This window comes from Arachnia sp. (assembly GCF_057238465.1).
In genome coordinates this window covers 1-230,686 of the sequence record NZ_DBHHFZ010000001.1, presented here as the reverse complement: position 1 = coordinate 230,686, position 230,686 = coordinate 1, and the positions used below count along the sequence as shown (strand labels likewise).

201 protein-coding genes, 5 tRNA genes and 1 pseudogene (1 of these 207 cut by a window edge) are annotated in these 230,686 nt (G+C 66.3%); 66 read left to right on the top strand and 141 right to left on the bottom strand.

Annotated elements, in window-relative coordinates:
• The 9 genes from ACO6D6_RS01035 to purU all read right to left on the bottom strand — a co-directional run.
• Positions 1-205, bottom strand: the 5' end (the start) of a protein-coding gene (locus tag ACO6D6_RS01035; RefSeq protein ID WP_484782537.1) for an adenosine deaminase. The gene continues 887 nt to the left of window position 1, outside the view; the window shows 205 of its 1,092 coding nt (coding positions 1-205); the start codon lies at positions 203-205; its stop codon lies off the left edge, out of view.
• A 28-nt stretch (positions 206-233) separates the two neighbouring features.
• Positions 234-632 carry a cytidine deaminase gene (locus tag ACO6D6_RS01030; RefSeq protein WP_484782535.1) on the bottom strand — a complete coding sequence of 133 codons (399 nt, stop codon included), beginning with the start codon at positions 630-632 and terminating at the stop codon, positions 234-236.
• Position 633: 1 nt separating this feature from the next.
• Entirely contained in the window at positions 634-1,935 is a 1,302-nt protein-coding gene (locus ACO6D6_RS01025) for an ABC transporter permease (RefSeq protein ID WP_484782533.1), read from the bottom strand.
• On the bottom strand, positions 1,932-3,113 hold the full coding sequence (locus ACO6D6_RS01020; protein WP_484782532.1) for an ABC transporter permease: 1,182 nt from the start codon (positions 3,111-3,113) through the stop codon (positions 1,932-1,934). The genes ACO6D6_RS01025 and ACO6D6_RS01020 overlap by 4 nt, the downstream gene beginning before the upstream one ends.
• Positions 3,110-4,705 carry an ABC transporter ATP-binding protein gene (locus ACO6D6_RS01015; RefSeq protein ID WP_484782531.1) on the bottom strand — a complete coding sequence of 532 codons (1,596 nt, stop codon included), beginning with the start codon at positions 4,703-4,705 and terminating at the stop codon, positions 3,110-3,112. The genes ACO6D6_RS01020 and ACO6D6_RS01015 overlap by 4 nt, the downstream gene beginning before the upstream one ends.
• 46 nt (positions 4,706-4,751) lie before the next feature.
• The gene (locus tag ACO6D6_RS01010) at positions 4,752-5,870 is read right to left on the bottom strand and encodes a BMP family lipoprotein (protein ID WP_484782530.1); all 1,119 of its coding nucleotides are present in this window, start codon (positions 5,868-5,870) and stop codon (positions 4,752-4,754) included.
• Between the two features lie 88 nt (positions 5,871-5,958).
• Positions 5,959-7,164 (bottom strand): phosphotransferase, encoded by a 1,206-nt coding sequence (locus tag ACO6D6_RS01005; RefSeq protein WP_484782528.1) that lies wholly within the window; start codon positions 7,162-7,164, stop codon positions 5,959-5,961.
• Positions 7,157-8,491, bottom strand: coding sequence for a hemolysin family protein (locus tag ACO6D6_RS01000; protein ID WP_484782895.1), 1,335 nt, complete (start codon positions 8,489-8,491; stop codon positions 7,157-7,159). The genes ACO6D6_RS01005 and ACO6D6_RS01000 overlap by 8 nt, the downstream gene beginning before the upstream one ends.
• Positions 8,488-9,336, bottom strand: a complete 849-nt coding sequence (gene purU / locus ACO6D6_RS00995) for a formyltetrahydrofolate deformylase (protein WP_484782893.1) — start codon at positions 9,334-9,336, stop codon at positions 8,488-8,490. Before purU ends, ACO6D6_RS01000 begins: the two co-directional genes overlap by 4 nt.
• A 367-nt stretch (positions 9,337-9,703) precedes the next feature.
• Between purU and ACO6D6_RS00990 the strand changes: the two genes are divergently transcribed.
• A complete protein-coding gene (locus ACO6D6_RS00990; RefSeq protein WP_484782526.1) occupies positions 9,704-10,951 on the top strand; it encodes an ATP-binding protein in 1,248 nt (415 codons plus the stop codon).
• Between the two features lie 134 nt (positions 10,952-11,085).
• Here the strand turns inward: ACO6D6_RS00990 and ACO6D6_RS00985 are convergent, their stop codons facing one another.
• From ACO6D6_RS00985 to rpsB, 15 genes are all read right to left on the bottom strand, one after another.
• On the bottom strand, positions 11,086-12,426 hold the full coding sequence (locus tag ACO6D6_RS00985) for a hypothetical protein (RefSeq protein WP_484782525.1): 1,341 nt from the start codon (positions 12,424-12,426) through the stop codon (positions 11,086-11,088).
• Positions 12,427-12,756: 330 nt separating this feature from the next.
• On the bottom strand, positions 12,757-14,190 hold the full coding sequence (locus tag ACO6D6_RS00980; RefSeq protein ID WP_484782524.1) for a cobyric acid synthase: 1,434 nt from the start codon (positions 14,188-14,190) through the stop codon (positions 12,757-12,759).
• The gene (locus tag ACO6D6_RS00975; RefSeq protein WP_484782522.1) at positions 14,187-15,134 is read right to left on the bottom strand and encodes a cobalamin biosynthesis protein; all 948 of its coding nucleotides are present in this window, start codon (positions 15,132-15,134) and stop codon (positions 14,187-14,189) included. The genes ACO6D6_RS00980 and ACO6D6_RS00975 overlap by 4 nt, the downstream gene beginning before the upstream one ends.
• Positions 15,131-15,922 (bottom strand): adenosylcobinamide-GDP ribazoletransferase, encoded by a 792-nt coding sequence (locus ACO6D6_RS00970; RefSeq protein WP_484782521.1) that lies wholly within the window; start codon positions 15,920-15,922, stop codon positions 15,131-15,133. Before ACO6D6_RS00970 ends, ACO6D6_RS00975 begins: the two co-directional genes overlap by 4 nt.
• On the bottom strand, positions 15,922-16,458 hold the full coding sequence (cobU, locus tag ACO6D6_RS00965; protein WP_484782519.1) for a bifunctional adenosylcobinamide kinase/adenosylcobinamide-phosphate guanylyltransferase: 537 nt from the start codon (positions 16,456-16,458) through the stop codon (positions 15,922-15,924). The genes ACO6D6_RS00970 and cobU overlap by 1 nt, the downstream gene beginning before the upstream one ends.
• Positions 16,455-17,525: a nicotinate-nucleotide--dimethylbenzimidazole phosphoribosyltransferase gene (gene cobT / locus ACO6D6_RS00960; RefSeq protein ID WP_484782517.1), complete on the bottom strand. Its 1,071-nt coding sequence runs from the start codon at positions 17,523-17,525 to the stop codon at positions 16,455-16,457. The genes cobU and cobT overlap by 4 nt, the downstream gene beginning before the upstream one ends.
• Before the next feature lie 93 nt (positions 17,526-17,618).
• On the bottom strand, positions 17,619-18,905 hold the full coding sequence (locus tag ACO6D6_RS00955; protein ID WP_484782516.1) for a M50 family metallopeptidase: 1,287 nt from the start codon (positions 18,903-18,905) through the stop codon (positions 17,619-17,621).
• Positions 18,902-20,077 (bottom strand): 1-deoxy-D-xylulose-5-phosphate reductoisomerase, encoded by a 1,176-nt coding sequence (dxr, locus tag ACO6D6_RS00950; protein ID WP_484782515.1) that lies wholly within the window; start codon positions 20,075-20,077, stop codon positions 18,902-18,904. The genes ACO6D6_RS00955 and dxr overlap by 4 nt, the downstream gene beginning before the upstream one ends.
• A gap of 95 nt (positions 20,078-20,172) precedes the next feature.
• Positions 20,173-21,510 (bottom strand): NADP-specific glutamate dehydrogenase, encoded by a 1,338-nt coding sequence (gene gdhA, locus ACO6D6_RS00945; RefSeq protein WP_484782514.1) that lies wholly within the window; start codon positions 21,508-21,510, stop codon positions 20,173-20,175.
• 88 nt (positions 21,511-21,598) lie between these two features.
• Positions 21,599-22,723 (bottom strand): dual-specificity RNA methyltransferase RlmN, encoded by a 1,125-nt coding sequence (rlmN, locus tag ACO6D6_RS00940; protein WP_484782512.1) that lies wholly within the window; start codon positions 22,721-22,723, stop codon positions 21,599-21,601.
• 1 nt (position 22,724) lies between these two features.
• Positions 22,725-23,591 carry a phosphatidate cytidylyltransferase gene (locus tag ACO6D6_RS00935; protein WP_484782510.1) on the bottom strand — a complete coding sequence of 289 codons (867 nt, stop codon included), beginning with the start codon at positions 23,589-23,591 and terminating at the stop codon, positions 22,725-22,727.
• Positions 23,591-24,148, bottom strand: coding sequence for a ribosome recycling factor (gene frr / locus ACO6D6_RS00930; protein WP_484782509.1), 558 nt, complete (start codon positions 24,146-24,148; stop codon positions 23,591-23,593). Before frr ends, ACO6D6_RS00935 begins: the two co-directional genes overlap by 1 nt.
• 28 nt (positions 24,149-24,176) lie before the next feature.
• Entirely contained in the window at positions 24,177-24,890 is a 714-nt protein-coding gene (gene pyrH / locus ACO6D6_RS00925) for a UMP kinase (protein ID WP_484782508.1), read from the bottom strand.
• A gap of 102 nt (positions 24,891-24,992) precedes the next feature.
• A complete protein-coding gene (tsf, locus tag ACO6D6_RS00920) occupies positions 24,993-25,802 on the bottom strand; it encodes a translation elongation factor Ts (RefSeq protein WP_484782507.1) in 810 nt (269 codons plus the stop codon).
• Between the two features lie 27 nt (positions 25,803-25,829).
• Positions 25,830-26,654, bottom strand: coding sequence for a 30S ribosomal protein S2 (rpsB, locus tag ACO6D6_RS00915; RefSeq protein ID WP_484782505.1), 825 nt, complete (start codon positions 26,652-26,654; stop codon positions 25,830-25,832).
• Between the two features lie 303 nt (positions 26,655-26,957).
• On the opposite strand from rpsB, the gene ACO6D6_RS00910 reads away from it, so the two are divergent.
• The gene (locus ACO6D6_RS00910) at positions 26,958-27,869 is read left to right on the top strand and encodes a peptidoglycan DD-metalloendopeptidase family protein (protein ID WP_484782504.1); all 912 of its coding nucleotides are present in this window, start codon (positions 26,958-26,960) and stop codon (positions 27,867-27,869) included.
• Positions 27,870-27,874: 5 nt separating this feature from the next.
• On the opposite strand, the gene ACO6D6_RS00905 is transcribed toward ACO6D6_RS00910, so the two are convergent.
• Positions 27,875-28,765, bottom strand: a complete 891-nt coding sequence (locus ACO6D6_RS00905; protein WP_484782502.1) for a tyrosine recombinase XerC — start codon at positions 28,763-28,765, stop codon at positions 27,875-27,877.
• Positions 28,766-28,829: 64 nt separating this feature from the next.
• Here ACO6D6_RS00905 and def point away from each other — a divergent pair, with 64 nt between their 5' ends.
• Both def and ACO6D6_RS00895 read left to right on the top strand, forming a co-directional pair.
• The gene (def, locus tag ACO6D6_RS00900; RefSeq protein WP_484782501.1) at positions 28,830-29,429 is read left to right on the top strand and encodes a peptide deformylase; all 600 of its coding nucleotides are present in this window, start codon (positions 28,830-28,832) and stop codon (positions 29,427-29,429) included.
• A 116-nt stretch (positions 29,430-29,545) separates the two neighbouring features.
• A complete protein-coding gene (locus ACO6D6_RS00895; RefSeq protein ID WP_484782499.1) occupies positions 29,546-31,393 on the top strand; it encodes an ExeM/NucH family extracellular endonuclease in 1,848 nt (615 codons plus the stop codon).
• Here ACO6D6_RS00895 and ACO6D6_RS00890 read toward each other — a convergent pair.
• Positions 31,390-32,178 carry a TrmH family RNA methyltransferase gene (locus ACO6D6_RS00890; protein ID WP_484782497.1) on the bottom strand — a complete coding sequence of 263 codons (789 nt, stop codon included), beginning with the start codon at positions 32,176-32,178 and terminating at the stop codon, positions 31,390-31,392. The two genes, ACO6D6_RS00895 and ACO6D6_RS00890, sit on opposite strands and share 4 nt — an antisense overlap.
• Before the next feature lie 221 nt (positions 32,179-32,399).
• On the opposite strand from ACO6D6_RS00890, the gene ACO6D6_RS00885 reads away from it, so the two are divergent.
• From ACO6D6_RS00885 to ACO6D6_RS00870, 4 genes are all read left to right on the top strand, one after another.
• A complete protein-coding gene (locus ACO6D6_RS00885) occupies positions 32,400-33,572 on the top strand; it encodes a hypothetical protein (protein ID WP_484782496.1) in 1,173 nt (390 codons plus the stop codon).
• Positions 33,573-33,706: 134 nt separating this feature from the next.
• Complete coding sequence (locus tag ACO6D6_RS00880; protein WP_484782892.1) at positions 33,707-34,645, top strand: bile acid:sodium symporter family protein; 939 nt, start codon at positions 33,707-33,709, stop codon at positions 34,643-34,645.
• Positions 34,646-34,772: 127 nt separating this feature from the next.
• Positions 34,773-35,225, top strand: a complete 453-nt coding sequence (locus ACO6D6_RS00875) for a YiiX/YebB-like N1pC/P60 family cysteine hydrolase (protein ID WP_484782494.1) — start codon at positions 34,773-34,775, stop codon at positions 35,223-35,225.
• The gene (locus ACO6D6_RS00870) at positions 35,222-36,379 is read left to right on the top strand and encodes a hypothetical protein (RefSeq protein WP_484782493.1); all 1,158 of its coding nucleotides are present in this window, start codon (positions 35,222-35,224) and stop codon (positions 36,377-36,379) included. The genes ACO6D6_RS00875 and ACO6D6_RS00870 overlap by 4 nt, the downstream gene beginning before the upstream one ends.
• 57 nt (positions 36,380-36,436) lie before the next feature.
• Here ACO6D6_RS00870 and fumC read toward each other — a convergent pair whose 3' ends face one another.
• The 4 genes from fumC to fabG form a co-directional block, all read right to left on the bottom strand.
• On the bottom strand, positions 36,437-37,849 hold the full coding sequence (fumC, locus tag ACO6D6_RS00865) for a class II fumarate hydratase (protein WP_484782492.1): 1,413 nt from the start codon (positions 37,847-37,849) through the stop codon (positions 36,437-36,439).
• A gap of 96 nt (positions 37,850-37,945) precedes the next feature.
• Positions 37,946-38,746, bottom strand: a complete 801-nt coding sequence (locus ACO6D6_RS00860; protein ID WP_484782491.1) for an ABC transporter ATP-binding protein — start codon at positions 38,744-38,746, stop codon at positions 37,946-37,948.
• Between the two features lie 75 nt (positions 38,747-38,821).
• Positions 38,822-39,595, bottom strand: coding sequence for an enoyl-ACP reductase FabI (gene fabI, locus ACO6D6_RS00855; RefSeq protein ID WP_484782489.1), 774 nt, complete (start codon positions 39,593-39,595; stop codon positions 38,822-38,824).
• A gap of 20 nt (positions 39,596-39,615) precedes the next feature.
• Positions 39,616-40,323, bottom strand: coding sequence for a 3-oxoacyl-ACP reductase FabG (gene fabG, locus ACO6D6_RS00850; RefSeq protein ID WP_484782487.1), 708 nt, complete (start codon positions 40,321-40,323; stop codon positions 39,616-39,618).
• 27 nt (positions 40,324-40,350) lie between these two features.
• Between fabG and ACO6D6_RS00845 the strand changes: the two genes are divergently transcribed.
• Complete coding sequence (locus ACO6D6_RS00845) at positions 40,351-41,169, top strand: putative RNA methyltransferase (RefSeq protein ID WP_484782891.1); 819 nt, start codon at positions 40,351-40,353, stop codon at positions 41,167-41,169.
• Between the two features lie 192 nt (positions 41,170-41,361).
• Positions 41,362-42,753: a hypothetical protein gene (locus ACO6D6_RS00840; RefSeq protein WP_484782485.1), complete on the top strand. Its 1,392-nt coding sequence runs from the start codon at positions 41,362-41,364 to the stop codon at positions 42,751-42,753.
• Here the strand turns inward: ACO6D6_RS00840 and ACO6D6_RS00835 are convergent.
• The 3 genes from ACO6D6_RS00835 to ACO6D6_RS00825 all read right to left on the bottom strand — a co-directional run bounded on the left by ACO6D6_RS00835 (position 42,734) and on the right by ACO6D6_RS00825 (position 45,640).
• Positions 42,734-43,714, bottom strand: a complete 981-nt coding sequence (locus ACO6D6_RS00835) for a YveK family protein (protein ID WP_484782484.1) — start codon at positions 43,712-43,714, stop codon at positions 42,734-42,736. The two genes, ACO6D6_RS00840 and ACO6D6_RS00835, sit on opposite strands and share 20 nt — an antisense overlap.
• Positions 43,715-43,787: 73 nt before the next feature.
• Positions 43,788-43,985, bottom strand: coding sequence for a hypothetical protein (locus tag ACO6D6_RS00830; protein WP_484782908.1), 198 nt, complete (start codon positions 43,983-43,985; stop codon positions 43,788-43,790).
• Positions 43,986-44,041: 56 nt separating this feature from the next.
• Positions 44,042-45,640, bottom strand: coding sequence for an ABC-F family ATP-binding cassette domain-containing protein (locus ACO6D6_RS00825; protein WP_484782482.1), 1,599 nt, complete (start codon positions 45,638-45,640; stop codon positions 44,042-44,044).
• A 137-nt stretch (positions 45,641-45,777) separates the two neighbouring features.
• Between ACO6D6_RS00825 and ACO6D6_RS00820 the strand changes: the two genes are divergently transcribed.
• Genes ACO6D6_RS00820 through ACO6D6_RS00810 form a run of 3 tightly spaced genes read left to right on the top strand, consistent with a single transcriptional unit; the run spans position 45,778 to position 48,742 of the window.
• A complete protein-coding gene (locus ACO6D6_RS00820) occupies positions 45,778-46,971 on the top strand; it encodes an SHOCT domain-containing protein (RefSeq protein ID WP_484782480.1) in 1,194 nt (397 codons plus the stop codon).
• Positions 46,972-46,985: 14 nt separating this feature from the next.
• Positions 46,986-48,449 carry a hypothetical protein gene (locus tag ACO6D6_RS00815; RefSeq protein WP_484782478.1) on the top strand — a complete coding sequence of 488 codons (1,464 nt, stop codon included), beginning with the start codon at positions 46,986-46,988 and terminating at the stop codon, positions 48,447-48,449.
• An 11-nt stretch (positions 48,450-48,460) separates the two neighbouring features.
• The gene (locus tag ACO6D6_RS00810) at positions 48,461-48,742 is read left to right on the top strand and encodes a hypothetical protein (RefSeq protein WP_484782477.1); all 282 of its coding nucleotides are present in this window, start codon (positions 48,461-48,463) and stop codon (positions 48,740-48,742) included.
• Positions 48,743-48,782: 40 nt separating this feature from the next.
• Here ACO6D6_RS00810 and ACO6D6_RS00805 read toward each other — a convergent pair whose 3' ends face one another.
• From ACO6D6_RS00805 to ACO6D6_RS00760, 10 genes are all read right to left on the bottom strand, one after another.
• Positions 48,783-49,604, bottom strand: coding sequence for an alpha/beta fold hydrolase (locus ACO6D6_RS00805; protein WP_484782476.1), 822 nt, complete (start codon positions 49,602-49,604; stop codon positions 48,783-48,785).
• A 91-nt stretch (positions 49,605-49,695) separates the two neighbouring features.
• Positions 49,696-50,076, bottom strand: a complete 381-nt coding sequence (locus ACO6D6_RS00800; RefSeq protein ID WP_484782474.1) for a metal-sulfur cluster assembly factor — start codon at positions 50,074-50,076, stop codon at positions 49,696-49,698.
• The gene (gene sufU, locus ACO6D6_RS00795) at positions 50,076-50,519 is read right to left on the bottom strand and encodes a Fe-S cluster assembly sulfur transfer protein SufU (RefSeq protein WP_484782472.1); all 444 of its coding nucleotides are present in this window, start codon (positions 50,517-50,519) and stop codon (positions 50,076-50,078) included. Before sufU ends, ACO6D6_RS00800 begins: the two co-directional genes overlap by 1 nt.
• Positions 50,516-51,751 (bottom strand): aminotransferase class V-fold PLP-dependent enzyme, encoded by a 1,236-nt coding sequence (locus tag ACO6D6_RS00790; protein WP_484782471.1) that lies wholly within the window; start codon positions 51,749-51,751, stop codon positions 50,516-50,518. The genes sufU and ACO6D6_RS00790 overlap by 4 nt, the downstream gene beginning before the upstream one ends.
• Positions 51,752-51,806: 55 nt before the next feature.
• Positions 51,807-52,568, bottom strand: a complete 762-nt coding sequence (gene sufC, locus ACO6D6_RS00785) for a Fe-S cluster assembly ATPase SufC (protein WP_484782470.1) — start codon at positions 52,566-52,568, stop codon at positions 51,807-51,809.
• Between the two features lie 5 nt (positions 52,569-52,573).
• The gene (locus tag ACO6D6_RS00780) at positions 52,574-52,903 is read right to left on the bottom strand and encodes a non-heme iron oxygenase ferredoxin subunit (RefSeq protein ID WP_484782469.1); all 330 of its coding nucleotides are present in this window, start codon (positions 52,901-52,903) and stop codon (positions 52,574-52,576) included.
• Positions 52,900-54,108: a Fe-S cluster assembly protein SufD gene (gene sufD, locus ACO6D6_RS00775; protein WP_484782467.1), complete on the bottom strand. Its 1,209-nt coding sequence runs from the start codon at positions 54,106-54,108 to the stop codon at positions 52,900-52,902. The genes ACO6D6_RS00780 and sufD overlap by 4 nt, the downstream gene beginning before the upstream one ends.
• On the bottom strand, positions 54,108-55,547 hold the full coding sequence (sufB, locus tag ACO6D6_RS00770; protein WP_484782466.1) for a Fe-S cluster assembly protein SufB: 1,440 nt from the start codon (positions 55,545-55,547) through the stop codon (positions 54,108-54,110). Before sufB ends, sufD begins: the two co-directional genes overlap by 1 nt.
• 4 nt (positions 55,548-55,551) lie before the next feature.
• Positions 55,552-56,220 carry a helix-turn-helix transcriptional regulator gene (locus tag ACO6D6_RS00765; protein WP_484782465.1) on the bottom strand — a complete coding sequence of 223 codons (669 nt, stop codon included), beginning with the start codon at positions 56,218-56,220 and terminating at the stop codon, positions 55,552-55,554.
• Between the two features lie 237 nt (positions 56,221-56,457).
• Positions 56,458-57,825 (bottom strand): DUF4921 family protein, encoded by a 1,368-nt coding sequence (locus ACO6D6_RS00760; protein ID WP_484782463.1) that lies wholly within the window; start codon positions 57,823-57,825, stop codon positions 56,458-56,460.
• 103 nt (positions 57,826-57,928) lie between these two features.
• On the opposite strand from ACO6D6_RS00760, the gene zwf reads away from it, so the two are divergent.
• From zwf to pgl, 3 genes are read left to right on the top strand one after another with little or no spacing between them, the layout of a single operon-like run.
• Positions 57,929-59,467, top strand: coding sequence for a glucose-6-phosphate dehydrogenase (zwf, locus tag ACO6D6_RS00755; protein ID WP_484782461.1), 1,539 nt, complete (start codon positions 57,929-57,931; stop codon positions 59,465-59,467).
• Positions 59,468-59,478: 11 nt separating this feature from the next.
• Positions 59,479-60,381 carry a glucose-6-phosphate dehydrogenase assembly protein OpcA gene (locus ACO6D6_RS00750; RefSeq protein WP_484782459.1) on the top strand — a complete coding sequence of 301 codons (903 nt, stop codon included), beginning with the start codon at positions 59,479-59,481 and terminating at the stop codon, positions 60,379-60,381.
• Positions 60,381-61,112, top strand: coding sequence for a 6-phosphogluconolactonase (gene pgl, locus ACO6D6_RS00745; protein WP_484782889.1), 732 nt, complete (start codon positions 60,381-60,383; stop codon positions 61,110-61,112). The genes ACO6D6_RS00750 and pgl overlap by 1 nt, the downstream gene beginning before the upstream one ends.
• On the opposite strand, the gene ACO6D6_RS00740 is transcribed toward pgl, so the two are convergent.
• On the bottom strand, positions 61,094-62,197 hold the full coding sequence (locus ACO6D6_RS00740; protein WP_484782457.1) for a GNAT family N-acetyltransferase: 1,104 nt from the start codon (positions 62,195-62,197) through the stop codon (positions 61,094-61,096). The genes pgl and ACO6D6_RS00740 overlap by 19 nt on opposite strands.
• 153 nt (positions 62,198-62,350) lie before the next feature.
• On the opposite strand from ACO6D6_RS00740, the gene ACO6D6_RS00735 reads away from it, so the two are divergent.
• Both ACO6D6_RS00735 and ACO6D6_RS00730 read left to right on the top strand, forming a co-directional pair.
• Positions 62,351-62,815: an NfeD family protein gene (locus ACO6D6_RS00735; RefSeq protein ID WP_484782456.1), complete on the top strand. Its 465-nt coding sequence runs from the start codon at positions 62,351-62,353 to the stop codon at positions 62,813-62,815.
• 70 nt (positions 62,816-62,885) lie between these two features.
• The gene (locus ACO6D6_RS00730) at positions 62,886-64,007 is read left to right on the top strand and encodes an SPFH domain-containing protein (protein WP_484782888.1); all 1,122 of its coding nucleotides are present in this window, start codon (positions 62,886-62,888) and stop codon (positions 64,005-64,007) included.
• Between the two features lie 82 nt (positions 64,008-64,089).
• Here ACO6D6_RS00730 and ACO6D6_RS00725 read toward each other — a convergent pair whose 3' ends face one another.
• The 11 genes from ACO6D6_RS00725 to ACO6D6_RS00675 all read right to left on the bottom strand — a co-directional run bounded on the left by ACO6D6_RS00725 (position 64,090) and on the right by ACO6D6_RS00675 (position 72,890).
• Positions 64,090-64,446: an RNA polymerase-binding protein RbpA gene (locus ACO6D6_RS00725; RefSeq protein ID WP_484782454.1), complete on the bottom strand. Its 357-nt coding sequence runs from the start codon at positions 64,444-64,446 to the stop codon at positions 64,090-64,092.
• A 33-nt stretch (positions 64,447-64,479) separates the two neighbouring features.
• Entirely contained in the window at positions 64,480-64,740 is a 261-nt protein-coding gene (gene secG / locus ACO6D6_RS00720) for a preprotein translocase subunit SecG (protein ID WP_484782453.1), read from the bottom strand.
• Positions 64,741-64,870: 130 nt separating this feature from the next.
• Complete coding sequence (gene tpiA / locus ACO6D6_RS00715) at positions 64,871-65,644, bottom strand: triose-phosphate isomerase (RefSeq protein ID WP_484782451.1); 774 nt, start codon at positions 65,642-65,644, stop codon at positions 64,871-64,873.
• A 1-nt stretch (position 65,645) separates the two neighbouring features.
• A complete protein-coding gene (locus ACO6D6_RS00710; protein WP_484782450.1) occupies positions 65,646-66,857 on the bottom strand; it encodes a phosphoglycerate kinase in 1,212 nt (403 codons plus the stop codon).
• Positions 66,858-66,938: 81 nt separating this feature from the next.
• Positions 66,939-67,934 carry a type I glyceraldehyde-3-phosphate dehydrogenase gene (gene gap / locus ACO6D6_RS00705; RefSeq protein ID WP_484782449.1) on the bottom strand — a complete coding sequence of 332 codons (996 nt, stop codon included), beginning with the start codon at positions 67,932-67,934 and terminating at the stop codon, positions 66,939-66,941.
• 121 nt (positions 67,935-68,055) lie between these two features.
• Positions 68,056-69,039 (bottom strand): DNA-binding protein WhiA, encoded by a 984-nt coding sequence (gene whiA, locus ACO6D6_RS00700; protein ID WP_484782447.1) that lies wholly within the window; start codon positions 69,037-69,039, stop codon positions 68,056-68,058.
• Positions 69,040-69,078: 39 nt separating this feature from the next.
• Entirely contained in the window at positions 69,079-70,026 is a 948-nt protein-coding gene (locus ACO6D6_RS00695) for a gluconeogenesis factor YvcK family protein (RefSeq protein ID WP_484782445.1), read from the bottom strand.
• Positions 70,023-70,886 carry an RNase adapter RapZ gene (gene rapZ / locus ACO6D6_RS00690; RefSeq protein ID WP_484782443.1) on the bottom strand — a complete coding sequence of 288 codons (864 nt, stop codon included), beginning with the start codon at positions 70,884-70,886 and terminating at the stop codon, positions 70,023-70,025. Before rapZ ends, ACO6D6_RS00695 begins: the two co-directional genes overlap by 4 nt.
• A 113-nt stretch (positions 70,887-70,999) precedes the next feature.
• Entirely contained in the window at positions 71,000-71,623 is a 624-nt protein-coding gene (locus ACO6D6_RS00685; protein ID WP_484782441.1) for a CbiQ family ECF transporter T component, read from the bottom strand.
• Positions 71,620-72,318 carry an energy-coupling factor ABC transporter ATP-binding protein gene (locus ACO6D6_RS00680; protein ID WP_484782439.1) on the bottom strand — a complete coding sequence of 233 codons (699 nt, stop codon included), beginning with the start codon at positions 72,316-72,318 and terminating at the stop codon, positions 71,620-71,622. The genes ACO6D6_RS00685 and ACO6D6_RS00680 overlap by 4 nt, the downstream gene beginning before the upstream one ends.
• Positions 72,315-72,890: a biotin transporter BioY gene (locus ACO6D6_RS00675; protein ID WP_484782437.1), complete on the bottom strand. Its 576-nt coding sequence runs from the start codon at positions 72,888-72,890 to the stop codon at positions 72,315-72,317. The genes ACO6D6_RS00680 and ACO6D6_RS00675 overlap by 4 nt, the downstream gene beginning before the upstream one ends.
• A gap of 127 nt (positions 72,891-73,017) precedes the next feature.
• On the opposite strand from ACO6D6_RS00675, the gene ACO6D6_RS00670 reads away from it, so the two are divergent.
• Entirely contained in the window at positions 73,018-74,187 is a 1,170-nt protein-coding gene (locus ACO6D6_RS00670) for an MFS transporter (protein WP_484782435.1), read from the top strand.
• A gap of 173 nt (positions 74,188-74,360) precedes the next feature.
• Here ACO6D6_RS00670 and uvrC read toward each other — a convergent pair whose 3' ends face one another.
• From uvrC to ACO6D6_RS00640, 6 genes are all read right to left on the bottom strand, one after another.
• A complete protein-coding gene (gene uvrC, locus ACO6D6_RS00665) occupies positions 74,361-76,298 on the bottom strand; it encodes an excinuclease ABC subunit UvrC (protein WP_484782434.1) in 1,938 nt (645 codons plus the stop codon).
• A gap of 4 nt (positions 76,299-76,302) precedes the next feature.
• Entirely contained in the window at positions 76,303-77,985 is a 1,683-nt protein-coding gene (gene ettA, locus ACO6D6_RS00660; RefSeq protein ID WP_484782432.1) for an energy-dependent translational throttle protein EttA, read from the bottom strand.
• Between the two features lie 39 nt (positions 77,986-78,024).
• A complete protein-coding gene (locus tag ACO6D6_RS00655; protein WP_484782430.1) occupies positions 78,025-79,581 on the bottom strand; it encodes a GTPase in 1,557 nt (518 codons plus the stop codon).
• Positions 79,581-81,302, bottom strand: a complete 1,722-nt coding sequence (locus ACO6D6_RS00650; RefSeq protein ID WP_484782428.1) for a dynamin family protein — start codon at positions 81,300-81,302, stop codon at positions 79,581-79,583. The genes ACO6D6_RS00655 and ACO6D6_RS00650 overlap by 1 nt, the downstream gene beginning before the upstream one ends.
• Positions 81,299-82,606 carry a PrsW family intramembrane metalloprotease gene (locus ACO6D6_RS00645; protein WP_484782426.1) on the bottom strand — a complete coding sequence of 436 codons (1,308 nt, stop codon included), beginning with the start codon at positions 82,604-82,606 and terminating at the stop codon, positions 81,299-81,301. Before ACO6D6_RS00645 ends, ACO6D6_RS00650 begins: the two co-directional genes overlap by 4 nt.
• Before the next feature lie 18 nt (positions 82,607-82,624).
• Positions 82,625-82,700: transfer RNA gene (locus ACO6D6_RS00640), tRNA-Arg, on the bottom strand.
• Between the two features lie 164 nt (positions 82,701-82,864).
• On the opposite strand from ACO6D6_RS00640, the gene orn reads away from it, so the two are divergent.
• On the top strand, positions 82,865-83,467 hold the full coding sequence (gene orn, locus ACO6D6_RS00635; protein WP_484782886.1) for an oligoribonuclease: 603 nt from the start codon (positions 82,865-82,867) through the stop codon (positions 83,465-83,467).
• Here the strand turns inward: orn and ACO6D6_RS00630 are convergent.
• Positions 83,461-84,774 carry an amidase family protein gene (locus tag ACO6D6_RS00630; RefSeq protein ID WP_484782425.1) on the bottom strand — a complete coding sequence of 438 codons (1,314 nt, stop codon included), beginning with the start codon at positions 84,772-84,774 and terminating at the stop codon, positions 83,461-83,463. The two genes, orn and ACO6D6_RS00630, sit on opposite strands and share 7 nt — an antisense overlap.
• 113 nt (positions 84,775-84,887) lie before the next feature.
• On the opposite strand from ACO6D6_RS00630, the gene ACO6D6_RS00625 reads away from it, so the two are divergent.
• The 8 genes from ACO6D6_RS00625 (at position 84,888) to ACO6D6_RS00590 (ending at position 89,758) form a co-directional block, all read left to right on the top strand.
• A complete protein-coding gene (locus ACO6D6_RS00625; RefSeq protein WP_484782423.1) occupies positions 84,888-85,208 on the top strand; it encodes a hypothetical protein in 321 nt (106 codons plus the stop codon).
• A gap of 133 nt (positions 85,209-85,341) precedes the next feature.
• A tRNA-His gene (locus tag ACO6D6_RS00620) sits at positions 85,342-85,417 on the top strand.
• Between the two features lie 385 nt (positions 85,418-85,802).
• The gene (locus ACO6D6_RS00615) at positions 85,803-86,036 is read left to right on the top strand and encodes a hypothetical protein (protein WP_126377224.1); all 234 of its coding nucleotides are present in this window, start codon (positions 85,803-85,805) and stop codon (positions 86,034-86,036) included.
• Positions 86,026-86,343 (top strand): type II toxin-antitoxin system PemK/MazF family toxin, encoded by a 318-nt coding sequence (locus ACO6D6_RS00610; RefSeq protein WP_484782422.1) that lies wholly within the window; start codon positions 86,026-86,028, stop codon positions 86,341-86,343. The genes ACO6D6_RS00615 and ACO6D6_RS00610 overlap by 11 nt, the downstream gene beginning before the upstream one ends.
• A gap of 209 nt (positions 86,344-86,552) precedes the next feature.
• Positions 86,553-86,813 (top strand): hypothetical protein, encoded by a 261-nt coding sequence (locus ACO6D6_RS00605; protein WP_484782421.1) that lies wholly within the window; start codon positions 86,553-86,555, stop codon positions 86,811-86,813.
• A gap of 86 nt (positions 86,814-86,899) precedes the next feature.
• A complete protein-coding gene (locus ACO6D6_RS00600; RefSeq protein ID WP_484782420.1) occupies positions 86,900-87,856 on the top strand; it encodes an asparaginase in 957 nt (318 codons plus the stop codon).
• A 143-nt stretch (positions 87,857-87,999) separates the two neighbouring features.
• Positions 88,000-88,884: a polysaccharide deacetylase family protein gene (locus tag ACO6D6_RS00595; RefSeq protein ID WP_014846109.1), complete on the top strand. Its 885-nt coding sequence runs from the start codon at positions 88,000-88,002 to the stop codon at positions 88,882-88,884.
• 364 nt (positions 88,885-89,248) lie between these two features.
• The gene (locus tag ACO6D6_RS00590) at positions 89,249-89,758 is read left to right on the top strand and encodes a GNAT family N-acetyltransferase (protein WP_484782418.1); all 510 of its coding nucleotides are present in this window, start codon (positions 89,249-89,251) and stop codon (positions 89,756-89,758) included.
• A gap of 141 nt (positions 89,759-89,899) precedes the next feature.
• On the opposite strand, the gene brxL is transcribed toward ACO6D6_RS00590, so the two are convergent.
• From brxL to ACO6D6_RS00545, 9 genes are read right to left on the bottom strand one after another with little or no spacing between them, the layout of a single operon-like run.
• Positions 89,900-92,029 (bottom strand): BREX system Lon protease-like protein BrxL, encoded by a 2,130-nt coding sequence (gene brxL / locus ACO6D6_RS00585; RefSeq protein ID WP_484782416.1) that lies wholly within the window; start codon positions 92,027-92,029, stop codon positions 89,900-89,902.
• 15 nt (positions 92,030-92,044) lie between these two features.
• Positions 92,045-94,540, bottom strand: coding sequence for a BREX-1 system phosphatase PglZ type A (gene pglZ / locus ACO6D6_RS00580; protein WP_484782414.1), 2,496 nt, complete (start codon positions 94,538-94,540; stop codon positions 92,045-92,047).
• Complete coding sequence (locus ACO6D6_RS00575) at positions 94,537-95,589, bottom strand: PDDEXK nuclease domain-containing protein (protein WP_484782412.1); 1,053 nt, start codon at positions 95,587-95,589, stop codon at positions 94,537-94,539. The genes pglZ and ACO6D6_RS00575 overlap by 4 nt, the downstream gene beginning before the upstream one ends.
• Entirely contained in the window at positions 95,582-95,725 is a 144-nt protein-coding gene (locus ACO6D6_RS00570; RefSeq protein WP_484782411.1) for a hypothetical protein, read from the bottom strand. The genes ACO6D6_RS00575 and ACO6D6_RS00570 overlap by 8 nt, the downstream gene beginning before the upstream one ends.
• Positions 95,722-98,112 (bottom strand): AAA family ATPase, encoded by a 2,391-nt coding sequence (locus tag ACO6D6_RS00565; protein ID WP_484782409.1) that lies wholly within the window; start codon positions 98,110-98,112, stop codon positions 95,722-95,724. The genes ACO6D6_RS00570 and ACO6D6_RS00565 overlap by 4 nt, the downstream gene beginning before the upstream one ends.
• Positions 98,109-101,750 carry a BREX-1 system adenine-specific DNA-methyltransferase PglX gene (gene pglX / locus ACO6D6_RS00560; protein WP_484782408.1) on the bottom strand — a complete coding sequence of 1,214 codons (3,642 nt, stop codon included), beginning with the start codon at positions 101,748-101,750 and terminating at the stop codon, positions 98,109-98,111. Before pglX ends, ACO6D6_RS00565 begins: the two co-directional genes overlap by 4 nt.
• A 12-nt stretch (positions 101,751-101,762) precedes the next feature.
• Entirely contained in the window at positions 101,763-105,278 is a 3,516-nt protein-coding gene (gene brxC, locus ACO6D6_RS00555; protein ID WP_484782884.1) for a BREX system P-loop protein BrxC, read from the bottom strand.
• 5 nt (positions 105,279-105,283) lie between these two features.
• Complete coding sequence (locus ACO6D6_RS00550; RefSeq protein WP_484782407.1) at positions 105,284-105,883, bottom strand: DUF1788 domain-containing protein; 600 nt, start codon at positions 105,881-105,883, stop codon at positions 105,284-105,286.
• Positions 105,880-106,500 carry a DUF1819 family protein gene (locus tag ACO6D6_RS00545; protein ID WP_484782405.1) on the bottom strand — a complete coding sequence of 207 codons (621 nt, stop codon included), beginning with the start codon at positions 106,498-106,500 and terminating at the stop codon, positions 105,880-105,882. The genes ACO6D6_RS00550 and ACO6D6_RS00545 overlap by 4 nt, the downstream gene beginning before the upstream one ends.
• 660 nt (positions 106,501-107,160) lie before the next feature.
• Here ACO6D6_RS00545 and ACO6D6_RS00540 point away from each other — a divergent pair.
• Together ACO6D6_RS00540 and ACO6D6_RS00535 are read left to right on the top strand one after the other, a co-directional pair.
• On the top strand, positions 107,161-108,045 hold the full coding sequence (locus ACO6D6_RS00540; RefSeq protein WP_484782404.1) for an alpha/beta hydrolase: 885 nt from the start codon (positions 107,161-107,163) through the stop codon (positions 108,043-108,045).
• 199 nt (positions 108,046-108,244) lie between these two features.
• Positions 108,245-109,264: a zinc-dependent alcohol dehydrogenase family protein gene (locus ACO6D6_RS00535; protein WP_484782403.1), complete on the top strand. Its 1,020-nt coding sequence runs from the start codon at positions 108,245-108,247 to the stop codon at positions 109,262-109,264.
• Positions 109,265-109,330: 66 nt separating this feature from the next.
• On the opposite strand, the gene ACO6D6_RS00530 is transcribed toward ACO6D6_RS00535, so the two are convergent.
• Complete coding sequence (locus ACO6D6_RS00530; protein WP_484782401.1) at positions 109,331-109,879, bottom strand: NADPH-dependent FMN reductase; 549 nt, start codon at positions 109,877-109,879, stop codon at positions 109,331-109,333.
• Positions 109,880-110,034: 155 nt separating this feature from the next.
• Between ACO6D6_RS00530 and ACO6D6_RS00525 the strand changes: the two genes are divergently transcribed.
• The 4 genes from ACO6D6_RS00525 to bioB all read left to right on the top strand — a co-directional run bounded on the left by ACO6D6_RS00525 (position 110,035) and on the right by bioB (position 112,205).
• Positions 110,035-110,241, top strand: a complete 207-nt coding sequence (locus ACO6D6_RS00525) for a helix-turn-helix transcriptional regulator (protein WP_484782400.1) — start codon at positions 110,035-110,037, stop codon at positions 110,239-110,241.
• 1 nt (position 110,242) lies between these two features.
• Positions 110,243-110,752, top strand: coding sequence for a hypothetical protein (locus tag ACO6D6_RS00520; protein ID WP_484782399.1), 510 nt, complete (start codon positions 110,243-110,245; stop codon positions 110,750-110,752).
• Positions 110,736-111,059 (top strand): hypothetical protein, encoded by a 324-nt coding sequence (locus tag ACO6D6_RS00515; protein ID WP_484782398.1) that lies wholly within the window; start codon positions 110,736-110,738, stop codon positions 111,057-111,059. Before ACO6D6_RS00520 ends, ACO6D6_RS00515 begins: the two co-directional genes overlap by 17 nt.
• A gap of 93 nt (positions 111,060-111,152) precedes the next feature.
• Positions 111,153-112,205, top strand: coding sequence for a biotin synthase BioB (gene bioB, locus ACO6D6_RS00510; RefSeq protein ID WP_484782397.1), 1,053 nt, complete (start codon positions 111,153-111,155; stop codon positions 112,203-112,205).
• A 20-nt stretch (positions 112,206-112,225) separates the two neighbouring features.
• Here bioB and ACO6D6_RS00505 read toward each other — a convergent pair whose 3' ends face one another.
• The 3 genes from ACO6D6_RS00505 to ACO6D6_RS00495 are packed head-to-tail and all read right to left on the bottom strand — an operon-like array spanning position 112,226 to position 115,568.
• Positions 112,226-112,972: a succinate dehydrogenase/fumarate reductase iron-sulfur subunit gene (locus tag ACO6D6_RS00505; RefSeq protein WP_484782396.1), complete on the bottom strand. Its 747-nt coding sequence runs from the start codon at positions 112,970-112,972 to the stop codon at positions 112,226-112,228.
• On the bottom strand, positions 112,969-114,930 hold the full coding sequence (locus ACO6D6_RS00500; RefSeq protein WP_484782394.1) for a fumarate reductase/succinate dehydrogenase flavoprotein subunit: 1,962 nt from the start codon (positions 114,928-114,930) through the stop codon (positions 112,969-112,971). The genes ACO6D6_RS00505 and ACO6D6_RS00500 overlap by 4 nt, the downstream gene beginning before the upstream one ends.
• Positions 114,927-115,568, bottom strand: a complete 642-nt coding sequence (locus ACO6D6_RS00495; protein ID WP_484782882.1) for a succinate dehydrogenase cytochrome b subunit — start codon at positions 115,566-115,568, stop codon at positions 114,927-114,929. The genes ACO6D6_RS00500 and ACO6D6_RS00495 overlap by 4 nt, the downstream gene beginning before the upstream one ends.
• A gap of 164 nt (positions 115,569-115,732) precedes the next feature.
• Here ACO6D6_RS00495 and ACO6D6_RS00490 point away from each other — a divergent pair.
• Positions 115,733-115,805, top strand: a tRNA-Lys gene (locus tag ACO6D6_RS00490).
• A 23-nt stretch (positions 115,806-115,828) separates the two neighbouring features.
• A tRNA-Lys gene (locus tag ACO6D6_RS00485) sits at positions 115,829-115,901 on the top strand.
• Positions 115,902-115,939: 38 nt separating this feature from the next.
• Here the strand turns inward: ACO6D6_RS00485 and ACO6D6_RS00480 are convergent.
• Positions 115,940-116,239: a DUF3618 domain-containing protein gene (locus tag ACO6D6_RS00480; RefSeq protein ID WP_484782393.1), complete on the bottom strand. Its 300-nt coding sequence runs from the start codon at positions 116,237-116,239 to the stop codon at positions 115,940-115,942.
• 66 nt (positions 116,240-116,305) lie between these two features.
• Here ACO6D6_RS00480 and ACO6D6_RS00475 point away from each other — a divergent pair, with 66 nt between their 5' ends.
• Positions 116,306-116,785: a peroxiredoxin gene (locus tag ACO6D6_RS00475; protein WP_484782391.1), complete on the top strand. Its 480-nt coding sequence runs from the start codon at positions 116,306-116,308 to the stop codon at positions 116,783-116,785.
• Complete coding sequence (locus tag ACO6D6_RS00470) at positions 116,769-117,437, top strand: IMPACT family protein (RefSeq protein ID WP_484782390.1); 669 nt, start codon at positions 116,769-116,771, stop codon at positions 117,435-117,437. Before ACO6D6_RS00475 ends, ACO6D6_RS00470 begins: the two co-directional genes overlap by 17 nt.
• Here the strand turns inward: ACO6D6_RS00470 and ACO6D6_RS00465 are convergent.
• Positions 117,410-117,604, bottom strand: a complete 195-nt coding sequence (locus tag ACO6D6_RS00465; protein WP_484782389.1) for a hypothetical protein — start codon at positions 117,602-117,604, stop codon at positions 117,410-117,412. The two genes, ACO6D6_RS00470 and ACO6D6_RS00465, sit on opposite strands and share 28 nt — an antisense overlap.
• Before the next feature lie 25 nt (positions 117,605-117,629).
• Complete coding sequence (locus ACO6D6_RS00460) at positions 117,630-118,028, bottom strand: hypothetical protein (RefSeq protein ID WP_484782387.1); 399 nt, start codon at positions 118,026-118,028, stop codon at positions 117,630-117,632.
• A 184-nt stretch (positions 118,029-118,212) separates the two neighbouring features.
• Here ACO6D6_RS00460 and ACO6D6_RS00455 point away from each other — a divergent pair, with 184 nt between their 5' ends.
• Positions 118,213-119,964: a BCCT family transporter gene (locus ACO6D6_RS00455; RefSeq protein WP_484782386.1), complete on the top strand. Its 1,752-nt coding sequence runs from the start codon at positions 118,213-118,215 to the stop codon at positions 119,962-119,964.
• Positions 119,965-120,007: 43 nt separating this feature from the next.
• On the opposite strand, the gene pdxH is transcribed toward ACO6D6_RS00455, so the two are convergent.
• The gene (pdxH, locus tag ACO6D6_RS00450) at positions 120,008-120,643 is read right to left on the bottom strand and encodes a pyridoxamine 5'-phosphate oxidase (protein ID WP_484782385.1); all 636 of its coding nucleotides are present in this window, start codon (positions 120,641-120,643) and stop codon (positions 120,008-120,010) included.
• 124 nt (positions 120,644-120,767) lie between these two features.
• On the opposite strand from pdxH, the gene ACO6D6_RS00445 reads away from it, so the two are divergent.
• The 4 genes from ACO6D6_RS00445 to ACO6D6_RS00430 all read left to right on the top strand — a co-directional run bounded on the left by ACO6D6_RS00445 (position 120,768) and on the right by ACO6D6_RS00430 (position 124,334).
• Positions 120,768-121,349, top strand: a complete 582-nt coding sequence (locus ACO6D6_RS00445; RefSeq protein ID WP_484782384.1) for a DUF1707 domain-containing protein — start codon at positions 120,768-120,770, stop codon at positions 121,347-121,349.
• Positions 121,350-121,470: 121 nt separating this feature from the next.
• Entirely contained in the window at positions 121,471-122,499 is a 1,029-nt protein-coding gene (gene tdh, locus ACO6D6_RS00440; RefSeq protein ID WP_484782383.1) for an L-threonine 3-dehydrogenase, read from the top strand.
• Positions 122,500-122,542: 43 nt separating this feature from the next.
• Positions 122,543-123,727, top strand: a complete 1,185-nt coding sequence (locus tag ACO6D6_RS00435; RefSeq protein WP_484782381.1) for a glycine C-acetyltransferase — start codon at positions 122,543-122,545, stop codon at positions 123,725-123,727.
• A gap of 205 nt (positions 123,728-123,932) precedes the next feature.
• The gene (locus ACO6D6_RS00430; protein ID WP_484782380.1) at positions 123,933-124,334 is read left to right on the top strand and encodes a hypothetical protein; all 402 of its coding nucleotides are present in this window, start codon (positions 123,933-123,935) and stop codon (positions 124,332-124,334) included.
• Between the two features lie 375 nt (positions 124,335-124,709).
• Here the strand turns inward: ACO6D6_RS00430 and ACO6D6_RS00425 are convergent.
• The 4 genes from ACO6D6_RS00425 to ACO6D6_RS00410 form a co-directional block, all read right to left on the bottom strand.
• Positions 124,710-124,790, bottom strand: a tRNA-Leu gene (locus tag ACO6D6_RS00425).
• A gap of 14 nt (positions 124,791-124,804) precedes the next feature.
• Positions 124,805-126,160: a DNA polymerase IV gene (locus ACO6D6_RS00420; protein WP_484782379.1), complete on the bottom strand. Its 1,356-nt coding sequence runs from the start codon at positions 126,158-126,160 to the stop codon at positions 124,805-124,807.
• Positions 126,161-126,202: 42 nt separating this feature from the next.
• Entirely contained in the window at positions 126,203-126,682 is a 480-nt protein-coding gene (locus tag ACO6D6_RS00415) for a dihydrofolate reductase (RefSeq protein WP_484782378.1), read from the bottom strand.
• Entirely contained in the window at positions 126,682-127,464 is a 783-nt protein-coding gene (locus tag ACO6D6_RS00410; RefSeq protein ID WP_484782376.1) for a DUF1707 SHOCT-like domain-containing protein, read from the bottom strand. Before ACO6D6_RS00410 ends, ACO6D6_RS00415 begins: the two co-directional genes overlap by 1 nt.
• A 109-nt stretch (positions 127,465-127,573) precedes the next feature.
• On the opposite strand from ACO6D6_RS00410, the gene ACO6D6_RS00405 reads away from it, so the two are divergent.
• From ACO6D6_RS00405 to ACO6D6_RS00385, 5 genes are all read left to right on the top strand, one after another.
• Positions 127,574-129,826 (top strand): DUF5682 family protein, encoded by a 2,253-nt coding sequence (locus tag ACO6D6_RS00405; protein ID WP_484782375.1) that lies wholly within the window; start codon positions 127,574-127,576, stop codon positions 129,824-129,826.
• Positions 129,819-130,916, top strand: coding sequence for a VWA domain-containing protein (locus ACO6D6_RS00400; RefSeq protein WP_484782374.1), 1,098 nt, complete (start codon positions 129,819-129,821; stop codon positions 130,914-130,916). Before ACO6D6_RS00405 ends, ACO6D6_RS00400 begins: the two co-directional genes overlap by 8 nt.
• Complete coding sequence (locus ACO6D6_RS00395; RefSeq protein WP_484782373.1) at positions 130,913-132,901, top strand: SWIM zinc finger family protein; 1,989 nt, start codon at positions 130,913-130,915, stop codon at positions 132,899-132,901. The genes ACO6D6_RS00400 and ACO6D6_RS00395 overlap by 4 nt, the downstream gene beginning before the upstream one ends.
• A 62-nt stretch (positions 132,902-132,963) precedes the next feature.
• The gene (locus ACO6D6_RS00390) at positions 132,964-135,945 is read left to right on the top strand and encodes a WGR and DUF4132 domain-containing protein (protein WP_484782371.1); all 2,982 of its coding nucleotides are present in this window, start codon (positions 132,964-132,966) and stop codon (positions 135,943-135,945) included.
• Positions 135,942-137,012: an ATP-binding protein gene (locus ACO6D6_RS00385; RefSeq protein ID WP_484782369.1), complete on the top strand. Its 1,071-nt coding sequence runs from the start codon at positions 135,942-135,944 to the stop codon at positions 137,010-137,012. The genes ACO6D6_RS00390 and ACO6D6_RS00385 overlap by 4 nt, the downstream gene beginning before the upstream one ends.
• 208 nt (positions 137,013-137,220) lie before the next feature.
• On the opposite strand, the gene ACO6D6_RS00380 is transcribed toward ACO6D6_RS00385, so the two are convergent.
• From ACO6D6_RS00380 to clpS, 6 genes are read right to left on the bottom strand one after another with little or no spacing between them, the layout of a single operon-like run.
• Positions 137,221-138,015 carry a thymidylate synthase gene (locus tag ACO6D6_RS00380; protein ID WP_484782367.1) on the bottom strand — a complete coding sequence of 265 codons (795 nt, stop codon included), beginning with the start codon at positions 138,013-138,015 and terminating at the stop codon, positions 137,221-137,223.
• Positions 138,015-138,623 carry an RdgB/HAM1 family non-canonical purine NTP pyrophosphatase gene (gene rdgB, locus ACO6D6_RS00375; protein WP_484782365.1) on the bottom strand — a complete coding sequence of 203 codons (609 nt, stop codon included), beginning with the start codon at positions 138,621-138,623 and terminating at the stop codon, positions 138,015-138,017. Before rdgB ends, ACO6D6_RS00380 begins: the two co-directional genes overlap by 1 nt.
• A complete protein-coding gene (rph, locus tag ACO6D6_RS00370; protein WP_484782364.1) occupies positions 138,620-139,339 on the bottom strand; it encodes a ribonuclease PH in 720 nt (239 codons plus the stop codon). Before rph ends, rdgB begins: the two co-directional genes overlap by 4 nt.
• A 19-nt stretch (positions 139,340-139,358) precedes the next feature.
• Complete coding sequence (gene murI, locus ACO6D6_RS00365) at positions 139,359-140,162, bottom strand: glutamate racemase (RefSeq protein WP_484782362.1); 804 nt, start codon at positions 140,160-140,162, stop codon at positions 139,359-139,361.
• Positions 140,159-140,710, bottom strand: coding sequence for a DUF2017 family protein (locus ACO6D6_RS00360; RefSeq protein ID WP_484782360.1), 552 nt, complete (start codon positions 140,708-140,710; stop codon positions 140,159-140,161). The genes murI and ACO6D6_RS00360 overlap by 4 nt, the downstream gene beginning before the upstream one ends.
• Positions 140,707-141,030 carry an ATP-dependent Clp protease adapter ClpS gene (gene clpS, locus ACO6D6_RS00355; protein WP_484782359.1) on the bottom strand — a complete coding sequence of 108 codons (324 nt, stop codon included), beginning with the start codon at positions 141,028-141,030 and terminating at the stop codon, positions 140,707-140,709. Before clpS ends, ACO6D6_RS00360 begins: the two co-directional genes overlap by 4 nt.
• A 97-nt stretch (positions 141,031-141,127) precedes the next feature.
• On the opposite strand from clpS, the gene ACO6D6_RS00350 reads away from it, so the two are divergent.
• Positions 141,128-142,480, top strand: coding sequence for a nicotinate phosphoribosyltransferase (locus ACO6D6_RS00350; protein ID WP_484782357.1), 1,353 nt, complete (start codon positions 141,128-141,130; stop codon positions 142,478-142,480).
• Between the two features lie 68 nt (positions 142,481-142,548).
• On the opposite strand, the gene malQ is transcribed toward ACO6D6_RS00350, so the two are convergent.
• From malQ to ACO6D6_RS00335, 3 genes are read right to left on the bottom strand one after another with little or no spacing between them, the layout of a single operon-like run.
• Positions 142,549-144,672: a 4-alpha-glucanotransferase gene (gene malQ / locus ACO6D6_RS00345; RefSeq protein ID WP_484782355.1), complete on the bottom strand. Its 2,124-nt coding sequence runs from the start codon at positions 144,670-144,672 to the stop codon at positions 142,549-142,551.
• Between the two features lie 28 nt (positions 144,673-144,700).
• Complete coding sequence (locus tag ACO6D6_RS00340; protein ID WP_484782353.1) at positions 144,701-145,393, bottom strand: RDD family protein; 693 nt, start codon at positions 145,391-145,393, stop codon at positions 144,701-144,703.
• 58 nt (positions 145,394-145,451) lie between these two features.
• Positions 145,452-146,795, bottom strand: coding sequence for an MFS transporter (locus ACO6D6_RS00335; protein WP_484782351.1), 1,344 nt, complete (start codon positions 146,793-146,795; stop codon positions 145,452-145,454).
• A 29-nt stretch (positions 146,796-146,824) separates the two neighbouring features.
• Here ACO6D6_RS00335 and ACO6D6_RS00330 point away from each other — a divergent pair, with 29 nt between their 5' ends.
• Positions 146,825-147,076 (top strand): DUF3039 domain-containing protein, encoded by a 252-nt coding sequence (locus tag ACO6D6_RS00330; RefSeq protein ID WP_484782349.1) that lies wholly within the window; start codon positions 146,825-146,827, stop codon positions 147,074-147,076.
• A 46-nt stretch (positions 147,077-147,122) separates the two neighbouring features.
• Here the strand turns inward: ACO6D6_RS00330 and ahcY are convergent, their stop codons facing one another.
• The 5 genes from ahcY to ACO6D6_RS00305 form a co-directional block, all read right to left on the bottom strand.
• Positions 147,123-148,553, bottom strand: coding sequence for an adenosylhomocysteinase (gene ahcY, locus ACO6D6_RS00325; RefSeq protein ID WP_484782347.1), 1,431 nt, complete (start codon positions 148,551-148,553; stop codon positions 147,123-147,125).
• 106 nt (positions 148,554-148,659) lie between these two features.
• Positions 148,660-149,682: an SIS domain-containing protein gene (locus tag ACO6D6_RS00320; protein ID WP_484782345.1), complete on the bottom strand. Its 1,023-nt coding sequence runs from the start codon at positions 149,680-149,682 to the stop codon at positions 148,660-148,662.
• Positions 149,683-149,690: 8 nt separating this feature from the next.
• Entirely contained in the window at positions 149,691-149,882 is a 192-nt protein-coding gene (locus ACO6D6_RS00315) for a Trm112 family protein (RefSeq protein WP_014846038.1), read from the bottom strand.
• On the bottom strand, positions 149,875-151,245 hold the full coding sequence (locus tag ACO6D6_RS00310; RefSeq protein ID WP_484782344.1) for a phosphohexomutase domain-containing protein: 1,371 nt from the start codon (positions 151,243-151,245) through the stop codon (positions 149,875-149,877). The genes ACO6D6_RS00315 and ACO6D6_RS00310 overlap by 8 nt, the downstream gene beginning before the upstream one ends.
• A 35-nt stretch (positions 151,246-151,280) precedes the next feature.
• Positions 151,281-151,607, bottom strand: coding sequence for a DUF3499 family protein (locus ACO6D6_RS00305; RefSeq protein ID WP_484782342.1), 327 nt, complete (start codon positions 151,605-151,607; stop codon positions 151,281-151,283).
• 95 nt (positions 151,608-151,702) lie between these two features.
• On the opposite strand from ACO6D6_RS00305, the gene ACO6D6_RS00300 reads away from it, so the two are divergent.
• Complete coding sequence (locus ACO6D6_RS00300; protein ID WP_484782341.1) at positions 151,703-152,140, top strand: metallopeptidase family protein; 438 nt, start codon at positions 151,703-151,705, stop codon at positions 152,138-152,140.
• Positions 152,141-152,590: 450 nt separating this feature from the next.
• On the opposite strand, the gene ACO6D6_RS00295 is transcribed toward ACO6D6_RS00300, so the two are convergent.
• The 4 genes from ACO6D6_RS00295 to ACO6D6_RS00280 form a co-directional block, all read right to left on the bottom strand.
• The gene (locus ACO6D6_RS00295) at positions 152,591-153,844 is read right to left on the bottom strand and encodes a DUF5719 family protein (RefSeq protein ID WP_484782340.1); all 1,254 of its coding nucleotides are present in this window, start codon (positions 153,842-153,844) and stop codon (positions 152,591-152,593) included.
• A gap of 11 nt (positions 153,845-153,855) precedes the next feature.
• Positions 153,856-156,843, bottom strand: a complete 2,988-nt coding sequence (locus tag ACO6D6_RS00290) for a glycosyltransferase (RefSeq protein ID WP_484782339.1) — start codon at positions 156,841-156,843, stop codon at positions 153,856-153,858.
• Between the two features lie 109 nt (positions 156,844-156,952).
• Entirely contained in the window at positions 156,953-157,210 is a 258-nt protein-coding gene (locus ACO6D6_RS00285) for a WhiB family transcriptional regulator (RefSeq protein WP_041697249.1), read from the bottom strand.
• Positions 157,211-157,635: 425 nt separating this feature from the next.
• Positions 157,636-158,715, bottom strand: a complete 1,080-nt coding sequence (locus tag ACO6D6_RS00280) for a mannose-1-phosphate guanylyltransferase (RefSeq protein ID WP_484782337.1) — start codon at positions 158,713-158,715, stop codon at positions 157,636-157,638.
• Between the two features lie 115 nt (positions 158,716-158,830).
• Between ACO6D6_RS00280 and ACO6D6_RS00275 the strand changes: the two genes are divergently transcribed.
• Entirely contained in the window at positions 158,831-159,511 is a 681-nt protein-coding gene (locus ACO6D6_RS00275) for a TIGR03089 family protein (protein ID WP_484782336.1), read from the top strand.
• On the opposite strand, the gene ACO6D6_RS00270 is transcribed toward ACO6D6_RS00275, so the two are convergent.
• Complete coding sequence (locus ACO6D6_RS00270) at positions 159,486-160,481, bottom strand: glycosyltransferase family 2 protein (RefSeq protein WP_484782334.1); 996 nt, start codon at positions 160,479-160,481, stop codon at positions 159,486-159,488. The genes ACO6D6_RS00275 and ACO6D6_RS00270 overlap by 26 nt on opposite strands.
• On the bottom strand, positions 160,478-161,953 hold the full coding sequence (locus ACO6D6_RS00265) for an LCP family protein (protein ID WP_484782332.1): 1,476 nt from the start codon (positions 161,951-161,953) through the stop codon (positions 160,478-160,480). Before ACO6D6_RS00265 ends, ACO6D6_RS00270 begins: the two co-directional genes overlap by 4 nt.
• A gap of 281 nt (positions 161,954-162,234) precedes the next feature.
• Between ACO6D6_RS00265 and ACO6D6_RS00260 the strand changes: the two genes are divergently transcribed.
• Entirely contained in the window at positions 162,235-163,545 is a 1,311-nt protein-coding gene (locus ACO6D6_RS00260; RefSeq protein WP_484782330.1) for an LCP family glycopolymer transferase, read from the top strand.
• Between the two features lie 111 nt (positions 163,546-163,656).
• Entirely contained in the window at positions 163,657-165,273 is a 1,617-nt protein-coding gene (locus tag ACO6D6_RS00255; protein ID WP_484782328.1) for a DUF3352 domain-containing protein, read from the top strand.
• 62 nt (positions 165,274-165,335) lie between these two features.
• On the opposite strand, the gene purE is transcribed toward ACO6D6_RS00255, so the two are convergent.
• Genes purE through ACO6D6_RS00235 form a run of 4 tightly spaced genes read right to left on the bottom strand, consistent with a single transcriptional unit; the run spans position 165,336 to position 168,257 of the window.
• Positions 165,336-165,833: a 5-(carboxyamino)imidazole ribonucleotide mutase gene (gene purE, locus ACO6D6_RS00250; RefSeq protein WP_484782327.1), complete on the bottom strand. Its 498-nt coding sequence runs from the start codon at positions 165,831-165,833 to the stop codon at positions 165,336-165,338.
• Entirely contained in the window at positions 165,826-166,983 is a 1,158-nt protein-coding gene (locus tag ACO6D6_RS00245; protein ID WP_484782325.1) for a 5-(carboxyamino)imidazole ribonucleotide synthase, read from the bottom strand. Before ACO6D6_RS00245 ends, purE begins: the two co-directional genes overlap by 8 nt.
• Positions 166,984-166,997: 14 nt before the next feature.
• Complete coding sequence (locus tag ACO6D6_RS00240; RefSeq protein ID WP_484782323.1) at positions 166,998-167,492, bottom strand: PH domain-containing protein; 495 nt, start codon at positions 167,490-167,492, stop codon at positions 166,998-167,000.
• A gap of 18 nt (positions 167,493-167,510) precedes the next feature.
• Positions 167,511-168,257 (bottom strand): biotin--[acetyl-CoA-carboxylase] ligase, encoded by a 747-nt coding sequence (locus ACO6D6_RS00235; RefSeq protein ID WP_484782321.1) that lies wholly within the window; start codon positions 168,255-168,257, stop codon positions 167,511-167,513.
• Between the two features lie 158 nt (positions 168,258-168,415).
• Here ACO6D6_RS00235 and ACO6D6_RS00230 point away from each other — a divergent pair, with 158 nt between their 5' ends.
• The 3 genes from ACO6D6_RS00230 to ACO6D6_RS00220 are packed head-to-tail and all read left to right on the top strand — an operon-like array spanning position 168,416 to position 170,810.
• Positions 168,416-169,990 (top strand): acyl-CoA carboxylase subunit beta, encoded by a 1,575-nt coding sequence (locus tag ACO6D6_RS00230; protein WP_484782320.1) that lies wholly within the window; start codon positions 168,416-168,418, stop codon positions 169,988-169,990.
• Positions 169,987-170,199 carry an acyl-CoA carboxylase subunit epsilon gene (locus ACO6D6_RS00225; protein WP_484774645.1) on the top strand — a complete coding sequence of 71 codons (213 nt, stop codon included), beginning with the start codon at positions 169,987-169,989 and terminating at the stop codon, positions 170,197-170,199. Before ACO6D6_RS00230 ends, ACO6D6_RS00225 begins: the two co-directional genes overlap by 4 nt.
• A 2-nt stretch (positions 170,200-170,201) precedes the next feature.
• On the top strand, positions 170,202-170,810 hold the full coding sequence (locus ACO6D6_RS00220) for a Maf family protein (RefSeq protein WP_484782318.1): 609 nt from the start codon (positions 170,202-170,204) through the stop codon (positions 170,808-170,810).
• 2 nt (positions 170,811-170,812) lie between these two features.
• Here ACO6D6_RS00220 and ACO6D6_RS00215 read toward each other — a convergent pair whose 3' ends face one another.
• Positions 170,813-171,493 carry a DUF6882 domain-containing protein gene (locus ACO6D6_RS00215; RefSeq protein ID WP_484782317.1) on the bottom strand — a complete coding sequence of 227 codons (681 nt, stop codon included), beginning with the start codon at positions 171,491-171,493 and terminating at the stop codon, positions 170,813-170,815.
• 159 nt (positions 171,494-171,652) lie between these two features.
• Between ACO6D6_RS00215 and ACO6D6_RS00210 the strand changes: the two genes are divergently transcribed.
• Complete coding sequence (locus tag ACO6D6_RS00210; RefSeq protein ID WP_484782316.1) at positions 171,653-173,050, top strand: coiled-coil domain-containing protein; 1,398 nt, start codon at positions 171,653-171,655, stop codon at positions 173,048-173,050.
• Complete coding sequence (locus tag ACO6D6_RS00205) at positions 173,047-174,078, top strand: hypothetical protein (RefSeq protein WP_484782315.1); 1,032 nt, start codon at positions 173,047-173,049, stop codon at positions 174,076-174,078. Before ACO6D6_RS00210 ends, ACO6D6_RS00205 begins: the two co-directional genes overlap by 4 nt.
• Before the next feature lie 10 nt (positions 174,079-174,088).
• Here ACO6D6_RS00205 and ACO6D6_RS00200 read toward each other — a convergent pair whose 3' ends face one another.
• Positions 174,089-174,496 (bottom strand): hypothetical protein, encoded by a 408-nt coding sequence (locus ACO6D6_RS00200; RefSeq protein WP_484782313.1) that lies wholly within the window; start codon positions 174,494-174,496, stop codon positions 174,089-174,091.
• Positions 174,493-174,984, bottom strand: coding sequence for an NUDIX hydrolase (locus ACO6D6_RS00195; protein ID WP_484782311.1), 492 nt, complete (start codon positions 174,982-174,984; stop codon positions 174,493-174,495). The genes ACO6D6_RS00200 and ACO6D6_RS00195 overlap by 4 nt, the downstream gene beginning before the upstream one ends.
• A gap of 112 nt (positions 174,985-175,096) precedes the next feature.
• Here ACO6D6_RS00195 and ACO6D6_RS00190 point away from each other — a divergent pair, with 112 nt between their 5' ends.
• Positions 175,097-176,875, top strand: a complete 1,779-nt coding sequence (locus tag ACO6D6_RS00190) for an acetyl/propionyl/methylcrotonyl-CoA carboxylase subunit alpha (RefSeq protein ID WP_484782309.1) — start codon at positions 175,097-175,099, stop codon at positions 176,873-176,875.
• A gap of 9 nt (positions 176,876-176,884) precedes the next feature.
• On the opposite strand, the gene cysE is transcribed toward ACO6D6_RS00190, so the two are convergent.
• Positions 176,885-177,688: a serine O-acetyltransferase gene (gene cysE / locus ACO6D6_RS00185; RefSeq protein ID WP_484782308.1), complete on the bottom strand. Its 804-nt coding sequence runs from the start codon at positions 177,686-177,688 to the stop codon at positions 176,885-176,887.
• Between the two features lie 113 nt (positions 177,689-177,801).
• Between cysE and ACO6D6_RS00180 the strand changes: the two genes are divergently transcribed.
• A complete protein-coding gene (locus ACO6D6_RS00180; protein WP_484782306.1) occupies positions 177,802-178,392 on the top strand; it encodes a maleylpyruvate isomerase family mycothiol-dependent enzyme in 591 nt (196 codons plus the stop codon).
• 379 nt (positions 178,393-178,771) lie between these two features.
• Here ACO6D6_RS00180 and ACO6D6_RS00175 read toward each other — a convergent pair whose 3' ends face one another.
• The 21 genes from ACO6D6_RS00175 to ACO6D6_RS00075 all read right to left on the bottom strand — a co-directional run bounded on the left by ACO6D6_RS00175 (position 178,772) and on the right by ACO6D6_RS00075 (position 208,218).
• Positions 178,772-179,215 carry an RbsD/FucU family protein gene (locus ACO6D6_RS00175; protein ID WP_484782305.1) on the bottom strand — a complete coding sequence of 148 codons (444 nt, stop codon included), beginning with the start codon at positions 179,213-179,215 and terminating at the stop codon, positions 178,772-178,774.
• 1 nt (position 179,216) lies between these two features.
• A complete protein-coding gene (locus tag ACO6D6_RS00170; RefSeq protein WP_484782303.1) occupies positions 179,217-180,206 on the bottom strand; it encodes a LacI family DNA-binding transcriptional regulator in 990 nt (329 codons plus the stop codon).
• Entirely contained in the window at positions 180,203-181,600 is a 1,398-nt protein-coding gene (locus tag ACO6D6_RS00165) for a rhamnulokinase (protein WP_484782301.1), read from the bottom strand. Before ACO6D6_RS00165 ends, ACO6D6_RS00170 begins: the two co-directional genes overlap by 4 nt.
• A gap of 206 nt (positions 181,601-181,806) precedes the next feature.
• The gene (locus tag ACO6D6_RS00160) at positions 181,807-183,570 is read right to left on the bottom strand and encodes an L-fucose isomerase (RefSeq protein WP_484782300.1); all 1,764 of its coding nucleotides are present in this window, start codon (positions 183,568-183,570) and stop codon (positions 181,807-181,809) included.
• Between the two features lie 143 nt (positions 183,571-183,713).
• Positions 183,714-184,742, bottom strand: a complete 1,029-nt coding sequence (locus ACO6D6_RS00155) for a substrate-binding domain-containing protein (protein WP_484782299.1) — start codon at positions 184,740-184,742, stop codon at positions 183,714-183,716.
• Positions 184,743-184,841: 99 nt separating this feature from the next.
• The gene (locus tag ACO6D6_RS00150) at positions 184,842-185,849 is read right to left on the bottom strand and encodes an ABC transporter permease (RefSeq protein WP_484782297.1); all 1,008 of its coding nucleotides are present in this window, start codon (positions 185,847-185,849) and stop codon (positions 184,842-184,844) included.
• Positions 185,846-187,363 (bottom strand): sugar ABC transporter ATP-binding protein, encoded by a 1,518-nt coding sequence (locus ACO6D6_RS00145; protein WP_484782295.1) that lies wholly within the window; start codon positions 187,361-187,363, stop codon positions 185,846-185,848. Before ACO6D6_RS00145 ends, ACO6D6_RS00150 begins: the two co-directional genes overlap by 4 nt.
• Positions 187,364-187,643: 280 nt before the next feature.
• On the bottom strand, positions 187,644-188,663 hold the full coding sequence (fbaA, locus tag ACO6D6_RS00140; RefSeq protein WP_484782293.1) for a class II fructose-bisphosphate aldolase: 1,020 nt from the start codon (positions 188,661-188,663) through the stop codon (positions 187,644-187,646).
• An 85-nt stretch (positions 188,664-188,748) separates the two neighbouring features.
• Positions 188,749-189,324: a hypothetical protein gene (locus tag ACO6D6_RS00135; protein ID WP_484782292.1), complete on the bottom strand. Its 576-nt coding sequence runs from the start codon at positions 189,322-189,324 to the stop codon at positions 188,749-188,751.
• A 5-nt stretch (positions 189,325-189,329) separates the two neighbouring features.
• Positions 189,330-189,935, bottom strand: coding sequence for a TrmH family RNA methyltransferase (locus ACO6D6_RS00130; protein ID WP_484782291.1), 606 nt, complete (start codon positions 189,933-189,935; stop codon positions 189,330-189,332).
• Between the two features lie 32 nt (positions 189,936-189,967).
• A complete protein-coding gene (locus ACO6D6_RS00125; protein ID WP_484782289.1) occupies positions 189,968-190,891 on the bottom strand; it encodes a DUF368 domain-containing protein in 924 nt (307 codons plus the stop codon).
• A 61-nt stretch (positions 190,892-190,952) separates the two neighbouring features.
• Entirely contained in the window at positions 190,953-191,558 is a 606-nt protein-coding gene (locus ACO6D6_RS00120) for a LemA family protein (RefSeq protein ID WP_484782287.1), read from the bottom strand.
• 100 nt (positions 191,559-191,658) lie between these two features.
• Complete coding sequence (pyrE, locus tag ACO6D6_RS00115) at positions 191,659-192,198, bottom strand: orotate phosphoribosyltransferase (RefSeq protein WP_484782285.1); 540 nt, start codon at positions 192,196-192,198, stop codon at positions 191,659-191,661.
• A gap of 57 nt (positions 192,199-192,255) precedes the next feature.
• The gene (locus ACO6D6_RS00110) at positions 192,256-193,065 is read right to left on the bottom strand and encodes a spermidine synthase (RefSeq protein ID WP_484782283.1); all 810 of its coding nucleotides are present in this window, start codon (positions 193,063-193,065) and stop codon (positions 192,256-192,258) included.
• A 75-nt stretch (positions 193,066-193,140) separates the two neighbouring features.
• Positions 193,141-194,733: a serine/threonine-protein kinase gene (locus ACO6D6_RS00105; protein ID WP_484782281.1), complete on the bottom strand. Its 1,593-nt coding sequence runs from the start codon at positions 194,731-194,733 to the stop codon at positions 193,141-193,143.
• Complete coding sequence (locus ACO6D6_RS00100; protein ID WP_484782279.1) at positions 194,733-195,800, bottom strand: FHA domain-containing protein; 1,068 nt, start codon at positions 195,798-195,800, stop codon at positions 194,733-194,735. Before ACO6D6_RS00100 ends, ACO6D6_RS00105 begins: the two co-directional genes overlap by 1 nt.
• Before the next feature lie 173 nt (positions 195,801-195,973).
• The gene (locus ACO6D6_RS00095; RefSeq protein WP_484782278.1) at positions 195,974-197,551 is read right to left on the bottom strand and encodes an FHA domain-containing protein; all 1,578 of its coding nucleotides are present in this window, start codon (positions 197,549-197,551) and stop codon (positions 195,974-195,976) included.
• A gap of 10 nt (positions 197,552-197,561) precedes the next feature.
• Positions 197,562-199,892, bottom strand: a complete 2,331-nt coding sequence (locus ACO6D6_RS00090; protein WP_484782277.1) for a transglutaminase-like domain-containing protein — start codon at positions 199,890-199,892, stop codon at positions 197,562-197,564.
• Positions 199,889-201,109 (bottom strand): DUF58 domain-containing protein, encoded by a 1,221-nt coding sequence (locus ACO6D6_RS00085; protein WP_484782276.1) that lies wholly within the window; start codon positions 201,107-201,109, stop codon positions 199,889-199,891. Before ACO6D6_RS00085 ends, ACO6D6_RS00090 begins: the two co-directional genes overlap by 4 nt.
• 9 nt (positions 201,110-201,118) lie before the next feature.
• Entirely contained in the window at positions 201,119-202,090 is a 972-nt protein-coding gene (locus ACO6D6_RS00080; protein ID WP_484782275.1) for an AAA family ATPase, read from the bottom strand.
• A 35-nt stretch (positions 202,091-202,125) separates the two neighbouring features.
• A complete protein-coding gene (locus tag ACO6D6_RS00075; protein ID WP_484782273.1) occupies positions 202,126-208,218 on the bottom strand; it encodes an Ig-like domain-containing protein in 6,093 nt (2,030 codons plus the stop codon).
• Between the two features lie 281 nt (positions 208,219-208,499).
• Between ACO6D6_RS00075 and ACO6D6_RS00070 the strand changes: the two genes are divergently transcribed.
• The 3 genes from ACO6D6_RS00070 to ACO6D6_RS00060 all read left to right on the top strand — a co-directional run bounded on the left by ACO6D6_RS00070 (position 208,500) and on the right by ACO6D6_RS00060 (position 215,060).
• Entirely contained in the window at positions 208,500-212,096 is a 3,597-nt protein-coding gene (locus ACO6D6_RS00070; RefSeq protein ID WP_484782271.1) for an nSTAND1 domain-containing NTPase, read from the top strand.
• Positions 212,097-212,337: 241 nt separating this feature from the next.
• On the top strand, positions 212,338-213,651 hold the full coding sequence (locus ACO6D6_RS00065; protein WP_484782269.1) for an MATE family efflux transporter: 1,314 nt from the start codon (positions 212,338-212,340) through the stop codon (positions 213,649-213,651).
• Positions 213,652-213,680: 29 nt separating this feature from the next.
• Complete coding sequence (locus tag ACO6D6_RS00060) at positions 213,681-215,060, top strand: dihydrolipoyl dehydrogenase family protein (RefSeq protein ID WP_484782267.1); 1,380 nt, start codon at positions 213,681-213,683, stop codon at positions 215,058-215,060.
• A 62-nt stretch (positions 215,061-215,122) separates the two neighbouring features.
• Here the strand turns inward: ACO6D6_RS00060 and ACO6D6_RS00055 are convergent, their stop codons facing one another.
• From ACO6D6_RS00055 to ord, 8 genes and pseudogenes are all read right to left on the bottom strand, one after another.
• On the bottom strand, positions 215,123-216,562 hold the full coding sequence (locus ACO6D6_RS00055; RefSeq protein ID WP_484782266.1) for an amino acid permease: 1,440 nt from the start codon (positions 216,560-216,562) through the stop codon (positions 215,123-215,125).
• A gap of 89 nt (positions 216,563-216,651) precedes the next feature.
• Positions 216,652-217,719, bottom strand: a pseudogene (locus ACO6D6_RS00050) (alanine racemase); the annotation flags it as partial.
• Positions 217,716-219,083 (bottom strand): glutamate mutase L, encoded by a 1,368-nt coding sequence (locus ACO6D6_RS00045; RefSeq protein WP_484782881.1) that lies wholly within the window; start codon positions 219,081-219,083, stop codon positions 217,716-217,718. The pseudogene ACO6D6_RS00050 and the gene ACO6D6_RS00045, both read right to left, overlap by 4 nt.
• Before the next feature lie 8 nt (positions 219,084-219,091).
• Positions 219,092-221,305 carry a D-ornithine 4,5-aminomutase subunit OraE gene (gene oraE / locus ACO6D6_RS00040; protein ID WP_484782265.1) on the bottom strand — a complete coding sequence of 738 codons (2,214 nt, stop codon included), beginning with the start codon at positions 221,303-221,305 and terminating at the stop codon, positions 219,092-219,094.
• Positions 221,306-221,307: 2 nt separating this feature from the next.
• On the bottom strand, positions 221,308-221,679 hold the full coding sequence (locus ACO6D6_RS00035) for an ornithine aminomutase subunit alpha (protein ID WP_484782263.1): 372 nt from the start codon (positions 221,677-221,679) through the stop codon (positions 221,308-221,310).
• A gap of 12 nt (positions 221,680-221,691) precedes the next feature.
• Entirely contained in the window at positions 221,692-223,104 is a 1,413-nt protein-coding gene (gene ortB, locus ACO6D6_RS00030; protein ID WP_484782261.1) for a 2-amino-4-oxopentanoate thiolase subunit OrtB, read from the bottom strand.
• On the bottom strand, positions 223,101-223,394 hold the full coding sequence (gene ortA, locus ACO6D6_RS00025; protein ID WP_484782260.1) for a 2-amino-4-oxopentanoate thiolase subunit OrtA: 294 nt from the start codon (positions 223,392-223,394) through the stop codon (positions 223,101-223,103). Before ortA ends, ortB begins: the two co-directional genes overlap by 4 nt.
• A gap of 25 nt (positions 223,395-223,419) precedes the next feature.
• The gene (gene ord, locus ACO6D6_RS00020; protein ID WP_484782258.1) at positions 223,420-224,463 is read right to left on the bottom strand and encodes a 2,4-diaminopentanoate dehydrogenase; all 1,044 of its coding nucleotides are present in this window, start codon (positions 224,461-224,463) and stop codon (positions 223,420-223,422) included.
• Between the two features lie 373 nt (positions 224,464-224,836).
• Between ord and ACO6D6_RS00015 the strand changes: the two genes are divergently transcribed.
• A complete protein-coding gene (locus tag ACO6D6_RS00015; protein WP_484782257.1) occupies positions 224,837-225,826 on the top strand; it encodes an Lrp/AsnC family transcriptional regulator in 990 nt (329 codons plus the stop codon).
• A gap of 48 nt (positions 225,827-225,874) precedes the next feature.
• On the opposite strand, the gene clpB is transcribed toward ACO6D6_RS00015, so the two are convergent.
• The gene (gene clpB / locus ACO6D6_RS00010; protein WP_484782880.1) at positions 225,875-228,430 is read right to left on the bottom strand and encodes an ATP-dependent chaperone ClpB; all 2,556 of its coding nucleotides are present in this window, start codon (positions 228,428-228,430) and stop codon (positions 225,875-225,877) included.
• Between the two features lie 239 nt (positions 228,431-228,669).
• Here clpB and ACO6D6_RS00005 point away from each other — a divergent pair, with 239 nt between their 5' ends.
• A complete protein-coding gene (locus ACO6D6_RS00005) occupies positions 228,670-230,541 on the top strand; it encodes a phosphoenolpyruvate carboxykinase (GTP) (RefSeq protein ID WP_484782256.1) in 1,872 nt (623 codons plus the stop codon).
• Positions 230,542-230,686: the final 145 nt, after the last annotated feature.

Sequence of the window (230,686 nt, the reverse complement as noted above, 5' to 3'; positions counted from 1 at the left end):
GGGCGAAACCTTCCAGGTAGCGCCCCAGGGAACCGGAATCGGCGGACTCGAAGAACCACCGGCCCAGCTTCTCCGGGTCGGTGGTGGGCAGTTCGTGCCCGTTCTCGGCGCATTGCTCGATCACGGTCGCGGGCCGCAGACCGCCGTCGAGATGATCGTGAAGGGCAACCTTGGGCAGGGTGCGTAGTTCTTCCGGGCTCAGCATGGGGACATCCTAGGGTCGTGGTTCGGGATCAACGGGCATGGTCCAGATCGGCGGGTCCGAAGGCCTGCGGCAGCACCGCCGACATCGGCAGCACCCCGGTCGGGGTGTCCAGCAGGAGTTCGTTGCCGCCGAACTCGAACAGCAGCTGCCGGCAACGCCCACAGGGCATGATCCTCTCCCCCAGCTTGTTGCAGCAGGTGAACGCCACCAGCTGACCGCCACCGGTGGCGGCCAGCTGCGAGACCAGCCCACACTCGGCGCAGAGCCCCACCCCGTAGGAGGCGTTCTCCACATTGCAGCCGACCACGATGCGTCCGTCGTCAACCAGCGCGGCCGCCCCCACCTGGTAGTCGGAATACGGCGCATAAGCCCTTCCCGTGACATCCCGTGCCGCGTTCCGCAGCCGTTCCCAGTCGATGCCGGTCATGTCAGTGGGTCTTCACGAAGTGGGCGCCGTCGGCGGCGGGCGGGCGGACACGACCGACCAGCCCCGCGACCGCGATGATGGTGGCGATGTAGGGCAGCATCTCGATGAACTCGCTGGGGATCGGGAGGTTCATCAGTTTGATGGACTGGGCCAGGGCCCGGGCGAACCCGAAGAACAGGGCTGTGCCCGCGCCCAGGACGGGATGCCAGCGGCCCATGATCACCGCTGCCAGGGCGATGAAGCCGTTGCCCGCCGTGATGTTGTTGTCCTGGAAGGCGCCGACGAAACCGACCGTGAAATAGGCCCCACCCAGACCCGCGAAGATCCCGCCCAGCAGCACGGACTGGGTCTTGGTGGAGATCACCTTGATCCCGACGGTGTCCGCGGCCCGCGGGTGTTCACCGACGGCCCGGACCCTGAGCCCCCACTTGGTGCGGTAGAGCAGGAACCACACGAGCGGAACCGCCAGCAGGGCCATGAAGGTCAGGGGGCGTTGGGTGAACAGGATCGGACCGATGAACGGGATGTTGCTCAGCGCGGGGATGGCGAACACCGGCATGGGGCTGACCGCGCCGAAGGTCTTGAGGTCACGAGCGACGAGCTGTTGGAAGATGAACCCCGTCAACCCCGTGGCCAGCAGGTTCACGACCACCCCGACGATGACGTGGTCCACCAGGTATTTCAGGGTGAACAGGGCCAGCACGGCCCCCATGAGGAGACCGGCGATGGCGGCCGCCACCAGGGCGGCCAGGAAGGACTGGGTCACGGAGAACATCACGGAGGCCGCGAAGGCCGCCGCCAGGAACTGCCCCTCGATCGCGATGTTCACCACGCCGGCGCGCTCCGAAAGGACACCGGCCAGCACCCCGAACAGCAGCGGGGTCGAATACGCGAGCGTGAGGTTCAGCTGGCTCGTCAGCGTGAACGGGACGGTGGAGGACGATGCGGCCCAGACCATGAAACCCGCGAGGACGCTGAGCCCGGCAACCATTCCCACCGCGATGCGCCAGTTCTTCGGGAACCTGCCGCTCAGGAAACCGGCCCCCGCGGCCAGGGTGAGCAGGGCGAAGAGCAGCAGCACCGGCGGTCCCGGCACCTCGATGGTCGGCAGCTGCACCTCCGCGAAGGCGTCCGACAGGGCGATTTTCCCGGTCGGGTTGGCGGTGAACGCCATCACCAGCAGCAGCACCCCGAGCAGGGCCAGGAGAATCCCCGCCGCTATGCGTGTGGAACGCCCCTCCGGTGATTCGACGACTTCCCTTGCCGGGGCGTCGGCACCCGGAACGATGGTTTCGGTGCTCATGCCTTGGCCTCCTTGCGAGCGGTCCGGGCGGTCCTGCGCCTGCGTTCCTTGAGGAAGGGCAGCAGCCAGATCACGAAGGCGGGCGCCGCTACGAGCAGGACGATCAGGGCCTGGATGAGGTCCACCAGCTGCTTGGGGGTGTTTGCAATCACGACCATGGATGCGCGGCTGGCTTTCAACGCGCCGAACAGCAACCCCGCAAGCACCACACCGATGGGCCGGGAACGCCCGAGCAGGGCCACCGTGATGGCGTCGAACCCGAGGGTCCCGATGATGCTGACCGTCAGCTGTGGTGGATAGCTCGTCAGCATCACGGGGGCGGTGACGATGATCAGGCCCCCGAGACCCGCCAGGCCACCTGCCAGACCCATCGTCACGAAGGTGACCCGTCCCACGGAGGTGCCCGCGGTCGCCGCGGCGTCCGGGTTCAACCCGACCGCCTGCAACCGGAGACCGAGCTTGGTGCGTTCCAGGAGCCACCAGCAGCCCAGGGCCGCCAGCAGGGCCAGGGCGAATCCCAGGTGCAGGCGGGCCCCTGCTATCCGGGGCAGGGTGGCGCTCCACTCCAGAACGGGGGCGATCGGGTTGGCAGCCCCCGGCTGCCGCATGAACGGTTGCTTCAGCAGGTAGGAGAGGATGTTCGCGGCGACGTAGTTCATCATGATCGTGAGGATCACCTCGTGGGCCCCGGTGCGGGCCTTGAGGAGACCGACCAAACCACCCCAGAGGGCCCCCATGAGAACACCCACGAGGAGCACCAACGGAAGATGCAGGAAGACGGGGAGCCCCTTGACGCTGAAACCGAGGTAGGCCCCGACCAGCGCACCCATCACTGCCTGCCCCTGGGCGCCGATGTTGAACAGTCCTGCCCGGAAGGCCAGCGCCACCCCGAGACCGGCCGCTATCAGGGGGGCCGCCTCCGCGGTGGTTTCGGTGAAGGCGGTCCACGACCCGAGGGAACCCACGTACATGGCCTTGAAGGTGAGCACGATCTTGCCGAAGGTGGCCTCCAGGGCGTCGCTGGGCCGGGCCACGAAGTAGGCGTACTTCGCCATGATCTCGGCGTCGGTGACCACCATGATGATCATCGCGACGGCGAAGGCCAGGACCAGGGATGCGGTGCTCACCAATGCGGTGTTGACCCAGGCCGGGCGGCCGCGGGGAACTCTGGTGTTCATGCCTCGTCCTTTTGTTGCGTGATGGCGACGGCGCTCTCGTGGTCGATCCCCGCCATCATGAGCCCCAGCACGTCGCGGGGGGTGTCCGGCGGGACGATACCGACGATGCGTCCCCGGTACATGACCGCGATGCGATCGGCCAGCGACTCCACCTCGTCGAGTTCCGTCGAGATGATGAGCACCGCGGTTCCAACGTCTCGTTCCGCGACGATCCGGTTGTGCAGGAACTCGACCGCGCCCACGTCAACCCCCCTGGTCGGTTGGTTGGCCAACAGCAGCGACAGCGGGCGCGACAGTTCCCGGGCCAGCACCACCTTCTGCTGGTTGCCGCCCGACAGCGACCGGACCGGTTGTACACAGGAATCGGTGCGGATGTCGAACTCCTCAACCAGCCTCGTGGCGTGCTGGTTGATCTGCTTCAGCTTGAGCCTCCCAACCGTGCTGAACCGGTCGAGGTTGTCCAGCACCAGGTTCTGGGCGATCGTGAACTCCCCGATCAGGCCATCCCTGTTCCGGTCCTCCGGCACGTAGCCGAGGCCCGCCCTCAGGGTTTTGGCGGGGCTGCGCCGTGTGACATCGGCGCCATCAAGGGTGATCGTGCCGCCGACCGGGGTCATCGTGCCGAGCAGCGACTCGGCCAGTTCGCTCTGCCCGTTGCCCTGAACCCCCGCTATGACGATGATCTCACCGCCGCGCACCGTCAGGTCGAGATGATCCACGGCCACCGCACCGGATGCGTTGGCCACCGTCAGGTCGGAGATCACCAGGCGGTCGTCCCCGATTGAGGGTTCCTGTTTGGTAACCCTCAACTCGACGGAACGCCCGACCATCATGGCGGCCAGTTCGGCCTCGGTGCTGGTCGGTTCGGCACGCCCGACGACCTCGCCGCGCCGGATGACGGTGATGTCGTCGGCGACCTCCAGCACCTCGCGGAGCTTGTGGGTGATGAAGACGATCGCGCGTCCCTCGTCGCGCAGCGCGCGCATCACCCCCATCAGCTCGCTGATCTCCTGCGGGGTCAGCACCGCCGTCGGCTCGTCGAAGATCAGGTAGCGGGCATCCAACGCCAAGGACTTCAGGATCTCGACCCGCTGCTGGATTCCAACGGGAAGGTCCTCCACGAGCGCATCCGGATCAACCTCCAGGCGGTATCGTTCCGAGAGTTCCCGCACCCGCCGCCTGGCCTGGTCGATGTCGAGGAGCCCCGCGGAACCGGGTTCGTGCCCCAGCACCATGTTCTCCGCGACCGTGAACGGGGGGATCAACATGAAATGCTGATGCACCATGCCGATGCCGGCGGCCATGGCCTGCCGGGGATCCCCCAGCCTCAGTTTCTCCTCCCCCATCCTGATCTCACCCTCGTCGGGGGTCAGCAACCCGAACAGGATGTTCATCAGGGTCGATTTTCCCGCCCCGTTCTCCCCCAGCAGGCAGTGAATGCGGCCCGGAACGACATCGATGCTGATGTTGTTGTTGGCCGTGAGGGAACCGAAACGTTTCGTGATGCCTTCCAGCGACAACACGGGAGCGGCCGGGGACGACGAAGTCACTGTTCCTCCTTCATCAGGCGGACTCACTCTACATTCGCTCATCGGGAAAGGGACACCCGCGGGGTGCCCCTTTCCCGTCTTTCACGCGCTACCTGACCGTGGTCTCGACGGTGATCTTCCCGGAGATGATGTCGGCGCGGATCTGCTCCAGTTCCGACTTGGTCTCGGCCGAAACCTTGGAGTCGAAGTCGTGGAACTCGGAAAGATCGACGCCCTTGTTCTTGAGGGTTCCGACGTATGGATCGGAGGAGAAGGAACCCTCCTTGGCCGCCTTGATGGCGTCGAGGACCGCCACGTCCATGCTCTTCTCGATCGAAGTGATGATCACATCCTTGTACTCGGGCGCGGAGGTGTAGCCATCGGTGTCGACCCAGATGGCGTTCACCTTGCCATTGGTTTCCTTCACCGCGTCCAGCGCACCCAGCCCGGAGGGGCCGGCCACCGGCAGGATGATGTCGGCGCCCTGGGCGATCAGCGTGTTCGCGGTGTTCTTGCCGCCGGCGTTGTCGTCGAACGGGTTGGCACCGCCGATGAACTGGCCGTCCTTGGCGGCGCGATCCCAGCCGAGAACCTGAACGGTCTTGCCCTTGGCCTTGTTGTAGTACTCAACACCCTGGGCGAAGCCATCCATGAAGATCGACACGGTCGGGTACTTGGCCCCACCGAAGGTGCCGACCTTTCCGGTCTGGGTCAGCGAGGCGGCGACATAACCCGCCATGAAAGCGGGCTGGGCGGTGTCGAAGATCAACCCCTTCGCGTTGTCCACGCCCTCGAAGGAATCATTGTCGACGATCGCGAACTTGATGTTCGGATTCTGCTTCGCGGCGGCCTCCGTGGCATTCGCGAGGGCGAATCCCACCGTCACGATGACACCGCACTTGGCATCGATCATGGACTGGACGTTGCGCGCGTATTCGGATTCCTCCTTGGATTCGATCTGCGCGGTTTCGATACCGAGTTGTTCCTTGGCCTGCAGCAGACCCTTGTAGGAGGTCTCGTTGAAGGACTTGTCGTCGAAACCACCGAAGTCGGAAACCATGCAGGCCTTGAAGTCCCCCGAGGCAGCAGTTGCGCCGCCGGTGGCGCTGCTGGCCGGGGCGGAACCGGCCGGGGAGGAGGAGGTCGTCGTCGGCGCCTCGGCGCATGCGGACAGCAGCAGGGAGCTGACGGCGGCGAGGGACGCGAGTTTGAGCAGAGACCTGGTCATTTCGGGCTCCAAACTTCGTGAGGTTTCCTGGCTGTCTCGACCATATCGCGCCCCTCTTCGGGGGATATGACCGCCCACCGAATCGTTATCAGCTCGCAACCTGTTTCACCAGGGCCAGCGCGGAGCGGACCATCTGTTTGGTGGAATCCTGCCAGTTCGGCTCCTGACTACGGTACGGGCCGGTGGCGAGGGAAATGACCACGGCCGCCGCCCGCAACCTCAGTTCCACCGGGTCCACACGCCTGTCGAAGACCGGCACCCAACGGGCCAGCAGGTCCCGCACCTTGGCCTCCTGAACCGGGTTCATGCGCTGGATGGTGGACAGGTGAGCGATCAGACAGGCCAGGTCGTCCGCACGCCTACCGGGACCTATGGTGTCCACGTCGAGGATCCCAACCACACGCCCCGCGGCCACATGCACCTGACCCTCGTGGAAGTCGCCGTGGGTGGGTTCGTTGCCGAGCGGAATCGCCGCCAGCCCGGCCCGGATCCGCCGCACCGCCCATTCGAGATCTCCGCGCACCTCGGGCAGGGCCGAGGAGACGATCTCCGCGTAGTGCTGGACCGCGTCGCTCCACGGCGGGCGTCGTTCCAGCTGCGCGACGCTCGCCGGCATGGAGTCGAGCACCTCGATCAGCTGCTCGGGGGTGCACGGATCACCGGGCTCGAAGATCGCACGCGCCAAGGGTTTGCCCTGGAGCGCATCCAGGATCATCAGCTGGTCGTCGGTGGTGTGCGCGACATGGGGTGCGGGCACCCCCGCGGCGGTCAGCATACGGTGCCTGTAAAGCACGTCATCGAAGAGCTTGGCGCGAATCGCCTTGATGTAGAAGGTGTTTCCGCCCGTGGTGAACCGCACGACGGCTCGTCGTCTGGGCCGGTAACCGATGATCTTCAACTCGAGATCATCCCCCGTGACGGGGTAGGGCAGCAGCCGGGCGTCGTTGACCAGCTCAGCCAGCAGCTCGGGGTAGGCGGCCCGTTTCAGGCCGGGAAGGTCGGGATCGGCCGGGTAGATCCAGACCGCCACCTCGCGGTTGCCGTCGCCGAAAACCTCGGCCCCGCGATCGGTATCGGACAGTTCCCCGCTCCGGGCCGAGACCCCCAGCAGTTCCGTACGCTCCCCGTACGGCCAGGACACCTTCGCCAGATAGGTGGCGGTGGTGGACTGGTTGGGGTTGGCGTCCACATGTTCCAGCGCCCAGCTGAGCAGTTCTCCCCCGGCGTGGCGAACTGCTGCACTGAGCACGGGACCGGCCCCGGGCCCCGTCAACAACCTCGATCCATCATCCATCGCCAACTCCTGAAACCGGACGCGCAGAAATCCAGGAAGCGCGCCGCCCATCCATCTCCTCAACCCTGAACACCCAGGCCGGTGCCGCCGTGTCCTCCTCCGCTGGTTCGCATGGGCAAAGCTCCACGCTCACCTCGTCACCGACAGCGGGCAGGCGCCCGAGCCGGGCCATGACGTATCCCGCGACGGTGTCGTAGGGCCCTTCCGGAATGACGTGCCCGGAAAGCCCCGCGAACTCCTCGATGGTGGTCAGCCCGTCCAACCGCGCCAGAGGATCCATCCTCGCGGGCGATGTGCCGTCCACCACGTCGTACTCGTCCGTGATGTCTCCGATCAGTTCCTCCACCAGATCCTCCAGTGTGACGATCCCCGAGGTGCCGCCGTACTCGTCACGGACGATGGCCATGTGGGCCTTCGCAGCGCGCATCGCGGACAGGGCACGCAGCAGCTTCACCGTTTCCGGGAGGCTCAGCACGGGCCGCACGATGCTGGACAGCTGACCGCCGCGTTCCCCTGCGTCGAGATCCATCAGGTCCCGGACATGGCAGAAACCGATCACCCTGTCCACGGAACCATCCGTGACCGGGTAGCGGGAATGGGGTGCCCCACGCACCTCCTTGTAGGCCAGCTGAATGGGCATGTCGGAAGGAAGGAAATCCACCTCGGTGCGGGGCACCATCACCTCGCGGAGGCTGAGCTGGCCCGCGGCGAAGACCTCGTCGACGATGTTGCGTTCCTCCTGACCCAGGGTCGTCGACCCCGAGACCATCTCCCGCAGTTCCTCGTCACTCACGGCGTCCTTGGACAGCTTCGGGTCGCCACCGAAGACCCGCACCACCGCGTCGGTGGAGACCCCCAGGAACCAGATGACGGGCCGGGCCAGGGCCGCGATACCGGCCACCAACGGGGCCAGCGCCAGCGCGAACCCCTCGGCCCGTTGCATGGCGAGGCGTTTCGCGCTCAACTCCCCGATCACTATGGAGAAATAGGAGATCACGATCGTGATGACCACCAAGGCGAGCGGATCGGCCACCGAAGCGGGCATCCCCCAGCCCACGAAGACGGGGGCGAGCCCCGACGCCAGGGTCACCCCACCGAACGCCGCGGAGAGGAACCCGGAAAGCGTCACGCCGATCTGCACTGCGGACAGGAAACGGTTGGGATCGCTCGTCAGCCGTTCGATGGCCCGTCCTCGTTTGCCCTTGGCCGCGAGCTGCCTGATCTGCGACTCGCGCAGCGTCACCAAGGCCATCTCGGCGGCCGCGAAGGTGCCGCCGATCAGGATGAACAGCGCGATCAGCGCAACGTCAGAGACCGCCGACATCAGCGGAAGATCACCGTCCTGTTCCCGTCCATCAGCACCCGGTGCTCGGCGAACAGGCGCACCGCCTCCGCCAAGGTCTCCGATTCCTGGCCCCTCCCCTTGCTGACCAGTTTGCTGACCCCCATGGTGTGGTCCACCCTGACCACGTTCTGTTCGATGATCGGTCCCTCGTCGAGGTCGCTGGTGACGAAATGGGCGGTGGCGCCGATCAGTTTCACCCCACGGACGTGGGCCTGCCGGTAGGGGTTGGCCCCCTTGAAACCCGGAAGGAAGGAGTGGTGGATGTTGATTGCGCGCCCGGCCAGGTGATCACACAACTCGGGGCTGAGGATCTGCATGTAACGGGCCAGGACCACCAGGTCCACCTTCCGCTCCTCGATCACGCGCCGGAGCTCGGCCTCGAAGTCGGGTTTGGTCTCGGGCACGACCGCCCGGTGCGTGAACGGAACCCCGTAGAAATCGGCCAGCGACCCCAGGACGTCGTGATTTGCCATGACGCCGACGACATCGATGGGCAGGGTTCCCGCGCGCCAACGGAACAGGAGTTCGTTGAGGCAGTGTCCCTCCTTGGAGGCCAGCAGCAGGGTGCGGGTCGGGCGTTGTGTCCCGTAGATGTTGAACTCCGCGTCGAAACCCTCCGCCACGGGACGCAGGGCGCACATCAATTCGTCACGCGTGGGCCCGACCAGGGCGATGCGGGTGAAGAATCGTCCCGTGTCGGCGGAGGCGAATTGCTGGCATTCGGTGATGTTGCCACCCAGGGAAACGACGACTCCGGTGAGGGCGTGCACGATGCCAGGACCGTCCGGGCATCGCAACGTCATGACGAGGTCCTGCATGAGCCCCAGCGTAGGCCATGCGCGACGCGCATTCCGCTCTCAACCGTTGAGGAAGCACTGACTTGGCGACGAGAACACCGGGCCTGGCACGCCCTCGGGCCATGGAACCCTGCGCGACTCCGGAACGGCCCCGCCGCTGTGATCCATCCGCGAGGTCCCCTCCAGGCACCTCGACCACCCGGACGCGGATCCTGACGGGGAACGTCTTCACCCGGAATCGCGCTGCTCACCACCACCGGGACCGGTCTGCCCGGCGCCCGCACACGAAACAGCACCCCGGCCGGGAAAACCCCGGAGGCGCGAAGTCCCGGCCAATTGCTCAGTAGGATCCCGACCAATTGCTCAATAGAACCTCGGCCAATGGTTCAATAGGGTCATGGAATACGTGCGCCGGGTCGTGGACGACGACCTTGATGAGCTGCTGCCACACCTGCCGGCCGTGGTCCTCGAGGGGGCCAAGGGAGTGGGGAAGACATCGACGGCGCAGCAACGTGCGGCCACTGTGTTGCGCCTCCTGGACCCGGGACAGCGCCAGACCATCGCCGCCGATCCCACGGTCATCCGTCACCTGCCAAAACCGCTGCTGCTCGACGAATGGCAGCTGGAACCCGCCCTCTGGAATCATGTCCGCGAGGCCGTGGACGAGGATCCTTCGGGAAATCAGTTCCTCCTGACGGGCTCCGCCGGACCCACCAGGGGCATCCGCATGCACTCCGGAGCAGGGCGGGTGGTCCGCATGGTGCTGCGCCCCATGATCCTGAGTGAGCGGCACCGGATTTCACCGACCGTATCTCTCAAGGACCTGTTGAGGGGAGATGCGGTGATTGAGGGGCGAACCAGCCTGAGCCTGAGCGATTACGTCGATGAGATTCTCTGCTCCGGTTTCCCCGCATTTCAGGGATTGCCGGAACGGGCCGTTCGGATACAACTGGAGAGCTACCTGGCCCGTGCCGTGGATCACGACCTGCCGGAAGGCGGATTCCTGGTCCGGCGACCTGCCGCCCTGCGTGCCTGGCTCACCGCTTACGCCGCAGCGACGTCAACCACCACCAGCTATTCACGAATTCTCGATGCAGCGACCCCCGGGGAGGACGAAAAGCCTTCTCGCAACACTGTCACCAGTTATCGCGAGGCCTTGGAACGTCTGTTCCTGCTGGATCCGGTCCCGGCCTGGGTGCCGAGCCTTTCTCCCTTGAAACGACTGGTGGCAGCTCCAAAACATCATCTGGTCGACCCCGCTTTGGCCGCGCATCTGATCGGCGCCACCAAGGATTCCCTGTTGTACGGACCGGAAAGCACCTTTCTGGGGGCGCTGTTCGAATCACTTGCGACGCTCTGCGTCCGCGTGATGGCACAGAGCGCAGAAGCCACCACAGGTCATCTGCGCACGAAAGGCGGTGAACACGAGATCGACCTGATGGTCGAGGGACGTGACCGTCGCGTCGTGGGGGTAGAGGTGAAACTCGCTTCCATCATCACCGACAGGGATGTCCGCCACCTCCACTGGCTGAAACAGGAACTCGGGGAACGCGTGACCGACCTCGTCGTCCTGACCACGGGACCCCACGCCTTCCGCCGGGCCGACGGCATTGCGGTGGTTCCGCTGGGGCTCCTGGCTCCCTGAGGGAGCCGTTTCGGTGCCATCCATGCCCCGGCGGTGGCGCAGTTCTCGCCGGTTATTGGCTGACGAACGAAGCCGCGGCTTCAAGTGGTGTGAATGACCAGTCCCGGTTTCGCGGCGTTCCCTGCCGGGGCCGGCTAACCCAGAACCGCAAAGCCGGTCTGGTTGCACAGCACCAGATGTCCCGACAGCGCCATCACTTCCTCGTAACCGGGGTACCACCCCTGCCACAGATGCTGCCCCGTCCCGGGTTTGATGGCCGCCGCGTACAGACCTGATTCCCCAGTGCCCCGGTCGGCGACCACGAGCCTTCCATCAGCGGTGAGCATGATGACTGCCTTTGGAGAGGCCTCGCCATGATCAACGAATTCGGGGCGTCCGGCCGTCACATCCAACACGGCGGTTTGCAGCTTCTCATTGGTCCTGACCACGATGACCTTTCCGTCGATCTCCGCCAGCTCGCTCCCCTCACCCCAGATTTCCTGCCACTGATGCTCGCCGCTGCCCAGGTCAACCCGCCGCACCAGGCCCTTTCCTCCCAAGATCACGGAACCGGCGATGTGATGGGCCCAATCGACTTTTCCCCACTCGCGGGACCAGAGTTTCTTTCCAGCACCGTCCAGCAGAGTGTAGGAACCTCCCTCATCGATGACGAGCTTCTTCTCACCGATCCGCAGGAACCTCGAACCGGCGGGAAGCCAGTCAGCCGAGCTGCCGTCCGAGAGCGAAACCGAGACCGCACACAGGCCCTCCTGCCCGAGCCTGTTGAACTCACAGAACTCGGCTCGCCCTTCCCGCTCCAGCACCCGCGAGTTCATCGCCAGTTGCCCGGCGTTCAAGGTTCCGGTCCACTGCGGGGAGGTCGCCGCCAGCGATTCGAAACGGGACAGTCCATAGCCACCGCTGATGTGGCTCCCGGCCACGTAGAGGGCGCCGGATTCGGCCTCCAGAACGGCTCCGTGGCGTTCCAGATCGGCACGTCCCAGCAAAGCACCGTCCTTGACGTCCCGGATCTGTTGCTCGGCCCTACTCCTCGTCAGAGGAACGGTCACGGGAAAGTGTCCGGCCGGGACGGTGTCCTCGTAGTACTCCTTCTGCAGGATGAAGCCGGAGCCGTCCGATCCCTCCACCGGGATCCGCCACTTCCCGCTGCCGTCCTCCCAGGCGTGCAGGGACAATCCGGCTTCAACACCACCGGCATTGCTGATGAGGAGCCCCTCCGGTACACCCGCAAGGGTGGTTGAGTGGTCATCGAGATTCCCGGGCCCCTGCCAGAGGATCTTCGCCTCGGTGAGATACGCCGAGGCGGGCACTTTCGCTCTCACCCCCGTCGTCTCCGATGGCACCGGGCTGGGTTCGGGCGCGGACTGGCTCGAGGAGGCACCGTTCTCACCACCCGGCGGCCAGCATCCCGCAAGCATCGCCATCGACAGCGCGCAAACAACTCCCAGCATGCGGTAATTCACGGAGCTTCTCATCCGGCTCTCCCTTGATCCGATCTGCTCTCTCCCTATCACAGAAAGGGCATCACCGAGCCCGGAAAACCAAAACCAGTCCCCTTTACGAACTAACCCGGTTTCGGGTGATCCCGGTTCCGGGGACCTGCGACAGGCGCCTCCGGTCACAGGTCCCCGGAGGCTCACGGCACGGTTTCCAAACGGTCCGTCCGCTGACACGAGCGGGGCGGCTCAACCGGCCTGCTACAGGGAGTCTGCTACTTCCCGGTTCCTGGAAGGGCGAAGGCGTGGACATCCATCACCCTTCCGCGGTCACGGCCCTCTTCGCCCCGGTGCCGGAGATGCCCGCCCTCACCTCGCCGCATCCAGCAGCGCCGGCACGTCCAGGTTCTCCTCGCAGGCATCCGCGAGTCTTTCGATCATGGCCTCCCGTTGCTCGGCGTAGCCGGGGGCCCCCTCGCTGGGCCGCCAGTCGCTGCCGGTCAGCCGCGCGATCTCCTCGAGAAAGACCCGGCGGAAACCGTCTGATTCGAAAGCCCCGTGCCACATGGTCCCGAAGTTCGCGCCAACCTGCTGGCCCTCGCAGAACTCCTCCCCACCGGAGGCATGGACCCGGCCGTGGTGGATGGTGTAGCCCTCCACCGGTTCTCCCCGCCAGGTTCCGGACGGCCTGCCGAGCACCTTCGCATCGCCGAAACGCACCTCGCCGGGAAGCAGCCCCAGGCCGGGCACTTCACCGTCACCGGATTCGAGGTCGTCGAGGATGCGGTCGGTGAGCATCTGGTAGCCGCCGCAGATACCGAGCACGGGCCGCTGCTGCCGGGCCCGGTTCCGGATCGCCTCCGCCAGGCCCTTCTCCCTGAGCCAGGCCAGGTCCGTTACGGTGGACCGCGACCCGGGCAGCACCACGAGATCGGCCCGGGTGACCTGATCGGGTGATGCGGTGACGACCACCTGGACGCCCGGTTCAGCGGCGAGCGCATCCACGTCGGTGGCGTTCGAGGTGCGGGGGAAATGCACGACGGCCACGTGAAGCACCCCGGTGCCCGGACGCAGCGCCCGCGACCCGATGGTCAGGGCGTCCTCCCCGTCCAGCCACACATCCGCCAGCCAGGGAAGCACCCCGTAGTTCCTGAGACCGGTGCGCCGGGTCAGTTCCTCCAGCCCCGGATCGAGCACCGCCTGGTCGCCGCGGAACTTGTTGATCAGGTACCCCGCCAGCCTTCCCCGGTCCTGTTCGGAGACGATGCCGTGGGTGCCGAAGATCGCCGCCAGGGCTCCCCCGCGGTCGATGTCGGCGGCCAGCACCACGGGCAGCCCGAAACGTTCCGCCAGACCGAAGTTGACGTAGTCGCCCCGCCGCAGGTTGATCTCGGCGGGCGACCCGGCTCCTTCGCACAGCACCAGGTCGTGGCCGGCGGCGAGTTCCTCGTAGGCGTCGAAGGCTGCCTCGGCCAGGTGTTTGCGTCCGCTGGCGTACTCCCCCGCCCCGAGCTCCCCCGCGGGGCGGCCACGGAGCACGACGAAGCTGCGCCGGTCGCTGCCCGGTTTCAGCAGCACGGGGTTCAGCAGGCTGCTCGGCTCCACCCCGGCGGCCTGCGCCTGCAGGTACTGGGCCCGTCCGATCTCGGTGCCATCCGAGCAGACCATCGAGTTGTTGGACATGTTCTGCGACTTGAACGGGGCCACCCTGATCCCGCGGCGCCGGAACGCGCGCGCCAGGCCCGTCACGATCAACGACTTGCCCGCATCCGATGCGGTCCCCGCGATCAACAACCCGGTCATTTCCTTCCACCTCCGAACACGATCAACGCCCCGGCCAGCAACCCCGTGGCGGCGGCGGTGACGGCCGTCACCAGTTTCGCGGCACGACGCACCTGCGGTCCCGTGGGGCGGGGGCCGTCGCCGAGGGTGGAGCGGGACTCCACCCGGTCGCCGTAGCGGTTCTCCCCGCCCAGCCGCACCCCGAGGGCACCGGCCCACGCGGATTCGCACCAGCCGCCGTTCGGGCTGGGATGTCTGGCACCGTCGCGTCGCATGATCTGCCAGGCCCGGGGGGCATCTCCCCCGACCAGCGGGGCGCACACGCACGCCAGGGCCCCGGTGAGCCGCGCCGGCACCCAGGCCGCTGCGTCATCGGTGCGTGCCGACGCCGTGCCGAACCGTCCGTAGCGCTGGTTGCGGTGGCCGACCATGGCGTCGAGGGTGTTGAGGGCGCGGTGGGTCAGGATTCCGGGCACCCCCGCGAGAGCCCCCCAGAAGATCGTGCACACCCCGGCGTCGTTGGTGTTCTCCGCCATCGACTCGACGGTGGCGCGTCCCAACCCCTCGGCGTCGAGACAACGCGGGTCGCGGCCGCAGAGGTTCGGCAGCTGTTCCCGGGCCGCGTCGAGGTCGCCGCCCTCGAGGCGGTCGGCCATGATCCTCCCCTCGTCGGCGAGCCGTCTGGCACCGAGCGCCGCCCAGGTCGCGGCGGCGGTGGCCGCGACCCGCACCCAGCCGTGCCGGGCGGAAACCCGTTCCACCAGCATCCCGCCCACCAGCACGGGGGCGACGGTGAGCGCGGTGAAAACCGCCCCCGCGGCCTGGCTGTCGGCGTGGGTGGTTTTCTCCACCCGGGTGGCCCAGGAACCGAACCAGGCCACCGGATGGTGCTTCTGCGGGTCTGCGAACACCTGGTCCGCCACCATCCCGATGACGAGCCCCAGGCCGCGGTGTCTCAGTGTCATGCCACTCCGATCAGCTTCACGGTGAGCGCGATCCCCAGCCAGACGGCCAGCTGGGTCAGTTCGATCAGCGAACCGTAGCAGTCGCCGTTCAGGCGCCCCAGGCGCCGCAGGAGGTGCCGCTGCCAGCAGGCCGCGAACAACCAGGCGGCCACGACCACAGCCACCCAGCAGGCCGCCGCCGGCCAGCCCAGCGACCACCAGGTCGCCGCGCCACCCACCACCAGCACCGCCACCCGGCTGACCCACAGCCCGGCCGCCCCGACCTTGCCCGCCACCAGGGAGGACAACGTGCCCGGGGCCGGTTCCTCACCCCGGCCCGGTAGCGTGGCGGCCAGCGGAACCACCCGTCCCGCGGCCATACCGAGGGCCATCAGCAGCGGCCAGGTGCCGGGAGGTGCGACGCCGAGGGAGGCCACCTCCAGCAGCAGCACCACCAGCAGCGAGGCCACCCCCATCGGGCCGATGTCGGACTGTTTCATGATCGCCCGCGCCTGCTCCGCGGGTTTCCGGGAACCCAGCGCATCCGCGACGTCCGCGGTGCCGTCCAGATGCATGGCACCGGTGATGTAGGCCACCGCCCCGACGGCAAGCGCGGCCCCCAGGAACCACGACCCGGAGGCGGCCGCGGCCCCCCAGCCCAACAGGCCTGCGACAGCTCCGAGCACCGCCCCCAACCAGGGAAAGGCGACAAGCCCGTCGGGAAAGTCGCGATCGGCCCAGTCGTGTTTGCGCACCGGCAGCCATGTGTACATGGCGACTGCGCTGTGGAAGGCGCGCAATGGACGCATCAGGCCCCCTTGACCGGCACTGGAATGCCTGCCACGCACAGCCAGACCCGGTCGACGAGCGCTGCGACCCGCATGTTGAGGCGCCCCAGCTGGTCGGTGAACAACCTGCCGGAGCTGGTGGCCGGAACCACCCCGAGCCCCACCTCGTTGCTGACGAACACCACCGGCCGGCGGGTGGCGCGCAGCGCGGCCAGGAACTCCTCCAGCCGGTTCTCCAGAAGTCCCAGCGCCTCCGGGTCCCGATCCCAGCAGCCGTCGTCGAGCAGCCTCGTCAGCCACACCCCCAGGCAGTCGACCAGCATGGGGGTGGCGTCGTCGCGGCGAAGCTCGGTGGCCAGGTCGATGGTCTCGACCGTCTCCCAGTGGGAGGGGCGGCGGGCCCGGTGGATCCGGAGCCGCTCCACCCATTCGGGATCGTCGGGGCGCACCTCGGAGGTGGCCACGTAGGAAACCCCGGGTTCGTCGGAGAGCAGTGACTCCGCGAAGGTCGATTTCCCGGAACGGGTCCCGCCCAGGATCAGCGCGGAGCCCTTCACGCCTTCGATACTCCCTGTCCGCTGAAGGTGCCCATCTCGTTCATGATGAGAGCGGCGGCCCGGACCAGCGGCAACGCCAGGGCACCGCCGGAACCCTCACCGAGCCGCAGGCCGAGGTCGACCAGCCCGCGCAGCCCGAGGGCCTCGTGGGCCGCGGTGATGGCGGGTTCCACACCGGCGTGCCCGGCGATCAGGTAGCCGACGACATCCGGGCAGTTGGCGCGGGCGACGAGGGCCGCGGAGCAGGAAACCACCCCGTCGAGGACCACGGGGACGCGCCTGGCCGCGGCGGCCAGCATGAACCCGGTCATGGCGGCGTGTTCGAAACCACCGACGGCGGCCAACGCACCGACCGCGTCTCCCGCGGCGACCAACCCCGCGACCCCGCCTACCTCGAGCCCTTTCTCAATCACCGCCACCTTGTGGGCGAGCATCTCGTCATCGGCCCCGGTACCCCTGCCCGTGACCTCTGCCACGGCCTTCCCGGTGAACGCGGCCGTCAGGGCCGCGGCGGGCGTGGTGTTGGCGAGCCCGACCTCACCGGGCACCAACACGTCGGCCCCGGCGTCGATGGCGGCGTTGGCGGCCTCGATGCCGACGCCGATCGCATCCAGGGCCTGTTCCACGGTCATCGCGGGCCCTTGGGTGAAGTCGGCGGTACCGGCCGCAATGCGGCGGTCCACGGTACCCTCCGCGTGCTGCAGCAAACCGACGTCGAACACCTCGGTTCCGGCCCCGAAGGCCCGGGAGATCACACTCACCCCGGCGAACCCGATGGCGATCCCGGTGGCCATCTGGACGCTGACCTCCTGGGGCCAGGGGGTGACCCCCTGCGCGTAGACCCCGTGGTCGGCGGCGAAGACAACCACCTTCGGATGTGAGGGCACCGGAGGGGGGCACTGGGCGGCGATTCCACACAGCCGCACCCCGATGGCCTCGAGTTCCCCGAGGGAACCGGGGGGTTTGGTCAGGTCGTCCTGCCGGGCGCGGCCCTCCTGGAGCCAGGCGTCCTCGACGGGGACGATGCGGGCAGCGAGCTCGGACAGCTCGGCTGGGGTGAGGGCCATGTGGTCACGTCCTTAGCTTGATTGCCGATGTTGCCGGCCGGTCCGGGTCGTCGAGAACCGGCCGGAGCGCACCGCCGAGGCTAGCATCCCCACTCAGAACAGCTTGATGGGACTGATGATGTCGGCCAGGATCAGCACCACGCCACCGATCAGCAGGAATCCACCGACCAGGTAGGCCACCGGCAGCATCTTCGCGGTGTCCACGGGCCCGGGGTCGCTCTTGCCGCGCAGCCGCGCCAGACCCCGCCGCAGGGCCTCGTAGAGCGCCCCTGCGATGTGGCCGCCGTCGAGGGGAAGCAGCGGTACCAGGTTCAGCAACGCCACGAACAGGTTGACGCTGCCGAGCAACGACAACCAGGAGGCCGCGCGGTCCTGGATCGGCACCGAGTCCGCCACCGCGATCTCCCCCGCGACACGGCTGGCACCGACCACGGAGATCGGACTGTTGATGTCGCGCTCGGTACCGGCCACGAGCCCGGCCCCGACGTTCCACACCCGCACCGGGAAGGATGCCAGGGCCACCAGGGACATTCTCGTGATGTTCCACATCTGACCCGCCGTTTCGATCACGCCGCCCCGGACCAGTTCCCGGCCGGGCGAGACACCGAGGAAACCGGCCTCCACCTTGGAGGTCGGGTCGAGTTTGTCGGGCACCGACTGGATGATGGTGTTCACGGTGGGAAGCTCAATGGTCCTCCCACCGCGTTCGACCGTGAGCGTGGCGGCGCCGTCACGGTTCGCGCGGATCAGTTCGGTCAGTTCGTCCCAGCTGCCGACCTTGTGGCCGTTGAAGGCAACCACCTTGTCCCCCACCATGACGCCCGCCTGTTTCGCGGGGGTCTGGGGATCGCCTTCCTGGCAGGTGGCGGGAGTGCGGCCGGCGGGGATGACGCAGTCGTTGACCACCGTGACGTTCAGCGTCGACTGCCAGGTGCCGTGGAAGAGGTTGACTCCCAGGAAGATCAGGAAGGCCAGCAGGAGGTTCATGGCGGGCCCGCCGAGCATGACTATGACCTTCTGCCACACCGGTTTCTGGTGGAACAGCCGCCCATCATCGGCGGGGGTGATCTCCTCGTACTCGTACCTGCGGGCCTGGTCGGCCAGCCGGGTGACCCAGCCCTTGGGCTTGTCGGACTGCTTCTCGGGCGGGTACATCCCGATCAACCGGACGTAGCCGCCGAGCGGGAACAGCTTGAACCCGTACTCGGTCTCACCCCGTTTCCGGGACCAGATGGTTCGGCCGAATCCGACGAAGTACTGGGTCACCTTGACCCCGAAAATCTTGGCCGGCACGAGGTGTCCGATCTCGTGCAGGGCGATGGAGGCCATGATCAGGGCGAAGAACAGCAGCGCCAGGCCGATCAGTACGAGGGTGTTCAAGAAAGTTCCTCCACGAGTTCACGGGCGCGTTCGCGGGTCGCGGTGTCCGCGGCCAGCACCGCTTCCAGGGTCAGTTCGGCATCCGGGACGTGCCCGGATTCGAGGTGTTCCTCCAGGCACCGGGAGATCAGGTCCGTGATCGCCAAGAACCCGATCCTGTGGCCGCAGAAGGCGTCCACCAGCACCTCGTTGGCCGCGTTGTAGACGGCCGGGGCCGTGCCTGCGGCCTTTCCCGCACGACGGGCCAGCTCGACGGCCGGGAAGGCCGCGTCGTCGAGGGGTTCGAAGGTCCAGCTCGCAGGCCTTGTCCAGTCGCAGGGAACCGCGGCCCCCGGAAGCCGGTCGGGCCAGGTCAGGGCCAACCCGATGGGCAGTCGCATGTCCGGTGGCGAGGCCTGCGCCAGGGTGGACCCGTCGGTGAACTCCACCATGGAGTGGACCACCGACTGGGGATGCACCGTCACGACGATGTCGTCGAGGCCGACCCCGTAGAGCAGAGCGGCCTCGATCAGTTCGAGCCCCTTGTTGACCAGGGTGGATGAGTTGATGGTGATGACCCGGCCCATTTTCCAGGTGGGATGGGCCATGGCCTCCTCGGGCGTCACGTCCGCGAGTTCCTCGCGGCCGCGGCCCCGGAACGGCCCCCCGGAGGCGGTCAGGATGAGCCGGGCCACCTCTTGGCGGCGTCCCCCGCGCAGGGCCTGGGCGAAGGCGGAGTGTTCGGAGTCGACGGCCACCAGCTGCCCCGGGGCCGCCAGATCGGTGACCAGCCTCCCGCCGATCACGAGGGATTCCTTGTTCGCCAGGGCCAGGGTTCGGCCTGCTCCCAGTGCCGCGAGGGTGGGTTCCAGACCGGCCGCACCCGTGATGGCGTTCAGCACCACGTCGCAGTCCAGTCCCGCCAGTTCGGTCGCGGCCCCGGGACCTGTCAACAGGCAGGGTGTCTCGACCCCGCGAACGGCGAGCTCGCGTTCCAGGTCAGCTGCTCGCTCCGGCCGGGCCAGGGCAACGTGCGAGGGCCGGAACTGCGCCACCTGCCCGGCCAGCAGGTCGATGTTGCCACCCGAGGCCGCCAACGCCACCACATCGAACCGGTCGGGCCGGGAGCCGATCACGTCCAGTGTCTGGGTGCCTATGGAGCCGGTGGAACCGAGCAGGACAATTCTTCGCACCAGGACAGTGTGTCACGATGCCAAAACGGTGTCCCGGAACGGCTTCGCCGGGCCGCGCACCCCACGGGTGGCGGGCCCGGCGAGGTCGTGTTGTCTCAGACGAGCCCGAACGCCTGCATGGCGTTCGCGACCTTGATGAAACCGGTGATGTTGGCGCCGACGACGTAGTCACCGGGGACGCCGTACTCCTCGGCGGTGGCGGCGCACATGTCGTGGATGTTTCGCATGATGCCGATCAGGCGTTCCTCGGTGTACTCGAAGCTCCACGAGTCGCGCATGGCGTTCTGCTGCATCTCCAGCCCCGAGGTGGCCACACCGCCGGCGTTCGCCGCCTTGCCCGGGGCGAACATCACCCCGGCGTCCTGGAAGGTGCGGATGCCTTCGGGGGTGGTGGGCATGTTGGCGCCCTCGACCACGACCTTGACGCCGTTGCGGATCAGGGTGGCGGAGTGTTCCCCGTTCAGCTCGTTCTGGGTGGCGCACGGCAGGGCGACATCCACCGCCACGTCCCAGATCGAACCGGTCCTGCCCGGTTCGGCACCGTCACGGCGGAAGGCGTAGTCGGCGATGCGGCCGCGTTCCACCTCCTTGACCTGCTTCAGCAGTCCGACGTCGATGCCCGCCTCGTCCACGACATAGCCGGAGGAGTCGGAGCAGGCGACGACCTTCCCGCCGAGCTGCTGAACCTTCTCGATGGCGTAGGTGGCAACGTTCCCGGAACCCGAGACCGCGACGCGTTTGCCGTCGAAGGTGTCGCCGCGGGTTTTCAGCATTTCTTGTGTGAAAGCCACGACGCCGTAGCCGGTTGCCTCGGTGCGAACCAGCGAGCCGCCCCAGTCGAGGCCCTTGCCGGTCAGCACACCGGACTCGTAGCGGTTGGTGATCCGCTTGTACTGGCCGAACATGTAACCGATCTCGCGGCCGCCGACGCCGATGTCCCCGGCGGGCACGTCGGTGTACTCACCCAGGTGTCGGTACAGCTCGGTCATGAAGGACTGGCAGAAACGCATCACCTCGGCATCGGACCTGCCGTGCGGGTTGAAATCGGAGCCACCCTTGCCGCCGCCGATGGGCAGACCGGTCAGGGAGTTCTTGAAGATCTGCTCGAATCCCAAGAATTTGATGATGCCCAGGTAAACCGAGGGATGGAACCGCAGGCCACCCTTGTAGGGGCCGAGAGCCGAGTTGAACTCGACGCGGAAACCGCGGTTGACCTGCACCGTTCCCCGGTCGTCCACCCAGGGGACACGGAAGATGATCTGGCGTTCGGGCTCGCAGATGCGCTCCAGGATCTTGTCCTCGAGGTAGTCCGGGTTCTTCTTGACGACGGGCTCGAGGCTCTCGAAGACCTCCCGGACGGCCTGGTGGAACTCGGCCTCGCCGGGGTTACGGGCAACCACGGACTCGAAGATGGACTGCAACTGCTGATCCATTCGGACTCCTAGTTAGTTGGTTTCAGCTTCTGACCTGCGGAAGCCTAGCCACGGTTTGTGAACAATGCGTTTCAGCCCGGAAACCATCTCAAACCCCCGTGGTCTCGCGGGCCGCGAGCTGTCCGCAGGCCCCGTCGATCTCGGAACCACGGGTGTCGCGCAGGGTCACGGGCACCCCGCGTCTTTCGAGCGTGGCGATGAAGGCCGCCTCGTCCTCCGGGCGGGAGGCCGTCCACCGCGACCCCGGGGTCGGGTTGAGGGGGATCAGGTTGACGTGCACCCACCCCCAGTCGCCGCGCCGTTTCAGGACATCGGCCAACAGGTTCGCCCGGGCGACGGAGTCGTTGATGTCACGCATCAGGGCGTACTCGATGCTGACGCGGCGTCTGGTGACCCGGGCGTATTCCCAGGCGGCGTCGACCACCTCGGCGACACTCCACCGGTTGTTCACCGGGACGATCTCGTTGCGCAGCTCGTCATCGGGGGCGTGCAGGGAGACCGCGAGGGTCACGGGAAGCCCCTCCTCCGCGAGGCGCCCGATCTGCGGCACCAGGCCGACGGTGGAGACGGTGACCCCCCGGGCGCTCATCCCGAAACCCTTGGGTACGGGGGCGATCATGGTGCGGATGGTTCCCAGCACCGCCTTGTAGTTGGCCAGCGGCTCCCCCATCCCCATGAAGACGATGTTGTTGAGCCGGCCGGTGGCCCCCGGCACCTCGCCGGCGGCCAGCATCCGGTTGGCCGCGAAGGCCTGGATGGTTATCTCGGCCCGCGACAGGTTGCGTTTCAGCCCGCCCTGACCGGTGGCGCAGAAGGGACACGCCATTCCGCAGCCCGCCTGGGAGCTGATGCACAGGGTGGAGCGGTTCGGGTAACGCATGAGCACGGATTCCAGGAGGGAACCGTCGTGCAGCCGCCACAGGGTCTTGACGGTGCGTCCCCGGTCGGCGGTGAGCCTGCGCACCTGGGTGAGCAGGGGCGGGAAGAGCTGCTCGGCCAGGTCCCCCCGGATCGCCGCGGGCAGGTCCGTCCAGGTCGTGACCTCCTCGCTGAGGCCGTCGAAGACGTGGCGGGAGATCTGGTCGGCCCGGAAAGCTGGCAGACCGAAGGACTCCATGGCGGCACGCTGTTCGGGCACGTCGAGGTCGAGCCAGTGCTTCGGGGCCCTGCCGCGGGCGGGCGCGTCGAAGACCAGCGGAAGGTGTTTCGGCACGTCAGCCCCCCATGCCCAGGTTCAGGACGAGCCAGCCCATCGGCATCGCCACCAGCATCGAGTCCAGGCGATCCATGAAGCCACCGTGTCCGGGCAGGAGATTGGACATGTCCTTCAGCCCTGCGTCCCGTTTGATCAGGGATTCGACGAGATCACCCAGCGTCGCGGCGGGTGCGATGCACAATCCCAGGACCAGGCCCAGCTCCCAGGACGCGCCCAGGCACCAGAGAGCCGCCGCCATCCCGATGAGCGCGGAGGTGACGATGGAACCCGCGAGCCCCTCCCAGGTCTTGGATGGCGAGATGTGCGGCGCCATCTTGTGTTTTCCCAGCAGGCTGCCGACGGCATAGGCACCGGTGTCGGAGGCCACCACGCAGGCCATCACCGCGATGATCCGCCGGGTGCCGCCGGGTTCGGCCATCATCAACGGGATGAAGACCCCCATCAACGGGATGTAGGCGATTATCAACGCGCTGGCGGCGATGTCGCGGATGAAACCCTCCCGGGCCAGCAGCAACCGCGCCACCAGGCAGGCGACCACCGTCCCGCAGACACAGATCACGGCAAAGGTGGTCGGCGGCAGCCCCAGGTTCCACCGGAACATCGCATAGGCTCCGAGGACGCTCACCAAGGTGCCCGCGACTATGGTCTTCACCTGCGCGTGCATGCCCTTGCGCAGCAGCGCCCGGTGAATTTCGACGACCGCCAGGCTCAAGGAGACGGCGGAGATCAGGACGAAGAGCCAGGGAGCCCACAGCAACCCGACGGCCAGCGCCGCCAGGAGGGCGAGTCCGACGCCGATGGCCATCGGGAGATCCCGGCCGGCCTTCGGCGTCGGCGCTGCCTGGGCTGGCTCCTGGTTGGGCATCAGACCTCGCTGAGTTCGGCTTCCTTGTTCTTGAGCAGTTCGTCGATCGCCTCCACGTATTTCTTGGTGGTGACGTCCATGGCCTTCTCGGCACGAACCAGCTCGTCCTCGCTGATCTCGGATTTCTTCTCAAGCTTCTTCAACGCGTCGATGGAGTGGCGGCGGATGTTGCGCACGGCGATGCGGGCCTCCTCCGCCTTGGCCCTGGCGAGCTTGATGTACTCCTTGCGGCGTTCCTCCGTGAGCTGAGGCATGACAACCCGGATGGAGTTCCCGTCGTTGCTCGGGTTGACCCCGAGGTCGGCCTCCCGGATGGCCTTCTCGATGGCCGCGATTGCGCTGCGATCGAAGGGGGTGATCAGCATGGTTCGGGGATCGGGTGAGTTGAACGTCGCAAGCTGCTGCAGCGGTGTCGGCGCCCCGTAGTAGTCCGCGTTGAGCCGACTGAACATGACGGGGTGGGCACGGCCCGTGCGAACGGTCGACAGCTCCTCTCGGGCGTGGTCCACCGCCTGCTGCATCCTGGACTGGGTTTCCTTCTCGACGTCGGCGATCATTGCCGCTCTCCTTTGCCTATGTGGGTTGTCAGCGGGAAACGAACGTCCCGATGGGTTCGCCCTGCACGACGCGACCGATGTTGCCCCGCTCGGACAGGTTGAAGAAGATGATGTTGAGGGCGTTGTCGCGGGCCAGCGCGATGGCGGTGGCGTCCGCGACCTTGAGGTCCCGGGACAGGAACTCGTCGTGGGTCAGGCGCTCGTAGCGTCTCGCCGCCGGGTTGGTGCGTGGATCCGAGTCGTAGACCCCGTCCACTCCCTGCTTGCCCATGAGCAGCACCTCGGCACCGATCTCAAGTGCGCGCTGGGCGGCGACGGTGTCGGTGGAGAAGTAGGGCATTCCCGAACCCGCCCCGAAGATGACCAGCCGGCCCTTCTCGAGGTGGCGTTCCGCGCGGCGCGGGATGTAGGGCTCGGCCACCTGCGCCATGTTGATGGCCGACTGGACGCGGGTGTGGACTCCCTCCTTCTCCAGGAAGTCCTGCAGGGCGATGGCGTTCATGACGGTGCCGAGCATGCCCATGTAGTCGGCCCGGTCCCGGGCCATGCCGTTGTTGCTCAGCTCGGCGCCACGAAAGTAGTTGCCGCCACCCACCACCACGGCCACCTGGGTGCCCTGGGAGACCACCGCGGCTATCTCCTTGGCGATGCCGGATATGACGACGGGATCGACCCCCAGTTTCCCACCACCGAAAACCTCTCCCGAGAGTTTCAGCAGCACGCGCTGATACGGCTTGTTCATGGGGTCTGCCTTCCTGATGGGTGACGCGTCACGGCACACAATATCGTCCCAAGCGAAACGAGCGCGCCCCCGAGGGGACACGCTCGTTTCACCAGCATCGGATCAGGCACCCACGGCCAGGCGTGCGAAGCGCTTGATCTCGACCCCGGCGGCCTTCAGGATGTCGCCGACGGTCTTCTTGTCCTCCCAGACCGCGGGCTGGTCCAGCAGCACGACGTCCTTGTAGAACCCACCGAGACGACCCTCGACGATGCGCGGGATCGCGCCCTCGGGTTTGCCCTCCTCGCGGGCGGTGGCCTCGGCGATGCGGCGTTCGTTCTCCACCACGTCAGCCGGAACCTCGTCGCGGGAGACGTAGACCGGGCTCATGGCGGCGATGTGCATCGAGACCTGGTGGACGAGGGCCTCGTCACCACCGGCGTAGGCCACCAGGACACCGACCTGGGGAGGCAGGTCGGAGGCGCGGCGGTGCAGGTACAGGTGGGTGTCGCCGTCGTAGTTGGCCACGTTCACCAGCAACAGGTTCTCGCCGATCGTGGCGGCCAGCGACTGCACGGCCTCCTGGACGGTCGAAGAACCGAGCGGAGCGGCCTTGGCGGCCTCCAGGTCCTTGGCGCCGGATGCGGCGACGGCCTCGACGATCTGATCGGCCAACTTGACGAACTCGGCGTTCTTGGCCACGAAGTCGGTCTCGGCGGCGAACTGGATGAGGATCCCGTCCCTGCCCGCGACGATGCCGTTGGTTGCCTCCCGGTCGGTGCGCTTGGCGGCCTTGGCGAGCCCGGAGATGCGAAGCAGTTCGATGGCCTTCTCGTAGTCGCCCTCGGCCTCGGTGAGGGCCTTCTTGGCGTCCATCATTCCCGCGCCGGTGGCGTCGCGCAGCTTCTTGACGTCAGCAGCAGTGATTGCCATGTCAGTTTCCCGTCTTGTCTTGTGAAATTACTCGGACTCGGTCTTGGCAGGGGCCTCGGCGGTTTCCTGCGTCTCCGCGGCGGCATTGTCGCCCTGGGCGAGGAGCTCACGCTCCCAGTCGGGCATGGGCTCGGCCTCGGCCTCCTCGCCGCTGCGGCCGGAGGAACGCTGGATCAGGCCCTCGGCCACGGCGTCGGCGATGATGCGGGTCAGCAGGGCGACCGACCGGATGGCGTCATCGTTGCCGGGGACCGCGTAGTCGACCTCGTCGGGATCGCAGTTGGTGTCGAGGATCCCGACGATGGGAATGCGCAGCTTGCGGGCCTCGTCGACGGCGAGGTGTTCCTTCTTGGTGTCGACCACCCAGACGGCCTGCGGGGTGCGGACCATGTCGCGGATACCGCCGAGGGTCTTGCTCAGCTTGTTCTTCTCACGCTCGAGGTGCAGCAGCTCCTTCTTGGTCAGGCCGCTGCTGGCGGAGTCCGTCAGATCCATGCCCTCGAGTTCCTTGAGACGCTGGATCCGTTTGGTGACGGTGTGGAAGTTGGTGAGCATGCCGCCCAGCCAGCGCTGGTTGACGTACGGCATGCCGACCCTGGTTGCCTGCTCGGCGATGGCCTCCTGGGCCTGCTTCTTGGTTCCGACGAAAAGCACCTGGCCGCCGCGGGCGACGGTGGACTTGACGAACGAGAAGGCGCTGTCGATGTAGCTGAGCGACAGCTGGAGGTCGATGATGTAGATCCCGTTGCGCTCGGCGAAGATGAAACGCTTCATCTTCGGGTTCCAACGGCGGGTCTGGTGCCCGAAATGGACTCCGGATTCGAGGAGTTGACGGGTTGTCACGACGGCCATGGCCGTTCCTTTCGCGGCGGGCGCGTCAACGCCCGCCCTTGTCAATGGCGAGCAGGGCTCGCGCGGGTGGTTGTTTCCAGACCCCGCTGGGGGCCTTTCCTGATGCGCCCGGCGGCGGCACCCGCGACGCAGAATCCCGGGACCACACCACCACCGACGGTTCCCGTTGCGGCGCATGCGACGTCAATCGGATGGCCCGATTGCGCGGCCAATCCTAGGCCCCGGGGCATGAAGTTTTCAACACCGGGCACGCTCTTCCCCGATGCCGGAGATCGCCCCGTTGCGTCTCCCACAGTGAAGAACATGAGGAAGGCACTGCTACCACTGACCCTTCTGGCCCTGGTCCTGTTCCCCGCAGTGGCGCACGCGGATGCGGGGCTGGTTCTCTCGGCCCCCGTGCCGGGGGCGCTGCTGCGTCCCTTCGACGGCGGAACCGCCCTTTACTCCGCCGGGCACCGCGGTGTGGACCTGGCCGCCGACCAAGGGGCGCAGGTGCGTTCCGCGGCGGTCGGGACGATCTATTTCAACGGGGAGGTCGCGGGCCGCCCCTCGGTTTCCGTCGATCACGGCAACGGGTTGCGCACCACCTACACCCCCGTCGCCGGGTCGCTGCCCGAAGGCACCCAGGTCAGGGCGGGTGAGGTGATCGGGCACCTGGCGGGGCCGCCACACTGCGATCCCCGGTACTGCCTGCACTGGGGCCTGACCGACGGCACGGTCTACCACGACCCGATGCTCTACCTGAAATCCCCACCCATCCGTTTGCTGCCGCACGGCACAACCCCGCCGCCCGTCGCCTGGCTTCCACCCGCCCAGGTCCCGGGCCCGGCGCCCGCGCCCGGCTCCCTGCCGGTGGCCGGTCCCATCACCAGCCCGTTCGGGATGCGGGTGCACCCGGTCACCGGGGTTCTGAAACTCCACGACGGGGCGGACATCGGTGCTGGTTGCGGCACCGCGATCCATCTGCCCTGGGCCGGTACGGTGGTCTCCGCCGGCTACGACGGCGGCTACGGCTACCGAGTGGTGGTGGAGCACTCCGGGATCCGCACCGGGTACGCCCACATGCCGGGAATCGAGGTCACGGCGGGCCAGAGCCTCGGAGCGGGTGCCGTGGTGGGGCATGTCGGCAGCACGGGCTACTCCACGGGCTGTCACCTGCACTGGATGGCCTGGCGGAACGGCCAGGTCATCGACCCCCTCACCCTGGTGCGCTGACCCCCTCAGGCCCGGGGATGGGCCTGCTGGAAAGCCGTCCGGAGCCGTTCGTTGGTTACGTGGGTGTAACGCTGGGTGGTTGCCACGGAGGCGTGTCCCAGCAGTTCCTGGACGCTGCGCAGGTCCGCTCCCCCCGCCAGCAGATGGGTGGCCATGGCGTGCCGCAGCGCGTGGGGCCCGACGGATGCGCCACCCGCCGCAGTGGCGGCGTGGACCACGCGGCGGGCGACCCGGGGATCGAGGCCACCGCCGCGGGCGCCGAGGAACAGCCGGGCCGGGCTGTCCGGTCCCGCCACACGGTCCCGGGCCGCCAACCACGCCTCGAGGGCACGCCGGGCCGGGATACCCATGGGAACGGTTCGTTCCTTGTCGCCCTTGCCGAGCACCCGCACCGTCGAATTCTCGAAATTCACGTCACGCAGCCCCAGCCCACAAGCCTCCGAGATGCGCAGCCCGCTGGCGTAGAGCAGCTCGACCAGAGCCACGTCACGCAGCGCGATCGGGTCGCCCTCGGCGGCGGCCGAGGCCAAGGACGCGATGGCGTCGCTCACCTGGATTTCGGTGGGAACCTCGGGCAGGGTGCGTGGCCGCCGGGGGGCGCGCAGCCGGCTAGCCGGATCCGAAGCCACGAAACCCTCCCTGCGCGCCCAGGCGAAGAACCCCCGGGCGCAGGAGACGCGACGCTGCAGGGTTGCGGGCTCCGCGCCGGAATCGACCTGGTCGGCGAGCCAGGAACGCAGGTGCGCGAGGGTGACCCGGCCGGGCGGTACCCGCACCGCCGAGGCCAGACCGGTCAGGTCCGTCTGATAGGCGCGAACGGTGTTCTGGGACAGGCCGCGTTCGGTCTCCAGGTGGCGCCGGTACTCGGCGATCAACGCAGCCCAGGGCCCTTCCATGCCCTCAAGTGTGGCAGCGGGCATACTGTTGCCCTGCACGACGAACCGGAGAACAGGAAGATCGATGCCCGAGGACCTCACCACCGGCGGACGCATCCGCCCCATCACGCGCTGGGGTACCCCCGTGATGCACGAGACCACCAAACCCGTCACCGAGTTCGGGGAAGAGCTGCACGAGCTCATTCGTGACATGTTCGCAACGATGCGGGCCGCCGAGGGGGTCGGTCTGGCGGCCACCCAGGTGGGGGTCGGGGTTTCCGTTTTCATCTATGAATGCCCGGACGCCGACGAACACGTCCAGCGCGGGGTGGTCTGCAATCCGGTGGTGGAACTTCCCCAGGGCAAGGACCGCAACCTCGACCTCACCGAGGAGGGTTGCCTGTCGTGGCCCGGCGGCTACTCCGGGGTTCCCCGCCCCGACAAGGCCATCTGCCGGGGTCAGGACGCCTACGGCAAGGAAATCGAACTGCTCGGCACGGGACTGCTCGCCCGTTGTTTCCAACACGAGACCGACCATCTGAACGGCACCGTGTTCGGGGATCGTATCTCGGCCCGTTCCCGCCGGAAACTGGATGCCCAGGTGGCCGATCTGGCGTGGCGTTATCCCGAGGACTGGCCGGTCTCCCCGAAGCGGGATTCTGCCCCACGCCCCGGCGAGGAGTGAACCGGACCGCCGGGACCCGCAAACCGGGACGCGATGCGCGCTTCGTCATGGCCAGCTGAAAGAATAATTACTGATGGTGGACCACGGTGGAGCCGCCCCAACGCCGAAAGCGAACCATGAAAATCCGAACCCGTCTGCTGGCCCTGGCCTCGGCCACGGCCCTTCTTCCCGCATTCCTCGGAGCTTCCACTCAACCCTCCTGGGCGGTCCCCGCGCGCAACGAGACGCCCCGGCTGGCGATCGGCGCGGTGCAGGGCCCCGGTGCTTCCAGTCCCTACGTGGGGCGCACCGTGATCGTGGAGGGGGTGGTGACCGGCGATTTCCAGGGTGAGGGCCAGCTCGGCGGCGTGTTCATCCAGGACGCGGGCGACGGGGACGATGCCACCAGCGACGGCATCTTCGTACACGACAAGGGCGCGAACGAACTGGCCGTCGGGGACCGGGTACAGGTCAGGGGAAAGGTGGGCGAGTACAAGGACCAGACCCAGATCACCCCCACCACGGTGACGAAACTGGACGGCGGCGATGCGGTGGCCCCGCTGGAACTGAACCTGCCGATCAGCGACTGGGAACGCTACGAGGGCATGTTCCTCAGGTTTCCGCAGGCCCTGACCATCCTCGACTCCCATGACTTCGACCGCTACGGGGAAATCACCTACGGCACGAAACGACAGTGGGCGCCGACCGGCGTCGTCGATCCGGGACAGCCCGCCATCGACCTGCTGGCCAGCAACAAGGCGGACCGCCTGAAGGTCGACGACGGACGCAGCTCCCAGAATCCCACCCCCGCCATCCACCCGAACGGGGAACCGATGGCCAGGGACAACTACTTCCGCACCGGCGACCAGGTTGCGAACCTGACCGGTGTGCTGGGCTACGGATTCGGTTCCTACCGGTTGCAGCCGACCACGGGCGCCGACCACACGGCCAGCAATCCCCGTCCCCCCGCCCCGGAGAAGCAGGGAAACCTGCGGATCGCCTCGTTCAACGTGCTGAACTACTTCACCACCCTCACCTCGGACGACTCGCGGGCCCGGGGCGCCGACACCCCGGAGGAGTTCCAACGACAGCAGGCGAAGATCGTCGCGGCCATGACCGCCCTTGACGCCGACGTCTTCGGGTTGATGGAGATCGAGAACAACGGAACCGCCGTCGACGATCTGGTGGCGGCCCTCAACGCCAAGGCCGGGGAGGGCACCTACGCCGCGGTGAAGACGGGAAAGGTCGGAAGCGACGCCATCTTCCAGGCCTTCGTCTACAAACCGGCCACGGTGGAACCGGCCGGTTCCTTCAAGACCCTGGGTTTCGGCCACACCGGGAACCGGCCATCGCTGCTCCAAACCTTCCGCCACAAGGACTCCGGTGAGCTGGTCAACGTGTCGGTCAACCATCTCAAGTCGAAGGGCTCGCCCTGCAAGGGTGACCCCGACACGGGCGACGGCCAGGGAAACTGCAACCAGACCCGCACCAAGGCTGCGGAGGATCTCGTCTCCTGGCTCCGGGGCGACCCGACCGGCCAGGGCGCCGACCGCACCCTGATCATCGGCGACCTCAACTCCTACGACCACGAGGACCCGGTGAAAACCCTCACCGAGGGGGGTTACGCCGACATGGAGAAGAAGTTCACCGGCGAACAGGCCTATTCCTACGTCTTCGACGGCATGTCCGGCTATCTGGATTACGCGCTCGCGAACCAAGCCGCGGAAACCAGCATCGTCGACACCCGTTCCTGGCACGTCAACGCGGATGAGGCGGACATCTTCGACTACGACATGACCTACAAGAAGGCCGCGGAGCAGGAACTCTACAGCCCCGACCCGTATCGTTCCTCCGACCACGACCCGGTGGTGGTGAGCCTACGGCTCGGGGATCCCCGGACCCCGGAACCCTCATCGCCGGCCCCCACCGAACCAACTTCGTCGAGCACCACCCTTCGCCCCGGCCTGCCGAGGACCAGCGGCTAACGCAACCAGTGGGCGAAAATGGCCGCGGCGGTGGCCACGTTCAGCGAGTCGACACCTGCCGCCATCTCGATGGTGAGGCGGAGATCCGAAGCGGCCAGCCAGTCGGCGCTGAGCCCGTGCCCCTCGGAGCCGAGCAGCAGCGCCAGTTTCTCCGGGGCCCGGTAACCGGTCAGCGGCACGGCCTCCGGTGAGAGGGTGGTGGCGGCCAGTTCGAACCCGGCGGCCCGGAACCGGGCCAGGTCCGTGACGGAATCGGTCATGCGCCGCCACCCGACCCGGAAGCAGGTCCCCATGGAGGCCTTGACGGCCCGCCGGTAGAGGGGATCCGCCCCGCCCGGGGAGATCACCACGGCATCCCACCCGAGGGAGGCGGCGACGCGGATGATGGAACCGAGGTTCGCGTGGTCGACGAGGTCTTCACACACCATGACGCGACGGGCATCGAGGATGACCTCCCACGCCGTCTCCTCGGGCCGTTCGAAACTGGCGAGGGCCCCGCGGTGCACGTGGAAACCGCTCACCTGCTCGATCAGCCGGTCATCCGCCACCAGGCAGGGAACACCGGGCCAGGCCGCGAGCACGTCCCCCAGGCCGGGCAGCCATTTCGCCGCCAGCAGGAAGGACCTGGGACGGCACCCGGCTTCGGCTGCCCGCCGGATGATCTTGTCACCCTCGGCGATGAAGATTCCCCGCTCCCCCTCCACCCTGCGTCGAAGCCGTGAGTCCCGCAACGAGACGTATTCGCCCATCCGGGGATCTTCGGGGTCGGTGATGTCGAGGCGCATACCCGCGAGGGTAATGGGTGACCCCACCGGAGGGCCGCCCCCGACAGGAAACGGATGCACCCACGGTGTTCACGAGCATCGAAGGTTCACCCTGCAGCAATGGATCGGGGTCCTGGTTTCTCATCGGCACATGACTGAAGGGGGTCCGGGCACACGCGGCGAACGGGTATTCTCCACCCGCCGCAGGGCGTTCGAACCTCCTGACGGGCTACTCTCGAAACGTGGTCCGCAAAATCCTGGCTTCGGCGCTGGTCCTGGTCTGCCTGCTGTCGATGATCCACCTGGGCCGCGCCACCCTGCCCGGGCTTCGCGGCCCGGAAGCGGTCGCCTCCCAGCTCTCCTGGCTGGCCGGGAAGGCACCATCGGCCGCTTCTGAGATGCAGACGCTGTTCCCCGAGGGCGAGTTCTTCACCTGGGCGTTGACCGGCCTGGCGGCCGGGAACCTGGCCCGTTCGGGTCACGACACCGGAAGGCACCTTGAACTCCTGGAACGGGCGATCACCGAGACCGGGCGCCCGGCGGTCGCCGGTCGTTTCGGCACCAACGACCTGCTGCCGCACGGAACCTTCTACCACGGGTGGCGGCTGCTCCTGCTGGTGGACCGCGCCGCCCTGACCGGGGATGCAACGCAGCTGGCGGAGGTCTCCTCCGAGGCCCGGGCCATCGCGGCGGCGCTGGATGAGAACCCCCTGCCGTCGTCCTATCCCGGTGCGGCGTGGCCCTGCGATGTCGTCGTGGCGCTCGCCGCCGTACACCGGGCCAACCGGCTCGTCGAGGTTCCAGGGCTGGCCGACGTCACGAAACACTGGTTCGAGGCGATGGAGTCGCACCGGGATCCGAGCAACGGGCTGCTGGTTCACCAGCGCGGGGAGTCCCGGGCACGCGGCGCATCGCAGTCACTCATCCAGGTGTTCCTGCCCGACATCGATCCGGAACGGGCGGCCCGCGAGTGGGTGATCTACAAGCAGGCCTTCCTGTCCCCAACACTGGGCCTGGTGGGGATCCGGGAACACGCTCACGGCGTCGACGCCCCAGGGGATGTGGATTCCGGACCGCTCGTCAACGGGGTCTCGGCCAGCGCCTCCGCGGTGACCCTGGCGGCCGCGCGCCGCCACGGGGATGTCGAACTCGCCACGGTCCTGGACCGGGAGGCCGACCTGCTCGGGCTGCCGCTGCCGGCCGGCTCGGGGACGGCCTTCGCCCTCGGGTTCCTGCCCGTCGGGGATGCCTTCGTCGCATGGGCGCGTTCGGTTCCGGCCGCCGATGCCACCGGCGATCCCGCGCCCCAGCCCTGGTGGTGGCTGATGTGGTTGACAGCCTTCCTGCCCGGCGCCGCCGGAGGAGCTTTGTGGTTCAGAGGAAGAAAATCCCGCAGCAAACCACCCCTGTCATGATCCGCTTGTCTTCCTGACGGGAACGCTTGTCTTGTGGTCGTGCGCTTGCGCTGTAGCGCAGGCAAACGACCACAAGACAAGCGAGGCGCAAAGGCGGAGGAAGAACTGTAGGCTCGTGTCTCGTGTGGTCGAAGATGAAGGACCCGTTCCTGCTGCTCATCCTGATCTCGGCCGGGATCGGCTATCTCCTCCCCGTCGAGGGAGCAGCTGCCGCGACGCTGGGCTGGGTGACGAAGGCAGCGATCTTCATGCTCTTCCTGGGTTACGGGGCGCGTCTGTCCGCCGCGGAGGCCTGGGCGGGTTTGAAGCACTGGCGGCTCCACGGCACGATCCTGGCCTGCACCTTCGTGCTGTTTCCCCTCATCGGGGTCGGGCTGCTGCACCTGCCCTGGTACGGCACGGAACTCGCCCTGGGTCTGGCCTTCCTGACGCTGGTGCCCTCGACGGTGCAGTCGTCGATCACTTTCACCTCCCTGGCCCAGGGCAACGTGGCAGGGGCGATCGTCTCGGCGACGACGTCGAACCTGCTGGGGGTGGTGCTCACCCCGCTGCTGGTCATGGCGATCCTGCCCACCACCGGGGCCGCTCCCATTGGGTGGGGGGCCTTCGTCGCCGTGATGGTGCAGCTGCTGCTCCCGTTCATCCTGGGGCAGTGTTCCCGCCAGTGGACGGCGGAGTTCATGGTCCGGCACAAGGCACGCCTGAAGTGGCTGGATCAGGGGGTGATCTGCCTTGTCGTCTACGGGGCCTTCTCCGACTTCCGGGTGACCGGGGTGCGGGTTGGGGCCAGCGAGTTCGGCATCATGCTGGTGCTGTGTCTGGTCGTCCTGGTGTTCATGCTGCTGCTGACCAACCAGGTGGCGCAGTGGCTCCGGTTCCCCCGGGATGACCGGGTGGCGATCGTCTTCTGCGGCACCAAGAAATCCCTGGCCACCGGGGTGCCGATGGCCACGGTGCTGTTCGCCGGTCAACCGGTGGGACTCATCGTCTTCCCCCTCATGGTCTTCCACATGCTGCAGCTGGTGGCCTGCTCAATCGTGGCCCAGCGTTGGGCCACGAAAACCAATGCCTGAGCCCTGGCCCCCTCGGAGCAGCTTCTTGTGCCAGGAGCTCGACTCAAATCACGCCCAATAATTGACACTCCATGATTTTCTTGGTGGTCTTGCGCCACGTGTTCATGGCGAGCCGAAGGAGGTCGCGATGAAGAAGAGAAACTGGACAACAGCGCTGTCGCTGTCCCTTGTCCGGGAGAGGGTGACGGCACCTGCTGTGGCTGAGACCAACCCGGCCGAAGAAGAGTGGACCAGGATCAGCGAAAAAGTCAACAACGATGCCGAACCAGGACTCCTGACTCCCAGCAAAAGCACTTCCGTTCTCGAGGTATCGTCCAGCGAACCCCGGCCCATGCCCACCAACGCCAGCCAAGACGCAACCACCGCCGACTGGGCGATAAGGCAGGTCGGCAAGCCGTACAGCCTGCAGTACTGGAACATCAACCGCCGCGACAAGTTCTACTGCGCACACCTGGTGTGGGCGGCCTTCAGGGACACCGCTGGTGTTGATCTCAACACCAGAGCATACGGAGCAGCCATCCACCCCATGGAACTGGTTGGCAACCCGAAAACTGCCGTGATCTACAAGATGAGACCATGAAACAGCTCTTCATCGGTTTGCTGGTGGCGGCGGTGCTCACCGCCGCCACCGCCTGCACCTCCCAGAAACCCACACCGGAGGACTGCGCCCACGGGGTGGCCGTGATCTGGTCCTCGGAACAGGCCAAACCCAGCCACGTGGAGCTGTGGGACCAGCAGGGAAAACGCGCTTCGCTCAAGGCCGATGTGCAGGGCGTCTTCGCCACAGCCGAGTTCTCCGGTGAGCAGCCCTCCCAGTGGTTCGTCTCCAACGGGAACACCTTCCGCGACCAGACCAACATCTCCCGGCTCGACCGCACCACCTGCTCGGTACACAGCCACCGCGCCAAGGAGGCCGGCGCCTTCGGCGCGGCCGAGGTCAACGATCACGTGGTGCTCTCCCATCTCTCGCTCGGCGATCGAACCTGGCTCGAGATCTACTCACAAACCGGTGAATTGATCACCACCTACCAGACCGGCCGGGATGCGCCAGACACTTTGGCGCCTTCGAAAAAAGAACTGATGACGTTCACCACGGAGGCCCCAGAAATTTCCGACTCCTTGGAAGCCCAATACGGACCGATGCGGCTCCTTACCCTTGAAGTACAGGACTCTTACCGTGAAAGAAGCCGCATCGACATCTCAGCCACTTTGAACCTTCCAGCTGCAAGCAGCGGCGCCACCGATGCAACCGTCATCGAGAACACCGTCTACTTCGTGGTACCGCACCTTGACAATCAGGATGTCTCCCCCATTTTGGATGAGACCCGGAGTGCGCTGAGTGTGGCTGACCTTTCCACAGGAGAGATCACGGAGATCCCCCTCGAGCAGGACGTCCCATACCAGGTGGAGCAGCACGAGGGCATGCTGTACGTGGCCCACACCTACCTGAATCCCGCGATCCGGGAGTTCGAGGAATACCGCTACATCTCCCGTGTGGATCCGGCCACCCAGCAGGTCGAGACCTTCGACGTCGGCCCCCGGCTCAAAGAGATCGCCTTCTCCGAAGGCCTGCTGTACGTGCTCCACGACGACGCGATCGAACCGCCCGTGCTGGAGGTCTACGACCCGGGAACGATGGAGAAACTGGCCTCCCATGAGCTGACCGCCCCCACCGGCGGGCACTACTACATCGGGGCCATCGGACTCGGACTCCCGGCCGAGAAGTCCAGGTGACGCCGTGGGCGGAGGTCATCGTGACCTCTGCCCACAGCGCTCACTCCAGGACCGAGGTCACTCGTCGGCGGCGCTCGGGTGGGTCATGTCGGCGGGAACAACCCACTGGTCGAACTGTTCGTCGGTCAGGAAACCGAGTTCCAGAGCCGACTCGCGAAGCGACAGACCCTTGTGGTGGGCGTTCTTCGCGATCTTGGAGGCCTTGTCGTAGCCGATGTGCCGGTTGAGGGCGGTGACCTGCATCAGGTTGGTGTCCAGGTTGGCCTGGATCCGTTCCTTGTTCGGTTCGATGCCGTAGGCACAGTTGGAATCGAAGGAGACGCAGGCGTCGCCGAGCAGCTGGATGGACTCGAGCACGCACCATGCCATGACCGGCTTGAACACGTTGAGCTGGAAGTTGCCCTGGGAGCCTGCGAAACCGACGGTGGCATCGTTGCCGAAAACCTTCGTCGCCACCATGGTCATGGCCTCGCACTGGGTGGGGTTCACCTTGCCGGGCATGATGGAGGATCCGGGCTCGTTCTCGGGGATGAGCAGCTCGCCGATGCCGTTGCGGGGCCCGGATGCGTACCAGCGCACGTCGTTGGCGATCTTCATCAGGGCGTCAGCCAGGACCCGCAGCGCACCGGAGACGAGAACCAGCGCGTCGTGGGCGCCCAGCGCCGCGAAGAGGTTGTCGGCCTGCTTGAACTCGATGCCGGTTTCCTCGGAGATCTTCTCGGAGGTGAGCACCCCGAACCTCGGGTGGGCGTTCAGACCGGTGCCGACGGCGGTGCCGCCAATCGCCAGTTCACGGGCACGCGAGTCGGCGTACTCGATGCCCTCCAGGGCGAAGTCGATCTGGGCCACCCAGCCGGAGAACACCTGGCTGAGGCGGATCGGGGTGGCGTCCTGCAGGTGGGTGCGACCCACCATGATCACGTCTTCGTACTGCTTGGCCTTCGCGTCCAGGGTGTCACGCAGTTTCCGGACCCGCGGGTACATGGCCGCCAGTTCGTTGACCACTGCGATGTGCATGGCCGTCGGGAAGGTGTCGTTGGATGACTGGCCGCGGTTGACGTGGTCGTTGGGGTGGACGGGGGTCTTGGTGCCGAGTTCGCCTCCGGCCAGCTCGATGGCGCGGTTGGAGATGACCTCGTTGACGTTCATGTTGGACTGGGTGCCGGACCCGGTCTGGAACACCACCAGCGGGAAGTGGTCATCCAGTTTGCCCTCGATGACCTCGTCGCCGGCCTTGGCGATGAGATCGGCGATGTCGCGCGGAAGCTCCCCGAGCTCCGCGTTCGCCAGCGCCGCGGACTTCTTCAGGATGCCGAGCGCCTTGACCATCGGCCGACCCCACACGAAGGTCTCGCGCCCGATGTCGAAGTTGTGAAGCGACCTCTCGGTCTGGGCACCCCAGTACCGGTCGGAGGCCACCTCAATGGTGCCCATCGAGTCGGATTCGGTGCGGGTGTTCGGTGTTGCCATTGGAACTCCTTTGCTCTGTCGCCAACGCTTCCAAGGTTATCGTCAACGAACCGGCATCGGAGCAGCGGGTGTTGCATGCGTTTCCCGTTTGCGCGTTCAGCCCCGGGGCAGGTGACGGGAACGGGCGCTCCACCTGCCGTCATCTGTGCGGGCGACCACCAGGTCCATGCCGAATGCGGCACTCAGGTTGGCATCGGTGAGCGTTTCCTCCAGGGGTCCGGCGGCGGTCACCCGTCCTCCGGAGAGCAACAGGCAGTGGGTGACACCGTCGGGGATCTCCTCGACGTGGTGGGTCACCAGGACGCTGGCCGGGGAGCCGGGGTCCTGGAAGAGTTCGGTCAGGGTGCCGACGAGGGCCTCGCGGCCCGCCAGGTCGAGCCCGCCGGCGGGTTCGTCCAGGAGCAGCAGCTCCGGATCGGTCATCAGCGCCCGGGCGATCTGCACGCGTTTGCGTTCCCCCTCGCTGAGGGTTCCGAAGGTGCGATCCGCCAGGTGATCCACGTAAAGGGAGTAGAGCAGGCCACGGGCACGTCCCTCGTCGCCGCTGTCGTACTCCTCACGCCAGCGCCCTATCACCGCCCAGGCCGCCGAGATCACCACGTCGAGGACCCGTTCCCCGGCGGGAATGCGTTCGGCCAGGGATGAGGACGTCAAGCCGATGCGGGGACGCAACTCGAACACATCCACCCGCCCCAGTACCTCGTCGAGCAGGCGAACCGTACCGGATGTCGGGAACATGTTCGCGGAAAGTATGGACAGCAGCGTGGTCTTGCCGGCCCCGTTGGGGCCCAGCAGCACCCAGCGCTCGTTTTCTCCGATATTCAGGTTCACCGAATCCAACAGGATCGAGGTTCCACGTCTGACCGTCACGTCTTCGAGCGCTGCCACCACTGCCATGCGGCCAACGTTACCCGTACCGGGGGTTCCGCGGGCAAGAACCTCGAATCCGCCCGCGAAACCCTTCCGGTTGCCTCAGGCCCCGGTGGAGTGGAGGCCGCCGTCGACGTGGATAACCTCACCGGTGGTGGCGGGGAACCAGTCGGAGAGCAGCGCCACCACGGCCTTCGCGGTGGCCGTGGTGTCGGTGGGGTCCCACCCGAGGGGTGCCCGCTGTCCCCAGATGTCGTTGAACTTCTCGGCTCCGGGAATGGCCTTCTTCGCGATGGTGTCGATCGGGCCGGCGGCGACCAGGTTGGAACGGATCCCCTCGGATCCCAGGTAGCGTGCCAGGTAGCGGCTGGCCGATTCGAGTCCGGCCTTGGCCACCCCCATCCAGTCGTACTGCGGCCAGGTGACCCGGGCGTCGAAGGTGAGGCCGACGATGGAGGAACCGGCGTGCAGCAGTTCCCGGCAGGCCACCGCAAGCGAGACGTAGGAGTAGGTGGAGGTGTTCAGGGAGATCCCGACGTCCTTCCACTCGGTGTTCAGGAAGGCTCCGCCGAGGGCCCGCTCGGGATTTGCGAAGGCGATGGAGTGGACGATGCCGTCCAGGCGGTCGCCGAAGTGTTCACCGAGCTGCCCGGGCAGCGCCGCGAGGTGTTCGGGATCGGTGACATCGAGTTCCAGCACGGGCGGAACGGTCGCGAGCCGCCCGACGACGCGCCGCGTCAACCCGACGGCCCGGCCGAGATTGCTGACGACCACCTTCGCACCCTCGGCCTGCGCGATCTCGGTGACGCGGTAGGCGATGGAGGTGTCCATGGTCACTCCGGTGACCAGGATGTTCTTGCCTTCGAGGATTCCCATGTAGATGCTCCTTGGTTTTCTCAGTGACCCATTCCGAGGCCGCCGTCGACCGGGATGACGGCGCCCGATACATATCCTGCCCCAGCGAGGAACAACGCCGCATCCGCGACTTCCTCGGCCTGCCCGAGACGCGCGGCCGGGATTCGATCCCGATAGCCCTTGACGACCTTCTCGTCCAGGGTCGCGGTCATGTCGGTCTCGATGAACCCGGGGGTGATCACGTTGGCGGTGATGTTACGACCTCCCAGTTCGCGTGCGATGCTGCGGGCCATTCCGATCAGCGCCGACTTGGAGGCCGCGTAGTTGACCTGTCCGGGTGATCCGAGCAACCCGACCACCGAGGAGATCAGGATGATTCTCCCGAACCGGGCGCGCGTCATGGGGCGGGCCGCCCGCCGCACCACGCGGAAGGTGCCGGTCAGGTTGGTGTCGATCACCGCCTCCCAGTCCGCATCCGACATCCGCGCCAGCAGGGTGTCCTTCGTGACACCGGCATTCGCGACGAGCACCCCCACGCTCCCCAGCTCGGCCTCGACCTTCTCGAAGGCGGCATCCACCCGGGCCTGGTCCGTGATGTCGCATTCAACGGGCAGCACGCCCTCGGGAACCTCACCTCCGGCGCGATGGGTGCCCGCTACGCGGTACCCCGCGTCGCGGAACTTCTCGGCGATGACGCGGCCGATGCCGCGCGTCGCCCCGGTAACGAGAACAACAGGCTTGTCTTGCACGGACCAAACACTATCGTGGGTACCGTGATGGCCGGCCGCCCCGTTCCCGAGGGACTCTCCCGGGTGGTTTCCTGGCTCCGCTGCCCGGTGTGCACCGCCCCCTTGGAGCTGACCGGCAGAACTCTCGGTTGCGAGCGCCGCCACTGCTTCGACGTGGCCCGGCAGGGGCACCTGAACCTGCTGCTCCGGGCCGCACCGAGGAACGCCGACACCCCCGGGATGCTCGCCGCGCGCGACCGTTTCCTGTCCGCGGGCTGGTACGAGCCACTGACCCGGAGAGTGGTCGCCACCCTGGCCGGCGCCGACCGGGTCCTCGAGGCGGGGGCCGGAACCGGCCACTACATCGGTGCTTTCCTCGACGCGGCCCCCGGGGCGACCGGCCTGGCGGTGGACGTCTCCCCGGCGGCCTGTCGTCGCGCGGCCGGACGCAGCCCACGGTTGGGAGCCGTCGTCGCCGACGTCTGGGGTCGCCTGCCCGTGGCCACGGAACACCTGGACGCCGTGCTCTGCGTGTTCGCTCCCCGCAACCCTGCCGAGTTCGCCCGGGTGCTCACCCCGGGCGGGCGGCTGGTGGTGGTGACCCCGGGTCGGGATCATCTCGTGGAGCTGCGTGAATCGCTCGGTCTGCTGGGCCTCGACCCGGAGAAACTGGAACGGCTGGACAGCTCCATGACCGGTTTCGACCTCGTGGACCGGCAGGAACTCACCCATCCGTTGAACCTGTCCGTCGAGGCCACGGTCGACCTCGTCGCGATGGGCCCGAACGCTTTTCACTCCCACACGGCCCCCACCGCGACAAGAACCACCGCGGCCTTCACCGTGAGCACGTTCCAGCGCCGACGGTGAGGACCCGGCCGCAACACCACGAGCCGCATCCGCGGAACCTTGATTGTGTGGGATGCCGGGTGGGCGGAGCGAGGCGTCGCAAAACGGGTTCAGGGCACGCGGCACCGTCCCTTCCACGCTTGACCCCAACGCAGTTTCGCCGAGGGGATTCGCATGTCTGTTCGACGGCCTTGTCAGTCTAAAATGGGCAACGTGCTGCACTCCGTCCTTGGTCCCTCGCACGCTGCTGAGGCGCGCCCGCGACTGGACCATTGGAGCCTCGTGGCCGTGATCGCCTGCGCCTGCATGTTGACTCTCACATCAGTGGCGGTGACCGAACTCGAGATGGGCAAAACAGGAATCAGCTACCTGCAGTTGTTCCTGGCTCCTGCTGTTGCTGTCCTGGCCTTTGCCACCAGCATCAAGATGCGCAATGACCCGGTCCGTGCACGCCCACCTCGTTCGCTCGTCGTGGCGACGGTGGCCTTCCTGCTGCTCCTCCTGCTCGCGGCGCTCTCCCTGCCCTTGGTGAATCACCCGGCCAGCGTGCAGTACGGCGTCCCTTCGGCGACGGTTCCCGTCCCGCTGGTGTATCTGGCCAGTCCGCTGGTCACGGCCGGGTTGACCTGCCTGCTGGCGGTCCTCGCCGTGAACCTGGCCCCACCTGAACATTTGTTCCGGATCCTGTGGTGGTTCGCCGTGATCAGTGCCGCAGCCACGCCCGTGGCGTTGATCTGGAATGCCATTCACGAGGACCTGTTCGGCCGCCTGGAAACACGCCTGGGAGGGGCGGCGGTGATCCATCTGGTGTTCCTGCTGGGGATATCCGTGTGCCTGGGTGCCGTGTTCAAGGGGCATCGCAGGGTTCTGTCGTCCTTGGCCGCGCTCGCCCATCTGCTGTGGTTCATCGCATCCGGCGCTCGCGCCGGTCTGATCTCCCTGGCCGTGTTCCTGCTCCTGATGGGCATCCCCCCTCTGGTCAACTCCGTGAGGCGACACCCCGCACGCCTGCCCTTCGTCGCTGCGGCGACCATGGCCGCCCTGACGGCTTTCCTGTTCGCCGCCAGATACGTTCTCGGCAACCGGGGGGTGGACATCACTGGTGGTGGTCGCGTGGACACGTGGAGCTATGGCCTTCACCAGGCCTTCTCCTCCCTGCCCAACCTGGTCTTCGGAACCGGCTACGGGGTGCTGTGGCCCTGGTTCGCCTTCGATGCGCAGGCCCTGCCGCAACCCGGCGCGCACGGCACCAAACAGATGCCCTCCGGAATCACGCTTTCCCATGCCCACAATCTCTACGTGGCGGTCTTCTCCGAGCAGGGGCTGATCGGTCTCGGGCTCCTCCTGACCACCCTCGGGGTCGTCTGCTGGGCGTGGTGGCGGGCCCGCGGCGTCGTCGAACGCACCATGGCCTCGGGTCTCGTGGCCACCCTCCCCAGCTTTTTCTTCGATACCTACCTGATCAAGAACTTCCCCGTCAGTTTCGTGTGGTGGGCCGTTCTCGCCGCCCTGCTGATGATGATCGGCAAGCGGCGCAGCGGCGACGGGGAGCAGCGTTCGAAGGCCCAGCGGAGGCCCCGCGTGCTCAAGATCGGGTCTCATTGACGATCAGGCAGGCCACCAGGTTGGCGCCCGCCGCCTCCAGAAGACCGATCATCTCCTTGACCGCGTTGAGCGAGTCCCGCCGGTCCATCAGCAGCACGGTGGTCTCGCCCCCGGCCACGGCGCGAAGCGCCACGGGATCGGCCCCGTCGGGGGTTGCCGTGAGTGCTGCGGCCTCCGCCCCGAGTTGCTCGCCGAGTCCCCGGCACCACGGCCCGGGATTCACCCTTCCCCCGGTGCCCACCAACACCACTCCCCCGGTTTCCGAGGTTTTCAGGTGCGGGGCAAGCACCGCTGCCAGCTGCTGGAAGGCCTTCTCGTCGGCTTCGGCACGAAGCACCAGCTGACCGTCGGCGGCCAACGCGGTACCGGATGACACCAGGGGCCGCAACGCCGCCAGCACCCAGACGACGATCAGGCCCGCAACGACCCCCAGCACCCCACCTGCGGCCAACGTGACCCCCCGGCTGGCGCCGGTGACAACTGTTTTCGCGGGGGCGTCAACCGTTTCCGCCCGGACCAGTTGCTGATCGGAGGGGTGCAGTCCTTTGATCTCACTCGCCATCTCCTCGGCAAACGCTTTCGAAACCTTCAGCGATTGATCCCGGTCCGGGAGGGTTACCGTCAGGATCAGGAGCTGGTCCGAGAAAACGACCGTGGTGGAGGCGGTGACCTGTTCCGCTGTCATTCCCGGCACCTGGGCGGCCACCCGTTCGGCGACGCGGGTCCCCTGCGCGAGCGCCTGGTAGAGGGACATCTCGGAGCGGATCACGGATGTCACACGCTGTGCGTCCTCGGGGGTCCCGATCGAGGACGCCATCAGGACCACCACCCGCGAGGTGGTGCTGTAGACGGTACGGGTGGCGTTGCCGACGACCCACCCGCCGGTCAGGCCCGCCACGGTGGCGACCGCGATCACCAGCCAGGACCGCGTCAGGGCGCTCGCGAAATCGCGCAGGTTCATGTCACTCCAGGGACGTCGACGTTCGGACGACGCAATTATAACGACGATCGTTATAAACGGTCGAAACGGCAGCTCACGGTTCGAGGAACTCCCTGAACTCCTCGCGCGCCCGCTCGGCCCGCTCCCGGGTGGGCATCTCACAGAAGATGCGCAGGAGCGGCTCGGACCCGAAGAACCCGGCGATGATCGCCCGCCAACCACCGGCGCCGAAGTTGATGCGCGCCCCGGCATGGCGTTTTCTTGCCCCTGGACCGCACTCGACGCGGACCATTGTGATCGAACAATTGTTCAACCCTGCGCATTGTTTGCGCAAAATGTGCAATGTGCTCAGGCCAGGGCGATGAGATCGGCGTAGTCGTCGCTCCACAGGTCCTCGACCCCATCGGGCAGGACCAGCACCCGGTCCGGTTCCAGGGCCTCAACGGCCCCGGGATCGTGGGTGACGAGCACGACAGCCCCCGAGTAGGAACGCAGGGCGGACAGCACCTCCGCGCGGGAAGCCGGATCGAGGTTGTTCGTCGGCTCGTCGAGCAGCAGCACGTTGGCGGCCGAGACGACCAGCATGGCCAACGCCAGGCGGGTTTTCTCCCCACCCGAGAGCACCTTCGCGGGTTTGTCCACGTCATCCCCGGTGAACAGGAAGGAACCGAGCACCTTGCGAACCTCCACATCGCCCAGGTCGGGGGACGCGGAGACCATGTTCTCCAGCACCGATCTGCTGACATCGAGGGTCTCGTGTTCCTGTGCGTAGTAGCCGAGTCGTGCCCCGTGGCCCAGGATCCGCTGCCCCACATCGGGTTCCTCCAGCCCGGCGAGAAGCCGCAGCATCGTGGTTTTCCCGGCACCGTTCAGTCCGAGGATGACCACCTTGGATCCCTTGTCGATGGCGAGGTCGACGGCGGTGAACACCTCCAGCGAGCCGTAGGCCTTCGAGAGGTCGCGGGCCATCAGCGGGGTTTTCCCGCAAGGCGCTGGCTCGGGGAACCGGATCCGGGCCACCTTGTCGTGTTCCCGTTCCCCCTCGATGCCGGACAGCAGCTTCTCCGCGCGCCTGGCCATGTTCTGGGCGGCGACGGCCTTCGTGGCCTTGGCGCGCATCCGGTCGGCCTGGGCCATCAGCTGCGACGCCTTGCGTTCCGCGTTCAGGCGTTCCCGTTTGCGGCGTTTCTCGTCGGTCTCCCGCTGCTGCAGGTAGCGTTTCCAGTCCATCGCGTAGAGATCCAGTTCGGCGCGGTTGGCGTCCAGGTGGAACACCTTGTTCACCACCGCCTCGAGCAGACCGACGTCGTGGCTGATCACCACCAGACCACCCCCGAAACCCTGCAGATAGCCCCGCAGCCATGTGATGGAGTCCGCGTCGAGATGGTTGGTGGGTTCATCCAGCAGGAGGGTGTCGGCGTCGGAGAACAGGATCCGAGCCAGTTCGATCCGGCGTCGCTGACCACCCGAGAGGGTGTAAAGAGGCTGCCCGAGGACACGGTCCGGCAACCCGAGGTTGGCGGCAATCCGAGCCGCCTCGGCCTCGGCGGCGTATCCTCCCGCCGACAGCAACGCGTTCTCGGCACGGGCGTAGGCCGCCATGGCCTTCTCCCGTTCGGTTCCCCGCGAGGAGCTCATCTCCTGCTCGGCCCGCCTGAGACGCGCCATCACCTGATCCAGTCCGCGGGCCCCCAGGATCCGGTCGCGCGCGAGCTGCTCCGGCTCCCCCGAACGGGGATCCTGCGGCAGGTAGCCGAACCGCCCGGACCGGGTGACGGTGCCGGATGCGGGCAGTCCCTCCCCCGCGAGTATACGGGTCAGGGTCGTTTTCCCGGCGCCGTTGCGACCAACCAGCCCGATGCGATCCCCCGCAGCGACCTGGAAACTGACCGGGGACAACAGGAGCCGCGCCCCGGCGCGTACCTCCACATCCTTGACCTGCAGCACGTCGGCGAAGTTTACCCACCGGGGCGCGTTACGGCGGCTTCCACCACCCACCCGGTATCCCACTGACCCCCGGGGTCTGGCACCATGAACAAGTGGCAACCGCGAGTCGCCACCCCAGCTGAGTCAGGAGTTAGAACATGGGTTTCATCAAGGCCTTCACGGGCGCCCTCGGCGGCGTCTTCGCCGATCAGTGGCTGGATTTCCTCACGGTCCCCCGCGGCATCAGCCCGACGGCAGCGTTCTTCCCGGCCGCCCACGAGGGCAGGAACGCGGGGCGCGGTTCCAACACCAAGGGCTCGGAGAACATCATCAGCAACGGCTCGAAGATCGTGGTTCCCGACGGTTACGGCCTCGTCTCCTTCCAGGACGGGCGGATCACCGGCTTCGTGGCGGAACCCGGCGGGTTCGAGTTCCGCGGCCAGGATCCCTCCTCCCAGTCGGTTTTCGCCGGCGACGGGGTGTTCGGCCAGGTGATCCGGAACACCTGGGAACGCATCAAGTTCGGCGGGCGGCCGAACGCCATGCAGCAGGTCTTCTTCGTCAACCTCAAGGAGCTCCCGGACAACCGCTTCGGCACCCAGTCCGAGATCTACTGGGACGACGCCTACCTGGGTGCGCAGGTGGGCGCTATCACCCGCGGCTCCTACACCCTCCGCATCGTTGATCCCCTTCTGTTCATCTCCACCGTCATCTCGGGCGCCGTGATCGCGAACAACCAGGTCTTCGACTTCACGGACATCGACAATCCCGTCAGCGAACAACTCTTCACCGAGGTGGTGTCCAGTCTGGGTTCCGCCTTCTCGAAGTACACAAACGACCCCGAGCGGGGAAACCGCATCACCCGGCTGCAACAGGATTCCATCGGGTTCGCGAAATCCCTCAGCGCTGCCGTCGAGGAGAACTACCAGTGGCGTTCCGGGCGCGGCCTTCTCATCGAACGAGTCGCACTGGCGGCCATCGAGTACGACGCCGACACCCGAGCGCTGCTTTCCGACGTGAAGAAAGCGGACGCGCTGCGTGGGGACCGTGGCGCCTCCTTCATGCAGCAGTCCGTGGCCCGGGGAATCCAGTCCGCGGGGGAGAACGGGGGCGGTCAGGGTCTGGTCGGCATGGGCATCGGTGTTCCCATGATGGGCGGAATGATGGGCGGCTTCCAGCAGCCGACGCAGCAGCCCGCACCGGCACAACCCGCGCAGCCCGAACAGCCCGCGCAGGCGGCCCCCCAGGAGGATCCCGTCGCGAAGCTGAAACAGATGAAGGAGCTGCTCGACGCCGGGGTGGTCTCCCAGGAGGAGTTCGACACGCTGAAGAAGCGGCTGCTCGGGCTGTAAGAGGACACGAAACCATGACAGCCTCCGGAAGTGGCGGCCAGGGCTGGGGGCAGCAACCCTGGCCGCCCGGGTATCCCCAGCAACAACCACACGGCTACCCTCCCCCACAGCAGGCCACCGGGTATCCCCAGGCCCAGCAGCCCTGGCCCGGATATCCCCCGCAACCGGGAGTTTTCCCGCCCCAACAGGAGTCCCGTCCCCTGAGCGAGAATCCGTACGCCAATCCGGGGCACGTCGCGGGGCCACCCCCTGTTCCCGCCGCCCCGGGCAACCCCTGGACACCAGCGCCTCCACAGCAGGACATCCAGGAGCCGGCTCCCGTCCCCCAGGTGATCGAGCTTCCCGACGGCGGCCGCACCGGCGTGATGATCAAGTGCGCCAGTTGCGGGGGCACTGACATCCGTTACGTCGTCGAGGCCCGCTCCTTGGTCTGCGCGAACTGCCGGTCCCGTTACAACGAACCGCGTCTGGAGGACCAGGTTGACCTGACCGGGGGGATACGGGACCTGGAGGGCACCGTGGTGACCCATTCCTCGCAGGACCTGGTCGGGCAGAGCATGGTGACACTGAAGTGCGACGGCTGCGGCGCGGAGGTGGTCATCGACGTGCACGAGACCGTGCAGGTGCGCTGCCACTGGTGCCGAAGCTATCTCTCACCCAACGCCAGGATCGCGAATGGGGCGACCCCGGACGCGGTGGCCCCGTTCCTGGTTCTGCAGCACGACGCCGTGGAGATCATCCGCGAGTTCGTGGACCAGCGGAAGTTCTACGCCCATCCCAGGTTCAAGCAGGAGTTCGCCCCCGAGAACGTGGTAGGCGTCTACCTGCCCTATTTCGTGTTCGACGGGCAGGCGCATGGCGATCTGACGGGCCGTGGCGAGGTGCAGACCGGATGCTGGACCGAGAAACACGGGGATTCCTGGGAAACCTACTACTCCGCCGATGCCTACAACGTTGCGCGCAGTTTTGACATGAGCATCGATGACCTGCTGCTGGAGTCCAACCAGGAACGCGGAAACATGGGCGATCCGTCGCAGACCAACAACATCATCAATGCGATCCTGCCGTTCAACGTGAAGGACGCCCTGCGTTACAGCCCGAACTATCTTCGCGGCTTCACGAGCGAACGCCGCGACGTGAACGTCACCGAGATGGATCACATCGTCCGGGACCGCCTGCTCAGCATCGCCCGCGCGAAGGGGGAGAACATGGTGGAGAGGTACGACCGGGGTGTCCGCTGGGACACCGAGCACGTGGACCTCCAGGGTTCACGCTGGGTGACGGTCTATCTGCCGGTGTGGCTGTACTCCTACTACCAGCCCGATCGCGGGCTGAAACATTTCGTGGCGGTCAACGGCCAGAACGGCAAGGTGATGGGATCGGTACCCATCAACCGGACGATGCTGTACCTGATGACCTTCCTGATTTTCGTCATCGGCACCGCAATCGGGCTGATGCTGTTCGTGGCAACCTTGTGATGGGAGCTGACATGTCCTTCTGGATGGTTCTGTTGGAGCGCTCGTCCTCGGGAAGTATCCGGTTTGCCCTGTTGGCGCTGGGGCCGATCGCCGCCATCGCCTTCTACGGCTACATCATGTCGCGGTACCGAAATGCCGACAAGTCGTACCAGTTCGAGGAAACCACCCGCGTCGAACTCCAGGACGTCCAAGGGTCAGACACCTACCTCGAGTCCATCGGCCGCACGCAGGAAAAGCACGTGGAGGGCCACGAGTACTCCAAAGAACCGAGAAACCGGCTGCGGACGTGGTAGGGAGTCCGGGCGCCGCCCGCAAAGCGGCCCCGGGGATCCGTCAGCTGCCCGCCAGGAAATTGAGGATCGCCGCGTTCCACTGATCCGCGTGGGAAACGTTGATCCCGTGAGGCCCGCCCTCGATCACGACCAGCTGCGCCTGCTGCGCGTACTCGGGCATGCGGGCGCTGGACTTTGCCAGCGGGACGTTCTGGTCCCCGTCGCCGTGGATCACCAGCAGCGGGACGTCGATGCGACGACAGTCCTCGCGCAGGTCCTCGGTCCAGGAGAGAATGGTTGCAACCGCGGCGTGCGGGGCCGACTGCTGGGCGATCTCAACCGCCTGCCTCCGGACCTCCTCGGGAACGGTGAGCCCCTGGTCGTTGCTGTAGAACCAACCGCAGAACTGGTCGACGAAACCGGCGTGGTCGGCGGCGCAGGCATCCGCCAGCTCCTGGAATCCCTCGCGGGGCATGGCACCGTCAGGATTGTCCTTCGTGATGCACAGGGCCGGGCAGATGGACCCGGACAGGATCGCCGCACCGACACGCCCCGATCCGCGCGTCGCCAGGTAACGGGCCACCTCACCACCGCCCATGGAGAACCCGAGCAGCACCACGTCGTGCAGGTCGAGGCCGGTCAGCAGGGCGTCCAGGTCGGCTGCCAAGGTGTCGTAGTCGTAGCCGCCACGGGGTTTCCCGGACTGCCCGAACCCACGCCGGTCGTAGGTGATCACCCGGTATCCGGCGGCGGCGAGCACCTTGGCGTTGTCGGCGAACGCGGCCCCGGACAGCGGCCAGCCGTGGATCATCACAATGGGTCGCCCGGATCCGATGTCGGTGTAGTTCAGGTTCACCTGGTCCGGGGTGGTCAGCTTCGGCATCTTCGCCCTCCAATCATCGGTTCTCCCCGAGACTACTCGACAACCCCCCGGATTGATGCCGACCCCGGTTTCAGCCCGGACGCGCCGGACCTCAGAGGTTGTAGCCGATGGCCCGCAGCTGTTCGCGGCCATCTTCGGTGATCATCTCCAGGGTCCACGGAGGCAGCCACACCCAGTTGATGGTCACCGAGTTCGCGAGGCCGTCGAGCGCGTACTTCGTGTCGTACTCGATGCGGTCGGTCAGCGGGCAGGTGGGCGAGGTGAGGGTCATGTCGAGGGTGACGTTGGCCTCCTCGTCCACCGTGACCCCGTAGAGCAGGCCGAGGTCGACGACGTTGACCATCAGCTCGGGGTCGACGACGTCCTTCATCGCCTCCTCGATCTCCTCCTCGGTGGGGATCGGCCTGGTCGAGTCGTCGTCGGGCAGTTCGTCCTTGACCAGATCCGAGGGACGCGGGTCGGGGGTGTACATCAGTTCTCCTTCGCTGAGGCCTGGCTGACGGCATCCCGGAGGGCCGCCCAGGCGAGCAGGGCGCACTTGACGCGCGCGGGGAACTTCGAGACGCCGGCGAAAGCGATGGCGTCCTCGAAGCGGTCCTCGTCGGGGGTGATCTCCCCCTTGGAGTGCATCATCTCCAGGAAGTCGTCGTAAAGACCGGAGAAATGGTCGATGTCCTGGTCGATCACCAGGTCTCCCAGGATGGATGTGGATGCCTGCGAGATGGAGCATCCCTCACCGTCGTAGGACATGTCGGCGATCGTGTCGCCGTCCAGGTGGACGCGCAGGGTCAGCTCGTCGCCGCAGGACGGGTTGACGTGATGCACCTCGGCCTCGTATGGCTCCCGCAGTCCGCTGTGGTGCTTCTCGCGGTAGTGGTCGAGGATGATCGTCTGATAGAGCTCGTCGAGGTTCATCGTGCTCCAAAGTAGTCGCGGGTGAACACCAGCGCATCCGCCAATGCGTCGATCTCCTCCCGGGTCGTGTAGAGGTGGGCCGATGCCCGGGTGGAGCTCTGGTGACCGAGTCTCCTGTGCAACGGCCTGGCGCAGTGGTGCCCACCCCGGATGGCGATACCACGGGAGTCCAGCACCTGCATGACGTCGTGCGGGTGGATGCCCTTCAGGTTGAACGAACACGCCGATCCCCGTTCGGCGGCCTCCGCCGGTCCCAGCAGCACCAGCCCATCGATGCTGGTCAGCTTGGCGAGCATGTACTCGGTCAGCTCGTGTTCGTGGGCGGCAATGGCGTCCATTCCGATCCCCTGCAGGTACTTGATGGCTGCGGCGAGCCCTGCGGCCTGGGCGATCGGCGGGGTGCCCGCCTCGAAACGCTGGGGCGGATCCGCGTAGGTGGAGTGGGTCATCTCGACCACCTCGATCATCTCCCCACCACCGAGGAAGGGGGGCAGGGAAGCCAGGAGCTCCCCCCTGCCCCACAGCACCCCGATACCGGTCGGGCCGCACATCTTGTGACCCGTGAAGGCCACCAGGTCGGCTCCGAGGGCCGCGACGTCGACGCTCTGGTGAGGCACCGACTGGGAGGCGTCGACCACCATCACCGCGCCTACCGCGTGGGCCTTGGCGGCGATCCCGGCCACCGGGTTGCGGGTGCCCAGCACATTGCTCACGTGGGCGATGGAAACCACCCTGGTGCGTTCGTTGATCAACCCGTCACGTTCGGCCGCCTCGAGGTCGAGCCGCCCCTCGTCCGTGACGTCGAACCAGCGGAGCACCGCCCCGGTGCGCTCACACACCAGCTGCCAGGGAACGATGTTCGAGTGGTGCTCCATCACGGAGATCACCACCTCGTCACCCGGAATCAGCCGGGCCGCCAGGGTGTTGGCCACCAGATTGAGCGCCTCGGATGCATTTCTGGTGAAGACCACTTCCTCAGGGGCGGCGGCGCCGATGAAGGACGCGACCAAGCCCCGCGCCCCCTCGTAGGCCTCGGTGGCCTCGGCGCCGAGCACGTGCATCGCGCGCGCCACGTTGGCGTTGTGCTGCAGGTAGTGCTCGGCTATCGCGTCAACGACCACCCGGGGTTTCTGGGAGGTGTTGGCCGAGTCCAGGTAGACCAGTGGATACTGCCCCATCCTGCGCTTCAGGATGGGGAAATCCTGCCGGATCGTATCGACGTCAAAGCTCACTTCGGTCCTCTCCTCCTCAACCACCGTCTCCCCCGCTCCCGGGGTCGGGGCACCGTCAGGCCCTGGCCGCCTTGATATAGGCCTCGTAGCCCTTGGCCTCGAGGTTGTCGGCCAGCTCACGCCCGCCCTGGTCGACGATGCGGCCGTCGACGAAGACGTGAACGAAGGTGGGGTCGATGTAACGCAGGATGCGGGTGTAGTGGGTGATGAGCATCACGGCCCGGTCCCCCTGGGCGGAGTAGCGGTTCACGCCATCGGCGACGATGCGCAGGGCGTCGATGTCGAGACCGGAGTCGGTTTCGTCGAGGATGGCGGCCTTGGGATTGAGCAGCTCCAGCTGGGCGATCTCGTGGCGTTTCTTCTCGCCACCGGAGAAACCCTCGTTGACGGAACGGGCCGAGAAGGAGCTGTCCAGGTTCATACGGTTCAGCACGTTCTCGACGTCCTTGACCCAGGTGCGGATCTTGGGGGCCTTGCCGTCGAGGGCGGTCTTGGCGGTGCGGAGGAAGTTCGCCACGGACACCCCCGGAACCTCGACCGGGTACTGCATCGCCAGGAACAGGCCCTGCCGGGCGCGTTCATCGACGGTGAGGTCGGTCAGCTCCACTCCGTCGAGGGTCACGGATCCGGAGGTGATCTCGTACTTGGGGTGTCCCGCGATGGCGTAGGCGAGGGTGGACTTCCCGGAACCGTTGGGACCCATGATCGCGTGCACCTCACCGGAGTTCACGGTGAGGTCCACGCCCTTGAGGATCTGTTTGGGACCCTCCTCGGTCAGGACGTCGACGTAGAGGTCGGAGATGACGAGATTGGACATGGTTTTCAGGACTCCTGGAATTCGGTGATGGGGTGGTCGAGATCGACCAGCACCTGCTGGTCCTCGATCTGGACCGGGTAGACGTTGACGGGTTCCGTGGCGGGCAGGCAGAGGGCGCGGCCGCTTCGCAGGTCGAAACGGGAGCCGTGGAGGTAGCACTCTATCGAGCCCTCCTCGACATCCCCGTCGCTCAGGGGAACGTGCCCGTGACTGCAGAGATTGTGGATGGCGAAGTACTCGCCCTGATGGAGCACGATGGCGATCTCGTGTTCGTCGACGGCGAGCGGGATCTCGGGAATCAGCTCGTCGAGGGTGGCGACGGCGATGAAGCTCACTGAGCGGCCCTCATGGCCTCGGCCGCCATGTCGAGTTCCTTCTCCACCTGGGCCAACAGCCTCTTCTCGACCTCGGGAACACCGATGCGCCGGATGATGTCGTTGAAGAAACCGTGCACGACGAGGCGTCTGGCCTCGGCCTCCGGGATGCCGCGGGAGCGCAGGTAGAAGAGCTGGAGGTCATCGAACCGGCCAGTGGTGGAGCTGTGGCCGGCCCCCTCGATCTCGCCTGTTTCGATCTCCAGGTTGGGAACGGAATCGGCCCGGCAGCCGTCGGTGAGGACGAGGTTCTTGTTGGACTCGTAGGTTTCGATGCCCTCGGCGACCTTCCGGATCAGCACGTCACCTATCCACACCGAGTTCGCGCCCTCGCCCTGCAGCGCACCGCGATAGTCCACGTTGGACCTGGTCTTCGGGGCGTTGTGGTCGACGAAGAGGCGGTGCTGGATGTGTTGCCCGGCATCGACGAAGTAGAGACCGTACTGTTCGAGTTCACCGCCGGGACCCGTGAAGCGGGCGTTCTCCTGGAGCCGGATCACGGCGCCACCGAGCGATGCCTGGACGGTGCGGACCCGGGCGTCACGTCCGACCTCGATGCTGATCTGACCGCCGTGGACGGCATCGGCATCCCAGTCGTTGACGTACACGAGGTTCACCTCGGCTCCATCACCGACCCGGATGTCGTACTTCGCGGCGTAGGATCCGCTGCCTTTGTAGTGGAACACGATGGTGGCGCGGGAGTTGGCCCCGACCTCCAGCACGAAGACCTCTGCCGCCTCCGCGCCGTTCCCGGTCCCGACGTGGACGTTGGCCTGGTCGATTTCGGTGTCTGCCGGGACACGCATGAGCGCCAGTTCCGCGCTGCGGGCCACCGCCAGGGCCGCGACGCGGTCCACCGGGGGTTCGACGGCGAGGTCCTGCAGTGCGCTCATGGGCATGACGGTGAACTCCACGCCAGCAGGGGTTTCCCCCTCCCAGCTGAGTCCGGGAAGCGCGTCACCCTCGGCCAACAGCCCGGCGAGACGCTTCAGCGGGGTGAAGCGCCAGATCTCCTCCATGCCTGTCGGCTTCGGATGATCGGCGACCTCCCACGACGGGGTGGGGTGAAGATGGGATGCGACGGTCTCGACGGCTCCGAACCCGTTCACTGCAGCAGTGGTGCTCAACTTTTCTTCCTCTTGTCCGTTTCGTTCCGGGGCCGACATCAGCCGACCGCACCTTCCATCTGCAGCTCGATGAGCCGGTTGAGTTCCAGGGCGTATTCCATGGGGAGTTCCTTGGCGATGGGCTCGACGAAACCACGCACGATCATGGCCATCGCCTCGTCCTCCTCCATGCCTCGGGACATGAGGTAGAACAGCTGGTCATCGGAGACCTTGGAGACGGTCGCCTCGTGGGCCATGGAGACGTCGTCCTCCCGGACATCCACGTAGGGATAGGTGTCGGAGCGGGAAATGGTGTCCACCAGCAGTGCATCGCATTTCACCGACGACGCGGAGTGATGCGCTCCCGCCTCGACCTTCACCAGGCCGCGGTAGGAGGAACGCCCGCCGCCGCGGGAAACCGATTTCGAGATGATCGACGAGGAGGTGTGGGGGGCGCAGTGCACCATCTTGGAGCCCGCGTCCTGGTGCTGCCCCTCGCCCGCGAAGGCGATCGACAGGGTCTCGCCGCGGGCGTGTTCCCCCATCAGGTAGACGGCCGGGTATTTCATGGTCGCCTTGGAACCGATGTTGCCGTCGACCCACTCCATGGTGGCGCCCTCCTCGCAGACGGCGCGCTTGGTGACGAGGTTGTAGACGTTGCTCGACCAGTTCTGGATGGTCGTGTAGCGGCAGCGGGCGCCCTTCTTGATGAAGATTTCCACCACCGCCGCGTGCAACGAGTCGGAGGAGTAGATGGGAGCTGTGCAGCCCTCGACGTAGTGCACGTAGGCGTCCTCGTCGACGATGATCAGGGTCCGCTCGAACTGGCCCATGTTCTCGGTGTTGATCCGGAAATAGGCCTGCAACGGGATGGAGACGTGGACTCCCTTGGGAACGTACACGAAGGAACCACCGGACCAGACGGCGGTGTTCAGCGCCGCGAACTTGTTGTCACCTGCCGGGATGATGCTGGCGAAGTGTTCCTTGAAGATCTCGGGATGTTCCCTGAGGGCGGTGTCCGTGTCGAGGAAGATCACACCCTGCCGTTCCAGTTCCTGATTGATGTGGTGGTAGACCACCTCGGATTCGTACTGGGCTGCGACACCGGCCACGAGGCGGGCCTTCTCCGCCTCGGGGATGCCGAGCCTGTCGTAGGTGTTCTTGATGTCCTCGGGCAGGTCATCCCAGGTCTGTGCCTGGCGTTCCGTGGAACGGACGAAGTACTTGATGTTGTCGAAATCGATCTCGTCGAGTTCCGCTCCCCAGGCCGGCATCGGTTTCTTGCCGAACAACTTGAGGGCCTTCAGGCGCAGGTCCCGCATCCACTCGGGTTCGCCCTTCAGCTCGGAGATGTTCCGGACCACGGCCTCGCTGAGGCCTCGCTGGGCAGCAGCACCGGCGGCATCGGAATCGTGCCAGCCGTACTGGTAGCCGTTTAGGGCTTCCAGGTGCTCGTCCTGCGTGGCCCCCACTCCGGGGGCCTGTGGCGTGGTCGTCATAGGGTCACTTCCTGATCTTGCTCGGGATGACGGGGTTGGGAACGTGGGTGGTGCACACCCCGTCCCCGTGGGCGATGGTCGCGAGCCGCTGGACGTGGCTGCCCAGCAGCCGCGAGAACAGCTGGGTCTCAACCTCGCAAAGCTGGGGGAACTCTGCCGCGACATGCGCCACCGGGCAGTGGTGCTGGCACAGCTGGTCGCCCGAACGAACCGGCTTGACCGAGGGCGCGTAGGTGGCTCCCAGGGCCTCGGTGAGCAACTCGATGGGGGTGCGTTCGGGATGGGCCTCGCGCAGCTCGTTGAAACGGTTCTCGATCTCGTCGACGCGTTCCGAGGCCAGGTCGACCATGGCCTGCGGCCCGGCGGCCTCGATCAGCCTCCGGATGGCGACTATGGCCAGCTCGTCGTAGGCCTGGTGGAACTCGGAACGTCCCGCGTCCGTGAGGAAGAACACCTTGGACGGGCGGCCCCGGCCACGCGCCCCGTAGACCCGTTGTTCACGCGAACCCAGGGTCCCCTCCCCCAAGAGGGTGGACAGGTGGCGACGGATGGCGGCGGGGGTCAGGTTCAACCGTTCAGCGAGTTCTCGCGCCGTCGATGGTCCGTGTTCCAAGATGGAGCGGACCACCCGTTCTCGGGTGGAGTTGTCGGCTTCCTGCATGTCCGCGCTCATGACACCCTCCTCCCAGCGATTTTGCACACGCCAGTCTTTCGGAATCTCCCAAGCGTATCAAGCTAGGGCAGCCTAACCATCAAGGCCCACGGCTACCCTCGACGCGGTCGGAGGTGTCCCGCCCTTCTCCCCGATCAAATCAGTTCCCCGGGATTCCAAGTCCTTGGGCCAACAATACTCATCGCCCGTCGCGGCGCAACCCTGGAAGTCCGCGAGGGGATCCCGGCTCGGGCGACCTCAACGGGAGTAGCGCAGCGGATTGGGGCGGCACCGGGTCTCCGTGGCGATCCTGAGCCCGGGGGCCAGCCGCCCCGCCTCCCGGAGGGCGAGCAGTTTCTCGACCACCTTGTCGCGCAACATCACGGGCGAGATGGTGTTCAGGTAGATCTTGGTGGCCCCCTCGAAACCGGCGAGGGTGGAGACCCGCCACTTGAGCATCACCCGCCACGGCATCGGGAGCGCGACGTCGATCGGCCGGTGGTGCCATTCCTCATTGCAGGCGATGTCGACCCCGGTGGCGGCATGCATGGCGTGGATCAGGTCCGACATCCCCCGCACCTCCTCGGCGGACTGCTCCCAGGGGTCGGAGAACTCGGAACAGGAGTAGATCTCCAGGGTCGGGTAGCGGTGCCCGAAACCCGCGAAGGCGACCGCGTGGTCGTTCTCGGCGACGATCAGGTTGTGATAACCCGCGTAGTTCGGACCCACCTCGTTGAACAGGTTCGAGTCCTGCCGCAGCCGGGCGAGCGCCACCTCGTGCTGAACGCCCCGTTCGTCGATGGCGACGAGCTGCTTGTGGAGGTGGTCGAAGGACGCCCCCGCCGGTTTCAGCCAGTTCTGGAAGACGGTCACGTAGCGGGCGTACCGGTTGTTCTCGTAGCTGCGGCGTATCGAGTCGATCGTGAAGGCGATGAACTTCTCGTGTTCCCCCGGGGTCAGGGTCCCGGAGCCGGCGAGTTGCGTGTCATCGACCGCGCCGTCGACGAAGTGCCGCCTGGCGATTATCACGTCGTGCCCGCCGCCGAAGAACCCTGAGGCCACTTCCAGACGCTGCTCCCGGGTCATCGCGGCGATCTGGCCGGTGCCGTGCCCGGAGGCCCTCAGCTTCATCTCGGCCACCCGCAGCACGTGCTCCAGGCCCTCGGGAGAGGCCAGGTAGGCCCGTTGGCGCTGCGCGACGGCCTCGGGAAGCTCGAAATTGTAATTGGCGCGCCAGTAGTCGAAGCTCAGGATCTCGAACAGGTTCGGGATGCAGCGGAACTCGGCGGTGGTGGCGAACAGTTCCTCCGCCGGAAGCCCCATCAGTGTTTCCCATCCGTCACCGGAACGCACCACGCGGGCCTTCTCCGGCGGGGTCTCCAGGTAACGCCGTTCGCAGAAGGCGCAGTGCGCCCCGTGGGCCGTCTCGTCGATGGGGTTGGGTTCGGGGCGTTTGCGGCCGAGGGGTCGGTTACCCCGCCCCGGCACGGTCCACACCTCGGTTCCGGTGAGCGGTCCGACTTGTTTCACTGTTCCGTCGGCCATGGTGGACAGGTACTCGGGCTGCCTGACATAGGGCTGCATGACGCCACCGTAGATCATCACCGGGTCCGGATGCTCCGCCACCGGAGTGTTCCCGCCCGCGGACGAGATCATGGCACGGGCCGACCGGCGACAAAACCCTGGCACCACCCGGCACACGGAACCCCCCGATGCAACGGCAACCGGTATGGTCGGAACTGTGACCAACAGCAATCCACTCCGCGACCCCCGGGACCGGAGACTGCCAAGGATCGCGGGTCCCTGCGTCCTGGTGATCTTCGGCGTCACGGGTGATCTTTCCAGGAAAAAACTGATGCCGGCCGTCTACGACCTGGCGAACCGCGGCCTGCTTCCCCCCGGTTTCGGCCTGGTGGGTTTCGCGCGCCGAGACTGGGCCGATCAGGATTTCGCGAAGGTGGTCCACGACGCGGTCAAGGAAAACGCCCGCACCCGTTTCCGCGAGGAGGTCTGGGAGCAGTTGCTGGAGGGGATCCGGTTCGTGCCGGGCACGTTCGACTCCGACGAGGCCTTCCAGCGGCTCCGCGCCACCCTTGAGGAACTCGACCAGGCCCGCGGCACCAGCGGTAACCACGCCTTCTACCTTTCCATCCCACCGTCGAACTTCGAGCAGGTGGTCTCCCAGCTCAAACGAAACGCCATCACGGGCGAGGGCGACAACACCTGGAACCGGGTGGTGATCGAGAAACCCTTCGGCCACGACCTGCGCTCGGCCCGTGAACTGAACGGCGTCGTCAGTCAGCTCTTCTCCCCCCACGAGGTGTTCCGCATCGACCACTATCTGGGCAAGGAGACGGTGCAGAACATGTTGGCGATGCGTTTCGCCAACGAACTTTTCGAACCCTTCTGGAACCGCAACTACGTCTCCCACGTGGAGATCACCATGGCCGAGGACATCGGCATCGGCGGCCGGGCCGGGTACTACGACGGGATCGGGGCGGCGCGCGACGTCATCCAGAACCACCTGCTGCAGCTGCTCGCCCTGGTCGCGATGGAGGAACCGACCAGTTTCGAGGCCGCGCAGCTGCGCACGGAGAAGACCAAGGTGCTGGCGGCCGCCCGGGTCCCCTCCGACTACGCCGCCCACACTGCCCGCGGCCAGTACGCCGCGGGCTGGCAGGGGGGCCAGTTGGTGCGCGGTTACCTGGAGGAGGAAGGCGTCTCCCCCGATTCCCGCACCGAGACCTACGCCGCCATCCGCGTCGATGTCGACAACCGCCGCTGGGCCGGGGTCCCGTTCTACCTGCGGGCCGCCAAACGCATGCCTAGGCGGGTCACGGAGGTCGCCCTGGTGCTGAAGCAGGCACCTCACCTGCCCTTCCCCGCCACCGAGACCGCGGCCCTGGGACAGAACGCCCTGGTGATGCGCGTCCAGCCCGACGAGGGCGTCACCCTCCGGTTCGGCGCCAAGGTGCCGGGCACACAGATGGAAATCCGTGACGTCTCCATGGACTTCGTCTACGGCGGCTCCTTCACGGAAACCTCCCCGGAGGCCTACGAACGCCTGATCCTGGATGTGCTGCTGGGCGATCCACCCCTGTTCCCGCAGCACGAGGAGGTGGAGCTCGGCTGGAAGATCCTGGACCCGGTGCTCGACTACTGGGCTTCGCTGCCCACCCAGCCGGAACCCTACGCGGCGGGCACCTGGGGTCCCGCCAGCGCCGTCGAGATGCTGGCCCGTGACGGCAACACCTGGCGCAGGCCGTAGAGGAGGAAGCCGTGATCATCGAACTCAACAACACCACGACGCAGGACATCACCTCCGCGCTGATCAGAGCCCACCGGGAGGTCGGGCCGACCAGCGGCATGGTCCTGACGCTGCTGGCGATCACCGACGACGACCACCAGGACGAGGTGCTCTCCGCCGCCCGGGCCTCCGCCATGGCACACCCGTCGCGGGTCATCGTCATCTCCAAGGCCGGCGGGGAAACCCGCCTCCACGCGAAGATCCAGGTCGGCGAGGGACTCCCGGGGGACCTGATCGCCCTGAAGCTGCACGGCGAGCTGGCCTCGCACGGCGACTCCGTGGTGCTGCCCCTGCTGCTGCCCGACTCCCCCACGATCGCCTGGTGGCCCCACAAGGCCCCCGACGCCCCCGCCCAGGACCCGATCGGCAGGTTGGCGACCCGCAGGATCACCGACTCGATGGGGGCGCCGGATCCGCAGCTGGCCCTGGCGATCCGCGCCCGCAACCTGGCCCCCGGCGACACGGACCTGTGCTGGACCCGGATCACGCGCTGGCGTGCCCTGCTGGCCGCCGCCCTGGACCAGTTCCCGCACCAGGTCACCTCCGCCCTGGTGCGTTCCACCCCCGACAACGCCTGCTCCACCCTGCTGGTGACCTGGCTGGAGCAGCAGCTGGGTGTCCCGGTGCTGCACGAGGACAGCGACCAACCGGGAATCTCGGAGGCGAGGCTGACCACCGACGGGGGTGACATCGTCATCAACAGGGGCCGCTCCGAGGCCATCGCCCGCTACGCCGTGCCGGGCCAGCCGGAACGAAAGGTGGCGTTGAAACGACGTCCTCTCACCGAATTGCTCACGGAGGAGTTGCAGCGTATGGATCCCGATGCCGTCTTCGAGTCGGTCGTGAGCCACATCGCCACGCGGGTGGGTGAGTGATGTTCACCCGGGTGGTGCGCCTGGAAACGGCGCAGCAGGTGGCGGATGTGGTCGCCCGCCGGTTCATGAAGAAGACCACGGAGCTGCTGGACAGCCGCGAGGAGGTGCACGTGTGCCTGACCGGCGGTGGCACCGCGGACCTGGTCTACGAACGTTTCGCGGACCTGTCCGCCGAGGCGAAACTCGACCTGGGGCGCCTGCACCTGTGGTGGGGGGATGAGCGTTTCGTGGCCGCCACGGATCCCGACAGGAACTCCCTCCAGGCCATCAGCCGGCTGGGACGCACCCTGCCCATCCAGTCGGCCCGGATCCACATGATGGCGGCGCGTGACGGCCGCGCGGACCCGCACGACAGCGCATCCGAATACGCCGCCGAGCTGGGGGAAACCCGCTTCGACCTGACCTTCCTGGGCATGGGACCGGACGGTCACGTCGCCTCGATCTTCCCGGGGCATCCGAGTTTCGAATCCACCTCCCGCAGTGTGATCGGGGTGACGGATTCCCCGAAACCACCCTCGGAACGCATCTCGCTGACGATCCCGACCCTCAACCGATCCGGCGAGATCTGGTTCATCGTCACGGGCACCGGCAAGGCCGACGTGCTGCCCCGGGCCCTCGGCGGCGACGAAACCCTGCCGGCCTCCCACGCCCACGGACAGCAGGCCACGTACTGGTTCATCGACGACGCAGCCGCCTCGAAGCTGCCTCCCCGCTACGTCTGCCCGCTCTGAGCGGCAGATTTCACGGGTTCCCTGACGGCCTGGAACATTCCGAGCGCGGCGGCCCGGCGGAACCCGAGGGCCTCGTTCACGGCCAGCATGTGATGGTTCTCGGCCGCATTGAAGGTGTGGACCGCGGGGGCCTGGGGCAGGGCGGCGTGCACCGCCTCCAGGTTGGCCGCCTTGACCAGCGTTCCCAACCGGTGGCCGCGATATTCGGGAAGGACAATGGTGTCCCTCTGATGGATCATGGCTTCGGGCCACTCACGCGATGCGGACAGCTCATTCAACGCCACGACCTTTCCTGTTGGTTCGTGCACCACGATCCCGAGGAAAAGCCGGTTCGTCGAGCTGACTCGCGCGTAGTCAGCACGCACGCGGTCCGCATCCCAGGATGTCTCGGGAATGATCAGCCCGCCGGATGGCGCATCGGTGCTCATGCGTTGTTTCAGCACCGCGACACCGGCCGCCCACCCCGGGGGTACCTCCCCCTCCAGGCAGTGCACCCCGTAGTCCGGCCCGGCCGCGGCCCCGGCCGTGGCGAGAACCTCACTCAGCGCGACGGCCGGGGCGGCGAAGTCGTAACGGGAATACCACATCACCTGCCCCAGGACGAAGCCGTGGCGCAGGGCGAACCGCGCCCGTGGGCTGGCGGCCAGCAGCGCCCCATCCCCGACGGGACTGGGCAACACGGCATCGCCCGGGCCCGGCACCGGGGTCGGAATCTCGAGGTTGACGTAGCGGGTTTCGGGTTCCAGGGCTGACTGCACCACCTCCGCGAGCGCCTGCCCGATTCCCCGCCGCCTGTACCCGGGCGTGACGTAGACGTGCGCCATCGCACCTTCGGGCTCGTCCACGAAATCCACCACCAGCCTGGCGAAACCGACAGGCCGGTCCTTGACCCAGACCAGCCAGCGCCGCACCCGGCTCTCGGTAAGGGCGGCATGCGCAGCTCTCAGGTCGGCCTCCGGACCGTTCCGGGGCCCTTGGGGACCGAGCGCCTCGACGCTGTCATCGGTGTTCATGCGACAGTAGGCAGCCCATTCCTCGTTCACGTTCCCGGGAAGCGCGAATTCGCGGATCGCGACATCAGTCATTGCCTCACCTTAACGTCCGGTTTGAACAGCGTTTCCGGTAACTTTGATTCATGAAGAGGATTGCACGACCGGCACGAGTGGCCACGGGTTGCAAGGCGCATCCAAGGCCTGACGGGCCGCGATCCACCTTCGGAAGACGAACCGGGAGTCACCATGACTGATTTCCTGACCTGGCTCGGCCAGCACCCTTGGGCCGCCTGGGGCGTGCTGGCGCTGCTGCTGGCAGCGGCCGAGTTGCTCACCATGGACCTGACATTGCTGATGCTCGCGGCCGGCGCCCTCGCCGGCGGGGTGGTTGCGCTGCTGTTCCCCCACCTGCTGTGGCTCCAGGTGATCGTCGCCCTGGCCACCGCGGTGGCGACTCTCTTCCTGCTTCGTCCCACACTCCTGGAGAAGGCTCGCCAAGCTCCGGGATACCGCTCCTCCCTCGATGACCTGATCGGCTCGTTCGGAGATGTGACCACCCGGATCACCGCGAACTCGGGCGAGGCCAAGGTGGATGGCCAGATCTGGCAGGCCCGCAGCTACGACGACGCCATCACGATCGAGGCCGGGGAGAGAATCGAGGTCTACAAACTCGACGGAATCACCTTGATCGTCTATCCCATCGCCCGCTGACCAGAAACCGCAAGGAGCGACATTGCCCGCACCCACCATCGTTCTCATTGTTCTTGCCGTCGTCGTGGTCATGCTGCTGGCCGCGACCCTGAAGATCATCCGCCAACAGCAGGTGGCCATAGTCGAACGGCTCGGCAAGTTCCGCAAAGTACTGGATCCTGGACCACATCTGGTGGTTCCGTTCCTCGACCAGATCCGATACGCCCTCGACATGCGCGAGGAGGTGGTGCCGTTCCCACCCCAGGGCGTCATCACCGAGGACAACCTCATCGTCTCGATCGACTCGGTGATCTACTTCCAGATCGTCGATCCGGTCCGCGCCGCCTACGAGGCGCAGAACTACCGTGCCGCCATCGAACAGCTGACCATGACCACCCTGCGCAACATCATCGGTGGCATGGACCTGGAGGCCACCCTCACCTCCCGTGAAGAGATCAACAAGCGCCTGCGTGCGGTACTGGACGAGGCGACCGGCAAGTGGGGAATCAAGGTCAACCGGGTCGAGCTGCGCACCATCGAGCCGCCGCCGACCATCCGCGACGCCATGGAGAAGGGCGCCCGGGCGGAACGCGACAAACGGGCCTCGATCCTCTTGGCCGAGGGCCAGCGCCAGTCCCAGATCCTCTCCGCTGGCGGCGACCGGGAGGCCGCGATCCTCCGTGCCCAGGGCGATCGTGAGGCGGCCGTCCTCCGCGCCCAGGCCGACCGGCAGGCCCAGATGTTGCGCGCCGAGGGCGAGGCCCAGGCCATCACCACGGTTTTCAGCGCCATCCACGCCGCGGAACCGGACCAGGCCCTGCTCGCCTACCAGTACATGCAGATGCTGCCCCGCCTGGCCCATGGTGATTCGAACAAGATGTGGATCATCCCCAGCGAACTCAGCGACGCCCTGAAGGGCCTGGGACAGGTGGCGGGCTCCACCGACGTGCGGGATTACGTCTCGCGGGCCTCCCAGCACTTCTCCGCCCCGGAGCGGGTCGACGTGCACGCCGAGATCGCGGAACAGGCCCGCAAGGACCACGAACAGAGCAACGCCACGGTGAAGCAGGCCATAGCCGACGCCCAGGCCATGGAGGGCGCAGGGGGTACCCGGCGGCCGGGGCAGCCCTCCCCGCAACCGCCACAACACCAGGATCCCGACTCCCCGGGAACCTGGGAGCAGCACCCCGGCGGCCCGTACGGCGCTCAGTGACACAGCCCCGGAAACAGAAGAACGAATCCCCGTCCGGCTCCGGCCGGGCGGGGATTCGTTCACAACTGGGTTGTTCGTCTCATCAGTAGAGGATTTCGCCGGCTGCCCGGCGGGCCCTCAGCAAAGAGACCGCTTCCTCCAGGATCTGTGCCGCCTCCGCGTCGGTGCGACGCTCCTTCACGTATGCGAGGTGGGTCTTGTACGGGGTGATCTTCGGCGGTGGCGGCGGGTTCTCCGCATCGGTGTTGGCGGGCAACCCGCAGCGGGGACAATCCCAGGATTCGGGGATCACCGCATCGGCGGCGAAGGCCGGACGGGTTTCGTGCCCGCTGGCACAGTAGTAGGAGACGTGAAGTCTTGGGGCTGCATCGCCCCTCTCGGCTTCACCCATTGGTCCAGCGCCGACACGGCTACCGCGGATGGCGTTGCCACCTGCCACAACTACTCCTCGGGGTTCGGAAACATTCTCTTCTCAGGCGCCGATGCGGTAGAGCACCAGCAGCCCGATGATCGTCAACACCCAGATCAGCGTCAACACAAGGGTGATGCGATCCAATCGCCGCTCAGCGGTGGACACACCGCCCATGGAAGTGGACATGCCGCCACCGAACAGGTCGGACATGCCGCCACCGCGGCCCTTGTGGAGGAGTACTGACAGAGCCAGCAACGCGCTCAGAATGATCAGGACGACCGACAGGGTGGCTATGGGCCAGCTGACGAGGGGGACAATCACGCGGAGTAGTTTAACCGAGAGGCTCAAATCCACCACATCGTGGGGACCCGAAGCGTTTCACGCCACGGTCCCGAAAATGGGGTTGCCGCCGGCGAAATTCCGGTGACAACCCCATTCACGGATTTTCAGATCAGGAGAACAGCACGATCGCGGCGAACTCCTCGGCCTTCAGGCTGGCACCGCCGACCAGGGCGCCGTCGACATCCGGCTGGGCCATGATCTCGGCCACGTTGGATGCCTTCACGGAGCCCCCGTACTGGATCCGGACCGCATCCGCGGTGGCCCGGTCGTGCAGTTTCGCAATTTCCTCACGGATGGCGCCGCAGACCTCCTGGGCGTCCTCGGGGGTGGCCACCTCGCCCGTGCCGATCGCCCACACCGGTTCATAGGCGATGACGAGAGAGGCCACCTGCTCGGCGGGAATCCCCTTCAGGCAGCCACGAACCTGCTCGAGGGTGTACTCGACGTGGCGTCCTTCCTTGCGGATGTCCAGGCCCTCACCGCAGCAGATGATGGGGGTCATGTCCGCGGCCAGGACCTTCAGGGCCTTGGCGTTGATCAGGGCATCGGTCTCGCCGTAGTACTCGCGACGCTCCGAGTGCCCGACCACCACGTAGCGGACCCCCAGCTTCGACAACATCCCGGCGCTGATCTCGCCCGTGTAGGCACCCGAGTCGTGTTCGGAGACGTTCTGCGCACCGAGTTGGATCGGGAACCGGTCCCCCTCGATGAGGGTCTGCACGGTGCGCAGGTCGGTGAACGGGGGAATGACGACACAGTCGACGGAACTGCCGTCGTACTCCTTGTCGGCCAGGGTCCAGGCCAGTTTCTGAACGAGCCCCGTCGCCTCGACGTGGTTCAGGTTCATCTTCCAGTTGCCGGCCATGATCGGTTTGCGTGCCATGTCAGTTGCCTTCCTTCAGAACAGCGATACCGGGGAGGACCTTGCCCTCCATCAGCTCCAGCGATGCGCCACCGCCGGTGGAGATGTGCCCGAAGGCGTCCTCCGGGAATCCGAGGGCCCGCACCGCGGAGGCCGAGTCGCCGCCACCGACGACGCTGATACCGTCAATCTCGGTGAGGGCCTGCGCGACCGCTCGGGTTCCGGATTCCAGTCCGGGAATCTCGAACACCCCCATGGGGCCGTTCCAGAACACCGACCTGGCCTGGCGGATCGCGTCGCCGAACAGTTTCTCGGTGGCGGGGCCGATGTCGAGGCCCATCTTGTCGGCGGGAATGGCGTCGGTCGGGACCACGTCCACCTGGCCGACGGTGCGCGCCCCGAAATCAACCTCGGAGGCAATACGCACATCCACCGGAAGGAGGATGCGTTTGCCCGCGTCCTGGGCGGCTTTCAGGTATCCGGTGCAGGCCTCGATGGATGCGTCATCGACCAGCGAGTTTCCAACCCCCAGCCCCTGGGCCTTGAGGAAGGTGAAGGCCATGCCGCCGCCGATGACGAGGGTGTCGGCCACCTTGAGGAGGTTGTCGATGACGGCCAGCTTGTCGGCCACCTTCGCGCCACCGAGCACCACGACGAACGGACGCTTCGGATCCTCGGTGAGTCCTTCCAGGACATCGATCTCCGTCTTGACCAGCGAACCAGCCGCCGACGGCAAAAGCTTGGCGATGTCGTAGACGGAGGCCTCCTTGCGGTGCACCACACCGAAACCGTTGGAGACGAAGAAATCCCCGAAGGCCGCGTACTTCTCCGCCAGTTCCTTGCGGGCGGCCTCGTCCTTGGATTTCTCCCCGGCCTCGAAACGGACGTTCTCCAGGAGGGCGACCTCACCGTCCCCGAGGGATTCGACGGTGGCCTTCGCCGAGGGACCCACCACGTCGGTGGCGAGCTTCACCCGGGCGCCGAGCAGTTCACCGAGACGGGCCGCGACGGGAGCGAGGGAGAAGTTGGGGTCGGGTTCACCCTTGGGGCGGCCGAGGTGGGCCAGGACGACGATCCGGGCTCCCGCGTCGCGCAGCTCGTTCAGGGTGGGCAGGGCGGCACGGATCCGGCCGTCGTCGGTGATGTTCTTGTCACCATCCAGGGGCACGTTGAAATCGCAGCGGACCACCACACGCTTGCCGGCGAGGTTTCCAAGTTGGGAGACAGACTTCATTGAAGGTCCTTTCGGGTGGGGACACGACGGCCCCGGCAGCACGAGTGCAGACGGGGCCGAGGCGTCACTTCTTGGGTGAGGTCAGAGCTTGCTGCCGACGAGGACCGTGAGATCCACGAGACGGTTCGAGTAGCCCCACTCGTTGTCGTACCAGCCGACAACCTTGACCTGGTTGCCGATGACCTTGGTCAGCTGGGAGTCGAAGGTGCAGGAGGCGGCGTCGGTCTCGATGTCCTTGCTGACGAGAGGCTCGTCGGTGTAGACGAGGACCCGGCCGTCAGCGGCCTTCTTGACGATCTCGTTGATCTCCTCGACGCTGGTCTCGCGGGGGGCCTCGAAGGTGAGGTCAGTGGCGGAACCGGTGGGGGTGGGAACGCGCAGCGCGTAACCGTCGAGCTTGCCCTTCAGTTCGGGCAGCACGAGAGCAACCGCCTTAGCGGCGCCCGTGGTGGTGGGCACGATGTTGAGGGCCGCGGCGCGGGCGCGACGCAGGTCCTTGTGCGGGCCGTCCTGCAGGTTCTGGTCCTGGGTGTAGGCGTGGATGGTGGTCATCAGGCCCTTGACGATGCCGAGACCGTCGTTGAGGGCCTTGGCCATGGGAGCCAGGCAGTTGGTGGTGCAGGATGCGTTGGAGATGATGTTGTGGGCGGCCGGATCGTACTTGTCGTCATTGACGCCCATGACGATGGTGATGTCCTCGTTCTTGGCGGGAGCCGAGATCAGGACCTTCTTGGCGCCGGCGTCCAGGTGGGCCTTGGCCTTGGTGGCGTCGGTGAAGAAACCGGTGGACTCGATGACGATGTCGACACCCAGCTCACCCCAGGGAAGGTTCGCCGGATCCCGCTCGGCGAAGGCCTTGATCTCCTTGCCTCCGACCTTGATGGCGTCATCGTCGTAGGAGACTTCTTCGGGGAAGCGTCCGAGGATGGAGTCGTACTTCAGGAGATGGGCAAGGGTCTTGTTGTCAGTGAGATCGTTGACGGCAACCACCTCGAGGTCAGCGCCGGATGCGACAAGTGCACGGAAGTAGTTGCGGCCGATGCGGCCAAAGCCGTTGATTCCAACCTTGACGGTCATTTCGAATAGATCCCCTTCGAGAGATACCTGGGAGCCCGCCGCACCTGGGTGGCGCAACCGACGCCCTTCGGACAGCACCATCCTAGCCATTCAAGCCCGATCCCAGAAGGGTTCGGCACATTCATTGGGAATCGTTCAGGTCAGCCGGCAGCGAGGCCTCCGTGTTGGGGATGCCCGCCGCCTCCGCCGCCTTGTCGGCGGTGGCGAGCAGCCGCCTGATGCGCCCGGCCACCGCATCCTTGGTCAGCGGCGGGTCGTGCAGCTTGCCGAGCTCCTCCAGGCTCGCCTGGCGATGTTCGAGACGAAGCCTGCCCGCGGCCACCAGGTGCACCGGGGCGTCCTCGCCCAGGATCTCCAGGGCACGTTCCACCCGGGCACTGGCGGTCACCGCCGCCCTGGCGGAACGCCGCAGGTTCGCGTCATCGAAATTGGCCAACCGATTCGCCTGGGCCTTGACCTCGCGTCTCATGCGACGCTCCTCCCAGATCAGGCGGGTTTCCTGGGCACCCATCCGGGTCAGCAGGTCCGCGATGGCCTCGCCGTCCCGGAGCACCACACGATCGACGCCACGCGACTCGCGCGATTTCACGGTGATGCCGAGCCTTCGGGCGGCACCGCTGAGCGCCAGCGCCGCCTCCGAACCGGGGCAGGTGACCTCGAGGGCCATGGAACGGCCCGGCTCGGTCAGGGATCCCCGCGCCAGGAAAGCCCCCCGCCACACCGCGACGGAGTCGGCGATGGAACCACCGACCACCACCGCAGGCAGCCCCCGGACGGGACGACGCCGCTGGTCCACCAACCCGGTCAGGCGGGCCAGGGCCTCGCCGTCACGGATCACCCGAACGGCGTAGCGGGTGGTGCGGCGCAGCCCCGTTGCGTTGATCACCAGGAGGTCCGAGTCCAGGGAGTAGAGATCGTGTATGTAGGTGCGCAGCCTCCGGGCCGCGGCGGCGGAGTCCAGTTCCGCCTCGACGACGATGCGACCTCCCACCAGGTGCAACCCGCCGCCGAACCTGAGCATCGTCGCCACCTCCGCCCTGCGTGCATTCGGGTGGGGGGTTGCCACCGCTGCCAACTCCGTCTTCACCTTCTGGGTCAACGCCATGGGAGCCATCATTCCACCAATTCCCCGATGGCGTGGGTCTCAGCTGGCAAGAAGCTCCTGGTAGGCGTCTGCGAGCCGTTTCGGATCGTGACGTGCGCTGCCGTCGTGGCAGCGGATGTCGGCCACCGCCAGCTCGGCCCCGAGAGAGGCAGCGAACTGGGTGAGGTGGCGGTCGGAACCGGCGAAACCGACATCGGCCAGCACGAAGTCGAGACGCAGGGTCGGGGCGTGCTCCGCCAGCAGTTCGATGTGCCGTGATGCGGTGAACCCGTCGGTCTCGTCGGCGGCCGTGATGTTCATGACGAGGATGCGGCGGGCCGGGGTGGACAGGATCGCGTCGCGCAGCTCCGGGACCAGCAGGTGGGGAATCACCGAGGTGAACCAGGAACCGGGTCCCAGCACGATCGCATCGGCCTGCCGGACGGCCGCCACCGCCTCCGGGTGGGCCGGCGGGTTCTCGGGCACCAGCCTGACCGACTGGACCGTGGCCCGGGTCTTGGCCACGGTGGCCTGCCCCGCCAGGGTGCACAGCTCGTCCGGGGCGAGCGGGTCGAGTCCCAGCACGTCGGCCTCGATCTGCAGGGGAACCGAGCTCATCGGCAGCACCCTGCCCCGGGTCCGGAGCAGTTCCCCGACCATGTCGAGGCCCGCCACGGGGTCGTCCATCTGCTGCCAGAGACCCGCTATGAGCAGGTTCCCGATGGCGTGCCCGCCCAGCGGCCCGTCCCCGGAGAACCTTGACTGCAGGACCTGGGCCCAGCGCCGCCCCACCTGGTCGTCACCGCACAGCGCCGCCAGGGCCATGCGGAGGTCACCGGGCGGCAGGCAGCCGAACTCGCTGCGCAACCTCCCGGAGGAACCGCCGTCATCGGCCACCGTGACCACGGCCGTGAGCCGGTCCGTGATCCGGCGCAGGGCCGTCAAGGAGGTGTGAAGTCCGTGACCGCCCCCGAAAGCGACGATCGCGGATCCTCTCGGCCAGTTCATTCCTTCCCCAGATCCCGGTGCAACACACTGACACCGAATCCCCGGCCGCGTAGCCGGGCGGCCAGTTCCTCGGTCATGGATGTGGAACGGTGTTTCCCACCCGTGCACCCGATCGCGACGGTGACCTGACGCTTGCCCTCGGTGAGGTATCCGGGGGCCGCCACCTCGATGACTCCCAGCATGCATCCCTGGAACTCCTGGGCGGCTTCCTGGGAGAGCACGTAGGAGGCCACGTCCGGCGACAACCCGGTCTTGGGACGCAGCTCCGGAACCCAGTAGGGGTTCGGCAGGAAACGCACATCGAAGACGATGTCGGCGTCTACCGGCAGCCCGTTCTTGAACCCGAACGACATCAGCGCGACGCTCAGGTTGTCGGTGGCGTCGGTCCCGAAATGATTGGCGATGCGCTGGGCGAGCTGCCGGGCGCTGAGCCGGGAGGTGTCGACGACGATGTCGGCGGACGCCCGCAGATCCGCCAGGAGCCGCCGTTCACGCACGATACCGTCGAGCAGCCTGCCGTCGTACTGCAGCGGCAACGGCCGGCGGTTGGATTCCTGGCGTTGCACGATCACGTCGTCGCTGGCCTCCAGGAACAGCACCGTCACGCGATAGCCCCGCGCATTGACTTCCGCGAAGGCGGTGGGGAGCTGATCGAACTCCTCCCTGGAGCGCACGTCGACCACCACCGCCAGCCGCTCGGCCCGTCCCATCCGGTCCACGAGGATCGGCAGCATCGCGGGAGGCAGGTTGTCCACCACGTACCAGCCCAGGTCCTCCATGGTGTGGGCGGCCGTGCGCCGTCCCGCCCCGGACATTCCCGTCACGATCACGATCTCCGCCGGCCCATGCACTTCCACCATGGAGGAGACACTAGTCGCTCACCTGAACGGCATCGCACTTCACCCACATCACCGGAGGAGTTGTGTCGTCCCACCTCCCGTGTGACTGCCGGTGTCAGCCCCGGTGCGGTTCGTCACCGTTCGCGTTCCCCGAGTCCCCGGGCGGCCAGGGCCTCTCCCGTGCGTTCCGCGTGGGCGACGGAGCCGAGCACCATCGGCATGAGGAGCGCAACCACGTTGCGTTCCGCCCCGCGGGCCCGGGCGGCATCCCTCGCGTCATCGAACAGGCCGAGCAGGTAGGGGATGGAGCGGATCATCAGGGCCACCGCCAAGGCCACCCGCTCGGGGTTGAGCCCGACGAACCGGATCGGCCGCAGGGCCACGATCAGGGCGTTCAACAGTTCCGGGGTGGGGGTGGTGAGGGTCAGCAGACGCGCGGCGAGGACGGCCAGCAGCAGATTTCCGGGCACGACCACCGCGGCCACCGGGTTCAGGACCACCAGCTGGTAGGCGGCCAGCAACCCGAGGATCAGCCACATCGCCCACCCGATCCGCAGTATCCGGGCGGGGGCGATCCCGGAGCTCATGAACAACACGACGGTCAGTGTCAGCAACCCGAGGGTGACCGGCCAGGTCTGAAGGACCAGGGCCGGCAGGCTCAGGGTGAGCATGAGGAGGTATTTCCACCCCACCCCGAGCCGGAACAGCCACCCCTCCCCCGGCTGGTAGAGGCCGAGCAGACTCGCGTGAACATTCACCCGATCACCCCCATGGCGCTCTCGTACCAGGCGATCACCTCACCGGGTTCGCCGTCGGCAGCCACCCGTCCCCCCTCGATGACGATCACCCGGTCGGCGTCGGCAGCCACATCCATGTCGTGGGTGGAGTAGATGACCTGTTGCTCCAGTTCCGCGAGGGCGCGGCGCAGGGCCAGTTTGTTGCGCAGGTCGAGCAGGGTGGTGGGTTCGTCGGCCACTATCACCTCCGGTCGCACGGCCAGCACGCTGGCCAGCGCCACCATCTGGCGTTCCCCACCGGAGAGGTCGTAGATGCTCTGGTGGGCCAGGTGCCCCAGGCCCCGCTCGTCGAGGATCTGCTGGGCGCGATCCGCTCGTTCCTTCCTTGGCAGGTGCCCGAGACTGAGGGTCAGGTCCTCGATCGGGGTGGACATCAGCAGCTGGGCCAAGGGGTCGGTGAAGATGAACCCGACGAGCTGGCGGACCTTCCGCGGCTCCTCGGCGACATCATGGCCCTTGACGCTCACGGTGCCGGAGGTCGGCTGCCGCATGCCGTTGAAGAGCCTCAGCAGGCTCGACTTGCCCGATCCGTTGGCACCGATCACCGCCACACGCCGCTCCGACAGGGTCAGGCTGATCCCCGTGAGCAGGGTCCTGGCCTCGTCCCCCTTGCGAATCGGCGGGATGACGAGTTCGACGTCGGTGAGTTCGATCACCGCTGGGCCAGCAGGCGTGGGAAGGCCCGGTGAACCGCATAGGCCAGGATCACGACGATCACGCTCTTGATGGCGTCACTCACCCAGAATCCCATGTCGATCCCGAATGCCTTGCCGAAGTCCATTCCGCCGGCCCGCATCAACCCGAACACACCCAGGGGAAGGATGATGAGGTAGCGGCCCGCAAGCAGACCCAGGAAGAAGATCACCGGGGTGATGGCGCTCAGTCCTCGTTTCAGCGCCATCACGGCCACGAAACCGGCCAGCAGCGCGGCGAAGGGGAAGGAGATCAGGTATCCGCCCGTCGGGCCGGCGAAGGACGCGAGTCCGGCTCCTCCCCTGGCGAAGACGGGAAGCCCGGCCGCTCCGACCAGGAGGTACAGCAGGACCGCGGCGAATCCGCGCCAGGGTCCCAGGCACAGGCCCGCCAGGCCGATGCCGACGGTCTGCAGGGTGAATGGGACGGGACCGATGTTGAAACCGGGAACGATCGAGAGCGCGGCGATGAGGGCCGCGAACACGGCCACGTAGGCGAGATCGCCGCCCCGGAAGAAGCGAGCCGATGCAGGCACTGTTGCCTCCTGCTTGGTTGATGACGGTTGGGGACGGTGACATTCAACACCCCATGTTGAACAGTGTTCAAGTCGTGACCCGACCAGCTGCGCAACGCACCCGGCACTTCCCCCGTACACTTCGCCCGTGCGTGACTTTGCCGAACTGTTGAGAACCCCGGGGCTGGCGCGGGTCATGGCCAGCCAGCTCGCCGCCAGGCTGCCCGCCGGAATGTTCTCCCTCGGCATGCTGATGCACGTCGAACACGTGCAGGGCAACTACACCTCCGCGGGCACGGTGCTGGCGGCGTTCTCGATCGGCATGGCGGCGGCGGGGCCTGTCATCACCCGGCAGCTCAACCGGTTCGGCACCCTGCCGGTGCTGCTGACCTGCCTGCTGGTGACCACGGCCTCCCTGACCCCGCTGGTGATCTTCCAGCTCCCGCTGTGGGCGATGATGCTGCTGGCCGCGGCGGCCGGGGCAACCATCCCGCCCGTCCTGCCCACCGTCCGCACCCTCTACCCGAAGCTGGTGCCGCAGCATCTCGTCACTCCCCTGTTCAGCCTCGACGCCGCCCTGCAGGAGATCATCTGGGTTTTCGGTCCCGTGGTGATTACCTCGCTGGTGGCGTACCTGGGAACCGTGACCGCCCTCCTGATCGTCATAGGAATCCAGCTGGCCGGGGGAATGCTGTTCATACTCGAACCAGCGGTCCGGGGCCTGCGGATCCCCCGGGCGACGGGGCGTTTCGGGAAGGTGCTGGCGAACCCCTCGGTGCTGCTCATGGTCCTGGTTTCCCTGCTGCTGATCGGTTCCCTGGCGGCCATGGAGGCAGCGGTGGTGGCCTGGTTCGGGGAGGGTTCGCTGCTCGGCGGGATCATCCTGGCCGTCTCGGCCCTCGGTTCCATGATCGGTGGGCTCGCGATCGGGCAGCGACCCATCAGGCCCTGGTCCCTCCCCACCCGGTTTCTGGTCATGACCCTCGGGCTGCTCGCCGCAGTGCTGGTGTCGGGTTTCTGGGGGCTGGCACTGGCCCTGTTCGTCGCGGGACTGGGCACCGCCCCCTCATTGGCGGCGATCTCGTCGGTGATAGCCGGCAGCGTGCCCTTCGCGGACACCGCCGAGGCCTACGGCTGGATCACCACTGGCCAGCTGATCGGCGCCGCGGCGGGTTCCGCCCTGGCGGGCATCGCCATCGACTCCCTCGGTGGGGGCCGGGGCGGGATGCTCGCCAGCCTCACCGTCGGCGCCCTGGCGGTGCTGGTAACCGCCGTTTTCCGCAACACCCAACCGGCTTTGAGGAATACCCGTTCTTGATTCATTCAGGGATTTGAGGCGAGGCCGACCCCAGGCCCGCGCCTCTGCCTCGGGACATCGCTCGCGGGCATCGCCGCTTTCCGGAGTCTTGCTCTGGGCCCGTGTTGCCGACCCATCCGTCGGATCTGGCGACGATCGGTTTGACCGGTCCGGGAATCCACGCACCGGCCGTCTCAAGTGGGTGTGACCTCTCCGGTGGCCAGGTTGATGGCCTCACCGCCGGTGCCGGAAACGGCCTCGTGGACGGCCGCGGCCAGTTTGGGACCGATCCCCGGGACGGCCGCGATCTCCTCCGGAGTGGCTCCTCGCAGCTTCTTCAGCGACCCGAAGTGGGAGATCAACGCCTTTCGGCGCATCTCCCCCAGGCCGGGCACCGCATCCAGGGCCGAGGACAGCATCGACTTGCTGCGCCTGCCCCGGTGGTGGGTGATGGCGAACCGGTGGGCCTCGTCACGGACCCGCTGCAGCAGGTACAGCCCCTCGGATGCGCGGGGCAGGATCACGGGGTATTCCTCACCGGGAAGCCACACCTCCTCCAGGCGTTTGGCCAGCCCGCACAGGGCGATCTCCCCGGCCAGGCCGAGTTCCTCCAGCACCCGCGCGGCCGCTGCCACCTGCGGGGCGCCCCCGTCGACGACGATCAGGGCGGGCGCGTAGGAGAATTTGCGGGGGGCGCCTGTGGTGGGGTCCACCAGCAGCGGCCCGGTTTCGTCCTCGTCACGGCCGCGTTCGTCCAGCAGTCTGCCGAGGCGCCGGCTCAGCACCTCGCCCATGGCCGCGACGTCGTTGGATCCCTCGAAGCTCTTGATGACGAACCGCCGGTAGTCGGATTTACGGGCCAGACCGTCCTCGAAGACCACCATGGAACCGACGACCTCGGTGCCCTGGGTGTGTGAGATGTCGAAACATTCGATGCGCAGGGGCGGTTCCGCCAGGCCCAGGGCATCGGCGATCTCCTCCAGCGCCCGGTTCCGGGTGGTCAGGTCCGAGGCCCGCCTGGCTGCCTGCTGCTGCAGGGAGAGCTCGGCGTTGCGCAGCACGGTCTCCAGGAGGGTGCGTTTGTCGCCGCGAACCGGAACCCGCACCTCCACCCGCGCACCGCGCATCCCCTCCAACAGGGCGACCAGTTCCGGTTCGGCGGGCACGGAACTGAGGATCAGCGGGGGCGGCGGGCTCTCGTCGGTGTAGAGCTGGAGCAGGAAGGGTTCCAGCAGCTCGGCCAGGTCACGGTCGTCGGAACGATCGGCGATCCAGCCCCGCTCCCCCGTGATCCGGCCGCCGCGGATGTGGAAGATCTGCACCGCCACCTGCTGGCCGTCGTCGGCGAAACCCACCACGTCGGCCCTGGTGGTCTCCGGCAGCACCACCGTGTTGCGTTCCCGGGCCTTCGCCAGTCCCGCCAGCTGGTCGCGCAACACCGCGGCCCGTTCGAAGTTCAGGTCGGCGGAGGCCTCGAACATCTCGCGTTCCAGTTCCTGGACGATGCGCTCCGACTCGCCCGCCATGAAACGGCAGAAACCATCCGCGATCTCCCGGTGCTCCTCCGGACCCACCCTCCCCACGCACGGGGCCGAGCATTTCCCGATGTCCCCCAGCAGACAGGGGCGCCCCGACGCCTTGGCGTGTTTGAACACCCCGTCGGTGCAGGACCGCATGGGAAACACCCGCAGCAGCGCGTCCACGGTTTCCCGGATGGCCCAGGCCTGCCCGAAGGGACCGAAGTAGCGGGTGCCGCGTCGTTTCGCGCCGCGGCCGACGAAAACCCGGGGGTAGGTCTCGTTCCAGGTGACGGCCAGCCACGGGTAGGACTTGTCGTCGCGGTACTTGACGTTGAACCGCGGGTCGAACTGCTGGATCCAGGTGTACTCGAGCTGGAGCGCCTCCAGCTCGTTCGCCACCACGGTCCACTCCACCTTGGCGGCGGTCCTGACCATCGTCTGGGTGCGGAAGTGCAGCGACGACGGGTCGGCGAAGTAGGAGTTCAGACGGGAACGCAGGTTTTTCGCCTTGCCGACGTAGATGACGTTCCCGAAAGCGTCGAAGAACCGGTAGACACCGGGATCCGTGGGGATGCTGCCCGGCCTGGGCCGGTAGCTGGCCGGGTCAGCCATCGCCTCAGCGGGTCAGTCGGCGGTGCTTGGAGGCGTGCGGGCGCGCCGCCTCGGCACCGAGTCGTTCGATCTTGTTGGCCTCGTAGTCGGCGAAGTTGCCCTCGAACCAGAACCAGCGCGGTGTGCCGTCCTCGTCCTCACCCTCCCAGGCGAGCATGTGGGTGGCCACCCGGTCCAGGAACCACCGGTCGTGGGAGATCACGACGGCGCAGCCCGGGAACTCCAGGAGCGCGTTCTCGAGGCTGGAGAGGGTCTCCACATCGAGGTCGTTGGTGGGTTCGTCGAGCAGCAGCACGTTGCCGCCCTGTTTGAGGGTCAGCGCCAGGTTGAGGCGGTTGCGTTCACCTCCGGAGAGCACCCCGGCCTTCTTCTGCTGGTCGGGGCCCTTGAACCCGAAGGAGGCCACGTAGGCCCGCGACGGCATCTCGAAGTTCGCGACCTTGATGTGGTCGAGACCGTCGGAGACAACCTGCCACACGTTCTCCTCCGCGTTGATGCCGGCGCGGTTCTGGTCCACGTAGCTGAACGAAACCGTGTCACCGACCTTCACGGTCCCGGAGTCCGCCTCCTCCTGGCCGGTGATGGTCTTGAACAGCGTGGTCTTGCCGACACCGTTGGGGCCGATGATCCCGACGATCCCGGCGCGCGGCAGCGAGAACGACAGGTCCTTGATCAGCACGCGGTCCCCGAAACCCTTGGTGAGGCCGTTGACCTCCAGCACGACCGATCCCAGCCGCGGACCGGGCGGGATGTTGATCTCGGCGGTGTCGATCCTGCGGAACCGCTCGGCCTCGGCCGCGAGTTCCTCGTAGCGCTGCAGACGGGCCTTGTTCTTGGCCTGCCGGGCCTTCGGGGAGGAACGAACCCATTCGAGTTCCTTCTCCAGGATCTTGGCGCGTTTGGCGTCCTTCTTGCCCTCGATCTGGAGGCGCTGCCGTTTGGTCTCCAGATAGGTGGAGTAGTTGCCCTCGTAGGGGTGCAGTTTCCCGCGGTCGACCTCGCAGATCCACTCGGCGACGTTGTCCAGGAAATAGCGGTCGTGGGTGACGGCCAGCACCGCCCCCGGGTAGGCCTTCAGATGTCCCTCGAGCCAGTTCACGGATTCGGCGTCGAGGTGGTTGGTTGGCTCGTCAAGGAGCAGCAGGTCGGGTTGCTGGAGCAGCAGCTTGCACAACGCGACGCGACGCCGCTCACCCCCGGAAAGGACATCGACCACGGTGTCCGGCGGGGGGCACTGGAGGGCATCCATGGCCTGCTCCAGGCGGGCGTCGATGTCCCAGGCGTTGTGGGCGTCGAGTTCGGTTTGGAGGTTGCCCATCTCGGCCATCAGGGAGTCGAAGTCCGCGTCGGGCTCGGCCATTTCCATGCCGATCTCGTCGAAGCGTTTCATCTTCGCCTTGATGCCCGCCACGGCCTCCTCGACGTTCTCCTGGACCGTCCTGCCCTCCGTCAGCGGTGGTTCCTGCAGGAGAATGCCGACGGTGGCGCCCTTGGCAAGGTTCGCCTCCCCGTTGTTCGGCTGTTCCAGTCCCGCCATCACCTTCAGCAGCGTCGACTTGCCCGCACCATTGGGCCCCACGACGCCGATTTTCGCGCCGGGGAAGAAAGCCAGCGTGACGTCGTCGAGGATCAGTTTCTCGCCCGCCGTCTTGCGGACCTTTTGCATCGTGTAGATGAACTCCGCCATCGACATCCCTTCAATCTTGATCGCTGGCCAGTATGCCAGTTACGCCCGAAGTCCCCGTATCAGCCAGCGGGCCTCGGCCAGGCGGTCCAGTTCGGCTGTCAGCGGGGCCACGACGTGCTCCCGCCCCACCTTCCCGACCGCGGCGCGCAACCTTCGCGTGACCCGCCGTATCCCGGAGCGTTCCCCGGCCGCGACGAGCCCCCTCGACAGGAACGAGAAAGACAACCCGCCCCCGGCCCCTCCGATGATGAGCAGCGTCGGAACGTCCACCCCTCCCCCTCCACCGGGGACCGCCGGGGGAAGGAAACCGAGCCAGGTCAGCAGCAGGTTCACCAGCAACCAGCCGAGCCCCAGCATCACGGCGGCCAGCAGGAACCACTGGATCACCCGGACCACGCGCCACCAGCACGGTGTCCGGGAGAGCCCCAGATCCGTCGCCGCGATCGCCTCCGCCAGCAGATCCGGTAGGAGATCGCGATCACGCTGGCATGCCGCTCCCAGGGCCCGCTGCCAGTCCTCCCCCAGGCCATTGCCGACCGCGTCGGAGAACTGGCGCAGCGCGATCCTGAGCTGGGCCATGGTCACCGGTCCACGGTCGGGGAGGAAACCGGTCCCCGCCGGTCCCGGAAGCCCGGTACGGAGCCGTTTCAGCGGGTCGGGACGCAGCCGGTGCACCCATCTGGTCATCGGCCAACCCGTCGCCAGCACACCGCGGTACCGAATGGTTTCCGCCGCCACCTCGATCATCCGGGGAACCCCCGCGACCTCGGCCAGCCCGGCCTCCAGCACCTCGATGTCCTCCTCACCGGGTTTCTCCGGCCCGGCCCGGCAGACCGTCTCGAACTGCCCTGCCAGCTGGTCCAGGTCCACGGACAGCCTGGTCCTGGCGGCGCGTTTCCCAGCGACGACATCGGCCAGGTGTTCCCGCAGCGCATCGAGCCCGACCCCGGTGGCGATGCTGGTGGCGAACAGCGGCACCCCAGCCAGGCCGTCGGAGTCGAGCAGTTGCCCCAGGTGCGCCAGGCAGTCATCCAGGTCGGCGGCGCGTATCCGGTCCACCTGGTTCAGCACCACCGCCATCACCTCGCCGTGCCGGGAAAGCGGCCTCAGGTAGCCGTGGTGCACGGCGGCGTCAGCGTATTTCTGGGGATCCAGCACCCAGATGAACTGGTCGACCACGGGCACTATCCGGTCCACCTCGGCGCGGTGGGAGGAGACCATGGAGTCGTGATCGGGCAGGTCCAGCAGCACCAGCCCCCCGAAACCGTCCTGCCCTGCCGGAACCTCCTGGCGGTGACCGACCCGGAGCCAGTCCAGAAGTTCGACGTTGGTGTTCCCGAAGCTCACGGCGAGGGTTTCGGCCGTGGTGGGGCGGAGCACCCCCGCCTCCGCGACCTCCGAACCCACCAGCGCGTTCGTCAGCGACGACTTGCCGGAGCCAGTCGACCCGGCGAGCGCCACGACGGTCTGCTCCCCCCAGCGGAGCCGCTGGCCGGCTCGTTCCAATGTCTTGACGGCGCGCCCCGTCAGCTCATCCGGCACGCGCCCTCGCGTGACGTTGATCAGTTCGGTCAGGCAGTTCAGCCTGGAGCGCATCAGTAACCCTCCGGTCTGGTCAGCGCTTCGAACGCCTCGGTGCTGGCCAGTTTCAACTCGTCCGCGGCGTGAACCAGGCGATCGGGGAGGCTGGCCTCCACTCCCAGCTGATCCAGGCGGGCGTCGAATCGGGCGAACTGGGACCCGAGCAGCGCCGAGATCCGTTTTTCCAGTTCCGCCCGGGCGCGCGCGGCGAGGCGCCTGACGGCCTCATCCCCGAAGATTCCCTCCAGGAATCGCTGGGCGAGCACGGAGGAACCTCCCGCGATCCCCATCTCCGCGGTGGTCAACCCGCCCGTGGTGGCGAACACCGTGATCACCAGGGCAACCGCGATGGCGTTGGTGCCGAGCGCCAGGAACCGGGCGGTGCGCCGCTTGGAGCGGCCCTCCTGTTCGAGGATGGTGAGGATGTCCCCCTGCCAGGCCTTGACGAGCCGCTCCGCCTCGGCCGTGAAGGAGGGATCCGGTTTGCTGAGCGGATCCCGGTCCCCGGCCACCAGTGCCTGCCCCCACGGGGTCAGCGACCAGTGGTTCGCCGCGCGCTGGCAGGCGGCGGTTCCGTGTTCGACGATCAGCGCGACGAGCCCTTCCGAGATGGCGGCCTCGACCGGCTCGACCCGTTTCCGCCCGGTGAACCATTCGGCGAGGCGGTCGCGGGCGGCGGCGATCCGTTCCTCGATGCCGCGCATCAGGTCCCCCGTGCCGACCATGTCATGCCACCGGCTCAGGACCTCCCCGCGGAGCATGGAACCATCCGCGGTGGCGCGGTTGATCTCCTCCATCGCCAACTTGAACTCCACCTCGGCGGCATCCCGCAGCTGGGCGACGGCGGCGAGCTGGCTGCGGCTCCCGTCGGCCAGGTAACGCAGTTCCGCGTCCAGTCCCCGGACCGTCCCGGCCAGGGTCTGAACCGCGACGGCGTGGCGTTCCTTGCGGCTCATGGCGATCCCACCGAGCCACTGGTTCAGTTCCGAGACCAGCTCCTGCGGCAGGATTCCCTCGTCCTTGTCCTCCTGCTCGGGGACGCTGAACAACCCCTGGATCCGGATTCCACGCGCCGCGAGGAGCTGTCCCAGATGGGAACGCAGGTCCGGGACGGAAACCTGCGGGCAGCGGTTGAGAACCAACGCGACGACCGCGTCGCGGGCCGCTGCTGCCCCGAGGAGCTCCCAGGCGACGGCGTCCGCGTACCGGGTGGCGCTCGTCACGAACAGCCACAGGTCGGCTGCCGCCAGCAGCTGCCGGGAGAGCATCCGGTTGTCGTCGTCGATCGAGTCGATGTCGGGGGCGTCCAGCAACGCCAAACCCGCGTGCAGCGAGTCGGTGGTGACTATGCGCAGGGCCCGCGACCCCTCGGTCTCGTGATCGGTCCGGACGAGTTCGGGCAGCACGGCCCCCGAACGGAACCAGTCCCGGTCCTCCCGGCTGCAGATCAGCGTGGGGGCGGTGGTCGTGGGGCGGCGCACCCCGGTCCGGGTCACGACCTCCCCCAGCAGGGAGTTCACGATCGTGGATTTTCCCGCGCCCGTCGATCCCCCGACCACGGCCAGCAGCGGGGCGTCCAGGCGACGCGCCCTGGGCAGGAGATAGTCCTCCACCTGCCGGTTCACGGCCCGGGCCCTCGTCGCCAAGGCCTCGGCGCCGTCCAGGGGAACGGGAAAACGAATGTTGGGCAGGACCAGGAACAGCCCCGTCAGGGCGTCGGCCAAGGGATTGTTCATGAACTGGATGAGTAGGGGAAGGGCGGATAGGGGGTGGCGCCGTTTTGGGGACGACGTCTGGGAATGATGGTAAGCCCCTTGGTGTCGGTGAGCGCGTCAGGGCGGAGTTCCTCGATCTGGTGCACCAGCTCGTGGGTGCGGTCATCGGAACCGGGACCGACGGTGCCGCGGGTGGTCTGCTCCCGGGTGTGGGCCAGTTCGGTGATCAGACGCATGAATTTCGCTGTCCGCCACCACATCTTCGGACCACGGCAGATCCCGGCCAGGTGCAGTTTGACGCGCCGCAACGCGCTGGAGTAGACGATCACGTCCCGGTCCTCGAGCCAGCCGCCCTGCCTGAGGTCGATGAAACGGTGCCGCAGCACGCGGGTCTCCCCCACCACGCTCGCCACCAGGAAGAGGACCATCACGGCCACGAACCCGAGCGCCATGTACCACTGGTTCTTGAGGTTGTCCACCGAGTTGAGGCTGGAAACGCCGTTGAAGAGCATGTGTCCCCCGGCCGCGAGCAGGAAACCCGCGAGCGGGGCCGTCACCCGCACCCATTTGCTGCGGGCCCCGAGGGCGACGGCGATCCCGAGGGCCGTCATCATCGTGAAGAGCGGGTGCCCGAAGGATGTGTAGACGCCCCGGAGCATGACCAATTTGAGCACCGCCTGCTCCGGGTCCCCCACCTCGATGTGGTTGGTCGCGTAGACGATCACGCGGGCGTAGTAGATGATGTTCTCCACGAAGGCGAACCCGATCGCGGACAGCCCGGCCAGGGAGACGACGTTGATCCGGGAGATGAAACGGTTCCGGTAGAAGACCACCAGCAGGAACAGGACGGTGGCCTTCGTGGCCTCCTCGACGAACGGGGCGATGAAGATCGCGGGTCGCGTGCCCGAGTCGGCATCCGCGCTGGTGGTCTGCATCATCTGCCCCGCCCACGAGTTGATGTAGATGCTCGCCCACGTCGCCGTGCAGGCCCCCCACCCGAACGACAGGAACCAGATGAGTGGTTTCTGGGGGCGGAACCTGTCCAGCCAGATGAACAGGATCGCGTACACCAGGGCCGTCCACATGGCCCAGTAGGCGGCCATCCGCAGGGACTCGTTGTTCAACCCGAGGGCCACCGTCCCGTCGGGATAGGTGCGGTCGGGGTTCAACATCTGGTACTGGTCGACCAGGTTGTAGGCGAAGAACGGAACCAGCACGAGGGTGATCCAGAAAAGCGGGCTTCGCAGCATGCGTTGCCACCACGGGCGTTGGGACGCGGAGGGCAGGCCCGAGAGCCAGCGTTGCCGATCTACAACCTGAGTCATGATGTTCTACAGGGTACTTGGCGCCCCAGGCAGGACTCGAACCTGCGCACTACAGATTAGAAGGCTGTTGCTCTATCCACTGAGCTACTGGGGCCTGGAGGTCCTTCCCGCGAGGAACCACTGCCGTGGTGTTCCGGGCGTTCGGGATCTCCTGACCGCAGATTCTACGCGTCTCGACCGGATCTTGCTGTGCACGGTGCGAGGTCTGGGCAATAGTCTGGGCCGGTGAGCGATGAACTGGTGTGGATTGACTGCGAGATGACCGGGCTGGATCTGGAACGCGACGCGCTGATAGAGGTGGCGGTGCTCGTCACGGACAAGGACCTGAACGTGCTGGGCGAGGGCGTCGACGTGTTGATCAAACCCACCGACGAGCAGCTGGCCGGAATGAGCGATTTCGTCCGCGAGATGCACGCCAAATCGGGACTCCTGGACGCCCTGGCCGACGGAACCACGATGGAGGAGGCCACCCGGACGGTTCTCGACTACGTCCGGGAGTTCGTGCCCACCGCCCGCAAGGCACCCCTGGCGGGCAACACCATCGGGACGGATCGTGCTTTCCTGGCCCGGGACATGCCCGAACTGGAGGCCCACGTCCACTACCGCAACGTGGACGTCTCCTCCCTGAAGGAGCTGGCGCGACGCTGGTTCCCGCGGGTGCTGTACCAGGCCCCCGCCAAGCAGGGGAACCACCGGGCGCTGGCCGACATCCAGGAATCCATCGAGGAGTTGCGCTACTACCGCGAGGCGATGTTCGTCGCCGCCCCCGGCCCCACCACGAACCAGGCCAAGCAGATCGCTGCCCGCCACCGCGGCAGCCTGACGGGGCTGGCCGCTCCGCGGGGCGGTTCCGCTCAGTAGCGGGTCAGCCGCTCCCCGACCTCCAGGACCAGGTCGTCCTCGCCCCGCCGGCCGATCACCTGAACCGCCAGGGGAAGCCCCTCCGAGCTGATGCCGACGGGCACGCTGAGGGCCGGGTGGCCGGCGAGGTTCCAGTACGAGGTGTAGGCGACGGCCTTCGCCGAAACCCGCTGCACCGCGAGGTATCCCATCCGGTGCACGGGCTGGATCGGCGGCGGCAGCATGGGGGTCACGGGGGTGAGCAGCACGTCGATCCTGCGGAAGATCCGCTCCATGGCCCGTTCCACCCGGATCGTGCTGCGCTCCGCCCAGCGCAGCGCCCCCGGCGGCAGCATGCGGGCCATCGCCGCTATCCGCTTCGAACGTTTCTCGATGCGTTCGGGATGTTCCAGCCTGCGCACCTCGTCGAGCACCCCGAGGTGGAACTGCACCATGAACGTGAGTGGGCTCTCCGCCCAGCGGATCGATCCCCGGGTGACCTCGTGGCCTTCCTCCGCCAGTTTGCCGGCCGCCCGCGCGACGGCCCGGGCCAGCTGGGGATCGGGTTTGACGCCCGGCAGGCAGGAGTCGAGGCTCCATCCCACCCGGAGTGCTCCGTCCAATCCCGGGCCGGGGGTCTCGGGTGCCGTGACGGCCATCGCCAACCGGAGGTCCTCGACGCTGCGGGCCAGGGGACCGTAGGTACCGAGCCTGTGCCACAGGTTTGGGTGAGGGGCCGTGCTGACCCGTCCCCGGCTGGGTTTGATACCGAACACGCCGTTCCAGGCGGCGGGGATGCGGATGGAACCGCCGGCGTCGCCGCCGAGGGCCAGCGGAACCATGCCGGAGGCCACCGCCACGGCCGATCCCCCGGACGAACCGCCGGGGCTGCGGGCCGGGTCGCAGGAGTTGTGGGTGGCACCCCACTCCCCTTCCGTGAAGGGCACCTGCCCGAACTCGGGCATGTTGGTCTTGCCGATGATGATCGCCCCCGCGGCCCGCAGCCGGGCCACCACCTCCGAGTCGACGGCCGCGGGAGTCGTGTTTCCGCGACCCCCGAGGGTGGTGACGAGCCCCGCCACCTCGATTTCCTCCTTCACGGCAACCGGCACCCCGAACAGCGGCAGCGTTTCCCGCTCCCGCGCCGGCATGGCGTCGAGTTCCCCGGCGTGTGACAACGCCCCGGGGTTCAGCTGGGAGAACGCGTTCAGTTCCGGGTCGCGTCTCCCGATGCGTTCCAGTACGCGCTCGATGTGGTCCTCGACCGTTGACTCCCCACCACCGAGTCGACGGCCCAGATCAGCGGCTCCGACGTCGAGAAAATCCATGCCATTCATCCTTGCACGTCCGGAAAACAGGCCCCAAAGGGGTGAGTCGTCCTTGGAACAACAACGGTGACCGGTGTGTTGTTGGGAGCGAGACCCGACGAAGGAGGCACGCAATGAGCCACGAACGCCTGCTCGCCGCACGACGCCACATCAACGAACGCAGGTTCCGCGAGGCCATCGTCGAACTGCACGTCGTGCTGGAGAACGAGACGAGACCCAGCCAGACCGAGGAGACCCTCGAACTGCTGGCCCTGGCCAATTTCAAGGCCGCCTACCTGACCGAGGCGGAACGCCTGGCCCGGCAGCTGATCTCCTCGCGACCCACCAACGCCTATGCGCACACGATCCTGGTCCGTTCGCTGGAGCGCCAGTCCAGGCACGAGGAGGCCGCCAGGGCGAGGACCCTGGCGGTTGCCCTCGGAGCCGATCTCTGATCCACGGGCGTTGGCGGGACCCACCGGGGCCCGCCAACGCCCCCGCTCACCCACTCCACCCGGGGAACCCGCCGATTTCTCCCGCACCCTACGGATACGCTATTGTTTATCAGTCGCCCTCGCAGGGCGCATGGTGGGTATAGCTCAGTTGGTAGAGCACCTGGTTGTGGTCCAGGATGTCGCGGGTTCGAATCCCGTTACTCACCCCAACGAGGCCCTGTTGACATACGGGTTCCCACGCGGGGCGGACGTCTCCTGATCGCTCGGCAACTACCTGGTGGCAAGCCACAAGTCGACCTCGCCGCAATGTGTCTGGTCGCTGGCGCGAGGGAGAGTCCCATAGCGTGGCGGCAATTCCCGCGGTGATGCGGCCGGGCTGGTCAGCCAGACCGGAGCATCTGCGTATCCCGGGACAGCCCAAACAGTCGACGCCGAGGTTGGCCCGCGACCGATCACTCCAAGCTCAGAAGTTCGCCCCGGCACAGGCCTCGGCGACGTGCGGGGTGGCTCGTCTTCCCATCTTCGCGGCGACGGTGCCCCACCGGCATCGCGCTCACACGACACTCATGCATTACAGTATGCAATACTGAATACATGACACAGATGGTGGTCCGCATTGATGAGGCGACGGAGCGCGCGCTGGCACACCTGATGGAACTCACCGGTCTCAACAAGTCCGAGGTGGTGCGCAAGACGATTCAGGAAGCCGAGCGCCAAGCCATCATCGAACGGGTGCGACGCCAGGCCGACGCACTGCGCGAAGACCCCAAGGACAGAGCGGAGATGCTTGCCCTGGCCGATGAGATGGACTCCCTACGTGCGTGGTGACATCTATCGACTTCGGGCGAACAAACACGCACATGGCCACGAGCAACGTGGCACCAGGTATGCCGTCGTCGTACAGGCTGACTACCTGAACCTCTCCACGCTTCTCGTCGCCCCGACCTCGACGAGCGCCCGCCCCTCCGATTTCCGGCCAACGATCACCATCGACGGCACCGAGACCCGGGTATTGGTCGAGCAAATGACCGCGGTCAACGCCAGGACCCGGCTGGGCGATTTCGCCGGACGGCTCGACGCCGAGGAACTGACGGAACTCGACCGCGCCTTGGCGCTGGTGTTGGGGTTGTTCTGATCAGTTCCGGCCATGGCTCCCGTTTAACAAAATCATTTGTTTGGCCGGTGGAGGGAATTGGTTCGTGGCGATGCCCCGCGTCAAGTGGTTGGCGGGATTTCAAGTTCGGGAAAGTTGGGGATGATGGAGTCGGCCAGGCCTTGATGGACCTCTGATGGCCGGTTCCAGGCCAAGGCCTCGCGCGGCCGGATCGTGTTTGACTCGATCCGGTGTGCATCGGCCTGTCGGAGCAGGTCGAGGGCATCGTCGATCTGTTCGCGGTGGAGCCGCTCGTACTTCAAGGACCCGAAAGGAGGATCACCGGCGGTGTCGGGACCGGTCAGGCGCTTGACCAGCCGGACACCATCGAGCATGACTTCGGCCTCAGCCAGCGCGAACTCGACCCCGGCGATGATGTTGTGCTGGTTCGCCGTCTGTGCCCCAGTGTCAACGAAGCCGCACGGACGACCGGGCGGAACGGGTGGCTCTGAGGCATTTACTTGCCGCCCGCTGCAGCCTAACCTTGAGGGACGGGGACGCTGACGACCCCACCACAACGCCCAACGAGGGGATCTCGATGTACGTTCACATTCTCGGCACCGGGGGGACGATCTCATCGCGCACGCGGGAAGGGGCTGGCGCCACCGCCACCGACGGCGCCGCGTCGCTGGCCGGGATGCTCACGGCCGAGGTCCGCACGACCGATGTCCTGACCACGGGCAGCTACCTGCTCACCTTCGCCGACCTGCGGATCCTCGTCAAGGCGGTGCAGGAGGCGCTGGCCGACGACGACTGCGTCGGCGTCGTCGTGACTCACGGCACCGACACGATGGAAGAGACCGCGTTCCTCCTTGACCTCGTACACACATCTGACAAGCCAGTCGTCCTGACCGGAGCACAGCGGGCGGCCGACTCGTCACACCCCGACGGCCCCGACAATCTCGCTGATGCGGTCGCGGCCGCCGCCAGCCCTGCGCTGCGCGAGTGCGGAGTGCTGGTGTGCTTCGCGGGGCAGGTGCGATCGGCGCGCGGGGTGCGGAAGACACAGACGTGGGAGCTGACGGCCTTCGACGGCGGCACGCTCGTAGCGGAAATGCGCGACGGCGAGGCCCATGTGTTGGCTCGGCCGCGTCGCTACCCGCCGCTGCCACTGCCAACCGAAGCATTCGACAACGTGCGGGTGGAGATCGTTCCGTGTTTCCTGGGCGCGACACCGCGGGTGCTGGCCCACGTCATCGATGACGGCGCCGACGGCATCGTCCTGGCCGGAACGGGCATCGGAAACGCGGGCGTCGGGTTCGTGGACGAGGTCGCGCGGGCGGTGGCTGCCGGCATCCCGGTGGTACTGGCGTCCCGCGTCGTGTGGGGGCCGGTCAAGCCGATCTATGGCAACGGCGGCGGGGTCGACCTCGTGGGGGCCGGCGCCATCCCGTCGGGGGATCTGAACGCGCCGCAGTCACGAATGCTGATGGCACTGCTGCTTGGAAGGGGGGTGGGAGACAAGTTCGCCGACAACTTCGTCGCCTTCACGTAACGGGCAGGTGATGCGTCCTTGGGTCAGCTACCACGGGTTCGCAATCACCGCAGTCCTGGGTCATTCAGTGCCCACAGCGCCTCACCCATGTCCCGGCGCTTGGGCGGAATCATCTCGCAACACCAATCCTGAAAGGAGCCACCATGGCAGAAAAAAAGATCTTCGTTTCCTTTGGCATAGACATCGACGCGGTAGGCGGCTGGCTGGGCTCCTACGGTGGCCAAGACTCGCCCGGCGACATCTCGCGCGGCATGTTCGCCGGCGAGGTCGGGGTGCCGAGGTTGCTGAAGCTGTTCCAGCGCGAGGAGCTGCCTGCCACGTGGTACTGGCCGGGCCATTCGATCGAGACTTTCCCGGAACAGTTCGACGAGGTCGTTGCGGCCGGGCACGAGATCGGCGTTCACGGGTATTCGCACGAGAACCCGATCGCCATGACACGTCGGCAGGAAACCGAGATCCTGGACTACTGCACGGACCTGATTGAGAAGCGTTCCGGCACCCGCCCCGTCGGATACGTCGCGCCGTGGTGGGAGTTCTCGCCGATCACGAACGAGCTGCTGGTCGAGCGGGGTTTCCTCTACGACCACTCGCTGATGCACAACGACCACACGCCTTACTACGTGCGTGTCGGAGATTCCTGGACCAACATCAACTATGAGGCCGAGTCCGCCCACGAGTGGATGAAACCCCTGGTCAGGGGCGAGGAGACGGATCTGATCGAGCTGCCGGCCTCCTGGTACCTCGACGACCTGCCGCCGATGATGTTCATCAAGTCGAGTTTCACGTCGCACGGGTTCGTGTCCCCCAGGGATATCGAGCAGCTGTGGGCGGATCAGTTCGATTGGGTCGTGCGGGAGATGGACTACGCCGTCTTCCCAATCACCATTCACCCAGACGTCTCCGGCCGCCCGCAGAACCAACTGATGCTCGAACGCCTCATCGCCCACATGCGCGAGGCCGAAGGAGTCGAGTTCGCCTACATGAAGGACGTCGCGCTCGACTTCAAGCAACGCTTCCCCAGGAAGTAAAGACGCTACTGGTCAGCCGAAACTTCCCATGTCAGCCAGTCACCGCCACCAGAAGTCGACTGCCTTGGAAATGTTTACGGTTCGCTTCGTCAGTGCTTGCAGGGACTGGGTGTGGGGGAGGAACGTCTTTGACGCTCTCCCCCACGTCCAGTCATGCGGTCAGCGCCTTACCCTGCTGATGATGATGTTGAACAGACTCTCGGTGATCCGGGTGATCCGTCTCAGGATCTGGATGGACCAGGCTTGAGCGCCTGACGAGACCAGAAGACCACTGGACAGCACAGCTTCGACCAGTACTGAGGAGGATGCCCGGCGACCCGAAGCGGAAGTCAGGCGTCACCGTAGGCGCTGCTAGTTTTGCCAAATGCAGCTTCGTGCCATGGAGCCTCATGAGATCGACGAGGTCGACGCGCTGATCCGCACTGCTTTCCTCACCGCTCCAGTGACCGACGGCTCCGAGCAGGACCTGGTCAAGCGGCTCCGTTCTTCTGCTGGTTACCTACCCGAGCAGGAACTCGTCGCCCTCGACGACGACCGGATCGTCGGCCACATCCTCACCACCAGGATCGTGATCGACGGCGAAGCAGGTCCTGTGAACGCCCTTGAGGTCGCACCACTGTGCGTCGCCTCGGACCACCGATGTCGCGGCATCGGCGCGCTCCTCATGGAGGAGGCCTTGAACCGCGGCCGAGCCGCAGGGTTCCCGGTCGTGTTCCTCGTCGGCGACCCGCGGTACTACGCGCGGTTCGGGTTTCGCCCCGTAGCAGAACTCGGCATCCACAACACCAGCTTGATTCCCGACGACGTGGTCCTGGGCGTCGAACTTGAACCGGGCGCCCTAGACGGCATTGACGGATCGGTGAGCCTCATGTGAGCTGATTTGGGTCATTTAGTGCACTGGAGTGCTACGTGTTTCATCGCTGTCCACGAAGCAGGTAGTGCTCCATCCACTTGGTCGCCACTGAGTCGGGTCAATTCGACCATCGACATCTCCGCCCACCTGCCTCTTGAGGCTTCAAGCGCGATCATCGCCGACCTCACGAATGTAGGTGATTCCGAAGGCGACGACTTGGCGGAACTCCTGACAACGGGAGCCGAGATCGTATTGGCTGCCTGACCCTTTCTGGAAGATGTCGAGGCCTCGCCCGAGGAGGACTCTCCAGCCGTGGTCGGTGCGGATTGATCTGTCGTGGATGGTCTCGTCCCAGGTGACAGTGAATCGAATTCCAACAGTCGCAGCACTGTCTTGGATGTCTTTCAGCATGAGGAGGTGCTGCTGGGCGAATTCGCCGCTTTCGGGCCTGGTGACCAGCGTCACCGCGATCTCATCTGCAGGGTCTTTGGCGACTGCGAGTAGCGCGAGCAGATCGACGAGGTTGCGGCCTTGGTGCGGTACGCGGATATAGGGGTCGACGATGGTGATGGCGGTTGCGCCACGCAGGTATGGCATAAGCAGTGTTTCGTAGGAGACGCCGCGCTGGTTCTCCTGGAACTCTCGGTGGCCCTCGAACAGCGGGGGTGCTGCCTCGGCTGGCGACGACACAGACATTGCGACATTCTCGGCTGCGGGCTCAAGCTCGGAGGGTGACTCAACGCTGTCCTCAGCCTCGGGAAGTTGACTTCGATAGTAGTCGGGGTATTCGTCTTCTTCCAGTGTGGTGACGCTGTGCCAGGTGCCTGTCTTGTCGGTGTAGCCGAAGTTGACGGCCGCCATCGTGGTGTCGATCCGGAGAATCTGGTCCTTGACGCGTTTGCGCCCCTCAATGGCGAAGCGAAGCAGCTCCTCGATCTCAGCTGGGGTTGCTTCGCCCTCCGGATAGATGAGCTTCATCAGGCCGGAGAAAGTCTTGTGGATGCCGTCACGGTCACGCGTGGAGATGTCTGAGCCGAGCGTGAAGTACTGCTGGTAGCGGTCGGAGTAGTCGGTGTTGCGCATGGACCGCAACACTTCGGCGATGTAGTCGACGACGAAACCGTACCCGGAAGAGAACATCTCACTGCGGATCGTGTCCACCTCCCAGCCCGGGATGTAGAAGTGCAGCCGGTCGAGGTAGGCGGAGTCGTGGTATGCCTCGGGCAGCTCATCGAACAGGTCCGAGTGTTTGAGCATGTAGGGCACGTTGTGCGCGGTGTTACCCACGAACGCCATCGACGCTTCGGCCCCGAGGGTCTCGACACCCCGAGAGAACGACTTGTTCGCCATGTAGTTCTTCATGATGTCAACCAACGCCTTGTCGGTTCGCTTCTTCTTGCCAGCGAACTCGTCGAACGCAACCACGTCCCAGTAGCCGACCAGGCCGATGCGGCCGTTGGCATTGTTGACGAAGAGCTTCGGGACGGTGACCTCTCCACCGGAGATCAGCATGCCGTGGGGCGAGAACTCGGAGTAAATGTGGGACTTGCCGGTGCCCTTGGGGCCCAGCTCGACGAGGTTGTAGTTGCGCTCGACGAACGGGACAAGGCGGACGAGCTGCAGCAGCTTGGCCCGTCGCCCGAACAATTCGGGGTTGAAACCGATGGATTGGATCAGCAGGTCGATCCACTCCTCGGCGTTGAAGCCCCGACGCGATTCGAGGTACCCCTTGTAGTCGAAGCTCGACATCTGAATCGGCTTCAGGCTCCCCAGAATCCAGGGCACGAAGCGGGCATCATCACTGTGGAAGTACTCAATGTCGCAGATGCACCACACGCCGCCAACCAGAAGCTTCGGGTTTGCCTTCACTGTTGCGGGTTCGACGATCACCCCATGAAGACCGAGGTTGGCGAACGAGGCTTCGTACACGTCCTGCTTGTCGTTCAGTGTCACGGTTACCTTGTCAATGATCCGGTGACGGCCTTTCTCCCTGATGGTGGATTTCACCAGTTCCGACTCGTTGCGGTGCACGTAGTGGTCGGCCAGAATCTTGCGGACCGCTTCAATACCGGCTTGGATCGTCGCCTCGTCATCGGATGCTGCGTACTGGCCGAGCAGGTACTCCAGCACGTAGGACGGGACGATCGCGTTGCCCTTGACGGCCTTTACGAGGTCTTTGCGGACAACCGATCCTCCGAACAGCACGTTGATCTTGTAGTCGAGATCGCTCTGCTGAGATGCATTCTTCTCGGCGCCGCGTTTCTCGTCGGGATTGTCATCGGTGTGCGTCATGGCTGCTGTTTCCCCTTAGAAATCGAAGTCCGATGTGAACGAGCGCCTGAGCAGATACTGGGCCCGCTGGTAGATGCGCCACTGGGTGGTGTTTGGTATTTGCTCTTCGAGCCGGAACTCGACCGTACGGTTGTTGAACTCGTTGGCATCCTGGCTGAGCAGCATCCGTGCGTTCTGGTAGCGGTCGCGTGCGTCATCGGAGGGCTGGTCGAACAGCAGCTCAGGCTGGTTCGATATCAAGGTTTCGCCGACGTAAATCCCAGCGCGCAGCGTGCGCGGCTGAATTTTATCGCTGACCGGCTCGGTTTGGAGGAGTTTTACGACGAGCTGGCCGGTGGTGATCTTGTTCGTCTCGGGCAGCACGTCGACGTTGACGGGCCGAGTGTCGCTCTTGCGTTTTTTGTTGACCCGGAGCACCGGCACGACAATTTCCTGGAGTGTGGCCCCGCCGTGAACGAACCGTGAGCCCGCGCCGGGCAGCTTGAGCCGGTGGATCGACTTGGGAATCTGCACCTGAAGGTCGCTGCCGAGCCCGAGCTGCTCGGGCTCGAAGGTTCGGAACGCGGGATCATCCTTGAGTTCCCGGCCCAGCACATATCGGCGGTTCACCACCACAAGCTCGTCACCCTGCGGTTTGGTCGAGAGGTAGAAGGTATCGGCGAGCGCGGTGTCCTGGTAGAGGAAGCCGTGGTCGGCCGTCACCAGGATGTTCGTGGCGTTCGCGTTTGCCAAGCGTTTGATGAGGCTGACCAGATCGCCAAGCGCCCTATCGGCCGCCTCGAACACCTGCCGTTCGGTGCGGGCCTTGTCACCAGTCGCGTCTATCCGGTCGTGGTAGACGTACAACACCCGGTGCGCGACGTACAGCTCGCGCAGCTCGCTGCTCGACATCGCGAAGACATCTTCAGCCTGGATAGCGAACCCGTCCACCGGAGCCAGTACCTTGTTGCGGTTCGCTGTCCCGTCGCAACGCTGGCCATCGACGACCACTGGGTCGCCATCGTGGGAATGGGCCAGCGTCTTGTGCGGCAGGAGGGCAGCCATGCCAAGTTGGGTGTAGCTTGGCAGCACGCCCAGCATCGCGTCGAGGTCCGCATCGAAGCGGTCTTCCTGGCGGATACGCGAACGCAGCTCGTCGGCGACCTCGTATCGCAGCGCATCGGAGATGATGACGACGGCCTTCCGGTTGCCCTTGCGGATGATCGGCTCGACGTGGTCAACGAAGAACCTCGTCTGCGAGCGCAGTGCGACTGAACGCCAGTCACGCACCGCATCAACTTGCCGCTGCCAGGCGCTGCCTAGCTCATAGAGGTATCGGTTCGCGTAGTACTTCTCTACCTCGGCACGGAGCGCTTCAAGCGGGCCTGCGTACTCAGTTGTGCGAGCGGCGAAGTGGAACTGCCTGTAGAGCTGATCGATGCGGAACCAGTGCTTGCGATACCGGTCGAGCCCGTCATCGAACGAGGCGACCTCGAACCTCGCCGAAGCGAACTCGCTCAGCAGATCGGAGGCAGCGGCGAGAGCCGCGTAAAGTGCCCGGTATCCCTCAACCCAGATGCTGCTCTGGCGGGCGCGAATGGTCTCGGACACCTCACGTGCGCTCATTGTCCGCTCGATGATTGCCTGAGCCAGCGTGCTGATGATCTTGCGCTCCACGTCCTCAAAGAGGTCGTTGCCCACAAGCTCGGGAATATCGGCGTCCTCGATGGTGCGGGCATAATCGAGGCTCTTGGCTGCTCGTCGCGCCAAGGTGGCGAAGGCGTCAGCACTGCGCCGGTCGTTACGCAGACTCGCGAAGTCGAGCTGAATATTACGCAAAGCCCCGGGCGTATCTGATGCGAACCCATCGATCGCCTGCCGAAACATCCACAGCACAAAATCATCGATACTGGGCTCGCTCGCCCTGTAGCGATAGATCTTGGCCGCACCATCCCAGTGGAAGCTGTCGAGCCCAAACTCAACCAGTGCCTCGTACTTGGCCCTCTCACCGCGTGAGTTCTCAATAAGTAGTGTGCGCGTGAGTTCCAGCATGCTGTGTTCTCGCTGATCGAGAAGCACAGCGCACATCTTCGCACGCAGCCTGTCGACGTCATCGTCGGCGGCGAGCAACGCCGTGAGGCGTTGGACCCGCTCGGTGTCGCGAAAGTAGCCTTCGTGCTCACGCACTACTTCATCGATCCCGGTGCCGATCAGGCCGAGCCCTTGGCATACCAGCGCGACCCAATCAGCGGTGAAGACCCCGTACGCAAGTTCAAGGTCAAGCAACCAGTTCCCGGTGTCGGAAGGTACCGGGCCATCGCGATAGATGAGGAACTTGCCGTACGGCTCATCATGAAGCACCCGGTTCTTCAACGCATATTCGTTGTTCTCCACCCGCAGAATGGTCACGCCGCCGAGAACAAGCGAGTCGATCTCTGCTGCGTACTCGCCGTCGGTGTCATGCCAGAAGACCAAGCGCTGAGACGTGAACCTCTGCTCCAGGTGAGGTAGGACGGCACTGAGCGAGCTCATTCAGCGTCCTCCTGCTGTGGGGAGGCTTCGAGTTCGCGCCGCGCGACCCGTTCCGCCGCCGCCTCATAAACCTGCTGGATGCGTGCTTGAAGCTCAGCCTTCGGTGGCAGCGCAGTCCAGTACTCTGCCACGACAATCCCGTCTTTGTGCATTTCCAAGAGTTCGATCTGCTCGCGGCTCGTCTCGGTACAAAGAATCAGGCCGATCGGCGACTCCTCTCCCTCCCTACGTTCGTAGCGGTCGAGCCACTTCAGGTAGAGCTTCATCTGGCCTTCGTAGGTGGCCTTGAACTTGCCGATTTTCAGTTCCACGGCAACGAGGCGTCGCAGTGGCCGACTGAAGAAGAGCAGGTCGAGGTGGTAGTCATCGTCGTCAATGATCATCCGCTTCTGTCGCTCGACGAAGGCGAAGCCATTTCCTGTCTCTAGCAGGAATGCCTCCATGTCACGGATGATGGCGGCCTCGAGATCGCGTTCGAGGAACGTGTCTTCCAAGCCGAGGAAGTCCAGCAGGTAGGGGTCGCGGAATACATCGCGCGGGACCGCGGTCTCGCCGACGATCTGAGCATTGGCGATCTCTCGACGCTCGTAGCCCTTCCTGGCGATCAACTGGCGTAGGCCGCGGACGCTCAGTCTCTGACTGATGGCCTCTTGCGCGTAAAAGGCTCTGGCCTCGGCGCTCTTCAGGGGAAGTAGCGCCCTGAAGTGGGTCCAGCTCAATTGTCGCCCCAGCGAGACGACACTCTGCTCGTCAGGGAACTGCTGGGCAAACTGGATCATGCGGCGGAGGTTCTTCTCCTCGTACGAGCGTCCGTACCGCTCCACCAACTGTCGTCCCAGCGAGACGACAATCTGCTCCCCGTAGGCTGCCCGCTCCGAGCCGAGCACCTCCTCGCCGATGAGGCGGCCGAGCCGCCAGAAGGTCAGCGTCAAAGCCAAGTTCGCTTGACGAGCGGCCGCAACCTGCCCCTCCTCGATCACCTCCGAGGCGCGAGTCAGCAGGATTTGTTCTGCTTTTCCGCTTCCGCTGCTGCGAGCAATCTCAGCCATCGGCAGCCTCCACCACTTTGATCTGCTTGAATGCTGGGTAGAACTTCGGGTAGTTGACCTTCACCCCATCATCAAGGAGCTTTCCCTCCCGATCGGTGACACGCCCATCCGCTCCTAGGGGTAGGTTGCCAGTCATGAGACAGGTCCTTCCTGCAACGCTGACACAGGGGCGCCCAGTAGTGCTTGTTCCTTAATGTCGAGGGCATTGCACATAGATGAGACGTGGTTGCTATCCACGTGATACATGAACCGGAAAAGGGATCTGAGTACTGCCGTGGACTCACTCGGATCGAGCGAACGCGAGATGTCAGCCTCCTCAAGGTGCGAGTACGCATGCAAATAGCGCTCAACATGTGTCCGCACCGAATCGTCGAGACCTGGATGATCCTCCAGTACGGCGCGCATGGAACCGTGGAACGACCCCATTTTGTCTGGACGACGGAAACTTAGGAATGACTCCATCATTCTACGTGCAGCATTAGGCATGAGAGCCATGATTTCCATCTGCTCCGCCAGCCCAAGCCCACTATCCGCAGTGAGGAGTCCGTCGGCAACCTTAGAGAACAGGAAGTGATACTGGGACCTCAGCTTCCGCGCCTTCTTATCGTCAAGCGGCCACGGGACGAGCCGTGGTCTCCGCTCTGCAACCCCACGGTTGCCAGCCTCGCACGTAACGCGCATCTCGTACGCACTGTAGCCACCCTCCTTCTCACGAACGCCCTTGGGTACTGACTCCATCTGAACGAGCCATTGGCGGAAGAGTTCGAAGTTGTGAGTCATGAGAAAGACTTGACTGACCTTGGTCTCGGCCACAAGCTCGGACCAGATATGAGCGGAAGCGCCGAACAGGATACTGTTGTCCAAGCTGGACACCGGGTCGTCGATGACAACGATCGGCGGATCCCCCTCGATCTTGTCCTCCCGGACGCTCACGAGGAAGTAGAGCAGAGCAATGGCTGTTTGTTCCCCTTCACTGAGGTTAGTGGCAGGGGCACCGTTGCGCTCGATGACATAGTGCTTCCTATCAGGGGCGGTGCTGAACCTGAGTTCACCCCGACCGAGGAGCCTGGCGACACTGTCAGTCAACTCTTTTGCTCCGGGCACCGGATCGCCGCCAACGTTTTCCAGCGAGGCGATCTGGTCCCTGAGCTCGCCAGCCTTCTTTTCCAGCGCCTCAGCCGCCAACTCCTTGTCTTCTGCATCCTCCTTGAGTCGCTTGTACTCGTCGGCGAACTGCTTGACGTGGTACAACTCGACGCGCCGTGCGGCCGAGCGCGCCTCTTCATCGTGCTTGCTGATCTTCTCCGCATGCTCAGCAACGACCTTCTTGAGCCCCGCGGTATCCGGTACTTTCAGTGTGACGTCCAGCCCTAGGCTAGCGACATCGAATGGGTTGTTTCTCTTCTGCTTCAGTGCGGCCACGATACGCTCAACGGCCTGGGAGTAAGCCTCGTGCTCCTCCTGGTAGGTAGTACGCGCCCGCTGGAGATCAACCTTGAGATCCTCATAGACCGACGTGTCAGCGGGGAGGGAGTCCAGATAAGTCTTCGATGCCGTCACGGACGCCTCGAGATGACCCACTAGGGCATCAATGTCCCCCTGGAACCGTTTGAACGAGTCATCAAAATGCGCGTTGAGCTCGGCGCACCTGTCCGCGGTCAGCGGTTGTCCACAGAACAGGCACTCGTCAAGGCCGTCATGGAGAGGGATGCCTTGTTGTACCCAAGAGGACCGGTCCGGGCGCCCCCGCAGACTTTCGATGACTTGAACGACCACCTCGGTATCTACGAGGCGGCGGGCATCGTCCACAGCCTCTTCTCCGGCGACAGGCATCTTCGAGGTCAAGCGGAGAGGGTCCATGGCTTTGCTGGTTGCCAGCTTTCTATCTACATCGAGGTCGGTGGATGCATCACTGAGGATGGCTGTGTCTCCGTCGAGAAGCGTGCGCACCTGACGTTTTGTATAGGTGTTGGTGGCTCGATACTGGCTGTCTGACGAATTCCTGAGGTCGTCAACTACTGTCTTGGCTATCGATGTTAGGCGGTCCTGTACTGCTTTATTGGCTGAATTTGCTTCTTTCTTTGCCGTAATAATTCTGGGTTGCGTATCGTTCAACTCTTTGCGAAACTCGGCTAGCTTGGCTTCCGTATCAACGTTCCTCTTCCCGATGGTAAGTAGAGAGTGAGGCTTTGGTCCCCGCTCAGCTTCGAAGAAGAGGTTCTGTAGAACGAAGTCCCTGTTGAAGACTCGTGCCCGCTCCCAGAATTCAGGGGCAAAAGCGGCTGCTATCTCAGAGGCCCCGACTCCATCGATTTCAACATCAAGCACCATGCCAGAACTAAGCGCTTTTTGATTAGCATTTGCGCAGCCCAGTACGAGGCTCGCCAGTGTGCTCTTTCCGCTGCCATTCTGGCCGTAGATGAGGTTTACTCGTTCGAACTGGGTGTCTGACTCCTGCTTCCATCGCTGGAAGATTCGGTAGTCATCGATCTTCTTGATCCGCCGGATCATGGCTTTGGTCATCGAATGCCGTCCTTAGGGGTTAGCGGGTAGGTCGGCCAAGCCCAAGTCTCAACTTCAGTGCGTTTCTTTTCGATTTCGGGAATCTTAGCCAGTGCTTTGCCAAAGCGCAGGTAGTTAACGAGAACGCCGTCATCAAGGTCGATCGTGATCTGCTGAGACGCAAGCGGGTAGAGAACATCGTGCTCGTACTCGCTGAGCTCCACCAGGATCTTGCGGAGCCGCTCGGCTTCCTTCAGTGCGGATGCCCTCTCGCGAGCTGTGCTATCCCCGGCGACGACACGCTCCTGGTGCTGCAAATTCGCCTCCAGCTTGGCAATGAACTCTCGCAAGTGCTCGTTGAGAACAATCGATACCGTCGAAGGCGTGTAGCGATGCATGTAGATTAGCGCATTGAAGGACCCTTTAGGGCTGGAGAACAGCCAGTAGATCGGACGCTTCTTATACAGCTTCACATGATCGTCATAGAACCTCGACCGACCCGCACGGGTGATGAAATAGTCGCGCAGAGACTTTACCCCCAATGACTCTTCAACGAATCGAAGGTTCTCCTCGAAGTGCTCTTTGCCGAACACCACCCGCAGGAACTGGCGGAACTGCGCCACGATGTCATCCCCGAACCAATCTCCATCTACGATTGGGAGTACGTTGTCCTTATCTGGCATGAACGTCGGTGAGGGCACCTTTGCGAGATAGTCCTGCATCGTTGATCCTTGATCGGCGAGAATGAGGCCGGGCTCATCGAGGCTATAGCGGCCAAACATGCAGCCCACGGCGAAGGAAATAAGCTCAGCAACAACGTCAGCACGTTCCAGTGCAGCGTACTCAGAGCGGTCTTTGTTCGGTCCATACCGGAACTGGACGTTGCGTGTGAGCGAGACCCGGTGCAACGCGACCTCAGTCGGAACCTCCGCTTCAACGCCATATGCGTCGGCCACAATCTGATTGTTGAGAGATTCAAGGCGCCTTTGAGTGAGTGCACCCTCGGCCCATTTTTCCGACAGCGCATTTACGACCTTGTCAAGTTTGGATAGCGGTGTATCGAGCAGCGGTGATCTAGAGAAGTCCCAAGAGGTCTCGAACGAGTCCCAATCACCACGCGACGCTTCCGTGAGGGTCTCTACGAGATCCGACATCTCATCGCTTCTTCCTGAAACCAGCCGAGGGAGTGAACGAATTTGACCGACCTCGAAGTTGAGTGTGGGTGCGAGCGCGCCGAGCATGCTCTGAACAGCAGATGAATTCAGGTAACCCGACAGCACGTTGAAGTCTCCTGCCCCGGTAATGCTTACGGCTGCGTCTGTGAACACAAAACCAACATTGTGAAAGCGGAAAGCCGGGTCTCCTGAGCTGATCTTGGAGCAGGCGAGGGCTGGCTGGAAAGCGGTGGAGAGATTTCGTGGGGTTGAAGAAGGTGACTCGATTATGGGGCGTCCATTGTCGCGCCAATCAATAACAAACTCGTTGTTCCCGTACCAACGGCGGAACTCTCCGCCCTTGTCGGCCGCTACCCAGCGATGGTTCGTGCCGGAGTTAACTGTGTGTCCGAAGGTCGATCGACCTCGATCAACCTCCCACCATTGGCGCAGGTACTTTGCGTTGGCTCCGGTCGTGATTCCTTGAGCGATTTGTACCTCATCGCTCAAGGAATCACGACTGACTCCTTTAGCAAATTTCCCTCCGCGCTGCTCGATTGTGCCCGTGAATGCAAGGAGCATGGGCACTGAGAGCCAGTAAGCAAACGGCGACCCAGGGATTTTCGTGAAATCGACAGGGTTGACACGGTAAATATACCGTTCCATGCCCTCAACTGCCTGGTCGGGTTGCTGTTTTCCATTTCGGTTGGCCGCAATGATTTCGAGCGCTTTAGGCCCTTGGGCGGCTGGGCCGACAAAGTCAGATAGCTGCACGAAGGCGGCCGACGCAGAACGATGACCACGTTGCACCACATATGTGCAGATCGGCACTGTTGCCCCGTCAAATCCTGAATACTCCAACTGAACAAGGGAAACCACTGTCTCCCGCTCGATTAAACGCTTCCGAATGGGAACATATGACCTGATGAACATCCACACAAACGGAGTCATTAGCCCCACCAGCCCTCCGGTGACCGTGGCATCGAGGCACCGGTGGATAAACATGGCAAACAAATCGGACTTTGAGTCGGCGTACTCCAGCTTTGCGAAAGCAGCGAGAGTCGTGTCCATATTCTTGGACCCCATGTAGGGAGGGTTCGCCACCACTACGGCGTAGCGAGGAATCAGAAATTTAGCTTGTTGCACAACCCGTTTCGCTCGCCTGATGGTATCAGCCAAAATCAAGTCGCCACTATCATCGAGCGACGACACGTGTCGACCTAGTTCGGTAGTCACGTTGGGATTAGGCTTTATGAGGGCGCCGAGCGTTTCGGCTTTGGTGAACTGGGTCCAGAACAGTTCCTCCGCGTTCTTGTCGCCATCCTTGGTTACGAGGTAGTCCAACTCATCACGGGTGAACGAGATCGATTCGAGCATGCAGATGTTCGGCTGGACAAGCTCGTCCAGGAACGTGCGTTGTCTGGCACGTGCCTTCATCGTGAGCGCGAAGGCTGCCAGTGCCCCTGCTCGTGGGTCGATTTCGGTGCCGTGAAGGTTGTGGGTCAGGATCAACCCAGGGATTTCGGAGGGCGCGTAGCCCTCTTCTTCGTAGATCACATAGAGCAGGTCGAAAGCGTAGGTGAGCATGTGCCCGGAGCCGCAGGCTGGGTCGATGATCTTCAGTTCCTCGGGGGTGCTGATCCTGAGGAAGTCGGTCTCTTCGTCGATCGGGGCGATGTAGTAGTCCATCTGCTCGATGAGATGAGACTCGGGATGGTTGAGCATCCATAGACGACCCACTGAGTTCTCGACGAGGTAGCGGACGATCCAGTGCGGGGTGAAGAGCTGCGTGGCTGCCGGAATCTCCGCCGCACCCGCCTTCTTGCCCTTCTTGAACCCGGCGAAAACCTCGTCCTTCCGCTCGGAGATGTAGAACTGGTAGAGCCAGCCGATCACCTCGACATCGCGGCAAACCTCTTCGGTGAGTGCTGTAGCGGCCCTGGTGAGGATGGAATCCGCAGCCAGAAGGTTCGAGGGGATGAGGAGTTCGGTGTAGTCGCCCTCGCGCTCGAACATGAACGGCATCGAGCGATTCCAGTAGCGGCAGTACTCGGCGAGCAGCAGTGTGTAAGCCTCACCCTGGGCATCCGTGCTGGGGCGGGTGCCATCGAGAAGCCCGATGATCGTGTCGAGGGTTCGCCTGTTGCCGACGACGGCGGGGTCGATGTTGCCGCGCTTGGCGTCGGCGAGTATCTCGGGTTGCCCGGTCTGCTGGCCGTGGGCGGGCGAGACGACCCCGGTTCCGGTGTAGCCGTTGGCATCCATGAAACGAAAGGCGATGATCCGGTTGAACCAGGTGTAGGCCACCCTGTCGACGATCGCTTCCCTGCCTGTGGATCCGCCGCCGGCAGCTGCGATGTCACGTTCGAGCACGGCCACGGCGCGCTGGCTCTCGACCCGCTCCGGGGACGCAGGCGCGAGTACAGCGGTCAAACGGGCGCTGACCTGAGTGATGAGTTCACGCCTGGCCCACGTGGCGAAGCTCTTCAGCGGTGCGGTCTCCATGCGTGTTGTCTCCTACAGCGCGATGCGCTTGTCGTCGTTGAGGACCTGGACCAGCGCTGTACGCAGCGCGGCAAGGTAGCGATCGATGTCTTCTTCGGTCTCCAAGACGCCGCGGGCGTCGGCGACGGTGATGGTCCTGACCGAAACCGTTTGCTTCTTGATCGGCGCCGGTGCTGGCGTGTCGTCGCTGTCGGCGTTGCTGGTGCGAGGGGATGCGGCGAGCTGGTCGAGGATGGCCGGGAAGGTGTGTTCCTCGAAGGTGTTGGCGATCTCCCGGACGACGGCAATCTGGTTCTCCCGGCTGATCCGGTCGAGGATCGCGTTAACCTCTTGGCTCACGCTTCGCTGTGCGTCGTCGGTAGCTTCCAGGTAGGTCGTGCTCATCTGTAGCGGCGCCCACCGGGAGTCGATCTTCCGGACTGCACCTTCGCGGTTGGCCACGAGCGCGTCGTCGATGCGTGACTGGAGTTCAACGGTGGCGGTCTTGAGCTTGGCCATCCGGTTGCCGCGGAAGGCTTGCGGATCGGCGAGGAGTTGCTCCACATCCTGGCTGCTACCCGGGGGAAGGTAGTTGAGGTTGCTTGTGTTGCTGACAAGCATTTGGGTTGCCTCGTCGAAGATCCTGCGCTGGGCGCCGCCGAGGAAGGCCTGGATGGGGTCGATGATACTGCTCTTTGCGTCGAGCAGATCGTCAGCGAGTGCGAACTCGGTCAGGTACCAGTTGTCGGGCTTGCCGACGACGGACTCCAGCAGGGCGATGGGATCTTCGAGTTGAGCCACGAAGGGGTATTTCGAGCCGCTGACCTGCGCCTTGAGTTCATCCCACTTCGCGCGGAGACGTTCGCTCGCGTGCCGGGCCAGCTCCAGCGGGTCCTTCGGCGCGGTGGGCTCGTCGAAGAAATCCGTGCAGAAGGTGCGCAGCTCTTTGATCCTGCGCTGGTCGAAGGTTTTCTGCGGGGCAACTACGGCGTGGGAGTGCTTCTGCGTATTGCGCAGCGCGGCCGCGACCTCACTGCGCTTGAGGGTGTTCGAGTCGACGGTGAGAGTGATCTTCGAGTCTCCGACGAGCCATGCCGTGACGCATTCGATGGATGCGAGGTCCCAGCCGTAGGGCTTGGCCTGGAAGTGATCGACGATTTTCCTGACCGTGACCTGCTCACCGAGCTGGTCACGTTGCAGCAGGTAGGACAGCACTTCGTCCGCCGGCGCGGCGAGTGCATGAGCGGACGGGTCGTCAAACATCCCGGACTGGTCGGGGTTCGCAAACCCTGCGATCTGCTGCTCCGAATAGATACGCCCACCGAGAAGACCCAGCTGCGTGTATGTTCGCGCGACGAGATCCTGGAACCCGTCATTGATCCGCGTAAATGCGTCCTGAGACCCCACCGAGAGGTCAGCGGCGTCGATCACGAGCTCGGCCCGTCCGACACCGCGACGGATGCGCTCGATCAATTCCTTCTCCCGCTGCGCGTTCTGGGCCGCCTTGGCGCGCAAAATCTGTTCCTCGACCGGCGACAGCGAGCTGGTCTGCTTGCGTTTGGTGTACTTCTCGGTCTTGAGCAGCAGCCGCAGGTCAGCCAGCAACCGGTCGTCGGGAGCGAGCACCACACGCAACTCGTCCTTGCCCGCCGAGTGCATGCGAATCTCTTCCGGCTCGTGCGGGTACTCGGGGGTGATGAAATGCAGTGAGAGTTCCTGCTGCTGACCGAACGCCTGGTCGTCGAGCTTGTATCCGAACCTGAAATCCTGCCCGTTCTCGGCGTATCGGAGTTTGGAGGTTTTGACGACTTCGCCAGAGAGAATCCTGTTCAACCGGGTGGAGACCTCGGAGGAATCGATCTCTACGTTCTTGATCTCCTCCTCTATCACCTGCTCTTCGTTGGTCAGGTACTCGTAGACATTGCCGTTGCGCTGCACGTAGGTCTGCGTCTCCAGCAGCGTGAGGGCCTCCTGGACCTGCTTGGACAAGGCCGGCAGGTCGAGCCCGAACCGGTCGTAGACCAGCACGGTCAGGTTGCGCGGGGTCGCCTGGAAGCTCTCCACGTATTTCACCAGAAACAGCGCCTTGAGCAGCCGCACCGCGAGTCTGGTTACCGGCGAGCCGTCGTCTGGGAGATCACGCTCGGCACGATCAATCGAACGTTGCGCTGCGGACTTCAACGAGGCGCGGATACCTGCGAACATGGCGTCAAAAGTGGCCAACGAACCGATCTCGACATCACCGATGTCCTTGGCGACCTGCTGGACAACACCGAGCATGGAGCGTTCACCGACGGAACTGTTGCGGCCCTCGAAAACGTTGTGGTCGGAGATTCCCTCGATCGCGGCCTGAAACAGCGGGAACTGGTAGCTTACGAACGGGTACGTTCCCACGAAATGGGACTCGTCAGTGAAGTTCCGATAGGTTTTCGCGCCGTCAACGAAGTCGAACAAGGTCTTGAAATTCGCCGACTCCTGCGCGTAGATGGCTTCGAGCGCCGTAGCGCCCTTGTCGTTCTTCTCCAGCAGGCGTTTGCGGATGACCTCCTCCACGTCCGCGGATGTGAGCTTGACCCGGGTCTTGAACCTGGCCTGAATTTTCGAGAAGTCATTGCCCTGCCGCTTGGTGCGGTCTCCGACGACCTTGTCCATGTCCTCCTGCGAGGTCACGAACACCCAAGCACGCCCACCGCACTTCGTGTTCAAAGACTCGGCGATCGTCTGAAGGTTCAACATCAGGTGCGTGTTGGAGCCGATGAACTGCCCGACCTCATCGACGAAGAAGTTCAACCGAAAACCTGCTGGTTGCTTGTCCAGCCAGGCACGGACCTCGTCGGCGAAGTCCTCGATCGACACCGAGTAGTTGTCCTGATACGTCTTAAGGATGCTGCTCGAGACGTCCAGACCCGTGATCCGTGCATACGCCTGATCGACCTGCTGCCGGACCGTGGGGAGTCCGAAGCTGGAGCGGCGCTCGAGCCACTCCCGGCCCGACACCGCTCGGAACGCTTCCTTGAAGGCGTCGAGCTGACCTTCGTCGTCGAGCTGGCGCTCGAACCATGCGATGTGCCCCTGGTCGCCGTAGTATCCGCGGGACTCGTTGAAGACCTTCACGAACACCCGCAGCAGGGCATCGGTCTGGTCTTTGCTGATCAGGGTGGCCTTCTGGTCGATGTTGAACAGCAGGCTCTTCGCCGGGATGCGGTTGGCCTTGTCGAGCAGCGGGGGCAGGAAGGCGTCGGTTGCCTTGGCGCGGAAGCTCTCCAAGACCCGCTCGCGGGGAAAGTCGTCGCCCTCCACAGTGCCGAGAAGGTGCGCGAGCATCTTCAACAGGTGCGACTTACCGGAACCGAAGAAACCCGAAATCCACACGCCGTTCGCATTGGTGTAGTTCGTGTACGTCTCAAGCAGCTGCTCCAATCCCTTGGCCGCCTCATTGGTCAGGACATATTCGTCCACCTCGACGCCCAGATGGCGGGTATCGTCGGCCTTGATCACGCCCTCGATGGGCCGCTGGACATCCTTGGCGAAAATCTCGGTGAGGCGCATGACGGTCACGGCTCCTGTTCCAGAATGTTCTTGGCGCGATAATACTGATCATCCTTCAACCTGCCGAACAGCACCAGCGACGACCCGAGAGTGTCGGATTGCTCGTAGTGGCCGGGGAAGAACATGAGCATTGGCTTGCCCACCACGATACTCTGGAGATTGTTGAGTACGTTGTGTGACCGGATGTAGGGGAAGACCTCACCAATCCCGGTCAGGAACACGACGTCAAAATCTCCGTCGGAGAGTTGTTCTCGGATCTCGGGTGCCAGGTGCTGCTGTGGGTTGAGCATGGATTGCAGCATCTCAGCAAATTCGGTTTTGTCCAGCCCGGATTCAACTTCAAGAATTTCCTCCCAGTCGCCACGCCCCTTGAGTATCTCGACCGACAGGTCATAAAGGTTGATCTCACGAACCTCGATACCCCTACTGGCCAGCCGGTTCTTGATCCGTTTCTTCGCTTTCGCCACGCTGAGGGCATGCTCTGGTTCGTATGGATAGATGAAGAACGGAACCTCATTCGACAAGCCCTCCATCCTCAAGAAACGCTCGCCGCTGAGCACCGCGAACAGGTGTTCTTCTTGGCGAGTGAGTTCATCCGGCTTCACGACGCTACCCCTTTGCCGTCACGAGTCGGGAAGAACCGGATGTCGCTCGGCAGCTGCCCGCTGAGCGCGTCTCGGATTCGCGTGGACAAAGACGCGTGAACGATCTCGCCATCGGCGAGTAGACCAGCCTCGGTCAGCATCTTGAACACCGTCCACCGGAGCTTCTGCAACGTCGACTCCTTCGCCTCAGTGAGCTCCGGGTGCCATAGCGCCTTACCGTGAACGAAACTGTCGAAGTCGTCGTAGCCCAGCGTGGGCGTGAACAGGAGAAAGCGTTCTCGCACAACCTCCTCGGCGAAATCTCCGATGAACGCGTAGCGACGGCACGCCGCGATCCACATCAGGTGACCACGCTCACTGGGGCTGGCGCCTCGCAGCAACTTCAGCTCGGCCTCCGTGAGCACCGCCAAGCGTTGCGTGACTTCGCGAGCCAGCCGGAACCCGGACGAGACGGTTCGCGCCTGAAGCAGATTCTCAGCACTGAGCTGGCCCCGAACGGTACTCCAGTCGCGAACCTCCAAGAACAGTGGCACCGCGATCATCGCCTCCCGGGTCAGGAGGGCACCGCTGGTGAAGGACAGCGCGTAACGGTCATGCCGCTGAGACGTGGTGCTCATCCGGTGCCTCCTTCCGAGTTGCGGGACAGTGAATCAGGATATGGGATGCCACCGACAAGAAGCGTCAATGGTGGTGAGCATAGGACTCATCGTGGCGGCACCGGGTAGGGCCTGGTGGTCGCACCGCCAGGGCATACCCGGCCATCGATTTCCCCGGTTCGAGACTTCCAGAGACGTCCGACCTTGTGCGTGGGTATGGTCTTGCCTGCGATCCAGGTACAAACGGTGTCCTTGGTGATCCCGAGGCTGGGTGGCGGTGTCGTCTGCGGACAGCCACGGCTCAACCACGTTGGTCCTCCCTCGCTTCGTGGCCCACGTAGGCCACCGCCCCTGATGATACCGGTGGCGTGCAGCTTGAACTTGGCGTGTTCGGGCATCTCCGGACGAGGCGAATGCCTTGTTGGACGGCGTATCCAATTGGTTCGTGAACGTCGGTTGTCTCGGGGCGGCCGAGGATGCTAAAGCCGACTCCGGCACACCACTTTTCTTTGGTGTTTCGGATAGAGGGCAACGAGAAAAGTGTGGCCGTGGCATCCCAGCTCCCGCGCTGCACACAGCACGAGGTCGAACGCACGGGTGAAATGTCCAAAACCGCGTCCACCGCGAGCAGGTGTTTCCGGGCGGGATAGCGTGGCCTGGCAGCTGGAAGGGACGAGGGACATGGGACGACTCACGAGGGCCGGGCGCTGGATCGCCGCTGCCGTTGGTCTGGGCGCAGGGGCCGTCGCCGGGTACACGGCCTGGGCGCTGAACGCCCCAAGACGCCCCTGGCCGCCGTACACGTTCACCCCCTTCGAGGTGGGGACACCGGCCGAGGAGGTCTCCTTCACCGCATCCGATGGGGTGTCGTTGGCGGGTTGGTGGCTGAACAATCCTGATTCCCGGAGCGTGGTGATCTGCTGCCACGGCCACCGGAGCAACAAGGCCGACATGCTGGGGATCGGCCCTGGTCTGTGGCGCGCGGGCCACAACGTCCTGCTCTTCGACTTCCGGGGCAACGGTGACTCCGGGGACGGTCGGCAGTCCCTGGCCCATTATGAACAGGCCGACCTGACCGCCGCGCTGGACTGGGTGACCCGGTCCCACCCCGGGGCGCGGATCACGGTGATGGCCTTCTCCATGGGCGCGTCAACCGCCATCCTCACGGCCGCCCACGACCCGCGCATCGAGGCCCTGGTGCTCGACTCCCCGTTCGCGACCATGTCGGGGGTGATCGCGGCGAATTACAGGCGTTACCGGCTTCCCGGAGGCCTTCTGCTGCCGGTGGCAGACCTGGTGAACCGGGTTTTCTGCGGCTACGCGTTCGAGCAGGTGCGTCCCGTCGACGCCATGAGCTCGCTGTCCCCTCGCCCGGTTCTGCTGCTGCACGGCACGAAGGATCGGATCATCCCCTACGAACACGCCCAGCAGCTGGCGGAGGCGGCCGGCCCGGGGAAGGTCGAGCTCGTCACCTTCGAGGGCGCCGATCACTGCGGCGGCTATTTCGTCGACCGCCCCGGATACATCGCCAGGGTGGCCCGTTTCCTGGAAACGGTTCCGGGGTAGGGGCCGGCATCGTTCCCGACCGGATCGTTCGCGCAGGGATGCTCCGGCAAGGGGTGGTCTGCGGACGACAGGACCACGGTCGTGGGCTTCGCTTCCGACGCGGCGAGGGGCGCTCATGGACTCTCCCGCGGCATTTCCCGCCGCGGGGAGATAATGGGGAATCCGCACATCCTGCGCAGTTCGCCACCGAGGAGGCACCATGCGAGCAACCATCATGCGGGCACCGGGTGACGTGGTCGTCACCGAGGTGGACCGTCCCGAGATCATCGAACCCACCGACGCGATAATCGAGCTTGCCGCCGCCTGCATCTGCGGCTCGGACCTGTGGCCCTACCGGGGTTACGACAAGGCCGAGAACCGCGCCATGGGACACGAGTACGTCGGCACCGTGGTGGAGATCGGTTCGGACGTGACCACGGTGAAGCCGGGTGATTTCGTGGTTGGTTCCTTCTGCATCTCGGACAACACCTGCGAGATCTGCGATTCCGGTTACCAATCCCGTTGCGTCAACGGCGGGTTCGTCAGCGGCACCCAGGCGGAGTTCGTCCGCATCCCACAGGCCGACGGCACCCTCGTCGTCGTGCCGGGCGGACATCCCGGGGACCCCGATGTGCTGGCCTCGCTGCTGGCCACCTCCGACGTGCTCGGCACGGGCTGGTTCGGGGCGGTCGCCGCGGAGGCCGGACCGGGCAAAACCGTAGCGGTGGTGGGTGACGGCGCAGTCGGCCTCCTGGCCATCCTGGCGGCCAAGGAGCTGGGCGCCGAACGGATCATCGCGATGTCCCGCAACCCGCAACGCCAAGCAGTTGCCAAGGAGTTCGGTGCCACCGACATCGTCGAGGAACGCGGAGAAGAGGGCGTTTCCCGCGTGAAGGACCTCACCAACGGGCTGGGAGCGCACAGCGTCGTCGAGGCGGTCGGCACCCAGCAGTCCATGACACAGGCCATCGGGGCCTGCCGCCCGGGTGGGCACGTCGGTTTCGTCGGGGTCTCCCACAACGTGAGCCTGCCGGGTGGCCTGCTGTTCGGCACCGAGGTGCACCTGCACGGCGGGCCCGCTCCCGTTCGCCGTTTCCTGCCGGACCTGATCGATCGCGTCCTGGCCGGGAAGATCAACCCGGGAAGGGTTTTCGACCAGCGGATCCCGCTCGACGAGGCGCCTGCGGGCTACCGGGCCATGGACGAACGCCGCGCCATCAAGGTGCTGCTCGAACCGTGACCGGACGCGAATGCCGCCCCACCCGATTCACAGGGGAGCGGCATTCGCTTTCCTCGGCGTGGTCTCTCAGGCCTTGCGGTGCGCGGCGGAGGACACCAGCTGCTCGACGAGCACCTTGAGCTGTTCGGCCTTGTTTTCGCGGGCGCTCACAGCCCCCTCGGTGATGTCGGTGAACAGCGACAGGGCGACGTTGGTCCGCACGACGTGCATGTTGAAGTTGGCGAGGATGGTGCGCCAGTGCTCGACGGATCGGATACCGCCGTCGGAGCCGTAACTGACGAAGGCCGCGGACTTGTTCATCCACTCGGGGGCGAGCCAGTCAACGGCGTTCTTCAGCACACCCGGAACCCCGAAGTTGTACTCGGGGGTAACGAAAATGAAGGCATCGCACTCGTCAATGGCGCGGCTCCACGCCTGAACGGCCTCAGAGTCGTACTGGCGGTTGGCCAGCAGCGGAGGAACGGGCGCGTCGTACAGGGGCAGGTTGAAACTGGCCAGGTCGAGTAGAACGAACTCGGCATCGTTCTGCTCAGGGACGTTGTCCAGCACCCAGCGGGCGACCGGAGCGGCGTTGCGCCCCTGGCGGATCGAGCCTTCGATGACACCAATCTTCACAGTGATTCCTTTCTTCCTCAGGCATCCTACGCGACCCAGGTCCACTCCCCAGGCATTCACACGACCTGCCCCGACCCACAAATGATAGATCTACATAACTTGACGAGCGATCTACCGCTCATTATGATACAAATACATAACACCCAGGAGGCGATTTGCTCATCACCCACATCAGACGTCACCGCATCCTGGCCGACATGAACCAAGCCGACCTGGCCAGGCTCGTTGGCGTACGCAGGGAGACCATCGGGCATCTGGAGAAGGGTACCTACACGCCATCACTCAAGCTGGCCTGGGACATCGCGAAGGTCTTCGGCACCAGCATCGAGGAACTGTTCGAGTTCAGGGAGGAAGTCGATTGACATGGACGAGAGAGCGCAACAGATCGGAACCCGAGCTGCAACCACAACCCTGGCCATCGCCTACGTGTTCTGGCTGGGGGTTGCGCTCAGCAAGTTCATCGGAACCAGACGCGTCGAGACAGCCGCCACTGAGATCGTCTTTCTCGCCCTGATCCCGTTCGTTCTGCTGTGGTTCGCCCGCCAGGATGAACGCCTGTTACTCCCCAGGCTTCGCGAATACGCCGACCTCCAGGAACTCCTGAGGCCCCGCCACGTCCTGCGACGGACACGCCGCTACGCGCTTGGAGCGCTGGGATTCTCAACTTCCCTGACCGTCGCCGACTACCTGGCAGAGCGCCTGACAGGCGACATCATGACCCTGCTCCCCCTGACCACCTGGCAGGCATGGGCCCTCCAAATCGGCTGCGGATTCCCGGTCTTCCTCATCATCGACACCCTGTGGAACGAGCTCGCCATCCGCCGTTACATCCGCAAGATCAAGGAGCTGGAAGACCATGAACAAACGCGATGAAGCCATCCTCAACTTGGCAGACCCCGATGATGAGATCTTTCAGCTACGCGCCTCGGCACGCACCAAATGGTGGCTCGAGGCCCTGGACTTCCTCAATCTGGGCATTCACGACATGATCCTGGACAGAAAAGCGGCTTCCAGCCGCTGGTACCTGGTCGGCTCCGGGAAGCGCTGGAAACTCTGCGCGCTGAACCGGAAGGACGAACCCACCTGGACGGACGCCACCCGGGCCCTGTCCGATACGGCGGACCTGAAGAAGTTTCAACTGGACGGGATCGTCTACCGCCTGCAACGCCGCATCCGCTGACACGGAATCACGCCTGGCCATGGCCGTCCACTCTTCGGTGCCGGGGCGATCTGCTAGTTTGAACGTCGTTCAAAACGTCGCGGAGGAGAGACCATGGACCTGAACAAGCTTGCCGCCGAAATCATCGCAGGCCGCTCCATCACCCCCGAGGAGGCCCTCGCAGTGCTGCGGCTGCCGGATGCGGAAACCCTCACACTCGTGGCCGCGGCGGGCCGGGTGCGACGCCATCACTTCGGCACCACGATGAAGGTGAACTACCTGATCAACCTCAAATCGGGTCTGTGCCCGGAGGACTGTTTCTACTGCTCCCAACGCCTCGGTTCCCAGGCCGACATCCTGAAGTACCGGTGGCTGAGGAACGAGGACGCCGTCGCCGCCGCGAAGGCCGGGATCGCAGGTGGCGCGAAGCGGGTGTGTCTGGTGGCGAGCGGCCGCGGGCCGTCCAACCGCGACGTCGACAAGGTGGCCGAGATCATCGGGGAGATCAAGGCCGAGCACCCGGACGTGGAGGTCTGCGCCTGCCTCGGGCAGCTCAAGGCGGGGCAACCGGAACGGTTGGCCGCAGCAGGGGCAGACGCCTACAACCACAACCTGAACACCGCGGAATCGCACTACGACAACATCTGCACCACCCACAGCTATCAGGACCGCACCGAGACGGTTCAGCACGCCCGCGAGCACGGGCTGAGTGCCTGTTCGGGCCTGATAGCGGGCATGGGTGAGAGCGATGAGCAGCTGGTGGAGGTGGCCTTCGCGTTGCGGGAGGTCGGCGCGGACTCGGTTCCCGTGAACTTCCTGATGCCCTTCGACGGCACCCCCCTGGCGGGTCACGCCGACCTGAGCCCGCAGCGTTGCCTGCGCATCCTGGCGATGATGCGGTTCGTCCATCCGGACAGCGAGGTGCGGGTCGCGGCGGGCCGGGAACAGCACCTCCGCAGCCTTCAGCCCCTGTCCCTGGAGATCTGCAACTCGCTGTTCCTGGGTGACTACCTCACCAGTGAGGGACAAGCAGGGGCCAAGGACCTGGCCATGATCGCCGACTACGGATTCACGGTCCTCGGCCAGGAGGAGACCGGCCCCGAGGCCGACGTCCGGCCCGTGATCAGGAACCGTGGGGTCGGGACCCCGGAACCGGCGAACGCCTAGGGCCAGTTCCGAGGCAGAGCCTAGGCGCGGCGTTTGAAGAACGAGCGGATGCCCTCCCGGTGAACCGCCGCCACTGCGGTGAGCGGCAAACCGGCCGGGCAGACCTCGACGCACTCGCCGTAGCTGCTGCACGGCCCGAACGACGCATCCAGGGCGTCGACGACGGCCCGGGCGCGGCGGGTGCGTTCCACCTTGCCGTGCGGGAGCATGGCCAAGTGCGCCAGTTTCGCCCCGGCGAACAGGTGGGCCGCCCCGTTGGGGCAGGCGGCGACGCACGCCCCGCAACCGATGCAGGCAGCGAAGTCGAGGGCCAGTTCAGCATCCTCGTGGCCGACCAGGAAATCGTCGGCATCCGGCGCGGTCCCGGCCATGATGTCGACGTGCCCGCCGGCACGGATGATGGAATCCAGGGCCGCCCGATTCACCACCAGGTCCCGGACCACGGGGAAGGCTTCCGACCGCAACGGTTCGATCCGCAGCTTCGTGATGCCGCCGAAGGCTCGTAGGTGCTGCCGGCACGACGGGGTGTTCGGGACCGGGCCGTGGGGAACGTCGTTCACGGTGACCCCGCAGGCCCCGCACACCCCCTCCCGGCAGTCGGATTCGAACGAGATGGGTTCCAGGCCCTGCTCGGGCAGCTGGTCGTTCAGCCGGTCCAGCAGCTCCAGGAGACTCATCTCGGGGGTGGCGTCCGTCACGACGTGTGTCTCGAATCGCCCCTTGGAAGTCGGCCCGTCCTGCCGCCAGATCTCAAGTTCGACCCTCATCGGTAGTTCCTCACCTGCAGTTTGACGCTCTCGAATCTCAGCGGCTCCTGGTAACGGCGGTGCTGACCGGCCGGGTTGGTCTCCCACGCCGAGACGTTGCACCAGCGTTCGTCGTCGCGTTTGGCCTCCCCGTCCGGGAGGGCGTACTCCTCACGGAAATGCGCCCCGCAGGACTCCTGGCGGTCCAGCGCATCCGTGATCATCAGTTCAGCCAGCTCCAGGAAATCGGCCACCCGTCCCGCCTTCTCCAGCTCCTGGTTGAGCCGGTCGTCGGTGCCGGCCACCCGGACATCGCGCCAGAACTCCTCACGCAGCTCCTGCACCTGCTCCAGGGCCCGTTTCAACCCTTCCTCGCTTCGTGAAACCCCACATCCCGCGTAGAGGATCTCGCCGAGACGACGATGGAATGTGGCGGGCCGGGTGTGTCCGGGATTGTTGACCAGGTGGTTGATGCGCCCACGCACGTCATCCAGCGCCTCCGCGGCCTCGGGGGCGTCCACTTCGAGAAGGGGTTTCCCCGCCAGCCCGGCCAGGTAGTTGGGGATGGCCAGGGGAAGCGTGAACCAGCCGTCGACACAGGCACTGAGCAGGGAGTTGGCCCCGAGCCGGTTCGCACCGTGGTAGTTGTTTCCTGCCTCCCCACCGACGAACAGCCCGGGGACGCTGGTCATCTGGTTGAAATCGCACCACAACCCTCCCATGGTGAAGTGGGCCCCCGGTGCGATGCGCATCGGTTCCTCGTAGGGATCCTCGCCCGTCGCATCCCGGTACATCTCGAAGAGGTTCCCGTAACGCTCCGCGATCACGGCCCTGCCCAGCCGGGAGATGGCGTCACGGAAGTCCAGGTAGACGGAGTTCTTGAGCGGCCCCACTCCCCTGCCGGCCTCGATCTCCGTGCGGGCGGCCCGGGATGCGATGTCACGCGGGGTCAGGTTCCCGAACGCCGGGTAGCGCCGCTCTAGGTAGTAGTCGCGCTCGGCCTCCGGGATGTCACCGGGGGCGCGTTCGTCGCCCGGGGTCACCGGCACCCAGATGCGTCCGTCGTTGCGCAGCGACTCACTCATCAGGGTGGTCTTGGACTGCCACCGGGAGGACACCGGCAGCGCGGTGGGGTGGAACTGGATGAAACTCGGACTGGCGAAGAAGGCCCCGCGGCGATGGGCCCGCCAGGTGGCGGTGGCGTTCGAGTTCATCGCCAGGGTGGAGTGGAAGAAGACGCTGCCGTAGCCACCGGTGGCCAGCACCACCGCGTGTCCCGTGGTGATGCTGATCCGCCCGGTCACCAGGTCGCGCACCACCACTCCCTGGGCCCGGCCGTCCGCGACGATCAGGTCCAGCATCTCGTGACGGGTGTGCAGCTTCACCGTGCCGCGTTCCACCTGACGCAACAGGGCCTGCGCACCGGCGATCTGGAGCTGCTGGCCGGTCTGGCCCCGCGTGTAATAGGTGCGGGAAACCTGCACACCACCGAAGGAGCGGGTGGCGAGCTGCCCGCCGTATTCGCGGGCGAACGGGGCACCGATGGCGTTCATGTGGTCGATCACCCGAACCGATTCCTCGGCCAGGCGCCACACATCGGCCTCCCGGCCCCGGAAGTCACCACCCTTGACGGTGTCCGTGACGAACCGGGTCAGCGAGTCACCGTCCACCTTCCGGGCACGGGCGGCGTTGATGCCGCCCTGGGCGGCGACGCTGTGCGCGCGGCGGGGCGCATCGTGGAAGGTGAAGCTCTCCACCTTGTAACCCAGTTCCCCCAGCGCCGCGGCCACGCCGGACCCGGCCAGCCCGGTTCCGATCACGATCACGGTGTACTTCTTGCGGTTGGCCGGGCTCACCAGTTTGTACTCGGCCTTGCGGCGTTCCCATGCGGTGCGGGGGTCACCGTCGGGGAGGTGGGGATCGAGCATCCCGGTGGCCAGCATCTCCACGGGGCGTGGCCGGTTGGTCGTCGTGGTCATGCGATCACCCCCAGCAGCACCAGCAGGGGAATCATGGCGTTGCCCAGCACCACGGCCAGGGCCAGCAGCCCTCCGATGGCCACCCATACCTGCCTGAACCTGCGGCCCGTGACCCCGAGGTCCTGCAGCAGGGTGCGCCAGCCGTGCTCGATGTGGAAACCAATCACCACCATCACCACCATGTAGAAAATAGCCATCCAGGGACGGGAGAAGCTGGCAACGAGGTTCGCGTAGGCGTGCATCTCGGCACCGGGGTGCCGGAAGGACGCGGACGCCAAGGGGCCACCCACCGTCAGGTCGCTGATGTGAACCAGCACGAAGACCAGGATCAGGATCCCACCGGGCAGCATGAAGGCCGCCGCGCGGGTGCGATTCCGGTGCAGGCCGCGCCGGTGAGCGCCACGGCCGCGCCGCCCCCTCAACCACAGGGTCACCGCTGCCGAGACGTGCAGCAGCAACGAGCCTGCCAGGGCGATTCGCAGCGCCCACAACACGCTCTGTTTGGGAAGCAGCGGGTAGCCGACCTCACGCAGCCATGTTGCGTAGTGGTTGAAGGCGTCGGCCCCCGCGTAAACCTTCAGGTTGCCGAACAGATGCACCGCCACGAAGGCAACGAAGAGCACCCCCGTGACCGCCATCACATGTTTGAGCACGAAATTCGAGGGCCCGCGTCTCCGCGTTCCCGCTGGGACGTCCACCGTCGTTGTGGTCATGGCTCAGTCTAACTGACCGCTTCTCGCCACATGCATCCGCATGGACTTTTCATGAAGCCGAGGAACGGGTATTGTTTGTCCTCGCGCAAGCACCACTAGCTCAACTGGCAGAGCAGCTGACTCTTAATCAGCGGGTTCAGGGTTCGAGTCCCTGGTGGTGTACCGGACCGGGACACCGGTCCCGCGCACCACTAGCTCAACTGGCAGAGCAGCTGACTCTTAATCAGCGGGTTCAGGGTTCGAGTCCCTGGTGGTGTACAGCGCAAGGGCCCCGGGAACCCGGGGCCCTTTTTGAATCATTCGTGGTTCCGGCGTCCCAGCACGTAGATGGTGACGGCGAACAACGCCACCCCGAGGATCGCACCCCCGATGATCGCGAGCCGGTCGGTGCGCCAGCCGTCCTCGTCGCGCAACTCCTCCTTGATGTTCTGGAACTCGCCCGCGACGAAGCTCTTCGCATCGTCGATGCCCCGCCGGGCGATGTTCGCGGGTTTCACGGAGTCAACGAGGTCTTCCATGGCGCCTGCCAAGCTCTGGCGGTTGCTGGCCAGCTCGGCACGGATCTCGTCCACGGTGCGGGTGGTGTCGCCGTCCATTGCTTCCCCTTACTTCAACGATCGGATACCAGCTTAGAGGCTTCCGTGCGCCGTACACTGTCGGTCATGACTGCGCGCCTCACCCCGGGTTCCCCGGCCCCAGCCTTCACGTTGCCGAACGCGGAAGGAGTCCCGGTTTCGCTTTCCGATCACCCTTCCCGTGCTGTCATCGTCTACTTCTACCCCGCAGCGATGACGCCGGGCTGCACCACCCAGGCGGTGGACTTCACCGGCGCGCAGGCCGCCTTCGCGGCGGCCGGCTACACCATCATCGGCATCTCCCCGGACACGGTTGAGAAGCTCGCGAAGTTCACCGCCGGCTCCGAGATCGGGTTCCCTCTCCTGTCCGACCCGGAACGCGAGGCGTTGAACGCCTACGGCGCCTTCGGGACCAAGAAGCTGTACGGCAAGGAGATCGAGGGGGTGCTGCGTTCCACCTTCGTCATCGACGTGGACGCCGAGGGCAACGGAACCATCCGGGTTGCCCAGTACAACGTGAGGGCGACGGGACACGTCGCGAAACTGCGCCGTGAGCTCGGCGTCTGAGTTTCTCACCATCGACTCCGAGGTCGGCGACGGAGTGGATGTGGAACTGGAGGTAAAACGTTCCCGTTTCCTCACCCGGCTGCGTCGCGTCACCTCGGAGGAAGCCGCTCGCGCGGTGATCGAGGAACGGCGCTCCAGGTTCTTCGACGCCCGTCACCACTGTTCCGCTTTCGTGCTGGGCCCCGAGACCCGTACCGCACGTTCCTCGGACGACGGGGAACCCGCGGGAACCGCTGGGGTGCCGATGCTGAACGTGCTGACCTCCAACCACCTGACCGATGTGGTGGCGGTTGTGACCCGCTACTTCGGGGGCGTCAAGCTCGGTGCCGGCGGGTTGGTACGGGCCTATTCCGAGGCCGTGGCCCAAGCGGTGGCGGCGGCCGGAACCAGACGGGTGGAGCTGTGCTCCCTGCTGGGAGTCGACGCTGACTTCGCGAGCTTCGGCGTGGTCGAGGACTCGCTGCGTGGTTTGATCCTGCCCTCGGGGGCCGCCGTCGCGGTGGTGGGAGTCGACTGGGGTGACCATGCCCGGATCACCGTTGCGGTTCCGGTGAAGGCCACCGGCGAATTCGACGCTTTCCTGTCGGCTCTGTCTGCCGGGACCCTGACGGCGGTCCCGGCAGGTCAGCGCTGGGTCGACCGGCCCGGCTGATCGTCTCCCGGCTCGATGCGTTTCACAACGGCCGGGTGAGCCAGCACCAACACGAGCACGAACCCGCCACCCGCGATCCACGCCAACGGTGCGTAGCGGGTGACGGGCAGCAGAACTCCAGCCACCACGACGACGGCCAGCAGACCCGTTCGAACGTACTTCAGCACGTCGCGGCCTGTCCGCGCCCGTTGGTCAACGCAGTTTCAGGGGACGGGAAACGCCCGCGACGATGAGTGCGAGACCGACCAGCAGAAGAATGATGACTGCCACGTCTCCCCCATTCGACGACCCGTAGCCACCACCGCCGAAGGAGCGCGCGAACTGGCTTCCGGTGAAGACCAACATGAGGCCTATGAGCGCCTGGGCAGCCCCCATGGCGATTTCATAGACCCAGACCGCCGGGGTCACCTGCTCCTTGTTCTTCCCCGGTCCCCCGAACGGCCGGGGCGGCGCCTGGAAGCCCTGATGCGGCGGCTGCATGCTCTGGGGGCTCTGATAGGCCTGCGAAGCAAGTTGGCTGTTCTGGGGGCCCGGCTGGGCGACACGCTGCTCGCTCTGCGGCTCCGGGGAAGGTGTGGTGGGTTCGCTCATCGTCTGGATCTCCGTTCTGTGTCCTGGCGTTCCCCCATGCGGGTTTCGGAATCGTCCCGCGAGGTTGGTTGCTGCCAACCCTAGCCATTCCGGGGTGTCCGGTTGCCGCGATCCCATACATTTGATGAAGACCGACCTCCCCGATCTACCAAGGCCTGCACCCAACCTCTGGAAGACTGGCCGGATGGTTGGACAACGAAAGACTCCTTGGAAAACGGCGGTCGCAGTCCCGACTGCCGTGATCGTTCTGGGCTTCGTCGGACTGGCGGCGTTGGCGCCGCGCTGGCTGGGCCAGTTGTTGAATGCGGCGAACTCGACCGTGGTCAACGGCCTGGGCTGGTACTACAGCCTCATCGTCGCGGGTTTCGTCGCCTTCGCCCTGCTGGTGGCCTTCGGACCGTACGGGAACATCACCCTCGGACCCGACGACGAAACCCCCTCCTACTCGCTGGTGAGCTGGTTCGCCATGCTCTTCGCCGCGGGCATGGGCATCGGGCTGGTGTTCTGGGGCGTTGCAGAACCCCTGAACCACTATGCCACTCCCCCGCCCGGCACCCCGGAGGGCACCTCCGACGCCATGAAGGCGCAGGAAGCGATGACGACGTCCTTCCTGCACTGGGGGCTGTCCGCCTGGGCCGTCTACATCGTCGTCGGCCTGGCCATCGCCTACACGGTGCACCGCAAGGGCCGGAAGGTTTCACTCAGGTGGGTGCTCGAGCCGCTGTTCGGCAGGCGGGTACGTGGTTGGTTCGGGGATGTCGTCGACGTGTTCGCCATCGTCGGAACCCTGTTCGGGGTGGCGGCATCCCTGGGTTTCGGGGCCTCCCAGTTCACATCCGGCCTGGATTACCTGGGGATCATCAAGCCCGAGATCTGGGTGCTGCTCGCGGTCATTGCCATCATCACCTCGCTGGCCACCTGCTCGGTGCTGAGCGGTCTGGATCGCGGCATCAAATGGCTCTCGAACGCGAACCTGGTGCTGGCCGCGGTGCTGGCCCTGGCCGTGCTGCTGCTCGGCCAACCGTTGTTCGTGCTGCGCGAGTTCGTCCAGACCATCGGCGACTACCTCAGCAATTTCGTGCACCTGAGTTTCCGCACCCTGCCGTTCCAGGGTGAGGCCGGCGAGACCTGGCTCGGGACCTGGACCACCTACTACTGGGGATGGTGGATCAGCTGGTCGCCGTTCGTGGGGATCTTCATCGCCCGCATCTCGAGGGGCCGCACCGTGCGGGAATTCGTGGCGGGGGTGCTGGCCGTGCCGACGCTGGTGACCTTCCTGTGGTTCTCGATCATGGGTGGGACGGCGATGTGGCAGCAGCTCCACGGGTCCGGTGACCTCATCAGTCCGGAAGGAAAAGTCAACAACGTCAACGCCCTGTTCCAGGTGCTGGAGCACATCCCTGCGAGCAACCTGCTGATCGTCGGGTTCCTGATCCTGCTGGTGATCTTCTTCGTCACCAGCGCCGACTCCGCGGCCTTCGTGGTGGACATGGTCGCCACCGGCGGGGAGCAGGATCCTCCTGTCCTGACCCGGGTGATGTGGGCCGTTCTCGGCGGCGGTATCGCCGCGGTGCTGCTGTGGGGTGGGGCGGTCTCCGGCGGGGAGGATCTGACCGCTGGGCTCGGGGCGTTGCAGACCATGACGATCCTCGCGGCGGCACCGTTCAGCGTGGTGATGGTGTTGGCCTGCCTGGCGACGCTGCGCGCGTTCAGCAACGAACACCGGCAACGACTGAGGCTGGAGAACCGGGTGCTGCGACGCGAGATGACCGAACACGTGATGGACAAGGTGACCGAACACGTGAGGGAGTCCGTCGTCGAACACCTGAACGGCCAGGAGATCACCTTGAGTGAGGAATCCGCGTCAGGGGAAAGGACACGCAGGCCCTTCCGGATCAGGCTCTCCAGACGCAGGAGTCACACCCCGGAAAAGTAGAACCCCTCTCCCCCGAACCGCGCGCGTCGCGTGTGTGAACTGCTCAGGGTTGAATGTGGATGGCTTTCCAGCCATCCACATTCCGCCGGGCAAGGACACGGTCGTGCAGCCTGCCGGACTGGCCCTGCCAGAACTCGAACTCGTCGATGTCGATCCGGTATCCACCCCACTCCGGCGGGCAGGGAACATCAACCCCGTCGAAACGTTCGGCCGCCTGCGATGCCGCCGCCAGCAGTTCGTCGTGGGAGACGATGGGCGCCGACTGCCTGGACGCCCAAGCACCCAGCTGGCTGGCCCTGGGGCGCTTGGCGAAGTAGGTCTCGTTCTCCTGGCGGGTGAGTTTCGCGACCGCGCCGACCGCACGCACCTGGCGCATGAGCCGCGGCCACCAGAAGGTGGCGGAGGCCACCGGGTTGGCGGCCAGCTCCTCGCCCTTCGGGGAGGTGTAGTGGGTGAAGAAGACGAGGCCGTTCTGCGTCGTCTCCTTCAGCAGCACCACCCGGGCACGCGGACGCCCGTCCGCCCCGATGGTGGCCAGCAGCATGGCGTTCGGTTCCACCTCGTCGGCTGCGATCGCGGCGTCGAGCCAGTCCGCGAAGAACTTCCATGGTTCGAAGGAGTCCAGGTCCTGCGGTAGCGCATCCCCGCAATAGTCGCGTCGCACATCGTGAAGGCTCATGCCGCCAGTCTTCCAGAAACGGGGTGGCGGCTGCGGGGAGGGCATCCCATCGGCGCACGGCGGGATGTCACGAATAATTGACGCGGAACGTCGTTTGGCATCCGGGCCCGCTACTGTTGATGGCATGGCTGGTGGTGAGAACCTGCGCATCGGTGATGCTGAACGCGACGAGGCCATCGCCTTGCTTCGGGAGCACATGAGCGCGGGCCGGATCACCGCGGAGGAGTTCGACGAACGCATGTCCGCCGCGCTGACCGCGAAGACCCGGGGGGAACTCACGGTCCTGTTCAACGACCTTCCCGGGCGCTTGCCGGGGGATCCGCACACCGTGCAAACCATGCCCGCCCCGATCCAACCCGTCGCCGGGCAGCACCCCGCGAGACAGTCGTGGTACAAGCCCTTGGCGGTGGTGGTTGTCCTGGCGATCTTCGCGATGGGCCTGCGCCACTGGGTGGTGCCGCTGATCATGATGGGGATCCTGTTCTACTATTTCTCCAATTCGTCAAACGATTCACGCAGTTCACGCCAACAACTCCAGCAGCAAACCCCCCAGAACCTTCGCTCCCCGGAACGCGAGGAACTGGTGGCGCTGCTCCGCCAGAACCAGAGGCTTCTCGCCATCAAGCGTTACCGGGAAATGACCGGGGCCAATCTGCTCACCGCGAAGAACGCCATCGATGCCCTGAACGACGAGCTGGGCAGATAGACCCGATCTTCCAAGGTGGCTGGCCGGATGGGTACAGCCAGTGGCCCGGACACCCTCCGGGGCGGCACCGGTGTGACCAGCCCGGATTCGATGAGTGAAGGCCTTGTGGGACGATGGGTCCATGCTGGCCCTCGCGAAGACGCACCCCGGCCCAGGCCTGGAGCTGATCGACGTTCCCGTTCCCTCCCCCGGCCCCACCGAGGTCCTGATAAAGATCCGGAGCACCGGAATCTGCGGCACCGACGTGCACATCGACCGCTGGGACGGCTGGGCGGCCCGTACCGTGACCACCCCACGCATCCTGGGACACGAGTTCTGCGGCACCATCGTCGAACTCGGTTCGGCCGTGACCAGCCTGGAGGTCGGGCAGTTCGTCTCCGGTGAGGGGCACTACGTGTGTGGAAGGTGCCGCGCCTGTCTGGCGGGGAAACGTCACCTGTGCCAGCGGACCCGGGGAATCGGCTACCACGTCGACGGGGCCTTCTGCGAGTACTTCGCCATGCCCGCCGCCAACGTCTGGGTGCATCCACCGGAGCTCGATCCGGATATCGCCGCCATCTTCGATCCCTTCGGCAACGCCGTCCACGCGGCCCTCCAGTTCCCTGCCCTGGCCGAGGACGTCCTGGTCACCGGCGCCGGTCCGATCGGGATCATGGCGGCCCTGGTGGCGAAGTTCCAAGGAGCCCGCAACGTCGTCATCACCGACCTCAGCGACGAACGGCTCGCACTGGCGGAGGCGCTGGGCATCACCTCGACGGTCAACACCGGCCGGGAAGACCTGAGGGAGGTCTACGACCGGTTCTCGATGAAGGAAGGATTCGACATCGGACTGGAGATGTCCGGGTCGGGGGCGGCGCTGCGTTCCATGATCGACCACATGACCCACGGCGGCAGGATCGCGCTGCTCGGCACCCCTTCGCAGGAGTTGACCGTGGACTTCTCCAAGATCATCTTCAGCATGCTCACCATCCAGGGCGTGACCGGCAGGCAGATCTTCGAAACCTGGTACGCCATGAACGCCCTGATTCGTTCCGGGCTCGACATCTCAGGGGTCATCACACACCGGTTCCCCGTGACCGAGTTCGCCGAGGCGTTCGCCGTCGCGGGTGACGGCCGCTCGGGCAAGGTCGTCATGCGCTGGGAACAGTGATGCACACCCAATTTCCTCACCAAATCGAAAGGCACGACCGACCATGACCTTCCTCGACGATGTGACCTCCCAGCTCGACGCCCTGCGCGCCGAGGGCCTGTACAAACACGAGGAGCCGCTCACCACGGCGCAGGCGGCGCACGTCGGTGTCCCGACCGGGAACGTCATCAACCTGTGCGCGAACAACTACCTGGGGCTCGCGGACTCACCCGAGCTGATCACGGCCGCCAAGAATGCCCTCGACCGTTGGGGTTTCGGCATGGCCTCGGTGCGGTTCATCTGCGGCACCCAGACCCAGCACCTGGACCTTGAGGCCGGGTTGACCCGGTTCCTGCGGCTCGGGGCGGAGGGATTCGACACCATCTTGTACTCGTCGTGTTTCGATGCCAACGGCGGGCTGTTCGAGACACTGTTCGGCCCCGAGGACGCGATCATCTCCGATGAGCTCAACCACGCCTCCATCATCGACGGGGTGCGTCTGAGCAAGGCGTCCCGTCACCGGTACCGCAACCGGGATCTCGACGACCTGCGTGCCCGCCTGGAGGAAACCCGGGACGCGCGGCACCGGGTCATCGCCACCGATGGCGTGTTCTCGATGGACGGCTACGTCGCCCCGCTGGACGAGATCTGCGCCCTGGCCGACGAGTACGGCGCCCTGGTGATGGTCGACGATTCACACGCCGTCGGTTTCGTCGGCGAGACCGGAGCCGGCACCCCGGAGCGTTTCGGTGTCACCGAACGCGTCGACATCATCACCGGCACCCTCGGCAAGGCTCTCGGCGGGGCCTCCGGGGGCTACACCTGCGCCCACTCCCCCATCGTGGAGTTGCTGCGGCAGCGGTCGCGGCCGTACCTGTTCAGCAACTCCTTGGCACCGTCGATCGTCGCCGCCACCCTGGCCGCCCTCGACCTCCTGGGCAGCTCCGGTGAACTCCTCGACCGGCTGCGCGAGAACACCACCTATTTCCGCACCCGCATGGCCGAGGAGGGATTCGAGATCCCCGAATCCGATCACCCGATCGCCCCCGTGATGATCGGCGACGCAGTACTTGCGGCCCGCATGGCGGACGCCATCCTGGCGCGCGGCGTCTACGTCCGCGCCTTCAGCTACCCGGTGGTTCCCAAGGGCCGGGCGAGGATCCGTACCCAGCTGTCGGCGGCCCTGACCCGTGATGACCTGGATACGGCGATCCGCGCATTCGTCGAGGCGAGATCGGAGGTGCGATAGGAGTCACACCGCAGCCGACCCCGCCCTTGTCCCGCGGGTCCTGCTGACTCCGAGCCCTGACTCACGGCCACCATCAAGTGTGCTCTGGCCAAGGGCTTCGCCGACCGAAACTGCACATGGCAATGAGGTTCCACCGGTCGGAGCCGGACAAAAGGTGAGCACTACAATGCCAGCTGTTCGACACATGGTAGATCGGAGAGCTGCAATGAGCGTGACCCCTGACGCGCCGATACTGCTCAGAGCACCGGCGAACCATCTCGATCAGCCAGGTTCCCTCACCGAGAGAATCCTCGCAATGCCTGCGGTCCTTACCGGCGCGCGCGGGCGGGTGGCGCGTGGTGGGCACCTTCTTGTCACCGCCTCGGAAGTCATTTTCGAACCCCATTCCTTCAACCTCAACAACGAGAGAAGCCGCCTGCGCATTCCCGTGGCGGAAATCGTCGGTGCACGTTTGAGGACTGTCATCGCCACCGCCACAGTCGTGCTCTCCACCGCCCACGGCATCAACCTGGAGTTCGTGAGCTGGAGCAGGAAGAAAATCATTGCAGCCATTCAGCAGGCACGTGCCGCACAGGGGCTACCCCCTTGGCAGGACCAAACTCCTTGAGGCTTGTTCGTTGAGGCATTCAGACGCTTCGATGGCAATCCAAACCGCGGCGCTCCTCAAACAAAAACTATCCCCTTGCCCCGAAGAGAAACAAGGATCAAACCGGACCTGACTAGCGACTTTGCCCGCGGTAGGCGATTTCGGCCCGGAAATCCAGTGACCAGATTTTGTTTTATGCGCGCCACATTTGACACAGAAGTCACTCCTTTCCCGATTCAAGATCTCACCGAGAAGAAGTGTGTTAATCGCTGCTGGATCGGCCTGTCTCCTTAACTTCTCAATCATATCCCCGCCCGACCCGCCTCCCCCTTGCCCAAAAGTTATTCACCCATCGGCAGTTCTCCGGCCGGGCCGCCGTCCACGAATGATTCGGAGTACCGACGAAGGGACTCGAACCCTCACGCGCAAGGCACAGGAACCTAAATCCTGCGTGTCTACCAATTCCACCACGCCGGTCAGCGGGTGTCAGCCTACCGGGAATTGGGGGCATGTTTCGGTACCGTCTCAATCCGGGACACAGGCAGGTCGGGTAGTTCCTTGGCCAGTTGCAGCGCCGGATCGTCCTCGAGAAACGTGCGCACCGGGCCCGGGCCGGTGTGTCTGGTCTCGAACCGGACGGTCACCCTGCCCAGCCCGGTTCCCCAGACCCAACCGCGTCCCAGCGCGTCATGGATCACGTCGGCGCCGGGGAAGAAACCGCGGCCCCGTACCCCCGAGGTGTCCACCTCGACCTCGGTCTCGGTTCTTCCCGTCTCCGGGATCTCGTCCTCGAACAGGCGTTCCTGGGCGGCCCTGGTGAAGTTGCTGACCCCGATGCCGAGCAGCCTCACCCCCTCGCGGATGTCCACCTCCGCCAGGAGTTCCTCCCCCACCCGGCCGATCACCTCGGCACGATCCGTCGCGCCCCCCAGCGACCGGGCCTTCGAGATCGTCGTGAAATCCGCCATCCGCACCTTGATCGCGACCGTGCGGGCGAAGGCTCCGGAGCGTTGCAGTCGCCCGGCCACCGATTCCGCGTCACGCCTGAGTATGGAAACCAGCCGGGGCCGGTCGGTCAGGTCGGTGGGGAAGGTGTCCTCCACGGAGATGGATTTCGCCTCCCGTTCCGCCTCCACCGCGCGGTCATCGCGGCCATGTGCCAGGTGCCGCAGCGATTCCCCGGCCGCGCGGCCCAGTTCGCGCACCAGCTCCCGGGGGTCGGCGGCCCGCAGATCGGAGACGGTGGCCAGTCCCAGCGCCAGCAGTTTGCTCTCCGTCACCGGCCCCACCCCGGGGATCGCCCGCACCGGCAGCGGGGAGATGAACTCGATCTCCTCGCCGGGGCGGATGATCCGGACCCCGTTGGGTTTCGCCGCCTCCGATCCCAGTTTGGCCAGGAACTTGCTGCTGCCCACCCCCACCGATGCAGTCAGCCCGGCGGTGCGTCTGGTCAGTTCCGCCCGCAGCCCGGCGACGTGTTCGTCGAGTTTCGCGAGGTTCCAGTCGCTGGCCTCGAGGTCCACGTAGGCCTCGTCGAAGCTGAGGGGTTCCACCAGCGGGGAAACCTCCCGCAGCAGCCCCATGACCGCCTCCGAGGACTGCCGGTAGGCGCCGAACCTGCCGCCCAGGAAGGCCGCGTGGGGGCAGCGGCGCCTGGCCTTCGTGCCCGACATTGCGGATCGCACCCCGAAAACCCGGGCCTCGTAGCTGGCGGTGGCCACCACTCCCCGCGGCCCGGCGCCACCGACGATCACGGGTTTGCCCCTGAGGCTGGGTTTGTCACGCTGCTCCACCGCGGCGAAGAACGCATCCAGGTCCAGGTGCAGGATGCTGGATGTGGATCGCATACGGGTCAGGTTAGTGATCTCTCCCGACACGCACCGGCCGGTTCATTCGGGCGCCGGGGTTGGCCGGTACTGCACGAAGTCATAGCCCTCGTGGATTTCGCGGCTGATCTCGGTCCATTCGTGGGATGAGACGATCGGGAAGGTGGTGGCTCCCTCCGGTTCCTGATGGACATGGGTGATGTCCAGTTCCGTCAGGTAGGGCCAAGCCGCCGCGTAGATCTCCCCGCCCCCGCCGATGAAGCAGGTCTTATCGGGGGTGGTGTGCGCCAGCCGGATGGCCTCCTCGATGGAATGGGCCACCTCGACTCCCTCCGCCGACCAGCCCGGCTGCCGGGTGACGACGATCGTGCGGCGGTTCGGGAGCAGCCCGATCTGTTCGTGGGTTCGTCTTCCGAAGATGATGGTGTTCCCGGTGGTGACTGCCTTGAAGCGTCGGAAGTCGGCTGGGATGTGCCAGAGCATGTCCTCCCCCGACCCGATCACGCCGTTGTCGGCCACCGCGGCTATGGCAACTATTCGCATCAGCTCTCCTTGACGTCCAGCACCGAATGCCCGTCGGCTGAGAACTTCACCGTGATGGGCTTCCCGTGATTCGTTCCGGTCACCTCGATCATTCCTTTCGCGTCCTCCCCGGGGGCCAGCCGGATCTGCTTCGGAACCGCGCTGGGCCACAGCTCCTGGAACCGGGACCTCGCCACCTCGGGCGCGGAACCTCCCCCGAACCGGTCCAGGTCGGTGGTGGGGCCATCGTGGGTGCCGCTGGCCGGTTCACTTATCACAACCACCCCGTCGATGGTTTTTATCGTGGACAACAAAGATGGATTTCCCGTCACGGTCACGGTTCCAGAAACAGAGTTCGCCTCCAGGGTCAGGTCCACGACGCCTCCCAGATTCCTGGCCTCCAACGCCTGAGAAACCACATACCAGTCCTCCCAGCTGCGCATGGTGGGTTGCACCGGGTAGGGCTCCTCCACCGGCCCTCCCCCTATCGGGTCGGGGCGGTTGGCGTGCCACGCGGCGATCCCCGCCAGACCCACGGCACCCACGAATCCCGCGATCAGGATTCCCCGGCGCCTCGGTCCGGGTCGTGCTTCTTCTTGGGAGGGCTGGGGCTGATCATTTCCGGGGATCTGGACCGGTAGCCCACGAAGCACGTCTCGGCACTGCCGGTGCGTGGTGGCCGCCAGCAGCTCGTCGCGCCGCTTCTGGAACTGATCGTCGGTGAGCCGCCCCTCGGCATAGTTGGTGGCAAGGATGTCCAGGTAGACATCGCGCTCCTTGAAGGAGACGTGCAACTCACTCATGGGCAAACGCTATCCCGTGGCCGTGACCGTTCGCAGCCCGTTCGGGGGCATCGAAGACCCTGGTCTGATCCCCGGGGAATTTGTCAGAGCCCTCGGGCAGAATTGCTGCGTGGTCGAGTTCTTCGGGGTCAGGCATCATTCGCCGGCTGCGGCGCGCCTGGTCGCCCAGCGGATCACGGACCGCCCACCCGCAGCAGTGCTGATCGAGGGCCCCACCGAGTACAACCAGCGCATCGAGGAACTGATGCTCGACCACGAGCTGCCGGTCATGCTCTACTCGTGGGCACCAATGTTCCCGGATGCCCCCGAGGACAGCACGGATTGGGGCATCCGCCGGGGCAGTTTCTACCCGCTGACCGACTACAGCCCCGAATGGGTCGCCCTGCGCACCGCACACCGGGCGGGGGTGCCGGTCGAGTTCATCGACCTGCCCTGGTTGGCCTTCGCGGACATCGCCGTGGCGGAGAACCGCTACGCCGAGACCCCGGTCACCGAGGAGGCCGCAGAGAAGCTGATCCGGGAGTTCGGTGTCGACGACATGTCCGGCCTGATCGACGAGCTGGTCGAGATCGACCCGGAGCTGTCGCTGGATTCCTACCGGGAGCGGATCGGGTTGCTCGGGTCGATCCTGCGCGGCGAACCCGATCCGGAGACAAGGGCGCGCGAGGCGCACATGGCGCAACGGATAACCGACGCCCGGCGGCGTTTCGGCGATGACATTCTGGTGGTGTGCGGGGCCGCTCACGTCGATGGGCTGGAGGCGCTGCTGTCGAGGGAGGTGGAGCCGGTGGAGGTGTGGGTGCCACCGGCCGACGACGACCGCTACGGCATCGCACTTACCCCCACCTCCTACGCGGCGCTCGACGCCCTCGACGGTTATGACGCGGGCCAGCCGAATCCCGGTTTCTACGACCGTCTGTACCGGGACCGCGCCGAGGGGCGGCGTGACACCAGTGAGGAACTCCTGGGGCAGGTCGTGCTGGAGCTGCGCAGGGCGAAACAGTTCGTCTCCCCCGCCGACCTGATCGCGGTGCAGGCCACCGCCGGGGCCCTCGCACAGCTGCGGGGGCATCAGCAGATCTGGCGCACCGATCTCGTCGAGGGAATCACGACCGCCCTCGTCAAGGACGACTCCGGGAAGGAGCACCCGCTGCTGCTCCACGTCAACGACGCCCTGCGCGGTGACCGGCTCGGACGTCTGGCCGCGGGCACCCGGCAACCGCCGCTGACACTCGAACTCCGCGCCGGGTTGGAGGCCCTGGGGCTGCTTCCCAAACCGAAGGGACGAGAGGAGTCCGCCGACCTGTCGAACGACCTCGGGCTGCGGCGTTCACAGCTGCTGCACTCCTTGGTGGCCCTGGAGATCCCGGGTATCAGGCTGACCGCCAGCGCGGACGATGACGGTATCGAACGCTGGTTCCTGGTGTGGACCCCGGCCTTCGAGGGATCCCTGGTGGAGGTCGCCCGTTACGGGGGCAACCGGGAGCAGGCGGTGACCGCTCGTCTGCTGGAACGCGCCGCCGGTATCACCTCGGACCCGGCGGCCGCCGCGAATCTCGTCCTGGAGGCCGCCCTGTGCGGGGTGGCCCGTCTGTCGGTCAGTCTCCAGGCCCGCACCGAGACCCTGCTGGCCACTTCCGCAAACCTGATGGGCATCGGTGCCGCGGCCGGTGTGCTGATGCGGCTCTACCGTTACGACCCGATCCTGCGAGCCACCGGTCGCGCGGATCTGGGGCGCCTGCTGATCACGGCCTTCGATCGGTCGGTGCGGCTGCTGGAACGCCTCTCACCGCTGCCGGAGGGACCGGGGCTGGAGGATTTCATCCAGGCCTTGTACCAGCTGACCGACAGCGCGGAACGGGTCGGTGGAGATCTGGGTTACGACATCGACGGCTACCACCAGGCCCTCTCGGTGGTGGTGGCGGACGACCGTCAGGCACCCACCGTCCGGGGAGCCGCCCTGGGCGCCCAGTGGCTGGCCGGGGCTCGCCCGGATCCGGAGATCGCCGAGCTGCTGTCCGTGATCGCGCTTCCCGAGCAGCTCGGCGATTTCGTCGCGGGCCTGTTGGGGGTGGCCCGGGAAGCGGCCCTGCGACGTCCGGACGCCCTGCTCCGCCTCGACGACATCCTCACCGGCCTGGACGATGCAGCGTTCTTCGCCTCCCTGCCGGGGTTGCGGCGCGCGTTCAGCCGCTACACTCAGCGCGAACGTTTCCAGGTTGCGCAGCTCATACTGGGAGAAGCTGCGGGATCGACGCTCCTGGATTTCTCCGGTTCCGCCGAGGACGCAACCGCCATCGCGGAGTTCGAGTCCGCCGTCGCGAAATCGCTGGATCGTTTCCTCGGGAGGCGGCATGGATGAACGATTGACACGCTGGCGGCTGGTGCTGGGGCGGGGTTCGGAACGGCTCGGGGACCTGGATCCCCAGCAGCAGGCCCGCTCCGATGCCCTGGGGTACCTGTATGACCGGGAGGGTCAGGGCGGCGGCACCGGAGCAGGGGACGGGGCCTCGAGGCTGACCGTTCCGGAATGGATCAACGAGATCCACACCCTGTTCCCGAAACACACCGTCCGCACCATCGAGGAGGACGCCCTGGAGCGTTACGGCATGGTCGAGCTGGTGACCGACAAGGAACTCCTGGAACGGGTGGAGCCCTCCGAGACGCTGCTGCAGGCGATCCTGCAGACCAAACACCTGATGAACTCCGATGTGCTGCAGGCAGCCAGGCAGATCGTGCGGAAGGTCGTCGCGGACCTGGTGGAGAAGATGCGCCCCAGGATCCGGCGCACGCTGACGGGTCGACGCGACCCCAACCGGCGCAGTTTTTTCAAGGTGGCGGCGAACTTCGACCCGAAGCGCACCATCCGCGCCAACTTGAAGAACTACTCGGCAGAGACGCAGCAGCTGGTCATCTCGGAGCCGATCTTCTACTCGCGCACCCGCAGGCAGTCGGAGAAGTGGCAGTTCATGGTTGTGGTGGACCAGTCGGGTTCGATGGCCGAATCCGTGATCCACTCTGCCGTGACGGCCTCCATCTTCCACGGACTTCCGGCCTTGCAGAACCATCTGATCGCCTTCGACACCTCGGTGGTGGACCTCACATCAGACATCGCCGATCCCGTCGAGACGCTGATGAAGGTGCAGCTCGGCGGGGGCACCGACATCGCGCGGGCCATGCGCTACGCCGAATCGCTCATCACCGAACCGCGAAGGGCCATGGTGGTACTCATCACGGACCTGTACGAGGGCGGCTCGGTGCACGACCTGGTCCAGTGCGTCACCCGGATGATCCAAGGCGGCAGCAAGGTGCTGATCCTGGGCGCACTGACCACGAACGGGGCGGCCTCCTTCGACGAGGAGCTGGGGCGGCGGCTGGCCGCGCGGGGAGCCCGGGTGGGGGTCATGACCCCGTACGAGCTGGCCGACTGGGTGGCGGAGGTGATCCGGTGAGCCGCCCGGACCTACTCCGTTTGAACGATGCCGCGCTGGAGGACCTGACCAACAAGGGCACCCTGCGGCGGGCCCGGAAGGAACTCGGTGCTGCGTCCCTGACCGTCACCGAGGCCGATGACGGAACGGTGACGGCCTCCTCGGACGACGGAACCACCTGCGTCCTGTACGCGAACCGGCCCTTCGCGGAGTGGACCTGTTCCTGTCTGGCCGCGAACAACTGCCGCCACATCGTCCGCGCGATCCTGCACTATCAGGCCGCCTGCTCCGGGCCGGGCGTCGTCGAGGAAGAGGAGCCGGATTCGACGGACCTGCCCGGGCCGGAGACTCCCGGGGCCACAGCCCCCGGGAAGGTGGAACCGGAGGCCGTCTTCAACCCGGCCGACATCCCCCGTGAACACCTGAGGGCCGCTCTCTCCCCCGCCGCCCTGAGGCGGGCCGATCAGTTGGCCGGGCAGGGCCTGCTGGCTCATGTCGGGAGCATCAGGGGAATCTCCGTGGTACGGATCCACCACCCGACCCCCGTGTCGGTGCGTTTCCTGGCCGGCGCCGACCTCAACTACGTGCGCTGCACCTGCCACGACCCCGATCCGTGTCTTCACGTCGCGGTCGCGGTCGCTGCCGCGGCGGGCAGGCAGTTCGGGGACACCGGTCTGGTGTCCGTTGTGGGGGACGAGTGGCGACCGGATGCATCCCTGCTCTCCGGGATCCGTGGGGCGGTCGGTGAGTTGGTGAGGGTCGGGGCGGAGTCCGGGCACCGGAACCTGCGTGGGGTCTGGCGCCGCCTGTCGGTCAGGGCCCGTGAGGCCGAGTTGCATCACGTCGCCGACGTTCTGGACGAGCTGTTGGACGAACTGGCCCGTTACGAGGCCCGCAGCCAGGAATTCACCCCGTCGCGGCTGGTCGAGTTGTCCGCCGAGCTGTTGGCGCGGGTGATGTCCCTGGGCAATCCGGAACCGGATCGGATCCCGGATCGGCTCGTCGCGGGTTCCCCCGCCCAGCAGACGCGGGTGTCGAAGGCCCGGTTGATCGGCCTTGGAACCGAGTTCGTCGAACTGGACGACGAGTGCCGGTTGATCGCTCACCTGGTGGATGCCCGAAGCGGCGCTCCGATGCGGGTCACGAAACGGATCACCGACGAGGAGCACAAGCCCTCCTCGCAGCTCGCGGGCGGCCTGGTCTCCGGTATCACCATCGGCAGCTGGGGTGGTGGGCAGGTGATGTCGCTGGGCGGCCGGATGTTCGGGCACGGAGATTTCTCCCACACCAACAGGTCGGCGGTGGGTCTTCCCGCGGGCGCGATGGACCAGTTGGAGGCACCGTTCCGGGTGGAGACCATCGCCGAGCTGGCCACCCAGCAGACCCGACTGCCCGCCGTGCTGGATGATCGTTCCGCAGGCACCGACCTGGCCGCCTGCCGGGCGACCGGCGTCGGGAACATCCATTTCGACCCCGGCATTTCCAGTCTCGTGGCCGACCTGCGGGACGCCGATGGGCAATTATTCCAGCTGGCCCTTCGCCACACCGCCCGCCGCGACGGGAGCGTGCGCGCCACCCTGGTTCGCCTGCTGAGCTGGGAGAAGGATTTCCCCGAGGATGCGTTCGTCTCGGGAAGGTGGCGTTGGGGTGCCAGAAGGGTCGTGGTGGATCCGTTGCTGCTGGTCGGGGACGGTGTCCCTCTCCAGCCGCACGTGGCAGAACCCGTCGCGACGGATGTCGATTGGCGAACCGGGACCGGGGATGCGCCGCTGACCAGCCCGGGGGCCCTGCTGCGGGGGCTCGACTCCCTGCTGGGGGAACTTCTGCTGGCGGGTGCCGACCGCATCCACCTCCGCGACCGCGAATGGCGCGATTTCGTCCGGAAGGCCCGCGCGGCGGGAAGCCAGCTGATCGCGGACCACACCCGGGCTTTCCTCGACCACCGGGACCCGGCCCGGGTGGAGGAGCTGCTGCTGATCTCGGCCTTCGGCGGCCCGTTGGCGTGAGCCCTGCCCTTGGGGAAGACCGCGAAAATATTTGTCAGCCCCTGCCTCTAAGCTTCCCTGCCATGAAACGACGCCTGCACCTGACAGAAGGTGGCTCTGACAAATTCTGGTACATCGACGTGGCCGAGGACCATGTGACGGTCCGCTACGGTCGCAGCGGAACCGCAGGCACGACGAGGACGAAACAGTACGAATCCGCGGACAAGGCCCTCACCGAGGCGAAGAAGCAGGTGGCCGCGAAGATCAAGAAGGGCTACACCGACGACGCCACGGCTTCCACCGAGGAGCTGGAAACCACGGAGGCCGCCCGGCCCGGGAGGAAGAAGAACGAAACCGGAGCCGCGGAGCAGAGGATCGCCGAACCGGTCGGCGCTCCCCTCGAGGTCTCGGACCTGGACGCGGATGATCTGGGGCTGGTGCTCACTCCTTTCGAACGCGCCTACGACATCAACGCCGAGGTGAGCATCGAGGTCGACGATTCACCTTTCGATCCCGAGGCCGAGCTGGAACGGGCCAAACGCATCGTCGTGTTCGAACCCTACAGCGACGGTTACGCCCGGATGCTGCGAGTGCGGTTCACCGAACCCCCGTTCGACAAAATGCCCGGTCCAGAACGGATCACGTGGTGGGTGAAGCATTTGAAAGAGCTCCAGAAAATCAGGGAAAAGGAATACCAGGCGAATCAGAAGAATCAATACAGCTACAGCAGAGATACCACGCTCTACTGGCCCACCTGGTTGAAGGTGATTCTGCGCACCAACTGGCGCGCTCCGCTCGCCAAATGCGCAGCCGAGCTCGGCAAACTCGTCGAAGGAGCGCTGGTTCTTCGTCCTCTCCTGACCATGTTCTCCGATGCCGACATCACCGCGGCCCGAGTAGGGTTGCCGTCGCCTCTACCCGCACCACTCAGCGCCCGGCAGTACTACGGCTACGACATAATCGACCATTCGGTCTTCGCAGCTGCCGGGTTGGACTCTCTCGATCAGGATGAGGCTCGAAGTCTGCTGGAAGCCGTGCCGAAGATTCACCTGCAGCACGACGACTTCCACAGCTTCGCCCTGGTTGGGTTGGTGCTCCCCACGCCCACCGAGCGGGTCGCTTTCGCTCGCCGCACGGGAGCGCGGGTCGTCGAGTGGAGTGGTGTGGTGCCGTGGTTGGTGGCAACCGGCAGGGAAGGTTTTGGCCTGCTGCTGAGCTGGCTTGATCAGCAGGCCCGGGAAACCTCCCAGGCAATGCTGACTTCGGCTGCTGAAGTGGGGCACGGCCCGGGAATGGCCGGTTTGTTCTTGGACGCGCTGAAAACCAAGGCGGCCGATGTTGCGACGCATTGGCTGCGCTCTCACCTGCCCCAGGTCTTGGCTGCGGATCTCACTCGTTCCCAGGCCGATGCCTTGGCTCCTCTGCTGAGGGAGATCCCCACCGAACAGATCCGAGGCGTTGTCGAGCAGACCAAGGGCAGCACCCGAGCAGTCATCGAGGAGATCCTGAACGAATCCGCAACCCCGGAACTACCCGATGACACCGCCTGGTGGACGGAGGCCAGCAGCTCCCCGAAGCTACCGGCGGCACAGGATCTTCCGTTCAGTGCCGATGGTCTGCCGCCGATCCTGATCGATGGTCAGTACCGGCTGGGCGCCGAACGGGTGGAGGAGCTGTTGCGGGCTTTGAGCACCGCTGAGCGGCATCCGTTGACCGCGGCGGTGCATGACCGGGCCGATCGCCTCAGCCGGGATCGCTTCGCCCTGGCACTTTTCAATCTCTGGTTGGCTGCTGGTGCTCCCGCGAAACTGTCGTGGTTGATGACCGGAGCCGGCTGGCTGGGAGACAACGAATTCGTCAACACCCTCACCCCGCTGATCCGGGAATGGCCGGGAGTAAGCCATCACCAACGGGCCGTGAAAGGCCTCACCGCGCTGCGCAACGTCGCATCGGACGAAGCCCTGCAACAGATCTCCGGGATCGCAGCAAAGGTGAAATTCGCCGGCCTGAAGAAACGCGCCGGCCAGGCGATGGACGAGATCGCCACCCAACGTGGCTTCACCCGCGACGAACTCGAAGACCGGGTGATCCCCGACGGAGGTCTCGGCGAACGCGGCACCCGCATCTTCGACTACGGAACCCGCCGCTTCCTGGCCTATGTGACCCCGGAAGGCAAACTTGCCGCACGCCTCCTGGATGCCGAATACCACCCCACCGGCAAGGTACTCAGCACCCTCCCAGCACCCAACAAAAGCGATAATTCCGAGCAAGCGAAGGCGGCAAAGGCCGAATACAACCTCGTCAAGAAAGCTGTCACCACCCTGGCGAAGGTCCAACTGGCACGCTTCGAACGCGCCATGATCCAAGACCGCCGCTGGACCCCGGAAGACCACGCCCGCTTCATCGCCCCCCACCCCGTCCTCAGACGACTCCTGGCAGGAATCATCTGGGGCCTCTACGACACGGAAAACACCCTGACAGCCACCGCCCGCATCGACGAGGACGGCCACCTCGTCGACCCCGACGACGAACCCGTCAACACCGAAGGCTGCTCCATCGGGATCGTTCACCCCCTGGAACTGGACGACACCACCAAAGCCGCCTGGGGCGAGGTACTGGCCGACTACGAACTCGCCCAACCGTTCAAACAACTCGACCGACCCACCTTCCACCTCCCAGAAAACCAGGGCGACGACACGAAACTCCACGACCTACCCAAAGGAAAATTCCCCGCCACCAGACTCATCGGAGCCTTCAACAAATACGGCTGGGAACGAGGCGAAGCCCTCGACGCAGGCACCTACTGCCTCCACGCCCTCACAATCCCAACAGCCAACCTCACAGCAGTAATCCGCTACACAGGCATGTGGATGGGCCCCATGACAGACCAAGAAGACCAAGAAATCGAAGCAGTCTTCATCCTCAAAGGCTGCCACGACCCGAAAAACCTCGGCTGGGGAGACAAAATGGACACCAAAGAACTCAAACGCATCCCCTGGAACCAAGCCCCACCCAAAATCGTCTCCGAGATCCTGGCCGCCTTGAAGGAGATGTCGAACACATGACCGACATGCAACGCCCACCGGCTGAGCTTCGTCACGCCGAGGAACTGAAGCTCCTGAAGCAGCGCGACAGGAAACAGAAACGCCCCGTCGCTCCCGGCTGGCAGCTCTCGGCGCAGTCGGTGGTGGAGTTCGTGCTGGGCGACGGGAAGGAGATCACGGGCAAGTATGTGGGGCGCCGTTCCCTGATCGAACGCTGCGTGGTGTCGCTGGCCACGAACCGGGGATTGATGCTGATCGGCGAACCCGGCACGGCCAAGTCCCTGCTGAGCGAACTGCTGGCAGCGGCGATCTCCGGGGACACCACCTTGACCATCCAAGGTTCGGCGGCCACCACAGAGGACGCCATCAAATATTCCTGGAACTACGCGATGCTGCTGGCCGAGGGACCGACCCTGAAATCCCTCGTGCCCGCCCCCGTTCACCGGGGCATGTCGGAGGGCAAGGTGGTGCGTTTCGAGGAGATCACCCGCTGCGCCCCCGAGGTGCAGGACTCGATGTTGTCGGTGCTCTCGGATCGCACCTTGTCCATTCCCGAACTGGACGCGACCCACCGGACCCTGTACGCGAAGCAGGGATTCAACGTGATCGGCACCGCCAACACCCGTGACCGTGGCGTCAACGAGATGTCGGCCGCTTTGAAACGCCGGTTCAACTTCGAGACCATCGGCGCCATCGAGAACCTCGAGGTGGAGATGGCGCTGGTGGAACGCGAAACCGATGCGATGCTGCGGGCCGCCGAAATCCCGGCCCGTCTGGGCCGCGACGCCACCGAGGTGCTGGTCAAGGTGTTCCGCGAGCTGCGTTCCGGGAAGGCGTCCGGGCAGGGGGTGGAACGCCTGAGCAGCGCCATGTCCACGGCGGAGGCGGTTTCCACCGGCATGGCGGCCGCCGTCCACGCGGCCTGGTTCGGCAACGACACCCCGGGCGGCAAAGAGCTGGCGGAGGCCATCGTCGCCTCGGCTCTGAAGGACGAACCGGAGGACGTCTCCAAGCTGCGCGCCTACCGCGAACGGCACGTCAAGAAACGCTCCGGTATCTGGCAGGAGCTGTACAAACACCTGCCCTGACCAAGGGATGGCCTGCCACCCCAGTGGGTTTCACGAACAGTCGGGCAGGCTCCAAAACCTGTGGCCGGGGCGCTTCCCGGCCGCCAGATGTGGTTTCGAGCCGGGCTGCTCCTTCGTTGCGGCCCGGCGCAACCAGCTTCACACCTTACGACCCGCTACCTTCCCGGTCCGCCCCCGAGGATCAACCGGCTTCCCGAAACGGCGCCCCCTACACCGCTATGGGTGCTTTTATCGCCGGGTGGGGGTCGTAGTTCTCGACGGTGATGTCGGGCAGCTCGAACCGGTCGATCTCCCGCACCCCGGGGTTCAGCACGAGCCGCGGGAGGGCGCGCGGCCGCCGGGTCAGCTGCTCGGTCACCTGATCGAAGTGGTTGTGGTAGATGTGCGCGTCACCGAGGGTGTGGATGAACTCCCCCACTTCCAGCCCCGTCACCTGCGCCACGAGGTGGGTCAGCAGCGCGTAGGAGGCGATGTTGAACGGCACCCCCAGGAACACGTCGGCGGAGCGCTGGTAGAGCTGACAGCTCAGCCTGCCGTCGGCCACGTAGAACTGGAACAGGGCGTGGCAGGGGGGCAGGGCCATGGCGTCCACATCGGCGACGTTCCATGCGGAGACGACATGCCGTCTGGACTCCGGGTTGCTGCGCAGGGACTCGATCACGTCGGCGAGCTGATCCACGTGCCGCCCGTCCGGGGTGGGCCAGGAACGCCACTGGTAACCGTAGATGGGTCCGAGGTTGCCGTTCTCGTCGGCCCATTCGTCCCAGATGGTGATGCGGTTCTCGTGCAGCCAGGCGATGTTGGTGTCGCCCCGCAGGAACCACAGCAGCTCGCCGAAAACGGAGCGGGTGTGCACCCTCTTGGTGGTCAGCAGTGGAAACCCTGCGGTCAGGTCGAATCTCATCTGGTGGCCGAAGACGCTGCGGGTGCCGGTTCCGGTGCGGTCGCCGCGGTCGATTCCGTCGGTCATGACGCGGCGCAGCAGATCCAGGTAGATCTCCATCACTGTTCCTTCAACCAGGTCACGAAGGCGCGCACGGCCTTGCCGCGGTGGCTGATGGCGTCCTTCTGGGCGGCCGTCAGTTCCGCGGACGTGCAGGTCCGGCCCTCGGGTAGGAACAGCGGGTCGTAGCCGAAACCACCGTCGCCGCGTTCCTCCTCGGCGATCCGTCCCGGCATCTCGCCGCGCCAGAGCTGCCGGCCGCCGCCGGGCAGCGCCAGGGCCAGGGCACACACGAACCGCGCGCCGCGCCGCTCGGGGGGCACCCCGGCCAGTTGCGCCAGAAGCAGCGCATTGTTGGCGGCGTCGTCGCATTCCGGCCCGGCCCAGCGGGCGGAACGAACCCCCGGCATGGAGTTGAGTTCGTCCACCTCGAGGCCCGAGTCGTCGGCCAGGGCTGGCAGACCGGTGTGACGGGCCGCGGCCTCGGCCTTTATGAAGGCGTTTCCCTCGAAGGTTCTCTCGGTTTCGGCGGGTTCGGGACAGGAATCGAAATCACCCAGCCCCAGCACCTCCACCGCCAGCCCAGCGTCCCGGATGACGCGGCGCAGTTCGACCAGCTTCTTGGGGTTGTTGGTGGCCAGCACCACCTTCTCGACGCGACCCGTCACGCCAGGGCCTCGCGTTGCAGCCGGGTCAGTTCCGCACACCCGGCGGCGCCGAGGTCGAGCAACCGGTTAAGGTCGGTGCGGTTGAAGGGGGTCCTCTCCGCGGTGCCCTGCACCTCGATGAAATCCCCCGACCCGGTCATGACGATGTTCATGTCCGTCCCGGCCTGTGAATCCTCCTCGTAGGCCAGGTCGAGCAGCGGCACCCCCTCGACGAATCCGACGGACACGGCGGCGACGGAATCCTTCAACGGTTCGCCCTTGAGCACGTCCAGTTCCCGCAGGTGGGCGACGGCGTCGGCGAGGGCCACGTAGGCGCCGGTGATGGCCGCGGTACGGGTGCCGCCGTCGGCCTGCAGCACGTCACAGTCCAGAACGATGGTGTTCTCCCCCAGCGCCGAGTAGTCGACGACGGCACGCAACGAACGCCCGACCAGGCGGGAGATCTCGTGGGTGCGGCCGCTGATCCGGCCCCGCACCGACTCGCGGTCGCTGCGGGAATGGGTGGCCCTGGGCAGCATCGAGTACTCGGCGGTCACCCAGCCGAGACCGGTGTCCCGTCGCCAGCGGGGGACCCCCACCGTGACGGATGCGGCAACCAGCACCCGGGTCTTCCCGAACTCCACGAGCACGGATCCCTCGGCGTGGTCGAGCCACCCGCGGGTGATGCGGACTTCACGGAGTTGGTCGGCCCGGCGGCCGTCGATGCGCAGAATCATGGGGCCAACCTACCGGAGTTCAGCGAAGCTCCACCTGCTCGACGTCATGGACGAAACGCCCGAGCAGCCTCTCCCCGATGCCCTGGAAGGAGTCGGCGTCGCCGGTTGTCAGGAACTGGCGGCTGGCGTGTCGTGGGGTGTCGTGCAGCAGACCCTTGCGGGTGAGCCGCGAATAGGTGTCCTGGGCGCAGGCGTCCGAGGAGGAGACCAGCACCACGTCGTCTCCGAGCACGTAGTTGATGACGCCGGTGAGCAGCGGATAGTGGGTGCAGCCGAGGATCAGGGTGTCGATGTTCGCGGCCTGGAGGGGAGCCAGGTATTCGCGGGCCACCCCGAGCAGTTCCTCACCCCCTGTGATACCGGCCTCCACGAACTCCACGAACCGCGGGCAAGCCTGGGTGGTGAGTCGCACGTCCCCGGCCACCGCGAACGCATCATCGTAGGAACGGGACATGGCCGTGGCCTCGGTGCACACCACCCCGACCCGGCCGCTGCCGGATGCGGCGAGGGCGCGCCGGGCGGCGGGCAGGATCACCTCGAGAATCGGCACATCGTAGCGTTCCCGGGCGTCCCTCAAAACCGCGGAGCTGGCGGAGTTGCAGGCGATCACCAGCGCTTTGACCCCTCGCTCGGCCAGGTGGTCGAGGCCCTGGATGGCGAACTCCCGGACCTGCGCGATCGGCCGGGGGCCGTAGGGGGCCCGGGCCGTGTCGCCGAGATAGATGAAATCCTCGTTGGGCAGCTGGTCCACGAGGGAACGCATCACGGTGAGCCCTCCGAAACCGGAATCGAAAACCCCGATCGGGGCCTCACGTCCGTTCACCGTTTCTCCCCCCGCCACTTGGCGTGGAGCGCGTCCTCGATCAGCAGCGCGAGCCAGTCGAGGATGGCGACGGTTTCCGGGTCGTTGGCCATGTCCTCCCTCGTTGGTTCCGCCAACCGTTCCGAGGAACCGGTGAGTTCCACATACCATTGGACCCTGAGCGCCGCCAGAACCGAGACCCAGGAGTCGATGTCCCGGCCTGCGACCACCACCTGGGCCCGGTCGTCGTCCTCCAGGGCGGCAAGCACCTTCCGGGCGGCCTCGAGCCGGTTCTGGGCCTGGCCCGCGATGGCGTGGCGCCGGAACTGGCCGGCCTCGTCGGCATCGGGAAGGGCGGGCGGGAAGAAACGCCCGAGCCCGGGTTCCTCCGCGATGGCCTCGTCACAGACCGACTCGGCCCTGAGTTCCGCGTCGAGCCTGGCCAGGGGATCATCGGATTCGACACGGGGAAGCAGCGGTTCCAGATCGTGTGCGTAGCGTTCCACGAGGAAACGCAGCACCCGGCCACGTCCGTCACCCGCGTGGAAAACCCAGGTGGAGTCATTCACTGCCGCTCCATGGTTGCCCAGAGGGTGTAGTTCTGCATCGCCAGGACATCGCGTTCCATGGCTTCGCGGTTGCCCGTCGACACCACGGCACGCCCCTCCGTGTGCACCTTCAACATCAGTTCCTCCGATTTCGGTTTCGAATAACCGAAGTACTCGCAGAACACGTGGGTGACGTAGTCCATCAGGTTCACGGGATCGTCCCAGACGATCGTCACCCACACCTCCGCCGGGGTTTCCAGCGGAGAATCCAGAACCGCCACCTGGCTGTCGGTCTGCTCCTCGGCGGCGCGGGGAGGCGGTGGAACAGGTCGAGGACACATGCCTGCCATCGTACCGACACACGAAGTGGACCTCCCATGCGCATCCACACCTTCCACGGGTCGGATCCGCTCCAGACGCCCCCACTAGTCTGGTTCCATGACGACAGCACTGCTGACCGACCACTACGAGTTGACGATGGTTCAGGCCGCCATGGACGCGGGCACCGCGAGCAGGCGTTCCCTGTTCGACATGTTCACCCGTCGTCTGCCGGAGGGCCGCCGCTACGGGGTGGTCGCGGGTCTCGGACGGGCTCTGGAGGCCATCGACGACTTCCGTTTCGATCCCGCCACCCTGCAGTTCCTTCTGGACCGAGGAATCATCCGCGACAACCTGGCGGAGTGGCTGGCCGGCTACCGTTTCAACGGCGACATCTGGGGTTACCCGGAGGGTGAAACCTATTTCCCGGGGTCGCCGGTGCTGTCCGTGGAGGGCAGTTTCGCGGAGGCCTGCATCCTGGAGACGGTGCTGCTCAGCATCTACAATTTCGATTCCGCCATAGCCGCGGCCGCCTCCCGCATGACCGCCATGGCCGAGGACAGGCCCTGCGCGGAGATGGGGTCGCGCCGAACCCACGAATGGGCGGCGGTCGGTGCCGCCCGCGCAGCCTACATCGCCGGGTTCTCCGCCACCTCGAACCTAGAGGCCGGACGCGCCTACGGAATCCCGACCATGGGCACCGCCGCGCATTCCTTCACCCTCCTCCACGATTCCGAGGAGGACGCCTTCCGGGCGCAACTCGACGCGCTGGGGGTGGAGACGACGCTGCTGGTGGACACCTACGACGTCGAGGCCGCCATCCGCAAGGGAGTGGAGCTGACCGAGGGTCGGTTGGGGGCCATCCGGCTCGATTCCGGCGACCTTCCGATGATGGCCCGCCAGGCCCGTGACCTCCTCGACGACCTGGGTGCCACGAGCACCCGGATCACCGTCACCTCCGACCTCGACGAATGGCAGATCGCCGCCCTGCGCGGCGCCCCCGTCGACGGGTTCGGGGTGGGAACCTCCCTGGTCACCGGTTCCGGGCATCCCACCTGCGGGTTCGTCTACAAGCTCGTGGCCCGTTCCGAATCCGCGGATCGGGAAGCGCCGATGACCCCGGTAGGAAAGAAATCGAAAGGCAAGAACACCTTGGGAGGCCGCAAGTTCGCGATGCGCAGGCTGGGCGAGAGCGGTCGTGCGGAGGCCGAGATCATCGGGTTGGGTGCGGCCCCGGTCGGTGACGGCAACGACCGCCACCTTCTGGTGGACATCGTCAAGGACGGGCAGCTGGTGTTCCCGGGAACCCTGGAGGACGCGCGCACCCGGCACCGGGAGTCGCTTGCGGAGCTTCCCCTGGCGGCGCTGCGCATCAGCAGGGGCGACCCCGCGATCGAGACGATCATCCTCGACGGCGCCGGGGTCCAGACCACCAACCCGTACCAGGCGGCCCCCAGACCTGCGAACCTGTGATCCCACGGGCACCAACCACCCGGCACGGGCCCCGGTGAAAACCACCGGGGGCCAGAACCGGAAACGGGTCAGGAATCCTGCCGGTCACCGTTCATGACGTCCGCGACCCGGCGGGGCAGGTCAGCGGTGAACAGATCCTCCAGTTTCAGGGATTTCCCCCCGGAATCGGCGAGCGGCACCCGCCAGTTGGGGTACTCGTTCATCGTTCCCGGTTGGTTCTGGGCGCGTTTCTCCCCCGCAGCGTCGGCCAGGGAGGCCACCAGCACCTTGGAGTTGGTCAACCGCAGGTAGCGGTGCATGGCCAGCATCACCTCGACGTGATCACCGGCCAGGGCCTCGTCGAGGAGCCCGAAGGCGATCAGTCGTTCCACCCACATGTCGCGTTCCCGTTCGGCGACGGCAAGTTCCTGCTCGACCGGTTCCAGCAGCAACCCTAGCTGTTCTCGAAGCCTGACATGACCGCTCTCGAGGTATCCGAGGGTGGGGGGCAGGTCGTGGGTGGTGACCGAGGCCATGCAGTACTCGCGCCACTTCTCCGGGGGCAGCACCTGCCCGTCGGTTCCGTACTCCCACCACAGGATCGCGGTGCCCAGCAGGCCGCGGCGCGACAGGTATTCGCGCACCCAGGGTTCGACGGTGCCGAGGTCCTCCCCCACCACCAAGGCCTGGGCGCGATACGCCTCCAGCGCCAGGATCCCGATCAGCGCCTCGTGGTTGTAACGCACGTAGGTGCCCGCGCTGGGCCCGAGCCCATCGGGCACCCACCACAGCCGGAACAAACCGATGATGTGGTCGATCCTGAGCCCGCCCACACGGTTCAGGGCGGCCCGCACCATGGTGCGGAACGGTTCGTACTCGAGCTCCTCCAGTTTCAACGGGTTCCACGGGGGCTGTCCCCAGTCCTGACCGCCCTGGTTGTACTGATCCGGAGGAGCCCCGACGGTGATCCCGGGGGCATATACGTCGCCCATGAGCCAGGTTTCCGCGCTGGTCTTGCCGACCCCCACGGCCAGGTCGGCAAGCACACCGATGCCCATGCCCGCCTCCTCCGCGGCGGTCTGCGCCGCCGACAGCTGCTGCTGCGCGGTCCACTGGAGCCACTCGAAGAACTCCACCCGTTCGGCCTGTGCCGCGGCGAACTCCTCCGCCGCGGTGGAACGCGGGTCGCGCAGTTCCTCGGGCCACTGCCGCCAGTCGGTGCCGTGGATCTCGCTGAGCGCGCTCCAGACCGCGAAATCACGCAGCGCGCTGCCGCCGCGGCGACGGAACCCGTCGAAGGACAACTGGCGTGCGGGGCGGCGTCCGGCCCGGAACAGCTCCCACAGCGCTTCCCGTTTCCCCTTCCATACGGTGTCACGGTCGATGACCTTGCCATTGCCACGCACGGACTTCCGCAGTTTGCGGATCCGGCGCCGCATCGGCTGGGGAAGGTTGGCGTATTCGGGAACCGTCTCGGGTCTGATGTACAACGGGCTCAGGAAACGCCTGCTGGAAGGTAGGTACGGTGAAGGCTCGATCGGCGATGTGACCTGGGCCGCGTGCAACGGGTTGACCAGCACGAAACCCGCCTGCTGCTCGTTCCCGGCCCATGCGACGAGATCGGCGAGATCGGTGAGATCCCCGAACCCCCAGGACCGCTTCGACGTGACGCTGTAGAGCTGGACGGCGTATCCCCAGACGCGATCGTTGCGCATCCCGGGCGGAAAACCCACGAATCCCGGGGTGACCACCAAGGCGGCGGAAGCGGTTCCCTCACTGGATGTGGCTTCCACGCGGTGGTATCCGAGCGGCAGGTCCGTCATCTCGAAGCTGGCCTCGCCGCGGAGCTGCCCGGCCACCTCGCGATCCGGGGTCCAATTGTCGACCTGTGTCGCGGGCCGTCGCTCCCCGTTTTCCAGCACCACGTCGAGGGACACCGGCGACCCGGCCGGAACGTGCACGTCGATCCGTACCGTTTCCCCCTCTTCGACGACGGTGCAGGGCGGCAGGACCCGCCGCCAATGCTGCTCGTCGAGCCGGGCCAGCGCATCCCTGCATTCCTCCGGGGTATCGGCCTCCACACCCATGGCCCGGAGCACCGCAATCACGGTGGCCTCCGATATGAGGGTGTGGTTTCCTTTCCAGTCCCAGAACTCCCGGGCTATTCCCAAGCGTTCCGCGAGTTCGTCCAACTCGGCAGTCAGGTGTGACAAGGTTTCATTCCTCCTGGCTGGGCAAGGATCAGTTCTTGACGACGATGGTGCCAACCATCATGTCATGAAGGGTTTGTTTTTTCTCGGTGAACAGCGGCATCAGATAATTGATGAAAATCGGCAGGAAAAACAGGGCGGCACCGAAGTAGCCGATGAGTTCGTCCGCCAGGGTCCGTGCCAGGGCGCGCACGAACCCGGGGGTCCGCGCGGAGGGATCATCGGCCCGGGTAACGCGGATGCGCATGACCATCTTGCCCAAGGTGGCACCGAAACCGGCGATGAGAAGAACCCGGTAAAGAACACCCAGCACCATGACGGCAATCCCCGCGGTCATGAAGGAGTTGAGGAGTTCCATGGGTACCTCACTCGGGTAGCTCTTTCCGGCCTGCGCTGCCCTGACCAGCTCGTGCATCCAGGCCTCGAAGCGTTCGTAGAGTCCCGGGGCCAACAGCTCGATGAGCAGGTAGGAGGGGATGGCCAGGATCAGCCCGTCGAGGATGCGGGCAGCCACCCGCGCCCCCCAACTCGCGTATCTGGCGCCCGTCCAGGGCTGCGTGACCGTGTTGTAGAGTCCCCCGCCACCGTGGCCGACGGGTTTCGCCGGCCGGCTGTCAGGCCGGGTTACGTCGGACCAGCTGGCGCCGTCCCAGTAACGCTCATCGCCGGAACCGGCTGGGTCGGGGTACCACCCAGCGGATGGTTGCGGGGCGGAGTAATGCATGGCCACAAGGATGCCATCCTGAACCGCCGGAAACCACCGAGACCGACGGCTGTGTCCCTCACCCCGCAATGTCATGAACCGGCCCGATCCGCAGCGAAGTGGCGATGGCAAGCACCGAAGCCGCCAGCAGCATGAGGAAGATCCATCCGAAAGCGGGCACTCCCTCCGCGAGCAGCACCGCGTAGCAGGCCCCCGTGAGCGCGGTCATCACCGAGGTCCCGATTGACTCGGCCACCAGCAGGGCACCGGAGTTGCGTCCCTGTTCCCGCGGGCCGGACAACGCCATGGTGGCCACGGCGGTGCTGGAGACGGTCAGTCCCATCCCGCACCCGGCGAGGGTCCAGGCCGTCACCCCGATCCACAACGGCACCCCCATCCAGGTCAGGAAAACCGTGATCCCCGCCATCCCGAAGGCAACGAAACAGGTCCCGGCGGTGATGATGCGGTCGCGACGCAGTCTTATCCGGGCCTGAAGCCAGGAGCCGAAACTCCACCCGAGGCTTCCTATGGTCAGGGCCAGGCCCGCCTGCAAGGTGTCGAGCCCTTTCAGGTTCTGCAGGCCGAGCAGCAGGAACGCCTCCCCCGAGTAGAAGGCCCCGGTCTGGACGGCGCGGCTGGCAATGATGGGGCCGAGCCCGTTTCTCAGGTCTCTGGCCCGTGGGGGCAACACTTTCGGCACTCCCAGTCCCAGAGCCGCCAGTCCTGCGGCCGCCGCCAGCAGGCTCCAGTGCCCGATGCCCTGACCGGCCAACTGCAGCAGGGCCGGAGCCCCGGCCACCGCCACCACCGCCCACCAAACGGTCCCGGGCGCATCGGAATCCGGTTCGCTGCGTTCCTGGACGGCCTTCAGATGCGGCCAGGTCAGGACGGCGGCAACCAGCATCAGGGGCACCGTCACAGCGAAATTGAGACGCCAGTTCACAGCCACCAGGGCGGCCGAGATCGGCGGTCCCAGGAACGCGGGAAGCACCCAACAGAAACTGAGCATCGCGAGCACCGCCGGGCGTCGTCCCGCGGGGAAGGCGAGTGCGATGACCACGTAAAGGGTCAGGTTGATGGCTCCGGCTCCCAGGCCCTGCACGAGCCGGGCCAGCAGCAGCATCCAGACATCCGCGGCGAGCGAACCTGTGATGAGCCCCAGGAGCATCGCGCCGAAACCCAGCCCCATGGAGACCAGTGGACCGTTTCGGTCACAGTGCTGCCCGGCCACCAGGATCGCGGTCAGCATTCCCGTCACGGCCATGGAAAAGGCCCACGGGTAGAGAGCGACGGCGTCGAGGGAGCGCATCGCCTCGGGCAGGGCCGCCGCGACCCCGATCATCTGGAAGGCGATGGCGAACACCGCCAGCAGCAACCCCACCAGCAGACCCGTGGTACCCTCGCGGCGGGATCCGGTGTTCACGGTGTTCTCCAACGTCTAGGATTGAATTCATGAGTGAGTTTGCCCCCGGTTCCCAAACGGTTCTGGACGAACGTACCGAACTGCGGGACTCCGACGACCACGAAAGGTTCAGCCACTACGTGCCGGCGAAGAAACTGGAGAAGGCCAAGTTGACCGGCACCCCCGTCGTCGCTCTGTGTGGAAAGGTCTGGGTGCCTTCCCGGAACCCGGACAAGTACCCGGTTTGTCCGGAGTGCAAGGAGATCTGGCAGTCCATGAAACCGGGCAACCCCAGGAAGTGACCCCATCCGTGGTTGCGGCCCGGCTGACCGGGCCGCAACCGATGAGTCAGTAACGGTAGTGCTCGGACTTGAACGGACCGGTCACCGGAACCCCCAGGTAATCGGCCTGGGCCTGGGTCAGGGTGCTGAGTTCCACCCCCAGCGACGGCAGGTGAAGGCGTGCGACCTCCTCGTCCAGATGCTTCGGAAGCAGATACACGCCAGCCGGGTAGGCATCGGGCCGGGTGAAGAGCTCCATCTGGGCCAGCACCTGGTTGGTGAAGGAGTTGCTCATCACGAACGACGGATGCCCCGTCGCGTTTCCGAGGTTCAACAACCGGCCCTCGCTGAGCACGATCACCGCGTGCCCGTCCGGGTAGACCCACTTGGCCACCTGCGGCTTGATCTCGACCTTCGTCACGTCCTTCCGGGCGGCGAGCCCGGCCATGTCGATCTCGTTGTCGAAGTGCCCGATGTTGCCGACGATGGCCTGGTGTTTCATCCGGGCCATGTGCTCCTCAAGGATGACATCGCGGCACCCGGTGGCGGTGACGAAGATGTCGCCGATCCCCACCACCGATTCGAGCCGTGACACCTGGAAACCGTCCATCGCCGCCTGCAGGGCGCAGATCGGATCCACCTCGGTGACGATGACCCGCGCACCCTGGCCGCGCAGCGACTCGGCGCAGCCCTTTCCCACGTCGCCGTAGCCACAGACCACGGCCACCTTGCCGCCGATCAGGACATCGGTGGCGCGGTTGATGCCGTCCACCAGGGAATGGCGGCAGCCGTACCTGTTGTCGAACTTGGACTTGGTGACCGAGTCATTGACGTTGATGGCCCCGAACAGCAGGGTGCCGTTGCGGTGCATCTCGTAGAGACGGTGGACTCCGGTGGTGGTTTCCTCCGTGACCCCGAGGATGCCAGCCGCGAGGGTCTCGAAGTCCAGCTGCCCCAACGCCTCCCGCAGGGTGGCCTTGACCACGAGGGTTTCCTCCGGATCCGTTGGGTCGTCGGCGGGCACGGCCCCGGCGCGTTGGGCCGCGACACCCTCATGGAGGAGCAGGGTGGCGTCCCCACCGTCGTCGAGAATCAGGTTGGGGTTCGTCTCGCCCGGCCAGTCGAGGATCTGGCGGGTGCACCACCAGTATTCCTGGAGCGTTTCACCCTTCCACGCGAAAACAGGCACCCCCTTCGGGTTCTCGGGGGTGCCGTCCGGGCCGACGACGACGGCGGCCGCCGCGTGATCCTGGGTGGAGAAGATGTTGCAGGACGCCCACCGCACCTCCGCCCCGAGCGCCACGAGGGTCTCGATCAGCACCGCGGTCTGGACGGTCATGTGGATTGATCCCGCGATGCGGGCACCCGCCAGTGGCTTCGAGGCCGCGTATCGTTGGCGCATGGCCATCAGGCCGGGCATCTCGTGTTCAGCGAGGGTGATTTCCTCGCGGCCGAAACCGGCCAGGGACAGGTCTGCTACACGGAAGTCGAATGTCACGCCCCGGAGTCTACGCCCGAGCACGCAACCGCGCCCGGCAAACCGGGCTGATTGCCGTGTCCCAGCCCCGGATGCGGAACAAACTCTGTGCCTTGTGACTTCCCTTTCAGCGGGTCTCGCCCAGGCCGATACCCAAGTAGGTGGCGGCGTAACGTCCTTGGAGCAGCAAGGTGACATAGCGTTCCACGTCGGAGGCACCCAGTTCCGCCATGCCGGAGCTGATGCGGCAAACCCGCACCCCGACGCCATCGGCCAGGCGCGCCAGCCTCCGGGCCGTCTCCGTCATCGGTTCCGGCACCTGGTCCGCGTCGAGCAGCAGCAGTGCGGGACCGATCTCGGCGTCCTGTTCGAACGGGTCGGTGAACACGTCGCGCCGGGGGGTGTCCAGCAGCACCGCCTCCAGTTCCTCGGCGTCCGCGGCCAGGGCCAGTCGCCCGCTGGCCCGCCGCAACGTCTCCGCGATCCGCCGGGAAGCACGCCCCGCCAGTGTCGTCCCGCCCCACACCAGGGGAAACGAGTCGGCCAGGCCCACGGCCAGGTCCTTGCCCGGGTTGTTCCCGAGGGGGCGTTCCGGGGAGCAACGAACCGCGACGGCATCCGCGGCCGATGCGGCGAGTTCCACGTCCACCGCGGGCCCCAGTTCCAGCTGGCCCAGCAGCGCCAGCACCGCGATGGCCGCGGCCATGGGATCGTCGGGCGGGGTGGGCAGGTGGGTGGTCAGGGGACCCGCGCTGGCCGCGGCCAACGCCGACTCGTCCGGAGCGGCGGCTATGACGGTGGCTCCCCTGCGAACGGCCTCCGCGATACAGCGGATCTCCCAGACCGGGGCGTCGTGGGAACCGAGCGCGACCACCAGGTCGAGCGGCCCGACCCATGCGGGCAGGGCGGGGCCCGGCCAGGCCATGAACGGCACGGGACAGGCGGGTTCCAGAACGGCCCGCACCAGCCGCGCCTCCGCGCCCAGCACGAGCACCCCACGCGGCCGGTCGGCGCGGGTGAGTCTGCCCGCGGGTTCGCTCAGCGCGGCACGCCTGATCCGGGCCCCGGCCGAGGCGAGCCACCACAGTGACTCGTGGCCGGCCAGGTCGTCGGCCTCCAGGCGGGAATCATCGAACCATCTGCGAATCATCCGGGCCCTCACTGAGTGTTTCGTGCCTGGTCGATCAGCAGGACCGGGATGCGGTCCTCCACGGGGTAGGCCAGCCCACAGGCCGCGGACGTACAGACCAACTCCGAACGTTCGTAGTCGACGGCGAACTTGGCGTGGCACGCCGGGCAGGCGGCGATGGCCAGGAACTCCGTCGACAGTTCCAGGGCGGTTTCACTCATCGGCTTCTCCTTTGTCCACACGGACGACGGCCAGCACCTCGTCACGCAACCGGGTCATGGTCTCTGTGTCCCGGGCCTCGACGTTGAGTCGGAGCAGCGGCTCGGTGTTGGAGGGTCTCAGGTTGATCCACCATCCGGCCCGTTCGTCACGGATCGTCAGCCCGTCCCAGTATTCGCAGCTGCCCCGCCCGTCGAAAACCTTGGCGACGCGTTCCATCGCGGCCCGGTGATCGGTGATGGTGGAGTTGATCTCACCGGAACGCTCATACCCGTCGAACCGGGCGGCGAGCACCGACAGCGGTTCGGCCGCAGATCGCAGCTGCTCCAGGACGTGGAGGGCGGCCAGCACTCCTGTGTCGGCCCCCCAGAAGTCGCGGAAGTAGTAGTGGGCGGAGTGTTCACCGCCGAAGATGGCGTTCTTCTCGGCCATGAGCGCCTTCACGAAGGTGTGTCCCACACGCGAGACCTCAACGTGCCCGAGGCCCGCCACCGCATCGACCACCGCCTGCGATGTGATCGCGTTGACCACGACCACTCCCCCGGTTTCCTTGGAGAGTTCCGCCTCCGCGATCATCGCGGTCACGATTGACGGATCGACCACCCCACCCTGCTCGTCGATCAGGAAACACCGGTCCGCGTCACCGTCGAAGACCAGACCGAGGTCCGCGGAGTGTTCTCGCACCGCGGAGCGGGCATCCACCAGGTTCTCCGGTTCCAGGGGGTTCGCGGGATGGTTGGGGAAGGTGCCGTCCGGTTCCATGTACAGGCCGATCAGGTCCACCTCGCGGTTGGCCAGGACCGCGGGAACGGTGAGCCCGGCCATCCCGTTCCCGGCGTCCACCACCACCTTCAGCCGCCGTTGCCCGGTCATCGGCACCAGCCGGTCCAGATGGGCCACGAACTCGGCGGTCAGGTCGCGTTCCTCGTAGCCACCCACGACCTTCTCCCCGATGACCACCGTCGCGGCGCGTTCCCGCAGTTCCGTGGTGAAACCGGGCCGCACCGGAGAGGCGTCGGCCAGGCAGAATTTCATGCCGTTGTACTTGGCGGGGTTGTGGCTGGCGGTGAACTGCACCCCGGGCAGGCCCAGCTGCCCGGAGCCGAACCAGAGCAGGTCGGTGGACGTGAGCCCGAGGTCGATGATCGATGCGCCGGCTCTGCGTGCGCCGTCCGAGAAGGCCGCGGAAAGCCCCTCCCCGAGCTGCCGCATGTCGCGGCCCACGACGAGGGTCCCGCCGGAGAGGTCGAGCAGCTCAACGAAAGCGGCCCCCAGTCTCCGGGCCCCGTCGAGATCCAGTTCCGGATCCGCCCCCGTCACGACGCCACGAATGTCATTGGCCTTGAAGATCTGCTCCTTAAGCACAGCCCGAGCTTACCGTTGGTCACCTCTCCCGTGGCTCATTCCACGGTAGGAAGCAGACGCAGATGCCCGCCCTTTCGCCTGCCGGTGCTGCGGGGTTTGGGTTTCGGGGCCGGGACACGGTCCACGGGGGCGGTCGGGATGTCCTCCTCGTCACGCAACCCGATCTCCCGGACGGCGTTCGCGAGGGCCACGAGTTCATCGTCGGCCTCGGGTTCGTTCCGCCTGCGTTCCATCGGAAGCCGGATCACCTCCCAACCCATCGGAACGGAGGTGCGGGAGGCGTGTTCGGCGCACAGGTCGAAGGCCCCGGGCACTGCGACATCGGACAGCGGCCCCAGCACTGCCGTCGAATCCGCGTACACATAGGTGAGTGTGGCCACGGCAGGCAAGCCGCAGGCAGTCCGGGAACAACGACGCACCATCGAAGCCTACCGCTTTCCACGGCTAGAGTTGCCGCATGCCACGCAGCCGCGACCGTCACGACCGGGGAATGCACGGACCTGTCGCCCTACCGGATTCCAACAACCGCAAAACCGTTCCACTGCGCCCCCTGAACCGGGTCGAGTACTTCAACCAGTGCGTGAAACAGGCACTCGCCACCATCGCCGAGGTCGACCCGCACGCCCTCGACGGCATGGTGGTCGGGGTCGAGGACGTGCCCCTGCTCAAAACCGCCTGGTCCGGGGACCGAGTACCGATGTCGGCCGCCCTGGAACCCTCCAAGGACAGGCCCGCCCAGATCGTGATCTACCAACGTCCCCTGGAGCACCGCGCCAGCAGCCGCTCCGCGCTGCGTTCCCTGGTGCACCGCACGATCGTGGAGCAGCTGAGCGCCTTGACGGGCCGCCCGGTCAGTGAGCTGCTGGGATACGAGCCAACCGACTGGGAGGATTGACCCCGGGAACCACGGAAACGGGCATCTTCTCGAAGCCGCCACGACCAAAAAACTTCCGTGGAATCCCACCCGCGGAGCCCTTCAGTTCCTCCTCCAGAACCGGAGGCCGAGCGCCGCCGTCACCAGCGCCAGCGGAATCGCCAACGCCAGTTTCCACCACGCCTCGGCCGCCACCGGTTGGTTCGTCCAGCACGAGCAGCCGGGCGCGACAGGCCGGGATGGGTGCGCGCAACCCCTGCCAAACCGGCTACCGGCATGACCGCCCCCACGGGTTTGCCGCGAAATCCCTCTGACACGCGCGCGAAGCGGATCCGCCCTCCCTCAACCGCCGGAGCATCCCTGCCACGATCTCCCCTCCCGTCACGTTGAGCAGGATCACCAAGCGCCAAGCATCTGACCGGTCAATGGGTGTCGACCGGGGGTCGCCAGGAGGTCGGTTCGTTTCCCGGCTCAGTGCAGTTCGGGGTCGAGTTCGGCAGCCAGCGGTGGGGTTCCCCCTGCGGTCATCGGTTCCAGGGGAGCCGCCCAGGAACCCGCTTCGCCGGAGGAGACGACGGCTCCGAACAGCGGCTGGTCGGAGCCGACCACGACTCGCTGCCCCTGCTCGGTGGTCGCGGGAAGTTCGTGCACGACGGTCTGACCGGCGCCCACCGTGACCGTGGATTTCTCCTCGGCGTTCCCGGCTCCGGTGGCCGTTACCGTGGCCTGCACGTCGGCCGTCCCCGGATTCGTCAACTGCAGCACACCACCGGGCGAGGTGAAGGTGCCCAGGGATGTCCCCGCTTCGACAGGCGCCATCTGGGCGGAATCCCCCAGGGTGAACGCCATGCCGGCCATCACGGGTGCATCGGAGCTGACCTGAATCGCCGATGCCTCACCGAGCAGGGCGTTCTCCAGCGACACCGACACACTCGCGTGCGGCGGGATGCTGATGTTCCCGCCCCCCTGGGGCTGGTAGGCGGGCGTGGTCCCGTAGGCCGTCAGGTTGGCGGTGATCCGCGACTGGCTGGGGTTGGCGAGCACGACGACGGAGCTGGTCGCCCCGGCCGGGATCCCGGGAAGCAGGTGGGAGGTGCCCAGCTGTGAGGGCCCGGCCGCCGTTCCGCTGTTCTGGGTCTGGGTGATCGCTATCACCGAGGCACGACCCCGGCTGGCCTGGAAGGACACCCCCACCGGGGTTGCCTTCTCGGTCAGGACGGACAGGGCGATGGTGCGTTCCTGATAGGCGGCGAGCGTGATTCCCCGGGCCCCCAGGGCCTGAATCTCCCCCTCCGCGCCGTACAGGGTCAGGTCGATCGCCGCTTCGGATGCGTCCGGGTTGACGATCTTGAGCTGTGTGTCCGCCGTTGCCGGGAGCGCGATCACGCCCTGGGAGACGGGTTTGACGCACTGGGTGAGGGTCCGCACGGCACCGGATCCGGAGATTGTCCCACCCACCGGTCCCTCCGTGCCCTCAGCGACCACGGAGGTTTCCTGTTCCGTGAGCACCGTGCGTTTCGTCTCGGTGGCGGGGCCGCCCAGCGGGGTGACCGTCGTGGCGTTGTCCACCATCACGGTCGCACCGGAGGCCACGGGCACGCACACCACCTTCGTGGAGCGGATCGCCTCCACCGTGGTGACCCGCGGCAGTTCGGCCGGGGTCAGGGTGGTTATCCCGACGACCACTCCGGTCAGAACCGCAAAACCCAACAGTGTCTCGAACACGCGTCGCATCTTCAGTCCTCCAGTCCGCGCCGGGCCCCCGAGGAGCCTCCGATCGTGGGTGCCGCCAGGCCGATGATCAACACGACTACACCGACCTGCAAACCGAACATCCACCATGTCGGCGCCATGCCCCAGGTCACCTTTCCCGCGAGCCCTGCGGGAACGACGAAGGTCGCTTTTTCGCCATCGGGGAGCGGGGCGAGCTCCTGCCCGTCGATGCGGACCCGCCACCGGTCATCCGGGCGTTCGGCGAGCACCAGGCGGCGCTCGGTGTCGGCGGCGGTGACGTTCCCGTCCAGGACGGCCTTGCTGCCGTTCTCGTCGACGATGTGCAGGCGGGAGGGAAGCTCGACCACCGTCCAGATGACGGTGTCCCCGTCCACCGGGGAGTGTGTCAGGCCTGCCGCGTTACCGACGGCCGCCAGCTGTTCAGTGCTGAAACCTTTCATCCACACGTGGCTGACACCGAGTTCCTGCAGGTGATCGGCCAGGTTCTCCGGTGCGTCGCCGCCGCCGAGCAGCTGCACGAGGGTGGCGAAGTCGTCATGGAAAGCACCCACCGGGTTGCGTTCGGCCGTGCCCCAGCCGGGCTGGGAGGAATCGACCACGTTCCAGCTCAGTCCTCCGTCGGACCTGGTCTTGATCATCAGGACCCGGGTCTGGCGCTCCGAGACCACCACGCCGCGGGCGAAACCGAGCTCGGAGGGGTGGTTGGAGACGGGACCCGCGAAACCGATGACCGCCCAGGCCCCGGCCGCCAGCAGTGAAACCGCTGAGAGACAAACGAGCAGAACACGCAGATCCGCTCCGGCCTTCTCGTTCCGGAGCCTCATGGCGACGACCGGGGCGAGCAGCCCGGCCACCGTCAACAGGGCCCAGCCCGAGAGCAGGGCCCGCGCCTCACCGCCGTTCACCGGCAACGCGATCCGGGAGAGCACCACCCCTGCGATGAGCGGGATCCCGATTCCGGTGATCGAGAGCAGACGGATTCGCGTGCTCCGGATCGTGCAGATGGCATAGACCGCCGCCAGTCCCAGGACCGTGAAGAAAGCCATGTTCGCCCACAACGGCAGTCCGGAGGGCAGTATCCGCCCGAACAGGGTCGTCAGCGAGGCCGGCGTCCACGCGGGCCAGGCCAGCGGATCGGGCCCTGTGAGGAGACGACTCGGATGGGCGATCAGCGACGGAACCCACGGGGCCAGGAAAGCGGCCGGGAGGACGAGCGCGATCAGCACCGGCAACCAGACGAAACGATCCCGAATCACCCAGATGATTCCGCCGATCACCGCCAGGATCAGAAGCACCGGCCATGCGGTGCTGCCTATCAGCAGCCACGCGGCGGCGCTTGCAGGTGCCCGGAGCCGTTCTGCCCCGAGACTGTCATCGATGGCCATCCGGTGGACGGCGGAGGCGAGCTGCGGCAGGACGATGGCGAGCATCATTCCTGCCGCGTCGCCGGCCGTCACCAGGCCGAGCAGGATCACCGCTCCAGCCCACGTCCCGGCGGCGATCGCCGACGTGGTACGGGGCACCTCGAAACGACGCAGGAAGGCGTGCGCGGACAGACCGGCCAGCAGGGGCGCCAACCCCAGTGCCAGGAAGATCAGCAACTGTGGGCTGCCGAATGTCAGGGTGGAGAGCAGGGCCCCGACCAGGAGCCAGGGCGCATCGGACCCCGCGAGGCCGACGGTCGGGCTCAGCGCGGCCTCCCAGGCCTTCCCGATGTTTTCGGGAGCCGGCAGCAGACCTCCGCCGAAAACGTCCCCGAACCCGAACAGGTTCCGCAGCGCCACTGCCCCAGCCACGAGCAGCAGCAGCGTCAGGATTGCCAAGGGCGCCAGGAACCGGCGTTGGGAGGGCCCGCCGGTGAAATCATCCCCGGTCATCTCGTCGATGCTGAACCCGGATTCCTGGTTCGTGAAGTCCCGGTACCGGTCGGCCAGGTCCGCCCCCAGCCGGTCGAGCGCGTTGCGCACGGACCAATAGCGTCTGGGCAGCAGCCGGGAGACGTCCATGTTGCCCACCGACCTGGCGGCCAGGCTCTTCACCTGGTCCCGGGTGGATGTGAACCTGCGGATGGCCCGCAGTTCGGCGCCCGCGAGCCGGGGGGATTTGGCCAGGAGGAATCCGATGGCCCGGAGCCAGCTTCCGGCCACCAGCCGGGCGGTCGAGACCGGTTTCGCGCCGCGGGCGGCCGCCACGCGGAGAGCGGCGAGGCGATCGACCTCGTGTGATTCCCGGGCGAATGCCCCGCGTCGTTCCCCCGTCCTACCGGACTGGCGATGCGTCAGGGCCGCATCCGGCCAGGTGACGACCTTGTGTCCGGCCTCGTTGGCGCGCCACCCGAAGTCCACCCCGTCGCGGTGCAGCGGCAGCTCCGGTGCCAGGCCGCCGAGTTGGTGCCAGACGTCGCCGCGGATCAGCATTCCCGCGGTCGACCCGCCCAGCACCGGTTCCGAGATCTCCTGCCCCTGATCGATGTCCCCGTCATCGACGATTGCCACACGCCGTCCCGTCGGGGTGATCGACTGCCCGATCTCCGCCAGGGTCTCGGGGTAGTTGCGGCGGCGCGGCTGGAGCAGCTTCGGGTACAAAACGGCCGCCCCCGTCCTGGCCGCGCCCTGCAGCAACTGGCCCAGCGCGTCGGGCTGGGGGGCCGAATCATCGTGCAGCAGCCAGATCCATGGCGCGCCGGGGGGCAGTGCAACGGAAACCGCTTCTCCGAAGCCGAGGTTCCGTCCACCATCCAACACGCCGCTTATGATTCCCGCCGCACGGGCCTGTTCCAGCAGTTGCCGCGATGAATCGGTGGACCCGTTGTCCACCGCGACGATCATCGCCGGGCGGGGATTCAACGCCCCCAGAGCCCGGAGCTGGCGTGGCAACCACTCCTCCGCGTTGTGCACCACCATCACCGCGGCCACCATGCGGGGATCTATCGTCTCGATCGGCTCGGGCTCCGGCTCCTCGTCGATCCAGGCCCAGAGGTTGTCCGTCATCGCCTGACTCGTCAAGCCGATTCCTCCTGTCAGCAGGCCCCCGACGCCCGGGGGAACACACACCCCAGACGATAGCCCACCCGGCGACTCGGCGAGCCAGGCAACCGGCTCAGATGGCTTGGCGCTTCAGCTTTCGGCGCTCACGTTCCGAAAGTCCACCCCAAATCCCGAATCTTTCATCATTGGCCAACGCGTACTCCAGACATTCAGCGCGCACCGTGCAGCTTGAGCACACACGCTTCGCCTCGCGTGTTGATCCCCCCTTCTCCGGGAAAAATGCCTCAGGATCCGTCTGTGCACACAATGCATGCTGATGCCAGGCGAATTCATCCTCGGCGTTCACCCCCAACGTCCAGATGTCGTCCATTTTGCCCCCTCTCTGGCCCAAATTACACACGTGCGGTTCCTTCGCGTCAAGCCCGTCCGGCGATTCGGCTTGCACCGGGACCGGGCGGACAAACCCAGTTCGTTTTCCCAACCGTTCGCCCCCCGGGATGGCAGGATCCCCAAGGAGAATCCCCCACCCGTTCTCACCGTCAGGACCACCACCGACCGTTTCGCCGAACCGTCCCCCGCTTCGATGAGCACTGCCGCCAAGGATTCGAGACCCCCGACGGCTGATTAAGTTGAAGGTTGAAGGTATGACCTTCATCCTACCCGCGCCAGAAGGGCTGATAATCCGGATCCGGGCTCCCCCCTGTCCTCCGTTTGGCCAAGTCCTCGCGTCCTACGTTCCGCGGGCCCGGTCATGCCCGATTCTTGACCGGGCCCCGGAGGCACCGCCGCCGTTCGTCAGGCGTACTCGGCACCCAGCCGGTCGCGCACCAGCTCCACCAGTTCACGTATCCGCCCGGCCTGCGTCAGAGGGGCCACGAGGGTCGCCACCGGGGTGTGGACGACGAGCGCGTCCCGCAGCCCCATGGTTGCCACAACATGCCTCTCACCAGCGGTGTTGATGATCACGCACCCCGAGGAGTCCAGGCTCATGCTGCGTCCGTCGACCCGGTTTCCGTGCTCGTCCAGCAGGAACTGCTCGGCGAGGTTCTGGTAGCTGCCGACATCAACCCAGGAGACATCCAACCCGACCGCGAGCACTTCCGCGCTGCCCTTGCCGAGGGAAACCGGCTGCATGATCGCGTAGTCGACGGAGGTCTTCAGGAGGGTGGGGAAAAGTTCATCCAGCAGCTCATTGTGAGCAGCGATTATGCGCACTTTCTTGGCCGTGTCCGGCACCAGCAGCTCCAGCTGGTCCAGCAGCGTCTCCACGCGCCACACGAACATCCCCGCGTTCCACCAGTACTCCCCCGATGCCAGGTACTGTTCGGCGACCCGGAGTTCCGGTTTTTCCTTGAATTCCGAAACCCGCCAGGCGCCCAATTCCTCATCGACGCACCCGTCCCGGTGCAGGTATCCGAATCCCGTGTGGGCCTCGGTCGGGACAACCCCCATCGTCACGAGGGCCCGGGGCCTGGTCTCCGCCACCCCGAAGGCGCGTTCCAAGGTGGTGCGGAATCCCTCGACGGGGGTGATGATGTGATCGGCGCTGAGCATGGCGACGACGGCCTCCGGGTCGCGTCGTTCGAGGACCGCGGCTGACCAGGCCACGGCGCTCAGCGAATCACGGCCCACGGGTTCCCCGAGCAGGTTCTCCCTCGGTAGTTCGGGAAGTTGCCGGGCTACGACATCCACGTAGGCGCGAGAGGTGCACACGAGGATCCGGGCGTCCGGGATCATGCCCGCAACCCGTTCGTAGGCGAGCCGAAGCAGGCTCCTCCCGTCGAAGAGCTCCAGAAGCTGCTTGGGCGTTCCCTGTCTCGAAAGGGGCCACAGCCTCGTACCGGAGCCGCCCGCCATTATCACCACGTAGCGCATGCAAGGACTCTACTTGGAGGCGATGTCGTCCACCGGCCTTGGGAAAAACCGGATGGTTCCGCGGATGTGTGACGGCATGATCTGCACCCGCGCACGGAGCCTCTAGCATCGGGCCATGTTCATCGAGAAACTTCGCAGGCGGTTCGGGGCCGCACCGCTGTTCACCCACTACGACGAGGCTGCCGGTTCCCGGGTGGAATTGTCCGGGACGACCTTCTCGAACTGGGTGGACAAGACCGTGAACATGTTGGACGGTCTCGGTGTGGAGGCCGGGGAGCCTGTTCATCTGGACCTGGTCAACACCGACCCGGGGCACTGGGTGACTGCGGTGTGGGTGGCTGCGATCTGGCAACGCGGTTGCCCCGTGGCGGAGCGGGACGACGGCGGGGCGGCGCTCGCGGTGGTCGGCCCGGGCCGCGGAGTCAGGGGCCCCGTCACAGTGATGTGCTCGCTGCATCCCCTCGGGCTGGGGCTCCCGGATCTTCCCGCGGACTGCACGGACTACGCGGACGTGCTGGCGGAACCGGACGTTCACTGGGAGGAAACCGTTGCCCCGGAGGCCCCGGCGTGGCTGCCGGAGATCACCCGGGCGGGGCTGGGGCGTTTCCCGGGATCGGATCGACGGCTCCTGTTCGCGGATCCGCCTCCGGGCTGGGAGAGCGTGCAGATGTTGCTGGTCTCCCCGGTGCTGGGGGGTGGCTCGACGGTCGTGGTGACAGGTGCCCCGCCCGAGCGCGTCTCCCGGATCGCCGCCGAGGAGAAGGCCGTCCTCACCCGCGTCGGGGAAGCCCTCTGAGGAACCCGGTTCCCCAGGCCAGATGCATGGTTGCCAGCACCATGGGCAGCCGAATCCGAGCCTCCGCCGGCACATTGCGCATGGTCAGGGTCGCGAAGACGAGGAAACCCAGGTACAGCACCGGGAAGACGAGCATGGCCGCCAGCCAGGGGCGTCGCAGCCACACCCCGGTCATTCCGACCCCCAGGCCCGCGCCCGTGCCCAGGACGGCGGCTGGCGGGGCGAGGTAGCGGCGGCTGGCGGTTTCGGGATGGCGCCTGATGACCTCCCGCCGCCACCGTCCCGTCAGGTGGAACTGCCGCGCCAGGGCCCGCAGGCTGGAGCGGGGACGGTAGACGACCCTCAGTTCCGGGGTGAACCACACCAGGTGTCCGGCGCGGCGGAGCCGGTAGTTGAGTTCCCAGTCCTGGGCGCGGTGCAGGGATTCGTCGAAACCGCCGACCTCCTTCAGGACGTCGCGGCGGAAAACCCCCAAAAAGACGGTGTCCGCCGGTCCCGCCGGCGTGGCGGCCAGGTGGAAACCCCCACCGCCGAGACCCAGGTGTGAGTTGTAGGCCGCCGCAACGGCCTGTTCGAAGGGTGTGCGACCCTGGGCATCCATCAGACCCCCGACGTTCGCCGCCCCCGTCGCCCGGAGGGTTTCCACCGCGGTGGCGATGTATCCCGGGCACAGCTCGGCGTGACCGTCGACGCGGACGATGATCTCGTGGCTGGCCGCCTCGATGGCCAGGTTGAGACCGGCAGGGGTGAAACCCGTGGGATTGTCCACCACGACGACCCGGTCATCGGTTGCCGCCAGGGAATCGGCGATCTCCCGGGTGCGGTCGCTGCTCGGCCCCACCGCGATCACCACCTCCAGTTGGCCCGCGTATCCCTGGGCCAGGACACGCCCAACAGCGGCCTCCAGGTGCGGTTCCTCGTTGCGGACGGGCATGACGACACTGACGGGTTCGGGAATCACCCGGATCAACTTACCCGGCAGACGGGTGTCTCGGAACTTGGCGCCGGGCTCGGGGACGGGTTGGTCCTGCCGGTTGCCCCGCTGCTGGTTCCGGTACCCGGGGAGGATGCCCTCCCGGTGGGGGCCGGGGATGCGCTGCTGGGGTCCGTGGATGCGCTGGTGGGGGTGGGGGCGCCGCTGCTCGCGGGGGCGGCGGATGCGTCGTTGGCTTCCGAGGCCTCAATGGTCTCGGTCACGGTCCTGCGGATCAGGGTGAAGTCCGGGGAGGACGTGCGGATCAGCGGCGGGGCGAAGTTGACGGACTCGATCGGCAGGGCCTTGCCCCTGATCGCGAGCTCCACCAGCTCCGGCAGCCGATCCGTTCCGACGTCGGTGCGCGCTATGTCGCTGCCCGCTTCGGCGAGGTCGACGAACCTGGTCGCGACGGTACCGGGATCGAGCTGTTTGGCCATGGCCGCCATCACGCACTTCTGCCGCGTCATGCGCTCGTAGTCGTCGGAGTCGGCCCGGGAACGGGCGAACCACAGCGCGTGGTAGCCGTCGAGGTGAACATTCGTCCCCGGCTCGATCCAGTCGTAGATCTCCGACCCGACCCCTCCGATGGGCACCCGTTTCCCGATGTCGAGGTTGATTCCACCCATGGCGTCGACGAGTTTCTGGAACCCCGCGAGGTCCACCATGGCGTAGTAGTTGAGTTCCAGCCCCAGGGTCTCCGAGACCGCCTCCTTCATGGCGGTCAGACCCGCGTCCCTGCCCGGGTAGAGGTCGGCGTGTTCCTGCCCCAAGGTGTAGACGCCGTTCAACATGCACTCCTCCCCGCACCGGAAGCCGTCGGGGTAGAGCTTCGCCAGCGGTGACGACGACGGGAAGGGGGCGCCGACGAGGTTCCGGGGCAGCCCGAACACGACCGTGCGTCCGGTCTCGGCGTCGATGGAGGCGACGTTGATCGAGTCGGGTCGGATCCCCTCCCTGTCCGCGGCCGCGTCCACACCGAGCAGCAGGATGTTGTAGCGACCCCGTTTGGCCTGGCTGTCACCACCACCGGTGAAGACATCGGAGACGTATCCGGCGGCGGTGAAGGCGCTGGCGAGAAGGCTGGTGCCCAGGCCGGCTGCCACGGCCAGGGCGAGGCAGGTCCCGGTCAGGATCAGGCGGCCGCGGCGTTTCAGCTCCGGGGGTCTCGACAGACGCCAGGCGTCGAACAGCAGGACCAGCCAGCCCAGGAACACCAGCCACACCAGGATCTTCATGACCCCGGAGACCGCGCCGTTGAGCAGGAAACCGACGGTCGGTCCCCGCCAGAACAACAACCCCAACCCGGTGAGCAGGGCGCAGGCCACGATCACCCCCCAGATCCGCAGCGCCGTCCGACCCACCCTGCGGTTTCCCGCCACGTACTGGGCGGCTCCGGGAAGGAGGACCGTCAAAAGGATGAGCCCGATGGCACGTCTGTTCCGTACTGCGGCATCGGGGGCGGTCATGGCGGCTCCATGGGCAGGCGACAGGGACTTCCGAGGGTGCCACGGGCGGACGGGACCGTTGCGGTAACCATCACGGCCACGAACCGGTGGAGTGGACGACGAGGACCGCGCCGGATCGCGCGTACGCCGAAAACGACGCGGCCGGTGCGCCCCGGACATCCGCACCACGGGTGCGCCCCCCGTCCGTGGGACCTTTTACAAGGGTGAACCGCTGGCGACCGCCTGGCGGGCAGGCACGCCGCCGAACCGGTCAATCCAGCCGAAGGGTAACCTTTCAAACCATGAGCGACCACAGACACGATTCCGATCTCGACTGGTTGTACCGCCGCAACCAGGAGCCGGACCGGACTCGCGGCGGGTACCCGTCGTCGCCCCAGCAGGACCCCTCCCCCTACCCGCCCTACCCGTCGTCTCCCCGGCAGGAACCCGCCCCCTACCCGCCCTACCGGTCGGAGCCGTCGCCCTACCCAACCCAGCAGCCGTCCCCCTGGCAGGAATCGTCCCCCCACCCTGGTTCCGCGGCGGCTCAGGACGCCGGGCAGCCGATACATCCCGAACCGGCGATGCCGCAGCAGCCCTCCCGGGGGGTCTCCCAGACCCCGCCGCCCTCCCGGCCGCCGAGGACGCGTGGGCCGAAACGCCGGCATCCGATCAGGCGCCTGGTTCTCGTCCTGGTTCTCGCGTGGGTGGCGTTCATGGTCGGGACCCCCATCTACGCCTGGACCATCGGCACCAAGGTGGACACCAACCCCGGGGGCGACCGGCCCGCCGAGCAACCCGGCACCGCCGTGTTGCTGGTGGGCTCGGATGGGCGCGAAAAACTCACGGAACAGCAGCGCGGTGAACTCGGCACCGGGGACACCGAGGGGCAGCGCACGGACAGCATGATGTTGCTGTACAAACCCCCCTCCGGGAAGTCCGCCATGATCTCGCTGCCCCGCGACTCCTGGGTCGATGTTCCAGGGCACGGCAAGGCCAAGCTGAACGCCGCCTACGCCTGGGGCGGGGCTCCACTGCTGATCCAGACCATAGAAACCAACACCGGGATCCGGATCGACGGCTATCTCGAGGTTGGTTTCCTGGGCGTGGTCGAGGCCGTGGACGCGGTCGGTGGCATTGAGGTCTGCCCGGAGAAGGCCATCAGCGACAGGGACGCCCACCTGGAACTGCCTGCGGGCTGCCAGAACATCAACGGGAAGACGGCCCTCGGTTACGTCCGGATGCGCAAGTCCGACCAGACCGGCGACATCGGACGCATGATGCGCCAGCGCGAGGTGATCGGGAAGGTTGCCAAGAAGGCCTTGAATCCGTTGACCCTGCTCAATCCCGTCTCCTACTGGAATCTGAACATGGCGGCTGCCCACACCTTGGGGCGGGGCTCCGAGACCGGCTTCGGTGAGGTGCTGGGAGGGGTTGGGGTGTTCCTCAGTTCCGCCACGGGATCCGGCTATTCCCTCAGCGTGCCCGTCTCCGACGCGAACGCCAGCCGCAACGGTCAGAGCGTGATGCTCTGGGACAAGAACGCCAGCCAGGAGGTCTTCAACGCCGTGCTCGAGGGCAACACCGAGCCTCTAGCCAAGTACTCCCACTGATCCCGGCGGCCGGGGCCCGGCCGCGGCTCGTGGCGGGCCGGTGGCCCCCGTCTCGAAGATTTGGCTACTCTGGACGGGAGTGTCAGTTTCCCGAGTCGGAGAGACAAAACAATGAGTCAGAACTATCAAGGACCTCCCCAGCAAGGAAATCACCCGCAGGGTCCCCAACCGCAAGGAAACTACCCGCAGGGTCCCCAACCGCAAGGAAACTACCCGCAGGGTCCCCAACCACAGGGAAACTACCCGCAGGGTCCCCAACCACAGGGAAGTTACCCGCAGGGTCCCCAGCCGCAGGGAGTTCCCTTCCCCCAGGGTGGTCCTGCCGTTCCCGTCAAGCGCAAGTCCAAGAAGACAGCGATCATCGCCGGCGTCCTTGCCCTCGCCCTGGTGGTCGGGGGCGGCATCCTGGCGTGGTCGCTGCTGCGGGGGGCCGCGCCCGCCGCGGCCAAGGGCATCCCCTCCAACGCCTTGGCCGTGTTTGAGATGAACCTGAACCCGTCCGCGGGCGACAAGCTGGCGGTCAAGGACCTCGCGGCCAAGTTCCCCTTCCTGAAGGACCAGGCCAACGATGCCGGGGACGACTACAAGAAGGCTCTCTGGTCCGTGTTGGCCAAGGCCGACAAGAGCGTCCCGGACTACGAGTCCGAGGTGAAGCCGTGGCTCGGCGACTCGCTCGCCATCGCGGCCCTGCCCGAGAAGGACTCCAGCAGGTCCGGGCTCAACTCATACGTCTTCTCCATCCAGGTCACCAACAAGGACTCCGCCAAGACCTTCGCCGACAAGCACTTCAAGAGCCAGAAGGTCATCTTCGTCGACGATCTGATGGTGCTCACCAAGGACGACAACAGCGACATCAGCGAATCCTCCTTGAAGAACGACAACATCACCTCCGTGGAGTCCTACAAGGCGGACATGGGCAAGCTGGGAGACGGTTTCCTCGCCACCGCCTGGGTTTCCTCGGAATTCTTCAAGCAGGTCGGCGACCTTGAGAAGACAGGCGCCGCCGCTCTCCCCGAGTCCCGTCTCGCGATGGGCCTCAAGGTGCAGGACGGGGCCCTCGCCCTGCGGTCCATCACCTGGCAGAAGGACGAGACCAAGGACCGTGGCGAGAACGTCAAGGATCTGGCCGGCAGCATGCCCGCCGACTGGCTCGGTTCCTTCGCCTTCTCCCTGTCACCCACCCTTGTGAACAGGATGTGGGAGAACCTCAACTCCCTGCCGGACTCGAGCCAACGCCAGCTGAAGAACCTCGGGCTCTCCTCGGCCGATGATCTGAACGCGCTCGTCGGCACCCAGTTCTCCGTCGCGCTCACGGGCGATTCGAACAAACTCCAGGCCGGTTTCAAGGTGCGCACCAAGGACCCGGAGAAGCACAAGAGCATCATGGAGAAGATCGCCAAGACCGGTAGCCTCAAGGATGCCAAGACCACCGTTGAAGGCGACACCGTCATCACCACTTTCGGCACCGACATCGGCGCGTTCTCGAATCCCGGCGAGAAGCTCAGCGCGAACAGCGACCACGAGAAGCTGACCAAGGGAATCGACAACCCGCAGGCCTCCGCGTGGGTCAACGTCCCACAGGTCCTCAAGACCGTGGACAAGGGCGGCAGCAATGGCCTCCCGGCGAAGCTCAAGGAGAACCTCGAACCGATCAGCGGCATCGGAATGGTCACGGGCCAGATCGATGACCACTACTTCGACTCCTGGGTCCGGGTCGGCACCAAGTGACCCCTCACTGATACATGGACGCCCCTGGTGAACTTCCGGGGGCGTCCTCGTATCCCAAGGACCTAGTTCCCCGAACTGGCCCTGCGCACCACCTCGCCCTTGGCGCGTGCGGTGTCACGCAGGTTCGCCTGGAACTGCACCATCTGCGCCCGCAGTTTCTCGTCACCGGCGGCGAGGATGCGGACGGCCAACAGGCCCGCGTTGCGGGCGTTGCCGACGGCGACCGTGGCGACGGGCACCCCGGCGGGCATCTGAACGATCGACAGGAGCGAATCCATGCCGTCGAGGTGTCGGAGCGCCACGGGCACCCCGATCACCGGCAGCGGTGTCAGGGCGGCCAGCATCCCGGGCAGATGCGCAGCACCCCCGGCCCCGGCGATGATCACCTTGAAGCCCTGTTCGTGAGCGGAGCGCCCGAAGGCGATCATCTCCTCGGGCATCCGGTGGGCGCTCACCACGTCGGCCCGGTAGTTGACTCCAAATTCCTCAAGGGCCTCAGCGGCGGCCTGCATCGTCGGCCAGTCCGAATCGGAACCCATCAGGATCGCGACATCACTCATCGGTTTCTCCCATCAGGTAGTGGGCAGCATGCCGGGCACGTCGCAGTGCCGCTCCGGGATCGGTGTCGCAGGCGGTGACGTGCCCCACCTTGCGGCCGGGACGCACCTGCTTTCCGTACAGGTGAACGGCCAGTTCCCGGTCCCTCGCGAACACGTGTCTGAGGGCTTCGGTGAGGTCCTTCTCCGTTCCCCCCAGCACGTTGGTCATCACGACCACCGGGCTGGTCATCTCCGGGCTGCCGAGCGGAAGGTCCAGGACCGCACGGATGTGGTTGGCGAACTGGCTGGTCCGGGCGCCGTCGATGCTCCAGTGGCCGGTGTTGTGGGGGCGCATGGCCAGTTCGTTGACGACGATACGGCCGTCACGGGCCTGCATGAGTTCAACGGCGAGCACACCGATGACCCCCAGCTCACCTGCGATGCGCAGCGCCAGTTCCTGCAACGCCGTCGCCTCGGGTCCGGGAAGCCCCGGTGCCGGGGTGATCGTCTCCACGCACACCCCGTCGCGCTGGATGGTCTCGGAGACGGGATAGACCACCGCCTGGCAGCCCGAACGAACCGCGATGACGGACAGCTCGCGTTCGAAATCGATGAACTCCTCGGCCACGATCACCACTTCCTCGCCTGCCGAGACGTCGGGTTTGGCCTCGAAGGGGGCCGTGGCCTCCGATGGCCCGTGGAGTTTCCACACACCCTTCCCGTCGTAGCCTCCACGGGAGGTCTTGGCGATGATCGGCCAACCCTGCTCCCGCCCGAAGTCGACGAGTTCCCGGGGCGTCCGGCAGATCGCGAAACGCGGGCACGGCACCCCCAGACCCGACAGCCGTTCCCGCATCCGGGCCTTGTCCTGGGCGTATTCGAGGGCCTCCGGACCGGGCTTCACGGCGATCCGGTCCTCAAGAAGGCGCAGGTGCCCGGTGGGGACGTGTTCGTGATCGAAGGTGATGACGTCGCACTCCTGCGCGAACGCGGTGAGCGTATCCAGGTCCGTGTAGTCGCCGACCGTGGTCAGCGGGATCACCTGCGCCGCGGAGGAGTCGGAACTCTCGGCCAACAGACGGGTTTCGATGCCCAGCCCGATGGATGCCTGCTGCATCATCCGGGCCAGCTGCCCGCCCCCTATGATTCCGACCCGATAACGACGATCCACGGGGCAGCAGCCTACTATTCGATTTCCGCTTCTCCGTCGAAGATCAGGTCGGCGATCACGGTGTGCACCTTCTCCACGCTCGGAACGTCACGCAAGGTCAACGGATCTTCTGCTGCCGTCAACAGCGTCAGGGTGCCGCAACCGAACATCCGGTCCATCAGGGAGCTCTCAGTGTTGACGTTGTTGATGCTGCGCAGCGGGAAATCGTGGCCCGTCTTGTTGAGGATTCCCTTGCGGGTGATTATCCGGCGGTTCGTGATGGTGTAGGTGGAGGTCAGCCACAGCAGCCAGGGCCTGATGACCAGCCACACGATCACGGCCGCGAAGATGATGACCAGAACCCAGATGCCCCACGGTTTGACCTGTTCGGGGAGCCACACCAGGAAGATGGTCAGCAACGCGCTGGCCAGGAGCAGGGTCAGGATCGCCCCTGTGAGCGACTTGAGATGGGTGCGCAGGTGCAGAACCACCTGCTCGTCGGGGGCCAACATGTCCTTCTTGAGCGCCATGACACAAGTCTTTCACGTTCACCGGGCAAGCCGGGCGTGGATGACGTCACCGACCGCGAAGGTCTCGATCCCGGATGCGGTCGCCACCCGGAGCCGCCCGTGCTCGTCGACCCCGTGCCCGATTCCCTCGACGACTCGTTGCGCGTCAACGACGACCCGCAGCGGGGTCCCGATGGAGGCGCAGCGCCGCTGGTACTCGTCACGGACCTCTCCGGCGCCCTGCCAGTGATCGTAGAGCGGCTGGAAGTGCTCCAGGACCGATTCCAGGAGTTCTCTGGGGTCCTCGCGAAGTCCCGCGATCCCGAGGGAGGTTGCGGTCGGGACCGGAAGCTGATCCTCCCTGATCGAAACGTTTATGCCAATCCCGATCACGGCGCGGGCCCCGTCCGGATGTTCGACGCGTTCGCTCAGGATCCCGCACACCTTGCGTCCGTCGATGAGCACGTCGTTGGGCCATTTGAGCTGAACCCGTCCCGGTTCGGGGGCCAGGTCGTCGATGGCCGCGTGCACGGCCATGCCCGCCAGCAGCGACAGCCACCCCCACTGAGGCAGCGCCGGCCTCGGTTCCAGCAGCATGGAGAAAGCGAGCGAAGTGCCCGGGGGGGCCACCCAGGTGCGGTCCATGCGCCCACGACCGGCCCGCTGTTCCAGGGTCGCCACGGCGAGCCCCTCCGCCCCACCCCGCCTGGCCTCCTCGGCCACATCGGAATTGGTGGATCCGGTGTGATCCAGCCAACGCACCTCACGCCACATGCTCACGGACATGACCGTCACCTTAGAGGCTCCGCGGCCGGGGGTGCGACGGGACCGCCCCGGGTGCGCACCTGAGGGACGATGCCTTCCGGCACCCCACGCGAACTCGCGGCAGGTATCCACGGCCGGTCCGGCCGCGCCCGTTTCGTCCGGACGCTAAGGTTCCATACATGGACATCGACCTCCACACCACTGCCGGTAAGCTGGCGGATCTGGGACGTCGCATCGACGAAGCCGTCCATGCCGGTTCCGCCACCGCCGTTGAGAAGCAGCACGCCAAGGGCAAGATGACCGCCCGGGAAAGGGTGCTGGCTCTCCTGGACGAGGGCAGTTTCGCGGAGTTGGACGAGTTCGCCCGGCACCGTTCCAAGAACTTCGGGATGGATGCCCGCCGCCCCTACGGGGATGGCGTGATCACCGGCACCGGAGCCATTCACGGCCGCCCCGTCTGCGTCTTCAGCCAGGACGTGACGATCTTCGGCGGGGCGTTGGGCGAGGTCTACGGCGAGAAGATCGTCAAGATCATCGACTTCGCCCTGAAAACCGGATGCCCCCTGATCGGGATAAATGAGGGCGGCGGTGCGCGCATCCAGGAGGGCGTGGTCTCCCTGGCCCTGTACGGGGAGATCTTCCGCCGCAACACCCGCGCCTCCGGGGTGATTCCGCAGATCTCGCTGATCATGGGGGCGGCTGCGGGCGGCCACGTCTACTCCCCCGCCCTGACGGATTTCGTGGTGATGGTGGACAAGACCTCGCAGATGTTCATCACCGGCCCCGAAGTGATCAAGACCGTCACGGGCGAGGACGTTTCCATGGAGGAACTGGGTGGTGGCCGCACCCATTCCAGCAGGTCGGGGAACTCGCACTACCTGGCGGCGGACGAGAACGACGCCCTGGAGTACGTGCGGGACCTGATCAGCTACCTGCCACAGAACAACCTGGAGGATCCTCCCGTCTACGACGACGCCGAGGTGGATCTGACCATCACCGATCACGACCGGCAACTCGACCAGCTCATACCGGATTCCGCGAACCAGCCCTACGACATGCGCGAGATCATCCACAACGTGCTGGACGACGAGGAATTCCTCGAGGTCATGGAGCTGTTCGCCGGCAATGTCATAACGGGTTTCGGACGGATCGAGGGCCGCCCCATCGGCATCATCGCCAACCAACCGACCGTGTTCGCCGGTTGCCTGGACATCGACGCCTCCGAGAAGGCCGCGCGTTTCGTCCGCACCTGCGACGCCTTCAACATCCCGGTTCTGACCTTCGTCGACGTCCCCGGTTTCCTTCCCGGCGTGGACCAGGAACACCAGGGCATCATCCGGCGCGGGGCGAAGCTGATCTTCGCCTATGCCGAGGCGACCGTGCCCACCATCACGGTCATCACCCGCAAGGCCTACGGCGGGGCCTACATCGTGATGGGTTCGAAGCATCTCGGGGCGGATGTGAACTTCGCATGGCCGACGGCTCAGATCGCGGTGATGGGCGCCCAGGGCGCGGTGAACATCCTCCACCGCAAGACCCTGGCGGAGGCCGAGGATCCCGACCTGCGACGCCAGGAGTTGATCGCCGAGTACGACCAGGAGTTCGCGAACCCGTACGTCGCGGCGGAGCGGGGCTATATCGACCAGGTGATCTACCCGCACGAGACCCGGGCCCAGATCATCCGGGTGCTGCGGCTGCTGCGCACGAAACGCGAGCAGTTGCCGCCCAAGAAACACGGGAACATTCCGCTGTGACCGGGCGCTACGACATCCGGGCGAGCGGGGCGACGGAGGAGGAGATCGCCGCGCTGGTGGTGGTGCTCAGGGCCCGCGACATGGCCGATGACAAGCTCAAGGCGGCCGATGACCGCCCGCTCGCGGGCGGCTGGAAATCCTATTACCGGACCGTGCGCCAGCAACTCGTCTATGGACGCGACGCCTGGCGCACCTACATCAGGTTCTGACGATGCGTTTCATACTCGCGTCCAAATCCCCCTCCCGCCTGGAGCTGCTGCGCCGGGCCGGCCTGGATCCCGAGGTCCACGCCAGTGACGTGGACGAATCCCTGATCACCGACCCCCAGCCGGTCCGGCTCGCGCTGAGGCGGGCGGCCGCGAAGGGAGAGTTCGTGGCGGAGCGGGTCGCGGGTGATGCGATCTTCGTGGCCTGTGATTCAGTGCTGGAGTTCGAGGGCCGCGCCCATGGCAAACCCCGCACCGTGGAGGCCACGACCGCTCACTGGCAGCGGATGCGAGGCCGCCAGGGCGTGCTGCACACGGGCCATTTCGTGCTGGTCCGCAGCGGCGACGAGGCCCGGCAGGCACTGCGCACCGCGAGCACGGTGGTGAAATTCGCCGACATCACCGATGAGGAGATCGCCGCCTATGTCGCGCGGGGCGAGCCCCGCTGGGTGGCTGGCGCCTTCACCATCGACGGGCTGGGTGGCGCCTTCATCACGGGGGTCGAAGGCGATCCACACAACGTGGTCGGGATCTCCCTCCCCCTGCTGCGGCAGATCCTGCTCGACCTGGGCGTCACCTGGCCGAGTCTGTGGCGAGACGGCACCAGGACCTGAGCTCACCCCTGACCGGGTTGCTCCATCCGCACCTGGGTGACCCGGCTCCAGTCGTCGAAGGTACAGTGCACGCGCGTTCCGTTCGGGTAGCTCAGGACGATGCCGCCGTCGTTGGTCCGTATCGGTTTGAGCCCTCGTTGGGCCCCGAAGTTGCCGATTGTCTGCCGGTGATTCCCGGAGTACTGGAGGCAGGCCGACAACATCCGCGGCAGCGACTCCGGTCTGGGGATCGGCAGTGCGAGGTTTAGGACCGCCAGATAGGCCACCCCGTTGCTGTACGGAGCGGCATAGACCGCGGGCGCGCCCGACAGCCGGGCGGCGAGGAACGCAACAGCCGATCCCGGCCTCATGCCGTAGTCCGTCACGCCGTCCAGGGAGAAGGATTCCGCGGCGAACTCCGGGATGCCGGCCTCACGTCCCTTTGCACACCCGGGCAGGATCGCAGTGACCGCGGGATGCGATGCACCATAACCCGGGTTCGCCCAGGACCACATCCAGGTGTTGGATATCTCGGACGAGGTACCGATCATCGCGATCTCGTGGACCCGCTCCCCCAACCACAGCAGGCGCTGGTCCAGGTCGGCACTCCACTCGGCAGCACCGTCCTCGTCGAACAGGGCCTGCTGGCCCTCCACGGCGAGCAGGGCGAAATCGGTCAGGGCGTCAGCGAGGGTCACAGCCATGATGCAATGCTTCCACATTTTCGTTCCGGTTCCCGAGGAAAGTCATACCCTCCCCCAACGAAGCCAATTTCAGTTTCAACTACCTCGATGTGTTATCGCCGGTTGACCAGTCTCGGCGGGGACTTGAAGGACGGCTTGGCCGAGCAGCAGAATTGGGACATGTCGCTGCCTGCCCGCTCTCCCCTGACAGACGTCGGGGCGAAGGCTGCCAGGATTCTGGACCAGGCGCAGGCGATGGCCGATCAGCTGAGAGCCGAGACCCGCGCAGAGGTGCTGGAGATCCTGCGGCGCCACGAGGCGGAACGAACTGCGGCCGAGGACCTCGCGGCGGCGAACGCACAGGCCCGGCAGGAATTGGCCGACACCCGCAGCCAGGCCCGGCAGCGCATGGTCAAGGCCGACGAGGAGGCGCGCTCCACCATGCGCGAGGCCTCCTCCCGGGCGGCCCGGCTGGTGGCCGGGGCGGAGCAGACCTGCGACCAACTGCGCGCCGACGCCACCTTGGAGGCGGAGCAGATAATCCGCAACAGCCACGACGAGGCTGAGCAGATCCTGACAAAGGCCAAGGAGGCCGCAGAAGAGGTCACGCAACAGCAACGCGTCGAACAGGAGAAGCTGGAAGCCACCTGGGCCGAACGGGAACAGGAATGCGAGAAGGGCATCGCCGAACGCAGAACGGAGGCTGAGGCCGAGACCAAGAAGTTCCTGGCATCGGCCCGCCTGGAAGCCGGGGAGATCATCAAGAAGGCCCGCGAGGAGGCGGAGCGGATCAGGGAATCAACCACCAAGTGGCGTGAGGAGTACGTCGCCGCCGCGGAGGCCACGGTGGCCACCGCCGAGAAACAGCGCGAGGACCTGCTCGCCTCGGCCCAGAAGGAATCCCAGCAGCTGCTCAAGGAGGCTTCCTCGCAGCTGAGCTGGACCAAACAGACCGTGGCCGACCTGCGCAGCAGCGTCGAGGCCGAGGTGGATGCGAAACGGGCCGAGGCGGCGGAGGAACTGGAAGTCTGGAAGCAGACCCAGAAGGACGACCTCGACGCCTTCATCGTTTCCCGCCGCCACGAGTTGGCGGTGGCGGAGGCCGCCACCGTCGCGGCCGTCCGGGAGGCGAACGAGCGGGTCGGGAGCCTGCTCTCGGCCGCCCAGCAGGAGGCCGAGCGAACTCGTCGCACCGCCGAGCAGGAGGCCGAGAACCGCCGTCGCACCGCCGCGGAGGAGTCACGGGAACTGGTCGAGCGGGCCAACCGGATTCTCTCCGTCGCCAAGGACGAGGCCCAGACGCTGCGCGAGCAGACGATGACCGAACTGGAGCAGCTCCACTCGGAGCACTACACGAAATTGCGAACCGATCGCGAAGCCGCCAAACGTGATGTCGAAAAAGCCCGCGCGGAAGCAGAGCACGCCCGCGCAGACGCACGACGCCGACTGAGAGATGCACGCGATGAGGTCAAGGCACTTTCCAGGCAACGCGACGAGATCACATCCCAGCTGAATAAACTGTCCGGGGTCATTGAGGCTTTGGCCGCGCCCGGCAAGAATGAATTAGGAGACCGATGACCGACGAAACATTCGCAACGGTGCGCCGGGGCTACGATCCAGCCCAAGTCGATTCCGTTTTGCGCCGGATGCGACAGACACACGCCGCCGCCCTGCAGGAGGCGGCCACCCAGACGGTTGAGATCAACAAGCTCAACCAGGCGCTCGAGGCCTCACAGGGCCGTGTCACCGGGCTGCAGCAACAGGTGAGCGAGCTCCAGGAACAGGTGAACCAGGCCCAGACACACGCCTCGAACGGCCACGGCACCGACTTCACCTCCCTCGGGGAACGGATCGCCCAGATGTTGAGCCTTGCCCAGGAGGAGGCCGACGACATCCGGCTGCGCGCCCAGGAGGATGCCGAGGCCATGGAGATCCAGGTGGCCCACGAGGTGGAGCACGCCCGCGCGGCCGCGGATGGTTACGCCACCGAGACCCGAAGCAAGGCTGAGGCCGACGCCGCCCGGGTCATCGAGCAGGCCAACCGCGAGGCTGACGAGCTGCTGGATCACGCCGACCGCGAGGCCTCCGCGCGTCGCCGCGAAGCCGAGGCCGTCTTCGAACAGCAGCGCGCCGCCGCCGGTGCCGCCGCGGCCGAGTTCGAGGCCACGCTGGCGGAACGCCGGGAACGTGCGACCGCCGAGTTCGCCACCCAGATGGCCAACCACGAACGTGCTCTCGCGGTGGCCAACGACAAACTGATGGAGGCCCAGACCGAGGCAACCCGGGTCCTTGAGGAGGCCCACGCCTCCGCTGCGGAGGAACGGGAACGCGCTGCCTCCGAGGCCAAGTCGCGGTTGGAGAACGCGCGGATCGCCGCCGAGCGCGTCAAGCGTGAGTCCGAGCGCGAACTGAGCGCCCTGGCTGCCCGTCGCGACTCCATCACCGAGCAGCTCGCGAACGTCCGTCAGATGCTGTCCACCCTGGGAGGCAGCGCCCTGTCGATGAACCTGGCGCCCGCCAGCCCGACCAGCCCCGGCGACGTTGCCGCCGAGGAGGCCACCACGAAGAAGAACACCTCGGCCAAGTCGACCACCAAGGCCAGGTGATCCGACCAGCTCACTGCTCGCGATCGGTGCGCAGGGAAAGCGCCGAGAGTCCTCCGGTGACGGTGAAGGCCCCCTGCCACTGACCGCGCCGGAACAACAACGAGTCCTGCCCGTCAGCCGTGATCTCGAATCCGGCGGCGGGCAAGTTTCGTCTGAGCCAGGCCGCGAGTTCCGCCCCGCCGGGGGACGTGATCGTCAAGGTGACGTTGGTTTCCAGGTCGACGCGGTCGCGAATCACCAGCCCGGAGGGAAGCCAGAACTCGGCCGGGCCGTTTCGGAACCCGAGCTGGGTCAAGGTGACGCCGCCGGCGGGGGCGCTGGCGCTCCAGGTGACCTCCGGGGTGGCCGGCTGGGGCGGCGGGGTGGTGCAGCCCGCGAGCACCAGGAACACCAGCAACCCGGCAGCTGTTCGCCTCATCGGCGCTCCAACCCGAGCACGACGTCGCGGGGATCCTCCAGGCAGATGCGCACCTGCTCCGCCAACCGTTCCTGCCGCGGGACCGGAAGCCGGTCCACCGGGAACCAACCGAAGTCGCTGATCTCACCGTCACCGATCCCGGGCCGGCCACCCACCAGCCGGCCCCGGAACCCGTGGTCCAGGAAACGACAGCGATCACCGTTTGGGAAGGTGACCTCGTCCATGACGTCCAACCACAGCATCCGCTCCACCTCCACCTCGATGCCGACCTCCTCCAAGGCCTCCCGCACCACCGTGTCGGCGGGGTTCTCCCCCGGCTCCACGATCCCGGATATCGCGGCCCAGTTGCCGTCGTCGGAACGGCGGCCGAGCAGCACTTCCGGTCCGGTATCCCCCTCCCGCAGCACCACGAGATTGGCCCCGCTCAGCCACAGTGTCTCGTTCCCGATGTGGCGGCGCAGCTCAAGGATGAACTCAGGTGTCGGCATGGCTCAACCCTAGGCCCTGTTGCGAAATTCCTGTCCGGATGCAGCGGACGGGGCACAGGTTTGTGGTTGCCACTAGACTCCGCCGAAGAGGTTCTACCGGAGGAGGCAGAAGGTGAACAGCGGAGTTATCTCGAAGGTTCTGATCGCCAACCGCGGGGAGATCGCCGTCAGGGTGATCCGGGCCGCACGCGACGCGGGCATCGCCTCCGTCGCGGTGTACGCCGACTCCGATGCGGACTCCCTGTTCGTGAGGCTCGCGGACGAGGCCTTCGCCCTGAGCGGGGCAACCCCCGCGGACACCTACCTGAACGTGGAGAAAGTCCTCAGCGTGGCGCGCCGCTCCGGAGCCGACGCCGTGCACCCGGGCTACGGTTTCCTCGCCGAGAACGCCAGCTTCGCCAGAGCCGTCATGGATGCGGGCCTGAAATGGATCGGCCCACCCCCCGAGGCCATCGAGAGCCTGGGAGACAAGGTCAGGGCCCGCCACATCGCGCAGAAGGTGGGTGCCCCACAGGTGCCGGGCACCCCGGATCCCGTCGCCGACGCCGCGGAGGTGGTGCGTTTCGCGGAGCAGCACGGCCTGCCCGTGGCCATCAAGGCCGCTTTCGGCGGTGGTGGTCGAGGGCTCAAGGTGGCCCGCACCCTCGAGGAGATTCCCGAACTTTTCGACTCCGCCACCCGGGAGGCCATCACCGCCTTCGGGCGCGGCGAATGTTTCGTGGAACGCTACTTGGACAAACCCCGGCACGTGGAGACCCAGTGCCTGGCCGATGAACACGGCAACGTGGTGGTGGTCTCCACCCGCGACTGCTCGCTGCAGCGCCGCCACCAGAAGCTCGTCGAGGAGGCGCCGGCCCCGTTCCTCAGCCCGGAACAGGAAGACCTGCTGCGCAGTTCGTCGAAGGCCATCCTTAAGGAAGCCGGATACGTCGGGGCGGGAACCTGCGAGTTCCTCGTCGGCCTCGACGGAACCATCTCCTTCCTGGAGGTCAACACCCGGCTTCAGGTGGAACATCCGGTTTCCGAGGAGGTCACGGGACTGGACCTGGTGCGGGAGATGTTCCGCATCGCCGAGGGTGAGGAGCTGGGCTACGACGACCCCGCGATCCACGGCCACTCCATAGAGTTCCGCATCAACGCCGAGGACGCGGGACGTGGTTTCATGCCCGCCCCCGGCACCCTGGTCAAGTGGCACGCCCCCACCGGTCCCGGAATCCGCGTGGACGAGGGCTATCACGTGGGCATGACCGTCCCGGGAGCCTTCGACTCGCTCGTGGCGAAGCTGATCGTCACCGGCGCGAACCGCCGCCAGGCCCTGACCCGGGCCCGCCGCGCCCTGGGTGAGCTGCAGATCGAGGGGATGCCGACGGTCGTCCCGTTCCACCAGGTCCTGCTGGAGGAACCCGACTTCGTGGCCGCCGACGGCGGGTTCAGGGTCCACACCCGCTGGATCGAGACCGAGTTCACCAATGAGATCCCCGCCTACACGGGGGTGCTGGGTGAGCCCGAGGACCTGGGCGAGCCGGAACTGATCGCCGTGGAGGTCAATGGGCGTCGCATGGAGGTGAAGCTGCCCGCCGGCTTCGGAACCCGTCCCGAGGCCCGCAGCAAGACCCCGAAACGTCCCACCCGCCGCGACCGGGGCGGCGCCAAGGTCTCCGCCCCGAGCGGAAACGGCCTGATCTGCCCCATGCAGGGCACCGTGGTGAAACTCTCCGTCCAGGAGGGCGAGGTCATCGAGGAGGGTCAGGTGGTGGCGGTCATCGAGGCCATGAAGATGGAACAACCGCTGCACGCCCACCGGCCCGGTCAGGTGGTGAGGATAGCCATCGCCCCGGGGCAGCCCGTCAACGCGGGCGACGTGATCTGCGAGATCATCGACCCGGAGTAGCCCTGATCGCTACTGCACCGATGGCAGGAACTGGTCCATGTCGAGGGCGGGCAGGGCGGCGCTGGGCACGCTGACGACCTTCGCGGGGATTCCCGCGACCGTGGTGTGCGGGGGGACGTCCTTCAGCACCACGGAACCCGCACCTATCTTCGCGCCCTCCCCGATCCGGATGTTGCCGAGCACCTTGGCTCCTGCTCCGATCATGACGCCACGCCCGATCTTGGGATGGCGATCACCCCCCTCCTTGCCGGAGCCGCCGAGGGTGACCTCGTGGAGCATGGAGAAGTCGTCCTCCACCACCGCGGTCTCGCCGATCACCACGCTGGTGGCGTGGTCGAACATGATCCCCTTCCCGATCCGCGCGGCAGGGTGGATGTCGACGGCAAACACCTCCGAGATCCGCGACTGCAGGTACAGGGCCAGGCAGTGGCGGTCACGTTCCCAGTAGGAATGCGCCACCCGGTAGGCCTGAATGGAGTGGAAACCCTTGAAGTAGAGCAGCGGATTGGCGTATCCGGCGGCGGCGGGGTCGCGGTAGACCACGGCCTGCAGATCGGCGCGGATGGCGTTCTGGATGCACTTCTCTTCGCGCAGCACGTCGAGGATGATGTCGCGGAGGCTGAGGGCCGGGAGGGTGGCGTTGTCGAGTTTCGCGGCGAGGATGTAGGCCAGCGCGGTTTCCAGGTCGGGCTGGCTGAGCACCACGTGCGACAGGAACCCGGCCAGCAGCGGCTCGTTGGCGGCGGCCTCGGCGCACTCGGCACGGATGGACTCCCAGATCAGGTGGTCGGCGACGATACGTGCAGGATCCATTGCTTCTCCAAGTGGTTTGATGACTGCCGAAACGGAAACACAAAGGCTACCTGCCCGCATTCCCACCGCACCGGTTCAACCTTCCGTTTCCGCCTCCCGGGTAGGCTCGTTGCATGACCGCAGAGTTGCGTAACGCCCAGCGCGACGAGTTCTGTCGCGTGTTGTCCATGGTCACCCCGGACGCCCCGACGCTGTGCTCGGGTTGGACCGCCTTCGATCTCGCCGCGCACGTCTGGATCCTGAACCACGGGCCCCTCGCCTGGGCGGGAATGCTGCTGCCGCCGTTCTCGTGGCTCACGGACCGGGAGATCCGGCGGACGAAGGAACGGTTCTCCTACGCCGGGCTGGTCGAGGAGATCCGCACCGGTCCCGCGTCCTTCGCGTGCATGCCGACCGATCCCCGGGAGGAGCACCGGCACTCCCTCGGCGAGTACTTCATCCACACCGAGGACGTGCGCCGCCCGAACCGGCTGCCCAAGCAGGAGATCTCCCCCGACCTGGCCGAGGCCCTGTGGCGGCGTCTCAGGACGGCCTCCCGGCAGCTGCACCCGTTCGCATCCTGGGAGTTCCGCACCCCGCAGGGCGGTCACGGAAGGATCGGGCGCGGCCCCGTCACCAAGCAGATCACTGGCGAACCCGGCGAGCTGCTGATGTGGGTGTACGGGCGTACCGAGGCCGCCCGGGTGGAGATCGTGAACCTCTGAGGTTCACAGGAAACGCACCGGCTTCTCAGGGGAAACCCATCGTTGCGAGCCCAAGGATTCTTCCCAAGGGACGAAACCGAAAGGCGGGACAGCAATGGGATTCAGGAAGATCACGGCCAGGTTCGCGGGGCTCGCCGCAGCGGTCCTGCTGGCGGCCGGGGATCCCCCTCCCCCGGCCGCCCGTCCATCTCCTCAGCCGCGATCGGCGCGGGGCGGCCCGCCGCATGGTTTCGACACGACCGGCTCGCTGACGCTCGCGGGTCGGCTCAACCAACTTCGGAGAGAACAGGTCGGCTCAACCATCTTCGGATGAGTTACAGGCCGGCTCGCCGAGGCTCGGCTCAGTCAACGCCGGGTGGGAAACCTCTCGGGGTTCTTCTCATTCGCCGGGGGAACGCACCCCGATGGTGAGCAGCAGGTTGGCGTAGAGCCGCTGGTCCGCCGAGACGATCACGACGGTGACGTCCTCGGCCTTCGCGGCGTCGTAGAAATCCCAGCGGGGAATCTCGTCGAAGGCCACGCCGGGCAGGGAGGCCCGGTACTCGTCGTGGGCGGGGATCACGTCCGGGGCCTCAATGCCCACCGCGTCCGCGGCGGGCACCATCAACCCGGCCCGTTCGATGGGGACGGTGCGTTTCAGCACCTCGAGGATCTGGGTGACGTCGAGCAGCCCGGGCGCGAGGTTCAGGAAGATGCGTTCCGCCGCCGCGGGTGCCCCGCTCGCGACCGGGTAGTTGCCGTCGGTGATCAGGATCTTGCCGCTGTGCCCGCTGCGTCCCAGCGCCGCCAGCAGCCCGGGGTGGGTCATGGGTCCGTACAGCATGTCAGTTTCCTTTCGTGGATTCTCGGATGATCAGTTCGGGGGCGAGGAGCGTGTGTCTGGCCGGTCCCCCGGCGATCAGCTCGGCCAGGTGCCCCACGGCGCAGGTCCCCACCTCCTGGTGCGGTTGCCGGATGGTGGTCAGGGGAGGCAGGAAGCTGTCAGCCCCGTCGACGTCGTCGACGCCGACCACCGCCACGTCCCCGGGCACGGCCCGGTCGTGTTCCGCCAGCCAACGCAGCGCCCCGAGCGCCAGGTGGTCGTTGCTGGCGAACAAACCGTCGATGTCGCTGGGGAATTGCTCCCCGAGCGCGTAGCCACACCGGGCCTCCCATGAATTGGCCGAGACCTTGATCGGTTCGATCCCGGCTTCCCGGCAGGCCGCGTTGAAACCGTCGCGGCGTTCGTGGGCGTCGAACCAGTCGGAGGGGCCACAGATGTGCAGCAACCGCCGGCGTCCCAGCTCCACCAGGTGGTTGGCGGCCTTCCGGGCCGCCGCTTCCTGGTCAATGGCGACGCTGGCGACGTCGTCCGGGAGGTCGAACCGTTGCCCGACGAACACCGCCGGTATCCGGCCGTGCAGCACCGAGACGAGATCCGTGGACTGGGCGTGACCACCCAGCACCAAGATCCCGTCCACCCCGAGCGGCACGAGCTGGTCCAGGGTGGGGTTCTGGTTCTTGGGACGGCCCGCCACGGAGGTCTGGTAGCCGAGCCGCCCGAGCTCCGAGACGATCGACAGGAAGGTGCGTGCGTGCCCGCCGAACAGCGGGGTGGCGTTGACGACGTGGATCACACCGGTGCGACGGTTCGACAGCGATCGGGCCGCCAGGTTGGGGCGGTAGCCGAGCTCCTCGACGGCGGCCAGCACCCGTGCCCGGGTTTCCGGAGCCACGACGCTGGCGCCGCGCACCACCCGGGAAACGGTCTGACTGGAGACCCCTGCGAGTTTCGCGACGTCGGAGAGCCGGGCCCGGCGGGCGCTGAACCTCATGGCCGGTGGATCCTGGTCTCGGCGGTGGCGGCGATGACCTCGTTCCTGCGGGCCGGGTCGAGCGCCCCGGTGATCTCGAACTGCCCCAGCAGCGACCCGAGGGTGGAGGCCTCCGCGGGCCCCGCCAGCACGGGAACACCGAGGGAACGCGCGGTCAGGTCACACAGCAGGGTGTTGCGGGATCCGCCACCGACGAGGTTCAGCTGCGTCGGGGCCTGGCCGGTGAGCGCAGTGAGATCCCTCACCCCCCGGGCGTAGCGCTCGGCGAAGGACTCGCACAGCGCCCTGACGAGCTGCCCCTGGCTGATCCCCGCAGGGGCTCCCCCCGCCCGTAGGGCCTCGGTGACGCGTTCCACCATGGAGCCGGGTTTCGCATACCGGGGATCGTCGGGGTCGATCACCACACCCAGGGAGTCGGCCCGGCGGGCGGCCTCGACCAGGGCGACGATGTCGTGGACCTGCCCGGCCGCCTGCCAGTCGCGCTGGCACTCCTGGAGGATCCACAGCCCGGTGATGTTGAACAGGGGACGCACCCCGCCGTCGGCGCGGGCCTCGTTGGTCAGCCCAAGGGCACGGGCCTGTTCACCGAGCAGAGGTTCGTCCCGCAGCACCCCCAGCACCGACCACGACCCGGCCGACAGGAAGCACGTGGCGCCCTCGTCGCGTTGCAGGGCGGCGACCGCGCAGGCGGAGTCGTGGGCGCCGGCCCGCACCACGGTCAGCTGCTCCAGCCCGGCTACGGTGCAGGGCCCCGCGATGCCGTACTCGGGGGTCAGTTCCCCCACCCAGGAACGGGGAATCCCGAGGGCGTCGAAAACCTCACCGGCCCAGTCGTTGACACCCGGGGCGCACAGACCGGAGGTGGATGCGATGGAACGCGACCAGCCGCGGGCGCCCGTCAGCAGGTGGGTGAACCAGTCGGGCAGGAACAGGATCTGCTCGGTGCGCGCCGCCGATTCGGGTTCCTCGCTGAGGTAGGCGAACAGCTGGTTCGCGGAGTTGATGGTGGCCGGCGCCGTCCCGGTCAACTCCCAGGCCCTCGCGTCGGGCAGTCTCTCCCGGAAGGCGGCGAGGGTGCGGTTGGTGCGTTCGTCGCGGTAGCAGCGTCCCGGGGTGAGGGGTTCACCGTCCGTGCCCAGGGCAACCCAGTCGACTCCCCAGGTGTCGATGCTGACGCTGGTCGCGTCGGGGAACCGTTCGACGGCCAGTTGCAACCCCTTGATCATCTCCTGCCGGATCAGGTCGAGGTCCCAGCACAGGTAGCCGTCGCGCATCGCGGCGGTGTGCGGGAAACGGTACACCTCGGTCTCGGTGATGCGGCCATCGTCCAGTACCCCCGCGATCACCCGCCCGGAGGAGGAACCAAGGTCGACGGCTAGGGCAGTGGCAGTCACGGGACTCTCCTGAAAAACTGGTTCTGGACAAACGTGGTGTTGCCAACACAACTTTGGTAGCTGGGTGGGCAACCTCGCGGGGGAATCGCCGCGGAGCTGGGTTCTCGCGGCGATTCCCTCGCTGGGACGAGCCGAGGACGAATCGGCTCATCGGTGAACTGGCCCGCACCGGCCTTCACCTCCGAGGGGTTCCGGTGCGGACCGGCTCAGCCGTACAACGGGCCGAACTGGGCGCAGGCGCGGTAGTCAGCGCCCTCCAGGTCGGCGGTGCCGAAACCGAGCCAGTTCTTCGGGCGGAAGACCTGCTCGACGGGAACGTTGTGCATGTTGACGGGGATGCGCAGCATGGAGGCCAGCGTGATGAGGCGGGCACCGATGTGGCCGTAGCTGATCGCACCGTGGTTGGCTCCCCAGGCGTTCATCACCTCGTAGACGGAAGTGAACGGGCCCTCGCCGGTCAGGTTCGGCACGAACCAGGTGGTGGGCCAGGTGCGGTCGGTGCGGTTCTCGATGACGGTGGCGACCTCGTCGGGCAGTTCCACGGTCCAGCCCTCGGCGATCTGGAGAACGGGACCGAGTCCGTCCACGAGGTTGATGCGGCACATCGTGACGGGCACGTCACCTGCGGAACGGAAGTGGGTGGACATGCCGCCGCCGGGGAAGTACTCGTAGGTGGCTGGGTGGAAGGTGGTGCCCTCCAGCATGGCCTTCTGATCCTCCTCGGTGACCTCCCACCAGGGTTTGATGACGTGCTGGCCGTCACGCACCGCGGCGAAGGTGCCGTCGAGGGTGGTGGGCCCGGAGTTGCGCAGGTCGATGATGCCGCCGGCGGCCCGGCCCTCGAGCCTGTGCCCCGTGACGCGTTCGACGGATTCGGCACTCCAGTAGGTGCGCACGTCGCTGAACAGCTGGGCGGTGTTGGTCAGCAGGTGGTTGAAGAGCATCGAGGCGCCGTTGAGGGAGTCGTTCTCGGTGGCCAGGATGTGGGGCGCGCGGGTGCCGTTCCAGTCGAAGGTGGTGTTGAGGATGGTCTCCATCAGGTCGCCGTTGGGGAACCCGTCGGTCCACTGCCGCTGCCCCTGGAAACCGGCGGCGATGGCGCCGCGCCCGAGCGCCTCCTCGCCCCAGCCCTTCTCCGCGAGCCGGGGATTGCCGGCCATGAGGTCACGTGCGATGAGGGTCATCTTGACCGAGTAGGCCCACCAGTCGTCGTGCAGTTCGGGTTTCTGGTTGTGCGGGGGGTTGAAGTCCTCGCCCTGGCGGAAGTTCTCCTTCACCCAGGCCAGTGCCCTCTCGTATTCCTCGACGTCGTAGATCTCCTCGTTCACGCGGCGGGCGAACTCGCTCATGTCGATGTACTCGTTGCGCATGCCCAGGTACTTGGTCCAGAACTCGTCCTTGACCACGGAACCCGCGATGCCCATGGAGACCGCACCCATGGACAGGTAGGAGCGTCCCTTCATCTGGGCGACGGCGAGGCCACAGACGGCGTAGTCGAGCAGCCGCTGACGCACCTCGTCGGGGATGGTCTCGTCATCGGCGTCCTGCACGTGCTCGCCGTAGATACCGAAGGCGGGAATGCCCAGCTGGGTGTGTCCGGCGAGCGCCGCGGCCAGGTAGACCGCGCCGGGACGCTCCGAACCGTTGAAACCCCAGATGGCGTGCGGGATGGTGCGGTCCATGTCGATGGTCTCGGTTCCGTACGCCCAGCAGGGGGTCACGGACAGCGTGAGGCCCACGTTCTCGCGGCGGAATTTCTCGGCGGTGGCCTGCGCCTCGGCCACCCCGCCGATCGTGGAGTCGGCGATGACACACTCGACGGGGTTGCCGTCGATGTAGCGCAGCTCCGCCTCGTAAAGGGCGGCGACACGCCTGGCCATGTTCATGGTCTGGTCCTCGAGGCTCTCGCGGACCCCGCGGCGCCGGCCATCGATGATGGGACGGATGCCGATCTTCGGATGGTTCGTCATGAATTGTTCCTTAAACTTCGATTGCGGTTACCGGGCTTGATCAATTCCGGTGTCCCGAAGCTGACGGTTTCGAGACGCGGGAACCGGTCAAATTGGAAGGCTCCCGCCGGGCGGGGCGGCACCCGCCCGGCGAAAACGGAGGATCACTCGTAGAGGTTGGGTTTGATGCTGGGATCGTCGATGTTGGTCTTGTCATACCAGGCGAACCCGGAGTCGATGGTCTTGGGCAGCTCCTTGCCGTTGACCGCGAGGATGGCGGCCTTGACGGTCTCGTAGCCGATCTTCACCGGCGACTGGGTGACGGCCCCGGCCTGGGTGCCGGCCTTGATGGCCTCGATCTGGGTTTTCCCGGAGTCGAACCCGACGACGGTGACCTTGGCACCGGACTCGTTGGCACCCTGGATGGCGCCGGTGGCGGCGGCCTCGTTGGAACCGTAGATGCCCGCGATGTCGGGGTTGGCCTGGATCATCGACTTGGAGGTGTTGGCGGCCAGACCGACCTCGCCCGCGACCTGCTCGGGCAGCAGGGTGATGCCGGGGGCGTTGGTCCTGATGTACTCCTTGAAGCCGTCGCAGCGCTGCTTGCCGGTCTGCGAGGTCTGGTCATGGCAGATCAGGCCGACCTTGCCGTTGCCGCCCAGCAGCTCGACCATGTGCTTGGCCGCCTCGGCCGCAGCCGCATTGTTGTCGGTCTGGACGGTGGACAGCGGGATGTCGGAGTCCACGCCGGAGTCGAAGGCGACCACCGGGATGTTCGCGGCCTTGATCTTTCCGAGCAGATCGGCGGCGGCGCCGGAATCGAGAGCGGCGAAACCAATGGCGGCGGGCTTGGAATCGAGGGCGGTCTGGAGCTGGTTGAGCTGTTCCGTGACTGCCTGTTCGTTCTCGGGACCGACGAACTCGACCTTGTATCCGAACTTCTTGCCGGCGTCCTCCGCACCTTCCTTCACCGCCTGCCAGAAGCGGTGCTGGAAACCCTTGGAAACCAGGTAGATGGTTTTGGTGTTGTCACCCTTGGGGACGTCGCTGTCGGCGACCGCGGTGGCCGCGGCGGTGGACGACTTGTCGGCCGTCTTGCTGGCCTCCCCACTGCTGGAGGTGGAGGTGGTGCAGGCCGAGAGCCCGAGCGCCAGAACGGAGGCGAGGGCGACGGCGGGACGCAGAAGACGCATGGTCTTTCCTTTCTAGTCAGGGGCTTCGACGCCCCGGCAGAGAGGGTGTTCAGGACCCTCGGGTTATTCAGTTGTCAGGAGAAGGTTCTGGTTCGCTGTTCAGACCGCGGCCGCGCGGCGGCGCCTGACGTTGTCGACGAAAACGGCGATGAGCACGACGATGCCGGTGACGACGAGCTGCCATTCCTGGGCGACCCCCATCATCTGCATGCCCTTGCGGAGGGTTTCCATGATCAGGGCGCCCACGACCGTGCCGAGAATGTTGGCGCGGCCACCAGCCAGGGACGTGCCGCCGATGACGACGGCCGCGATCACGTAGAGCTCGAAGCCGACGCCCTCGGATGGCTGGACGAAACCGAACCGCGCCGAGTAGAGAATGGCGCCGAGCGCCACGAAGATACCTGCGGTGACGTAGACCAGGGTCTTCCAGAGCTTGATGTTGACGCCGCTGAGGCGGGTGGCCTCCTCGTTGGAGCCGATGGCCAGGGCGTAGCGCCCCAGGAGGGTCTTGTTGAGCAGCACGCTGGCGATGATCGCGAGGATGATGAACAGCGGGATGGCGTTGGCGACGCCGGGGATCAGTTCACCGGCGGCGAGCCATTTGTAGTCGGGGTTCTTGATGGAGATCGTCGACTTGTTGGTCAGCACCAGCGCGAGCCCGCGGGCGGCCATCATCATGGCCAGGGTCGCGATGAACGGCGGCAGCCCCAGGAAGGAGATGTTCACACCGTTGACCAGACCGAGCAGCGCACCCACCAGGAGAATCAGCACGAGACCGCCACCGAGTGGAAGGTTCATCCAGTCCCCCGAGAGGAAGATTCCCGCGAAGACCGCCACCAGCGTCATGCCGGTCCCGGAGCTCAGGTCGATGCCGGAGGTGGCGATGACGAAGGTGGCCCCCAGCGCCATCACCCCGATGTAGGCGGACTGCTGGATGATGTCCAGGGCCACCCCGAACTGGGCGAAGTTGGGTGCCGCGAAGCAGAAGAAGAGGTAGATGATCGCGAGGGCCGCGAACACGAAGATCTGCTGCAGGGAAGATTTCGCGATCCGGAGGACCGGATTCGGCGCCGCCACCGCCTCGGCGGTCCCGGTGTTGTTGCTCACGCTGCGTTTCCTTTCAGCTGCGCCTTGCCGAGGGTGGCAAGTTCCATGATGTTCTCCTGGGTGGCTTCCTCGTTGTCGAGGAAACCGGTGATGTGGCCGTGCGCCATCACCGCGATCCGGTGGCTCATCCGCAGCACCTCGGGCAGTTCCGAGGAGATCATGAGGATGGCCTTGCCCTGGCCGCAGAGCTGCTCCAGCAGCTCGTAGATCTCTTCCTTCGCGCCGACGTCGATACCGCGGGTGGGTTCGTCGAAGATGAGGATGTCGCAGTTGCGGATCAGCCACTTGGCTATGACCACCTTCTGCTGGTTGCCGCCCGACAGCTTGCCGAGCAGCTGGTTGACCGACGGGGTCTTGACCCGCAGCCTCTTGCTGTACTCCTCACCGACGGTGCGGATCTTGCCGTCGAGGATGAATCCACCGATGTTGAAGTCCTTCATCGCCGCCATCACGGCGTTCTGTTTGATGTCCTGTTCCAGGAGCAGGCCGAATTGTTTGCGGTCCTCGGACAGATAGCCGATGCCGTTTCGCACGCCGTCCGCAGCGGTGTTGATCGACACCTTCCTGCCGTGGATCCAGATCTCGCCCGCGGCGCGCGGATCGGCGCCGAAGATGCAGCGGGCCACCTCCGTGCGCCCGGCCCCCATGAGTCCGGCGAAACCGAGGATCTCGCCCTTGCGGACCTCGAAGCTGACGTCGTGCAGCAGTTTCTTGGTGGCCAGCCCCTCCACCTTCAGCACCACTTCGTCGGAGGTCACCTCGGTGCGCGGCCGGGCATCGGAGGAGACCTCGCGGCCGACCATCATGGAGATGATCTCGCGCATCTCGACATCCTTTGTGGTCACGGTGCCGATGTACTGGCCGTCGCGCAACACCGAGACGCGGTCGGTGATCTCCTCGATCTCCGGCATCCGGTGGGAGATGTAGATCAGCCCGGTCTCGGGGGTGATGAAGTCGCGGATCATCCCGAACAGCGCCTCGGTCTCACCGACGGTCAGAGCTGCCGTGGGCTCGTCCATGACCAGGACGCGGGAGTTGTAGGACAGGGCCCGCGCGATCTCGACCATCTGTTGGCGGGCCACGGAGAGGTCCCCGATCCGGGCGGCCGGGTCGAGGTTCATCCCGAGGCGCTCGAAGAGCTCGGCGGCCTCGCGGTTCAGTTTGGCGTCGTTGATCCAGCCCGCCCGGTGGCTGCCCGGGCGGCCGAGGTACAGGTTCTGCGCCACGGTCAGGTCGGGGACCATGTTCAGTTCCTGGTGGATGATGGACAGCCCCAGTTCCCGGGCGTGGTTCACCCCACCCACCGCGACCCTGCTGCCCTCGAGCCAGATCTCACCCCCGGGGTCGGCGGTGTAGATACCGGTGAGGATCTTCATCAGCGTCGACTTGCCCGCGCCGTTCTCCCCGCACAGACCGAGCACCTCTCCGGCCTTGAGGTCGAGGTTGACGTTTTGCAGCGCCTTGACCCCGGGGAAGGTCTTGCTGATGTTCTTCAGCTTGAGCAGCTCCGTCACTTGCACTCCTTCGTGTACTGATCCGCCGAGATCTGCGAAGGTATCCGCCCCGGCGGATGTTAACGCTATCACCACCTCCTCGGGACGCGTCAAGTGCGTTATGCAATGGTTATCAAGTTTTCTCAAAACCCCTAGTCAGAGCCACATGGCAACGCTGCCACAAATGCCTTTCCGCTGGCTCCCGGAGAGGATGGCACTTTTCCTCCTCAACCGCGGCACCGGACATGAAAAACCGGGTGGCCGCCCCTGGGGACGACCACCCGGCCGGTGTTGCCCTTGGTCAGGCGTGGGTGCCTGCGGAACGCAGGTACTCGCAGGCCTCGACGACCCGCTTGGCCATGCCCGCCTCGGCGGCCTTGCCCCAGGCGCGCGGATCGTACTGCTTCTTGTTGCCGACCTCACCGTCGATCTTCAGCACGCCGTCGTAGTTGCGGAACATGTGGTCCACGACGGGACGGGTGAAGGCGTACTGGGTGTCGGTGTCGATGTTCATCTTCACCACACCGAAGTCCACGGCGTCCGAGATCTCCTGCGGGCTGGAACCGGATCCGCCGTGGAACACGAGGTCGAACGGACGCTCCTTGCCGTACTTGGCGCCGACGGCGTCCTGGATCTCCTTCAGCACCTCCGGGCGCAGCTTCACCGCTCCGGGCTTGTACACGCCGTGCACGTTCCCGAAGGTCAGCGCCGTCATGTAGCGGCCCTTCTCACCCAGGCCGAGCACCTCGACGGTGCGCAGGCCGTCGGCGACGGTGGTGTAGAGCTTCTCGTTGATCTCAGCGGAGACGCCGTCCTCCTCGCCGCCGACGACACCAACCTCGATCTCGAGAATGATGTTCGCCTTGGCGCAGCGGCTCAGCAACTCGTCGGCGATGGTCAGGTTCTCCTCCATCGGCACCGCGGAACCGTCCCACATGTGCGACTGGAACAGCGGAAGCTTGCCGTTCTTCACGCGTTCCTCGGAGATGGCCAGCAACGGACGCACGAAGCTGTCCAGCTTGTCCTTGGGGCAGTGGTCGGTGTGGAGCGCAACGTTGATGGGGTAGTTCTTCGCGACCTCCTGGGCGAAAGCGGCGAAGGCGGAGGCGCCTGCGACCTTGTCCTTGATCGTGGGGCCGGAGAAGTACTCGGAGCCACCCGTGGAGACCTGGATGATGCCGTCAGAACCCGCCTCGGCGAAGCCCTGCAGGGCGGCGTTCAGCGTCTGGGAGGAGCTGACGTTGATGGCCGGGTAGGCGAACCTGCCTTCCTTGGCCCGATCGATCATCTGGGCGTAGACCTCAGGAGTTGCAACTGGCATGATGCCTCTTTTCGTGCTGAAGACTAGGAACGGGCCCAGCCTATCGCGCAACGCCCGTCCGGGGGGAGCCCCGGGATGTCAATGCTCAGAGCAGCCGGTCCATGTCCGAGGCATCCACCCCGATCCTCCCCATGGACCTGGCCCTGGCGGCCGAGTCGATGGCCCCGGGCATGGCGTCCAGGAAGCTGATCGGGATGCTCGCCACCTCCCGTCCCGAGACCTCCAGCCGCAGCCGCGGACCTGCTCCCCAAGTCCGCCCGGAGATCTTCAGGGCCGTGATCTCGGCCCAGCGGGCGCGCACCTGTTCGGGGTGGACGAACTCCACCCCGGTGCCGTCGATGTAGAGCCCCACCCCCTGTCCCAGGGAGGCCAGGTCCTGTTTCGCGCGCTTGAGGGAAACCACCGTGGCGATGACGCGAACCAGCGTCGGTACCGCCCAGATCACCGCGAGGGCCGGGAGGCTCCAGGAGGGAAGGGCCCCCTGAACGGCCTGCCTGGCGTCCTCCGGCAGGAACACCGGTCCCAGCCACACCAGCAGCAGGACCGCACCGAAGACCAGCGCGAAGATCACCTGGAGGCGAAGCGCGGAACGCTGCCTGGCGATGCGCGCGGCCGTGGGGGCCGGGGTCAGGGCAACCGCGAATCGTTCTGCTGGGGTCATGGCTTTCATGCTAGAGGCTCCACTACCGGGTGTTGGAGGGCCCAGTGGTACATGGCGATGGCGGCAGCGGCACCCGCGTTCAGGGATCGGGTGGAACCGCGCTGGGTGATGGCGACGAGCCGGGCGCAACCCGCCACCGCGCCGGGGGTCAGGCCGAGCCCCTCAGACCCGAAGACCAGGCAGACGTCACGAGGCAGGGCAGCGGCCTCCAAAGGCACCGACCCGGGCAGGTTGTCCACCCCGACCGCCTCGATGCCCCGCTCCCCCAGCCAGCCGAACAGCGACTCCTCGGTCTCGTGGTGGTGGACGTGGAGGTAACGGTCGGTGACCATAGCGCCCCGCCGGTTCCAGCGCCGCCTCCCGACGATGTGGACCCCGCCGACGTTGAAGGCGTTCGCCGTGCGCACGATGGAACCGATGTTGAAGTCGTGTTCCCAGTTCTGGATGGCCACGTGCAACCCGGACCGGCTGAGATCGAGATCAGCGACAATCGCCTCGAGTTTCCAGTAACGGTAGCGGTCGATGACGTTGCGCCGGTCCCCACCGGCCAGCAACTCCGGGTCCAGCCGGTCGTCGGAGGGCCAGGGCAGCAGATGGGGCCCTACCCCCACGACCGGGGCCGCGGGGCTTTCCGCGCCGGGGCTCACCGCTGCTTCAGACGCCGGTCGACCCACACTATGCCAACCACCACGATGGCACCGAGCAGGGCCAGCCCGAGCAGTATCGACCAGTGTGCATCCGGAGCCAGGGGAGCCCCGTCCGGGCTCCACGGCCAGACCGCCCGGAGCGAACCGAGCAGCAGACCCGACATGACGGCCATGGTGGCGGCGTGCTTGTGCTCGAGCAACCAGTTGAGACCCTTCACGAACAACCCCAACCCCACCACGGCACCAGCGGCGAACAGACCCAGATAGCCGAAGCTCCGGGCCTCAACCGCGGCCATGGTCGGCACGTACAAACCAAAGATCTTCAGCATGAACGACCCCGAGATCCCGGGCAACACCAAGGCACAGACAGCGATCGCCGCCGACCCGAAGATCATCCAGGCGGGAGGCCCCTCGATGGCGCCTCCCGCTCCCAGGCCGGTCAGGAAGAAAGCAGCAACGGCAGCCGTCAGGAACAGCACGGCCACGACCGCTTTCTTCCTTCCCGTGTTCATGTCCTCCGGTTTGATCTCCATCACCGGGACGACGACGGAGGCCAGGACCATCCCGAAGAACAGCGCGTGCGCAAGCTGAGGAGTGTCCCCCACGAACACCTTCATGATCCCCGCCATGGCCACCACCACGATGGCCATACCCAGCAGGGCCGGGATCACGATGCCCCAGCGGACCTTCCTGAGCTCGGCACCCGCCTCGGAGAACTTGCCGGTCACCACGCGTTTCACCGCACTGACCATGTGGCTGGCCGAGTTGATGAGCGGCTCGTAGATGCCCGATATCAGGGCGATCGTGCCTCCCGAGACGCCGGGCACCAGCTCGGCGAGGCCGATCAACATTCCCCTGACGAGGTTGGCAACAGCGGTTGTCGGGTTGAAGCGCCCAGCGGCGCGCCTCGGGTTTTGCATCAGGCTCCTTCTCGCGACCGACCCGGCGGACAACGTTAGCGTCAGTTGCCGTTCGGCGCGATCAGGCTCCTGCGGGGGGCTGTCCGAAGTTGACCGTCGGGGCCTGCCGAACCGTCGGGTCATTGACCTCGAAGTAGGTGGCGCGCTCAAACTTGCCCATTCCAGCGATGATGTTGGTGGGCACCGATTCGATGCGGGTGTTGTAGTCGCGCACGTTCGCGTTGTAGAAGCGACGGCTGGCGGCGATCCTGTCCTCGGTGTCGGCGAGTTCGCGCTGCAGCTCCAGATAGTTGGTGTTCGACTTCAGGTTGGGGTAGGACTCGACGGAAACCATCAGGCCACGAACCGCCTCGGTCAGGGCGGACTCGGCAGCTGCGCGCTGCTCGTTGGGTGCTCCCTGCACCTGGGCCGCGAGGGCCATCGCGTTCTGGCGGAGGCTCGTGACCTTCTCCAGGACACCTCTCTCGTGGGCCGCGTAACCGCGAACCGTCTCGACGAGGTTCGGAATGAGGTCGTAGCGGCGGTTCAATTCCACATCGATCTGCCGCCAGGACTCCTGAATGACGTTGCGCGCCTTCACCAGGCCGTTGTAGGAGGAGACACCCCACAGGAGTCCCACGAGGACCAGGATCAACAGGATCCCGATGAAGCTCAACAGAAATGGCATGAACTCAGCTCCTTAGAAAATTTGGCTCACAACAACGGTAGCGCCTCGTGAGGTCCTCGGGCCCGCGTACCGGGGTCGCGACGCCGCGGGGGGTGACCGGTCAGAGCCCGAGATCGTCCAGCCCAATGGCGTAGCGGTATTCCAGACCAGCCTCGGCGACGCGTTCCGCCGCCCCGGTGGCGCGGTCCACGACCACGGCCACGGCCACCACCTCTCCGCCCGCTCTGCGCACGGCCTCCACCGCGGTCAGGGCCGATCCGCCCGTCGTCGAGGTGTCCTCCACCACGAGCACCCGGCGGCCCGCTACGTCGGTGCCCTCGATGCGGCGCTGGAGGCCGTGGGATTTGGCCTCCTTGCGCACCACGAAGGCGTCCAACCGGCCCCCCGCCGCGGCCCTGGCGTGAAGCATGGCGGTGGCGACCGGATCGGCTCCCAGGGTCAGTCCCCCGACGGCATCGAAGTCCAGGTCGGCCGTCAGCTCCGACATGACCCGTCCCACCAGCGGTGAGGCCACCCCGTCGAGGGTCACGCGACGCATGTCGACGTAGTAGTCGGCTTCCTTCCCGGACGCCAGGGTCACCCGGCCACGCACGACGGCCAGTTCCTTGACGGCACGGATCAGGTCTTCACGATCAGTCATTTCGGCTCCTGTGATCTCAGGCCCACCGCGGGCTCGGGGTCGCCGCCCATTGTTCCATCACGAGAACCACAGCTTGCTGCCGGAGGGCGGTGGCGAATCTTGCGTGTCCGCGTCCGTGAACGGTTCCGCACCCCCGACCCAGCTCCTCAGTTCCCTTCCCCCGATCCAGCGGTAGGGGCAGGGTTGTTTCGCGCTGTCGCGGCGCAAACCGGTCTCGTCCACCCGGGTTCCGGACGCGACGAGCAGCAGGTTGCCGAACCGACGCCCCTTCCACACCGCGGGTTCGGTTCCCACCAGCAGGTGACGCCAGCGCTCCGCGAGCCCCGCGGCGAATCGTCGGGTCCACCGGAACGGAGAGGAGTCGGTCACGTTGCAGATCACCATCCGTCTGCCCCTGCCGAGCCTGACCAGTTCATCCAGGAACTCGGCGCTGACCAGCCCGCCGGGAACCCGCGCTCCGTCGAAGGCGTCGAGCACCACCAGGTCGGCGTAGCCCGAGGGCATGGCGGCCACTCCCGAGCGACCGTCGACGTCACGCACCTTGATGCCGCTGCGCGGCGGCAGGGGCAGTTTCCGCCGGACCTCCTCGGTCAATCCGGCGTCGGGTTCACACACGATCTGCGCCGTTCCCGGCCGCCGCCGAGCGATCCAGCGCGGGATGCTGAGTCCCGCCCCTCCGATGTGGATCACCCGGATTCGTTCGCTCTGTCCGAGGTCGGCCAGGCCGTGTTCGAAGAGCAACGAGACCTGGACGACGTACTCGAAGAGGAGAAGGTCCGGGCGGGCCGGATCCACCCAGGACTGGGACGCATCCCCGAACACCACGCGGAAAGCTCCCGGATGTTGGGGATCTGGCACCAGCGACATGAGCCGATTATCCCAGGACCTTCTGCGCGACCCCGCCCGGATTCCCCGGCCGGGCGGGGTGGCACCACCCGGAGGTCAGGAACGCACGCAGGTCTGCACCGGTTCCGAAACCTGCCCCTTGGCACGCCGCAGCACGATCTTGATGCAGGTCTGTTCCCCCTTCAGAGGAAGAATGATGCTGGGCTCCTCGACGCTGCGGCGGGATTCGGACTCCGGGGCACCCACCACCTCCACCAGGTAGGAGTCAGCGGGCTGTGGTTCCGGGTTGGTCCAGGTGAACTTGACCTCCTGGCCGGTCACCTTGCCGGACGCGTCGACCACGGCCGGAACCGTCCTGGTGCCCCGGTCATTGCCCCCTTGGGCTTCCTGGGCCCCGAAACCGAGCAAACCGTTGAACCACAGCACCCCGAAGGTAACCGCGGTGGCGATCACCATGATCCCCGTCAGCAACAAGGTGAACTGCTTGCGCTTCCTCTTCTTCCTGCGCGCCTTCTCGGCCTCGTCGGATTTGTTCACCTCCGGGTTCTTCGGCTCGGGCACGGGAAGCCCCTCGACGTGCCGGAGCCCCGCCTGGGCGAAACCGTGCCCGCGCAGCAGCACCCCCGGCCCCGGGGCCCCCGTCGACATCCCCGGAGGGGTGGGGTCGAACGCGGGGTTCATCGTGTCGTGGAAGGTGTAGCCGCCCGTCAGCGAAGACATCCCCATCGTGTAGCCAGCGGTCAGCATCGACCCGGAATCCCCGAGCAGCCACCCGGAATCAATGCTTCCCGGTTCCCGGTGCTCGGTGCCGTAGGCGGTGTGGTCCTCGGATTCGGTCAGGACGTCCACCGGAGTCACGGGCACCCCCATGGAGGCCTGGACGGCCTGGATTGCGCGCGCGAATTCCAGCGCCGAGCTGTAGCGCCGCGCCGGGTGCGCGGCCATCGCGGTTCCCAGCACCTGCTCCAGCATCTCGGGCACGTCGAGGCGGCCCGTCCGGGGGGCCACGAAGGAGCGGGCCCTTTCACGCAGGGCGTGACGTTCGTTGTCGCCACCCGGCACCGCGAGCGGGCTGCGCCCCACCAGCATCGCCCACGTGGTGGCCGCCAACGAGAACACATCGCTCCAGGGACCCGCATCCAACGGTGAGTCGGGATGCATCTCGGAGGGGGCCCAGAGCGGGCTCAGTGCGTTGGCCGCCGCGGAGAAGTCGTGGGAGGCCGAGATCCCGAAATCGGTCAGGGCCGGACGCTGGAAACCGGTGAAGAGAATGTTCGCGGGTTTGATGTCGCGATGGAGGATGTCCTGCCGGTGCACGGTCTCCACTGCGCCCGCCAGCTGAACCGTGTACTCCATCGCCAGGGTCGTCGCCAGGACCCGGTTCGCCACCCGGATCCCCAGGTGGGCCGTGGAACACTCCTCCATCACCAGGAAGGGCCGGCCGTCGGCGGACAGGCCCGAGCTGTGGATGGTGACGATGTTCGGATGCCCCGACAACCGGGCCATCAGCACAGCCTCCGCGGCGAACGCGTTGAACGTGGCCTCGTTGACGGTCTGGTGCAGCACCTTCACGGCCACCCCGCGGCCCAGCGAATCACGGTAGCGGAAGACGTCAGCGAAACCACCGCCACCGAGCCACTCGATGAAGGTGAATCCCGGTATTTCGGGAGGAGTTGTTCGCTGTGCCATCAAGGAATCCGATCAAGATGTAGAAGCAGGTCGTGACCCAGGTCGATCACGTCTCCAGGCAGCAGGGTAATGGGCCTTTGGGGCAAGCGCACGGGTGGTTTCGCTCTGCGTCGCACACAGGTGCCGTTCCGGCTGGCCAGGTCCAGCGCCAGGACACGCCACCCGTCCAGCAGGATCGCCAGGTGATTACCGGAAACGTGCCGGTACTGCAGGGCCAACAATTTCGGGGGTTCCGGCAGGCAGAGTGCGTCCGCGCTGGGATGCCGTCCGATGATCATGGACTCGAGCAGCGGGATGGGTTCGATATGCGGCACCTTCAGCCAACCGAGCCGGGGTCGCTCGGTGCTGCGCGGTTCCCCCGTCACCGGATCGCCGCACACGAAACAGCGGGACCTCTCCTGCGGGTTCGGATGCCCCGCCGTGCAGAACCGGGCAATCACCTCGGTCGTCTCGGGGCGGCGGGGCCTGTTGTCCTCCGATGCGTCGGAGAGGGTGTCACCCATCAGCAACTCCTCGTCGCTGGGGGCTACGGGGCCGTGTTTGGGCGCGGGCGTGTCCTCCTGGCACGCCGGTCCCTTCTCCGGAATGGCCGGTTCCCCCGGCTCCTCGACGACCCGGTGGTCCCGGGGCAATTCCCCGAATCCCACGCCGTCGGCCAGGACGACGCCCCCCACCAGGGGGCTCGACGGCTCCGCGACCCGCCCCATGCGAAGCGCCGTCACCCCGGAGACGACCCGCTCAACCCAGGTCGCGGCCCCCTCACCGCGGAGCGGTTCGTTTCCGTCCGAGCTCACGATCTCCACGGTCAGGGTGCCACGCACCACCAGATGCCATCGTTCGCCGTCCGCGATGGCGACGGCGAACGACGGCGGTTCCAACTGCCCCGTCCCGGTGTTCCCCAAAAGGGTCCTGATGAAAACCTCAAGTTCTGATTTCTCCCGTAATCTGGAGAACAACAACTCCGCGACGGGCAACCCCACGCTGGGGGAGAGCAACGCGAACCCACTCTGCCAGGCGACAGCGATCCACCGCCCTTCGCTCCATCGAAGCACGCCATCGAACGCCATCAATTGCCCTCCGGATCAGGAATGGTGTCCTCGTGAATCCATGAGACTGTTTCCCCCTCCCCCTCGTCAAGCGACACGACGTCATCCACTTCGCCAATCTCACGTGCCGCCGCCCCGCGGGGTCTGCCCCGGATGAGTCGTGGCTGTGAATCACATCGTCATCCGGGGTCCCGTCACGGCACCAGCCTCAGCGTGCGCCCCCCGAAATGCACCAGGTCACCCGTCGAGAGCTGCCAGGGTTCGTGGGTCGGGATCCGGGTGCGTTCCCGGTCGACCTCGATGTAGACGCCGTTGGTCGCCCCGACGTCGATCACCTGGACGTGACCATCGACGGGTCGCAGCACCATGTGGGTCTTGGACAGCCTCATGCTCTCGTCGGTGACCCGCACCAAACGCGCATCGGGGTAGGCGTCGGGAGCGAGTGGGTTGCGTCCCAGCACCAGTGACCCGTCGACCTTGATCCGCAGGCCATCGTCCAGGACCACCTCGGGACTCAGCTCCAGTTTCTCGTCCGCAATTGTCCTGTCCTGCACCAGGGATGGGGTCCTCGCGGCGCGGATCGCCGGGACCGGTTCGGCCGCCGGCGGTTCGGCCGGGCTGCTCGTCGTGGCGCGGGCGGGCGAGACGGGAGGAAACACCGGAGAGGCCGAGTTCGCCACCCAGGAACCGGCCGGAGGTTGGAACACCGAGGCCTGCGAGGGGCTCGTCGGCGAGGGCGGTGGGAACGGAGAGGGAGACGGGAAGGGCTGCGGGGTGAAAGGGCTCGGGGGACGAACCGGTTCCGCAGCGCGCGTCGGGACGGCTCTGGTCCCCGGAGCCGGGCCGGCCGGCGGCATCTCGGGGGACATGCCACGCGCCGGGGCGGGTATCGGCCCGCCGGCGTCCGTCTCGGAGGCCGGGGAAGGCACCGAGGTGGCGGGCACCCGGTCCGGTGAGGACATCACGGGTTCGGGGGGAACCGGGGCCGCGGTGGGCGGGTAGAAGGGAGCCCCGGCAGGTTGGCCCCCGGGATCATGGCCCTCCGGGGCGGAGAAACCCGGGGGCTGTTGCATCTCGAACCTCGGGGTTTCCGCCCCACCGGTGCCCGCACCGACCGCGACCGGCTGCGGCATCCTCACCTGCTGCCCGCAAGCCGCGGGTCGGGCGGCGGGACCGCCGTAGGCGGGAGGCGCGAACGCCGATCCGGGGGACATGCGCGGGGCCGGGGCGCTGAACGGCGATGCCGCATACGCTTCCGCGGGCTGCGGCATCGCGGCCCCGCCCGCCGCGACGGCCCGGGCGGTGGGTTCCTGGTGAACCGGATCGACCTGGGGGGCCTTCCCCTTGTCGACGGCCACCAGGTTGAAGACCCTGTCCAGCCAGTGCTGGCCGTCCCTGTAGGTGAAGTAGTAGGAGATCGTGCCCAGCATCAGGGTGACGCACTCGAAGATCACCTGGACCAGGAACCTGGCCAGCATCACCGAGCCCTTCGGCTGGTTGGTGCGGCTGTCGACGAAACGGTATCCGAGGAGTTTCCCCCCGAATGACGTGGACCACAGGAGCGCCGCGGCAATGCTGAAGACGAGAACCACACCCCCCAGGACCATCCCCCCCAAGCTCAGGGCCACGGTTATCTCCTCGGAACCGAGGAAGGTCCCGCTGACCGCGAGCAGGGAGGAAATCAGCAACCCCGCCATCCACAGCAGGTGCCCGAGCACCCTGCGGCCGGCGCCGACAGGTGTGGCCTTGTTGCCGCCGAACTGGCCAGGCATCATTCTCTCCTCATTTCTTAAGTTCTCCGGTGGAACCTTCGTTCCTCCCAGCGTGGTCACTCGCCTGCGACTTCCGGGAACGCCGCTCCGTTTCCACCCCCACCCGCCGAAGCGATTTGAGGGAGAAGAAGACGGCTGGCCGAGCGTACCAAGGCTTGGTGGCCAAAAGTGAACTCCTGAGTTTCCCCCCCTGCTTCCAGACCGAGTCACGAACCTCCGTCTCGGGCTCCTCGGGTCCGAAAACGGAGGCGTCAACCCGATCCGCCAGGGATCTGATGGGCAGATCCGGATACCCGTCCTGGAGATCGTCGGCGGATTCCCTGCGCGTGTGGTTGGTGACCGCGACGAAACCCAGGTCCCTGGCGCGGTCCACCACCTCGTCCCAGGCACCGGCCACCTGGTCCGCGATCTCGCCCTTCCTCCGCCGCTTGGCGGCCCGCCGTCCCTTGAGGATGGCGATGACCATCAGCGGGGACAGCAGGAGCAGGACCCCGCCGGCGCCGACGGCGATCACGAGGGCGACCTGCATCCAGTCCGGGGGCTGTTCCTTCTGGTCGTCGAAGTCCACCTCCTGCTGGTCGGCGACGACGGTCTCGTCCTCGACGTGCTCCGGGGGGGTCGGCGGCGGATCGACGCGGGGTTTCGGTTTCGGTTTGGGCTGGGGGTCCTCGGAGTTCGGCACCCGGTTGCGGTCCGGTGTGGGATCGAAATTGACCCAGCCGGCGCCCTCCAGGAAAGCCTCGACCCACACGTGGGCCTCGGTGCCACGCACCTGCCAGCCGTTGCCCACCTCGGCATCGGGGGCGGGGTGGAAACCCATCACGACCCGGGTCGGGATGCCCAACTGCGTGGCCATCAGAGCCATGGATGCAGCGTACTGCTCGTCGTCACCGACCCACTGTTCCTGGTTGAACATGTAGGCCAGCCGCTCAGCGGTGTGCCCCGCCCTGGAGCGGTTGTCGGATCCGTTCGAGTAGAAACCCTCGGTCCGGAGTTTCTGCTCGATCATCGACAGTTGTTCGTAAGCGCTGGTCGCCCCCTGGGTCCAGTCCGTGGCGTTCTTGACCAGCACCTCGGGCACCCGGTCCACCCGCGCCAGAGGCGCCGCACCGCCGCGGGCGCCCCGGAGCCCCTCCCGCTGGGATTCAGTCAGGGGGATGACCGCGACACCGGTGACCCGCAACATGCTGCCGTCACCGATCCGGGTAGTGGTGAGCGTCTGTTTGGTGTTGCGATTGAAGTACAGCCCGCGCGCCTGCCTGGTGCCCTGTTCCCCCTCGAACTCGATGCGGGACGGTTCCCCGAAGCTCGGCACCCAGACATCGTCGTAGGCCTGCGCCGTGATCTCCGAGACCTGGGTGGCGACCTCCGGCTGCCACGGCAGTTCCCGCCCCACCCGCAGATACTCCCCGATGTTCTGGGAGACGTTGAACACCACACCGTTCCACTCGTCCATCACCGCCAGCCGGAGCCTTCCCCCCGCGGGCATTCCGGAGACCTGGAACAGCACCTCGTCCTTCTGGTTGAGCTCGTAAAGCCGGTACTTGGTGAGCGGGCTCGGGTATTCCTGGAGGTTCAGGGGAGGTGCCACGTGGTCGCGCAGCACCTGCCTGTGGGCGTCGTTGCCGGCGACCACGTTCACCCCGAGCGCCGTCCCGGACGCGAGGGCGATCACCAGCACCGCCGAGAGGCCCTGCCAGGTGCGACGGGACAGGCCTCGGGGCTGGCGCACGAGGAACTCCGCGTTCGCCGCCCCCACCCTGCTGATCCTGTGGACCGTGGCCCAGACGAGCAGACCGGCCCCGAGCGCCGCCCCCAGCCACAGGGCTGCCGGCGCCTGCCGGATGCCGAAGGCGATTCCCAGCGCCAGCCAGAGCGTCGGCAGCAGCATCGGCCACACCACAGCCCGCGTGAACCTGACGATCCCCACCAGCGCGGCGGAGAACAGGATTCCTCCGAGCAGCGGCGCAGCCTGGGGTCCGGAGAGGTCCCCCGCGGGGGTGGCCACCGTCAGGATGTCGTACCAGCCCTGGTAGGTGAGCTGCATCAACCGGGCGAGGGTGGTGAGGCTGGGGACAAAACCGTTGATCGTGGTCTCCGGAAGCGCCAGCGGCCCTCCCAGGAGCAGGTAGAACCCGAGGATCGCGGAGAACCACAGGGCCGCGCTCCACCGGAACCGTGCGGCCAGCAGGGGCACCAGGGTCCCCGCCGTGATCCCGGCCAGAGCGGGCAGGTATCCGGAGGTCCCGCCGAAGACCGGCTGGAAGGCCACCACCCCGGGCAGCAACAGCAACCAGGCCCCGGCGACCCGGGGCAGGGAGAAGACACCCTCGCGTCTCATGCCAGGCTCCCGACCGCGGGACGCAGGTCGTCCAATTGCGGGATGTCCAGGACCACCAGGTCCCCCACCCTGCGTCTGGCCAGTTCCTCACCCCCCAGGCACCTGACCGCGAACGGGAACACCCCCGGCGGCAGGGCGAGCTGCGCCGATCGCAGCACCGCAGGGCTGGGGTTGCCCGCGACGAAGGCCGCCACGGACATTCCCGGCTTGGAACCGTGCTTGACCGCCAGCTCCCGCAACTCGTGACCCTTCTCGTCCAGATCCACCCCGGAGAGCCGATCCAGCAGGCCCATCGCGTTCGGGAAGGGAACCTCCCCCATCGATGTGCAGAGGGTGACCTGTTTCTCCTCCCGCAGCGCCGCCACCCCCAGGGACCCCGCCACGGAAACGGCGAGCTCGAAATCCTCCGGGGACGCGTAGTCCCCGGGGAGGGTGGACAGCAGGATCAGCAGATGGGCCCTCATGGTCTCCTCGAACTGCCGGACCATCAGCTTGCCCGTGCGGGCCGTCGTGCGCCAGTGCACGGAGCGGCGGTCGTCTCCCTGGACGTATTCCCGCAGCGCATGGAAGGAAACATCCGAGGAGGAGAGGTTCTGCGTCGCTATCCCCTCGATGTCCCGCAGGAAGCCGATCGCGCGGGTCTCCAACGGCACCACGCGCGGATGGACGAACAACTCGCTCACATCCGAGAGCACCTTCTTGCGGCTCACGGCAGCGAGCGGATCCGTCATGGCGGATCGCACCGGCCCCAGCAGGATCACCCCGCGGCGCCGGGCGGGAATCGAGAAGGGTTCCTCGTGCACCTGGCCGGGGCCGAGCGCCGGCACCCGGAAGGAAGCGACCTCGCCGTTCACGGGGAACTCCAGGGTGGCCGAACCGGATGACCTGCCCGGTGCCGAACGAACCTGCACGTTCCCCCTGGCCTCGTCGCCCACCTGGACCCTGGGGCGTTGCAACTCGAACAGCACCTCGTGTTCCCGTCTCCCCAGCACCGACAGCACCGCCACGACCATCACCACAGCGCACATCACGGACAGGGCGCGGAACTCCAGCCAGCCGAGCCACCAACCCGGGATCCCGGTCACCACGATTCCGATGAGCAGGGCCCAGCCCAGCGCGGTGACGGAAGCTACGGGACGGAAACGCGAGATGCGCCGCAGGACCCGGGTCGGACCGGGCCTCCGGGAAACGGTTGCGGTGGCGGCGGGTTCTGGCACGGGTCCCACTCAGGCGTTCATCCGGTTCGTGGGGGCCTCCACGGATGCGAGCGCCCGGGCGATCACGTCGATCGGCTGCACACCTGCGAACTCCGCCTCGGGCGACATGATCAGCCGGTGCGTCCACACCGGCGCAGCCAGCTCCTTCACATCGTCGGGCAGGACGTAGTTGCGGCCGTGGGCGGCCGCCCACACCCGGGCCGCCCGCACCATGGCGATCGCCCCACGGGTGGAGACCCCCATCGATGTGTCCTCATCCTCCCGGGTGGCCTCCACCAGCCGCTGCGCGTAGTGCAGCACCGAGTTGTCGACGTAGTTGTCCTTGACGGACTCGATCATCTCCGCCACCGCCTGCTGGGCGAGCACGGGATTGAGTCGTTTGGAGCGGTCGGGTTGGGAGGACCCGGCGAGCACCTGGATGGCCGCCTCGGTGTCGGGGTAGCCAACGGAGGTCTTCATCAGGAAGCGGTCGAGCTGCGCCTCGGGCAGCCGGTAGGTGCCGGCCTGTTCGACGGGGTTCTGGGTTGCGATGACCATGAACGGACGCTCCGTCGGATAACGCTGACCGTCCACCGTGACCTGCGACTCCTCCATCACCTCCAGCAACGCCGACTGGGTTTTCGGCGATGCGCGGTTGATCTCGTCGGCCAGCACGATCGAGCTGAAGATGGGCCCGTGGTGGAAGGTCCAGCGCGAGGTGGCCTGGTCGTACATCGTGATGCCCGTGATGTCGGAGGGCAGCAGGTCCGGGGTGAACTGGATCCGGTTGTGGCTGCCGTGAACCGAAGCGGCGATCGCCCTCGCCAAGGCGGTTTTACCGGTGCCTGGCGCGTCTTCGAGAAGCAGATGGCCCTCTGCCAGCATGCAGGTCAGCGCAAGGCGGATCACCGGGGCCTTGCCGAGCAGCGCCTGCCCGACGTTGTCAGTCAGCCGCGCGAAGGTGTCCGCGAAAAATGCGGCCTGTTCCGGATTCATGGTCATCTTGGGTCAATCACCTTTGTTTTCGGTCGGGACATTCACCTGCACCGGGCAGTGATGTCGAATCCCTCTGAGGGGACGTTGTAGTTCTCCGGGAACACCCAGTCCGAGAACTGCCTGCTCGCGTTTCCACTGGCGTCAACCGGCCCCACCCTGACCTTGGCCACATCTTTCTCATTGATGGGGTTGGGCAGTTCGCACTTGACGCTTTCCCCGGGTTTCCAGTTCTGCAACGTCACCTTGAAGGCGTTGCATCCTCGTCCCCCTCCGGCCCGGCACTCGACCGCGTCGCCCTTGGACAGGGTCGCCTTGGTGTCCCCCCAGGTTGAGGCGCAGGACTCGGCGGAATAGTCGCTCCAGTCGCCGTGTTCGTTTTGTGCCCTCGCCCTCACGCAGACATTTTGCTTGCGGTCGTTCCCCTTGTCCACGGAGCCGGAGAGGTCGGTGGTCGTCCACGTCTCGGTGCTGGGGTTCTTGCCGTCAGCCTTCACCGTGCTGGTGATCTCGACCTGCTTGACCCGGGCACCGTTGCTGGAGCCGGGCACCTGCCAGCGCAGGGTCACGTGATCCACCCCGGCCTCGCTGTTCACCACGGGCGCCTGGGGAGGCCCGTAGGCCGTCACGGAGGCGGTCGCCGCCTCCCCCTCCGAGGTCTGTCCCAGCACGTTCGCCACGGCCACCAGCCGCACGGTCACCGCCTGTCCCAACTGGAAGGCTGGGCTGCTGACCACCGTCGTGCCGGGTTTCACCGTGCCGGAGTGGCCACCGGCACTCCACCGGTAGGTGATCTCGTCGACCCTGATCCCGTTCCCGGAAGCCGCGCCGAAGCTGAACTCCACCTCCGATCCCCTGCCCGTCGGCCTAAGGGAGAACCCACTCGGCGCCCCCGGCGGCTGGAAGGCGCGCACGGCGTTCGAGGCCGGCGAGGCCGCGGACCACTTGCCGGACTTGTTGGTGGAACGCACCGAGAAGGTGACGGTCTCGGTGGAGGGATCCATCAGGGTGGTACAGCTGGTGTCCTGCTGCTCCGGGCACACCTCCTTCCCGTTCGCGTCGGTCACCACGTAACGGAAGTTCGAGTCCCCGTTCGGATTGCCGGGCTGGGACCACTTGATGTTCGCCCTGGGTTTCACCGAACTCGAACTGCTGTCCATGGTCACGGTGGGAGCCCCTTGGGCCGATGGCGCGCCGGCCGGGGTTTCGGGCCGAGACTCGTCACTGGTCGGCGGGGTGAGCTGACTGTTCTCGTCGGTCAACCGGTTGTGGGCCGTGACCGTGAAGGTGTAGGCCTGCCCGTTCGTCAGGCCCGTCCAGTTGAGACTGGTGGCGGTGGTCTCCTGTCTCTGGCCCCCCGGGTACATCGTGACGGTGTACCGCGTTACGGGTGAACCACCACCCGGGACCGCGACGGGATCCCAGGCAAGGGCGATCTGCTGGTCCCCGAAGGCCGTGGTGGGGGCGGAGGGTTTCGATGGCAGCGCATCCACCAGGATCTCGTTGCTCGGCTCGGAGCGCGGGCTGCGGGAGTTCAGGTCGCCCTCCGTCACCTCCGCCTTGACGGTGAAGGTGTAGCGGCCGCTGTTCGCCAACCCCGGGATGTCGCAGGTGGTCTGGAGACCGCAGTTCTTGCTGCCCCCCTGCCAGAACACGGTGAACCCCTTCGGGGTCGCGCCACGCCACCCGCTGTGGGTCCACGAGACGCGGGCGGTCTGTGACCCCGCGTACTGGGCCGTCACCGCCGTGGGCGCCCTGGGAACGTCCTTCACGACGACGCGGATCACTCCCGTGCGTTCCCTGGAGGGATCCTTCGTGGCGTCGGCGACCCGGAAGGTGACCAGGACGTCATCGACGTTGTCGGCCCCGGTCCCGGAATCCGTGGGGGTGACATTTATGACGTTGCCCTCGCTGGTGACCGTGGCCGATCCTCGAACCTGCGGGCTGCCGACCAGGGTGATCTCCCCACCCGTGTCCGCGAACGGGTTGGTGACCCACCGGGTCAGCTCGAAAGAGGCCGTGTTGCCGACCCGCCCGTCACGTTCGACGATCTCCGAGATCGTCATGGGAGGCCGGGTGGATGCGATCACGGTAACCGGAATGGTCATGTTGACCGGCTCGGTGGAACCGTCATGGACCTGGACGACCACGGAACCCGTGGAGCCCACCGGGGTGCCCTTGGGCACGGAAACGCTGAGTTCCTGCCCGGAGACGCTGGCCTGCACCGGGCCTTCGGTGCTCACCAGGGAGTAGGCCATGATGTCGTTGTCGCCCGGGTTCGGGTCCGAGACCATGTTGCTCAGCGAAATCTGCTGGGGCGCCTCGTCGGGAGCCACCTTGAGCTGGGTGGGTCTCAGCTGCGGGGGCTGCTGCCCGTCACCCTCGACGATGACGCTGAGGCTGAGTTTGCTCTTGAGCGCGGTCGAGTCGTCCATGGATTCGCCGTCGGTGACCTCGAAGGAGACCGTGGTCTGCCCCGAGAAATTCTTGGCGGGGGTGAACTCGACGGTCTGATCGTCGATCACCCGGACACCGTTGTTGCCCACCTCGGGGCTGCCCCCCGGCCCCGCCACCACCGAGTCGACACTGGTCAGACGCGCCGTGCGCCCGGGCCTGGTGACCACCCAGTCCGCGAACCGGATCGTCAACGGCTCCCCCGCCTTGACGCGCGCCTGTCCCCTGCCCGCGTTGATCGCTGGGGGAATCGCCTCGCGACCCGGCACCACGATGGCGGCGCGCGAGGACAATCCGTCGGAGTCGGTGACGGTGTAGAGCACGATCTGCCGGTCATCGGCTACGGGCACCGTCACCGTCCCGCCCTTCACTGTGGCCGGGGACTCGACAGTGATCTTCAGATCGGAGACCACCCCATCCGGGTCGGAATCGTTCTCCAGCACGGGAACCTCGACCTGGTCCACCCCGGCGATCGCGGAGGTGGGGACCACGTCGTCGTTGGCGACGGGCGCCTTGGGTGGCACGTCCGAGGCGACCCGGATCGTGACGACCCCGCGGTCCGAAACCCCGCCACCATCCGTGATCGTGTAGTACAGGTGGTAGGTACCCTCTTGGGCGGGGGTGACCACGACGATCCGTTGCCCCCTGGTCTGCGCCTTCGGCTCCCAGCTGTCGTCGGTGACGGTCGCGGAACCCTTCACCAGCTGCAACTGGTCCCCGTCGGGGTCGATGTCGTTGGCCAGGGCGGGGATCTCCAACCTGGTCGACGGCCTCGCCTCGACCTCGTCGGCCACCGCCACGGGAGCCTGATTTGCCGCCGGGGGCGGCACGACACCGACACGGATCACACCCTCCCCCTCGGCACCGAACCGGTCGAGCACCCGGTAGGTGAAGGTTTCGGTGCCGGAGGCCCCCTTCGAGGCGTCGTAGACGAGGTGGTTTCCCTCGACCTTAACGGCCCCGAGTTTCGGCACCTGACCACCGAGCCCGCCCAGGGTGACCGAGTCCCCGTCGGGATCTATCCCGTCCAGGGGCACCGGTATCCGCACCGAGGAGCCTGCGAAGGTCCTGGAGTCGATCTGTTTGGGGGCTGGTTGTTCGTTGTGTTCGTCCCTGGCACGAATGCTCACGGTCACCGTCGTCGAGGCCGGGTTGCCCTGCGAATCACGAACGGTGTAGATGGCCTCAGCCGTACCGGCCTCGCTGCCGGCCCGGAACCGGATCGCGCCGTTCGAGATGAAGAACTCACCCAGTTCCGGATCGGAACGCACATCGAGGTCCGGTGACAGCGAGATGTCCAGATCCGCCGGGGAATAGTCGTTGCTCAGCACCGGCACGGTGACCAGGTCCCCGACCCGCACCACCGAGTTGTCGGGGACGGCCACGGGAGACTGCACCGTTGAGGGGAGTTCCTTCGGGATCACCAGCACCTTCGCCGTCGCCGAGGCATGCCCGTTGCTGACGGTGTAGGTGAAGCTCTGCGGTGAATCGATGCCCGCCGGGGCGGTGACCCGGAGCAGCGAGTGCTTGACCACCTCGATGTTCAGTCCGGGAGCACCGGACTGCGACACCCCTTGGATGGCCAGCACCCCGCCCGCGGGGTCGAAGTCGTTCTCAAGCGCGTTGATCGTCAGGGAACCGTTCGCGGGCAGCAATCCCAGGTCGTTCTCGGGCACCGGTTGGAGTCCCGACGAGTTCGGGTCGATCACATCGACACGGATACGGCCCTTCGCGTTGTTGGGGCCGTCCGTGATCCCGTAGACCAGCGTGTAGTTTCCGGCCTTCGAGGCCGTGAAACGGATCGTCCCCGCCTGGTAGTCGGGTTTGAGCTCCACCCCTTCGGGGGCGGCGGAGACCTCCACGAGCTTCAGGGAATCGGAGTCGGAATCCGTGTCATTGCCGCGGGGGTCGAGGGTGACGGCGTGTCCGACGGTGGCGACGTAGTGGTCGTTGTTGGCCACGGGCGGGGAATTCGTGGAGCCCGGTGATATCTGTGCCATCAACTCACCGGAGGCCGCGTCCCTGCCGTCGGAGACCGTCAGGTTCACCGAACGCCGGCCCGGACCTCCCTTGCCGAGGTCTTTCACGGAGACGTACCCGTCGGGACGCCACGTCATCTCCAGGCCGTCGTCCTCAACGGTGGCCTGCTGGAGATAGAGGGGGTCGCCGTCCGGATCCACCCAGTCCGCGAGCACCGAATACCCCGCGGAGGCCCGTTCGCTGAGGTTGACCTGGCTGTCGCGAATCTTGTGGGGGGCGGAGTTCTCGTTCTCGGCGCGGATGTTGACCGTGACGGTGGCCACATTCGAGACATCCACCCCGTCGAAGGCCTGATACGTGAAGGTGATCGTCTCCTTCGCGTCCGCGGGCACCTCGATGCGGAGCGCGCGGCCCTCCTTGGCCTGGGAGATCTTCACACCAGCGGGGACGTCCCGGATTATCGCGGTCAGCACGTCGCCATCGAGGTCTATGTCGTTGCTCAGGACGGGAAGCACGGTGGCGGTTCCCGGGCGCGCCCCCAGCTCGTCGTCAATGGCCTGCGGGGGGTGCTGCTCCTCCGAGAACTCCCTCGTCTGGGACTTGTCGGTCTCCTCGGTCTGTTTGTCCTGTTTCTCGTCCACCAGCTGGGACTCGACCTGCTCCCAGTTGTTCACCTTGGCCATCTGCTTCAGGGGCAGGAAGACGTCACCGGTGACCTCGTCGTTTATGACGATCACCTTCCGGTTGGTGCGGAAGACCGGTTGTTTGGCCGCGGCCAGGGCGGGATGCTGGGCCCGTTCGTAGTCGTCCCCCCCGCAGTCGCGGACGTAGTAACCCGACTCCGCCCACAGCGCATGGGTGCAGCCCTCCAGCTGCACCGGAGCGGTGGGTTTGCCGTTCGGGATGCTCTCCCGGGTCACCTTCCCCGAGGCGATCTCCACCCTCAAAAGCTGCGACGGTGTGGCCACGACGACCGTGCCGGAGGGCCCCGACGGTTGTTGCAGGACGCCACCCGCGAAGTCGCCGTCCGTCAAGGTGTGCCCGTCGACGGTCAGGGTTTCGCCGTCCAGCACCATGACCCTGTCCCCCACAACCGTCAGCTGCGCGGAGTCCGAGAGCCTTCCCTCCAGTTTTCGTCCCTGTTCCCTGACCGCCGCATCATCCCCCGCGCCGGTGACGGTGTACAGCTGACCGGTGGCGGTCAACACGTACCCGACGCCGTCGGTGCCGACGGCGATCCTGGGTGTGTCCAAGCCCTTCAGGAGCGGATCCGCGGTGAGGCTGAAGCTCGCGGCCCCCCGGGTGTCGGTGGCCCACACCCGCCCCTCCCCCTGGTCCGCGAAGAGCACCTCATTGCCGCCATGGGCCGTCAGCACGCCGGCCGCCCCGGCCTCGCCGAGGAAGGTGAGGGAGGCCGTGTCGACGGGGTGCACGGTGTCAGAGCTGCGCACCAGCACGTTGCCGGCGGACTGGGTGACCCCGAAGGAGCTGTCCGGGGGACGGAGCGCGCCGTCTATGGTCTGGGATTCGTGGTTGAGATGCCCCACCAGTCGTCTGTTCTGGTTGGTCACCCAGACGCCGCCGTCGTTCAGATCGACGTCGGCTGCCGGAACCCCCCGGTGGATCAACGCGAGGATCCCGAGGGAGAGCGCGACAAGACCAACCAGCGCGGTCTCGACGCGTTTGCGCGTGACCAGGGCCATGCATCCTTCTTCCTACGTTCTCCCGCCAAGCCTTCAGTCCAGGCACCCCCCGCCCAATCGTCCTTCCGGTACGTGCCTGGACTGACTGGAACACTAGGGGGTCACCCGGGCCTGTCTCCAAGCCAAGGGGTGTACGGACCTGTACGAGAGTAGCTCGTACGAGCATAACCCGTAGTCAGGCCCGTTTGCTTTTTCTGTCCATTGTCTACATCAGTTCACTCACGGAGGGGGATCCGTGCACACAGTCCTCCTTTTAGATGACACCCTTTAGGGTAGTCCACATGCTCCCACCACTCAGCCGCGATGCCCTGACCCAGCAGATGGCGGCCGCTCGAAGCAGGATCGGGCTGTCCATCAGGCGCGCCGCGGCGATAGCCGAGGTGCCCGCCTCGACCGCTCAGGGATGGCTCGAGGGCAGGCATCTGCCGACCCCGTCGTTGATGCCGCAGTTCATGACCCTGCTGCGCGCGCTGCAACTTGTCACGGTGCACAACGAGACGGCCTGGGCGGAGGCGTTGGACCGGATGCGCCGCTCCAGCATCGTCGCGGAATCCCCCTATGTCGGCCTGCGCCCCTACGCGACCACGGAGTCCAGTCTTTTCGTCGGACGGGAACGTTCCCTGGAGGAGCTCCTGGAGGCCTGCTCCCGGACCCGGCCTCCCCGGATCGTGATGGTCGTGGGGGCGTCCGGGACGGGCAAGTCCTCCCTCCTTGCCGCCGGGCTGATCGGCCGCGGCACCGCGCCCGACGGCCCACTTTCCCACCTGACACCTGTCCAGTTGACGGTGCGTGACCTGCTGGGTTGGAAAACGCCCCTGGACGAAACGCTGCTGGTCGTCGACCAGTTCGAGGAAATCCAGCAGCTCAGAGCCACCGAGACCGAGGAGCTCGTGGACACCCTGTGTCGGCTGCCCGGGCACGTGACCTGTGTGATCGGCCTGAACGCGAACGCGGTAGGGACCGTGCTCCGCCAGGAACGTCTCGCTCCCTTCCTGGCCTCCCCCGTCCTCGTGGGTCCCCTCACCACCGCCGAGTACCGGCGGATCATCGAGGTCCCGGCCCGTCACCACGGCCGTGCGGTCTCCACCGAACTGACCCATGTGCTGATCCGCGACCTGCACCAGTACGGTTATCCCGACCCGGGAATCGTGCTGCCGCTGCTGTCGAACACCTTGAAACGCTGTTGGAACGCCACGTCGGGAGAGACCCTCACCACCTCCGACTACCTGGCCTCGGGTGGTCTGTGGACCTCGCTGAACGACGAGGCCGAGGCCGTCTGGCAGGATCTGCCGGCGCAGGACCGCCCCTTGGTCAGGCGCCTGATGTTGTCGCTGGTGGTCGTGGACGCGAATCGGCTGCTCCGGCGTTCGATCCCCTTCGGTTCGTTGTCGCAGCAGATGATTCCGGTGGCGGAGGCCTTCATCGCATCCCGTCTCCTGACCCGCGGCGAGGGTCATCTGACCATCACCCACGAGGCCCTCCTGACCCGCTGGCACCGGCTGCGCGGCTGGGTGGAGCAGGAGGAGGCGACGCTTCTGGTGGGGCGGCGCATCCACATGGCGACGAAACTCTGGGACGAAGGCGGCCGGGCGCCGGAGGGGCTGATGCCCGTTGAGGCGGAGCTGTGGCAGGCCTGGGCGAAGGCCGAGGACGCCCCGGTGCTCTCGAGGAACGAACACGAGTTCATCGACGCCTCGCTGGCTCTGGGCCGCGCCCACGAGGAGGAGCAGGAAAACCGGCTGAAACACACCCGCAGACAGCGGCGCACGGCGCTGGGGATCGCGGCGGTCGCCGTCGTCCTGGCGGTCGTGGCCGCTTTCCTGGGCATCCATTCCGCGGGCCTGGCCCACCAGGCCAACACCGCGACCCGCTCCGCACAGGCCCAGCAGTTGGCCCTGATCTCGGACCAGATCCGCAACACCGACCCGAACGAGGCCGCGCAGCTGGCCGTCGCCGCCCACCGGTTGGAGGAGAATCCCCGTACCCGCTCCACCGTCATCGAATCCGCCGGGGGAAGGGCCTCGCTGCGGGTGAACGGCATCGCGGGAAACACCATGGTGGCTGCCGTTGCGGGAAGCGACATCATTCTGCGAGGCGACAGCCAGGGCCACCTCGCCGTCTGGCGCGACGGAAACCTGAACTCGGAACCCGAGCTCGTCGAGACCGACGGCGGGCAGTTGTTCGCGGTACAACCGGTTCTGCGCGACGGGCGGTACCTCGTGATCGTCGCGGGCCAGAGGACTGCCTCGGTCTGGGACCTGACGACCTCCGCCCGCAAACTGGGTGAGTGGGCGGAAGCGGGGGTCACCTCCTACAGCGCCGCCTGGCAGTCAACGGTCGCCCTGATCGGAAACCTCCAGGGTGAGGTGCAGCGCATTGACCTCGCGAACCCGGAACACCCCGAGGTGCGCTCCCCGCTCCTGACCGGCGAGGATGTCGCGGTCACGGCACTCACCGCGACACCCGATCTCGTCGTGGCGAGCGCCTCCCGCAACAGGCTCGCCCTGTTCGACTCGGCGGGAACCGCCCTGCCGGATTTCCAGGTGCCCGGTCAGGTGATGTCCCTGGACGTCTCGGAGGATGGTACGGAGATCCTGGCGGGCAGCAGCGCCTCGAAGGCCCTGCTTTTCGAGGTCTCCGGCACCGCGCTGCGGATCAGCCGCGAGTTCCCCATGAAATCGGGAGTGCACGCGGTCAGGCATCTGGGCGGCCAAGTGGCATTGGGTGGTTCCCAGGGTGAGGTCGTGGTCGCGAACAGAACGGGTGAGGTCACCGAGCTGTGCCCCCTCCGCAGCGTCGTGACGAGCATCTCCCGGGGTGCCACCGGCATCCTGACCGGAACCACGGAGGGGACCCTGGCCCTGTGCCCACCGCTGCCCACCCTGCTGCGCACGAACGGCGTCAAGATTCACGACATCAGACGGATGGGCGGGAAAACCATCATCACGACCGGGACCGGGCCGCGTGTCCTGGACACCACCACCCCGGAGTCCCCGGAGCTGACGGTGCCCGCCAGTCCCGACGGCGACGGCTACCTGCCCCACGTGACCCAAGACACCACGGGCAGCACCCTGGCGACGCAGTCGCGCAACGGGAAGGTGGTGCTTCTCCGGTTGGCCGGCAGCGGATACGAGACGGAACATGTCATCGACGAAACCACCGCGGTGGTGGACCTGGTGCTCTCCCCCGATGGCAGGCGCTTGGCCATCGGGCACAGGAGCCAGGTCGGCTACGACATCTATCAGCGCGGGAACTCGGGTTGGGAACCCACCGGAACCCTCCACGCCTGGCCGGGTGGTTTGGCCTTCAACTCCGATGGAACGCTGATGGCCGCGTTGAGCGCCGATGGCACGGGGTACGTCGTGGCCGCCCTCACCGATTCCGGCCCGGAGGTTCTGACGGAGGCGGGGCTGCCCGACCGGGTGGTTCCCAGCGCCTTCGAGTTCTCCCCCTCGGGTCTTCTGGCAGTGGGTGCGTTGAACGGTGGGGTCTCGATCATCGATCTGAGCGACCCGACCAGGCCGCATACCAAGGCCCGGGTCTCCGACGCCCACGCATCCTTGGAGCGGTTGAGATTCAGCCAGGACGGAAACCATCTGCTGGCAACCAGCGTCGAGGGGGACCTGTGGGTCTGGGAGCGGGTGGATGAAACCCCTGCCCTGAGTCTGCACATCAAACACCCCTCGGCTTCAATCGCGGGAGCCGACCTGGTCGACGGCCAACTGCTGCTGGCTCTCTCCGACAACACGGCCGTGGCCTGGCCGGGCAGTGCCACGGCAGCGGCCGCCGACCTGTGTTCCCGTCTGGGGAATCCCCTGACCAGCCGGGAATGGGCCCAGCTGGCGCCCGGTGTTCCCTTCATGAACGGCTGTTCCTGAGCCGGAGGGTCACCGGCACAAGCCTTCATCGTCCAAGACTGATTGCAGGAAATACCGGGTCACGACCCGCGGGACGGCACGTCGTTGATGAAAAGCAACGCCTTGTCCATCCCGTCACGACCGGGCGGTGATGTCGGCGATGGCAGCCACTCGATGAACTCGGTCAAGGACGGGAAGGGCTTGGTGGGAACCGGCGTGCTGACGGACCCGCGGGTGGCGCAACAGGATCTAGGATCGCTGGGTGCCGCATTCCCTGAACCGCCGGATCCTGGAGCTGGCCCTGCCCGCCTTCGCGGCTCTGGTGGCCCAGCCCCTGTTCGTCATGGCCGACACCGCGATCGTCGGACAGCTGGGCACGGATCCCCTGGCCGGGTTGGGGGTGGGTTCCACGCTGACCCTGGCGCTGGTCGGGGTGTTCGTGTTCCTCGCCTACGGTTCAACCGCCACCGTGGCGCGTCTGATGGGGGCGGGCAGGGAGAAGGACGCGGCGGAATCCGGGGTTCAGGCCATGTGGCTGGCCCTGGTTCTCGGCGCGGTGGTCGGTGTGGTCTCCTGGGTTTTCGCGCCGCAGCTGGCCACCTGGCTCGGAGCGGGTGGAGCGGTCCACGAACAGGCCGTGGCCTACCTCCGCTGGTCACTGCCGGGGCTGCCCGGAATGTTCCTGGTGCTGGCGGCGACGGGGACGCTGCGTGGAATGGCGGACGGCCGCACCCCCATGGTCCTGGCGATCGGCGCCGCGGTCCTGAACCTGGTCGGGGACATCGTCCTGGTCTTCGGTCTCGGCATGGGGATCGCCGGTTCGGGGGCCGCCACCGCATTCGCCGAAACGCTCATGGGGTTGACGGCGGCCGGAATCGTGGCCCGCGGCGCAGCCAGGGCGGGGGCGGGGCGGCGTCCCCGGCTGGCGGGGATGCGGACCAGCCTGTTGGTCGGTGTTCCGTTGCTGATCCGCACCCTGGCGCTGCGCGCCGCCCTGCTGCTGACCACCTGGACGGCGGCCCGTTCGGGTGCCGTGGCCCTGGCGGCCCACCAGGTCGGGTTCACGATCTGGAGTTTCCTGCAGTACGTGCTGGACGCCTTGGCGATCGCCGGGCAGACCCTGATAGGGCAAGCCCTCGGGGCCTCCAGGCCCGACGAGGCCCGGGCGTTGTCGCGCCGCATGACCGGGTGGTCGCTCTGTGCCGGTTTTCTGCTCGGGATCGTGACCCTGCTCGTCAGGCATCCCCTGGCCGCGTTGTTCACCCCGGATCCGGGGGTGCGCGACGCGGTGGCGGCGGTGCTGGTGGTGATCGGCGGCACGCTGGTGATCGCCTCCTGGGTGACCCTGTTCGACGGGGTCCTGATCGGCGCCGGGGACGGCCCCTACCTGGCCCGCGCCAGCCTGATCACCCTGGCCGTGTACGCGCCGTTGGCGCTGGCGGTGGCCTGGCTGGCCCCCGGAGGTGTGCCGGGCCTGGTCTGGTTGTGGCTGGCTTTCACCGTCGGTTTCATGGGGGCCCGGGCCGCGACCCTGTGGTGGCGGGAACGCTCGGATGTCTGGCTCGTCACCGGCTGAAATTAGGGAAAACCTCATACAGTGAATGCATGGAAGAATCAACCAAACCCCTGACCCTGGAGGCCGATCTCCTGGTGATCGGCTGGGGCAAGGCCGGCAAGACACTGGCCCGGGACCTCGCGTCCTCAGGCAGGCGCGTGGTGCTGGTGGAACGCGACGATGCCATGATCGGCGGCACCTGCATCAACGTGGCCTGTGTCCCGACCAAGACCTTGGTGAATCTCGCGGAGCGACGCGGCGACCGGGACCCGGACGAGTATCTGAAACGGGCCATCGCTTCCCGGGACTCCCTGATAGACAAACTCCGGGCCGCCAACAAGGCGATGCTCTCCAGTCTGGAAACCGTCACCCTCGTGCACGGCGAGGCCCGGTTCACCGGCCCCCGCAGGATCAGGGTCCAGGCCGGCGATGACGTCCTCGACATCACCGCCGGGGCCGTGGTCGTCAACACCGGCACCTCCCCGCTGATGCCCCGGATCCCGGGCATCGACGGGAACCTCGTCCACGACTCCACCACCATCCAGCACGTCGCCGATGGCAGGGTTCCGAAGACCCTGACGATCGTCGGGGGCGGGTTCATCGGCCTGGAGTTCGCCAGCATGTTCGCCGCCTTCGGTTCGGCGGTGCGGATCCTGGAACGCGGCCCCGTTTTCCTGCCCCGTCTCGACGACGACGTGCGCGAGGCGGTGGTGACCACCCTCACCGACCGCGGCATCGAGATCGTCACGAACGCCCCCGTCTCCGCGATCGAGGACGACGGCAGGCGGGTGGTTTCCGAGGCCGGTTCCTTCGACACGGATGCGGTGCTGGTCGCGGTCGGCCGCAAACCCGAGACCGCGGCCCTGGACCTGCCAGCCGCCGGAATCGCCACCGACGAGCGCGGTTTCATCGTCGTCGACGATCACCTGCGCACCAGTGCCGAGGGCGTGTGGGCGGTGGGTGACATCAACGGGGGTCCGCAGTTCACCTACGTCTCCCTCGATGATTACCGGATCGTCAGGGATCAGCTCGCGGGGGACTCGAAACGCTCCCGGGCGGATCGCAGGGCGATCCCGACGACCACCTTCATCACTCCCCCGCTGGCGCAGGTCGGTCTCAGCGAACGCGAGGCCACCGAGCAGGGGGTGTCCTACCTGGTGGCCGCCAAGCCGGTCGCGAACATCGCGGCGATGCCGCGCCCGAAGACCCTGGGCGAGACCCACGGCCTGATCAAGGTGCTGGTCGATCCGGCAACCGACGAGGTGCTCGGGGCCACGATCTTCAGCGTCGACGCGCAGGAGGTGATCAACCTGGTCGCCCTGGCCATGCGCAACAAGGTCACCGCGTCCGCGCTGCGCGACGGCATCTGGACCCACCCCTCCACCACGGAGGCCCTCAACGAGGTTCTGGGTGAGTTGCACGCACCCTGACCGGGACGCGTCGAGGGGCGGGTCCCGGCCGGGACCCGCCCCTCACGCATTGATTCAGGGAATCACTGCCTTGCCACTTGGGCCGCCTTCTGGCGGCGGGCCTTGTTGATGAAGTAGCAGGGGATGATGATGACGAACCAGATCGGCGTCACGAGGACCGCCTGCAGGGTCTCCTCCTCGAGGCACAGGATGACCAGGCTGACCGCGAAGAAGACGAGCACCATCCAGGCCGTGACGACGCCACCGGGCATCTTGTAGGTGGACTTGGCGTGCAGCTCCGGGTGCTTCTTCCGGTAGACGATGTAGCACACCACGATCAGTGCCCAGATGAACAGGAACAGCACCGAGGTGATCGAGGTGACCAGAACGAACGCCTGGTTGATGGTCTCGGAGGCGTAGAGGAAACCGATGCCGCACAGCAGCAGCAGGCAGGAGCAGATGAGGGCGTTCTGGGGAACGTTGCGGCGTGACAGTTTGCCGAAGATCCGTGGGGCCTGCTTGTCCTCGGCCAGTCCGTACATCATGCGGGAGGTGGAGTAGAGCCCCGAGTTGTCGGAGGAGGCCGCGGCGGTCAACAACACGAAGTTCATCACCGAGGCCGCAGCTCCGAAACCACTCAGCTGGAACATGGCCGTGAAGGGGCTCTCACCCGGGACAACCGCGCGCCACGGGATGACCACGCAGATGGCAGCCAGGGCCAGCACGTAGAACAAGGCGAGCCGCACGGGGATGGCGTTGATGGCCTTGGGCAGGTTGCGCTCGGGGTTGTGGGTCTCGGCAGCCGCGGTGCCAACCACCTCAAGACCGACGAAGGCGAAGAAGGCGATCTGGAAACCGGCCAGGAACCCGGGGAAACCGTTCGGGAAGAAACCGCCGTCGTTCCACAGGTTCTCGACGGTTGCGCGATGCCCCGCCTCCGAGACGAAACCGGAGAACAGCAGGCTGGCGGCGACGATGACGAGCGCCCCGACCGCGACCAGTTTGATCAGGGCGAACCAGAACTCCGCCTCACCGAAGTACTTGACCGCCACCACGTTCAGGACGAACAGCAGCAGCGCCAGCACCGCGGCGGGCAGCCACTTCGGCACCTCTGGCCACCAGAACTGGGCGTACCCGGTGATGGCCGCCAGGTCACCCATGGCCGCCACGATCCAGGCGAACCAGTAGGTCCAGCCCGCGATGAACCCGCCCGCCGGTCCGAGCACGTCCTCGGCTATGTCGCGGAAGGATTTGTACTTCAGGTTCGCCAGGAGCATCTCACCCATGGCCCGCATCATGAAGTACAGGAAGAAACCGACCACGGCGTAGACCAGCATGCTGGAGGGGCCCGCCTGGTTGATGGTGTTGCTGGACCCCATGAACATGCCGGTGCCGATGGCACCGCCCAGGGCCATCAGCTGCAGGTGACGGTTGCTCAGGCCGCGTTGCAGCCCCTGTCCGTCCTCGTTGACATCGCCCTCGACCACCACGTCCTTGGGTGCGTCAGTCAGGGGGTTACTCATCTGGGAACTCCTTCGTTCTGTGTTGGAATCTCGTCAACCACCCGGGCAGAACCATTCCCGGGTGGCGATGTTGTCCACGGCCTTCCGGTGGCCACTTTCCGGACGTGTGGGGAGGTGCTGGCGGACAGCAGGCCCCCGTAGTTGGGCAGGAACCTGACCTCGGAACCCACCCTCACGGGGGTTTCGGCATCGGTGACATCGATGATCAGGTGGTCGCTGCTGGCCCCCAGCACCTCAATGCCCGGGTCCACCGGCTCAAGGGCGTCCGGGGCGGCGTCCTGGCGGCCGAGGTCGCAGATGGCGCGCAGTCTCAGCCCCCGGTCGGTGAAGTGCGTGGTGTTGCCGAAGGCGTCCTGCCCGGTCCGGCCGATCGGAACCGACGGTTTGCGTTGCAGCTCGATGATCCCGCCGACCAGCTCCACCGTGTCCTGCCGGGTCCCGGGCCAGGGCGAACGATCCAGGACGTTGCGGCCCAGGATGATGGCCTCGCCGATCCGCAGGTTGTTGATGCCTGCGGGCATTTCCCCGCTGGCAAGCAACGGAAGGTTCGCGCTGTTCCCGCCGGAGACCAGTTCCAGCGGATGCCCGGTGACGCTGCGGCACTCGTCCCTGAGAGCGACGAGCATCTCCATCTTCTCGCGGGTGGGAATCACCCCGCCGAAGCAGGCGAGGTTGGTTCCCAGGCCCGCCACCTCGAGGTGGGGCAGCCGGGCGATCCGGCTCACCTCCTCGACGGCCCGGTCCGGCCACACGCCCTCCCGCAGGTCGCCGACGTCGACCATCATCACGACCTTGTGGCGCACCCCGGCCATCCCTGCGGCGTTCGAGAGCGCCTCCGCGGTCTGATAGGAGGAGATGAGGGTGTGATCGGCCCAGCGCACGGCCTCCGGTGCGTTGCCGGGGGTCGGGGCCCGCAGCAGCATGGTCGGCAGGTCCAGACCCGCCTCCGCTATCCGTTTCAGGTTGTCGATCCGCGAGTCGGCCAGCATCACGCAGCCCGCCCCTTCCAGCGCCCGCAGCAGGGCTGGATGGGCCTGCATGACCTTGGTGACCGCGGCCACCTTGATCCCCTGCGCAGCGCACTGGGAGATCACAGCGGAGGCGTTGTGGGCGATCCGGTCGATGTGGATCTCCAGTCTCGGGGTTTCCACGTTCATCCTTCCGGGGTTTCGTCTTCGATTGGTTCGGGAAGTTCCCCCACCTCGCCGGCCACCCAGTCCCGGAAGGTCGCGGCGACCTCCTCGTGGTAGACCTGCGCCAGGGTTCCCAACGCGGAGAACCGGTAGTCGCGGTCGATCAGGATGCGCGCCTCGGGTGGTGGCAGCAGCCGGGCACCCGCGCCGAGGCGGATCCGCCCGAGGATCTCGTCCCCGCCGGGAATCCTGGTCAACGCGCCCCCGGTGCCGATGATCCACCGGATCGCGGTCAGGTCCTTGCCGCGGACGATCTGCTTCTTGCCCGTCGGGGTGAACAGGTCGCTGACGGTGCCGACGTGCCTGCGGATCCCGACCTCGACGGCGCGGGCGGCCAACCAGCGGGTGACGTCCTCCTCCTTCTCGTCGGAGGGAATGGCCCGCAGGTACTCGAGCCGCTCCTCGTCACCGGTCTCCCCCGACATCGCCGCCACCTGGCGGGCGTTGACGAAGACGCCGAGGTCGCCCTCCACGGTGCGCTTGGCCCGGGGTTCGGGGTCGATGCTGTGGCTGGTCCACTCAGCCGAACCGTCGGTGACACTGTGGATGTCGGTGGTCGCGCCGCCGACGTCGATCACCAGGGCGTCGCCGAGGGTATCCGCGAAGATCTCAGCGGCCAGCAGCACCGCGCCGGGGGTGGGCAGGATCTCGAATCCGGAGAGTTCCGTCAGCCTGGCCATCCCCGGGGCCTTGACGATGTGCTGGTTGAAAACCTCGTGGATCAGTTTGCGCACCGGCTCGATCTGGAGCACATCCACGTCGGGGAAGACGTTGTCGGCGCACATCAACTCCACGTCGTTGCGGGCGAAGACGTCCTGCACCCGGCGCCGCACCGCGATGTTCCCGGCGTAGATCACCGGAGATTTCAGCCCGGACTCCGCGATCATCCGGGCGTTGTCCACCACGATCCGCTTCTCACCGTAGTCCACTCCCCCGGCGAGCAGGACGATGTTGGGATTCGCCTCGACGAGATCCTCCACATCCCAGGAGTCGATCGCCCCGACCGTGGTCAGTCCGACGATCGCCCCCGCGCCGAGGGCCGCTTCCCGGGCGGCGCGGGCCGTCATCCCCTGGGTGAGTCCGTGGACGCTCATCTTCAGCCCGCCAGCGGCGGAGCTGTTGACGAAGACCTGCGTCTTGTCGATCTCGATGCCGGAGGTCTTCCGCATCTCGTCGATCGCCGCATCGACGCCGATCTTCACGTCCCCCTGGGCGACGGAGGTCGGGGCGAACCCCTGGCCGATGTGCCTGAACCTTCCGTCCTCCAGCGAGAAGGCGTTCGCCTTCGTGATGGTGGACCCGATCTCAAGGGTGGTGACGACCCGCATCACTCAACTCACCCGACCTTTTCCTGTTCGCGGCTGCGCATGGTGCGCACGATCGCGTCGAGCACGTCGATGCCCTTGGTGCCGCGGCCGAAGGTGGCGTCCAGGCCGGTCTCGGCGGCCATGTCGCGGCTCACCTGCGTGCCGCCGGCGATCAGCACCTTCTCGTCGCGGATGCCGCGTTCCTTGGTCAGCTCGGCGAGTTTCTTCATCATCGTGCGGTGAACCTCGTTGTGGCTGATGACCGTGGAGATCAGGATCGCGTCCGAACCCGACTCGATGGCCGCATCCACCATCTTCTCGACGGGGACCGAGGTCCCGAGGTAGTGGTACTTCACACCATACTTCTCGAGGCCGCCGTGTTTGATGTCGAGGATCTCGCGCATGCCGACGCTGTGCTCGTCCTCACCGACGGTGCCGGCCACGACGGTGATCTCGTGGTCGCTGACGAACTGGCGCAGCTCCTCCTCGGGAAGCAGCTCGATCTTCTCGGGGATGGTCAGCTCGGTCTTGTCGACATCGAAACCGACGTGCCCCTTCACCTCGACGAAGCATCCCTCGGCGGGTTGCAGCACCTGGAGGTTGACGACCTCGGGGTCTTCCAGCCCCATGCGCTTGGCCATTTCGAGGGCCGCCTCGACGGCGATCTCGGCCCGTTCGGGGATCATCAGCTCCACCAGGGCCACACCGTCACCGGCCCATTCGGCCTCGGGCCGCAGCAGGTTCCCGGTGCGGTACTCGCGGGTCCGTTCGAGCCGTTTGTGGGCGCTGTCCTCCGGGTCGAGTTCGTCGATGTAGACGATCTTCTCCGGGTCGCAGAGGGTGCAACCGTCGATCAGGTCGCAGGCCTTGCCCACCCCGTCGGGCAGTTTGTTGTTGCCGAAGTGGTCGCACACCGGCGCCAGGTAGTCGGGGTCGCGTTCGACCACGGTGCCCACCGCGATGCCGCCGTCCCCGTCGCGGGCGATGCCGTCGTGGTTGCGTTCCGGGAACTCGGCGGAGTCGACGAAGAAGCCCTGCTCCACGGCCGCGAAGTAGCCGCCCGCGTGCATCATCTCGGCGAGGAAGCCGATCGCGCGTTCCTTGAGGTCGCGCACCATCCCACCCAGCGGGCCTTCCCGGTTGAGGGTGAGCAGTTCCTTGATGCCGTCCAGTGCCGCCCAGGTCTGCTTGACGGTCTGCACGCCACGCACCGAGTTGTAGTGCCAGGGCAGGTTGCGTCCCTCATCAGGGGTGATGGTGCTCTGGATGTCGGCGCTGGTGAGCATGGAGATCATCGTGTCGATCACGTGCAGGCGGATCGCCTCGTTGATGTCGGACTCGATGTAGCGGGTGTTCTGCTGGGCGCGCATCTTGTACTCGGAGAAGAAGTCGCGCAGCGCGACCGCGTAGGGCAGGTCGAACCACAGCTTCGGGGTCGGCGGGGCGCTCGGCGGCACCGTCGAGAGCCCGATGAGATCCTTGGGCATCCCGACCATGACGGAGAAGGCGGAGTTCAGGCCGTGCTGGACCATGAGCTCGGGCATCACCTTCCAGCCCTGGCGGGCGGTGGCGTTGGCGTTGTGGGCGCCATCGATCTGGAAGATCCGGGCCCCGCTCATGACCTTCTTGGCCTCACCCGCGTCGACGTAGCTGCGATAGGCGTTGATGTTGCGGTAGAGCACGTTGTACTGCGGGTCCTGGTGGGCGCCGTTGACGCCCTCCTCCGCGAACAGCACCGCGACCTCGGGGCCCGCCACGCCGGAGACGTAGCTGTGGAAGTTGATCGGGCGACCGACCTCGTCCTCGATCAGGTCGCAGGCCTTGCGGCTGGCGCGCAGCTGCTTGCGGGTGATCGGCACACCACCGATGCCCTCGGGGGTTCCCTCCATCAGGCCGTCGATGTGGCTCTGCCCGGTGGTGCGGATCACCATGATGTGATCGGCGCCGTTCCAGGCCGCCATCCGCATGCGGCGGATGTCGTCCTCGAAGTGCCCGGAGGCGATCTCGGAGGTCACCACCGGGGACGGCTGCGGGTCGATGCCCTCGAAGTACTTCGCGGTGGGCATCGGGACGCTGTTCTTCAGCGGCTCCGACATGTCCCGGAAGTGGAATCCCGCCATGTCGACACCGCCCTCGGGCACGGTGCGCCAGGTCCAGCCCTTGCGCGGCGGGTGGTAGTTCTCCAGACCCTCGAGGATCTCCTCCACGTTGATCTTGGTATTCGGATCCAGCTTGTCGGTCACGCTCACTTCTCCTCGAAGAGCCCGGCCATCACGGCCGGATCGTCGGCGATGGCGGCTGCCGCCGCCCGGACGTCAATTCCGTCGCGCCTGGACACGCGCAGCACCACGTGCCCCGCTCCCTTGCCCAGCAGCCCGGCGTTCAGCACGTTCTCGACCACGGCATGGGTGGTGACCGAGTCGATGCCCATGCGCAACAGCACCGACCGTTCGATCGACGGCGTGGTGTGGGTGCGGGCCAGCTCCACCACCGGCTCCATCACCTGGTGGCACAGCTCCCAGAACCTTGCCTTGAGGGCCTCGTCATCCAGGTCCGCCAGTTCGGAACGCAATTTCTCGAAGCGGTCGAGCCGCTCCTGTTCCTCGGTGTTCATCATCGTCCTTCCTGTTCACTCGCCGCCCGCGGCCCCGGGGGCGAGCGATCGAACGTGTTCTTCGGTGGTGTTGGCGTCGGCTGCCAGGAATTCGACGTCCTCGCTGCTCCACTGCTCGGGGGGCAGCACCTTGGCGGCATGCCTGATGTAGCTGCCGCGCAGCCTGTCGAGGTCCAGGGGTTTGCCCGCCACCTGGTCGAGCCGCTCCGGGATGACGATCGTCTTGCCCGGGACGTTGTCCGCCGGGTCGCCCCTGCGCACCTCGATGCCCCGGCTCTTCGCGAACGACAGCTGGCTGTTGTGGTGCTTGCCGGCGCCGGTGTACTCGGTTTCCTGGACGACGATGATCTGGTCACGGTCCATCTGCATGGCAAGGGCGACGGCCGCCGTGAGGCTGGTGTTGCCGGCCGGGCCGCGTTCCAGGCCTTCCATTTTCGTCAGCAGCTCGGTCATGTAGAAGACCTCACCCTGGGTGACCAGGTGGTAGCCGTCCATGTACCGCAGGGCGCGGGCCGCGTTGCGCGGCACGTCCACCCGGTCGGGCCAGGTGGCGAACGGCACCCCGAAACCGGTGTGGCCCGTGGTGAAGGATTTGTTGTTGAAGTCCTTGTCGGATGCCATGTGCAGGCCCGTGAGGTCGACGGAGACCGCCACCACCTGGGTCTGGTCGCAACCCACCTTGCGCAGGCCGCGGGCCGTTCCTGTCAGGTTGCCGCCGCCGGCGTGCGTGACCGCGACCACGTCGGGCTGGCGTCCGTAGCGTTCCTCCACCTCACGGCCGATCTCGGCTCCGAGCGTCTCCACCCCCGCGATTCCGTAGGGGGTGTAGAGGCTGGCGTTGAAGTAGCCGGTCTCCTCCAGAGTGCGCAGCAGCACGTAGAACAGCTCCGGGCCGACCGTCAGTTTGACCACCTCGGCCCCGTAGGCCTCACAGGCCCGGGACTTCTCGACGATCTCGGGCTGCCCGACGTGCTCGGAGTCGTAGACCTCCTGGATCACGATGCACTTGAGCCCCTGCTGGACGGCCTGCGAGGCGACGGCCGCCCCGTAGTTCCCGCTCGTCGCGGTGACCATGCCCTTGAAACCCTTCTTGCGGGCCTCGTGGGCGCTGAGGGAGGCGCGGCGCGCCTTGAAACTGCCGGAGGCGTTCGCGGCCTCGTCCTTGACGAGGATCCTGGCCCCCTTGCCGGGGCCGGCGATGGCCCGCACCGCCTCGGTGAGGCGATGCAGTTCGTGCAACGGGGTCCTGCCGACCTTGGTGGCCCGCTGGATCTCGGCCACCTCGTCGAGGGAGTAGCCGGTGGCCGCCATCATCGCCTCGTAGTCGAAGGCGATGGGGCTGATGTTGTACTCGTCGTAGTCCAGCCCCAGAGCGGAACGCATGATCTCGTTCTTGCGGGCCATCACGTCCTTGTATGAGTTGCTCATGACTCGTACTCCGTCCCGATCGTGAGGATCTCGTCCACGGTCTCGCCGAAGCTGTGCGAATATCCGGGATTGATCCGGCTCAGCACCCCGGTGTGGGTCCGCCCGATGATGGTGCGGATGGTCGCCTCCTCACCGAGCGCCGCGGGCGCGGTGAGGAAACCGTCAACCCACTGCAGCAGCGGGGTGGCGGCCGTGTCCGCCGGCACCCCCTCCGCCCGCTCTTCCGGGGCCAGGACGACCTGCTGGATTTCCACCCACGCCCCCTCGGGGGCAACCTTCGTTGCACTCACTGCATCGCTCCAATCTCGATTCAGGTCACCGGCGCTCGTAGGCCTCGGGGCCCATCAGCGCAGTCGGCGACGGCAGGTCGATGATCCGTTTGAGGCCCGGGGTGGCGGCGAAGATGCGGGGAATGGTGTTCACCGCGATGCCTGCAGTGGCCTTTCCGCCTGCGATCTCGGGGCCGGTGGACATGCTGATCTCGGGCACGCCGTGGATGGTGATGTAGTCGCCGGTGTCGACCCCCTCGGCGCCGGGATCCACCTGCTGCGGGTGGATGAGCTTGATGATCTCCTCGTCACCGCGGTACCCGATGGCGATGTGGTTGCAGCCCGCGACCTTCCCGGGCTCGATGACCCGGTCCCTGGCCTGGCGCGGCACCTTCGCGATGATCGGTTCGAGCGTCTGCTCCACACGGTCGACGCCGAGCCCGAGGGCGTCGCTGATCAGGCGGACGGATTCGGGGAAACCGACGTGCCCGACGATGGAGCCGTCGGCGACCCCGGCCTTGAACTCCTCAGGGGTGGTTCCCACGCCCTGGGTGGAGAGCACGGTCTGCCCGTAGGGGCTCAGGTCGTTGATGCGGCTGGCCTCGATGCTGGTGACTTCCTGGCTGCCGGCGGTCAGCACCACGACGAGATGGTCGAGCACGAAGCCCGGGTTGACACCCACGCCGATGATGGAGACGCCGTGTTCCTTGGCCAGCGCGTCCAGTTCGACCGCCTCCTCGGGGTTCTGCGCCTCGGGAGCGGCCATCTCCTCGGCGATGCTGACCACATTGATGCCCGCGGAGAGGATGGCCTTGAGATCGGGAAGCTGTTTCTTGACCCAGGAAGTGGTGGCGATCGTGACCACGTCCACCTTCTCCGGGTCGAGGATGCTGGCCGGATCGTTGCTGACCTTCACACCCGCCGGGGCCACTCCGAGCACCTCGCCGACATCCTTGCCCACGAGTTCGGGGCTGATGTCGAATGCGCCGACCAGTTCCAGGCCGTCCTTGGCCAGGATCACCTTCGCCACGCCCTGGCCCATCGCCCCGAGACCCCACTGAGCCACTCGGATTCGCTGATTCTTGCTCACTTCTCTCCCTCGAGTTGTTGTTTCCGCCTCAGCCTGGACATGGCACGCGGGTGCACCGAGAACCTCGGAGCGAACGTGCCCCTTCCTCCGGGGACCGAGGACCGGCGCCGCTTCTCCCTTCCAATCCGGCGGATAGTATGTTCGCCATGTCCCGGGCTCCTCGCCCGATGAGCATCCACGCGGATGCCCGTCGGCCCACTGTCGTGAAGGTGTCGCCACTGACCATTTCGCTTTCACGGTATCCACGACCACCCGCCACAAGCCCGAGAACGCCGGATTCAATTGCGATAGGGGCCCGTATCTTGAGATCTTCCCACCACCGATGCTCCGAGTTGGGAAACATCCCATACCAGCTCCCTTCCGGGAGGGGTCTGTGAGGGACGAGACGGATCTCAAGCTGGTCAACCTGCTGCAGATCGATCCCCGCATCTCCTGGTCGAAGGCGGGTGAGATCCTCCAGATGTCGCCGACGACCGTCGCGAACCGCTGGAACCACCTGGTGGAGAGGGGGCTGGCCTGGATCTGCACATACCCGAACCTGGAGCACCGGTTCACGGCGGTGGTCGAGGTCGACTGTCGAACCGAGTTCCTCCCCTCCGCCACCAAGCAGATGTGCGCCCACCCGCTGATCACCAGCGTCGACGAGGCCACCGGGCGGCGTGACATCCTGCTGACCATCATGGCCCCCGACATGGCGACCCTGACCTCCCTGATCATCGACTGGATCGGCGGGATCGAGGGGGTGTACGGAACCCGCAGCTCGTTGGTGACCAACGTCATAGTCGGGGCGGAGTCCTGGCGGGCGAACATCCTCACCCAGCGCCAGATCAACCAGGCCCTCCCCCAACGCACACTCGACCGGTCGCAGCCGGGGACCGACGCCGCCGACCTGGCCCTGTCGCAGGCCCTGGCCCGCGACGGCAGGGCCAGCGTCGCGTCGCTGGCCCAGGAACTCGACATGCCAACCAGCACGGTGCACCGCAGGATGCGGAAACTCCTCGCGAACCAGCACCTCATCATGCGTTGCGATGCAGCTCCCGAACTGGCGGGATGGCTGCTGGAGTGCACCTGGCTGACGACGGTCGCCTTCAACTACAAGAACCGGGTCATCGAGCTGCTGAAGAAACAACCCTCGCTGCGGTCCTGCTTCTGGATCACGGGGAGCAACAACCTGCGCGTCAACTTCCGCGTCAACCGCATCGGTTCCCTGTCCGCGCTCGAGTCCTCGATAGCCTCTGCCATCCCCGGTCTGGCCCCTGACGAGACCGTCGTTCACATGCGCAGCCACAAGTCGATGGGTTGGCTGCTGCGCCCGGACGGCAGCTGCACCGGGCAGCTCGTTCCCCCGGTCTTCGGTCCCTGATCAGGCGAAACGCCCGGGGAGCCCTTCGCTCCCCGGGCGCCGGTGCCCTCAAACGAGGGCGATGCTGTCGTCCACCCGGTCGAAACGAACCGTGTCCCCGTCGTGGATCTGCCCGGAGAGCAGCCCGCGGGCGAGCTGGTCCTCCACGGTGGTCTGCACCAGGCGGCGCAGCGGGCGGGCCCCGTAGACCGGGTCGAAACCGACCTCGCCGAGCCAGTCGGCCGCGGCATCAGTGACCTCGACGGTGATCCTGCGGGAGGCCAGGCGCCGGCCCAGCCGTTCGAGCTGGATCGCGACGATCCTGCGCAGATCGTCACGGGTGAGCGGATCGAACATGACGATGTCGTCCAGCCGGTTCAGGAACTCGGGACGGAACGCGGAACGCACCACCCCCATCACCTTTTCCTGTTTCTCCGCGTCGCTCAGCAGCGGGTCGGCCAGGTACTGCGACCCGAGGTTGCTGGTGAGGATGAGGATGGTGTTGCGGAAATCCACCGTGCGGCCCTGGCCGTCGGTGAGGCGGCCGTCGTCGAGGACCTGCAACAGAATGTTGAACAGGTCCGGGTGGGCCTTCTCCACCTCGTCGAGCAGGATCACGGAGTAGGGACGCCTCCGCACCGCCTCGGTGAGCTGGCCGCCCTCCTCGTAGCCGACATACCCGGGAGGGGCGCCGACGAGACGGGCCACCGAGTGTTTCTCGGAGTACTCGCTCATGTCGATGCGCACCATGGCGGTTTCGTCGTCGAACAGGAAATCGGCCAGCGACTTGGCCAGCTCGGTCTTGCCGACACCGGTGGGGCCGAGGAACAGGAACGACCCGGTGGGCCGGTTCGGGTCGGAGATCCCGGCGCGGGAACGCCGCACCGCGTCCGAGACGGCCTTGACGGCCCGGCGCTGCCCGATGAGCCGCTGCCCGAGCCGTTCCTCCATGTGCAGCAGTTTCTCGGACTCGCCCTGCAGCATCCGCCCGACCGGGATCCCCGTCCAGGCCGCGACGACCTCCGCCACGTCGGTCTCGGACACTTCGTCGGAGACCATGCGCGAGGCGTCGGCATCGGTTTTCTCCGCGTCGGCGAGCTGCTGCTCGATGACGGGGATCTCCCCGTACAGCAGCTGCGAGGCGCGCGCCAGATCGCCGGCACGTTGCGCCTTGTCGGCTTCAACACGCAGCGCGTCGATCTTCTCCTTGAGGTCGCCCACACGGTTCAACCCGGATTTCTCCTGCTCCCACCGGGCCTCAAGACCGCGCAACTTCTCCTGGGCGTCGGCGAGTTCGGAGCGCAGCGCGGCGAGACGCTCGCGGGATGCGGCGTCCTCCTCGTTCTTCAGGTGCAGCTCCTGCATCAGCATGCGGTCCACGTCGCGGCGCAGCATGTCGATCTCCTCCGGGCTGGAGTCGATCTCCATCCGCAGCCGCGAGGCGGCCTCGTCCACCAGGTCGATGGCCTTGTCGGGCAGCTTCCGGCTGGTGATGTAGCGATCCGACAGGGCGGCGGCCGCCACCAGCGCGGAGTCGGTGATGCGCACCTTGTGGTGCGCCTCGTAGCGTTCCCGCAGCCCACGCAGGATGGCGATGGCGTCCTCCACGGAGGGTTCGCCGACGTAGACCTGCTGGAAACGACGCTCCAGGGCGGGGTCCTTCTCGATCCGCTCCCGGTACTCGTCGAGCGTGGTGGCACCGATCATCCGCAGTTCGCCGCGGGCCAGCATGGGTTTGAGCATGTTGCCCGCATCCATCCCGCCGTCACCGGTGGAACCGGCTCCGACGACGGTGTGCAGCTCGTCGATGAAGGTGATGATCTGCCCCTCGGACTCCTTGATCTCGTTCAGGACCGCCTTCAGGCGCTCCTCGAAATCGCCCCGGTACTTGGCCCCGGCCACCATTGAGGTGAGGTCGAGGGAGACCAGGCGGCGCCCCTTCAGGGAGTCGGGGACGTCACCCTCCACCAGGCGCATGGCGAGGCCCTCCACGACGGCGGTCTTGCCGACCCCGGGTTCACCGATCAGGACCGGGTTGTTCTTGGTGCGGCGCGCCAGCACCTGGACGACGCGGCGGATCTCCTGATCACGCCCGATCACGGGGTCGAGCTTGCCGGAACGGGCGCGCTCGGTCAGGTCTATGGAGTACTTGTCGAGGGCCGACTCGCCGCCCTCGGATTCCGCGGAGGTCACGCGCTTGCTGCCACGGGCCTCCTCGAACACCTTGGTCAGTTTCTCGGGGGTGACCCCGGCGCGGGTCAGGATGGTCCGCGCCTGGGACTCCACGGTGGCGAGGCTTATCAACAGGTGTTCGGTGGCGACGAACTGGTCACCGAGCTTTTCGGCCAGGGTCTCGGCCATGGCCAGGACGCGCGCCAAGGCGCCCGAGATCGTCGGCTGGGTCACGGAGCTGCCGGTGCTGGACGGCTGCCTGGCGATGGCCTCGGCGGCCCGGGCGTCGATGGTGGCCGGGTCGGCGCCCACGGCTGACAGCAGAGCACCGACGGTGTTGTCAGGGGTGAGCAGGAGACCGTGCAGAAGGTGCACGGGTTCCGCGGACGGGTTTCCCGCGGTAAGGGCCTGCCGCACCGCCGCGGTCACGGCGTCGCGGCTCTTGGTGGTCAGCTTCTCAGTATTCAAAGGTCCTCCAGAGTGCGAACTACAAAGTTGAGTCTACCACGCTCAACTTGGTTTCGCGCAATCCGGAACGTGCGACCGGACCGTCCGGATCGCAACCGTTTCCCCCCTTGGGCCACAAAATTGGTTTTGGGAGTTAGGCTCGGACATGGACGGATACGGGATCACCAACCGGGGATTCCGCCGCCGTCCGGTCGCCCGCTGAAGTGCTGACTGTAAGGAGCCAAATGTCCCACCTCACCGAGAACGGTCTGACCACCACCATCCCCGTCACGGGGCGCATTCCAAAGCTCTCCCGTGTCACCGACTGGGTCGAGGAGGTCGCGGCCCTGACCAATCCCAGCGCCATCCATTTCCTCGACGGCTCCGACGAGGAGTACGAGCGTCTCGTGGAGAAACTCGTGGAGGCTGGCACCCTCGTGCGGCTGAATCCGGACAAGCAACCGGGATCCGTCTACGCCCGCACCGATCCCGACGACGTTGCCCGCGTCGAGGACTCCACCTTCATCTGTTCCATTGACGAGAACGACGCCGGGCCCACCAACAACTGGATGGACCCCAGGCAGATGAAGACCATCCTGACCAAGCTGTACAACGGCTGCATGGTGGGGCGCACCATGTACGTCATTCCTTTCTGCATGGGACACATCGACGCCCCCTCCCCGAAGTTCGGCATTGAGATCACCGACTCGGCCTACGTGGCGATCTCCATGAAGATCATGACCCGGATGGGCGCCGATGTGATGGAGGCCATGGAGCGTCTGGACGCGGACTTCGTGCCCGCGCTGCACTCCGTCGGGATGCCCCTGCCCCCCGGCGTCAAGGACGTCCCGTGGCCCTGCAACGACATCAAGTACATCGTCCACTTCCCCGAGGAGCGGACCATCTGGAGCTACGGCTCCGGCTACGGCGGCAACTCCCTGCTGGGCAAGAAGTGCTACGCGCTTCGGATCGCCTCCGTGATGGGGCGCGACGAAGGTTGGCTGGCCGAACACATGCTGATCCTCAAGATCACCTCGCCGGAGGGGAAGTCCTATCATCTGTGCGCGGCCTTCCCGTCTGCCTGCGGCAAGACCAACCTGGCGATGCTGGAACCCACCCTGCCGGGCTGGAAGGTGGAGACCCTCGGCGACGACATCGCGTGGATGCGGTTCGGCGAGGACGGCAGGCTCTACGCAGTCAACCCGGAGACCGGGTTGTTCGGCGTGGCCCCCGGCACGAGCACCGACACCAACCCCAACGCCATGGCGGCCATCGAGGGCGGGCACTCGATCTTCACCAACGTCGCGCTCACCGACGACGGTGACGTGTGGTGGGAGGGGAAGAGCAAGCAGCCCCCGGAGCACCTCACGGATTGGAAGGGCCGTTCCTGGACCCCCGAGAACGGTCCGGAGGGCGGCCGCCCCGGCGAGAAGGCGGCGCATCCGAACTCCCGTTTCTGCACCCCGATCTCGCAGTGCCCGATCCTGTCGAACGAGTTCTACGACCCGAAGGGTGTGCCCGTCGACGCCATCATCTTCGGCGGCCGCCGCGAGAACACCATCCCGCTGGTGTCGCAGTCCAGGAACTGGCAGCACGGCGTGTTCATGGGTGCCACCTGCTCCTCCGAAACCACTGCGGCGGCCAAGGGCGCCGTCGGCGTGCTGCGCCGCGACCCGATGGCGATGCTGCCGTTCATCGGCTACCACGTCGGCGACTACTTCAGGCACTGGATCAACCTCGCGGAACGCACCACCCCGGACAAGCTCCCGAAGATTTTCTACGTGAACTGGTTCCGGCGCGACTCCGAGGGCAAGTTCCTGTGGCCCGGTTTCGGCGAGAACTCCAGGGTCCTGAAGTGGATCGTGGAACGCCTCGAGGGCAGGGTCGATGCGATCGAGACCCCGGCGGGCCTGCTGCCGGAGAAGAAGGACATCGACGTCGAGGGCCTGGACATCAGCGACGATCACATGGAGCAGGTGCTGCGCTACGTGCCCAATGAATGGGCCAACGAGCTGCCCCGCATGCGTCGCTGGCTGAGGTCGCTGGGCCTGAAGGTCCCCCAGGAGATCCACGACGAGCTGTGGCACATCGCCATGAACATCATCGGCGATCGCTGACGCTCCCAACGTGGTGTGGGTGGGGTGGAAAACCCCCCCCCCCACACCACGTATCCGCCCAGCCCACCCCCAAACGCCAGCCTTCCCGCCAAACGCCTGCCTTCCCGCCGAACGCCAGCGCTACAGCGCAAGCACACGACCGGAA

Coding starts and splice junctions, on each gene's coding strand:
- ACO6D6_RS01030 (WP_484782535.1), bottom strand. CDS start 632: ATGACCGGCATCGACTGGGAACGGCTGCGGAACGCGGCACGGGATGTC.
- ACO6D6_RS01025 (WP_484782533.1), bottom strand. CDS start 1,935: ATGAGCACCGAAACCATCGTTCCGGGTGCCGACGCCCCGGCAAGGGAA.
- ACO6D6_RS01020 (WP_484782532.1), bottom strand. CDS start 3,113: ATGAACACCAGAGTTCCCCGCGGCCGCCCGGCCTGGGTCAACACCGCA.
- ACO6D6_RS01015 (WP_484782531.1), bottom strand. CDS start 4,705: ATGAGCGAATGTAGAGTGAGTCCGCCTGATGAAGGAGGAACAGTGACT.
- ACO6D6_RS01010 (WP_484782530.1), bottom strand. CDS start 5,870: ATGACCAGGTCTCTGCTCAAACTCGCGTCCCTCGCCGCCGTCAGCTCC.
- ACO6D6_RS01005 (WP_484782528.1), bottom strand. CDS start 7,164: ATGGATGATGGATCGAGGTTGTTGACGGGGCCCGGGGCCGGTCCCGTG.
- ACO6D6_RS00990 (WP_484782526.1), top strand. CDS start 9,704: ATGGAATACGTGCGCCGGGTCGTGGACGACGACCTTGATGAGCTGCTG.
- ACO6D6_RS00985 (WP_484782525.1), bottom strand. CDS start 12,426: ATGAGAAGCTCCGTGAATTACCGCATGCTGGGAGTTGTTTGCGCGCTG.
- ACO6D6_RS00980 (WP_484782524.1), bottom strand. CDS start 14,190: ATGACCGGGTTGTTGATCGCGGGGACCGCATCGGATGCGGGCAAGTCG.
- ACO6D6_RS00975 (WP_484782522.1), bottom strand. CDS start 15,134: ATGACACTGAGACACCGCGGCCTGGGGCTCGTCATCGGGATGGTGGCG.
- ACO6D6_RS00970 (WP_484782521.1), bottom strand. CDS start 15,922: ATGCGTCCATTGCGCGCCTTCCACAGCGCAGTCGCCATGTACACATGG.
- cobT (WP_484782517.1), bottom strand. CDS start 17,525: ATGGCCCTCACCCCAGCCGAGCTGTCCGAGCTCGCTGCCCGCATCGTC.
- gdhA (WP_484782514.1), bottom strand. CDS start 21,510: ATGGATCAGCAGTTGCAGTCCATCTTCGAGTCCGTGGTTGCCCGTAAC.
- ACO6D6_RS00935 (WP_484782510.1), bottom strand. CDS start 23,591: ATGCCCAACCAGGAGCCAGCCCAGGCAGCGCCGACGCCGAAGGCCGGC.
- frr (WP_484782509.1), bottom strand. CDS start 24,148: ATGATCGCCGACGTCGAGAAGGAAACCCAGTCCAGGATGCAGCAGGCG.
- pyrH (WP_484782508.1), bottom strand. CDS start 24,890: ATGAACAAGCCGTATCAGCGCGTGCTGCTGAAACTCTCGGGAGAGGTT.
- tsf (WP_484782507.1), bottom strand. CDS start 25,802: ATGGCAATCACTGCTGCTGACGTCAAGAAGCTGCGCGACGCCACCGGC.
- rpsB (WP_484782505.1), bottom strand. CDS start 26,654: ATGGCCGTCGTGACAACCCGTCAACTCCTCGAATCCGGAGTCCATTTC.
- ACO6D6_RS00910 (WP_484782504.1), top strand. CDS start 26,958: ATGAGGAAGGCACTGCTACCACTGACCCTTCTGGCCCTGGTCCTGTTC.
- ACO6D6_RS00905 (WP_484782502.1), bottom strand. CDS start 28,765: ATGGAAGGGCCCTGGGCTGCGTTGATCGCCGAGTACCGGCGCCACCTG.
- def (WP_484782501.1), top strand. CDS start 28,830: ATGCCCGAGGACCTCACCACCGGCGGACGCATCCGCCCCATCACGCGC.
- ACO6D6_RS00895 (WP_484782499.1), top strand. CDS start 29,546: ATGAAAATCCGAACCCGTCTGCTGGCCCTGGCCTCGGCCACGGCCCTT.
- ACO6D6_RS00890 (WP_484782497.1), bottom strand. CDS start 32,178: ATGCGCCTCGACATCACCGACCCCGAAGATCCCCGGATGGGCGAATAC.
- ACO6D6_RS00880 (WP_484782892.1), top strand. CDS start 33,707: ATGAAGGACCCGTTCCTGCTGCTCATCCTGATCTCGGCCGGGATCGGC.
- ACO6D6_RS00875 (WP_484782494.1), top strand. CDS start 34,773: ATGAAGAAGAGAAACTGGACAACAGCGCTGTCGCTGTCCCTTGTCCGG.
- ACO6D6_RS00870 (WP_484782493.1), top strand. CDS start 35,222: ATGAAACAGCTCTTCATCGGTTTGCTGGTGGCGGCGGTGCTCACCGCC.
- fumC (WP_484782492.1), bottom strand. CDS start 37,849: ATGGCAACACCGAACACCCGCACCGAATCCGACTCGATGGGCACCATT.
- ACO6D6_RS00860 (WP_484782491.1), bottom strand. CDS start 38,746: ATGGCAGTGGTGGCAGCGCTCGAAGACGTGACGGTCAGACGTGGAACC.
- fabI (WP_484782489.1), bottom strand. CDS start 39,595: ATGGGAATCCTCGAAGGCAAGAACATCCTGGTCACCGGAGTGACCATG.
- ACO6D6_RS00845 (WP_484782891.1), top strand. CDS start 40,351: ATGGCCGGCCGCCCCGTTCCCGAGGGACTCTCCCGGGTGGTTTCCTGG.
- ACO6D6_RS00835 (WP_484782484.1), bottom strand. CDS start 43,714: ATGAACCTGCGCGATTTCGCGAGCGCCCTGACGCGGTCCTGGCTGGTG.
- ACO6D6_RS00830 (WP_484782908.1), bottom strand. CDS start 43,985: ATGGTCCGCGTCGAGTGCGGTCCAGGGGCAAGAAAACGCCATGCCGGG.
- ACO6D6_RS00820 (WP_484782480.1), top strand. CDS start 45,778: ATGGGTTTCATCAAGGCCTTCACGGGCGCCCTCGGCGGCGTCTTCGCC.
- ACO6D6_RS00815 (WP_484782478.1), top strand. CDS start 46,986: ATGACAGCCTCCGGAAGTGGCGGCCAGGGCTGGGGGCAGCAACCCTGG.
- ACO6D6_RS00810 (WP_484782477.1), top strand. CDS start 48,461: ATGTCCTTCTGGATGGTTCTGTTGGAGCGCTCGTCCTCGGGAAGTATC.
- ACO6D6_RS00805 (WP_484782476.1), bottom strand. CDS start 49,604: ATGCCGAAGCTGACCACCCCGGACCAGGTGAACCTGAACTACACCGAC.
- ACO6D6_RS00800 (WP_484782474.1), bottom strand. CDS start 50,076: ATGTACACCCCCGACCCGCGTCCCTCGGATCTGGTCAAGGACGAACTG.
- sufU (WP_484782472.1), bottom strand. CDS start 50,519: ATGAACCTCGACGAGCTCTATCAGACGATCATCCTCGACCACTACCGC.
- sufC (WP_484782470.1), bottom strand. CDS start 52,568: ATGTCCAATCTCGTCATCTCCGACCTCTACGTCGACGTCCTGACCGAG.
- sufD (WP_484782467.1), bottom strand. CDS start 54,108: ATGTCGGCCCCGGAACGAAACGGACAAGAGGAAGAAAAGTTGAGCACC.
- sufB (WP_484782466.1), bottom strand. CDS start 55,547: ATGACGACCACGCCACAGGCCCCCGGAGTGGGGGCCACGCAGGACGAG.
- ACO6D6_RS00765 (WP_484782465.1), bottom strand. CDS start 56,220: ATGAGCGCGGACATGCAGGAAGCCGACAACTCCACCCGAGAACGGGTG.
- zwf (WP_484782461.1), top strand. CDS start 57,929: ATGGTCGGAACTGTGACCAACAGCAATCCACTCCGCGACCCCCGGGAC.
- pgl (WP_484782889.1), top strand. CDS start 60,381: ATGTTCACCCGGGTGGTGCGCCTGGAAACGGCGCAGCAGGTGGCGGAT.
- ACO6D6_RS00740 (WP_484782457.1), bottom strand. CDS start 62,197: ATGACTGATGTCGCGATCCGCGAATTCGCGCTTCCCGGGAACGTGAAC.
- ACO6D6_RS00735 (WP_484782456.1), top strand. CDS start 62,351: ATGACTGATTTCCTGACCTGGCTCGGCCAGCACCCTTGGGCCGCCTGG.
- ACO6D6_RS00730 (WP_484782888.1), top strand. CDS start 62,886: ATGCTGCTGGCCGCGACCCTGAAGATCATCCGCCAACAGCAGGTGGCC.
- tpiA (WP_484782451.1), bottom strand. CDS start 65,644: ATGGCACGCAAACCGATCATGGCCGGCAACTGGAAGATGAACCTGAAC.
- ACO6D6_RS00710 (WP_484782450.1), bottom strand. CDS start 66,857: ATGAAGTCTGTCTCCCAACTTGGAAACCTCGCCGGCAAGCGTGTGGTG.
- gap (WP_484782449.1), bottom strand. CDS start 67,934: ATGACCGTCAAGGTTGGAATCAACGGCTTTGGCCGCATCGGCCGCAAC.
- whiA (WP_484782447.1), bottom strand. CDS start 69,039: ATGGCGTTGACCCAGAAGGTGAAGACGGAGTTGGCAGCGGTGGCAACC.
- ACO6D6_RS00695 (WP_484782445.1), bottom strand. CDS start 70,026: ATGAACTGGCCGAGAGGATCCGCGATCGTCGCTTTCGGGGGCGGTCAC.
- rapZ (WP_484782443.1), bottom strand. CDS start 70,886: ATGGTGGAAGTGCATGGGCCGGCGGAGATCGTGATCGTGACGGGAATG.
- uvrC (WP_484782434.1), bottom strand. CDS start 76,298: ATGGCTGACCCGGCCAGCTACCGGCCCAGGCCGGGCAGCATCCCCACG.
- ettA (WP_484782432.1), bottom strand. CDS start 77,985: ATGGCGGAGTTCATCTACACGATGCAAAAGGTCCGCAAGACGGCGGGC.
- ACO6D6_RS00655 (WP_484782430.1), bottom strand. CDS start 79,581: ATGCGCTCCAGGCTGAACTGCCTGACCGAACTGATCAACGTCACGCGA.
- ACO6D6_RS00650 (WP_484782428.1), bottom strand. CDS start 81,302: ATGAACAATCCCTTGGCCGACGCCCTGACGGGGCTGTTCCTGGTCCTG.
- ACO6D6_RS00645 (WP_484782426.1), bottom strand. CDS start 82,606: ATGACTCAGGTTGTAGATCGGCAACGCTGGCTCTCGGGCCTGCCCTCC.
- orn (WP_484782886.1), top strand. CDS start 82,865: ATGACCGGGCTGGATCTGGAACGCGACGCGCTGATAGAGGTGGCGGTG.
- ACO6D6_RS00630 (WP_484782425.1), bottom strand. CDS start 84,774: ATGGATTTTCTCGACGTCGGAGCCGCTGATCTGGGCCGTCGACTCGGT.
- ACO6D6_RS00625 (WP_484782423.1), top strand. CDS start 84,888: ATGAGCCACGAACGCCTGCTCGCCGCACGACGCCACATCAACGAACGC.
- ACO6D6_RS00615 (WP_126377224.1), top strand. CDS start 85,803: ATGACACAGATGGTGGTCCGCATTGATGAGGCGACGGAGCGCGCGCTG.
- ACO6D6_RS00600 (WP_484782420.1), top strand. CDS start 86,900: ATGTACGTTCACATTCTCGGCACCGGGGGGACGATCTCATCGCGCACG.
- ACO6D6_RS00595 (WP_014846109.1), top strand. CDS start 88,000: ATGGCAGAAAAAAAGATCTTCGTTTCCTTTGGCATAGACATCGACGCG.
- ACO6D6_RS00590 (WP_484782418.1), top strand. CDS start 89,249: ATGCAGCTTCGTGCCATGGAGCCTCATGAGATCGACGAGGTCGACGCG.
- brxL (WP_484782416.1), bottom strand. CDS start 92,029: ATGACGCACACCGATGACAATCCCGACGAGAAACGCGGCGCCGAGAAG.
- pglZ (WP_484782414.1), bottom strand. CDS start 94,540: ATGAGCTCGCTCAGTGCCGTCCTACCTCACCTGGAGCAGAGGTTCACG.
- ACO6D6_RS00575 (WP_484782412.1), bottom strand. CDS start 95,589: ATGGCTGAGATTGCTCGCAGCAGCGGAAGCGGAAAAGCAGAACAAATC.
- ACO6D6_RS00570 (WP_484782411.1), bottom strand. CDS start 95,725: ATGACTGGCAACCTACCCCTAGGAGCGGATGGGCGTGTCACCGATCGG.
- ACO6D6_RS00565 (WP_484782409.1), bottom strand. CDS start 98,112: ATGACCAAAGCCATGATCCGGCGGATCAAGAAGATCGATGACTACCGA.
- pglX (WP_484782408.1), bottom strand. CDS start 101,750: ATGGAGACCGCACCGCTGAAGAGCTTCGCCACGTGGGCCAGGCGTGAA.
- brxC (WP_484782884.1), bottom strand. CDS start 105,278: ATGCGCCTCACCGAGATTTTCGCCAAGGATGTCCAGCGGCCCATCGAG.
- ACO6D6_RS00545 (WP_484782405.1), bottom strand. CDS start 106,500: ATGAGCACCACGTCTCAGCGGCATGACCGTTACGCGCTGTCCTTCACC.
- ACO6D6_RS00540 (WP_484782404.1), top strand. CDS start 107,161: ATGGGACGACTCACGAGGGCCGGGCGCTGGATCGCCGCTGCCGTTGGT.
- ACO6D6_RS00535 (WP_484782403.1), top strand. CDS start 108,245: ATGCGAGCAACCATCATGCGGGCACCGGGTGACGTGGTCGTCACCGAG.
- ACO6D6_RS00520 (WP_484782399.1), top strand. CDS start 110,243: ATGGACGAGAGAGCGCAACAGATCGGAACCCGAGCTGCAACCACAACC.
- ACO6D6_RS00515 (WP_484782398.1), top strand. CDS start 110,736: ATGAACAAACGCGATGAAGCCATCCTCAACTTGGCAGACCCCGATGAT.
- bioB (WP_484782397.1), top strand. CDS start 111,153: ATGGACCTGAACAAGCTTGCCGCCGAAATCATCGCAGGCCGCTCCATC.
- ACO6D6_RS00505 (WP_484782396.1), bottom strand. CDS start 112,972: ATGAGGGTCGAACTTGAGATCTGGCGGCAGGACGGGCCGACTTCCAAG.
- ACO6D6_RS00500 (WP_484782394.1), bottom strand. CDS start 114,930: ATGACCACGACGACCAACCGGCCACGCCCCGTGGAGATGCTGGCCACC.
- ACO6D6_RS00495 (WP_484782882.1), bottom strand. CDS start 115,568: ATGGCGGTCACGGGGGTGCTCTTCGTTGCCTTCGTGGCGGTGCATCTG.
- ACO6D6_RS00480 (WP_484782393.1), bottom strand. CDS start 116,239: ATGGACGGCGACACCACCCGCACCGTGGACGAGATCCGTGCCGAGCTG.
- ACO6D6_RS00475 (WP_484782391.1), top strand. CDS start 116,306: ATGACTGCGCGCCTCACCCCGGGTTCCCCGGCCCCAGCCTTCACGTTG.
- ACO6D6_RS00460 (WP_484782387.1), bottom strand. CDS start 118,028: ATGAGCGAACCCACCACACCTTCCCCGGAGCCGCAGAGCGAGCAGCGT.
- ACO6D6_RS00455 (WP_484782386.1), top strand. CDS start 118,213: ATGGTTGGACAACGAAAGACTCCTTGGAAAACGGCGGTCGCAGTCCCG.
- pdxH (WP_484782385.1), bottom strand. CDS start 120,643: ATGAGCCTTCACGATGTGCGACGCGACTATTGCGGGGATGCGCTACCG.
- ACO6D6_RS00445 (WP_484782384.1), top strand. CDS start 120,768: ATGGCTGGTGGTGAGAACCTGCGCATCGGTGATGCTGAACGCGACGAG.
- tdh (WP_484782383.1), top strand. CDS start 121,471: ATGCTGGCCCTCGCGAAGACGCACCCCGGCCCAGGCCTGGAGCTGATC.
- ACO6D6_RS00435 (WP_484782381.1), top strand. CDS start 122,543: ATGACCTTCCTCGACGATGTGACCTCCCAGCTCGACGCCCTGCGCGCC.
- ACO6D6_RS00430 (WP_484782380.1), top strand. CDS start 123,933: ATGAGCGTGACCCCTGACGCGCCGATACTGCTCAGAGCACCGGCGAAC.
- ACO6D6_RS00420 (WP_484782379.1), bottom strand. CDS start 126,160: ATGCGATCCACATCCAGCATCCTGCACCTGGACCTGGATGCGTTCTTC.
- ACO6D6_RS00415 (WP_484782378.1), bottom strand. CDS start 126,682: ATGCGAATAGTTGCCATAGCCGCGGTGGCCGACAACGGCGTGATCGGG.
- ACO6D6_RS00410 (WP_484782376.1), bottom strand. CDS start 127,464: ATGAGTGAGTTGCACGTCTCCTTCAAGGAGCGCGATGTCTACCTGGAC.
- ACO6D6_RS00400 (WP_484782374.1), top strand. CDS start 129,819: ATGGATGAACGATTGACACGCTGGCGGCTGGTGCTGGGGCGGGGTTCG.
- ACO6D6_RS00390 (WP_484782371.1), top strand. CDS start 132,964: ATGAAACGACGCCTGCACCTGACAGAAGGTGGCTCTGACAAATTCTGG.
- ACO6D6_RS00385 (WP_484782369.1), top strand. CDS start 135,942: ATGACCGACATGCAACGCCCACCGGCTGAGCTTCGTCACGCCGAGGAA.
- ACO6D6_RS00380 (WP_484782367.1), bottom strand. CDS start 138,015: ATGGAGATCTACCTGGATCTGCTGCGCCGCGTCATGACCGACGGAATC.
- rph (WP_484782364.1), bottom strand. CDS start 139,339: ATGATTCTGCGCATCGACGGCCGCCGGGCCGACCAACTCCGTGAAGTC.
- clpS (WP_484782359.1), bottom strand. CDS start 141,030: ATGTGTCCTCGACCTGTTCCACCGCCTCCCCGCGCCGCCGAGGAGCAG.
- ACO6D6_RS00350 (WP_484782357.1), top strand. CDS start 141,128: ATGACGACAGCACTGCTGACCGACCACTACGAGTTGACGATGGTTCAG.
- ACO6D6_RS00340 (WP_484782353.1), bottom strand. CDS start 145,393: ATGCATTACTCCGCCCCGCAACCATCCGCTGGGTGGTACCCCGACCCA.
- ACO6D6_RS00330 (WP_484782349.1), top strand. CDS start 146,825: ATGAGTGAGTTTGCCCCCGGTTCCCAAACGGTTCTGGACGAACGTACC.
- ACO6D6_RS00320 (WP_484782345.1), bottom strand. CDS start 149,682: ATGATTCGCAGATGGTTCGATGATTCCCGCCTGGAGGCCGACGACCTG.
- ACO6D6_RS00315 (WP_014846038.1), bottom strand. CDS start 149,882: ATGAGTGAAACCGCCCTGGAACTGTCGACGGAGTTCCTGGCCATCGCC.
- ACO6D6_RS00300 (WP_484782341.1), top strand. CDS start 151,703: ATGCCACGCAGCCGCGACCGTCACGACCGGGGAATGCACGGACCTGTC.
- ACO6D6_RS00290 (WP_484782339.1), bottom strand. CDS start 156,843: ATGACGGACAACCTCTGGGCCTGGATCGACGAGGAGCCGGAGCCCGAG.
- ACO6D6_RS00285 (WP_041697249.1), bottom strand. CDS start 157,210: ATGGACGACATCTGGACGTTGGGGGTGAACGCCGAGGATGAATTCGCC.
- ACO6D6_RS00280 (WP_484782337.1), bottom strand. CDS start 158,715: ATGCGCTACGTGGTGATAATGGCGGGCGGCTCCGGTACGAGGCTGTGG.
- ACO6D6_RS00275 (WP_484782336.1), top strand. CDS start 158,831: ATGTTCATCGAGAAACTTCGCAGGCGGTTCGGGGCCGCACCGCTGTTC.
- ACO6D6_RS00265 (WP_484782332.1), bottom strand. CDS start 161,953: ATGACCGCCCCCGATGCCGCAGTACGGAACAGACGTGCCATCGGGCTC.
- ACO6D6_RS00260 (WP_484782330.1), top strand. CDS start 162,235: ATGAGCGACCACAGACACGATTCCGATCTCGACTGGTTGTACCGCCGC.
- ACO6D6_RS00255 (WP_484782328.1), top strand. CDS start 163,657: ATGAGTCAGAACTATCAAGGACCTCCCCAGCAAGGAAATCACCCGCAG.
- purE (WP_484782327.1), bottom strand. CDS start 165,833: ATGAGTGATGTCGCGATCCTGATGGGTTCCGATTCGGACTGGCCGACG.
- ACO6D6_RS00240 (WP_484782323.1), bottom strand. CDS start 167,492: ATGGCGCTCAAGAAGGACATGTTGGCCCCCGACGAGCAGGTGGTTCTG.
- ACO6D6_RS00235 (WP_484782321.1), bottom strand. CDS start 168,257: ATGTCCGTGAGCATGTGGCGTGAGGTGCGTTGGCTGGATCACACCGGA.
- ACO6D6_RS00230 (WP_484782320.1), top strand. CDS start 168,416: ATGGACATCGACCTCCACACCACTGCCGGTAAGCTGGCGGATCTGGGA.
- ACO6D6_RS00220 (WP_484782318.1), top strand. CDS start 170,202: ATGCGTTTCATACTCGCGTCCAAATCCCCCTCCCGCCTGGAGCTGCTG.
- ACO6D6_RS00215 (WP_484782317.1), bottom strand. CDS start 171,493: ATGGCTGTGACCCTCGCTGACGCCCTGACCGATTTCGCCCTGCTCGCC.
- ACO6D6_RS00210 (WP_484782316.1), top strand. CDS start 171,653: ATGTCGCTGCCTGCCCGCTCTCCCCTGACAGACGTCGGGGCGAAGGCT.
- ACO6D6_RS00205 (WP_484782315.1), top strand. CDS start 173,047: ATGACCGACGAAACATTCGCAACGGTGCGCCGGGGCTACGATCCAGCC.
- ACO6D6_RS00200 (WP_484782313.1), bottom strand. CDS start 174,496: ATGAGGCGAACAGCTGCCGGGTTGCTGGTGTTCCTGGTGCTCGCGGGC.
- ACO6D6_RS00195 (WP_484782311.1), bottom strand. CDS start 174,984: ATGCCGACACCTGAGTTCATCCTTGAGCTGCGCCGCCACATCGGGAAC.
- cysE (WP_484782308.1), bottom strand. CDS start 177,688: ATGGATCCTGCACGTATCGTCGCCGACCACCTGATCTGGGAGTCCATC.
- ACO6D6_RS00180 (WP_484782306.1), top strand. CDS start 177,802: ATGACCGCAGAGTTGCGTAACGCCCAGCGCGACGAGTTCTGTCGCGTG.
- ACO6D6_RS00175 (WP_484782305.1), bottom strand. CDS start 179,215: ATGCTGTACGGACCCATGACCCACCCCGGGCTGCTGGCGGCGCTGGGA.
- ACO6D6_RS00170 (WP_484782303.1), bottom strand. CDS start 180,206: ATGAGGTTCAGCGCCCGCCGGGCCCGGCTCTCCGACGTCGCGAAACTC.
- ACO6D6_RS00160 (WP_484782300.1), bottom strand. CDS start 183,570: ATGACGAACCATCCGAAGATCGGCATCCGTCCCATCATCGATGGCCGG.
- ACO6D6_RS00155 (WP_484782299.1), bottom strand. CDS start 184,742: ATGCGTCTTCTGCGTCCCGCCGTCGCCCTCGCCTCCGTTCTGGCGCTC.
- fbaA (WP_484782293.1), bottom strand. CDS start 188,663: ATGCCAGTTGCAACTCCTGAGGTCTACGCCCAGATGATCGATCGGGCC.
- ACO6D6_RS00135 (WP_484782292.1), bottom strand. CDS start 189,324: ATGACCCCAGCAGAACGATTCGCGGTTGCCCTGACCCCGGCCCCCACG.
- ACO6D6_RS00125 (WP_484782289.1), bottom strand. CDS start 190,891: ATGCAAAACCCGAGGCGCGCCGCTGGGCGCTTCAACCCGACAACCGCT.
- ACO6D6_RS00120 (WP_484782287.1), bottom strand. CDS start 191,558: ATGCCATTTCTGTTGAGCTTCATCGGGATCCTGTTGATCCTGGTCCTC.
- pyrE (WP_484782285.1), bottom strand. CDS start 192,198: ATGACTGATCGTGAAGACCTGATCCGTGCCGTCAAGGAACTGGCCGTC.
- ACO6D6_RS00110 (WP_484782283.1), bottom strand. CDS start 193,065: ATGTCGCTGGTGCCAGATCCCCAACATCCGGGAGCTTTCCGCGTGGTG.
- ACO6D6_RS00105 (WP_484782281.1), bottom strand. CDS start 194,733: ATGGCACAGCGAACAACTCCTCCCGAAATACCGGGATTCACCTTCATC.
- ACO6D6_RS00100 (WP_484782279.1), bottom strand. CDS start 195,800: ATGGCGTTCGATGGCGTGCTTCGATGGAGCGAAGGGCGGTGGATCGCT.
- ACO6D6_RS00095 (WP_484782278.1), bottom strand. CDS start 197,551: ATGCCTGGCCAGTTCGGCGGCAACAAGGCCACACCTGTCGGCGCCGGC.
- ACO6D6_RS00090 (WP_484782277.1), bottom strand. CDS start 199,892: ATGAGACGCGAGGGTGTCTTCTCCCTGCCCCGGGTCGCCGGGGCCTGG.
- ACO6D6_RS00080 (WP_484782275.1), bottom strand. CDS start 202,090: ATGACCATGAATCCGGAACAGGCCGCATTTTTCGCGGACACCTTCGCG.
- ACO6D6_RS00075 (WP_484782273.1), bottom strand. CDS start 208,218: ATGGCCCTGGTCACGCGCAAACGCGTCGAGACCGCGCTGGTTGGTCTT.
- ACO6D6_RS00070 (WP_484782271.1), top strand. CDS start 208,500: ATGCTCCCACCACTCAGCCGCGATGCCCTGACCCAGCAGATGGCGGCC.
- ACO6D6_RS00060 (WP_484782267.1), top strand. CDS start 213,681: ATGGAAGAATCAACCAAACCCCTGACCCTGGAGGCCGATCTCCTGGTG.
- ACO6D6_RS00055 (WP_484782266.1), bottom strand. CDS start 216,562: ATGAGTAACCCCCTGACTGACGCACCCAAGGACGTGGTGGTCGAGGGC.
- ACO6D6_RS00045 (WP_484782881.1), bottom strand. CDS start 219,083: ATGCGGGTCGTCACCACCCTTGAGATCGGGTCCACCATCACGAAGGCG.
- ACO6D6_RS00035 (WP_484782263.1), bottom strand. CDS start 221,679: ATGATGAACACCGAGGAACAGGAGCGGCTCGACCGCTTCGAGAAATTG.
- ortB (WP_484782261.1), bottom strand. CDS start 223,104: ATGAGCAACTCATACAAGGACGTGATGGCCCGCAAGAACGAGATCATG.
- ACO6D6_RS00005 (WP_484782256.1), top strand. CDS start 228,670: ATGTCCCACCTCACCGAGAACGGTCTGACCACCACCATCCCCGTCACG.